At 45.7% G+C, this 230,686-nt stretch carries 208 protein-coding genes, 2 tRNA genes, 1 other RNA gene and 2 other annotated features (2 of these 213 cut by a window edge); of the genes, 180 read left to right on the top strand and 31 right to left on the bottom strand.

Annotated features, from left to right (window positions below):
* A protein-coding gene (locus tag C0638_RS16060; protein ID WP_058710254.1) for a hypothetical protein crosses the window boundary here: on the top strand, positions 1–657 show its 3' portion. 222 nt of this gene lie to the left of the window's left edge; only the last 657 of its 879 coding nucleotides appear in the window; its start codon lies off the left edge, out of view; the stop codon is at positions 655–657.
* A gap of 232 nt (positions 658–889) precedes the next feature.
* Positions 890–5,482 carry a fibronectin type III domain-containing protein gene (locus C0638_RS16065; RefSeq protein WP_058710253.1) on the top strand — a complete coding sequence of 1,531 codons (4,593 nt, stop codon included), beginning with the start codon at positions 890–892 and terminating at the stop codon, positions 5,480–5,482.
* A 1,482-nt stretch (positions 5,483–6,964) separates the two neighbouring features.
* Here the strand turns inward: C0638_RS16065 and C0638_RS16085 are convergent.
* From C0638_RS16085 to aiiA, 5 genes are all read right to left on the bottom strand, one after another.
* Positions 6,965–7,576: a TetR/AcrR family transcriptional regulator gene (locus C0638_RS16085; RefSeq protein WP_013372237.1), complete on the bottom strand. Its 612-nt coding sequence runs from the start codon at positions 7,574–7,576 to the stop codon at positions 6,965–6,967.
* Between the two features lie 159 nt (positions 7,577–7,735).
* Positions 7,736–7,927 (bottom strand): hypothetical protein, encoded by a 192-nt coding sequence (locus tag C0638_RS16090; RefSeq protein WP_013372236.1) that lies wholly within the window; start codon positions 7,925–7,927, stop codon positions 7,736–7,738.
* A gap of 29 nt (positions 7,928–7,956) precedes the next feature.
* Positions 7,957–9,345 (bottom strand): Asp-tRNA(Asn)/Glu-tRNA(Gln) amidotransferase GatCAB subunit A, encoded by a 1,389-nt coding sequence (locus C0638_RS16095; RefSeq protein ID WP_040103270.1) that lies wholly within the window; start codon positions 9,343–9,345, stop codon positions 7,957–7,959.
* Between the two features lie 45 nt (positions 9,346–9,390).
* Positions 9,391–10,713 carry an MFS transporter gene (locus C0638_RS16100; RefSeq protein ID WP_058710252.1) on the bottom strand — a complete coding sequence of 441 codons (1,323 nt, stop codon included), beginning with the start codon at positions 10,711–10,713 and terminating at the stop codon, positions 9,391–9,393.
* Between the two features lie 14 nt (positions 10,714–10,727).
* A complete protein-coding gene (gene aiiA / locus C0638_RS16105) occupies positions 10,728–11,486 on the bottom strand; it encodes a quorum-quenching N-acyl homoserine lactonase AiiA (protein ID WP_040103271.1) in 759 nt (252 codons plus the stop codon).
* Positions 11,487–11,694: 208 nt separating this feature from the next.
* Here aiiA and C0638_RS16110 point away from each other — a divergent pair, with 208 nt between their 5' ends.
* The 3 genes from C0638_RS16110 to C0638_RS16120 all read left to right on the top strand — a co-directional run bounded on the left by C0638_RS16110 (position 11,695) and on the right by C0638_RS16120 (position 13,034).
* A complete protein-coding gene (locus C0638_RS16110) occupies positions 11,695–11,898 on the top strand; it encodes a hypothetical protein (RefSeq protein ID WP_040103860.1) in 204 nt (67 codons plus the stop codon).
* Positions 11,899–12,042: 144 nt separating this feature from the next.
* Positions 12,043–12,408 carry a hypothetical protein gene (locus C0638_RS16115; protein WP_225683670.1) on the top strand — a complete coding sequence of 122 codons (366 nt, stop codon included), beginning with the start codon at positions 12,043–12,045 and terminating at the stop codon, positions 12,406–12,408.
* Positions 12,409–12,662: 254 nt separating this feature from the next.
* Positions 12,663–13,034, top strand: coding sequence for a hypothetical protein (locus C0638_RS16120; RefSeq protein WP_040103272.1), 372 nt, complete (start codon positions 12,663–12,665; stop codon positions 13,032–13,034).
* A 108-nt stretch (positions 13,035–13,142) separates the two neighbouring features.
* On the opposite strand, the gene sigK is transcribed toward C0638_RS16120, so the two are convergent.
* On the bottom strand, positions 13,143–13,844 hold the full coding sequence (sigK, locus tag C0638_RS16125; RefSeq protein ID WP_013372224.1) for an RNA polymerase sporulation sigma factor SigK: 702 nt from the start codon (positions 13,842–13,844) through the stop codon (positions 13,143–13,145).
* Positions 13,845–14,230: 386 nt separating this feature from the next.
* On the opposite strand from sigK, the gene C0638_RS16130 reads away from it, so the two are divergent.
* Entirely contained in the window at positions 14,231–14,692 is a 462-nt protein-coding gene (locus tag C0638_RS16130; protein WP_102163626.1) for a 2-thiouracil desulfurase family protein, read from the top strand.
* 104 nt (positions 14,693–14,796) lie between these two features.
* Here C0638_RS16130 and C0638_RS16135 read toward each other — a convergent pair whose 3' ends face one another.
* A complete protein-coding gene (locus tag C0638_RS16135; RefSeq protein ID WP_102163628.1) occupies positions 14,797–15,546 on the bottom strand; it encodes a YdcF family protein in 750 nt (249 codons plus the stop codon).
* A 147-nt stretch (positions 15,547–15,693) separates the two neighbouring features.
* Between C0638_RS16135 and C0638_RS16140 the strand changes: the two genes are divergently transcribed.
* The 5 genes from C0638_RS16140 to C0638_RS16160 all read left to right on the top strand — a co-directional run bounded on the left by C0638_RS16140 (position 15,694) and on the right by C0638_RS16160 (position 21,315).
* The gene (locus tag C0638_RS16140; protein WP_102163630.1) at positions 15,694–16,581 is read left to right on the top strand and encodes a DMT family transporter; all 888 of its coding nucleotides are present in this window, start codon (positions 15,694–15,696) and stop codon (positions 16,579–16,581) included.
* Between the two features lie 165 nt (positions 16,582–16,746).
* The gene (locus tag C0638_RS16145; protein ID WP_102163633.1) at positions 16,747–17,523 is read left to right on the top strand and encodes an NAD-dependent epimerase/dehydratase family protein; all 777 of its coding nucleotides are present in this window, start codon (positions 16,747–16,749) and stop codon (positions 17,521–17,523) included.
* A gap of 233 nt (positions 17,524–17,756) precedes the next feature.
* Positions 17,757–18,749 (top strand): ABC transporter permease, encoded by a 993-nt coding sequence (locus C0638_RS16150; protein WP_040103275.1) that lies wholly within the window; start codon positions 17,757–17,759, stop codon positions 18,747–18,749.
* 18 nt (positions 18,750–18,767) lie between these two features.
* Positions 18,768–19,661, top strand: a complete 894-nt coding sequence (locus C0638_RS16155) for a carbohydrate ABC transporter permease (RefSeq protein WP_013372217.1) — start codon at positions 18,768–18,770, stop codon at positions 19,659–19,661.
* Positions 19,662–19,773: 112 nt separating this feature from the next.
* Positions 19,774–21,315: an extracellular solute-binding protein gene (locus C0638_RS16160; protein WP_025675178.1), complete on the top strand. Its 1,542-nt coding sequence runs from the start codon at positions 19,774–19,776 to the stop codon at positions 21,313–21,315.
* Between the two features lie 72 nt (positions 21,316–21,387).
* On the opposite strand, the gene C0638_RS16165 is transcribed toward C0638_RS16160, so the two are convergent.
* On the bottom strand, positions 21,388–23,649 hold the full coding sequence (locus C0638_RS16165) for an AraC family transcriptional regulator (RefSeq protein ID WP_016324574.1): 2,262 nt from the start codon (positions 23,647–23,649) through the stop codon (positions 21,388–21,390).
* A gap of 230 nt (positions 23,650–23,879) precedes the next feature.
* A complete protein-coding gene (locus C0638_RS16170) occupies positions 23,880–24,593 on the bottom strand; it encodes an expansin ExlX (RefSeq protein ID WP_040103278.1) in 714 nt (237 codons plus the stop codon).
* Positions 24,594–24,942: 349 nt separating this feature from the next.
* On the opposite strand from C0638_RS16170, the gene C0638_RS16175 reads away from it, so the two are divergent.
* A complete protein-coding gene (locus C0638_RS16175) occupies positions 24,943–25,659 on the top strand; it encodes a metal-dependent hydrolase (protein ID WP_058710248.1) in 717 nt (238 codons plus the stop codon).
* A gap of 93 nt (positions 25,660–25,752) precedes the next feature.
* Here the strand turns inward: C0638_RS16175 and C0638_RS16180 are convergent, their stop codons facing one another.
* The gene (locus tag C0638_RS16180; protein WP_058710247.1) at positions 25,753–26,832 is read right to left on the bottom strand and encodes a M42 family metallopeptidase; all 1,080 of its coding nucleotides are present in this window, start codon (positions 26,830–26,832) and stop codon (positions 25,753–25,755) included.
* A gap of 184 nt (positions 26,833–27,016) precedes the next feature.
* Here C0638_RS16180 and spoVAC point away from each other — a divergent pair, with 184 nt between their 5' ends.
* From spoVAC to C0638_RS16255, 15 genes are all read left to right on the top strand, one after another.
* Complete coding sequence (gene spoVAC, locus C0638_RS16185; protein ID WP_016821646.1) at positions 27,017–27,523, top strand: stage V sporulation protein AC; 507 nt, start codon at positions 27,017–27,019, stop codon at positions 27,521–27,523.
* Entirely contained in the window at positions 27,520–28,542 is a 1,023-nt protein-coding gene (spoVAD, locus tag C0638_RS16190; RefSeq protein ID WP_013372210.1) for a stage V sporulation protein AD, read from the top strand. Before spoVAC ends, spoVAD begins: the two co-directional genes overlap by 4 nt.
* Positions 28,539–28,895: a stage V sporulation protein AE gene (gene spoVAE / locus C0638_RS16195; RefSeq protein WP_013372209.1), complete on the top strand. Its 357-nt coding sequence runs from the start codon at positions 28,539–28,541 to the stop codon at positions 28,893–28,895. The genes spoVAD and spoVAE overlap by 4 nt, the downstream gene beginning before the upstream one ends.
* 215 nt (positions 28,896–29,110) lie before the next feature.
* Positions 29,111–30,070: an AAA family ATPase gene (locus C0638_RS16200; RefSeq protein WP_025675587.1), complete on the top strand. Its 960-nt coding sequence runs from the start codon at positions 29,111–29,113 to the stop codon at positions 30,068–30,070.
* A 3-nt stretch (positions 30,071–30,073) separates the two neighbouring features.
* On the top strand, positions 30,074–31,321 hold the full coding sequence (locus C0638_RS16205; RefSeq protein WP_025675588.1) for a DUF58 domain-containing protein: 1,248 nt from the start codon (positions 30,074–30,076) through the stop codon (positions 31,319–31,321).
* A complete protein-coding gene (locus tag C0638_RS16210) occupies positions 31,318–33,564 on the top strand; it encodes a transglutaminase domain-containing protein (protein ID WP_058710246.1) in 2,247 nt (748 codons plus the stop codon). Before C0638_RS16205 ends, C0638_RS16210 begins: the two co-directional genes overlap by 4 nt.
* A gap of 142 nt (positions 33,565–33,706) precedes the next feature.
* On the top strand, positions 33,707–34,237 hold the full coding sequence (locus tag C0638_RS16215) for a YqeG family HAD IIIA-type phosphatase (protein WP_013372205.1): 531 nt from the start codon (positions 33,707–33,709) through the stop codon (positions 34,235–34,237).
* Positions 34,230–35,357, top strand: coding sequence for a ribosome biogenesis GTPase YqeH (yqeH, locus tag C0638_RS16220; protein ID WP_013372204.1), 1,128 nt, complete (start codon positions 34,230–34,232; stop codon positions 35,355–35,357). Before C0638_RS16215 ends, yqeH begins: the two co-directional genes overlap by 8 nt.
* A 105-nt stretch (positions 35,358–35,462) precedes the next feature.
* Positions 35,463–36,332 (top strand): shikimate dehydrogenase, encoded by an 870-nt coding sequence (gene aroE, locus C0638_RS16225; RefSeq protein ID WP_058710245.1) that lies wholly within the window; start codon positions 35,463–35,465, stop codon positions 36,330–36,332.
* A 68-nt stretch (positions 36,333–36,400) separates the two neighbouring features.
* Positions 36,401–36,697, top strand: coding sequence for a ribosome assembly RNA-binding protein YhbY (gene yhbY, locus C0638_RS16230; RefSeq protein ID WP_058710244.1), 297 nt, complete (start codon positions 36,401–36,403; stop codon positions 36,695–36,697).
* Positions 36,698–36,714: 17 nt separating this feature from the next.
* Complete coding sequence (gene nadD / locus C0638_RS16235) at positions 36,715–37,305, top strand: nicotinate-nucleotide adenylyltransferase (protein WP_058710243.1); 591 nt, start codon at positions 36,715–36,717, stop codon at positions 37,303–37,305.
* A complete protein-coding gene (gene yqeK, locus C0638_RS16240) occupies positions 37,289–37,885 on the top strand; it encodes a bis(5'-nucleosyl)-tetraphosphatase (symmetrical) YqeK (RefSeq protein WP_058710242.1) in 597 nt (198 codons plus the stop codon). The genes nadD and yqeK overlap by 17 nt, the downstream gene beginning before the upstream one ends.
* Positions 37,882–38,229, top strand: coding sequence for a ribosome silencing factor (gene rsfS / locus C0638_RS16245; RefSeq protein ID WP_013372199.1), 348 nt, complete (start codon positions 37,882–37,884; stop codon positions 38,227–38,229). Before yqeK ends, rsfS begins: the two co-directional genes overlap by 4 nt.
* Complete coding sequence (locus C0638_RS16250; RefSeq protein WP_013372198.1) at positions 38,226–39,134, top strand: CvfB family protein; 909 nt, start codon at positions 38,226–38,228, stop codon at positions 39,132–39,134. Before rsfS ends, C0638_RS16250 begins: the two co-directional genes overlap by 4 nt.
* A 3-nt stretch (positions 39,135–39,137) precedes the next feature.
* Positions 39,138–39,911 (top strand): class I SAM-dependent DNA methyltransferase, encoded by a 774-nt coding sequence (locus C0638_RS16255; RefSeq protein ID WP_040103285.1) that lies wholly within the window; start codon positions 39,138–39,140, stop codon positions 39,909–39,911.
* A 72-nt stretch (positions 39,912–39,983) separates the two neighbouring features.
* On the opposite strand, the gene C0638_RS16260 is transcribed toward C0638_RS16255, so the two are convergent.
* Positions 39,984–40,373 (bottom strand): tautomerase family protein, encoded by a 390-nt coding sequence (locus tag C0638_RS16260; RefSeq protein WP_040103286.1) that lies wholly within the window; start codon positions 40,371–40,373, stop codon positions 39,984–39,986.
* Positions 40,374–40,552: 179 nt separating this feature from the next.
* Positions 40,553–40,810, top strand: a binding site (T-box leader).
* Positions 40,811–40,871: 61 nt separating this feature from the next.
* Between C0638_RS16260 and leuS the strand changes: the two genes are divergently transcribed.
* Entirely contained in the window at positions 40,872–43,310 is a 2,439-nt protein-coding gene (gene leuS, locus C0638_RS16265; RefSeq protein WP_058710241.1) for a leucine--tRNA ligase, read from the top strand.
* Here the strand turns inward: leuS and comER are convergent.
* The gene (comER, locus tag C0638_RS16270) at positions 43,291–44,136 is read right to left on the bottom strand and encodes a late competence protein ComER (RefSeq protein ID WP_058710240.1); all 846 of its coding nucleotides are present in this window, start codon (positions 44,134–44,136) and stop codon (positions 43,291–43,293) included. The genes leuS and comER overlap by 20 nt on opposite strands.
* Positions 44,137–44,423: 287 nt before the next feature.
* Here comER and C0638_RS16275 point away from each other — a divergent pair, with 287 nt between their 5' ends.
* From C0638_RS16275 to holA, 6 genes are all read left to right on the top strand, one after another.
* Positions 44,424–45,071: a ComEA family DNA-binding protein gene (locus C0638_RS16275; protein ID WP_058710239.1), complete on the top strand. Its 648-nt coding sequence runs from the start codon at positions 44,424–44,426 to the stop codon at positions 45,069–45,071.
* 85 nt (positions 45,072–45,156) lie between these two features.
* Positions 45,157–45,675 carry a deoxycytidylate deaminase gene (locus C0638_RS16280; RefSeq protein ID WP_013372191.1) on the top strand — a complete coding sequence of 173 codons (519 nt, stop codon included), beginning with the start codon at positions 45,157–45,159 and terminating at the stop codon, positions 45,673–45,675.
* A gap of 253 nt (positions 45,676–45,928) precedes the next feature.
* Positions 45,929–48,496 carry a ComEC/Rec2 family competence protein gene (locus C0638_RS16285; RefSeq protein WP_052452898.1) on the top strand — a complete coding sequence of 856 codons (2,568 nt, stop codon included), beginning with the start codon at positions 45,929–45,931 and terminating at the stop codon, positions 48,494–48,496.
* Between the two features lie 394 nt (positions 48,497–48,890).
* Positions 48,891–49,439 carry an RNA polymerase sigma factor gene (locus tag C0638_RS16295; protein ID WP_013311184.1) on the top strand — a complete coding sequence of 183 codons (549 nt, stop codon included), beginning with the start codon at positions 48,891–48,893 and terminating at the stop codon, positions 49,437–49,439.
* Positions 49,436–50,899 carry an anti-sigma factor family protein gene (locus C0638_RS16300; RefSeq protein WP_058710238.1) on the top strand — a complete coding sequence of 488 codons (1,464 nt, stop codon included), beginning with the start codon at positions 49,436–49,438 and terminating at the stop codon, positions 50,897–50,899. Before C0638_RS16295 ends, C0638_RS16300 begins: the two co-directional genes overlap by 4 nt.
* 214 nt (positions 50,900–51,113) lie before the next feature.
* A complete protein-coding gene (gene holA, locus C0638_RS16305; RefSeq protein WP_040103290.1) occupies positions 51,114–52,145 on the top strand; it encodes a DNA polymerase III subunit delta in 1,032 nt (343 codons plus the stop codon).
* An 83-nt stretch (positions 52,146–52,228) separates the two neighbouring features.
* Here holA and rpsT read toward each other — a convergent pair whose 3' ends face one another.
* On the bottom strand, positions 52,229–52,501 hold the full coding sequence (gene rpsT, locus C0638_RS16310) for a 30S ribosomal protein S20 (protein WP_013372187.1): 273 nt from the start codon (positions 52,499–52,501) through the stop codon (positions 52,229–52,231).
* 198 nt (positions 52,502–52,699) lie between these two features.
* Here rpsT and gpr point away from each other — a divergent pair, with 198 nt between their 5' ends.
* The 6 genes from gpr (at position 52,700) to C0638_RS16340 (ending at position 59,846) form a co-directional block, all read left to right on the top strand.
* A complete protein-coding gene (gene gpr, locus C0638_RS16315; protein WP_013372185.1) occupies positions 52,700–53,701 on the top strand; it encodes a GPR endopeptidase in 1,002 nt (333 codons plus the stop codon).
* Between the two features lie 232 nt (positions 53,702–53,933).
* Complete coding sequence (locus tag C0638_RS16320; protein ID WP_025674276.1) at positions 53,934–55,193, top strand: stage II sporulation protein P; 1,260 nt, start codon at positions 53,934–53,936, stop codon at positions 55,191–55,193.
* A gap of 26 nt (positions 55,194–55,219) precedes the next feature.
* On the top strand, positions 55,220–55,729 hold the full coding sequence (locus tag C0638_RS16325; protein ID WP_025674277.1) for a hypothetical protein: 510 nt from the start codon (positions 55,220–55,222) through the stop codon (positions 55,727–55,729).
* Positions 55,730–55,800: 71 nt separating this feature from the next.
* Positions 55,801–57,615 (top strand): translation elongation factor 4, encoded by a 1,815-nt coding sequence (gene lepA / locus C0638_RS16330; protein WP_013372182.1) that lies wholly within the window; start codon positions 55,801–55,803, stop codon positions 57,613–57,615.
* 410 nt (positions 57,616–58,025) lie between these two features.
* Positions 58,026–59,213: a radical SAM family heme chaperone HemW gene (gene hemW / locus C0638_RS16335; RefSeq protein WP_013372181.1), complete on the top strand. Its 1,188-nt coding sequence runs from the start codon at positions 58,026–58,028 to the stop codon at positions 59,211–59,213.
* Between the two features lie 156 nt (positions 59,214–59,369).
* Positions 59,370–59,846, top strand: coding sequence for an N-acetyltransferase (locus C0638_RS16340; RefSeq protein ID WP_025674283.1), 477 nt, complete (start codon positions 59,370–59,372; stop codon positions 59,844–59,846).
* Between the two features lie 71 nt (positions 59,847–59,917).
* Here C0638_RS16340 and C0638_RS16345 read toward each other — a convergent pair whose 3' ends face one another.
* A complete protein-coding gene (locus C0638_RS16345) occupies positions 59,918–60,382 on the bottom strand; it encodes a hypothetical protein (protein WP_058710237.1) in 465 nt (154 codons plus the stop codon).
* 442 nt (positions 60,383–60,824) lie between these two features.
* On the opposite strand from C0638_RS16345, the gene hrcA reads away from it, so the two are divergent.
* The 15 genes from hrcA (at position 60,825) to C0638_RS16420 (ending at position 76,555) form a co-directional block, all read left to right on the top strand.
* Entirely contained in the window at positions 60,825–61,856 is a 1,032-nt protein-coding gene (gene hrcA / locus C0638_RS16350) for a heat-inducible transcriptional repressor HrcA (protein WP_013372178.1), read from the top strand.
* 121 nt (positions 61,857–61,977) lie between these two features.
* A complete protein-coding gene (gene grpE / locus C0638_RS16355) occupies positions 61,978–62,550 on the top strand; it encodes a nucleotide exchange factor GrpE (protein WP_040103293.1) in 573 nt (190 codons plus the stop codon).
* Between the two features lie 87 nt (positions 62,551–62,637).
* Positions 62,638–64,473, top strand: a complete 1,836-nt coding sequence (dnaK, locus tag C0638_RS16360; RefSeq protein ID WP_013372176.1) for a molecular chaperone DnaK — start codon at positions 62,638–62,640, stop codon at positions 64,471–64,473.
* A gap of 246 nt (positions 64,474–64,719) precedes the next feature.
* Positions 64,720–65,844 carry a molecular chaperone DnaJ gene (gene dnaJ, locus C0638_RS16365; protein WP_013372174.1) on the top strand — a complete coding sequence of 375 codons (1,125 nt, stop codon included), beginning with the start codon at positions 64,720–64,722 and terminating at the stop codon, positions 65,842–65,844.
* A 246-nt stretch (positions 65,845–66,090) separates the two neighbouring features.
* Positions 66,091–67,653 carry a DcuS/MalK family sensor histidine kinase gene (gene dcuS, locus C0638_RS16370; RefSeq protein ID WP_040103294.1) on the top strand — a complete coding sequence of 521 codons (1,563 nt, stop codon included), beginning with the start codon at positions 66,091–66,093 and terminating at the stop codon, positions 67,651–67,653.
* The gene (dcuR, locus tag C0638_RS16375) at positions 67,646–68,353 is read left to right on the top strand and encodes a two-component system response regulator DcuR (RefSeq protein ID WP_013372172.1); all 708 of its coding nucleotides are present in this window, start codon (positions 67,646–67,648) and stop codon (positions 68,351–68,353) included. Before dcuS ends, dcuR begins: the two co-directional genes overlap by 8 nt.
* 120 nt (positions 68,354–68,473) lie before the next feature.
* Positions 68,474–69,820, top strand: a complete 1,347-nt coding sequence (locus C0638_RS16380; protein ID WP_058710236.1) for a 2-hydroxycarboxylate transporter family protein — start codon at positions 68,474–68,476, stop codon at positions 69,818–69,820.
* A gap of 62 nt (positions 69,821–69,882) precedes the next feature.
* A complete protein-coding gene (locus C0638_RS16385; protein ID WP_058710235.1) occupies positions 69,883–71,079 on the top strand; it encodes an NAD(P)-dependent malic enzyme in 1,197 nt (398 codons plus the stop codon).
* A gap of 179 nt (positions 71,080–71,258) precedes the next feature.
* On the top strand, positions 71,259–71,633 hold the full coding sequence (locus C0638_RS16390) for a hypothetical protein (RefSeq protein ID WP_016821610.1): 375 nt from the start codon (positions 71,259–71,261) through the stop codon (positions 71,631–71,633).
* A 24-nt stretch (positions 71,634–71,657) separates the two neighbouring features.
* Entirely contained in the window at positions 71,658–71,843 is a 186-nt protein-coding gene (locus tag C0638_RS16395) for a YfhD family protein (protein ID WP_016821609.1), read from the top strand.
* A gap of 248 nt (positions 71,844–72,091) precedes the next feature.
* Positions 72,092–73,057 carry a 50S ribosomal protein L11 methyltransferase gene (gene prmA, locus C0638_RS16400; RefSeq protein WP_058710234.1) on the top strand — a complete coding sequence of 322 codons (966 nt, stop codon included), beginning with the start codon at positions 72,092–72,094 and terminating at the stop codon, positions 73,055–73,057.
* 2 nt (positions 73,058–73,059) lie between these two features.
* Positions 73,060–73,752 carry a site-2 protease family protein gene (locus C0638_RS16405; RefSeq protein WP_016821607.1) on the top strand — a complete coding sequence of 231 codons (693 nt, stop codon included), beginning with the start codon at positions 73,060–73,062 and terminating at the stop codon, positions 73,750–73,752.
* Between the two features lie 158 nt (positions 73,753–73,910).
* A complete protein-coding gene (locus tag C0638_RS16410) occupies positions 73,911–74,675 on the top strand; it encodes a 16S rRNA (uracil(1498)-N(3))-methyltransferase (protein ID WP_040103300.1) in 765 nt (254 codons plus the stop codon).
* 1 nt (position 74,676) lies between these two features.
* Entirely contained in the window at positions 74,677–76,020 is a 1,344-nt protein-coding gene (gene mtaB, locus C0638_RS16415; RefSeq protein ID WP_040103301.1) for a tRNA (N(6)-L-threonylcarbamoyladenosine(37)-C(2))-methylthiotransferase MtaB, read from the top strand.
* A gap of 100 nt (positions 76,021–76,120) precedes the next feature.
* Entirely contained in the window at positions 76,121–76,555 is a 435-nt protein-coding gene (locus C0638_RS16420) for an NUDIX hydrolase (protein ID WP_058710233.1), read from the top strand.
* Here the strand turns inward: C0638_RS16420 and C0638_RS16425 are convergent.
* On the bottom strand, positions 76,545–77,567 hold the full coding sequence (locus tag C0638_RS16425; protein ID WP_013372162.1) for a Na/Pi cotransporter family protein: 1,023 nt from the start codon (positions 77,565–77,567) through the stop codon (positions 76,545–76,547). The genes C0638_RS16420 and C0638_RS16425 overlap by 11 nt on opposite strands.
* A 290-nt stretch (positions 77,568–77,857) precedes the next feature.
* On the opposite strand from C0638_RS16425, the gene C0638_RS16430 reads away from it, so the two are divergent.
* The 33 genes from C0638_RS16430 to rnpB all read left to right on the top strand — a co-directional run bounded on the left by C0638_RS16430 (position 77,858) and on the right by rnpB (position 119,846).
* On the top strand, positions 77,858–79,237 hold the full coding sequence (locus C0638_RS16430) for a class I SAM-dependent rRNA methyltransferase (protein WP_040103303.1): 1,380 nt from the start codon (positions 77,858–77,860) through the stop codon (positions 79,235–79,237).
* Positions 79,238–79,477: 240 nt separating this feature from the next.
* Positions 79,478–83,044, top strand: a complete 3,567-nt coding sequence (gene addB, locus C0638_RS16435) for a helicase-exonuclease AddAB subunit AddB (protein ID WP_058710232.1) — start codon at positions 79,478–79,480, stop codon at positions 83,042–83,044.
* Positions 83,041–87,060, top strand: coding sequence for a helicase-exonuclease AddAB subunit AddA (gene addA / locus C0638_RS16440; RefSeq protein WP_058710231.1), 4,020 nt, complete (start codon positions 83,041–83,043; stop codon positions 87,058–87,060). Before addB ends, addA begins: the two co-directional genes overlap by 4 nt.
* A gap of 30 nt (positions 87,061–87,090) precedes the next feature.
* Positions 87,091–88,275, top strand: a complete 1,185-nt coding sequence (locus C0638_RS16445) for an exonuclease SbcCD subunit D (RefSeq protein WP_058710230.1) — start codon at positions 87,091–87,093, stop codon at positions 88,273–88,275.
* Positions 88,272–91,661 carry an AAA family ATPase gene (locus C0638_RS16450; RefSeq protein WP_102163634.1) on the top strand — a complete coding sequence of 1,130 codons (3,390 nt, stop codon included), beginning with the start codon at positions 88,272–88,274 and terminating at the stop codon, positions 91,659–91,661. Before C0638_RS16445 ends, C0638_RS16450 begins: the two co-directional genes overlap by 4 nt.
* Before the next feature lie 261 nt (positions 91,662–91,922).
* Entirely contained in the window at positions 91,923–92,336 is a 414-nt protein-coding gene (locus C0638_RS16455; protein WP_013372154.1) for a hypothetical protein, read from the top strand.
* Positions 92,337–92,684: 348 nt separating this feature from the next.
* Positions 92,685–94,028: an aminotransferase-like domain-containing protein gene (locus C0638_RS16460; RefSeq protein WP_058710656.1), complete on the top strand. Its 1,344-nt coding sequence runs from the start codon at positions 92,685–92,687 to the stop codon at positions 94,026–94,028.
* 162 nt (positions 94,029–94,190) lie between these two features.
* A complete protein-coding gene (locus tag C0638_RS16465) occupies positions 94,191–94,550 on the top strand; it encodes a histidine triad nucleotide-binding protein (protein WP_013372152.1) in 360 nt (119 codons plus the stop codon).
* 170 nt (positions 94,551–94,720) lie between these two features.
* Positions 94,721–94,894: a 30S ribosomal protein S21 gene (gene rpsU / locus C0638_RS16470; protein WP_005547957.1), complete on the top strand. Its 174-nt coding sequence runs from the start codon at positions 94,721–94,723 to the stop codon at positions 94,892–94,894.
* Positions 94,895–94,910: 16 nt separating this feature from the next.
* The gene (locus C0638_RS16475) at positions 94,911–95,354 is read left to right on the top strand and encodes a GatB/YqeY domain-containing protein (protein WP_013372151.1); all 444 of its coding nucleotides are present in this window, start codon (positions 94,911–94,913) and stop codon (positions 95,352–95,354) included.
* A gap of 277 nt (positions 95,355–95,631) precedes the next feature.
* Positions 95,632–96,999, top strand: a complete 1,368-nt coding sequence (locus C0638_RS16480; RefSeq protein ID WP_058712602.1) for an NfeD family protein — start codon at positions 95,632–95,634, stop codon at positions 96,997–96,999.
* 43 nt (positions 97,000–97,042) lie between these two features.
* Positions 97,043–98,044, top strand: a complete 1,002-nt coding sequence (gene floA / locus C0638_RS16485; protein WP_016324559.1) for a flotillin-like protein FloA — start codon at positions 97,043–97,045, stop codon at positions 98,042–98,044.
* Between the two features lie 44 nt (positions 98,045–98,088).
* Complete coding sequence (locus C0638_RS16490; RefSeq protein ID WP_058712603.1) at positions 98,089–98,667, top strand: hypothetical protein; 579 nt, start codon at positions 98,089–98,091, stop codon at positions 98,665–98,667.
* A 422-nt stretch (positions 98,668–99,089) separates the two neighbouring features.
* Positions 99,090–100,499 carry a branched-chain amino acid transporter BcaP gene (locus C0638_RS16495; RefSeq protein WP_058711709.1) on the top strand — a complete coding sequence of 470 codons (1,410 nt, stop codon included), beginning with the start codon at positions 99,090–99,092 and terminating at the stop codon, positions 100,497–100,499.
* Positions 100,500–100,838: 339 nt separating this feature from the next.
* A complete protein-coding gene (yqfC, locus tag C0638_RS16500) occupies positions 100,839–101,132 on the top strand; it encodes a sporulation protein YqfC (protein ID WP_025679631.1) in 294 nt (97 codons plus the stop codon).
* Positions 101,129–102,322 (top strand): sporulation protein YqfD, encoded by a 1,194-nt coding sequence (gene yqfD / locus C0638_RS16505; RefSeq protein WP_058711710.1) that lies wholly within the window; start codon positions 101,129–101,131, stop codon positions 102,320–102,322. The genes yqfC and yqfD overlap by 4 nt, the downstream gene beginning before the upstream one ends.
* Positions 102,323–102,328: 6 nt before the next feature.
* Positions 102,329–103,300, top strand: coding sequence for a PhoH family protein (locus C0638_RS16510; protein ID WP_013372143.1), 972 nt, complete (start codon positions 102,329–102,331; stop codon positions 103,298–103,300).
* Between the two features lie 95 nt (positions 103,301–103,395).
* Positions 103,396–105,642, top strand: a complete 2,247-nt coding sequence (locus C0638_RS16515) for an HD family phosphohydrolase (protein ID WP_058711711.1) — start codon at positions 103,396–103,398, stop codon at positions 105,640–105,642.
* Between the two features lie 55 nt (positions 105,643–105,697).
* A complete protein-coding gene (ybeY, locus tag C0638_RS16520; protein WP_013372141.1) occupies positions 105,698–106,195 on the top strand; it encodes an rRNA maturation RNase YbeY in 498 nt (165 codons plus the stop codon).
* Positions 106,195–106,569, top strand: coding sequence for a diacylglycerol kinase family protein (locus C0638_RS16525; protein ID WP_016324558.1), 375 nt, complete (start codon positions 106,195–106,197; stop codon positions 106,567–106,569). Before ybeY ends, C0638_RS16525 begins: the two co-directional genes overlap by 1 nt.
* Before the next feature lie 45 nt (positions 106,570–106,614).
* Positions 106,615–107,517: a GTPase Era gene (era, locus tag C0638_RS16530; protein ID WP_058711712.1), complete on the top strand. Its 903-nt coding sequence runs from the start codon at positions 106,615–106,617 to the stop codon at positions 107,515–107,517.
* Positions 107,518–108,029: 512 nt separating this feature from the next.
* Complete coding sequence (locus C0638_RS16535) at positions 108,030–108,167, top strand: YqzL family protein (RefSeq protein WP_080658633.1); 138 nt, start codon at positions 108,030–108,032, stop codon at positions 108,165–108,167.
* Between the two features lie 42 nt (positions 108,168–108,209).
* A complete protein-coding gene (recO, locus tag C0638_RS16540) occupies positions 108,210–108,962 on the top strand; it encodes a DNA repair protein RecO (protein ID WP_058711713.1) in 753 nt (250 codons plus the stop codon).
* Positions 108,963–109,365: 403 nt separating this feature from the next.
* Entirely contained in the window at positions 109,366–110,253 is an 888-nt protein-coding gene (gene glyQ / locus C0638_RS16545; RefSeq protein ID WP_013372135.1) for a glycine--tRNA ligase subunit alpha, read from the top strand.
* Positions 110,246–112,321, top strand: a complete 2,076-nt coding sequence (gene glyS / locus C0638_RS16550) for a glycine--tRNA ligase subunit beta (RefSeq protein ID WP_058711714.1) — start codon at positions 110,246–110,248, stop codon at positions 112,319–112,321. Before glyQ ends, glyS begins: the two co-directional genes overlap by 8 nt.
* Positions 112,322–112,443: 122 nt before the next feature.
* Positions 112,444–112,920, top strand: coding sequence for a YaiI/YqxD family protein (locus C0638_RS16555; RefSeq protein ID WP_025679644.1), 477 nt, complete (start codon positions 112,444–112,446; stop codon positions 112,918–112,920).
* Positions 112,913–114,787 (top strand): DNA primase, encoded by a 1,875-nt coding sequence (gene dnaG / locus C0638_RS16560; RefSeq protein ID WP_016324556.1) that lies wholly within the window; start codon positions 112,913–112,915, stop codon positions 114,785–114,787. Before C0638_RS16555 ends, dnaG begins: the two co-directional genes overlap by 8 nt.
* Before the next feature lie 42 nt (positions 114,788–114,829).
* Positions 114,830–115,963, top strand: coding sequence for an RNA polymerase sigma factor RpoD (rpoD, locus tag C0638_RS16565; RefSeq protein ID WP_007431230.1), 1,134 nt, complete (start codon positions 114,830–114,832; stop codon positions 115,961–115,963).
* An 87-nt stretch (positions 115,964–116,050) separates the two neighbouring features.
* Positions 116,051–116,890, top strand: coding sequence for a hypothetical protein (locus C0638_RS16570; protein ID WP_019688048.1), 840 nt, complete (start codon positions 116,051–116,053; stop codon positions 116,888–116,890).
* Positions 116,887–117,648: a tRNA (adenine(22)-N(1))-methyltransferase gene (locus C0638_RS16575; RefSeq protein ID WP_013372130.1), complete on the top strand. Its 762-nt coding sequence runs from the start codon at positions 116,887–116,889 to the stop codon at positions 117,646–117,648. Before C0638_RS16570 ends, C0638_RS16575 begins: the two co-directional genes overlap by 4 nt.
* A complete protein-coding gene (locus C0638_RS16580) occupies positions 117,624–118,739 on the top strand; it encodes a Nif3-like dinuclear metal center hexameric protein (RefSeq protein WP_058711715.1) in 1,116 nt (371 codons plus the stop codon). Before C0638_RS16575 ends, C0638_RS16580 begins: the two co-directional genes overlap by 25 nt.
* A gap of 62 nt (positions 118,740–118,801) precedes the next feature.
* Positions 118,802–119,368, top strand: a complete 567-nt coding sequence (locus C0638_RS16585) for a flavin reductase family protein (protein WP_058711716.1) — start codon at positions 118,802–118,804, stop codon at positions 119,366–119,368.
* A 79-nt stretch (positions 119,369–119,447) separates the two neighbouring features.
* An RNA gene (rnpB, locus tag C0638_RS16590) (RNase P RNA component class A) lies at positions 119,448–119,846 on the top strand.
* Positions 119,847–120,132: 286 nt separating this feature from the next.
* Here the strand turns inward: rnpB and C0638_RS16595 are convergent.
* Positions 120,133–121,353, bottom strand: coding sequence for an aminotransferase-like domain-containing protein (locus C0638_RS16595; protein ID WP_013372127.1), 1,221 nt, complete (start codon positions 121,351–121,353; stop codon positions 120,133–120,135).
* A gap of 116 nt (positions 121,354–121,469) precedes the next feature.
* Between C0638_RS16595 and pdxR the strand changes: the two genes are divergently transcribed.
* Entirely contained in the window at positions 121,470–122,945 is a 1,476-nt protein-coding gene (gene pdxR, locus C0638_RS16600; protein WP_058711717.1) for a MocR-like pyridoxine biosynthesis transcription factor PdxR, read from the top strand.
* A gap of 88 nt (positions 122,946–123,033) precedes the next feature.
* The gene (locus C0638_RS16605; protein WP_013372124.1) at positions 123,034–123,264 is read left to right on the top strand and encodes a hypothetical protein; all 231 of its coding nucleotides are present in this window, start codon (positions 123,034–123,036) and stop codon (positions 123,262–123,264) included.
* 57 nt (positions 123,265–123,321) lie between these two features.
* Here the strand turns inward: C0638_RS16605 and C0638_RS16610 are convergent, their stop codons facing one another.
* Positions 123,322–125,202, bottom strand: coding sequence for a S8 family peptidase (locus C0638_RS16610; protein WP_058711718.1), 1,881 nt, complete (start codon positions 125,200–125,202; stop codon positions 123,322–123,324).
* 186 nt (positions 125,203–125,388) lie between these two features.
* On the opposite strand from C0638_RS16610, the gene C0638_RS16615 reads away from it, so the two are divergent.
* The 6 genes from C0638_RS16615 (at position 125,389) to thiI (ending at position 130,143) form a co-directional block, all read left to right on the top strand.
* A complete protein-coding gene (locus C0638_RS16615; RefSeq protein WP_025677687.1) occupies positions 125,389–125,895 on the top strand; it encodes a YpuI family protein in 507 nt (168 codons plus the stop codon).
* A gap of 189 nt (positions 125,896–126,084) precedes the next feature.
* Positions 126,085–126,312 (top strand): DUF1540 domain-containing protein, encoded by a 228-nt coding sequence (locus tag C0638_RS16620; RefSeq protein WP_013372120.1) that lies wholly within the window; start codon positions 126,085–126,087, stop codon positions 126,310–126,312.
* Between the two features lie 41 nt (positions 126,313–126,353).
* Complete coding sequence (locus C0638_RS16625; protein ID WP_058711719.1) at positions 126,354–126,749, top strand: hypothetical protein; 396 nt, start codon at positions 126,354–126,356, stop codon at positions 126,747–126,749.
* 163 nt (positions 126,750–126,912) lie between these two features.
* Positions 126,913–127,611: a lytic transglycosylase domain-containing protein gene (locus tag C0638_RS16630; RefSeq protein ID WP_040103319.1), complete on the top strand. Its 699-nt coding sequence runs from the start codon at positions 126,913–126,915 to the stop codon at positions 127,609–127,611.
* A gap of 155 nt (positions 127,612–127,766) precedes the next feature.
* Positions 127,767–128,915, top strand: a complete 1,149-nt coding sequence (locus C0638_RS16635; RefSeq protein ID WP_040103320.1) for a cysteine desulfurase family protein — start codon at positions 127,767–127,769, stop codon at positions 128,913–128,915.
* A 1-nt stretch (position 128,916) separates the two neighbouring features.
* On the top strand, positions 128,917–130,143 hold the full coding sequence (thiI, locus tag C0638_RS16640; protein ID WP_058711720.1) for a tRNA uracil 4-sulfurtransferase ThiI: 1,227 nt from the start codon (positions 128,917–128,919) through the stop codon (positions 130,141–130,143).
* 71 nt (positions 130,144–130,214) lie between these two features.
* On the opposite strand, the gene C0638_RS16645 is transcribed toward thiI, so the two are convergent.
* Positions 130,215–130,910 carry a TerC family protein gene (locus C0638_RS16645; protein ID WP_013372115.1) on the bottom strand — a complete coding sequence of 232 codons (696 nt, stop codon included), beginning with the start codon at positions 130,908–130,910 and terminating at the stop codon, positions 130,215–130,217.
* A gap of 216 nt (positions 130,911–131,126) precedes the next feature.
* Between C0638_RS16645 and C0638_RS16650 the strand changes: the two genes are divergently transcribed.
* The 5 genes from C0638_RS16650 (at position 131,127) to C0638_RS16670 (ending at position 137,395) form a co-directional block, all read left to right on the top strand.
* Entirely contained in the window at positions 131,127–131,786 is a 660-nt protein-coding gene (locus C0638_RS16650) for a TerC family protein (protein ID WP_016324552.1), read from the top strand.
* Between the two features lie 162 nt (positions 131,787–131,948).
* Complete coding sequence (locus C0638_RS16655) at positions 131,949–132,440, top strand: hypothetical protein (protein ID WP_013372112.1); 492 nt, start codon at positions 131,949–131,951, stop codon at positions 132,438–132,440.
* 293 nt (positions 132,441–132,733) lie between these two features.
* Positions 132,734–134,575 (top strand): translational GTPase TypA, encoded by a 1,842-nt coding sequence (gene typA, locus C0638_RS16660; RefSeq protein ID WP_013372111.1) that lies wholly within the window; start codon positions 132,734–132,736, stop codon positions 134,573–134,575.
* A gap of 125 nt (positions 134,576–134,700) precedes the next feature.
* Entirely contained in the window at positions 134,701–135,762 is a 1,062-nt protein-coding gene (locus C0638_RS16665) for an LCP family protein (protein ID WP_058711721.1), read from the top strand.
* A gap of 301 nt (positions 135,763–136,063) precedes the next feature.
* A complete protein-coding gene (locus C0638_RS16670; RefSeq protein WP_013372109.1) occupies positions 136,064–137,395 on the top strand; it encodes a PhoH family protein in 1,332 nt (443 codons plus the stop codon).
* A gap of 58 nt (positions 137,396–137,453) precedes the next feature.
* On the opposite strand, the gene C0638_RS16675 is transcribed toward C0638_RS16670, so the two are convergent.
* Entirely contained in the window at positions 137,454–138,539 is a 1,086-nt protein-coding gene (locus C0638_RS16675) for a coiled-coil domain-containing protein (RefSeq protein WP_058711722.1), read from the bottom strand.
* Between the two features lie 296 nt (positions 138,540–138,835).
* On the opposite strand from C0638_RS16675, the gene C0638_RS16680 reads away from it, so the two are divergent.
* The 37 genes from C0638_RS16680 to C0638_RS16860 all read left to right on the top strand — a co-directional run bounded on the left by C0638_RS16680 (position 138,836) and on the right by C0638_RS16860 (position 180,313).
* Positions 138,836–139,486 (top strand): RsfA family transcriptional regulator, encoded by a 651-nt coding sequence (locus C0638_RS16680; RefSeq protein WP_013372107.1) that lies wholly within the window; start codon positions 138,836–138,838, stop codon positions 139,484–139,486.
* Between the two features lie 103 nt (positions 139,487–139,589).
* The gene (locus C0638_RS16685; protein ID WP_058711723.1) at positions 139,590–140,570 is read left to right on the top strand and encodes a ketopantoate reductase family protein; all 981 of its coding nucleotides are present in this window, start codon (positions 139,590–139,592) and stop codon (positions 140,568–140,570) included.
* Between the two features lie 4 nt (positions 140,571–140,574).
* Positions 140,575–140,964, top strand: coding sequence for a DUF3397 domain-containing protein (locus C0638_RS16690; protein WP_013372105.1), 390 nt, complete (start codon positions 140,575–140,577; stop codon positions 140,962–140,964).
* Positions 140,965–141,117: 153 nt separating this feature from the next.
* The gene (locus C0638_RS16695) at positions 141,118–142,818 is read left to right on the top strand and encodes a peptide ABC transporter substrate-binding protein (protein WP_040103323.1); all 1,701 of its coding nucleotides are present in this window, start codon (positions 141,118–141,120) and stop codon (positions 142,816–142,818) included.
* Between the two features lie 197 nt (positions 142,819–143,015).
* Positions 143,016–143,948, top strand: a complete 933-nt coding sequence (locus C0638_RS16700; RefSeq protein ID WP_016821554.1) for an ABC transporter permease — start codon at positions 143,016–143,018, stop codon at positions 143,946–143,948.
* A gap of 4 nt (positions 143,949–143,952) precedes the next feature.
* The gene (locus C0638_RS16705) at positions 143,953–144,903 is read left to right on the top strand and encodes an ABC transporter permease (protein ID WP_016821553.1); all 951 of its coding nucleotides are present in this window, start codon (positions 143,953–143,955) and stop codon (positions 144,901–144,903) included.
* Positions 144,904–144,914: 11 nt separating this feature from the next.
* Positions 144,915–145,853 (top strand): ABC transporter ATP-binding protein, encoded by a 939-nt coding sequence (locus C0638_RS16710; protein ID WP_016821552.1) that lies wholly within the window; start codon positions 144,915–144,917, stop codon positions 145,851–145,853.
* A 122-nt stretch (positions 145,854–145,975) separates the two neighbouring features.
* Entirely contained in the window at positions 145,976–147,607 is a 1,632-nt protein-coding gene (bshC, locus tag C0638_RS16715) for a bacillithiol biosynthesis cysteine-adding enzyme BshC (RefSeq protein WP_058711724.1), read from the top strand.
* Positions 147,608–147,650: 43 nt separating this feature from the next.
* Positions 147,651–148,916, top strand: a complete 1,266-nt coding sequence (locus tag C0638_RS16720) for an adenosylhomocysteinase (RefSeq protein ID WP_058711725.1) — start codon at positions 147,651–147,653, stop codon at positions 148,914–148,916.
* Positions 148,917–149,245: 329 nt separating this feature from the next.
* Entirely contained in the window at positions 149,246–149,683 is a 438-nt protein-coding gene (gene mraZ, locus C0638_RS16725; RefSeq protein ID WP_013311099.1) for a division/cell wall cluster transcriptional repressor MraZ, read from the top strand.
* A 17-nt stretch (positions 149,684–149,700) separates the two neighbouring features.
* On the top strand, positions 149,701–150,651 hold the full coding sequence (rsmH, locus tag C0638_RS16730) for a 16S rRNA (cytosine(1402)-N(4))-methyltransferase RsmH (RefSeq protein ID WP_013372098.1): 951 nt from the start codon (positions 149,701–149,703) through the stop codon (positions 150,649–150,651).
* Positions 150,652–150,675: 24 nt separating this feature from the next.
* The gene (locus C0638_RS16735) at positions 150,676–151,056 is read left to right on the top strand and encodes a type VI secretion system membrane subunit TssM (RefSeq protein WP_013372097.1); all 381 of its coding nucleotides are present in this window, start codon (positions 150,676–150,678) and stop codon (positions 151,054–151,056) included.
* 60 nt (positions 151,057–151,116) lie between these two features.
* Positions 151,117–153,471 (top strand): penicillin-binding transpeptidase domain-containing protein, encoded by a 2,355-nt coding sequence (locus C0638_RS16740; RefSeq protein ID WP_058711726.1) that lies wholly within the window; start codon positions 151,117–151,119, stop codon positions 153,469–153,471.
* Between the two features lie 81 nt (positions 153,472–153,552).
* The gene (locus tag C0638_RS16745; RefSeq protein WP_058711727.1) at positions 153,553–155,469 is read left to right on the top strand and encodes a stage V sporulation protein D; all 1,917 of its coding nucleotides are present in this window, start codon (positions 153,553–153,555) and stop codon (positions 155,467–155,469) included.
* A gap of 55 nt (positions 155,470–155,524) precedes the next feature.
* A complete protein-coding gene (locus tag C0638_RS16750; RefSeq protein WP_058711728.1) occupies positions 155,525–157,012 on the top strand; it encodes a UDP-N-acetylmuramoyl-L-alanyl-D-glutamate--2,6-diaminopimelate ligase in 1,488 nt (495 codons plus the stop codon).
* On the top strand, positions 157,012–158,415 hold the full coding sequence (locus C0638_RS16755; protein WP_058711729.1) for a UDP-N-acetylmuramoyl-tripeptide--D-alanyl-D-alanine ligase: 1,404 nt from the start codon (positions 157,012–157,014) through the stop codon (positions 158,413–158,415). Before C0638_RS16750 ends, C0638_RS16755 begins: the two co-directional genes overlap by 1 nt.
* Before the next feature lie 22 nt (positions 158,416–158,437).
* Entirely contained in the window at positions 158,438–159,406 is a 969-nt protein-coding gene (gene mraY, locus C0638_RS16760; RefSeq protein WP_013372092.1) for a phospho-N-acetylmuramoyl-pentapeptide-transferase, read from the top strand.
* Between the two features lie 4 nt (positions 159,407–159,410).
* Positions 159,411–160,832 (top strand): UDP-N-acetylmuramoyl-L-alanine--D-glutamate ligase, encoded by a 1,422-nt coding sequence (gene murD / locus C0638_RS16765; RefSeq protein ID WP_058711730.1) that lies wholly within the window; start codon positions 159,411–159,413, stop codon positions 160,830–160,832.
* A gap of 49 nt (positions 160,833–160,881) precedes the next feature.
* Positions 160,882–161,979, top strand: a complete 1,098-nt coding sequence (spoVE, locus tag C0638_RS16770) for a stage V sporulation protein E (protein ID WP_013372090.1) — start codon at positions 160,882–160,884, stop codon at positions 161,977–161,979.
* Positions 161,980–161,985: 6 nt separating this feature from the next.
* Positions 161,986–163,095, top strand: a complete 1,110-nt coding sequence (gene murG / locus C0638_RS16775; RefSeq protein ID WP_058711731.1) for an undecaprenyldiphospho-muramoylpentapeptide beta-N-acetylglucosaminyltransferase — start codon at positions 161,986–161,988, stop codon at positions 163,093–163,095.
* Between the two features lie 146 nt (positions 163,096–163,241).
* Positions 163,242–164,147 carry a UDP-N-acetylmuramate dehydrogenase gene (gene murB, locus C0638_RS16780; protein WP_058711732.1) on the top strand — a complete coding sequence of 302 codons (906 nt, stop codon included), beginning with the start codon at positions 163,242–163,244 and terminating at the stop codon, positions 164,145–164,147.
* Positions 164,137–165,447, top strand: coding sequence for a UDP-N-acetylglucosamine 1-carboxyvinyltransferase (gene murA / locus C0638_RS16785; protein ID WP_013372087.1), 1,311 nt, complete (start codon positions 164,137–164,139; stop codon positions 165,445–165,447). Before murB ends, murA begins: the two co-directional genes overlap by 11 nt.
* A gap of 56 nt (positions 165,448–165,503) precedes the next feature.
* On the top strand, positions 165,504–166,268 hold the full coding sequence (locus C0638_RS16790; RefSeq protein ID WP_013372086.1) for a cell division protein FtsQ/DivIB: 765 nt from the start codon (positions 165,504–165,506) through the stop codon (positions 166,266–166,268).
* A gap of 199 nt (positions 166,269–166,467) precedes the next feature.
* Positions 166,468–167,739, top strand: coding sequence for a cell division protein FtsA (gene ftsA, locus C0638_RS16795; protein ID WP_040103330.1), 1,272 nt, complete (start codon positions 166,468–166,470; stop codon positions 167,737–167,739).
* 67 nt (positions 167,740–167,806) lie between these two features.
* Positions 167,807–168,931 carry a cell division protein FtsZ gene (gene ftsZ / locus C0638_RS16800; protein ID WP_013372084.1) on the top strand — a complete coding sequence of 375 codons (1,125 nt, stop codon included), beginning with the start codon at positions 167,807–167,809 and terminating at the stop codon, positions 168,929–168,931.
* Positions 168,932–169,123: 192 nt separating this feature from the next.
* Positions 169,124–170,110 carry a sigma-E processing peptidase SpoIIGA gene (gene spoIIGA, locus C0638_RS16805; RefSeq protein WP_102163636.1) on the top strand — a complete coding sequence of 329 codons (987 nt, stop codon included), beginning with the start codon at positions 169,124–169,126 and terminating at the stop codon, positions 170,108–170,110.
* Positions 170,111–170,220: 110 nt separating this feature from the next.
* Positions 170,221–170,961, top strand: coding sequence for an RNA polymerase sporulation sigma factor SigE (gene sigE, locus C0638_RS16810; RefSeq protein ID WP_013372081.1), 741 nt, complete (start codon positions 170,221–170,223; stop codon positions 170,959–170,961).
* Positions 170,962–171,057: 96 nt separating this feature from the next.
* The gene (gene sigG, locus C0638_RS16815; RefSeq protein ID WP_013372080.1) at positions 171,058–171,840 is read left to right on the top strand and encodes an RNA polymerase sporulation sigma factor SigG; all 783 of its coding nucleotides are present in this window, start codon (positions 171,058–171,060) and stop codon (positions 171,838–171,840) included.
* 117 nt (positions 171,841–171,957) lie between these two features.
* Positions 171,958–172,302, top strand: a complete 345-nt coding sequence (locus C0638_RS16820) for a YlmC/YmxH family sporulation protein (protein WP_199771179.1) — start codon at positions 171,958–171,960, stop codon at positions 172,300–172,302.
* An 82-nt stretch (positions 172,303–172,384) separates the two neighbouring features.
* A complete protein-coding gene (pgeF, locus tag C0638_RS16825; protein WP_013372078.1) occupies positions 172,385–173,269 on the top strand; it encodes a peptidoglycan editing factor PgeF in 885 nt (294 codons plus the stop codon).
* Between the two features lie 8 nt (positions 173,270–173,277).
* Positions 173,278–173,979, top strand: coding sequence for a YggS family pyridoxal phosphate-dependent enzyme (locus tag C0638_RS16830; RefSeq protein WP_013372077.1), 702 nt, complete (start codon positions 173,278–173,280; stop codon positions 173,977–173,979).
* Complete coding sequence (locus C0638_RS16835; protein ID WP_013372076.1) at positions 173,970–174,422, top strand: cell division protein SepF; 453 nt, start codon at positions 173,970–173,972, stop codon at positions 174,420–174,422. The genes C0638_RS16830 and C0638_RS16835 overlap by 10 nt, the downstream gene beginning before the upstream one ends.
* Before the next feature lie 7 nt (positions 174,423–174,429).
* Positions 174,430–174,687, top strand: a complete 258-nt coding sequence (locus C0638_RS16840) for a YggT family protein (protein ID WP_013372075.1) — start codon at positions 174,430–174,432, stop codon at positions 174,685–174,687.
* Between the two features lie 8 nt (positions 174,688–174,695).
* Positions 174,696–175,478 (top strand): YlmH family RNA-binding protein, encoded by a 783-nt coding sequence (locus C0638_RS16845; protein WP_058711735.1) that lies wholly within the window; start codon positions 174,696–174,698, stop codon positions 175,476–175,478.
* A 172-nt stretch (positions 175,479–175,650) separates the two neighbouring features.
* Entirely contained in the window at positions 175,651–176,160 is a 510-nt protein-coding gene (locus C0638_RS16850; protein ID WP_013311075.1) for a DivIVA domain-containing protein, read from the top strand.
* A gap of 171 nt (positions 176,161–176,331) precedes the next feature.
* Positions 176,332–176,611: a binding site (T-box leader), on the top strand.
* 79 nt (positions 176,612–176,690) lie between these two features.
* Positions 176,691–179,780 carry an isoleucine--tRNA ligase gene (gene ileS, locus C0638_RS16855; RefSeq protein WP_058711736.1) on the top strand — a complete coding sequence of 1,030 codons (3,090 nt, stop codon included), beginning with the start codon at positions 176,691–176,693 and terminating at the stop codon, positions 179,778–179,780.
* A gap of 185 nt (positions 179,781–179,965) precedes the next feature.
* Positions 179,966–180,313 (top strand): DUF5665 domain-containing protein, encoded by a 348-nt coding sequence (locus C0638_RS16860; protein ID WP_025676451.1) that lies wholly within the window; start codon positions 179,966–179,968, stop codon positions 180,311–180,313.
* 17 nt (positions 180,314–180,330) lie between these two features.
* On the opposite strand, the gene C0638_RS16865 is transcribed toward C0638_RS16860, so the two are convergent.
* A complete protein-coding gene (locus C0638_RS16865) occupies positions 180,331–181,065 on the bottom strand; it encodes a TraR/DksA C4-type zinc finger protein (RefSeq protein ID WP_058711737.1) in 735 nt (244 codons plus the stop codon).
* A gap of 234 nt (positions 181,066–181,299) precedes the next feature.
* Here C0638_RS16865 and lspA point away from each other — a divergent pair, with 234 nt between their 5' ends.
* From lspA to C0638_RS25395, 12 genes are all read left to right on the top strand, one after another.
* The gene (lspA, locus tag C0638_RS16870) at positions 181,300–181,791 is read left to right on the top strand and encodes a signal peptidase II (protein WP_013372070.1); all 492 of its coding nucleotides are present in this window, start codon (positions 181,300–181,302) and stop codon (positions 181,789–181,791) included.
* Position 181,792: 1 nt separating this feature from the next.
* A complete protein-coding gene (locus tag C0638_RS16875; RefSeq protein WP_013372069.1) occupies positions 181,793–182,764 on the top strand; it encodes an RluA family pseudouridine synthase in 972 nt (323 codons plus the stop codon).
* 503 nt (positions 182,765–183,267) lie between these two features.
* Positions 183,268–183,828: a bifunctional pyr operon transcriptional regulator/uracil phosphoribosyltransferase PyrR gene (gene pyrR, locus C0638_RS16880; RefSeq protein WP_013372067.1), complete on the top strand. Its 561-nt coding sequence runs from the start codon at positions 183,268–183,270 to the stop codon at positions 183,826–183,828.
* A 2-nt stretch (positions 183,829–183,830) separates the two neighbouring features.
* Positions 183,831–184,745 (top strand): aspartate carbamoyltransferase catalytic subunit, encoded by a 915-nt coding sequence (locus C0638_RS16885; RefSeq protein WP_058711738.1) that lies wholly within the window; start codon positions 183,831–183,833, stop codon positions 184,743–184,745.
* Positions 184,746–184,805: 60 nt separating this feature from the next.
* On the top strand, positions 184,806–186,128 hold the full coding sequence (locus tag C0638_RS16890) for a dihydroorotase (protein WP_058711739.1): 1,323 nt from the start codon (positions 184,806–184,808) through the stop codon (positions 186,126–186,128).
* Positions 186,129–186,190: 62 nt separating this feature from the next.
* The gene (carA, locus tag C0638_RS16895; protein WP_013372064.1) at positions 186,191–187,327 is read left to right on the top strand and encodes a glutamine-hydrolyzing carbamoyl-phosphate synthase small subunit; all 1,137 of its coding nucleotides are present in this window, start codon (positions 186,191–186,193) and stop codon (positions 187,325–187,327) included.
* 1 nt (position 187,328) lies between these two features.
* Complete coding sequence (gene carB / locus C0638_RS16900; protein WP_040103338.1) at positions 187,329–190,544, top strand: carbamoyl-phosphate synthase large subunit; 3,216 nt, start codon at positions 187,329–187,331, stop codon at positions 190,542–190,544.
* Positions 190,545–190,610: 66 nt separating this feature from the next.
* Positions 190,611–191,405, top strand: a complete 795-nt coding sequence (gene pyrF, locus C0638_RS16905) for an orotidine-5'-phosphate decarboxylase (protein ID WP_025676461.1) — start codon at positions 190,611–190,613, stop codon at positions 191,403–191,405.
* The gene (gene pyrE, locus C0638_RS16910) at positions 191,402–192,043 is read left to right on the top strand and encodes an orotate phosphoribosyltransferase (protein ID WP_040103340.1); all 642 of its coding nucleotides are present in this window, start codon (positions 191,402–191,404) and stop codon (positions 192,041–192,043) included. Before pyrF ends, pyrE begins: the two co-directional genes overlap by 4 nt.
* Positions 192,044–192,190: 147 nt before the next feature.
* On the top strand, positions 192,191–192,355 hold the full coding sequence (locus C0638_RS25390) for a hypothetical protein (protein ID WP_010345444.1): 165 nt from the start codon (positions 192,191–192,193) through the stop codon (positions 192,353–192,355).
* 123 nt (positions 192,356–192,478) lie between these two features.
* Positions 192,479–192,552 (top strand) — tRNA-Ile (locus tag C0638_RS16915).
* Positions 192,553–192,945: 393 nt separating this feature from the next.
* Complete coding sequence (locus C0638_RS25395) at positions 192,946–194,049, top strand: fibronectin type III domain-containing protein (protein WP_040103341.1); 1,104 nt, start codon at positions 192,946–192,948, stop codon at positions 194,047–194,049.
* A gap of 100 nt (positions 194,050–194,149) precedes the next feature.
* Here the strand turns inward: C0638_RS25395 and C0638_RS16925 are convergent, their stop codons facing one another.
* Positions 194,150–194,482 (bottom strand): hypothetical protein, encoded by a 333-nt coding sequence (locus C0638_RS16925; protein WP_102163638.1) that lies wholly within the window; start codon positions 194,480–194,482, stop codon positions 194,150–194,152.
* A gap of 287 nt (positions 194,483–194,769) precedes the next feature.
* On the bottom strand, positions 194,770–196,266 hold the full coding sequence (locus C0638_RS16930; RefSeq protein WP_102163639.1) for a GDSL-type esterase/lipase family protein: 1,497 nt from the start codon (positions 196,264–196,266) through the stop codon (positions 194,770–194,772).
* Positions 196,267–196,431: 165 nt separating this feature from the next.
* Here C0638_RS16930 and C0638_RS16935 point away from each other — a divergent pair, with 165 nt between their 5' ends.
* Positions 196,432–198,693, top strand: coding sequence for a helix-turn-helix transcriptional regulator (locus C0638_RS16935; RefSeq protein ID WP_102163641.1), 2,262 nt, complete (start codon positions 196,432–196,434; stop codon positions 198,691–198,693).
* Here C0638_RS16935 and C0638_RS16940 read toward each other — a convergent pair.
* The gene (locus C0638_RS16940; protein ID WP_013371981.1) at positions 198,690–199,589 is read right to left on the bottom strand and encodes a carbohydrate ABC transporter permease; all 900 of its coding nucleotides are present in this window, start codon (positions 199,587–199,589) and stop codon (positions 198,690–198,692) included. The two genes, C0638_RS16935 and C0638_RS16940, sit on opposite strands and share 4 nt — an antisense overlap.
* A gap of 269 nt (positions 199,590–199,858) precedes the next feature.
* Here C0638_RS16940 and C0638_RS16945 point away from each other — a divergent pair, with 269 nt between their 5' ends.
* The 7 genes from C0638_RS16945 (at position 199,859) to C0638_RS16975 (ending at position 208,038) form a co-directional block, all read left to right on the top strand.
* Positions 199,859–200,824 (top strand): ABC transporter permease, encoded by a 966-nt coding sequence (locus C0638_RS16945; protein WP_013371980.1) that lies wholly within the window; start codon positions 199,859–199,861, stop codon positions 200,822–200,824.
* A gap of 21 nt (positions 200,825–200,845) precedes the next feature.
* Entirely contained in the window at positions 200,846–201,469 is a 624-nt protein-coding gene (locus C0638_RS16950; protein ID WP_102163642.1) for a YesL family protein, read from the top strand.
* A 28-nt stretch (positions 201,470–201,497) separates the two neighbouring features.
* Complete coding sequence (locus tag C0638_RS16955) at positions 201,498–203,018, top strand: extracellular solute-binding protein (protein WP_040103344.1); 1,521 nt, start codon at positions 201,498–201,500, stop codon at positions 203,016–203,018.
* Positions 203,019–203,191: 173 nt separating this feature from the next.
* On the top strand, positions 203,192–204,553 hold the full coding sequence (locus tag C0638_RS16960) for a glycoside hydrolase family 28 protein (RefSeq protein ID WP_102163643.1): 1,362 nt from the start codon (positions 203,192–203,194) through the stop codon (positions 204,551–204,553).
* Positions 204,554–204,576: 23 nt separating this feature from the next.
* Positions 204,577–205,461 carry a dienelactone hydrolase family protein gene (locus tag C0638_RS16965; RefSeq protein WP_102163646.1) on the top strand — a complete coding sequence of 295 codons (885 nt, stop codon included), beginning with the start codon at positions 204,577–204,579 and terminating at the stop codon, positions 205,459–205,461.
* Between the two features lie 25 nt (positions 205,462–205,486).
* Positions 205,487–206,464, top strand: coding sequence for a pectinesterase family protein (locus C0638_RS16970; protein WP_058829858.1), 978 nt, complete (start codon positions 205,487–205,489; stop codon positions 206,462–206,464).
* On the top strand, positions 206,461–208,038 hold the full coding sequence (locus C0638_RS16975) for a glycoside hydrolase family 43 protein (protein WP_102163648.1): 1,578 nt from the start codon (positions 206,461–206,463) through the stop codon (positions 208,036–208,038). Before C0638_RS16970 ends, C0638_RS16975 begins: the two co-directional genes overlap by 4 nt.
* Positions 208,039–208,096: 58 nt before the next feature.
* Here the strand turns inward: C0638_RS16975 and C0638_RS16980 are convergent, their stop codons facing one another.
* Positions 208,097–208,984 carry a LysR family transcriptional regulator gene (locus C0638_RS16980; RefSeq protein ID WP_102163650.1) on the bottom strand — a complete coding sequence of 296 codons (888 nt, stop codon included), beginning with the start codon at positions 208,982–208,984 and terminating at the stop codon, positions 208,097–208,099.
* Positions 208,985–209,102: 118 nt separating this feature from the next.
* On the opposite strand from C0638_RS16980, the gene C0638_RS16985 reads away from it, so the two are divergent.
* Together C0638_RS16985 and C0638_RS16990 are read left to right on the top strand one after the other, a co-directional pair.
* Complete coding sequence (locus C0638_RS16985) at positions 209,103–210,128, top strand: YeiH family protein (RefSeq protein ID WP_090738757.1); 1,026 nt, start codon at positions 209,103–209,105, stop codon at positions 210,126–210,128.
* A 189-nt stretch (positions 210,129–210,317) separates the two neighbouring features.
* Positions 210,318–211,862 (top strand): GH25 family lysozyme, encoded by a 1,545-nt coding sequence (locus tag C0638_RS16990; RefSeq protein ID WP_013371971.1) that lies wholly within the window; start codon positions 210,318–210,320, stop codon positions 211,860–211,862.
* A 71-nt stretch (positions 211,863–211,933) separates the two neighbouring features.
* On the opposite strand, the gene C0638_RS16995 is transcribed toward C0638_RS16990, so the two are convergent.
* Positions 211,934–212,200 carry a DUF2642 domain-containing protein gene (locus tag C0638_RS16995; RefSeq protein WP_025676485.1) on the bottom strand — a complete coding sequence of 89 codons (267 nt, stop codon included), beginning with the start codon at positions 212,198–212,200 and terminating at the stop codon, positions 211,934–211,936.
* 169 nt (positions 212,201–212,369) lie between these two features.
* Between C0638_RS16995 and C0638_RS26000 the strand changes: the two genes are divergently transcribed.
* Positions 212,370–212,498 (top strand): hypothetical protein, encoded by a 129-nt coding sequence (locus tag C0638_RS26000; protein WP_016821506.1) that lies wholly within the window; start codon positions 212,370–212,372, stop codon positions 212,496–212,498.
* A gap of 187 nt (positions 212,499–212,685) precedes the next feature.
* On the opposite strand, the gene C0638_RS17000 is transcribed toward C0638_RS26000, so the two are convergent.
* Both C0638_RS17000 and C0638_RS17005 read right to left on the bottom strand, forming a co-directional pair.
* Positions 212,686–212,913 carry an LSm family protein gene (locus tag C0638_RS17000; protein ID WP_016821505.1) on the bottom strand — a complete coding sequence of 76 codons (228 nt, stop codon included), beginning with the start codon at positions 212,911–212,913 and terminating at the stop codon, positions 212,686–212,688.
* Between the two features lie 109 nt (positions 212,914–213,022).
* Entirely contained in the window at positions 213,023–213,694 is a 672-nt protein-coding gene (locus C0638_RS17005; protein ID WP_102163652.1) for a cupin domain-containing protein, read from the bottom strand.
* A 456-nt stretch (positions 213,695–214,150) separates the two neighbouring features.
* On the opposite strand from C0638_RS17005, the gene C0638_RS17010 reads away from it, so the two are divergent.
* The 6 genes from C0638_RS17010 (at position 214,151) to C0638_RS17035 (ending at position 218,748) form a co-directional block, all read left to right on the top strand.
* Positions 214,151–214,804 (top strand): cell wall hydrolase, encoded by a 654-nt coding sequence (locus tag C0638_RS17010; protein ID WP_102163654.1) that lies wholly within the window; start codon positions 214,151–214,153, stop codon positions 214,802–214,804.
* 186 nt (positions 214,805–214,990) lie between these two features.
* Positions 214,991–215,341 carry a hypothetical protein gene (locus C0638_RS17015; RefSeq protein ID WP_013371964.1) on the top strand — a complete coding sequence of 117 codons (351 nt, stop codon included), beginning with the start codon at positions 214,991–214,993 and terminating at the stop codon, positions 215,339–215,341.
* 31 nt (positions 215,342–215,372) lie between these two features.
* Positions 215,373–216,359 carry a ketoacyl-ACP synthase III gene (locus C0638_RS17020; RefSeq protein ID WP_102163656.1) on the top strand — a complete coding sequence of 329 codons (987 nt, stop codon included), beginning with the start codon at positions 215,373–215,375 and terminating at the stop codon, positions 216,357–216,359.
* 272 nt (positions 216,360–216,631) lie between these two features.
* On the top strand, positions 216,632–217,108 hold the full coding sequence (locus C0638_RS17025; RefSeq protein ID WP_233902216.1) for a GNAT family N-acetyltransferase: 477 nt from the start codon (positions 216,632–216,634) through the stop codon (positions 217,106–217,108).
* A 134-nt stretch (positions 217,109–217,242) separates the two neighbouring features.
* Positions 217,243–218,346, top strand: a complete 1,104-nt coding sequence (locus C0638_RS17030; RefSeq protein ID WP_025676490.1) for a glycerol dehydrogenase — start codon at positions 217,243–217,245, stop codon at positions 218,344–218,346.
* 186 nt (positions 218,347–218,532) lie between these two features.
* Positions 218,533–218,748: a hypothetical protein gene (locus C0638_RS17035; RefSeq protein WP_013371960.1), complete on the top strand. Its 216-nt coding sequence runs from the start codon at positions 218,533–218,535 to the stop codon at positions 218,746–218,748.
* A 71-nt stretch (positions 218,749–218,819) separates the two neighbouring features.
* Here the strand turns inward: C0638_RS17035 and C0638_RS17040 are convergent, their stop codons facing one another.
* Positions 218,820–219,851, bottom strand: a complete 1,032-nt coding sequence (locus tag C0638_RS17040) for a glycosyl hydrolase (RefSeq protein ID WP_016324529.1) — start codon at positions 219,849–219,851, stop codon at positions 218,820–218,822.
* Positions 219,852–220,512: 661 nt separating this feature from the next.
* On the opposite strand from C0638_RS17040, the gene C0638_RS17050 reads away from it, so the two are divergent.
* The 3 genes from C0638_RS17050 to C0638_RS25400 all read left to right on the top strand — a co-directional run bounded on the left by C0638_RS17050 (position 220,513) and on the right by C0638_RS25400 (position 221,310).
* Positions 220,513–220,695 carry a hypothetical protein gene (locus C0638_RS17050; protein WP_013371957.1) on the top strand — a complete coding sequence of 61 codons (183 nt, stop codon included), beginning with the start codon at positions 220,513–220,515 and terminating at the stop codon, positions 220,693–220,695.
* Positions 220,696–220,735: 40 nt separating this feature from the next.
* Positions 220,736–221,065, top strand: a complete 330-nt coding sequence (locus C0638_RS17055) for a YnfA family protein (protein ID WP_058712193.1) — start codon at positions 220,736–220,738, stop codon at positions 221,063–221,065.
* 92 nt (positions 221,066–221,157) lie between these two features.
* The gene (locus C0638_RS25400; RefSeq protein WP_167346990.1) at positions 221,158–221,310 is read left to right on the top strand and encodes a hypothetical protein; all 153 of its coding nucleotides are present in this window, start codon (positions 221,158–221,160) and stop codon (positions 221,308–221,310) included.
* A 32-nt stretch (positions 221,311–221,342) separates the two neighbouring features.
* Here the strand turns inward: C0638_RS25400 and C0638_RS17060 are convergent, their stop codons facing one another.
* Both C0638_RS17060 and C0638_RS17065 read right to left on the bottom strand, forming a co-directional pair.
* Positions 221,343–221,534, bottom strand: coding sequence for a hypothetical protein (locus C0638_RS17060; protein WP_025676495.1), 192 nt, complete (start codon positions 221,532–221,534; stop codon positions 221,343–221,345).
* A 126-nt stretch (positions 221,535–221,660) separates the two neighbouring features.
* The gene (locus tag C0638_RS17065) at positions 221,661–221,819 is read right to left on the bottom strand and encodes a hypothetical protein (RefSeq protein WP_013371953.1); all 159 of its coding nucleotides are present in this window, start codon (positions 221,817–221,819) and stop codon (positions 221,661–221,663) included.
* 247 nt (positions 221,820–222,066) lie between these two features.
* Here C0638_RS17065 and C0638_RS17070 point away from each other — a divergent pair.
* Positions 222,067–222,152: transfer RNA gene (locus C0638_RS17070), tRNA-Leu, on the top strand.
* 216 nt (positions 222,153–222,368) lie between these two features.
* Here C0638_RS17070 and C0638_RS17075 read toward each other — a convergent pair.
* Entirely contained in the window at positions 222,369–222,923 is a 555-nt protein-coding gene (locus C0638_RS17075) for a carbohydrate binding domain-containing protein (RefSeq protein ID WP_013371945.1), read from the bottom strand.
* A gap of 476 nt (positions 222,924–223,399) precedes the next feature.
* On the opposite strand from C0638_RS17075, the gene C0638_RS17080 reads away from it, so the two are divergent.
* The 9 genes from C0638_RS17080 to C0638_RS17120 form a co-directional block, all read left to right on the top strand.
* Positions 223,400–224,035, top strand: coding sequence for an MBL fold metallo-hydrolase (locus C0638_RS17080; RefSeq protein ID WP_040103360.1), 636 nt, complete (start codon positions 223,400–223,402; stop codon positions 224,033–224,035).
* A 318-nt stretch (positions 224,036–224,353) separates the two neighbouring features.
* On the top strand, positions 224,354–224,884 hold the full coding sequence (gene loaP, locus C0638_RS17085) for an antiterminator LoaP (protein ID WP_230493796.1): 531 nt from the start codon (positions 224,354–224,356) through the stop codon (positions 224,882–224,884).
* 103 nt (positions 224,885–224,987) lie between these two features.
* On the top strand, positions 224,988–225,755 hold the full coding sequence (locus tag C0638_RS17090; RefSeq protein ID WP_233902217.1) for a 4'-phosphopantetheinyl transferase family protein: 768 nt from the start codon (positions 224,988–224,990) through the stop codon (positions 225,753–225,755).
* A 25-nt stretch (positions 225,756–225,780) separates the two neighbouring features.
* The gene (locus C0638_RS17095; protein WP_013371940.1) at positions 225,781–226,020 is read left to right on the top strand and encodes an acyl carrier protein; all 240 of its coding nucleotides are present in this window, start codon (positions 225,781–225,783) and stop codon (positions 226,018–226,020) included.
* A complete protein-coding gene (locus C0638_RS17100) occupies positions 225,998–227,245 on the top strand; it encodes a beta-ketoacyl synthase N-terminal-like domain-containing protein (RefSeq protein ID WP_013371939.1) in 1,248 nt (415 codons plus the stop codon). The genes C0638_RS17095 and C0638_RS17100 overlap by 23 nt, the downstream gene beginning before the upstream one ends.
* 15 nt (positions 227,246–227,260) lie before the next feature.
* A complete protein-coding gene (locus C0638_RS17105; RefSeq protein ID WP_025676543.1) occupies positions 227,261–228,523 on the top strand; it encodes a hydroxymethylglutaryl-CoA synthase family protein in 1,263 nt (420 codons plus the stop codon).
* Complete coding sequence (locus tag C0638_RS17110; RefSeq protein ID WP_058712194.1) at positions 228,520–229,281, top strand: enoyl-CoA hydratase/isomerase; 762 nt, start codon at positions 228,520–228,522, stop codon at positions 229,279–229,281. The genes C0638_RS17105 and C0638_RS17110 overlap by 4 nt, the downstream gene beginning before the upstream one ends.
* A 46-nt stretch (positions 229,282–229,327) precedes the next feature.
* The gene (locus C0638_RS17115; protein ID WP_058712195.1) at positions 229,328–230,077 is read left to right on the top strand and encodes a polyketide synthase; all 750 of its coding nucleotides are present in this window, start codon (positions 229,328–229,330) and stop codon (positions 230,075–230,077) included.
* Between the two features lie 234 nt (positions 230,078–230,311).
* Positions 230,312–230,686 carry the beginning of a non-ribosomal peptide synthetase gene (locus tag C0638_RS17120; RefSeq protein ID WP_102163658.1) on the top strand. 10,758 nt of this gene lie beyond the right edge of the window, so only the first 375 of its 11,133 coding nucleotides appear in the window; its start codon is at positions 230,312–230,314; the stop codon falls past the right edge of the window.

Here is a 230,686-nt window from a genome sequence, read left to right on the forward strand (position 1 = left end):
GATGCATTAAACCGGGTTTTGGAGGGCCAACCGGAAGAAGTATCCGATGCTGTGTACAATATGATTCAATCCAATTTTATCGTCGATGGAACGGTAACGGATGAGAAGCAGCGCGCGGTATTGCTGGAGATGGGAGTTTCCCAGTCCAAGTATATTGCGGATCATTACATGGAAGGCGATAAAGCCAAGGAATTTATGCAAACCATGAACCAGATAGCTGGTATTGCCTTGACACGAACCATTGATTCAGAGACCGGAGATATTAGCTACACGACTCCTACGGATCGTCCGATAGGTGCCCCTGAGGACTACGTCAAGCTGTCGGAAGTGATGAAACAGGTCGATCCTCAAAAATATACTGCGTTCATGAATGACATTAAGGGTGGAGGAAATGGATTAAGCCAGCTGTTGAGTTTTGCACAAAAGGTTCCTCAAAACCCCTATTGGATTAATAAATACAAGGAACGTACAGAACAGACTGAAGAGCTGTTAAATAAACCACAGTTAACGAATTGGTTTGACAAAGCGGATACATCCTCAGCTTCCGCGTTTATGAACAGTATGCAAAATCTTCTTAAGGAATCTTCTCCTGCTCAGGACTCTTACATGCAGAATATGCGGGGATTTTTTCGAAACTTGGGTGTTCAGGTTGATTAAAACTTCAAAACGATCGCTGAGATGAGAAATTCGAGAATTTATTACAGTTCATTTTGCTGTTCTGTTTACATCCTGCTTGGAACGAAGTATAATAGCTTCAAAACATACTCGTGAACTTGAGGAAGCACCTCAAACTTAGGCATTATTGCCTTGGTTTGGGGTGCTTTTTCTATTTTAGTCAAAGCGAGTACGTAGAAATCTTTGAAAATAAAATACAGTAAGGAGAAGTGATATGTATCGAAAAAATAAACGAAGGGTTAGGAAGCACAGTAAATGGGTGTATGGAGCACTGGCTTTACTCCTCTTATTGATGACCATTCCTATATTCCCGGAAAGGGTATCAGCTGCTACCCAAGAAATCATAGGAGGCCCTTTTTGCCAAAACAATTTGCCAGGTGGGGGCGACAGTTGGGGCTCTTGGTCAGGAAGTGGGATAGGAGCAACGGAAGTATACACTGGCATGGGCTCGGCAAGGTATAAATGTGATGGGACTACACAGCCGACAAATCGTTTTATTGATATTGGAAGATCTATTAAGACTTCTGATTACAGGGTTTTTGTTTACATTGAGGGGTCTTATCATACCGACATATATACATCAAATGCCGCAGCAGGCGACAATTGGAGACCTAATGGAACGAATTTATATACATGGACTAATGTAACGAAATTCTATGCCAATAACGATTACCAGGGAAAATGGATAGATATCACCGACTCTATTACATTAAGGGATGTTCGATATTTCAGAGCGATGGGTACTAGTCAACAGACAAGTAATGAAATATCCAGGTTTGGAATCCGTATTATTCCCAAATCAGACTTGATACCTAAACCACCCCAGATTCACGCAGACGCAGAGGGACAAGCTGTTACAGGGTGGACCAAAGAGCCTGTAACCGTGTGGATCGATGGAGATGTAGCTCCTGAAGGATTAAAATACTATGAATATAGCCTGAATGGAGGAGCATTTCAGCAATATATCGGGCCTTTCACTGTCTATGACCATGGTGTAAATACAATTTATGCTCGTACAGTGGATGTGAATAACCAGTATAGTGGTCTTTCTTCCGCGAATGCCCGGATAGACAGGATGCCACCCACTCCCCCCAATATAGACGTAACAGGAAACAGTAATGAATATGCCGTTTTATTACAACCGGGTGCAGACGATTATTCTGGACTAGCTCATACTCAATTTCGTTTGACCGGCTTTGTGAATCAGGATTGGCAGGATTACGGTGGAGTGTTTCATGTGAATCAAGACGGCAAAAGCACGATATATGCTCGTTCCATCGATAGCGTCGGTAATGTGAGCCGGGAGGTAAGCAAAGAAGTCACGATTGATAAAAAGGGGCCGACGGCTCCTCTTATACGGGCTAGCGAAACAGGTCCAACAAACCGTGATGTGAATATTACCATTGAGTCAGGGAGTGACTCTACAAATGGAATTAAGATGACGCAGTATCGTTTGAGTCCAACAGGGGAGTGGCTGACATACAATAGCACTTTTACATTGAATGCAGAAGGGAGTTATGAGCTATCAGCGCGGACGATCAATAATCTTGATGTGTCTAGTCCAATTGTGACTCAATCGGTCCTGATTGATCGTACCAAACCAACCCCTCCGAAAGTTGCGTTTTCTGAGGTAACGAATCCTACCCGATATATCAATAAGCCAGTACAATTTACGCTCTCAGGTGCAACGGATACTACAGCCGTACATTATGAATATCAATTGGGCTCTGGCGCTTATGTGCCTGGTTCATCGGGAATATTAAATAGTTCGGGGATTGTAGAAGTAACTGCTCAGGCTGTAGATGCAGCTGGAAATCGAAGCGTTCCGGTGACTGCAAAAACTTATATCGATTTGGAACAGCCGAGCATCCAACTGACACCCAACTCGCGTGAATGGAAGGATACCCATATTGACGTGAAGATACAATATGCTGACCAGCATTCGGGGATTGAACCATCGACAATGCAGTATAAAGTCACGAACAGTCCCGATTCACCAGAAAACTGGGAGACTGCAGTCGATCCCATAGTCCAGCTGGATCTTTCAAATGAAGGTGAATGGTATGTCCATGCGAAGGTAAAAGACCAGGCAGGAAACATCTACGAAAGGGTCAGCAGTGCACTTCGCATTCAAAAGCAACCGCAGTCGGTTGTGCTGTCGGCAACATCTGTACGCAACACAGAGGTTGATTTGCAATGGACTCTACCCTCTGGTCTTAACGATGGTTATGTCTATACAGTCCGGAATCTAACAACAAATGAGGTTTGGGATGTTAGCCATCCAACCAATTCTTTTACAGATACAGGGCTACTAGGAGGACATGAATATGAGTATGAAGTGCGATGTAGTAATCATGTAGGTGGCAATGCGTATTCCAATCGAGTGCATGTATTAACGTTACCTGATGCCCCAGATCACGTCCAGTTGCGACCGGTCTCTCGTCATTCAGCAGAAATTATGGCCGAATTTACGCCAGTTTTTTCAGCTAATAAATATAGTATTACAGCAGCGGACGCAAATACGGGAGAAATCATATTTAAGGATACGGTTACACAGGATGTGTATAACTCAATTAAGGGGATGGAGCCTGGTAAGTATTACGAAGTTTCTGTATCCGCTATAAACGACACGGGAGAGGGGGCAGCAAAGCATGTATCTTTTTTAAGTCTACCAGACAGCCCAAGCGGATTCCGAAATGTAACCATAAGAGAAGATGGAATCGACTTGAAGTGGAATTCTGTAATCACTGCCACCTACTACGCCCTTGAGCGAGACGAGGTCTCGGTTTATAACGATGTATATACAGAATTTACCGATACTGAGCTTCAGGCAGGAACGGAGTATAGCTATCGTATATCTGCCGAAAATGCAACAGGATTTGGAGACTACGCTCATCTCGGCGTTATGACATTGCCAGATCGGGTAACTACACTTTCAAGTGTAACCAAGGATGTATATTCTGTCGGTGTAGCGTGGCAAGATGTGCAGGGGGCTGAAGGGTACATCTTGAATGTTAACGATGAACCAAAGGTGCAGATTCCGCGTGATATCCGTTCATATACTTTTGAGGGCTTGCCAGCAGGCAGATCTGCCAATATTAAAATTCGGGCTTACAATCGAAGTGGTACGGGTCGGGATACATCTATCAACGTAGTAACACTACCTAATTCACCTATACAACTTGCAGCTGTAGATGTTCGCGAGCATGATGCCACATTGATATGGGCGCCGGTTGATGGGGCAACTCAATATAAGGTAACAATCAACGGTCAAAATTATTATAGTACGGAACCACGGGTAGTTGTATCTGGTTTAACAGGTGGGAAAAACTACGATTTTCAAGTGAGCAGTGGGAACAGCAGTGGTTACAGCCCACCAGCGTTGGGTCAACTGCTGACGCTTCCGCCTCAGGTACAAAATGTAAAAGTCACGGAACTTGGGAATGGAAAGATTTCGCTGACCTGGGATGAAATCATAAGCGCTTCACAATATGCTGTAATCCGCAAAGATACAGGAGAAATTTTTAACACTAGAAAGGCTTATATTATACTTTCAGACATCCAGCCCGGTATAATTTACTCGTTTAGTATACAGGCGATGAATACAACGGGGGAAGGCGACATAACTCCTCTTACGTATCGCGCGTTGCCAGGTCAAATAGCAGATCGTAGCTTGGTTGTTAAAAGCGTAACGGATACCGATCTGCTTATTACGTGGCAAGAAGCTCCAGGTGCAGATGCTTATAATGTCTATAAAAATGAGATGCTTATTGGTCATACGATTGCTCATGAGTTTAAAGTAGACGGTTTAGACAGTTCTACATTGTATCGTATTACTGTTAAGCCAGTGAACACAAGCGGTGAAGGTAAGCGAACAGAAGGTCAGGTAGAGACGCTACCGTCTCCAGCGTTTGCGTTTTCGAAGACAGAAACAACCAATAGTGAATTTATCATCCATTGGGAGTCAGAACATGAAAATGATATTTTCGTCCTCGCCAGTGAAGAAGGAACTGAGCTATATCGTGGCAAGGATCGAGGTTTTATCTGGAGACAACTGAGAGAGAAGCAATTGTATACCGTTCAACTTTGGGCAGAAAATAGTCAAGGAAAACGCACGGAGGCAAAACAAGCAAACGGCAAAACTACAGGGAACACTGTGGATACTGGTGGTGGAGCAGGAGGCGCGGGGAGTGCAAAACCGATTCAGACTGTTGTAGAGGAGCCGACAGAAATAAAAACAGAGTTCTTTCAAGGCTTAACAATCGAGACGAAGCCAAATCATTTTAGTGACATCGAGCGGGTATTTAATAGAGAGAAAATAAATGCGCTTGCCGATTTGGGTGTAGTGAAAGGGACGTCCAGCACGCTTTTTGAACCAAACAGACCTGTAACACGTATGGAATTCACTTCGATGCTTGTTCGTTCTCTAAAATTACCGCTCGAAACGGATATGGCTCTAGAATTCGAGGATATTACTCCATCGGCGTGGTACGTTGATCTACTCAAAACAGCAATTAAGGATCAAGTCGCTCGAGGTTTTAGTAGCAAAGTATTTGGTCCAGATCGGGTCATAAACCGGGAGCAGGCTGCTAAAATGGTGAATAACATTATTAAGGCTACACCACAGCAAGAAAGCAATGTATACTCAGATTCTTCTCAAATTGTTGAGTGGGCCAGAAAGGATGTGCTTGGTCTTACTGAGATTAATTTAGTACAAGGATATCCAGATGGCAGCTTCCGTGCCAAACAGGAAGTTACGCGTGCGGAAGCTGCTGAGATGATTTATAATATGCTTCAAATGAAATAACCAAAATTAGGGAGGGGGGCTGTGAGTAACGGTAATAATTGAGACTGATTTGGTTGATAACTGAGACATTTTTGGGTATATGTTTGAGACATTTTTAAACCAGTAGAAATAAAAACCCTTGTTTCTATTGGTTTTTTTGTGTTTCTATTTACTATATCTACCCTATATATGCTAACATATGGTACAAGGTCAGAAATATAATAGGCATTCCGTCTGTACAGTATGTTGGATGGAATACGGGATTGATACCTCAGATAACATGTGGAAATCAATTAATGACTGGGTTGGTATGATTGAGAGAACACGGGAGATTCTAAAGAATACACAATCGGTGAGTGAAATAGCACGTGGACTAGGAAGGTCCAATAATACTGTGTACAAGATCATGGGATATTTAAATAAAAATAAGCTTTTGTCAAGGGAGTTATCTAAAAAATTCGGTCCAACCAGAACATGTAGTAGTGATTTGGTTCAGATTTTTAGAGGGCTTTTAAATTGGGAGGGTAAACTCGGATTACTACAGAACTCAAGAGCGATTTTAGGTTGGAATATTAACGTTCTACTATTATTTATTTGATCCTGCTGTGCAACGGTATTTTATATTTAATGCCCTATTTGATAAAGAACATTATCAAAGGAAAACAATAGAACGTCAGAATTATAACAGTGCTGAACTTGTAGATCAATTGGAGAAAGCTCTTCAAACATTTGTGTATGAAAATCTTAAAATATCTCATAAGGCAATTGCTCGATATCTAAAAATTCCATTTTCTGACTTGGAAGTAAACAGACTGGGTAATAGAATCTCTAAAGCAATTAGAAAGCAAAACCACAAAGTTAAAGGAAAAATATCTTTGGTCACTTGCAAATGAGTACATCAAAACACACGATCATGAACAAATTACATTAAGGGATGTAGTCACATTTTTAGGGATGTCTTATAGCAATATAATCACGAATTATAACGAATTAAACAATAAAATAACTTCAAAAATAGAAGAAACTAAAGAGAAACTAAGACAGGAAAGAATCAATAAATATAAGGCTGATGTAGACTTCGTGATTTCCGATTTGCTCCAAAAAGCCGGCCGGATAACAGTTTGTACAGTATTAGAATACACGGGGGTATCTTACCATACTTTATATAAATCTATGCCCGAAGTATTACTGTATATCCGTAAGGAGAAAGATAGACTAAATTTTAATGAAATCCCCAAGTGCTGTACAAATCTCTTCAACTCGCATAGCAGCCATTGGCAGAAAAAAAGGGTTGTCCCATAAGTCATAAAAATGACTAGGGACGTCCTATTCTCCAATTATAAAACAATAAGAAACCGTTCCTGGGTAAAATGGAGGTACCACCCGACCATTTGAAAGGATATGGTTTCTTTGTACATTCAATATACCATAATGAGATAAAAAGAGGAGTTACGCAGGACTATCCCTCATCCATGTTATGTGGCTTTGTGGCCAGCCCCTCAATTAATGTCTATTAGCTCTTAAACCTTCAATAAATATGCGGTGTAATCCATCAAGAACTCGTTGGCTTGTAAAGCCTTCATCTTGGAGATGGTAATCGATATTGTGAAGCACGGCCAGCAGGGCTTCAATAGTATATGAAATGTCCACCCCGGATACGTCTCCCTGTTCAACGGCCTCATTTAGCAGATTTCTGCTTATATTGCGCATCCATTGACATAACGGAGATTGTAACGGACGATGCCCGGTTGAGGCCCGGCTGACCTCACAGAGCCAAGGAACTTTCGCTTCTAAAAAAGAGACATATCTTACGATTACATGGTAAAGCCGGTCCAAGGCAGCGGTTTCTGGGGATTGATCAAGAAATGCTTGAACTTCATCAAACAAAGGTTGGTATTCTTCATACGCGATCTCCTGACATATGTCGCCCTTATCCGAGTAGCGGCGGTATAGGCTTGCTTGTCCTACTCCAGCAGTCTTCGCAATCTGATGCATATTGACATTGTAAACACCGTTTTTGATGAAAAGTTCTCTAGCCGCCGCCAAAATTCGTCTTCGGTTTAACTCCTCTCTGGGAATTTTCAGAGAGACAGATTGCGATTCTGAATTCACCATAAACATCTCCCTTCATCATTAATTTAACTGTTATTTAACACGAAAAACGGACAATATGTCCGTTTTTCGTGTATAGGACATGTTGTCCGTCTTCATAATTATAATACATTTCGTGAAAAATTAAAAATACATTCATTTGGGTGACCGATGAGCTTTTTTTTATTTCTTGGTATAGTGCTTTTTGTAAATTGGAGGCAAATGCGGCTCAATGCCCGATAGGTCCAGTTCCTTTAAACTTGCGATCGTAGGAATAAACTGCTCGTATGCTTTTTTCTTGTCGCTCGTCGTATCTGTTCCGGTTTCGGTTGATGCTTTCCTGCTAACTTCAGAGTTAAGTTGCTTTTGATCCATAGATTACCCTCCATCAAATATAGTCAGGCTTACAAATCCGGATGTCTCTTGTGCCAGTCTGTATTCATTTCATAAGTATTGCCGATACCTAGTACTGTCGCTTCTTCGAAGGGGCGGCCAATCAATTGCATATTAATCGGCAGACCGGAAGGTGAGAAGCCGCAAGGCATGCTCAGGCTAGGCAAGCCAGTCAAATTGGTCGGAACCGTAAATGAGTTCAATCTGAATACACTAGCATCATCATCTGCACGCGGCGCAGTGATCGGTGTTGCCGGCGTCAACAAGATGTCGATTCCGGACAATGCATTCAAAAAATCATTGACAATTAGTTGCCGGGCCCGCTGAGACTGAAGGTAAATGGAAGCCGGAATATCTCTACTGCTTTCAAGAAACATTCGAACGTCCGGTCCATACTGTTCCAATTCTGTCTCAAGCCACTTCTCGTGGTACGAGTACATTTCCGTCATCATAATGGCCATCGTCGCACTTCTAACATGTTTGATCAGGGGCAGGCTAACTTCGATGATTTCTGCTCCCAGTTCTTGGAATTTATTGATAGCGGCCTTCATCGCAGCTTCCACTTCCGGCATCAAATCCTCGTAATAGTAGCTTGTCGGCAATCCGATACGCACACCCCTGAGACCATTCGGATACATCTTGATACCTGGCGCAGGCAGATCGACAGTCGATTCATCCTTTGGATCGAAGCCAGACATCACATCCAAGCACAGGGACGCATCCATGACACAGCGGGTCAACGGACCCGAGTGGTCCAATGACCAGGCCATTGGAATGATACCATACCGACTGACCCGACCGTACGTCGGCTTCATCCCTACGACACCGCACAAAGCAGCGGGTATGCGGATCGAACCTCCGGTATCCGAGCCTGTGCCCAGATAAGTAAGTCCAGCCGCTAAAGCAGAAGCCGAACCGCCGCTTGAACCTCCCGCTACAAGTTCAGTGTTCCACGGATTGAGGCAAGGACCGAAGTGCGGGCTAGTTGTTGTCAATCCCGCAGCGAACTCGTGAGTCTGTACTTTGCCTAGCAGAACTGTTCCAGCCTCATGTAGCTTAGCTGCAACCGTCGAATCGTAATCGGGGACGAAGCTGTTCAATATTTTTGAACCGGCAGTTGTTCGGATCCCTTTAGTGTAATATAGATCCTTATGAACGATGGGAATCCCGTGAAGGGGCCCTTTGTACCGACCATGCATAATATCGCGTTCCGATTGCTTCGCTTGTTCAATCGCCAGTTCGGACGTTTGGGTAACGAAAACGTTCAGTTTCGGATTCAAACGTTCGATGCGGTGAAGCGCATGTTCTGTAATCTCTACCGGAGATATTTTCCTTGTTCGGATCCCCTCGGCCAGCTCATGAATAGCAGCAAAGGACAGTTGGAAATTTAATTTACTCATCTATTCATCCTCCATATCTTTCGGACATGTCGTAAGTCTACCAAACTAATTACCATAGCTTCCGCTAGGATTTGCTTTTCTTGCGAATAAGTATGTCAGGATTGCCAACAGGGAAATGGTAAAATAAACAACAAAAAAAGGCATCTTTAGATCAATCAGTCGGCCGACCAGCGCAGGGCCGAATGCTCCGCCTAGGAGATAGGCCAGTGTGAAAATACCCATCCCCACACCCAGCTCAGCCGAACGGAGTGTCGTCGAAACTAAATTGCTGCTAGAGGTGAGGACACCGTTGAATCCAATCATAAGGATAATGATCAATAAAGCGTCGATCCATGGCGGCAAATGTACGGATACCCCCAGTAGTATAAATCCGCTGACGACGAGACTTTGCGATATGACAAGCACGCGGGAGCTTCCGAAACGATCTGTCCAACCTCCGATCCGGGATCCGAGCAAGGCTGCACAGACGGCACCGGGAAGCATCAGCAGACCGATTTTACTAGTTGGTAAATGAAAGGAATTCTTCATCATGACAGGAAGAGTAAAGGTTAACCCCGTGTTGCATACGAAGGTAAGGAATCCAATCCCTAGAATTCGTCGGTAAGGAGCATTTTTCATGAAAGATGCATCGATAAATGGATGTTCTTTTTTCTGAATATGAGTACCGAACCATAGAAGAACTGCTGCTCCTGCAATGAGCATAAACCAATAGTTCGTAACCCCTAGCAACACCAACGCCAGTCCCGCGGAGAACAAAACAGCTCCGAGAAAATCGAATGAACCGCGGTCGTGTTTCTTGTCAGGAACATACTTGAATATCAAAGGGATAACAAATAGGCTCAGACTGGACACGATGAACAAAGCACGCCAACCAAAGTATTGCTCCACGAAACCGCCGAACACAGGCCCGAAGCCGGAAGCAAAGGCAATCGTGGCGGATAAGGTTCCCAGCACCCGTCCCTTGACTGTAGGCTTAAAATACAGGGTTACTGCCGCATAAGACAGGGGAGAGATGGATGAGGCCCCTGCTGCCTGCAGCAGTCTTCCAATGATAACTTGCAAGTATGAAGCTGCAAAAAAGCCGATCATAGAGCCGAAAGCTAAAAGGATTAAACCAATGACATACAGCTGGCGAAAGGAAAAGGACTCCGTTAACTTGCCGTAAGTACCAGCGCCGATAGCCATCAAAATGCTGTAACCGACCATAACCCAGCTCACCTGCGAGGAGGTCAGGGCAAAGTCAGCGGAAATCGAAGGTATAGACAAATTAAACATGGTCATATTGATGTTTCCGAAAATAATGAGCAAGCAAAGTGTCCCCATTAATTTCCGCTCATTGCCGGATAAAGCCATTGATTGAGTATCCATAGCCTGTTCCTCCATTACAGGAAGTCAGGAAAGGTGCGGCATTTTTGCGCCTGATCTCTATCGTGTCCCAAGAAAACATAGGACGGCCGAACATCCTGAATTAACTCCTGCATGCGAGTAATCGATTTGGCAGCCATCTCTTGATCGAATGTCAAGAACGGTACGCTATTCTCGAAGTTCTCCCGAGTATAAGCAACATCAATTGTCAGTAGCACTGGACCCGACTTTTCCGTTGTGACAAGGACTGATTGATGGCCAGGGGAATGACCCGGAGTGAATAAAATTTGAACCCCCGGAATCAATTCATGGTCACCCTCAATGATTTGATATTGTAAATCGGGCAGCCTGCACTCTAATGGAGAGTAATCCTCATTGTTTATGGCCGCATCATACTCTGCCCTTTGAATAAGGATCGGCGTGTTGCGGAAATGCCCGTTTCCCCCAGAATGATCCAAGTGTAAATGGGAGCTAATGACCATTTGAATATCGTCAGGTCGATAACCGACACGCTTTAACACATTTACGATCGAGTCGCCGTCAGACATGTTGGGGACGACGCGCCCTTCACGTCTAGTCCCCTTGTAGTAATCGGGATTGTTGATAAAAGCGTCGGGCATTCCCGTATCGATGAGTATCGGCCCGCTGGTCGTTTCCAATAGAAAAGACCACACAGGCATTCCGACTAATTTCCCGGGGGCAAGGGTTCGATTAACTGCCGATTGATCTAGGAAACATTCACCTACAGGTAAAAAATACAACTTTTCAATATACATCCCAGTTTCACCCTTCATATTATAAATTCGGACAATTTGTCCGTTTTGTTTTGATTATATCGGACAAATTGTCCGATGTCAATTTGTCATCGGCGGTTGGGCTTCGGCAAAAGCCTTACACCTGCAACAAGTAAAGATTGATTGAATAACTGCTACGGGCTGTGAAGTCGATCAGTTGGACTTAATTAATAAGGAAAGGATGAGTTTTATGAAACTAAGCCTAAGTCGAAAAGCTAATCTTGAAGGTATGCTGATAGGAGATCAAGTTACAATTGGAGGGCCGGCGGTAGAGGAGAACATCCGGTTTGAAGTATGGAGAAATGAATCGGGATTTGAAATTAAGGTTTTTGATCGATTGGAGAAGTGGCTAGCCTGCAGCCGGGTGCAGGTCGATATGTATGCCAATAATTGAGGACTTAAAAAGGGGGATTTTTTATATGTATACCAATACCTGGAAAGATTCTTTCGAAACCTGAGACACAGATATGATATCTTTTTGAATGCCGAAAAGAAGCCTGACCGTCTCATAATGCTCAAGTACCTGGTGGACGAGCTCATGGACAATAAGATAGATATTCATCTATATCATTTTGGTATGTATCTGCTCTACCCTTACGCATCCCGGAAGCAAGAAGAAGATGCAGAGGCAGTTGGCAAAAAGCGATCTGAGTCGATTAGTCATCTGCCACGATTTGAATTGAAAAGCAACGATGAATTTGTATCTGAAGTGTGGTCCGATTTAATCTTACGACGGTACCCCGAAGTAGGAGAGGAAATTGTGACAGTGCCCTCTTTTAGTCAGCTTAGAATACTATTTACAGCGGATAACTTCGGAATCACACTGGTTATTATTTCTAATTTGCTAAATATGTTGTTGTATATGATCTATATGAAACTCTCAATGAATGTATTCCTTAATTAAAAAAGGCATAATCATAAATGAGTGGCCAAACATTATAATAGCAACCAGTTATTTCATGAACTATACTAGCAATGGACGGGATAAGAACCTACGTAATTAAAAAATTCAAACGATATAGGAGGAAATAAGAAAAGGGTGCTATTTTCGGGTCTTTAACAAGCTCATTCTCAAGGCTAGGCTAATTTATATCGAAAAAGATTGAGAGAAACAATATAAATAACTATTTTAGGTGCGAGAAGGAGAATGTATGGAATATGAAAATATACTCTTATTATTTAGCAGATGGCGTATTCCCTTTGGATTGGGAAGTTTGTTTTAATACTGTTGAGGAATACAAAACCAAATTATTTGAGAAGTATACCGCTTCCCAAGAGTCCAATGATTTTGTAATAGGTGGATTTCATGTGCTTACCGATAAAATAGATGCAATTCTGAATTATGCTTTAGAGGATTTTCAAAAAGAATTTCCTCATAATTATGAGTTGCGTTGTCCCGCAATGATCTTCCCGTTGCCAAGAGGCGATGAGAGTAATGGTGCTGAGTTCGCTATTATTTTAAAACGAGATGAGGATGGAGATACGATAGTCTATTCCCCACTTCCATTGTCATATTTAGAAAAAAGTTAGTACTTATTTAAGAAAAAAGGAAAACAAATTGAAATTCAAATCATGAAAAAAGGCCCTGTATAGGGCCTCCAAATAGTCAAAAGTTCTAGGTAGGTATCTGTTTATTCATTATCCCTTCTGCTTGTAAAATTCATGGTATAACTTCATCAACGCACGCTTTTCAATTCGTGATACATACGAGCGAGAAATTCCCAGTTCTCGTGCAATTTCCCGCTGTGTTCGTTCTTCTCCTCCGGCTTCCAGGCCGAATCGGCCAATTACCACTTCTTTTTCACGTTCATCTAAAATATCCAGATTGCGATAGATTTTGCTCTTCTCGATTTTGAGCTGTACCTTATCTACAATATCGTCCGCCTCGGAACCGAGGATATCAATTAAAGTAATCTCGTTGCCTTCCTTGTCAGTCCCAATAGGATCGTGGAGAGATACGTCTTTGCGTGTCTTTTTCAGGGATCTTAAATGCATCAGGATTTCATTTTCTATACAACGGGCTGCAAATGTTGCCAGTTTTGTTCCTTTTCCGGTCTGAAAGCTTTCAATAGCTTTGATCAGTCCAATGGTGCCGATGGATATAAGATCCTCCAAATCTTCGCCGGTGTTGTCAAATTTTTTCACAATATGGGCCACCAGCCTTAGGTTATGTTCAATAAGTGTATTACGGGAATGTGCGTTGCCTTCGGCAAACAGCTTTAGGTGTCGAGCTTCCTCTTTCTCAGTCAATGGCTGCGGAAAGGCGTTGTTTTTCACGTAGGAAACGAGTAGCGTCAATTCCTTGATGAACAGAGCGATAGCACTAAATAGTCCGGGCACGGATGACACCTCCTGAGGTAGTTGCAAACTTACGACCTTTGTTACTTACCAGGCTTGCGGTCTGTTTATTGTATGTAGGCAGGTGCCCATCCGTGCCTGTACTCCGAAAACTGCTTCGTAACAAATTGCCGGATATCTTTCTTGAGCAGCATTAATACATAATTCAAAACGTCAGGAGCATTATCAATATGCAGGATCATGAGTGTGTCATCAATTGCACGACATCCTTATCTAAGGAAAGATTTCACTTGGTTTATTGGATGCCCGCAGAAGCAACAACCGTTAGAGAGAGAACAGCAAGTCTACATTTTGAACGATGACTCTACAAGAAAATTTGTTTATACTTTAATTACTTAATATGAAAGCAATGGATATGAGGTGAACTAATGATTCTGGTAAGTTCATGTTTGGCAGGCATGAAGGTGCGATATAACGGGACGGATAGCCTGGATGTACATATTCAGAAGTTGGTAGAGGAAAAAAAGGCAATGACGATCTGCCCTGAGCTACTTGGGGGCTTTATGACGCCGAGAGAGCCTGCTGAGATTGTTGGAGGGACAGGGGAGGATGTGCTGAGTGGCACAGCTAAGGTGATCGAGTTTTCAGGCAATGATGTCAGTGATATGTACATTAGAGGTGCGTACGATGCTCTGCATATAGCCAGAGAGGTTAACGCGTCACTTATTGTTTTAAAAGAAAATAGTCCGTCCTGTGGGTCGGCAGCGATCTATAATGGGGCATTCGAAAACCGTAAAATCGCAGGCAACGGGGTAACCTCGGCTTTGTTAAAAAGGGAAGGCTTTAAAGTTATTTCAGAAGAACAAATATCGGAAATTTTCTTGCATTAGAATATGTAATGGTAGATCAAGCGTCTTGATCGCTTACTAGCTTATAAACTGTGGGCGCAAGACGCTTGTTTGTGCTGTGTCCGTTTTACACCTGTGTATCAACATTATTTAAGCTTTAATGCCAAAATTCCTAAATATTCTTTGAGGGCTGTCCCGGTTGTAGATATGGCCCCAGCAGACGGTGAGAGCTTGGCAGCATACAGTGACAATTTTTCACTTGCCAGATAGTCGGTTGGATAAGCTGTCGTTTGCATACCTGCGCGCTGAAATTCCAGTGCAGCACGTGGCATATGGAATGCGGAGGTCACCAGAATAGGTTTTGTGAGCTGGTGCTGTTTTAGGATTTTGGAGGTATATACGGCATTTTGCTGTGTATTCAAGGAACGATTTTCGATGAAGATATCCTTTGCCGGAATACCGAGTCCTAATAGCTGCCTCTGCGCAATATTCGCTTCATTACCACTGTCTCCAAACACTTGTCCACCGGAAAAAAGGATAGGTAAACCTGTTGCTTCATGCAGTCTAGCTGCAGTGAGCAGTCGGTTGGCCGCAGACCCTAGCAGATTACCTTGTCCATTGATGTCGGGAGTTCCCTCTGTAGCTCCGCCCCCAAGTACGACAATAACATCCCCTTGAACAGTAAGGGGCTGTGGGTACTGCTTTTCTAGGCTACGAATTAACACATCTCCAGCCAAATTGGTCGATGAAATATACAGCAGCAATGTGACAAGGAGCAGTACAATCGCAGGTTTACGCGCCTGTTTCCATAGCCAGATTACAAGTCCTGCCATCACGAGGATAAACAAACCGGGAGGAAGCACGAAGCTGTATAGAAATTTGATGAAATAAATCAAGTGCTGATAACCTCCTATCCTTATAAGTTCTATCTATTGGATACATTGTAACATAGGCAATTGACTGGATTCCTCTGTTGATAAAGTTGTCTTGTAGGCGTAATATATAAAATCTAGTGATTTTTTTCATAGAGGAGCGAGAGCATCATGGGAGAGTTAACGACAGCCAAGCGGATATTGATGATCGCGCTACTGGTTGTATTGTGGGGCATTTCTTGGCCCATCTATAAAGTTGCATTGGAATACACGCCGCCCCTTTTGTTTGCAGGGCTACGCACATTGTTGGGTGGTCTGCTATTGGGAGCGATTTTAGCACCGAGATGGAATCGTATTCGCTGGAAAGAAAATTGGCGAGTGTATGCTATTTCAGGTATTTTTAACGTAGTCCTGTTTTATGGTTTGCAAACAGTGGGTCTGATGTATGTTCCATCTGGCTTGTTCTCTGTGCTGGTATATCTTCAGCCGGTGCTGGTCGGCATTTTTGCATGGATGTGGCTGGGAGAATCAATGTCCAAACTCAAGGTGATTGGATTGATCATTGGCTTTCTAGGTGTGGCAGCTGTCAGTGTCGGAGGGTTTTCAGGACATGTGGCTATCGCAGGTGTAATTATCGCCATTATTACAGCAGTGAGCTGGGCATTGGGAACCGTATATGTGAAAAAGGTCAACCAGCGTGTGGATTCGTTGTGGCTGGTCGCATTTCAATGTACACTTGGAGGCATCGTGTTAACAGGAGCTGGATCGGTTACGGAAAGCTGGTCGGACATCGTGTGGAATGTTCCGTATGTGTCAGGGCTGGTATTCGGAACTGTGCTGGGAATTTCACTATCCTGGCTGCTGTATTTCACGCTGGTCAATTCGGGGGATGTCAGTAAGGTCGCTTCCTATACGTTTTTGGTGCCTGTGATTTCAGTATTTGTCAGTTCTATGCTGCTTCACGAATCGATTACGGCTTTTCTGCTAATCGGTCTGGTATTAATCGGCTTTAGCATTTATCTGGTTAATCGCAGAGTGAGGGTAGTGCGGCAAGCTTGAAATTAATATCTTAAAAAAGCAACAAGTAAGGACTCTGCTCAGGTAGCAGGGTCTTTTTTTATAGGTGACAGAATGCAGTGAATGACGGTACAAGGTTCCCTCTCTAGGTAGTTGGTTAAGCTATGGATGACGGCACACTGTCAAAGAAGAAGGGAGATGCGGACGATGGCACGGAAATTGTTGATTACAGGAGCGGCGGGCACAATTGGAAAAGTACTCTATGAAGGGCTAAAAGCGGAAGGGCAATATGAAATAACCGCCGCTGATGTGAAGAGGGATGAAGAAGCAGGGATTATCGAACTGGATATACATGATGCTGCAAGATTGGCTGAGCTTACACACGGAGTGGATACGGTACTACATTTTGCATGGATTAAGGATGAAGGGGACTTCCTCGGCAAAGTGCTGTCTGGCAATGTAAGCGGAGCTTATAAGCTGTATGAAGCTGCGGTTAAAAATGGGGTAAAACGCATTATTTTTGCTAGTTCCAATCATGCCACGGGGTTTTATAGAGTAGGCGAAACCATAGATGTAGAAGATCCCTACCGACCAGATAGTTTTTATGGATTGAGTAAGTGCTACATTGAACTGCTAGGACGGCTATATGCCGATCAGGGCAAAATATCTTCAATTAATATCCGCATCGGTAATTTTCCTGGGGATGATCGACCGCATTCGGAGCGCGCTGCTCATATTTGGATCTCTGAGCGCGATATGATCCATCTGACCGTCTGCTGTATCGAGGCCCCTTCAGAGATGAATTATCTTAATTTGTATGGGACATCAGCCAATACGGATAATTATTATGATATTGGCTACTTGGAAGAACGAATCGGATATAAGCCGCAGGATAATGCTGCTGAGTTGCTGGAGCAGGCCAAGAAAACTGGATTTCATGTGAAACAAGATGAAACCACTTTTCAGGGTGGACAAAAGGAATAGAGCAGATTGTCCAAATGTGCTTTATAATAGGCTTAAGGCGTCGATCAGGCGCCTCTTATTACACAAAACTTCACAAATATCCGAATTGTTCACTCCTCTAGACACTCCTTTGTTCATGAAGCATGAGAGGCTTCACTTTTCATTTTGAATGCGCTTACATACTATATAGTTATACGGCGGCGATGCTACAAACCTTGCAGTCGGTAATGTATATAGAGGGGGAGTGACTCACATTGAATCAGCCTATGCCCAAAAATTCTGCACTGCTTACGACGGATTCCCGCTTGAACGGTAGGCTGGGAACAGGTAGGAAACACGGTTTCTTCTATGAACTGATCCGCAATCGAGTATTATTTCTGATGTTGTTGCCCACTTTAATCTTTTTCTTCATAAATTCATACATTCCTATGGTCGGCATCTATTATGCATTTACCCAGTTCGACTTCAATACCAGCCTTTTTGAGGCCCAGTTCGTCGGACTCCAGAATTTTCGCTTTCTATGGCAATCCGGCACGCTGACAAAATTGACATTGAATACGGTTGGATACAACGCGGCTTTTATCTTACTCGGCAACGTGTTAGCGATTGTCCTTGCCATTTTACTGAATGAGTTGCGAGGTCGCTACTTTAAAAAGATCACTCAATCTGTGATGTTTCTGCCATATTTTGTTTCCTTCGTTATTCTAAGTGTCATCGTGTATAACATATTTAATTATGATAATGGTTTTCTGAACACGCTGCTGCTGCAATTCGGCGGTGAACGCGTGGATGTGTATAACAAACCATGGGTGTGGATTTTCTTGATTATCCTGTTCTATTTGTGGAAAAATCTCGGCTACAGTATGGTAATCTACCTAGCAGCGATTACAGGGATCAGTGACGAATATTATGAGGCAGCTAAAATAGACGGAGCTAACATTTTTCAACGAATCTGGTACATTACCGTTCCTATGCTCAAGTCAACATTCGTTGTGCTGTTGTTATTTGCGCTGGGTAGTATTATGAAAGGACAATTTGATCTATTCTATCAGTTAATTGGTAATAACGGAGTGCTGTACAATACGACAGATATTTTGGACACTTATGTGTATCGTTCCTTGAAAGTGACTTTTGATGTGGGTATGGCTTCGGCGGCAGGCGTGTACCAATCCTTGTTCGGATTTGTACTGATCATGACCGTGAACTATATCATCCGCAAGCTGAACGACGAATATGCCTTATTCTAGAAAGGAGGACCGAAACGGATGGCGATCAAAGAGGATGTATACACTCGGATTTTTAAAGTCATTTCTTATGTGGTTATCATTGTGGCATCCATTGCTTGTTTACTCCCGTTCCTACTTATTATCTCGGCTTCACTAACCAGTAATGAATCGATTATCAGGGATGGTTATCACTTTATTCCACAGCAATTCTCGCTGGAAGGATACCGGACGGTGTTCACCTTTCCTGAAGAGGTGTTAAGGGCGTACGGGGTGACGATTTTTACCACGGTTGTAGGCACGACGCTGGGCCTGTTCCTGATGACGATGGCCGGATATGTGCTGGCGCGTAAAGATTTTAAATACCGCAATGCGTTTTCATTCTATATTTACTTTACGACGTTGTTTGGAGGCGGATTGGTACCTTGGTACATTATGCTGACGAAGTATTTAGGGCTGCTAGATACGTATACGGTGCTTATTTTTCCGGGATTGATGACTCCATTTCTGATTATTTTGATGAAAAATTTCATTCGTTCCTCCATGCCGGAAGAGCTGTTCGAGTCTGCTAAAATTGATGGTGCGGGTGATTTTAAAATTTATTATCGAATTGTACTGCCTTTATCTACACCGGGTATTGCCACTGTGGGGCTGTTTCTGGCCTTGGCTTACTGGAATGACTGGTTCTCATCCTCACTCTTTATTAATGACCCGCACAAATACCAGTTGCAATATTATCTGTATAATGTAATTAACTCCATGCAATTTATTGCTCAAATGGGTGCAGGTACCGGCGTGTCCCTTTCCAACGATATGCCGACAGAGTCGACCAAAATGGCAATGGCGATCGTGGTTACGGGTCCCATTTTACTACTGTATCCGTTCATTCAGCGTTACTTTGTCAAGGGATTGACCATTGGTGCGGTAAAAGGATAAAGCGGTACTATAGAGCTGCGATGGCATGACGTGCTGACGGCGTGCCATCCAAGCAGCACTTTTTTGTAAGCGTTTTATTAAAACAGACTACCATTTCAAAGGGAGGATTCACATGACATTCACAAAGAAAAGAAAACAACGCATGTCCATCCTGATTGCAGTAATGGTCATTATGGCGCTCTTAGCTGGATGTGGAGGCGGTAGCGGAAACAGCGCACAAAAAGCAAATGGAGAGGATGATAAATCCCAAAAAGTACAGCTGCAATTTTATATGTTGGGTGATGCTCCTAAGGATCTGCCTACCATTGAGGCAGAGATCAATAAGTTGGCAGAAAAAGATCTGAATGCCACCGTCAAATTTAACTATACGACGTGGACCGACTGGGATCAAAAATATAAGCTGTTATTGTCTTCGGGTCAGCCTATCGACCTGATCTTCACTGCAGATTGGACGCAGTATCAGGCCTATGCCAAGAAGGGCGCATTCCTACCGTTAGACGATCTGCTGCCTAAGGCCGCACCTGCCTTGCAAAAATTTGTACCTCAGGATATGTGGGATGGGGTTAAAATCGGAGGCAAAATTTATACTGTACCTGGCACGTATAAAGAATATGTCACAAACGGTTTTGTATGGCGTGAGGATTTACGCGAAAAGTACAATTTGCCTAAACCGACCGATATCAAAAGTTACGAGGCTTATATGGATGGGATACGTCAGCATGAGCCAAATATGAAAACCGTATCTCTGAACAGCGATATCAAGGGAAATCTGCATGATCGATATACCGAATTAGTAACAAAGAGTGTGGGTGCTTTGCCTTATGGCATTGGTATCAAATATGAAAAACCAACAGAGGTATATAAGTATTGGGGCTCAGATGAACAAAAAGAAGAGCTGAATACTTACAAACGCTGGGCTGATAAAGGATTCATTCCTAAAAACGTATTAAACGTAAAAGATACGCTTCAGGATCAAGTCACTTCTGGTAAAGCAGCGAGTATTTTCGGCGACAATCCAACCCGCTTTAATGACATGGTCATTAAGCTCAAAGCATCCCACCCGGACTGGAAGCTTGAGTACTATCCATTCCCGCTGACAACGGGTTATGCAACTCCGGTGCATCCGATTCATAATGGCTTTGCAATTCCAAAAAGCAGCCCGAACCCAGCCCGCGCATTGGCCTTTTATGAGAAGCTGGTGACAGACAAACGCTATAACCTGCTTACGCAATATGGTATCGAAGGCAAAAACTACGAAGTCAAAGATGGTTACTATCAAATGATAGGTAGCGGTAGTACGAATGGATTTTCACGGGAAGGTATGAACAGCTGGGCTTGGCGTAACCCGGAATACATGTTATTTGATTCAGGTTTTGACCGTGTGAAGAAGATTTTTGCTGAGCTGGATAAAATCCAGAAGCCTGACCTGTTTACCGGCTTTGCAGAGGATTATACGACCTACCAAGCAGAAAAAGCAGCGTTGGAACAGGTTGAGAAGCAATACCTGTACCCGCTCCAAGCTGGACTGATCGACAACGTTGATCAAGGTCTTGAGACCTTCATGCAAAAGGCGAACCAAGCTGGCTTAGAGAAAATTCAAACCGAATATACAAAACAATGGAAAGCCTATGTGAAGGAGAAGGGGATCAAGTAAAACATAAGAGCAGTGATACAAAGCAGAAAAGCAAGTCTCCAGAAAATTGGAGGCTTGCTTTTTTGATGTTACCTATTGCGCATTCGCTTTAGAACGGCGAAAATCTGTGGGCGTCACGCCCAAGCTACGTTTGAACATACGGTGGAAATAAGAGCTACTCGCAAACCCGGTTTGTTCTGCCACGTCAGCCACTGACCAGTCGGTCTGTTCCAGCAGCTCACAGGCCTTGCGAATACGGAGCTGCTGGATGACGTCCACGATGGTAGACATGGTTTGTTGCTTATAAAGCCTACTTACATAAATTGGAGACAAATCCAACTCTTCCGCAATCTGATTGAGACAGAAATTAGGATCTGTATAGGCCTGTTCCATTCGCTCATTGATCTGTTGCACCAAGCGTTCTTGCTTCGTATTTCGTTTTTCCGCTAGACTGGAGCGAATCTGATCAAAGACCAATTGGTAATGATCAATAAGATCCTCGGCGGTCTCTAATCGATCTGCGGATGGTAATTCAGGTTTAGATTCGATAGCAAATCCATTGAGTTCACTTATATGCCGAACGGCATTATTCACACTCATGATGAGCCGGGATATTGCCACCCGAACAGAGGAAAACGGATATTTCTCCATATGCATCAACAGATCTTTGAACATCCGGTGCGCATCCTCCGTATGACCAGATAGCAGCGTATCCAGCAATTTTTTTTCTTTATCCGATGGATACACATAAGTATTTTGGACATCTTCATCTGTAGTGTTTCGTGCATTAATAATACAGCCATGACCCTGAAAAAAACGGTGCATAGATGCGTTCTCTACCTGGCGGTACAGCAGATGTAGCCGTTCTGGTTGACTGGTAATCGCGCTGTAGGTTAGTGATACACTCAGCTTCAAATATTCAAAACAAGCTTCACGTATTTGGCGTAATAGGGTCTCCAGTAGTACCGTGTCTGTATGTTCGGCGGGGTCTAGAATATTGAGCATCAGCAGGACGCTATCCTCATCCATATCAACGGTTTCCACCCGGTATGTCTGCCCGCATATTTCGGAAGCGATATTCATGATTGCAAACTTGTAGGGTAGCAGATCAGGTCCACGCTCGCTTTGCCATCGGGCATATTCATCTATGCGCAGGAGTACAAGGCGATAGTCTTTGTCGAACTGGAACGTAATCCCGAGCTCGCGCAGTCGTTCCGGTTCTTCACCAGCAGGAAGATTTCGGATTCCCCGAATCACATTCCGTAAAATGTTTTGCCGGATCGTATACATACTGTTGCGTTTTTCCGATTCCAGTGAATTCATATGCACAACAATTTGGCCAATAGGCGTATACAACATTTTGGACAGCAGCCAGGAAGCCACAAATCCTGCCATTCCGATGATGGCTGCGATCAGTACCATGGCATTACGAATAACACTCGCCATTTTGATAACGCTTTCATATGGTGTGACACTAATATACTGCCAACCTAGTCCATCCGGGGAAGTATAGGAAATCAGTGATCTTTTACCATGAAATTCTTCTACAAAATAGCCTGTTTCCTGTTTTTTGACTCTGGTATGCAGCCATAGCTGTTCTTTTTCGTTCAAAGCTTCGTCTGTCAACGTCGTCCCAGATAACAGTCTGCCTTGATCGTCTAAAATATAAGCGGTCCCGCCTGAGATGGGGCTCGCCGCCATTTCCTTGTTCATCCAGGCCGCCGATACATTCACAATCACTGCCGAATTTATCGCTTCGTTCGAGTTGATTGCGTCATAACATAAATACGTATAGGCTGCGATGTCTGGGCTTGCTTGCTCTAGGCCAGCCCCGGAGTCTGAGGCAGACAGCAACGGATACGTACGTGGGATAGGCGTAAAGGGTTTGTAGTCCTGATAATGATCGAGCACGCGAATGATATCTGTATCAGCCAGTTCATGTTTGCTGAATAACCCGTTTTGGCCTTGTGATGACGCAATGTAGAAAGTGTCACTTTTAGGGTTATACACATAAATGGATTCAATATACGGCATGGAGTTAAGATAATTATTTAATTCGGTCATGGCAGCGGTTACATCATATACATTGGGTTTGGGATAATACAACAGCTTGGATAGGGTACTGCTGCGGTACATTTGGAATGCCAACGATTGAGCAATAGATGTCATGTTGATGACCTCTTTGCTTCTCAACGTCAAGCTATTGTGATTGGCTTCGAACGCCTGCTCCTTTTCCACGCGGATATAGTAGAAATAATATACAGTGGTGGATACCAGCAATGTTAGTGTTATACATAACGTAATGCTGACCAGCAATTTGCTGTGTAGCTTATGATGCTTTTTGAAATTGCTCATATGAACAGGCCTCCTGTCTGTGTGCACGTAGCTGTAAAGTACACCCTATTTATGTATTCATTATACGTATGATCTTATGAACAGGACAGTGAACAAACCGATTCTTTGTGAAAAATAATGATTTTTCCGTAAAAAGACCGAGAACACGTATACGCAAACTGGATTGCGTCGGTTCCCGGTCGGTTTTATTGGTTCAAATGAAAAGAAGCAAAGATGAGGCGGCACTTCAATCAGTCTGGAAATTGAACATTACCTTTAACGATATAGGCTTGGCCTGTGCCATTTTCGGCTAGAGCTGGGATGGTATCGTTCAGTACGACACCGCGAATGTCCGTAATCCGTATTTTCAGAGGCTGTTTTCCTAAGTTAGTACCCAGAAAGTGGTTGTAATCCTGTTTTTCGAGATTGAGCCATTGCCCGTTTTGTTGGACTTCCATTTTTAAGACCGGATATTTATGATTGCGTACTTGAATGGCTGCCCACCATTGGCTACTGCCTTCTTTAATGCGGTAAGACACATTGCCGCTAACCGGAGCTTTGACAACTTTCCATGAAATATTGATTTTTCCATCCTTTTGATTGCCGATCAGGTTGAAGGCATTCGGAGATAGATCAAGTGCGCCACTCGGACCCTCAGGATATAAATCTGTTACATAGACGGTCGTTTTTCCTTTGGGGCCTTGAACTTCCAGATAAGCTCCAGCTAATGCGGCTTTGATTCCGTTATAATTCAGTTGTGTGGGGTTAAGCGCTGTAATTTTGGCATCAGAAGGGATAGGGTCAAGCAGTAATGCTCCTCCAGAGTAACCTGATCCTGTATATGTGGCGTACCCGGTGTATGTATCATTCCAAGCAGCTGAAGCGGGCAGGGCGAACAATACGACACTTAGCAACGATGTCAGACCGATAGTTTTGAACTTTCGAAACAGAGATTTTTCTCGCATAATCATTTCCTCCTTGTTCATTTAATAGATTTATATAGTAAATATAAACACTATATTACCTAATATTCCAAATTGTACAATAGGACTTTGAGGCAAAAAGAAAATGTTGGAAATATTTGTCGACCTACCTATAGGCCATATGGGGTGTTTTTTAGAAATGGCTGTACAGATAAAAAATAAGGGGAGAGTTAAGTAATGGGGGCGAAACTAGGACTTTTGGATGAAGTCTTTTAAATAGAATAAGCGAACTATTGTTCTCGTTTTGATTGTCGTATACAATCGAATCATGCTGATTCGAATAGAGTGATGTCGACTCTGTGTATGCTGCAACGAAAGGATGTTATGCATCATGATGGGAAGAGCCCATTTAATTATTGGAACCGGGGTCTCCCTGTCGGTATTAGCCTTAAGTGGATACGAAGTGACTCCGGCTGCCGTGGCAGCCGCTGTGGTTGGTTCATTGCTACCGGATATTGACGAGCCTAACTCCATGCTTGTTAGCCGTGCGTTACCGAACAAAATGCTTAGACTCGTACAGCTTCTAATGATTGGGGCTGCGGGTTGGGTGTTTTTCACCCGTTTGGCTCCGCCGCCCTGGAATCTTGTTTTGGCTTTGCTGATGATCAGCGCTTCTTTTATGCCTTCACGGTCTATGCGTAAAGTTATCATTTTTCTAATTGGTATCGGCCTAGCCTGGTATGGGGAATCATATGCACCGTGGAATTATATCGCCGGGTGTCTGCTGATCATATGTACGCTTGTTCCGCACCGAGGATTGACGCACACGGTGTATGGCACAGTAGCATGGACCGCGCTGCTTTATGGTACGACACGTTTGCATGGCGATAGCATATGGCTGGCTGGAGGGATAGCGTACTTACTGCATTTATTGGCAGATTCCTTGACGAATAACGGGATTAAGCCTTTGCCACCATTCAAATGGAAGCTACGATTTAGATTAATGAGTACCGGAACCCGGAAGGGAACAAAGGTAGAAAATATCTGTATTACTTTAACAGCTGTACTTGTAGTTATTGCTTTACTTCGGTACAAACATTTAATTTGAATCTTCTATTTTTTCTTCTATTAAAAAAACAGTCAAGTACACGTTGTATGTGTCTTGACTGTTTTTTTATAGCTTCCTATTCTCTGTTACTTCTTAAGCTCGTTCAATAATGGTATTGAGCGTTGTGCGATCCAGATTTTGAACCAGCTTAATGATCAGTTCCTTGGCCGCATCATAATCATCAGTATGAATAATGGACGAGGAAGTATGGATGTACCGTCCACATATGCCGATGACGGTGGATGGCACACCAATTCCGCTCAAGTGCACTTGACCAGCATCCGTTCCCCCAGTGGAGATAAAATATTGGTGCTTGATTTTGTGGGTATCCGCCATATCTTGCACATACTCCACAATCCCGCGGTGTGTAATCATACCTGGATCAAATACCCGCAACAGTGCTCCTTTACCAAGCTGTCCGTATGCATTCGGATCTCCACCCATATCGTTGGCAGCACTGCAATCCAGTGCGAAGAAAATATCCGGCTGAATCAGATTGGCAGCTGTGCGCGCACCGCGCAGTCCCACTTCCTCCTGAACAGTAGCTCCTGCATACAATGTATTGGGAAGCTGGTCCTTTTCCTTATGTAATGCCTCCAACAGCTCAAGCGCCAGGCCTACACCATATCGATTGTCCCATGCTTTAGCCATGATTTTTTTGGGATTCGCAAGTGGAGTGAAGTCACAGATCGGGGCAATAGCCGTTCCGGGCACAATCCCCAGATCTTGCGCCTCCTGTCTGCTGTCTACGCCGATATCCAGGTACATATGCTTGATGTCCATCGGCTTGCTGCGTTGCGCTTCATCGAGCAAATGTGGTGAGACAGATCCAACTACACCAATGATTGGGCCATTTGGGGTCAATACTTGAAGACGTTGTGACATGATGGCTTGGCTCCACCAGCCTCCAACCGGCTGGAAATGAATCATTCCATTTTCCGTAATGCCATTCACAATAAAACCAACTTCATCCAGATGTCCTGCGACCATTACACGTGGTCCACTTTCTTGCCCGCGTAGCACACCAAAAAGACTGCCCAAACGGTCCTGCACGATTTCATCCGTATACCCGGATATTCGTTCTTTAACCCATGCCCGCAGCTCTCGCTCATGTCCAGGAATAGAAGGGAACTCTGTTAAGGTTTTAAACAATTCCAATGTTTTTGCTTCCATGATGTATACCTCACTCCTTATTAATTAACCAGTGGTCGTCATGTATTCAGTATGAATGGATTTGTACGGAATGTCCACGATATCATTTTCCTGACATAACATTTCCCCTAAAAGCTCATAATGTTAAGGAGCCAAGCAATCTGAACCGCCAAGCGCGGAACTTACGAATAAGGGGTGGTGAATGATGCCAGCTAAGTCAGGACAGCGCGGTTTTCGTACCAATTCGTCGCCGTTGTCCATAAATGAGAAAGACTATCAAAGTGTTTCCCAAAAGCATGAACCTTCCAGAAAAGTATTTGCCAATTGTGTGCGTGCTTTCCTGGTTGGAGGCGTCATCTGTGTGATTGGGCAGGCGATCCAGGAAGCCTTTATGGCAGGTATGCATATTCCCGCCAAAGAGGCTGCGGCACCGACTGCATCCATGATGATCTTGTTGTCTGTTATATTAACTTGCATCGGGGTCTACGATAAGATTGCCCAATGGGCAGGAGCGGGAACCGCTGTACCGATTACAGGTTTTGCGAACTCGATGTGTTCAGCTGCATTGGAGTATCGTTCCGAGGGATTGGTACTTGGAGTGGGCGCAAATATGTTCAAGCTGGCAGGCTCAGTTGTCGTATTCGGTGTTGTGGCCGCATTTATCGTAGGCGTTATATACGCGATCCTCGGTGTGGGGGGCAACCACTTATGAGAAGACAGGGAGGACAAACCTGGAAGTTTGAGTCGAGACCGCGCATCATTGGTAGTGCAACTGTTGTAGGCCCGGATGAAGGAGAGGGGCCGTTGTCCACAGATTTCGATTATATTTATGACAATATCGAAATAAACGAGAAAACATGGGAAAAGGCGGAACGAAGATTAATTGAGCATTCTACAGAGCTTGCGTTAATTAATTCCAATTTAAACAAAGAGGAAGTGCAATTTTTCATCAGTGGTGATCTGATGAATCAGATTGTCAGTAGCTCATTTTCGGCTAGCAAGCTGGCTATTCCCTATTTAGGCGTTTTTGGAGCCTGCTCAACGTCGATGGAAAGCTTGGCTTTAGCAGCACTTATTGTGGATTCAGAGGCGGGCGACTACGTGATGGCGGGTACAACCAGCCATAACTGTACCGTGGAAAAGCAATTCCGCTATCCTAATGAATATGGAGCACAGAAGCCCCCCACAGCCCAGTATACGGTTACCGGTTCCGGTGCGGCCATTGTGGGACATGCGAAGTCAGGGACGGTGGTGGATTGTGCTACCATTGGGCGTGTAATGGATATGGGCATTAAAGATCCCTTTAATATGGGCGGAGCCATGGCTCCAGCGGCGGCGGACACGCTTTTGTCTCATTTTCGAGATACAGGCAGGGACCCAGGCTACTATGATCTTATTGTAACAGGGGATTTAGCCTCTGTAGGGCTGCCGATTGCCAAAGAGCTGCTCAAAAAAGATGGATTCGATATGAATCAAACGGAATTTAATGATTGCGGTTTACTGATTTACGACATCAATAAGCAAAAGAAGGTCATTGCAGGTGGAAGTGGTTGTGGATGCTCGGCTGTTGTAACCTATGGGCATCTGTTAAAGCGGATCGAAAAGGGAGAACTACAAAAGGTGCTGGTCGTGGCGACCGGGGCGTTATTATCTCCTTTGACTACACAGCAGGGTGAAAGCATTCCTTGTGTTGCACATGCTGTAGCTTTTGAAGCGGGAGGAAAAGTATGATATTTCTATGGGCTTTTTTAGTAGGCGGTGCCATTTGTGTCGTGGGTCAGTTGATGATGGATGTTATCAAAATGACTCCGGCACACACAATGAGTACGTTGGTGGTAGCAGGTGCAATTGCGGACGCTGTCGGAATATATGATCCGCTTATCAAATTTGCCGGAGCGGGTGCGACGATTCCAATTACCAGCTTTGGTAACTCACTCGTACACGGTGCATTAACCGAATTGGAAAAGGACGGATGGCTTGGTGTCATTACAGGGATCTTTAGTCTGACCAGTGCAGGGATTTCCTCGGCGATTATTTTCTCTTTTCTGGCATGTTTGTTTGTTCGTCCAAAAGGAAGCATATAAAAGCAGGGTGCTACAATAGGACAAAAGTAAAATAAACTGTATACAATCAACCCTTCGGATTTGATAGCCGAAGGGTTTTTGACTGTTCCAAAAAACATGTACGTGCAAGAGAAGATGGAGCTTGAATAATATGGGCAGGGAGTTAAGTGTACTCTATGTCCACCTTCATGTACAATAATAGGAAACATGTTGCTATCTAGGAGGTTTACAGAGTTATGCCCGTGCGTCAAGAATCTGTGCAGATTGTATCTGCAATACGTTCTAATCTGGAATCATGCATATTAGGGAAATCCTTTGAAATAAAATTACTGCTTACGGCTATGCTGGCGGGTGGACACATTCTGATCGAGGACGTTCCGGGTACGGGGAAAACGCAAATGATCAAGGCTCTTGCTAAATCCATGCGTGGTGATTATCGCCGCGTTCAATGTAATCCTGATATTCTACCGAGCGATATTACAGGAGTATCTATATTTCATCCACGGGACGAGCGTTTTTATTTCCGTCCGGGTCCAGTTATGACTAACATTTTACTGGCAGACGAAATTAACCGGGCGACGACGAAAACCCAGTCAGCTCTGCTGGAGGTTATGGAAGAACGAAGTGTGACGGTGGATGGGGACACTCATATGTTGCCTCATCCTTTTATGCTGTGTGCCACTCAAAATCCAATTGATTTTGAAGGTACTTATATGCTGCCGGAAGCACAATTAGATCGTTTTATGCTCAAAATCAGCTTGGGCTATCCTGATTTGGAGACGGAGCGAAACATGCTGCTTCATCATCAGACGGGCCAGCCAGCAGACCGTCTGGAGGCTGTAGCGCATATGGAACAGATTGCTGACATCCAGCAGGAAATCAGAGATATCTATATGGATGAAGCGGTGACGTCCTATTTACTCGATATTGTGCGTGCGACGAGGGAACATCCATCCGTGTTGCTCGGAGCTAGTCCACGCGCCGCACTTGCTTTTGTCATGGCTGCCAAGGCATACGCTTTTCAGGATAACCGTGACTATGTGCTGCCTGATGATGTGAAGGCACTGGCACCTTATGTGCTGACGCACCGTTTGCTGCTTCGTCCCGAAGCACGCCTCGATAGCTCCAACGCCCAGTCCGTGCTGCAGTCCGTTCTCCGACAGGTTCATGTACCCGTACGAATGGAGCGTTCTTAGGGAATGAACATGGTCAAAAGGAAGCGCAGGCTTCCCCGGCTATCAGGTCGCATCTGGCTTATGTTGCTTATATGGGTGGTGTGCCTGCTTTATTTGTTGTTTCAGGGTGGCAAAACATCGGTCATGCTGTTGTCAATGGTTACGCTGTTAATCGTTTATCTGTGGATGGTTGGTCTGAGTGGAGTTCGTCGCGTACAGGGCCATCGGCAGCTTTCGCAAGGCTCGGAGTTCGGGGAACTACTGCATGCGGGAGATCAGGTACACGTAAAGCTCAGTCTGAGCATTCCGGGCTTTCTTCCGTTACCCTATGTCATTGTTCGCGAGGTGCTCAAGCGGCATACGGGGGAATCCTGGTCGTTTGAAGACAGTGTCATCCCCAGTATGAAAGGGGGCGGCCAACTTACATTTCAAACCCCTGCTTTAGAACGAGGAAGCTACTATTTTGAGGAAACCGAATGTGTGAGTGAGGACATCTTTGGCCTGTTGGAGCACAAGGGCAGGTTGAATGCACGTGGTGAATTTCGGGTGCTCCCCCGAACGGTATTTATCCCCTACTGGCAGATCAATGATCGCCGTTCAAGGATGTCTGGACCGCAGACTGTTCAAACTCGAACGCGTCGTGAAACGACACAAATCAACGGTGTGCGGGATTATGTATATGGAGATCGGTTTTCACGCATCCACTGGAATGCGACGGCTCGTACAGGTAGTTGGAAATCCAAGGAATTTGAGCATGAGACGGTTCCCAAAACGATGCTTGTGCTCGACGTACAAACAAAGCATTATGTAAATGCCGATCAGTTTGAGCTAGCTGTATCTTCTACCGCTTCATTGCTGGAATATGGTGGACGGGAGCGGATGGGGGTCGGACTGTGTACAGCTGGAGAGAAGGGGACTGTTTTTCAGCCAAGTGAGCAGACGATGGAACGACAACGAATGATGCATCACTTGGTAGACATTCACACTACTTCGCAAGGTAGCTTGATGACCGCTGTAGAGAGCTGTGTGCGCCAGTTTCCGCAAGGTTGCTATTTTATACTGATTAGTCCACTGAAGGATCATCAGGCGCTAGAGCTTCTCCGTTGGGCTGATACGCGGGGGATGACCCCGTGTCACGTCTATATCGGGGAAGGTTCTGCCGAGGGAGAAGCTGAAAAGTGGATGAGCATGCTTCGTGCAAGGGGAATTAAGGGCTACGATGTTGAGAGCCTCGAAGAGCTCCCGGCTGTAATGGGGGGAGGGACACAATGAAAACCTGGTTACAATCGTTAAAGAGCTCCTGGGCCCTCGCCTTTACTTTCTTGTGGATTATTATTATTGCCATGCAATGGGTGTCTTTTGCTTCCGAATTGTGGCTGGAAGAGACAAGAGCACTTGTACTGACGACCATTACAATGCTGGCGCTGGTGAAGATTTTACTACCATTCCGTCCATGGATTGAATTTGTCGTTAAGGCGGTAACGCTGTTTTTTATTTTGTATCGGACATTAGTGTCTTACTCCATCATTATCCCCTTCGGTGGGGTAGCCAATCGTCTGGATCAATTTATATCTAACATGTCTCCTTATGTTTGGTTTTCACTCATTGCTTGGTTAGTTATTGAAATGGTGCCGCTCATCGTTACAACGAAGCAGCGGATTCTAGTTTTTGTGGGCATTAATATCGCAGCTCTGGCGGTGCTTGATTCCTTCACACCAACTGTGCTGTGGGAGGAGGTTGCCTGGATCGTCTTTGCTGGTATGGGATGGCTAGTGACACAGCATTTGCAGTATTTTCGTCAGCATTATCCTCAAGGATGGAAGCATATTCGGCGTTATCCGTATAAAATTGCGGCCAATATTGCTGTCATTTTTGCGCTTATTATTATGGCGGGTGTGAATATGCCCGAGGTGCAGCCTGCTTTGACGGACCCCTATACAGCGTGGACCCAGCGTATCAGCTCAACCACCGCCGGAACCACCAATGGATCTGGGGCGCTTAATCAGCGCATGAACACTGCATCGGGTTATAGTCGCCAGGATAATCGGTTGGGTGGAGGTTTTAATTTTGATTATTCGCCCGTTATGACCATCACAACTAATCAGCGAAGCTATTGGCGGGGAGAAACAAAACGAATCTATTCCGGTACAGGCTGGAGTGACGGTGGGAACGATGATCTAACGCCAAATGAGGTGCCGATGACCGCTGAGCTTGAAAACACACAAGAAACGCGGCATTCTACTGAACAAGTCGTACAGACCGTTACAATGCAAAATGATCAGAGCTACCCGGTTCTGTTTGGTGCCTATTCGGTGCATCGTGTCCAATCGGTGGATAGAGATTCACGGGCAAACGGGTTGCGTTGGAACCCGCAACAGGCAGAACTTCTTTGGAATCCATCCTCACGAAGAACTGCTTATCCTAAAACGTATACCTTGGTATCTCATGTTCCTGTAATCCCTGAGAAAGAACTGCGTACAAAAAGTTTTAATGAGTTGTACGGAAAAAGCAAACAGGAAGCCTATTTGCAAATTCCAGACGAATTGCCGCAGCGGGTTCGTGATTTGGCTCGGAACGTAACGTCAACGGCCAAAACGCCGTATGAAAAAGTCGGATTGCTACAGCAGTATTTACAGCAAAATTATGCCTATACGAATAATCCGGATCTTTCGCGGAAAAGAAGCAGGGATTTCGTGGATGCCTTTCTGTTTGAGATTCGGGAGGGCTACTGCGATTATTATTCCACTTCATTAGTCATGATGGCTCGCTCCGTTGGGGTTCCAGCTCGTTGGGTCAAAGGGTATGCACCTGGCCAGCAGACATTTTCCGATGATGCAACAACGGGCGATGGTGACGAAAGTATGTCCTCTTACTCCGTGACAAATGCGGATGCTCACTCCTGGGCAGAAGTATATTTAGGCGAATATGGCTGGGTTCCGGTAGAAGCTACGCCCGGCTTTGATATGCCGTTGCTTACGGAGCAGGAGGATTCAAACACTCCAGACGCCCCAGAGGTCAAAGATCAACCAGAACCAGAGCAGCCTGAGCAGACCCCGCAGATGGCTCCAGGGGAAGGATTTAAGATTCATCCTGTAATCATAGGCTCTGCTGTTGCCATTCTTCTGCTGTGGGTAGCTTATATCATCTGGCGTAATCGGGCAGACATTCACTTTTACCTGTTGCGTTTACGGACAGGTAAGCCGCTGACCCCGGATGAAAAGGTGGTCGTCGAAACTGAACACTGGTTACGGTACATGCGAAGGAAAGGCTTTGTCCGTGCCAGCCATGAGACACTGAGGGAATCAGTCGACAGATGGTCACAAGAAGCACCGGAACGCGCTGCGATTTTACATCAGTTGCTAGGACGCTTTGAACAAGCGCGTTATAGTCCTTCGTCGGTAACCGCGGAGGATTGGCGTAGTGTTCGCCAGCAAGCCTCCCTATTGCAGAAGGGACCCTGGATGAAACGATGGGCTGGACGAAGAGCAAAGCCTGATCAGAAGGATGAAGGCTAGTCTGTTTTTACTGGGTTTGATGCCGCAATTTTTAATCTTAATCAATATGTTTAGTAAAAAGCTGTCCGTTTGTTGCGGATAGCTTTTTACTAAGCCATAGTAATATGGTATAGTTTGTCGTATGAAACTGAGGTGACCGACGTTGTTTGAAATGCTGATGCCCAAATTACGGGTGAATACCGTCTTTGATATTGATCTTGAAGGCTTGTATGCTCAAGGATATCGCGGCATTATTACGGATCTGGATAACACGCTGGTTGGTGCAAAAGCGCCGAACGCAACTCCCGAGCTGGTGGCCTGGTTTGAAAAGGTCAAACAGGCGGGTTTTAAGCTTGTCATCGTGTCTAATAACAATATGGACCGTGTATCCGTGTTTGCTACGCCTTTGGACATTGAATTTATACATGCCGCCCGGAAGCCATCCAACTCGTCCTTTCGTAGAGCCATTCGTATGATGGGGCTTACTCCGGAAGAGACTATTATGGTCGGGGATCAAATGTTGACGGACGTGTTGGGAGGCAACCGAATGGGATTGCATACCGTTCTGGTACTACCGATATCCATTCATGATGAAGGAGTCATGACCCGATTTAATCGACGGTTGGAGCGAATCGCGCTCACAAGGTTACGTAAGAAAGGCTTATGGCTTGAGGAGGAAAAGAAGAATGACTGAAAGACCTGACGGCGGAACTGCCGTCAAATGTAGTGGTTGCGGTATCGTCATGCAGACCACTGGCCCGGACCTTCCGGGATATATTCCGGAAAAATTATTAACTCGCGAACCAGTCATCTGTCAGCGTTGCTTCCGGATCAAAAACTATAATGAAACGTCTTCGGTGACGGTAGATCAAGATGAATTTTTGAAGCTACTTAGTCAGATTGGGGACAAGGATGCGCTCGTCATCCACATTGTAGATATTTTTGACTTTGAAGGCAGCTTGATTTCCGGTCTACAGCGTTTTGTAGGCTCGAATCCGGTTGTACTGGCAGTTAATAAGACCGATTTGTTGCCTAAGGTGACAAACTGGAACAAGGTACGTAACTGGGTACAAAAGCAAGCGAAGGAGCAAGGGCTACGCACGGAAGAAATCGTACTGTGCTCTGCTAAAAAAAATCAGGGCTTTGACCGTCTGCTGGATGTGGTATCTGAACTGCGTGGTAACCGCGATGTATATGTGGTCGGAGCCACAAATGTGGGTAAATCCACGCTCATTAACCGCTTGATCCGTGATTACAGCGATATGGAGCAGGAACTCACAACATCCCGTTACCCAGGAACTACACTCGATATGGTGAATATTCCGCTCGACGACGGCAAGCACATTATTGATACTCCGGGTATTGTGTACCCTTGGCGGTTCAGTGAAATCGTCTCCCGCCAGGACTTGAGCGCAATTATGCCGGACAAGCCGCTGAAGCCTGCTGCATATCAGCTTGATGCCGGACAAACATTGTTTTTCGGCGGTATGGCCCGATTTGATTTTGTAGATGGTCAGCACCAATCATTTACCTGCTACATTAACGGTGGTCTTAAAATACATCGTACGAAGCTGGAGCGAGCTGATCAGTTGTTCGCTGATCATGCCGGGGAGTTATTGTCTCCGCCAACACGCGATCAATTGGCAGAGATGCCGGAATGGACCAGACATGAGTTCCGTGTTCCACGCAAATCTCCATCGGACATCTATATATCCGGTTTGGGATGGATTAGGGTAAATAGCGAGAACGGAGCTCTGGTAGCGGTTCATGCTCCTCGGGGAGTCCGTGTGCTTTTGCGGCCTGCGTTGATTTAACAATGCTGTAACCAAGTGATAGGGCGGCAAGGAACACAACATGGTTCCTGCCGCCATTCATGTATTTGAGCGGCCTAATATTTTGCAATATGGGGGAGAACAACGATGAGCAGTGGGGAGTCTGGAGCGATCGAACGAGATCTTGTACTATTGGGCGTATTGGGTGATCCGATCAAGCACTCCAAATCGCCCCTTATGCATAAAATAGCTTTACAGGCAGCGGGGATTGATGGAGATTTTGTACCTCTTCATGTCACACCGGATCAGCTGGAGGATGCCGTGAAGGGGATTCGTGCTTTGCATTTCCGCGGAGTCAATGTGACGATTCCCCATAAGGTTGAGATTATGAAATATCTAGATGAGATTGATGAAGGGGCCAGGCTCATTGGCGCTGTCAATACGATAGTGAATGACAATGGGCGGCTCAAGGGCTATAATACGGACGGAATTGGCTACGTGCGTTCCCTCAAAGAAGAGACTTCTGTCGAGTTAAAGGGTGCAAGAATTGCTGTTTTAGGAGCCGGTGGTGCTGCTCGGGGCGTGATTCATGCCCTGTTGGAGGAGCAACCTGAATCGGTCATTATTCTGAACCGAACACGTGACAAAGCTGAACAACTGGCATTGGAGTGGGCGACAGAAGCAATTCCAGTAATGGGCTATTCCAACGAGGAAGCTAGGAATGTGCTCACGACAGTGGATGTGCTGATTAATACAACCTCGGTGGGAATGTCTCCTTTATCTGATGAGCTTCCAGTGGAAACGAGTCTGATTCCTGAAGGAATCATTGTGAGTGATTTGATCTACAACCCGCTGGAAACGAGACTTTTACGCGAAAGCCGTGAACAGCGCGGCTGCACTGTACATGGAGGTTTGGGCATGTTTGTGTACCAAGGGGCAGTGGCTTTTGAGTATTTTACGGGGGTGGCCCCTGCAGTAGACCAAATGAGAGCGGCTGTGCTGAGAAGCCTGTCGTAAGTCGGATTATACATTAAAATTATGGAAATGCCGCATTGCATATGTGGCGACGAAGGGGTTAAATATACATGTTAACAGGTAAACAAAAAAGATATCTGCGCTCGATGGCGCATCATTTAGACCCAGTTTTTCAAATAGGTAAAAACGGTACGAATGAGCATCTTATGCGTCACATCAATGATGCGATTGAAAAGCGTGAGCTGATGAAAGTACAAATTTTGAACAACTGTTTGGACGACAAGCATGAAATTGCGGAAGAACTGGCAGCAGAGACGGGTTCCGAGCTTGTACAGCTTATTGGAAGCACCATTATTTTGTACAAGGAATCTCGTGATCATAAGCAAATCGAGTTGCCTAGAGGATAATACGCGGGGAGAAAATTATGAAAATCGGTATTATGGGTGGTACATTTGACCCGATTCATATTGGACATCTGCTGGCTGGAGAAGCGGCAAGAGATGCCTATGAGCTGGATCAAGTATGGTTTATGCCTTCTCATATTCCTCCGCACAAGCATCAAGCGGGGGCAAGCGGCAAGGAGCGTCTGGAGATGACAAGTGAAGCGGTGGCGGGTCATCCTGCCTTTGAAGTGCTGGATATTGAAGTGCTTCGCGGGGGGGTATCCTATACCATTGACACGATCAAGAAGCTTCAAGAGCTGCATCCTGCTGTAGATTTTTATTTTATTATTGGTGCGGATATGGTGAACTACTTGCCTCATTGGCAGGGAATTGAGGAATTGGCGCAGCGGATTTATTTTATTGGGGTGCGGCGACCAGGCTTCCAGCTTGCGTTGGATGAGTTGCCACATTATTTGCAGGACAAGGTACTGCTGGCAGATATGCCAGTGGTAGACATTTCTTCGACGGATATACGGGAGCGTGCTGCAGAAGGCCGTACCATTCGTTATCTTGTGCCTGATCGTGTACATGACTATATTACAAGGGGCGGTTTGTATGAAGTACAGCCGTGAGCAGCTAATGGAAGCCGTATCTGGTCAGATGCCTGAAAAACGCTGGAAACACACGCTGGGTGTTATGCATACCTCTGTGGAGCTTGCAAAACGTTATGGGGCAGACCCGGATAAGGCGGAACTGGCGGCTATTTTGCATGATGTGGCGAAATATTGGCCTGTTCGACAGATGGAAGAAGTGATTCGTAACTATCCTGAATGTGATCAGGAGCTATTGGAGCATGACAAGCAGCTCTGGCATTCAGAGGTAGGGTACTGCGTTGCAGCAAGAGATTACGGAGTGGATGATCCGGAAATAAGGAACGCAATCCGCTGGCATACATCAGGACGTGTAGGTATGAGCCTGCTGGACAAAGTCGTGTGTTTGGCTGATTACATCGAACCAGGGCGGGATTTCCCTGGGGTTGAACATATCCGCAAACAGGCAAAGAAAAGTTTGGAGCAGGGCCTTATTGCTGGATTTGACTCTACAATTTCATTGTTGCTGGAAAAGCAAAAGGTTATTTTTCCGCTGACGGTCTTGTCGCGCAATGACTTGATTCAACAGCTAAAACAGAAAAAAACGGAGGTTCATGAATGACCCTAACGAATGAGAAATTAATGCAAACGGCGGTTGAGGCCGCTAATGATAAAAAGGCAATGAATATTGTAGCATTGGATTTGCGTGGAGTATCGCTAGTCGCGGATTATTTTGTAATCTGCCACGGTAATTCGGATACACAAGTACAGGCGATTGTAACAGAAATTCGCAAACGCGCTCATGATGAAGGTGTAGCCATCAAAGGAATCGAAGGAATGGATTCTGCTCGCTGGGTTCTAATGGATTTGGGAGATGTTGTAGTGCATGTCTTCCATCGCGACGAACGCGAATATTACAACATTGAACGACTCTGGTCGGATGCTAAGGTTGTGGAGAAGGTATGAGTTTGATCGCTGGTACTTATGTCACCATTATGGTGGATCGTGAAGTATCGCCTTTCGGCTACTTCCTTACCGTCGGCGAGCAGGATGTGCTGCTGCATTATACGGAGCTGACTCGTGAAATCGAGGTGGGTGAACGACTGGAGGTATTTATCTTCCACGATACAGAGGACCGTTTGGCTGCAACTATGAAAAAACCGTTCTTGTCTTTGGGAGAAATGGCCAAGCTCGAGGTGGCCGATGTGCATCCGCGTTTGGGATGTTTCCTGGAGATGGGACTGGGGCGTCAACTTTTGCTGCCGATTCGTGAGTTGCCAGAAAACCGGGATCTGCATCCTCGTGTGGGTGACTACGTGTATGCCATTATGGAGCATGACAAACAAGGCAGACTGCGAGCTAAGCTGGCAGGGGAGCAGGAACTGGCTCCATTGTGCTTCCATGCTCCTAGTTCGTGGCTTAATACATGGGTGCAGGCGACGGTGTACAAGCCGCTTCAGATGGGCACATTCGTCCTGGTGGACGGGGGTGTGCTTGGTTTTGGTGCAATAGGGATGATTCATTCCTCGGAACGTAACCGCATGCTTCGCTTGGGCGAGGAGGTTAAGGTACGGGTCACGCTTGTTCGCGAAGATGGTCGGGTCAATCTGGCGATGTCGCCACGCAAGGAAGTAGGCCGTGATGAGGATGCGGATCGGTTAATTGCATTTCTGAAGGAACGTCCGGGTGGCGGCATGCCATATTCTGACGCAACGCCGCCGGATATTATCAAACAACGGTTTGGTATCAGTAAATCCGCCTTCAAGCGTGCGATGGGCAAGCTGATGAAGGAAGGACTGGTTACACAAAAAGAAAACTGGACCTACCTGGTGGAGACAATGCCTAAACCGAAGGACGGGAATGGGGAATAAAAGATGGCTTCTTACCGCAAGTTTGCCTATGTGTATGATGAGCTAATGCAGGACATGCCGTACCCGGACTGGTTGCGCTTTGCACGGCAGGCTTGGGATCGATACGGTATGCCACATACAGTGGCAGAGCTGGGCTGCGGAACGGGCTCAATTACGATTCCACTGGTTAACTCGGGTTTCGAGGTGGCTGGCATCGATTTATCCTCTGACATGCTGGCAGTAGCCCGTCGCAAAATGGAAACCACTCCTCAAGGACAGCGATTGTTTCGTGAGGGAAGCGTTCGCTGGATACAGCAGGATATGCGAGAATGGATTTTACCGGAGCCCGTGGATTCTGTCATTTCTTTTTGCGATTGCCTGAATTATTTACTTGAGGAAGAAGATATCATTTCTACTTTCCGCAGAACGTATGCTGGTCTGAAGCCTGGTGGAACCTTTCTGTTTGATGTACATCACCCCCAGACTTTTTTGCGTTATGATGAAGAACAACCATTCGTACTGGATGAACGCTCTATCTCGTATATCTGGACATGCGCATTGGACACTCCACGTTGTGAAATTGAGCATCATCTCAGTATCTTTGCCAAAGCAGAACATGAAGGACGCGATCTGTACCAGCGTTTTGAGGAAATTCATGTACAGCGTGCTTATGATCCAGACTGGATGAAGGCAGAATTGTCCAAAGCGGGTTTTCGTGATGTGAAGGTATATGCAGATTTTGAATGGGTAGAAGCAGAAGATGACGCGGCGAGACTTTTTTATGTCGCTGTAAAATAGCCAGGAATCATTGGCCTAATATAGAAAAAGAAAGACGCTTTTCATGAAGTCATGAAGGGCGTCTTTTTGCACTCATATATTCACTTTATAGTTCAGCTGAAGTTCATCACCCGGTACACCCCGAATGCCCCAATTCTGTTTCGGGGTTTCAAATATAGTAATCTCAAGATCCTGTGGAGAAATCCCCAAAAGATCGTTAATTCTTTGAAATAACAGGTTGATGAGTTGCTTCTTAGCTTCTGTCGTTCTGCCTTCAAAGATACTGATCTCAATAATGGTGTACGCCTCGGAGCGACCATCGGCATATATAAAGTCTTCATGATTCATAGGGAAGAAACGATGAAACCTCTTGTTTGGAGGATAGTTGAACGCATCCACCACGGCAGAGTGAATCACCTCTGAAAGTTGCTTTTTGATCGGATTTAGCTTTTCTTTGATCCCAAAAATTTTAATCTGTGCCATGTCTCAGCTCACCTTTCTTATCTCATCTCAACTTGAATCATTGTAACTTGGAGTTATTATAAAACATTCGTATTCGTGTGTCATGGACAACTAGTATGAAGATGGTGTTTAGTATCAAATGTAGTCTTTATTTGACTTTTTTCGCGGTTTTCAATATAATAGTGCCATTATTAACGGTTAAACAATCGCTGATGAGGAATAGTAGTTTTGTCTGGACATGTAGAGAGCCGGCGGGTGGTGCAAGCCGGTTGACAGTGCAAAGCGAACTCACCTCGGAGATATGTGTCCAACGCAGGAAAGCACTGTGTAGGTGTTAGCATCCTGTTATTAACACGCATCGGATCACCTCCGTTATCAGGTGCAAAGGGAGTAGAATGCGAAGAACGCTTTCTGCTAACTAGGGTGGTACCACGGGAATATAACCTCTCGTCCCTAGCGCTGACACGCTACGGGATGCAGAGGTTTTTTTGTTGCATACCGTTTGAGGAGGAAAAGACAATGACAGACACACAGCCGAAGCACGGCTATCAACCGCAAAGTATTGAACCAAAATGGCAAAAATATTGGGATGAGAACAAGACGTTCCGCACTGGGGAAGAGCCGGGCAAACCGAAGTTTTATGCTTTGGATATGTTTCCGTACCCGTCTGGAGCTGGTCTACATGTAGGCCATCCGGAGGGATACACAGCTACAGATATTGTTTCACGTTATAAAAGAATGCGTGGCTACAACGTGCTGCATCCGATGGGTTGGGACGCCTTTGGTCTGCCTGCCGAGCAGCATGCGCTGGATACAGGTGAGCACCCACGCGAAATTACGGTGAAGAACGTAAACAACTTCCGCCGTCAAATCAAATCACTTGGCTTTTCATACGACTGGGATCGTGAAATCAGTACAACTGATCCTGATTATTACAAATGGACACAGTGGATCTTCATCCAGCTGTATAAGCGCGGTCTCGCTTATGTAGCTGAAGTGCCTGTTAACTGGTGTCCAGCACTGGGAACAGTACTGGCGAATGAAGAAGTTATTGACGGTAAGAGTGAGCGTGGCGGCCATCCGGTTATCCGCAAACCAATGCGTCAATGGATGCTGAAAATTACGGAATACGCGGATCGTTTGCTGGATGATTTGGAGGAGCTGGACTGGTCCGAGAGTATTAAGGATATGCAGCGGAACTGGATTGGTAAGTCTACCGGTGCAGAGGTTCATTTCCCAATTGAAGGCTATGACGAGCAACTCACAGTATTTACAACCCGTCCAGATACGCTGTTCGGCGCAAGCTACTGTGTGCTGGCCCCTGAGCAGGAATTGGTGGATATGATTACTACACCTGAGCAAAAGGACGCTGTACAACAGTATCGTGAACAAGCTGCTCGGAAAAGCGACTTGGAGCGCACGGATCTTGCCAAAGACAAAACAGGCGTATTCACAGGAGCTTATGCAGTGAATCCGGTGAACGGCGAAAAGCTGCCAATCTGGATTGCGGACTATGTACTAGCAGGCTACGGAACAGGTGCAATTATGGCAGTACCGGGTCATGATACACGTGACTGGGAATTTGCTAAGAAGTTCGGATTGAAAATTACTGAGGTCGTTCAAGGTGGAGACGTGGACAAAGAGCCATACACCGAGGATGGCCCGCATGTCAATTCAGGCTTGCTGAATGGACTCACCAATGAGGAAGCTATTCCGAAAATGATCGAATGGCTCGAAGCTGAGGGTAAAGGACAGGGCAAAGTTACCTATCGTCTGCGTGACTGGCTGTTCAGCCGCCAACGCTATTGGGGCGAGCCGATTCCAGTAATTCATCTAGAAGATGGAACGATCAAAACGGTTCCTGAGGATCAACTGCCGCTCGTACTGCCAGAGATGGACAATATCAAGCCTTCAGGTACAGGTGAATCCCCGCTGGCGAATGCGACAGATTGGGTAGAAATCGTTGATCCTGAGACAGGTATGAAAGCACGTCGTGAGACAAATACGATGCCGCAATGGGCAGGAAGCTGCTGGTACTACCTGCGCTTTATTGATCCAAAAAATGATAAAGAGCTTGTATCCAAAGAGAAACAGCGCGAATGGATGCCTGTTGATCTGTATATTGGCGGAGCGGAACATGCGGTTCTTCACTTGCTGTATGCCCGTTTCTGGCACAAAGTACTGTATGATATCGGCGTAGTGGAAACTAAAGAGCCTTTCTATAAGCTGGTCAACCAGGGTATGATTTTGGGCAACAACAATGAAAAAATGAGTAAATCACGCGGTAATGTCATCAATCCTGACGATATTGTAAATACGTTTGGCGCCGATACGCTGCGTATTTATGAGATGTTTATGGGACCGCTGGAAGCAACCAAGCCATGGAATGAGAATGGCGTTGAGGGAGCGCATCGTTTTCTGTCCCGCGTATGGCGCCTGTTTGTTTCCGAGGATGGTAGCCTGAACGAAAAAATTAAAAATGACGGTGGTAGTGACGAGTTCAAACGCACCTGGCATAAAACACTGAAAAAGGTAACTGAGGACCTGGACGCATTGCGTTTCAATACAGCAATCAGCCAGCTGATGATCTTCACCAATGATGCATACAAAGCAGACCTTCTGCCGCGTGCAGCGATGGAAAACTTCGTGCAAATGCTGTCTCCGCTTGCACCGCATCTGGCCGAGGAACTGTGGCAGCTGCTGGGACACAACGAGAGCATTACGTACGCGGCTTGGCCTGCCTATGATGAAGCATGGACGGTGGACGCAGAAGTGGAAATTGTCATCCAGATGAATGGTAAAATTGTACAGCGTGCAACGATTGCCAAAGATCTTGATGCCAAAGCGATGGAAGCCTTTGCTTTGTCGCTGGACAGCGTTCAGGAAGCACTGACTGGTAAAACGGTTCGCAAGGTAATTGCTGTTCCTGGTAAGCTGGTTAATATTGTTGCCGGTTAATCGGCTTTAGGCCGAAGGAGACATCTATCTTTTGCATGTCCTCTTCATACTTGTTGTGCGTGGCCCGTATTAGCTCAGGGAAGACACTATGCAGGCTGATGTCCAACAATGCGAGAGCTTCGGCGGTGATCCCTCCGGGAACCGCTACTCTTGCTTGTAACTCGGCTGGTGTCATCCCGCCTTCCGTGAGCAGCTTTCCAGTACCGATGATCATTTCACCGGCCAATGCACATAGTTCCATACGGTCTATACCCGTAGCTTGAACTGCGGCTTGAATCCACTGGTCCATAAAAAAGGCCAAGAAAGCAGGGCCGCAACTCGAAAAATCCGATGTGATCCGTGTATGAGACTCTTTAACCCGAATTGGCCTGCTGATGTGGGACATAAGCTCTTCCAGAAGGGAGCGATCCTCCTCTGTAATCCGGTTTCCATGGATGCATAGTGAGGCTCCGCTTCCAATCTGGTGAGTGATACTCGGAATAATTTTGGACACTTTGGCTTTCAGTGCATGCTCCAAAATACGGATCTGTACTGGACTTGTGATAGAAACGACGATCTGCTCTTCTGTAATGACGTTGCGTATTTCATCCGTTACGGTTTTTGATTCCAGCGGCTTCACGCAGATAAATAGAATATCGCTTTCCTCTGCCGTCTCACGGTTGCTTTGAGCTGCATGCAAACCTGGATAACGACGGGCTAGCTCGGCTACCTTGGAATACGTTCGGTTGCTTGCTAATATTTGCTGCGGTTTGAGTGCGTCCGAATGAATAAAAGATTCAATTAGCAGACTTCCCATGCTGCCAGTCCCGATAAATCCAACTTTCATTGTTCAACGTCCTCCTTTCATACTTTGCGGTATAGACGCTGTGCTGTCATTCTTCTTAGTGTATGCACTTGGTCTTGGCCGACATGACGAATTTTATGTCTGAACACATTAGATCATGCTTGGGGCCGCACCACTCTTTGTATAAATGCTCACAGCGAGACCGTATGGGGGTGTTTATAAACCTCCGGTTTGACGGAAATTGGACAGATTTGCTCTGTTAGATTGAGACGCTGGTCTTCAGTCGCTTCAATTCCGAAATCCATGTGGAGTAGGGGACGATACGAAAAATGAAACGCGTATGGACAGGAACGGCAATAACGCTTGCTGTAATCGGGAGTGGACTTATTTTGTTTGCCGGAGGGCAGCGCTCTGAGCCACAAGAAGAGTGGAGTTTGCTTAACCATAAGGTGGAGAAGGCTTTGGCGATAGAGTCGGAGTCAATTGAGTCGCAGCGAAGCAGTGAGTATACCCAAGGAAAGCATGCTGTAAAAGAGGCTTCAGACCAAGCTGAACGCAGAGCGAATGTCGAAGCTGTTGACAATGTGAAGCATAATACTAAGCAGAGTTCTACTGGTGTATCTGCTGTTATGAGTGAAAACTCCATGGCGGGGAATTCAAGTACCGTAAAGCAGTCAGATGTTGCGGATTCGAGATCAGACACAGCTGTTGCCAGTTCGAATGCTGTAACGACGAGTAGGACAAATACGGTGAATGATTCGGTTATTCCATCCGTTTCCGGTGAAAAAAAGGTAAACATTAACACAGCGACTGCTGCCGAGTTAATGGAACTTCCGGGGGTTGGGGCTAAAAAGGCCGAGGCTATTTTGAACTATCGTAATCAGCACGGGCTGTTCAAACGTGTGAACGATTTGGATCGTGTAAAAGGAATCGGAGCTAAAATGTTAGCGAAAATGAAGCCGTATGTCAGCTTATAACTTATTTAAGTTTACGGTATAGGCTTTGAGAGTGGCTTTAACGGATATGTTTTACGTTTAACTTGTTTATACGGGAGAGATGGAAATGAGTGCAGATGTACGCAAGGACTGGGACACCTACTTCATGGATATCGCTTATATGGTATCCACCCGTTCGCGCTGCGCGCGGCGTCATGTTGGAGCCGTACTTGTACAAGGTAAGAAGCTATTGGGGACGGCCTATAATGGCGCACCATCCGGGGTGCCTGACTGTTCTGAGGCAGGCTGTATGATCTCGGAGGAATATGAGGTCGTTCACCGTGATGGACGGGAGGAAATGGTTAAGAAGCAGCGTTGTATTCGCACTATTCATGCGGAGCAGAACCTGTTGCTGTTTACTGACCGGATTGACCGTGAAGGCTCCTCCGTATATGTCACCGACCAGCCGTGCTGGACGTGTGCCAATATGTTGGCGAACAGCGGTATTGTGGAGATTGTATATCACCGACCTTATCCAAAAGATGCCGACAAGGTTCGTGCTATGATGGAGGAAAAGGGGATCGCCTTTCGTATGCTGGAGACATATCATCCACCACAGGAAACGCTGATGGATGTTAAAGATTAATCAATAAACGAGGAAGAACCTCTGACAATGCTATTTTGTCAGGGGTTCTTTTTTGTTTTGTGAGTTGGACAGAAAGCAATGTTTGCTAATGGAAGGTGATTGTATTCAAACCCAACTTGTGTTTACTAGGCCTATATTAAGTCTCACTGTTTGTTGGATTATAGGAAGTGCAGGAGCGTGTCTGTATTCGGGACGGATACTTTTATTACTGTGGGCGGGAGTTACCCTGATTTTCCCACTTATAGCTTTACTGATGAAAATTCCCATCCGACATATGGTATTGCTATGGATTGCATTAAGTGGTGGTGGATTTCATTGGTTTTGGCATGATACGCATAATGTAAGCAGTATTCCTGGTGCTCTTCATGTATCGTCTTCTGTCATAGAAGACATGCCTGTTCAAGCAGCAGGGTTTATTGCTTCAGAAGTTGAGATTGATGGGGATCGTGCGCAGTTTGAGATGAGAGTTACTTCAATCCATCACTTTGCAAGTCAATCCAATAAGGTTGAACATCGAGGATCTATTTCTGAACAGGTCATTGTTCATATCAAGTTGGCTGCGAAGCAGGAACAGCAACTTGCGGCAGCATGGCAGCGTGGGGATGCAATCCTGCTCCGTGGCAACTTAAAGGCACCAGCAAAAGCGGGTAATTTTGGTAGCTTTGATTACAGTAAATATCTGCACACGCAGGAAATTCACTGGCTTTTCAAGGGGGCTGGAGCCGCCTCGTTACAGAGGCAGGAGGCTTCACAGTGGAACCGCTACATATTATTCAGATGGAATGATCAGCTTAGAGAGCAGCTAGGTCAAAAAATGGAATCTGCTTTTACATCACTTCTTCAGGCAGGATATATGAAAGGCCTGGTACTTGGGGTTACAGATGAGCTGGACCCAGCAACGTATAATGAATTTACGCAGCTTGGTTTAACGCATATTTTGGCGATATCAGGTATGCATGTGGCGGTATATGCGGCCACATTATTATATTTACTCAAGTTATTACGAGTTAGCCGTGAAACCTCTCTTACGATTGTGATGGTACTGATTCCGGCTTATGTCCTGCTGACAGGTGCTTCTCCCTCTGTTGTAAGAGCGGGAATTATGGCGATGATTGGCTTGTTTGCAGCCCGACGAGGGCTGCTCAAAGACGGACTTAATATTTTAAGTATATCTGCGTTGCTTATGCTGCTATGGAATCCATACTACCTGCTTAGCGTCAGCTTTCAGCTGTCCTTTTTGGTAACAGGTGGGTTGCTCATATATATGCCGCTTATGAAGCCATTTTTCGCCAAATGGCCCCTCCTGATCGGTGGTGAAGTTGCGATTACAGTCACGGCACAGCTTGTTTCGTTTCCAATGACGGTATTCTACTTTAATCAATTTTCGTTATTATCATTTGCGGCTAATTTTGTACTTGTCCCCCTAATTACATATATCGTGCTTCCACTGGGTACGGTAGCCATGGGAATGGCCTTTTTATGGGGGGATGGTGCTCGTATCCTTGCGTGGCCGGCAGAGCAATTGAACGATCTGACCTTTTGGCTTGTGAAATGGCTGAATGTAGATGATGCTTATGTGAGTATTTGGCCGTCTTCTTCTATTCTGTGGGTTCTGGCGTATTATGCAGCTTTGTACAGTGTTTTGTACTGGCTCAAAACGTGGTTGACATCCCGAAGGAAAACGGGCGACATTTCCGTTGTGAATTCTACTACCATAACATCACCTATGTATACAGGATTAGAGGCTGCTGCTGAGTGGGCTGCTATTTTGCAAACGGCTCATGAACCCGAGGGTGCAGGGAAATTTGCGCGTCGACAGTGGAATGGATATCGTCATGTGGCACTGGCTTTAAGTGGTATTGCCTGGCTTGGCATACTATGTATAGGGTACCAATCTCCTAGTGAAAGAAACACGGGAGTTGTTCAGTATCTGGATGTGGGCCAAGGTGATAGCATTTTAATTACAACGCCGGGAGGGAAACATATTTTGGTGGATGGCGGGGGTACAATGGACTTTGCAACAGGAAAAAACGCTTGGCGCAAGCGTACAGATCCCTACGAGGTAGGCGCGGATACGATTGTGCCCTTGCTAAAGCAACGTGGGGTGCACCGGCTGGACGCTGTCATTTTGACGCATGGAGATCATGATCATGCCGGAGGTCTACAGGCTGTATTTGACCAAATTCCCGTATCCACCTTATTTTTTAACGGTACCCTAACAGACAAAGCCCCATTCCGGAAGTTGTTAAACACGGCTTTGGACAAGCAGATCAAGCTGTACGGTGCACATCATAGCATGGAGTGGGGACCGGACCGGGATACGAAAATTCGCTTTCTCTATCCGTTTAAGCTGGAGGAGAACGAATCTGAGCAGTTGCCTGTGATGAAGGAACAGAATCATTATTCTGTTGCCATGATTTTAGAGATGGAGGGGGCCTCGTTTTTATTCACAGGAGATATGGATGATGCTGCAGAGTCGCTGTTGCTTTCTGAATTAACCCGTTCTCCATCTCGTGTGAAAGCTCAGGAGGGAATAGGAGATGCAAGGAAAGCTGTCGACGTTATGAAAGTGGCACATCACGGAAGTAAGTATTCCACCTCGGAAGAGTGGTTGTCCTACTGGCAGCCGAAAGTATCCGTCATTTCAGTTGGTGCAAGCAACACATATGGACATCCGAATAAAGCGGTATTGGAACGTTTGGCGGAAGTTGGTTCTGCCATATATCGAACAGACACAATGGGAGAGGTACAGATTCGTGCGCAGCAAGGGAAGCTGAGTGTGCGGTATCAACGCAAACGTGAACAAATAGATACAAAATGATTTTGATTATACAAAAAAACAGGCTTATAACAGCCAATAATTTGCCTGCCGTTATATCAGATAAGGGATACCAATACTCAATCGACGATTTTTATTTTCAAGATCCGATTGCTCTGTCTTATCAATTAGAACTTATATCTGATTTTCTGATTTCCAATAAATCACAAAACGTTTCATGCAATTCAATAGGTTCAGTATCTAGATATATGTAGGGGCTGAGGGAAGGTGACTACCTTCCCTTTTTCTGTTATTCTAAGGGAGGATACAATGGGGATTCTGGGCATTTTGTTATAATTTTTTTTATTAAAAAAATAAAATTAGCGTCAGACGTCTATCCTGCAACAATTTGCAAAAGGGATACGTCTGTAATATTGCAGGGAGAGGGGGATCCTTTGTGGTAGAGCAGGGACTCATCCGAGCCGCTCAATCGGGCGATCGCGACGCTCTCATTACCCTATTAAGAGAGATAGAACAGCATGTGTACCGTACGGCATATTACATTCTAAATAATGAGCAGGACGCCATGGACGCTTCACAAGAAGCCCTCATACGAATATATTCCAAAATTAACTCTTATGAGGAAAAAGCGCAGTTTAAAACCTGGGTCCAACGCATTGTAACGAACATATGCATCGACAAATTCAGAAGAACGAAGCCTTCGGTTTCCATTGACGAGCATGACATGATATTTAACGACCCCCAAAACGTGGAGGTCGAGGTGTTAACCTCTTACATGGCACAGGATGTTCGTGAGGCTATACAACAGCTCCCGGAACACCACCGGACGGTAATTGTCCTGAGATATTTGCAGGATTTCTCTTATAACGAGATTGCCGATTCTCTGGATTTGCCGCTAAATACGGTCAAGTCATACTTGTATCGTGCAAGACAACAATTGCAAGGGCTACTTCAGGAGTATCAGAAAGGTGGTGTATCAGGATGAAGTGTGGAGAAGAGGTGATGGATTGGATGCAGCGTTATGTGGATCATGAACTGGGTGAAGAAGAGACGTCCCAATTAATGAACCATATTGCGACTTGCCCGGACTGTGCGGAAAAATTTCATATTCTTCAGACACTCTCTCGCGAGCTGGAGGAATTGCCTGCGGTTTCCCCGGCGTTCAGCCTGGTGGATTCCATCATGCCTCAGCTTGATGCCATTGACCGCGCACGTGAAGAGCAGGGAAGCGCGCTTCAGGAAATGCAGCCTGTAGCTGCTGATCCTGAGCCTGGAACAGGGCTTGGACAACGTACTCAGCCTGTGCCTTGGTGGAACCGGGTGGGAGGGCGTGCTGCCATGGGCGTGGCTGCCGCTGCCGTTGTACTGGGGATTGTAGTATTCAACTTCGAGCCTAAAACAGTGCAGGATGCGGAAGGCATACTTACATCCCAGTCGCCCGAGGTGACAAGTCAGCAGAATCAGACGGAAATCCCAGGTACGACCAATGGGAGTGGAGGACGTGATGCAACCATTGGAGCGGAATCGACCAAGCCGCCATCTGAACAGGGACAAGGAGCCGATTCCTCTCTGACACCTGCAGATAAGGAACCTGACTTGGGCGACCAGGGAATAAACAGTTCAGATGACAAAAAGTATCCTTCCAAACCGGATGCTGGGAAGGTGGATGATCAGCAAGCTGGCGAGGAACCTTTAACAAAGTCTGCACCGACTAAACATTCTTCCCGTCAGGATGAAAAGCAGGGACAGCCAAACGTCGATCGTCAGGCCTCAAAGGATGACTCATCTGCAGATGCTCCTCAATCCGATGACAAACAGTTAAAACAGAAAAAATCTGATCAACCTACGATTGCTCCTGATGAACAGCTGGATCCGAAAATGGAAAAGGCACCAATAGCAGATACGGGTACCGCTCAGGAGGATAATAGCGATGATACAAGTACAAATGATGCATCTTCGTCGCTTAGTCAGGAATTGAAGGTACAGAGTCGAATTGCTTCAAATGAAACGTCGAAAGATACGACATCCAAAAGTGTCACCAAGGATGCGGGCAACTCCTTAGGAGCGGATAGCAGCAATGCAGCTTCTAATGATGAGCAATCATCCGTGTCACAAGACCCGGTTCGTAGAGAAGGTTTTGTATCTAATTCGCTGGTCTCTCCGGACAGCAATAATGCTTCCACCTATGGTGCCCAGTCCGCCTCTACAGATCAGTTCAACTCGCCTGATGGTAGCTATGCAGTGGCTATTGAAGGCAAAAAGCTGAAAGTGTATAAACTTTCCGATAACGGTGTAGACCGAACAACACTGGAAGTCCGTACTCTGAAGGGTGCTTGGGTCAAAGGAAGCTGGTCAGATGACAGCCAGACCTTTATGTATGAGACGGAGCAGGATGGGACTGCAAGTAAATATACGTACACCGTCCCGCGTAGCACTGGAAAATAGTTTCCGTAAGTTGGCACACTTTTTAGAAACAGAGAATAAACTATATGAACCGACGTCGTATCCCGACGGTTGAAAGTTTCTAGAGCTTTCTGCTGCCGTGTTGATATAGATGGTGGTGAAGGGATTCTGCCTAAAGGCGGGGTCCCTTTGTTTGTGTCATGACTTGCCTTCCGGTCGGATGTCAGGTACGATCAGTGGGTGGGGGGAACGGAAAATGGATGTAAAAACAGCCTCTAGGGCTATTCGCAAAGGTGATATTTCGCCAGTGTATCTGCTATATGGCAGTGAAAAATATCAAATGAAGCAGTTTGTTGATATGCTAAAAGAGAAGGTGGTGGAGGAGGAGCATCGTGACTTCGCCATTATTTCTTATGATTTAACCGAGACGCCAATTGAGGTGGTTGTGGAGGATGCGGAGACAGCGCCTTTTCTGGTGCCGAAAAAGCTAATTATTGTACGGGATACCAGTGTATTTGCAGCAGGGAAAGATAATGGAAAAATAGAGCACCGTCTTGAGACTCTGTTGACTTATATGGATAACCCGACTGACTATAGCGTCATCGTTTTTACGGTTCAGGCTGAAAAACTGGACGAACGGAAAAAGATCGTCAAGAAACTGAAAAGTGATGCCTCAGTTATTGCTTTCGCTCCTATGGGTGGAGATGATCTTGTAGCTTGGGTCCATAAGCGTGCAGCAGAAAGAGAAGTGCAGTTGGCAGCAGGAGCGGCTGAGAGACTCATTCAATACACGGGTACCGGGCTTCAATCCTTGGCTGCCGAGATAGATAAGCTGTGCTTATACGCAGGAGCGCAGGGAACGATCTCATCCGCTGACATTGAATCCCTTGTGCCTCGTAATACAGAGCAAAACGTATTTGCGATGGTTGAGGATCTGGCTAATTTGCGGCTGGATAAGGCGCTCAGTATTTTTTATGAATTGCTTAAGCAAAAAGAGGAACCAATCAAGATTGCAGCTTTGATCACACGGCAGTTTCGTATTATGTTGCAGGTCAAAGAGCTGGCAGGTCAAAGCTATTCTCAGCAACAAATTGCGAGTCAGCTCAGCTTGCATCCTTATGGGGTGAAAGTTGCAGGGGATCAAGCGCGACGCTTCCGTCCTGAGCAGCTGCGCCAGCTTCTCTATGAACTGGGCGAGCTGGACTACCATATGAAAACAGGTGTTGTTGACAAGGTGCTGGGACTCGAACTATTTTTGATGAAAATGGGAGCAGGTGCTTCAATCTAATCTCATAAAGTTATGAACTAAAAAATCCTGATCAGCCTTGGCTGATCAGGATTTTTTCATTAACGTATAAAAGTAGCTCTTGCTTACGCTTGAGCTGTAAGAGCGTTAAGTTTTTTCGCCAAGCGGGATTTTTTGCGAGCAGCTGCATTTTTGTGGATCAGACCTTTAGTTACAGCCTTGTCCAGCTTTTGGGAAGCCACTTTGAAAGCAGCAGCAGCAGCTTCAGCTTCGTTACCTACCAACGCTGTATCGGCAGCTTTTACTGCTGTACGAAGCGCGGATTTTTGGGAAGCGTTCAACGCACGGCGTTTGTCGCTAGTTTTAACGCGTTTGATAGCGGATTTGATGTTTGGCATTACATTCACCTCCTGTAAAGGCATTACTTATGAACACAAACGTTTCACAACTTAAAATATTTTAGCACGCCACACCTCAAATTGCAATAAGAAAACATTCTAAGACGATGCAAATTACAGGATGAAAATGGATGTGCATAAACCTGCTGGGTGTCTCGCACACTATAGCCAGAGATGGTATACAAGGAGGTTTAAAAGATGGATCTGGATTTGCAGAAGTATGCGGTACGCACGGATTTGGCATTAGAGGCAAGAGAGCTGGCAGAACGGAATCAGCCTGTACCGCTGGCGGGTATAAATGAGAATGTGGAGGAAGATAACGGTATTAAAATTACGCGGCTGGATGTATTAAATGAAGAAGGAGCCAACCGTATTGGGCGGGTACAAGGGCATTACGTTACACTCGAAGTACCTGGCTTGCGTGAAGGCGACACTGGACTTCAGCAACGGGTAGCTATTGCCTTTGCCAAAGAAATGGAGCATTTTATACAAAAAATAGGGATCTCTAAGGTGGCAAGGGTGCTGGTGGTAGGGCTGGGGAATTGGAACGTTACTCCTGATTCGCTGGGTCCGCTTGTTGTTGAAAATTTAATGGTCACCCGTCAATATTTTGAACTGACACCTGATCAGATCAACCCTGGATATCGGGATGTGAGTGCAATTGCGCCGGGTGTTCTTGGTATCACGGGAATCGAATCCAGTGAGATCGTTCAAGGCATTGTGGATCGCACAAAACCAGAACTGATTATTGCTATTGATGCTTTGGCGTCACGTTCACTAGAGCGTGTCAATACGACTATCCAAGTGGCGGATATCGGAATACATCCAGGTTCAGGTATTGGCAACAAGCGGCGTGGTATCACCAAGGATATTATGGGGGTTCCGTGTATCGCTATCGGCGTTCCAACGGTATGCTATGCTTCGACCATCGTCAACAATGTAATCGAACTGATGAAAACACATTTTACCAAAGAAAAAGCTTCTACCAAAGTAATTCTCGGAATGTTGGATGAAATATCAGAACCTGAGAGACTTGGGCTAGTGAAAGAGGTGCTCCAACCACTAGGGCATGATTTGATTGTGACTCCAAAAGAAATTGATGAATTCATTGAAGATATCGCAAATATCATTGCGACCGGATTGAACGCTGCTCTACATGAGGCTGTTGATCCCGACAATGTCGCCGCTTATACGCATTAATGAAAGGCTAGCAAAACCATCTTTCTAAGACACGACACAAAAATCTCTATTTAACAGGTAGCCTATCTCTTTCGAAAAGGGGTGGGCTGGACCTGTGATAGAGATTTTTGTGTTCTAGTAATTGTTCTCCGTTCATAGAGTTGAAGTATAAGAGATTTCCGCAACAGATAGGAACCCTGTGTTCTGAATGTAATAAGCGGGTTTCGACGGGACGAAGGAGGACAAGGCTCACATGAAAAAAATTCAGACCTGGAACGTCGGAAGATGGAGAAGAAAAGGTATCGAAATTTTGGCAATGGGACATACGCTTGTGCTGCTTATCATGGGCTCGGCGCTTTTATTTGTCGTTTTGGGACTAGGAGGGTTGGCAGAAAATCGTTTGCAAACCTCTCCTGTTTCTTCGATGAAAGGATTGGCAGGCTCGGTGTCCAGCGGTTTTTTCGCGGATATGCTAGGTATGGAGGTACCTCATTTGGCACAAAAGAAGCAGCATTCTTCTTTGTCGGGTGAACAATGGTCGCCATTTGTTTTTCAGATGCTTACAGGTATTAATCCGCAGGATCCCAAAAGTCTCATTTCTCGTGAAATTCCTGGCATGTCTGCTGGTGCGCCTGTCTTGCTGCGCAAGGGTTCGGGGAACGACAAGGTAGAGGGTCCTACGGATTATCAACCTGATCAGGGAACGACAGATACCCCTGGGGGTTCAGACGCAGCTGAGAACCCGCCGTCTACTACGCCGGGTATTCCGACAACACCGGAAACAGACCCTGCACGTGAGGATGATCCAGGTGATGCCGCCAAAGGGGAGAAGCGTATATTAATCTACCATTCTCATCCCAGAGAAGCATATAATCCATTACTGAGCAAAACCAGTTCTAACCCCAATTCAGGTTCTAAGTCAGCTAATGTATCAAGGGTAGGTGACTTCGTAAAGAAGAGACTGGAAAAGCAAGGGATATCTACACTGCATGTAAACAAGGATTATGCCACCACAGTTCAAAATTACAATTGGAACTACTCCTATAAATATTCACGCGCAACAGTCAAGGAGGTTTTGGCTCAAAATAAAGGTTTAACTTATCTACTTGATATTCATCGTGATTCCCAACGTCATGGAAAAACAACAGCCACCATTAATGGACTTTCTTATGCCAAAGTGTATTTTATCATCGGACATGACAACAAAAATTGGCGTAAAAATGAAGCTTTTGCTGCTCGTATTCATGAAAAGCTGGAAAAATCCTATCACGGCGTATCACGAGGTGTATGGGGAAAAGATGGCGGCAAAGGAAACAACGGTGAATATAATCAAAGCTTGTCTTCGCATAGCATTTTGATCGAAATCGGAGGGATTGACAACACGGAGGAGGAGTTAAAACGAACTTCTGACGTTTTGGCGGATATGATCAGTGAAGTGTATTGGGAGGATCAGAAAGCCCAGAAGGCGGGCACCAACGTATCTGACACCAAAAAGAGCAATAGCGGCAATTAAATAAGGTAGCAGTTAGGGGGGATAGAATGACCGGACATTTTCGTAAAAAAGCGCTTGGATTTGTGCTTCTGATCGGAGCGGGCGTGTTACTTGGCATGCAGCTGGCAGGTTCTGGTCTGCGCTCAGTCTATGGCCCGGAATGGGACGAGAATCCAGTTTCATCAGTAAATCAACAGAAAGTTGAATATGAGCAGACGGTGATTGAGGATACCCCGGCAGCTGATGCCCAAGTGCATAATCGTACGTATAATACAAATAGAAAGGTCGAGTTTGAGCCACAAACGAACACGAACGAAGGGAATACAAACGAACGAAGTGAGGAACAGACCGCGCGCTGGACACATGAATGGGATATGAAGGCTGCACAAGATGACAATACTCGGCAGGGCCTAGAGACTCCTCGTGAGCTACTAGCCGTAAAGGCGCAGCAGGCTTCGGTGGATACCATGGCTGACAAAACGGCTGGACTGCTTCAAAACCTGTCAAGACAGGGCATTCGCTGGGTTGTATCTGTATTTGACGGGGTAACAGAATAGAAATATTGCTGACCCCCCTTACAACTGCTATAATAAGCTGATTGATACTAGGCATTGTGTGGGGGTAAGGCATGACTGACATTTTGGCAAGACAACGTAAAATTCGGAACTTTAGTATCATTGCACATATAGACCATGGTAAATCTACGCTGGCTGACCGGATCTTGGAGTACACCGGTGCACTCACTTCCCGCGAAATGCAGGAGCAAGTGCTTGACCAGATGGAACTGGAGCGGGAGCGCGGGATTACGATTAAGCTCCAGGCAGTGCGACTCACTTATAAGGCCGATGACGGCGAAGAGTACATTTTGAACTTGATTGATACACCGGGACACGTCGATTTTACCTATGAGGTATCTCGTAGTTTGGCAGCCTGCGAAGGTGCTTTGCTGGTAGTAGACGCAGCGCAGGGGATTGAGGCGCAGACATTGGCTAACGTTTATTTGGCGTTGGACAACAATCTGGAGATTTTGCCAGTGCTTAACAAGATTGATTTGCCAAGTGCTGATCCTGAACGGGTAAAGCAGGAAATCGAGGATGTTATCGGTTTGGACACGAGCGAAACCGTACATGCTTCAGCCAAAGCTGGAATCGGTATCAAGGAAATTTTGGAACAGGTGGTCAGAAGTGTGCCTGCTCCGCAAGGAAATCCGGATAATCCGCTCAAGGCGCTTATTTTCGATTCGCATTATGATCCTTATAAAGGCGTTATCGTATATGTACGTGTTGTAGATGGCAGTATCCGTGCGGGTTCGAAAATTAAGATGATGGCCACTGACAAAACGTTTGAGGTTATCGAGGTTGGAGCTTTCATGCCACGTATGACGATCGTGGATGAGCTAAATATCGGTGATGTTGGTTTTATCGTTGCCGGAATCAAGCATGTGGGCGACACTCGTGTCGGGGATACGGTAACGGATGCCAAAAATCCAACACCAGAACCGATGCCAGGCTATCGGAAAATTAATCCAATGGTGTATTGCGGTCTGTACCCAATTGAAACATCGGAATATAACGATTTGCGTGAGGCGCTTGAAAAGCTGCAACTGAACGATGCTTCGCTCAGCTTTGAACCGGAAACATCCAGTGCGTTGGGCTTCGGCTTCCGTTGCGGTTTCCTTGGTCTGCTTCATATGGACGTTATTCAGGAACGTATTGAACGTGAATTCAATATTCCGCTGATTACAACGGCACCAAGCGTAATTTACCGTGTACAATTGACTAACGGGGAAACGATTGAAATTGATAACCCATCCAACTACCCGGAAGTAGGACGTATTGAACATGTAGAAGAGCCATATGTTAAGGCAGGCATCATCGTGCCCAATGATTATGTAGGTACGGTTATGGAGCTTTGTCAGAGCAAGCGTGGTGAATACGTGAACATGGAGTACCTGGATACAACACGGGTAACGATTACGTACCAGATTCCTTTGTCTGAAATCGTATATGATTTCTTTGATCAGCTTAAATCCAGCACCAAAGGTTATGCTTCCTTTGACTATGAGATTTCAGGCTATCGCCAATCTAATCTGGTGAAGATGGATATTCTGTTGAATGGTGAGCAGGTCGATGCATTGTCATTCATCGTGCATAGAGATCGAGCTTACCACCGCGGACGTATCATTTGTGAGAAGCTGCGCGAGTTGATTCCACGGCAAATGTTCGAGGTGCCAATCCAGGCATCTGTAGGAACAAAGGTTGTTGCGCGTGAAACCGTTAAGGCTATGCGGAAAAACGTCTTGGCCAAATGTTATGGCGGCGATATTTCCCGTAAACGGAAGCTGCTTGAGAAGCAAAAAGAGGGCAAGAAGCGTATGAAGCAGGTCGGTAACGTAGAAGTACCACAGGAAGCATTTATGGCGGTACTGAAGATAGATGAGTAAAGCAGATTGAAGTATTCGTCCATTCTTTCATGAGGCATTTGCCATGCATGAAGAATGGACGTTCTTTATTTGAGCAAGCTATTCAGGACAGAGAGCTCGTTCAAGTTCTGATTTAGAGTAATATGGCAACTATATTTAAATCTTTAGAGTATGTCTAAAATGTTTTTCGTTTACTGCAACACCTACACCACAAAAAATGACCGATTCGTGGTGGGCAGCAGCGGAGTGGGCCATTTGAATCTGGAGAAGCGTAGCGTTCGCCTTTACTCCCCAATTTTATCCCTAAGAGTGCTTATATAATGGAAAATTGGGGAGTAACAGCGATCAGAAGATCAAATGGAACACGAAGCGGTTGGTCTCGACCTCGGCTCATTTTCTCACTATACCCTGAATCGACAAGGAGGATCGGTATGACCGCATCCATACAAAAACATGAATATTCATCCGCGCCTCAAGCGGTTTATCTGCATATACCTTTTTGCACGAATAAATGCTTTTACTGTGACTTCAACTCTTATGTGCTCAAGGATCAGCCTGTTATGGAATATCTGTATGCCTTAGAACGGGAGATGGAACATACGGTCAAACTTCACCCGCCAGGAGAGATAAAGACCATTTTTGTCGGGGGAGGAACACCAACAACCCTCAATCCGAAGGAAATGGAATATTTCCTGAGGAGCGTTCGTACCTATTTTCCAAACTGGGCGGAAGATATTGAGTTTTCCATGGAAGCCAATCCTGGCACAACTGATTTTGAAAAACTTTCTGTGATGAAAGAGGGCGGCGTCAATCGACTCAGTTTTGGTGTGCAGGCTTTCCAGAATGATCTGCTTACAGGCATAGGTCGTATTCATAGTACAGATGACGTCTATCGTAGTTTGGAAAACGCACGTAAGGCCGGCTTGGACAATCTGTCGATTGACCTGATGTTCGGTTTGCCGAACCAAACGGTCGACATGCTGGATGAAAGCGTCAGTAGAGCGCTGGAGCTGGATCTTCCTCATTACTCTATCTACAGTTTGAAGGTTGAAGAAAACACGCTCTTCCACACGTTATACCAGAAAAATCAGCTGCCACTTCCACATGAAGATGACGAACTGGAAATGTATTTGCTCCTTATGCGTCGCATGAAAGAAGCGGGTTATGAACAGTATGAAATTAGCAATTTCGCTAAACCAGGTTTGGGTAGTAAGCACAATATGACTTATTGGCGGAATGAGGATTATTATGGTCTTGGCGCTGGGGCACATGGTTATGTTGGCAGAGAGCGTCATATGAACATTAAGGGCATTAACCCTTATGTGGAGGCTACTCGGAATGGCCTACCGCGTTTGGACAGCTTTGAGGTGCCGACGGCGGAAGCTATGGAGGACTTTCTCATGGTCGGTTTGAGAATGCTGGAGGGTGTGTCCAAATCCCGCTTTGAAGCTCAATTCGGTCAGACATTGGAAGACACGTTTACAGTTCCTCTTAGAAAAATGCTGAATGCAGGATTAATCGAATCAATCGAGGATGGGTATCGTTTGAGCGAACGCGGTATTTTATTCGGAAATGACGTATTTGCAGAGTTCATCGGTTCGATCACGGTAAATTCATAAGTTGCAAGCTTCAATATAGTACATTTTGACTTCGTAAGCTGGGCCATCATTTTATTACACCATTCTGCCACAGCAGGGTAAATGGAGTATTGCGATTCTATGCGTAATGTTGTATATTTATTCATTATATGCGGCAAGCGGCAGGAGGAGAGCAAAATGGCTTCAGTGTGTAAAGATGTATTGTGCAGAAGTGCGGTTCCTGAGGATGTGGAGCCTTTATATCAAATGATTAGCGGCTATGCAGAGCGGGGGATTATGCTGCCACGTTCAAGGGAAGTGCTTACGCGCCAACTGGAGCTGTTTATTGTTGCAGAGGTGGACGGCGAAGTCGTTGGTTGTGGTTCTTTATGCAAATTGGGGGCTGATTTGGTAGAGATTCGCTCCCTTGGTATCTCTGAGGGGCATAAAGGAATGGGAATCGGCTCCAAGCTTGTGGAAGGCCTTATTAGAGAAGCACGGCGGCAACATATCCCTAAAATTATGGCACTGACCTACGAGGTATCCTTTTTTATAAAAAACGGTTTTGATGTAGTTAGCAAAGAGATTTTCCCTGAAAAGGTATGGACTGACTGCATTCATTGCAGTAAACAAAACAATTGTGATGAAATCGCAGTGTTGAAAGTACTGAACTGACCTGTCAATAATGAGGTCAGTTCATTGTTTTTTTATCAGGACGCAGCCTTGCGTATGTGTTACAGCTTACATTATTGTGCCCCTGTTCGTTTCTCAAATGTTTGGAGTAACCACCAAATAAATTGATGATGAGGCTCCAGTTCCGAAGGTATATCACTCAGGCTTCTTATGGGATGGTCCTTATGGTAATCCGTATCATTATAATAGTATGCAGTGCCATCTAACGGGACTTGACCTTTGTATTTATACAAGGCGACAATATATTTTTCAGACTCTCCAGTTCGGCTTGGACGATATGTGTACTCTTCCCAATCAGCTGGTGTTAAATCATCATAATGTAATATAGCAGTGACACTATATTTTATTTGCTTGGGAATGCTTGGACTGAATTCTTGTGGGTAAAATAAAATGGTATTCCATATGCTTAACAGTATTGTAGGGATCAAGATTAAGGCACACCACAAGGTTCTTAATTTACGAATTAAATGGATCACTGAAATCATAAGGGCAGCGTTCAGAATAAAAACTAGTGGCAAAGCAAGGATTCTTCCTAGACCTGTGTACGGAAACAATTCGATTAAAATGTAAAACATACAAATTGTAGGTGAAAGAGCGATTAATGCGTATAAAAGGTTGCGGCGCTGGCTTCTCAGATCCTATTCCTCCTCAAAGACAATAAAGTTACAACAGTTTGGAGACACAGTCTCAATTTTTTGCATTCTGTATCCCTATACATAAATACGGTTTGGATATGATGAATAATGAGGGTTTATGTGAAAAAGTGTAAACGCTCTGTTTCCATATCAATAATCAAAATGGATGTAATAAATCTCGTTTATTGAAAATACTGATCTGACTTGACAATGATCAGGTCGGTTTGGTATTTTTGTATTATCAGTTAGCACTCATCGCGAACGAGTGCTAATGATTCCATTTAACAATCATGCTATTATGGATAAACGATAAGGGGGGATTCGCTTGTTAACCGAACGTCAGAGACTCATTTTGAATGCGATTATTGATGACTACATTCGTTCGGCTGAGCCAGTGGGTTCCCGCAGCATATCCAAAAGGCAGGATGTCGGATTCAGCCCAGCCACAATCCGTAATGAAATGTCGGATTTGGAGGAACAGGGCTATCTGGAGCAACCCCATACTTCTGCGGGACGCATCCCGTCACATAAAGGTTATCGTTATTATGTGGACCATTTGGTGCCACTAAATACACTGAAGCCTATGGAAATGCGGGAACTAAAAGCCTTTTATGCCGAAAAGCTGAATGTAATGGAGCAAGTGATTCAGCATGCATCAGGCATTTTATCCCATATGACCAATTATACTTCCATCTTGCTTGGGCCGGAGGTGTTTCATACTTCGTTGCGTCATTTTCAGCTGTTGCCGCTCAACGAAACGACGGCTGTGGCGATTATCGTGACCAATACCGGTCAGGTGGAGAATAAAACGGTGGATATTCCACCTGGAATTTCAATTTCCGAGATGGAAAAGGTTGTGAATTTACTGAACAGCAAGCTGGTCGGTGTGCCGATTTATCAGCTTAAATCACGCCTTTACACCGCGCTTGGTCAGGAAATGGAGAAGCATGTGTCTCATTTTGAGGACGCTATGAAGGTGCTGGATAAAGCACTCGATAATGAATCGGATCAGCGCTTGTATTTGAGCGGTGCGACGAACATGCTGAATCAACCTGAATTTAAAGATGTAGAAAAGGTTAAACATATTCTCGATCTGCTGGAGGAAACACCAACGCTGCTTAAACTGATGACTCCTGTAGCCGGAGCCCCTGAAATTCAAGTCCGCATCGGTACAGAAAATGATCATGAAGCATTTGCCAATTGCAGCCTGATTACTGCTACATATGCAGTAGACGGAGAAGCGTTGGGTACGATAGGTATATTGGGTCCGACGCGGATGGAGTATGCGAGAGTTATTAATATTTTGGGTATCCTGTCTAAGGATTTGACCGCAATGCTAACGCAACGGTTTAAATAGAACAAGATCGCACAGGTTGCGGTCCTACATGTTCCGCGCCGGGATACGGCTTGTATCCTGCGCGGGTGCATTGTTGCGTGCTTTTGTATGGGTAGTTATGACTTGAAGGAGGTGAAACATTTTGAAGGAAGAACAAGCGTTCCAAGATGAAAAACAACAAAATGTAAGCACAGAGGAAGCTGCCGAAACGAGCCAGCAGGAAGAGCCGGTGAATGAAGCGGCATCACTGGAAGCCGAGGAAGAAAACACAGAGGTGGCAAAACTTCGTGCAGAGGCTGAGGAGCATCAGCAGCGGTTTTTGCGCGCACAGGCGGATTTTGATAATTTTCGCCGCCGTACACTGAAAGAAAAAGAAGACCTTGCTAAATATGCGTCTATGAAGCTTGTTACCGAGTTGGTGCCTGTTCTGGATAACTTCGAGCGAGCGCTGGCAACAGCATCGCAAGGAGCGGAGTCTGAGTCATTCACCAAAGGCGTGGAAATGATTTTCCGCCAGTTTGAGAGTGTGCTTCAGGCAGAGGGAGTGACGGCCATGAATGCAGTGGGACAACCGTTTAATCCTGATTTCCACCAGGCTATTATGCAGGTAGAGAGCGAAGAGCATGATGAAGGCATCGTCGTTGAAGAGGTACAAAAAGGATACATGCTGAAGGACAAGGTGCTTCGTCCAGCGATGGTAAAAGTTAGCATGTAACTTTTTCTATATACATTAGAATTACATCATTTTGATTCAACCATTCTGGCCTGAGGGCCTCGTATATACAGAAGGAGGAATTGTCCGATGAGCAAAGTAATCGGTATTGACTTAGGTACAACCAACTCTTGTGTGGCTGTTATGGAGGGCGGCGAAGCCGTCGTTATTCCAAATCCGGAAGGCGCGCGCACAACCCCTTCCGTTGTCGGTTTCAAAAAAGATGGGGAGCGTACTGTGGGGGAAACGGCAAAACGCCAAGCAATTACGAACCCGGATCGTACAATCATGTCCATCAAGCGCCACATGGGTACAAATCATAAAGAAAACATCGATGGTAAGGAATATTCCGCACAGGAAATTTCCGCTATGATTTTGCAAAAGCTGAAAGCTGACGCTGAAGCTTATCTGGGCCAAACGGTTTCTCAAGCGGTTATCACTGTTCCAGCTTACTTCAATGATGGTCAACGTCAAGCAACTAAGGACGCAGGTAAAATTGCCGGTCTGGAAGTTCTGCGGATTGTCAATGAGCCAACAGCAGCTGCATTGGCATATGGTATGGAAAAATCCGAAGACCAAACGATCCTCGTATATGACTTGGGCGGCGGTACATTCGACGTATCCATTTTGGAACTGGGCGATGGTTTCTTCGAAGTTAAAGCAACAAGCGGCGATAACAAGCTGGGTGGCGATGACTTTGACCAAGTGATTATTGATTACCTCGTAAATGAGTTCAAGAAAGATCAAGGTATTGACCTGAGCAAAGATAAAGCAGCTGTACAACGTCTGAAAGACGCAGCAGAAAAAGCGAAAAAAGAACTGTCCGGCGTGCTGACAACGACAATTTCCTTGCCGTTTATCACAGTAGCTGATGGCGTTCCACAGCATTTGGAGTTGAACCTGACTCGTGCGAAGTTTGAAGAATTGTCTGCAGGTCTGGTTGAACGTACTTTGGGACCTACTCGTCAAGCGATGAAAGATGCAGGCATGAGTGCTAGCGACATCGATAAAATCGTTTTGGTCGGCGGCTCTACACGTATTCCAGCTGTACAAGAAGCAATCAAAAAGCTGACAGGTAAAGAGCCTCATAAAGGCGTAAACCCTGATGAAGTAGTAGCTTTGGGCGCAGCAGTTCAAGCAGGTGTATTGACAGGTGATGTTAAGGACGTCGTTCTCCTTGACGTAACTCCACTGTCCCTCGGTATTGAAACCGCAGGTGGCGTATTCACCAAAATGATTGATCGTAACACGACAATCCCTACGAGCAAATCGCAGGTATTCTCGACGTATGCCGACAATCAGCCTAGCGTAGAAATTCACGTGCTGCAAGGTGAACGCGAAATGGCAGCAGGCAACAAAACACTGGGCCGTTTCCAATTGGGAGATATCCCTCCAGCACCACGTGGTGTACCGCAAATCGAAGTTACTTTCGACCTTGATGCGAACGGTATTGTGAACGTATCTGCTACAGATAAAGGCACAGGTAAAAGCCAAAAAATTACGATCACATCTTCTAGCGGCTTGAGTGACGAAGAAGTAGAACGTATGATGAAGGATGCCGAGTTGCATGCGGAAGAAGATAAGAAACGCAAAGAGTTGGTAGAAGCGAAAAACGCTGCGGACCAACTGATCTACTCCGTAGACAAAACGATTAAAGATCTGGGCGAAAAAGCGGATGCAGGTGAAGTCGAAAAAGCAAATGCAGCTAAAGAAAATCTGCAAAAAACGCTGGAATCCGACAACCTGGAAGACATCAAAAAAGCTACTGAAGAACTGACTGAAATCGTTCAGCAATTGTCTGTAAAATTGTATGAGCAAGCTGCTCAAGCAGCACAAGCTCAAGACGGAGCAGCAGACAGCAAAGGCCGTGACAATGTTGTTGATGCGGACTATGAAGTTGTTGACGAAGATCAGAAGAAAGACTAAGCAACGGATCGGGTAGTGTAACTTTACGGTATACCGGTACGTTATGATATACTGAACAGTAATTGCAGCGTAGCTGCCTTGATAAATAACAATTAGCCTAAGGGTAACCGTTATTTCCAAGATAAATAAGCATATTACGGGTTGTACTGCCTTGAAATGATGGGAAGGTCAGAGCCGGGTCATCCCGCGCCTTTGGCTTTCCTTTTATATGTAGTGCAGACACGTTGTAGGCATGGGGGTGGAACATTGGCTGATAAGCGTGATTATTATGAGGTGCTAGGTGTCGCAAAAGGCGCTTCGGATGAAGAAGTCAAAAAGGCTTACCGCAAGCTTGCGCGTCAGTATCATCCGGACGTGAACAAGGCTGCGGACGCAGAAGCTAAATTTAAAGAAGTAAAAGAAGCTTACGATGTTCTCAGCGATGGTCAGAAGCGGGCAAGATACGACCAATACGGTCATGTAGACCCAAATCAGGGCATGGGAGGCGGCTTTGGTGGTGCCGACTTCGGTGGCGGGTTTGGTGATATTTTTGATATGTTCTTTGGTGGCGGCAACGGTCGGCGTGATCCGAATGCACCGCAACGAGGGAACGATCTTCAATATACGATGACGATTGAATTCAAAGAAGCGGTGTTTGGTAAAGAAACCGACATTCAAATTGAACGTACGGAAACATGCGATACGTGTCATGGTACAGGAGCCAAGGCGGGCACTCAACCACAGACCTGTTCCGTCTGCCATGGCAGTGGACAAGAAGAAGTGGTACAGAATACACCGTTTGGCCGCATGGTTAATCGACGCGCTTGCTCCAATTGCGGCGGTTCCGGAAAAATTATCAAGGAAAAATGTACGACTTGTAGCGGATCAGGCCGTGTCCGCAAGAAACGTAAAATTCATATTCGCATTCCGGCGGGTGTGGATGACGGCGCACAAATGCGTATCAACGGGGAAGGCGAAGGCGGTGTCAACGGAGGACCGGCTGGTGACTTGTACGTCGTATTCCGTGTGAAGTCGCACGACTTCTTTGAGCGTGAGGGAGACGATATCTACTGTGAAATTCCGCTGACGTTTTCACAGGCAGCATTGGGAGATGAGGTGGAGATCCCTACGTTGACCGAGAAAGTGAAGCTGAAAGTTCCAGCAGGCACACAAACAGGCACTTATTTCCGTCTTAAAGGAAAGGGTGTGCCAAAACTGCGCGGCGTAGGTCAAGGTGACCAGCATATTAAGGTAGTTGTGGTAACGCCTAGCAAGCTGAGTGAGGAACAGAAGGATTTGCTGCGTCAGTTCTCTTCGCTTAGTGGAGAGCAGACACATGAGAATGAGCAGTCCTTTTTTGATCGTGTGAAGCGGGCTTTCCGAGGCGACTAAGCCAAAGTCTAAATCGCGGAGCTTCAATCATGAATCCGAGGGGACTATTCCGCAATTGCGGGATAGTCCCTTTTTTTATATTCACGTAAACACATACATAGCCATTTTTGTATAACCAAAGTTAACTATTGAGCTTCTATCAACTAGAAAGGGGTGAGTTCCATCGAAAAAATACGGACAAGTCTGCGTCGAGGTAAGCCGCTTTTAAAGCTCAGAGGTCTAATAACGCTGCTCGTATGTCTGGTTATGGCACTTGTGCTCCTGCCAGTAACACTGTTATTTGCGGAGAGAGTTGAGCTTGAAACGGAGAAGGGGCTTGAGGAAAAGGCAATGTCCATTGCGCGTACACTCGCCCATACACCGCTTATTATCGAGCAATTGCAACAGACGGGTTCTTCTCCTTCCATGCAGGAGTATGTGAAGAAGGTCTCAACAGCGAATCATATCCAATTTGTCGTGGTTATGGATATGAAGGGAATTCGTAAAACGCACCCCGATGCTAGGAGGATTGGCAAAGCCTTTGTCGGAGGAGACGAGTATACTGCACTTCATGGTCAGGAGAGCGTGTCCGTTGCAAAGGGGACATTAGGCATGTCCATGCGAGCCTTTTCCCCCGTGTTCAGTGTGACGGGAAAGCAGGTAGGGGCAATTGTTGTTGGTATATCCATGCAAGATATACAGCGGGCCCAGGAAGGCAACACCCGTCTTATTGCTATCGCCATTGGTATCGGAATGTTGATTGGCACAGGAGGAGCGGTTGTGCTGGCTCGTAAAATCAAAAATATGCTGGTCGGTCTGGAACCGCCGGAAATCGCACGTTTGCTGGAGGAACGCAGCGCGATGTTGCAGTCCATCAAGGAAGGAGTCATTGCAGTGGATGAATGCGGTCGTATCATGTTGATGAATGCAGAAGCGATCCGTTTACTGAGGCAAGCGGGAATTGAAGACTTCTCATTCTCTGGACAGGAAATTACTGTTTATTTATCTGCTTTCCGATTACAAGAGGTCTTGGAAGTAAGCACTCCACTGATGGATGAGGAGATGGAGCTGGGTGGGATCACCTTGCTGACCACCAGTGTTCCGATACGGGTCAAAGGAAAAATTGTCGGAGCCATTGTAACCTTTCGGGATAAGACGGAGATGAACCAGCTTGCGGAACGTTTGACCGGAGTTTCTTTGTACACGGAAGCACTACGCGCACAGGCTCATGAATTTATGAACAAGCTGCATGTCATTATGGGGATGGTGCACTTGCGAATGTATGATAAACTGGAACACTATATTATGGACGCCGTCGAACATCATCAAGTAGAGATTGGTTCCATTACTCGGCAGCTTAAGGACCCAGTGATGGCGGGGTTTGTGTTAGGAAAATTAAGCCGGGCCAGAGAGGCAGGGGTAAGTTTTGAACTGACTCCGGGTAGTCACTTGCCTGAATCCAGTCAAACTCAAACGACTCACGAGCTGATTACTATTCTTGGCAATCTGTTTGATAATGCGGTGGAGGCGATGGAATCTCTGGAGCACAAGCGGATTACCCTTTCACTTTATTATGAGGAAAATCAGAAGCATGGCTGTCTGACCTGTATCATGTGCGACAATGGTCCGGGTATACCGGAGGACCTTGTGAAGGCTATTTTTGAAAAAGGTTTTTCGACCAAGGGAGAGTCACGAGGGATGGGACTTTATCTAGTGGCGCAAAGCGTGAAGAGGCTACAAGGTAGTGTAAAGTTGATCCCAGTCGAGCAGGGGTGCTGTTTTCAGATTAAGATTCCATACATTATAGCGGGGAATGATGAACATGATTAATGTCCTGATTGTAGAAGATGATCCGATGGTTGCAGAATTTAACCGCAAATATATGGAGCAGGTAGAGGGATTCCAATGTGGCGGTTGGGCTTCTTCGGTGGAAGAGGCTAAGAAATATTTAGCTGAACAAGCTATTGATCTGATATTGCTGGATGTGTATATGCAAGAAAGTAATGGCCTCGATTTACTGTCATTCATACGGGAGTCTGGAGTGAATGTGGATGTTATTGTCATCTCAGCTGCAAGTGACATGAGTAGTGTCAAAAAGGCGATGAATTTTGGCGCTGTGGATTATTTGATCAAGCCTTTCCACTTTAACCGTTTTCTAGAGGCACTTACCGGGTATCGAGAACACATTAGTATTGTGCGTGAGCGCAGTCTACTATCGCAGGAGGAGCTGGATCGACTGATTTATCATAAAAGCTTGACTAAAGACTTGGCACGGTTGCCCAAGGGGATAACGAAATCCACGCTGGCTATGATATGGAATTGTATCCAGCAGCATCATAAGGTTCTATTTTCCACGGAGGATATTGCGGAGAGTGCAGGGATCTCCAGGGTGTCTATGCGCAAGTATTTGGCTTTTATGACAGAGATTGAAGTGCTTTCTATGGAAACTATATATGGTACCATTGGACGCCCTGTTTACCAATATCAGGTTTTGCCGCAGGCAGAAGGAATCATCAATAGTTATATTTAGCCCTATTTCTGATTACTTTAGTTACAAAAGCTAGTTCTTAGTTTTAAAACCAAATAAAGCGTTTTCCAAGGTGTAGAATGGGAACATGATCATCATTCTTCACTTTATGGAGGGAGATTTATGGAAAATGCTACGAACCAGCCTGTCATTCAAAAGGGGCAAAGATGGAGTAAAAATACTGTAGATGGGTTTAGGATGCTGGGGAGGATAAAGGTGGGAGTGATTCCTCTTCCGCTATATGCCGTGATCGCGCTAATTGTTTATGCGGCTGCAATTACAGAAAGACTTCCGAACGATCTATTAGGCGGGTTTGCCGTCATCATGATTTTAGGTATATTGCTCAGTGATCTGGGAGCCAAACTTCCGCTGCTTAAACATATAGGCGGGCCAGCCATTTTATCCCTTATGGTTCCATCGTTAATGGTATTTTGGAATATGTTCAGTCCATCTGCGATGGGGGCTGTGCACACGCTTATGAAAACCTCGAATTTTCTTTATTTTTACATCGCATGTCTAGTAACCGGCAGTATTCTTGGTATGGATCGCAAAATGCTGATGAATGGAATTGTCAAAATTTTTGCCCCCATTATCATAGGATCTATTGCTGCTGTTGCCGTCGGTATGGTGGTGGGTATGGCTTTTGGCTACAGTGCTTATCATACATTTTTTTTCATCATCATTCCGATTATTTCCGGCGGGATTGGAGAAGGTATTTTACCGTTGTCCATTTCGTATGGGATGGTACTGGGCAAGGATTCTGCAGTATTCGTATCCCAGTTTATCCCGGCTGCAATTATCGGTAACATTGTTGCAATTATAGGTGCAGGCGTCTTGAAGAGATTAGCGGAGAAAAAACCAAACACTTCTGGTAACGGAAGGTTGTTAAAACTCGAAAAAGACAAAGGTGAGTTATCTCCGGTAAACTTGGGACAATCCGTTTCTTTTCCATTAATGGGTGGTGGTCTGTTGTTGGCCTGTACTTTCTTTATTGTGGGTAAGCTGCTGGAGCCGTATCTCCATATTCCAGGGCCGATTCTCATGATTCTGGCGGCGGCATTAATTAAATGTATTCAGATCATGCCGAACACATTGGAGCAGGGAGCTTTTCATTTGTACAAATGTATAACCGCTAGTCTGACGTGGCCCTTGATGGTGGGGTTAGGTATTTTGTATGTGCCATTAGATAGTGTAGTTGGGATTCTAACGGTTCCTTATGCGATTACCTGTGCATCTGTAGTGGTTGCATTGATTGTTACTGGATACTTCACAGGAAAATGGATTCACATGTATCCCGTAGAAGCTGCTTTGGTGACCAGTTGTCGCGGCGGATTAGGGGGCACGGGCGATGTAGCCATTCTGTCTGCATCCAATCGGATGGAACTGATGCCTTTTGCCCAAATTGCTACACGGATTGGCGGGGCGGGCACGGTCATTTTAGCCACCTTGTTACTCCAATTATGGAGCTGATGAGATTTATACACAGGACTGAGTTTCATATCCAATAGAGGCATGAAAGGACGGAGAAAAATATGAGCAGTTTAATAGATGAGATTAGAGAATTACATGCAGGTGGCAAAATGGAGACCTTACCCAAGAAGCCAATTGAAACAATGGAGGGGTTATCCAAAGTTTATACGCCGGGTGTAGCTGAAATTTGCATGGAAATCGCCAATGACCCAGCCAAAGCATATCAATTAACGATCAAAAAAAATACAGTAGCGGTCGTATCAGATGGAACCGCGGTACTTGGATTGGGAGATATCGGGCCAGAGGCTGCTATGCCTGTGATGGAGGGTAAAGCAGTACTGTTCAAACAATTTGCAGGTGTCGATGCATTCCCCATCTGTCTCAATACGAAGGACCCTGATGAGATTGTTCAAATTGTCAAAATGATCGCTCCTGCCTTTGGCGGCATTAACTTGGAAGATATATCTTCGCCACGCTGTTTTGAGATTGAAAGACGGTTGAAGCAGGAACTCGACATCCCAGTATTTCATGATGATCAGCATGGTACGGCAGTTGTTGTATTAGCAGGGTTGGTCAATGCACTAAAGGTATGCGGCAAAAAAATGGAAGATGTCAAAGTCGTATTTGCCGGGATCGGTGCGGCAGGTATGGCCTGCTCCCGTATGCTGCTCAAGGCAGGGGTACGCAATCTGATTGGCGTGGATCGGCAAGGAGCCATTCACCGTGGTGTAGAATACAGTAACCCGCATTGGACAGAGTATGCGAACATGACTAACCCGCATAATTTAAGTGGAAGCATATCTGAGGTAATTGTGGGAGCTGATGTTTTCATCGGTGTATCTGGTCCAGATATACTGACTGTGGAAGACATACAGAGCATGGCAACTGATCCTATCGTGTTTGCTATGGCGAATCCGAAGCCAGAAATTGATCCGGCTGTAGCCTTACCTTATGTGCGTGTGCTTGCTACCGGCCGCTCCGATTTTCCTAACCAGATTAATAACGTGCTGTGCTTCCCGGGAATTTTTCGGGGCGCTCTGGATTGCCATGCCAAGACGATTAACGAGGAGATGAAACTGGCAGCCGGTCTTGCCATTGCTGATGCCATTTGCCCTGAGGAGCTAAGTGAAACTTATATCATACCGAATGTTTTTAATGCGAAGGTGGTTCAGAAGGTACGGGATGCTGTTATTCGCGCAGCCTGGGAGACAGGAGTAGCCATGTCAGGAGAAGCTCCGGCCGCTACTTTACATCCGTAAAAGTTATGGTCTTCACGAACTTTAGTTCACGGTCTTGGCCTGCTGTTGTTGATAATGTCTGTATCCGTTTAGCTTTCGTGGAGAATATAAAGTCTTGCCAATGAGCAGGATATAACAAAGCGTAACGGTCTATGTTCTCAACCAAGGTTACGCTCAATACTACACAGGGAGATTTTGGGATGGGCGAAAAAAATATTTTGGCGTATTTCAAAAGTCCTGAGGAAGCACAGGGAGCCGCGAGAAAATTGGAGGCTCTCCGGGTAACGGATATGTCGATAGATCGTTTTAGCCGGTATCCGCGGCAGTCTACGGGCAACGCCGGACTGCCTGTGTTCTCGGGACAGATTAGCAGCTTGTCCTCACTCACACAGGGCGTGGATTTTACAGATGCGTCTCCTGCAATACTGGCTGCGGCTGATCCTGCTGCCAGTGGCATGAGTGATGGAGGACAAGGTGGACCGACCGGCCGCGATATTTTGTTGACTGCGGTGGTGGATGAATCCATTCATCATCAGGCGATGTCTATTGTGGAACAAGCGGGTGGAATGCTGTGACAAGTTTGGAAGGAGCAGTGACCGATGTCTAAAAACAAACGGTTCGATAAAGTGCTGACCAAAACCGAGAAAATCAAACGCATGCAATCTGCCAAAAACGAAGATGTTGAGTTCTCGGCAGAGCAGGCAGATGCTGAGGATCTGGAAGCGATCCGGCGTAGTGAAGTAGCTGACCGCCGTCAGCAACGTATCATAAACGACAACGAGTAGAATACAATAAGGCGGGTATCCCATCTAAAAAGGTGATTTGCGGGATAGCCCGTCTTATTTGTGTTTTCCCCTTGTTCTATTCATTATCCGCTACATGCTGTTGCGCTAAAAACTAGAGGGCTAAAGATAAAGGCAGTAGTCGCAGGTGTTTGATTTTCAATAATGAGTCCATCTGCTTTTTTGAACTCCTATGCGAGTATATAGTACAATGTAATGTATGCATGTGAAATGAGGAGGAAATGTAAACCATGTTGTGGAATGAAATTACAATACATACAAGCGAGGAAGCTGTCGAAATGATTTCGAATTTTCTGCACGAAGCAGGTGCGGGAGGGGTTTCCATTGAAGAATCCGGTTCGCTCAACAAGCCTCGGGATACGTCTTATGGACAGTGGTACGATCGCCCTTTGAACGATATTCCTGAAGGACAAGCGATCATCAAGGGCTATTTTGCTGAAGAAATAGACATGGACAGCGTGCGTGCACAAATTGAGCCGCGGGTTGAACAATTGAGAACATTTGATATTGACCCTGGCGAGGTTCAGTATGAGCTGAAAACGGTCAACGAGGATGATTGGGCTAATGCCTGGAAGCAATATTTCAAGCCTTTACGTGTATCGGATCATTTGACCATCAAACCGACTTGGGAAGAGTATGAGCCTGCGAGTGAAGATGAAAAAATCATTGAGCTCGATCCGGGTATGGCCTTCGGCACTGGTACACATCCGACGACATCCCTTTGCCTGAGAACGCTGGAATCCGTGATTCAGGGTGGAGAAGAAGTCATTGATGTTGGTACAGGCTCCGGTATCTTAGCCATTGGAGCGATAAAGCTGGGAGCAAAGCATGTACTTGCCTTGGATCTCGACCCGGTGGCAGTATCGAGTGCGCGTGAAAATACGCGTTTGAACGGACTGGAGGAGCGCATCACCATTAAAGAAAGCGATTTGCTCTCCGTGCTCAATGCAAGTGATCCAACGCTGGGTATTCAACTGCCGGTCAAGCTGGTGGTAGCTAATATTTTAGCCGAGATCATTTTGCTGTTCATTGATGATGTATATAATGCCCTACAGCCAGGCGGTATTTATATTGCTTCAGGAATTTGGAAGAACAAAGAAGAGGCTGTCGAAACCGCATTGAAAGCTGCTGGCTTTGAAATTGCTGAAATCAACCGAGATGAAGATTGGCTGGCGTTTGTAGCGAGAAAGAGGTAAGCATGGATTTTTTACAAAGTATTTTTCGTGTGAATTTAAATGTCCTTCCATTTTACTTGCTGGCTGTGATCATATCGTTTACGGTGCATGAATTTGCGCATGCGTATTATGCCAATAAATTTGGTGATCCTACGGCCAAGCTGCTTGGGCGCGTGACTTTAAATCCGGCAGTTCATATTGATCTGCTGGGTACGCTGCTGCTGTTGATCGGAGGCTTTGGCTGGGCCAAGCCAGTTCCGGTTAATCGTGACAATTTTAGCCGTCCGCGCCTCATGGGCATTATCGTATCAGCTGCTGGTCCGCTGAGCAATCTGCTGCTTGCATTTGTGACAACGCTAATCTATGCTGTGCTCCTGCATTTTCAAGTATTGCCGGGAATGGAGAACCAGCGGGTGGCACAGGCAATCTATTTGTTTATCAATGCGCTGATCAATTTAAATCTGTTTTTGTTTATCTTTAATCTGATCCCACTGCCTCCACTCGATGGTTACCGGATTGTGGAGGATGTGGCTCCGACTCCTGTGCGCCGCAAGCTTCAGCACTTTGAGCAATGGTCGATCTTTATTTTTCTGCTTATACTGGTAATTCCACAGGTACGAGCTGTAACGATTGAACCTCTATATACGCTGTCTCAGATGATTTATATACAGTTTTTGCAGTTCTCTTTTTACATTACCGGATTATTCGGAGCCTAAGGGCTCCTTTTTTTACGAGAATCGGTATAACGTGAATGGAAGAGGGAACAGACTGGTCATAGAGGAGCAAAAGATGATATGATGGTGCTTGGTGATTTATTCGGAATTTGTACGGAGCGTTAATGGATAATAGTTATTTTTAGAATAGGTGTGAGAGAATGCAGCGTTATTTTATTCCGGCAGAGCAATTTCTAGAAGATCACGTCATTGTTACGGGTGAGGACGCACGGCATATTGCCAAAGTCATGCGCGGCCGTAGTGGCGACAAAATTATAGTCAGTGACGGGGTATCCAGGGAAGCGCTGGCTGCATTGGATACGATTGAGCAGGATCATGTGAAAGCGACGATTATTGAACCGCTGGAGATGACCTCTGAACCGTATGTTCAGATCACTATCGCGCAGAGTCTTCCTAAAGGGGACAAGATGGAGACAGTGATGCAAAAATGTACGGAAATCGGAGCCACCGGTTTCGTACCGTTTTTATCCGAGCGTACGGTCGTACAGTATGATGCCAAAAAGGAAGGCAAGCGACTGGAGCGTTGGCGCAAAATTGTGAAGGAAGCGGCTGAGCAAAGCCATCGTAACCGGATTCCGGAAATTAGCGCACCCCTGACGTGGAAAGAACTTCTGGCTTCTTTTGCTGGGTATGATTTGATATGTTATTGTTATGAAAAAGAGCAGGGTCGGCAGCTACGGGATGTAATCCAGCCTTTTGCAGGACAATGGGCGTCCACAGACAAGCCGCGTGTGCTGGTAGTTGTGGGCCCGGAAGGCGGCTTTACTGAAGCGGAAAGCCTAGAGGCCGAGCAGGCCGGGGCACAGTCTACAGGACTGGGAAGACGTATTTTGCGTGCGGAGACCGCAGGTATGGTTGCATTGGCATGCATTTTATATGAGACAGGAGAAATGGGAGGGGTTTAATATGCCATCAGTGGCATTTTACACATTAGGTTGTAAGGTAAACTTTTATGATACAGAAGCGATCTGGCAGCTGTTCAAAAAAGAAGGTTATGAGCAGGTGGATTTTGACGAGCAGACTGCTGATGTCTATTTAATTAATACATGTACGGTTACGAACACCGGTGATAAAAAAAGCCGTCAGATCATTCGTCGCGCGATTCGCCGAAATCCAGATGCCATTGTGGCAGTGACGGGCTGTTACGCTCAAACTTCTCCAGCTGAAATTATGGATATTCCAGGTGTTGATCTTGTTATTGGTACGCAGGACCGAGATAAGATTATTCCGTTTGTAAAGGAGATCCAAGAGTCGCGTCAACCCGTAAACGCGGTGCGTAATATAATGAAGACCCGTGTGTTTGAGGAAATGGATGTACCTGATTTTGCTCATCATACCCGCGCGTTTCTAAAAATTCAGGATGGCTGCAATAACTTCTGCACCTTCTGTATTATCCCGTGGTCGCGGGGCTTATCCCGCAGCCGTGATGCGGCGAGCATTATCACACAGGCGCGTCAACTGGTGCACGCAGGCTACAAGGAAATCGTACTCACGGGTATCCATACGGGTGGTTATGGCGACGATATGGATAATTATGACCTATCCGATCTGTTATGGGATCTAGAGAAAGTGGAAGGGCTGGAACGTATCCGTATCAGTTCAATTGAAGCCAGCCAGATTGATGAAAAAATGCTGGACGTGCTGAAACGCTCCAATAAGCTGGTTCGCCATTTCCACATACCGCTTCAAGCAGGGGACGATACGGTGCTGAAACGGATGCGCCGCAAATACACGACAGAAGAGTTTTATAACAAAATGCTTATGATTCGGAAGGCAATGCCGGATGTAGCGATTACAACAGATATAATTGTCGGCTTCCCTGGGGAAACGGACGAAATGTACCGCAATGGCTATGAGCTGATGAAAAAAATCGGGTTTTCAGAGATGCACGTATTCCCGTATTCCAAGCGTACTGGAACACCTGCGGCACGTATGGAGGATCAGGTGGACGAGGACGTGAAAAATGCGCGTGTGCGTGAGCTGATTGAACTGTCAGAGCAAATGCAGCTGGCATATGCTCAGAAGTTTGTTGGTCAAGTGCTGGAGGTTATTCCTGAAGTAGCCCCTAAAGGGACCGAAGATAGCGGCATACTTTACGGTTATAGCGACAATTACATTCAACTGGTGTTTGAAGGTAATAAGGATCTGGTTGGCAAGGTGTGCCGCGTGAAGCTGACGAAGGCAGGCGTTAATGAAAGTGAAGGTCAATTGGTCCGCGTATTGGAAAATGGGCTGCAAACAGCTTTGTAAAAAAAGAGCCTAAACAGGCAATAGTGATGGCCAACAAGGATTTCTCCTTTCCTTACAGAGAGGATGGAATCCTTGTTGCGCAAGGAAAGGAGATTACAGGATGGCAGCAAAAAAGGAAATTTCCGCAGGTGGCGTAGTGTTTCGCAAACAGGGGGAAGAACTTGAAATCCAGCTCATTACTGACCGATATAGCAAGATATCGTTGGCTAAAGGCAAAATGGAGCCGGGTGAAACGATCGAACAAACAGCTTTACGTGAGATTCGTGAGGAGACAGGGCTGAATGGCCGGATCATTCAGCATGTGGATATGATTGCTTACACGTACCAGCACCCTGAATATGGAGAAGTGGACAAGGAAGTTCATTATTATCTCGTAGAGGCACTGGATGGAGATTTACAGGCACAGATTGAAGAAATCAAAGGCGTTGCCTGGCATACGCCCGAAGAAGCTTGGCGTCTTCAGCGCCAGGGTGGATATGACAACAATGATGTCATTCTAAGCAAGGCGCTGTCCATGTTAGGAATTAACGTTTAGTTCTATGGAGGGACATACGCTCCTCTATACGTGTCCATATAGGTAAATAACAGAGGGGCAAGGCAAGCAGAGAGCTGATGACGTTAAACAGGGTTTGGGCATGCGCTACCTTGGCACCGGGCTCGGTAGATATCCAGGTGGCGACCATATCCAGTCCAGGGATCAACGGCATAAAGAGCAATGCCCCGCCTACGTTCAACAGCACATGGGACCAGGCCACAAATTTTCCAGACACGCTGCCGCCAACAGCGGCAATCAGGGCAGTCACGCAGGTGCCTACATTGGAGCCAATGACGATGGCGATCCCTACATCGACTGGTAAGGCACCCGCAGCAGCCAGGCTGATTGCCATACCGATGACGGCTGCGCTGCTGTGAACCAGTGCGGTCAGGCAGGCTCCAGCAGCGAAGGCCCACCACATGTTGGCTGCAGCATGATCAAGAAACCAGCGGAATAGTCCGGCCTGTTCAATCCAGGGGCCGACGGCTTGCATCACACGGATACCTGCCAGAATCAGCGAAAATCCGGCAAAGACGAGGCTGATAAATTGTACAGCCTGTGGGCGGCTGAGCCCATTAGAGCTGGGTGAAGCTCCGGCAGCTGCATACTGGCGGCCAGCGACCGTTTCTCCCCACAGAACGGCAGTGCCCCAGCATAGCAGTGAACCGCATAGCAACGGAACAGCCAGCTTGCCGAGCTGGAGGCCCATCAGCTCGGTCGTCAGGCAGGTGCCAATATTGGTGCCGAGAATGATGCCGAGCGTGCGGCCGTAGGTCAACAGCCCGGCGTTGACCAGTCCGATCGTCAGCACCGTTACGGCGGTGCTGCTTTGCAGTAGGGCGGTAATGCCTGAGCTGAACAGCATTCCCCGCCAAGGGGAAACCGTAGCCCGGTTCAGCCAGCGGGTAAGGAAGGGGCCAGCCAAATGCCGGAGGGCAGCTTCCATCAGCTTCATTCCGCCTAAAAAAATAAGCAGCCCACCGCACAGTGGGAGTATAACATGTATGAACACGGGCATAGCCCCCCTTTTCTAGGTGAAAATACTTATGTAACAGCCTATGATCTGTCAAGGACAGCCATGACAAGCATGGGTGAGCAGTTTTTTACGGAACAATAATTTTGAAGTATCTTCACAAGCTTTAAAAGCGTGACATCGATATACAGGCGGGCAGTAGCGAAGCGGTTCATTTGAATCTGGAGAAGCGCCAGCGATCGTACGAACAAATGAACCGCAGAGCTGCGTCCCATCGAACACCACACTTTTAAGGACTTTAAGTAATTCAAGAATAGGAGTGAAGGATTTTGCCTTCAGTAATATTAGAACGTAGCCGCAAAAAAAGGCTGGAGCAAGCACACCCTTGGGTGTTTAAAAATGAAATAGCCAAGATTGAGGGTGATCCAGAAGCAGGTGATTTGGTCAACATCCTTAACCATCAAGGTCGTTATTTGGCGACAGGTTACTATAATCCTGCTTCGCAAATTACAGTGCGTGTGATGTCCTATGAGCCGCTGGAAGTGATGGACCAAAGCTTCTTTGCCCAACGTTTCCGTAATTGTTTGGAGCATCGCGAACGCTTTGTGACTGGGGGGAACGCTTATCGCTTGGTGTACGGCGAGGCTGATTTTTTGCCTGGGCTGATTGTAGACCGTTTTGGTGATGTATTGGTCGTTCAGCTGTTAACGCTTGGCATGGATCGGCGCAGGGAAGAAATCAGAGATGCGCTTGTTGAAGTCATGGGGCCAGTTGGTATATATGAGCGTAGTGATGTATCCATCCGCGAGCTGGAAGGGTTGGAACAGACGAAAGGTCCTTTGTACGGCGATTGCCCGCGCCATGTGGTGGTGACGGAAAATGGCTTACAAATCAAAGTCGATATCGAAGAGGGCCAAAAGACTGGCTATTTCTTTGACCAGCGTGAAAATCGCGCGGCTATCGCGCCGTTGATGACAGGTTGGGGAGCGCGTAGCGGAATTACGTTACAAGAAGTAGCTGCAACCCCAGGTGATGACGCCACAACGGTCATGAAGCCTGTGAATAAAAGTGGTAAGGTGGTTGAATTCCCATTCTGGGACGGCGCAACTGTATTGGAATGTTTTTCACATACAGGTAGCTTTACGCTCAATGCGTGTAAACATGGTGCGAAAAAAGTAACTTGTCTGGATATTTCTGAACATGCGATTGAAAGTGCTCGGGATAACGTGAAGCTGAACGGTTTTGAGGATCGCGTCGAGTTTGTCGTCGACGATGCTTTTCAATATTTACGTAATCAGGTGAAAGGTGTAGAGGAACGCACCGCGCGAGCGGGGGGCAAAGGAGATACATCCAAGCCGCTGACTGCGGGAGGCGGACGCACCTTTGACGTAGTTATTCTGGATCCGCCAGCTTTTGCCAAAACGAAGAGTGCTGTCAAAGGAGCTACACGTGGATATAAAGATATCAACCTTCATGGGATGAAGCTTGTCAATGAGGGCGGTTATTTGGTAACGGCGAGTTGTTCGTTCCATATGAGGCCAGAGCTGTTTTTGGACACGATTAAGGAAGCGGCGGCAGATGCCGGCAAAATCCTCCGACTGGTAGATTGGAGAGCGGCAGGGAAGGACCATCCTCAAATTTTAGGTGTGGAGGAAGGTCATTATTTGAAATTTGCCATCTTTGAAGTGCGTAGCCGGACACGGCTGTAGACTTCATACCCTTGTCAAAGTTAATCTATTTTTAGGCGATAAAGATAACTAGGTGAAACAAACTCATTTTTAGTATAAATCAGTCCTGTAGAGAAGGCTTGCACCAAGCCATCCTGCGGGACTGTTTGTTTTTGAGAAGGGATCAATTGCTACAACATGGCAAACGTACGTTCTTTTCTCCTTTGCCTGATATGCTATACTGTTTAATAGAATGTTTTTGGTTGGAAAGGAGGCCGCATCATGTCGGTCCGCTTATTGATTGGCCGCTCTGGTAGTGGTAAAAGCACGTTAATCCGCAATGAAATGACGTCTATGTTACGCGAGGAGCCGCTAGGTAAACCTATGCTGTTACTTGTGCCCGAGCAATCGTCATTTGCTTCAGAGCATGCGTTGCTTACAGAAGCCGGAAACGGTATTCAGGGGTCGGTGCGCGCCCAGGTGATGGGATTCCATCGTCTTGCCTATTTAGTCATGCAGGAAACAGGGGGTTCAGCCCTGGTGCCTGTAACAGAAGAAGGCAAGAAGATGCTTTTATATAAAATTATTCGTCGTCGCAAGGATGAACTGAGTTTGTTTAAGGATTCGGGAGATCAACTCGGTTTTGTGGATCGGTTGAATACGTTGTTTACAGAGTTAAAGCAGTACGGAAATGATGCTCGGTCTGTACCGGAACAACTGGAGAGAATGCATGCTGCGGGGGAGTCCGCCCCGATATTAAGAGGCAAGCTGAAGGATATCAGTCTAATCTATGAGGATTTTGAACGGGAGCTGACGCTTAAATATATCGATGGTGAAGATACGCTTCACATGCTAACAGAACAGATTGCACAGTCTTCACTTATACGCGGAGCAGATATTTGGATGGATGGCTACCGAAGGTTTACACCGCATGAATATAAGGTGGTGGAGCAGCTTATGCTGCACGCCTCCTCGCTGACGGTGACGTTGACCTGTAACCGCAGCTACGAAAGCGGCCAGCTTCCGCATGAGCTGGATTTGTTTCATCCTTCGGCGGCTACCTACGTCAAGCTTAAAGGAATGGCAGACGAGCTGATGATTGAAACGCAGACACAGTTATTACGTCCCGATCCGATGCCGAGATTTAAGGAGCGTCCAGCGTTGGCGTATTTGGAGGCTAATTTCGAACATCGTACAGGGCTGCGGAATCAGGAACAGCGGATGCGGCTACAGCAGCTACGAGAGCAATGGGCAGATACACAACCGGAGGGTATAAAGCTGTATGCTGCGGCAAATCGCCGTGCCGAGCTGGAAGGAGCCGTACGCGAAATGCGCCGCCTGGCCCGTGAAGAGGGCGCGCGTTATCGGGAGATGGCCCTGTTTGTGCGTCATATTGAAGATTATGAGCCATGGGTGGAACCGATATTCAAGCAATATCAGGTTCCAGTATTTTTGGATCAGCGGAGAAGTATACTTCATCATCCCTTAGTGGAATTGATTCGGGCTTCACTGGATATCGTGCAGCGACGCTGGCGATATGAGGATGTTTTTCGTGCGGTCAAAACAGACCTTCTATTGCCGCTGGACGGTCGAGTGAGCCGCGAGCAGATGGACCGTCTGGAAAACTATGTGCTGGCCTGTGGAATACAAGGCAGCCGTTGGACAGATGGCCGACCATGGCAGGCTGTACCCAGCTTGTCACTGGAGCTGGAGGAACAGGAACGGAACCGTCAACGGGATGAAACGCTGGATTTGATGGAGTTGTGCCGAGATGTGATTGTGACGCCTTTACATGCTTTTGAGAAGCGTATGGGTAAGGCACGAACGGCGCTTGAGAAGTGTGAAGCCGTGTATCTGTTGCTGGAGGATGCAGAAATTGGTCACAAGCTGGACGCCTTCATTCATCAGGCAGAGGAATCAGGAAATCCTGAGCAGGCGAAGGAGCACCGCCAGGTATGGGATGCGGTGCTTGAATTGCTGGATCAAATCGTCGAAATGATGGGTGATGAGAGACTGGATACTGCTTTGTTTGCGGGTGTGCTGGAAACGGGATTGGCTGAGTTCCGTATGGGGCTTGTTCCACCGGCTCTGGATCAGGTACTGGTCGGAAATACGGACCGTACACGTGTATCGGGTATTCAACATGCCTTTGTGCTAGGGATGAACGAAGGAGTAATGCCGGCTGTGTTCCATGAGGATGGTGTGCTGAATGAGCAGGAACGTACGGCATTGAACGAACAAGGCGTAGACCTGGCACCAGATATGACAAGACGTCTGTTGGACGAACGCTTTCTCGCTTATACGGCCCTTACCTCAGCCGGTAAAAGCCTATGGATGAGCTATGCGGTGACTGATGAAGAAGGCAAGCCATTGCTGCCGTCAGAGTTAGTGCGACATGTGCGGCAACTGCTTCCTGGTCTGGATGAACGTCCACTGGCCGGATACCCTTTGCCTGGAGACGCTTGGACGACGCAATGGGAGTATGCTTCCCATCCGTCCGAGGCTTTGCCGCAGCTCATTGCGCAATTACGGCATTGGCGGCGTGGCGGTGATATTTTATCTCCCTGGTGGGAGGTGTATAACTGGTATGCCAGCCAGCAGGGGCGTGAGAAGGACAAGCTGCGTCAGCTGTTGACCTCACTTTTTTACGAAAATCATGCCGAAATGCAGAAGGAAACGAGTCGCCGTCTATATGGCAGCAAGCTGCGCACCAGCGTATCTCGTATGGAACGTTTTGTCGCATGTCCATTTTCTCACTTTGCCTCTCACGGTCTTCGTTTGAAGGAACGTCAAATGTATCGTCTGAAGGCTCCGGATATCGGACAATTATTCCACGCAGCGCTTGGTGAGATGGCGATCAATCTGCGTGAACGCAATGTCAGCTGGGGAAGTCTCAGCACCGAGGAATGCCGCCAAGAGGCGGAAAGTACGGTGGAGCGTTTGGCACCTCGTCTGCAAGGCGAGATTTTAATGAGCTCCAAGCGGTATGGCTATATTTTGCGCAAGTTAAAAGACATCGTGAGCCGAGCTTCGCTAATTTTGGGTGAACATGCACGGAGAGGTAGCTTTGAGCCGATTGGGCTGGAGTTGGACTTTGGACCAGGTCAGCTGCTTCCTCCGTTAAGCTTCCGACTAGATAACGGCGTTGTGATGGAAATTGTCGGACGGATTGACCGTGTGGATGTGGCAGAAGGAGAAAAAGGCTTACTTCTGCGTGTCATTGATTACAAGTCCAGCCAAAAGGATCTTAAGCTACATGAGGTGTATTATGGCTTATCTCTGCAAATGCTCACGTACTTGGACGTGCTGTTGAATGCGGCGGAGGAATGGTTGGGCGAGACTGCTTATCCGGCGGGTACACTGTACTTTCACGTCCACAATCCGATGCTGCAATCACCTAATGGCCTTAGTGCAGAACAGGCTCGTCAGGAGCTTTTGAAACGCTTTAAGATGAAGGGATTGTTGCTCGCGGATCGGGATGTAGTTGGGCAAATGGATACAGCATTGGACAAGGGATATTCCTCTATTTTACCTGTTGCGGTGAAAGCAGACGGCAGTTTTTATAGCAGTGCTTCCGTTGCTTCGCCTGAACAGTGGGATAGCCTGTTAGCTTCGGTGCGCAACAACATTCGGACGATTGGCACACGGATGACAGAGGGCGATGTTGCCATTGAACCTTATCGCATCCAGCAAGAAACGGCATGTACCTTCTGTTCTTTTAAGCCTGTTTGTCAATTTGATGACAGTCTGGAAGGCAATGATTACAACCAATGGGGGAAACCGGGTAAGGATCAGGTCTGGGATCTGCTCGGTCATACACAGGAAGGGAAAGGAGAAATGAAGCAATGATAAACACGTCAAACGCTAAAGGCTTGCCGAAGCCGGAAGGAAGTATGTGGAGTGATGATCAGTGGCGTGCCATTTCGGAGTCTGGTAACAACATGCTGGTCGCGGCAGCGGCGGGTTCTGGTAAAACAGCAGTGCTGGTAGAGCGTATTATTCGCAAAATTGTCGATCCCCAGCTCGGCTTCAGTGTGGATCGGTTACTGGTGGCGACCTTTACGAAGGCTGCAGCCGCTGAAATGCGTCAACGGATACGCGAAGCCCTGGAACGTGTGCTGGAACAGGAACCGGAAAGTGAACATGTGCGCCGACAGCTATCGTTGTTGAATCGAGCCTCGATTACGACACTTCACTCTTTTTGTATGGAGGTCATCCGCAGGCATTATCAGGCCATTCCTCTTGATCCCGGCTTTCGGATTATGAATGAGCATGAAACAGAATTGCTGCGCCAAGAGCTATTAGAAGAACTGTTTGAGGAGAAATATGAGGCCCATGATGAAGGCAGCACATTCCGTAGACTGGTCGACTGGTTTAGTGGAGAACGCACCGATGATGCCATGTATGTGCTTGTTCAGCGGTTGTATGATTTTTCGCAAAGTCATCCTTGGCCGGAGCATTGGCTGCGGGAGACGGCAGCAGCATTTCGTGTACAGGATGTAGCTGCGTTGGGGGAGACTCCCTGGGTTCGCAGTATTTTGGCGGATGCTGCACTTTCGTTGCGCGGAGCCGCGAGTTTGCTGGAACAGGCGCATGAAACAGCTATACAGCCTGGCGGTCCTGCACCCTATGCCATGACGCTGCAAGAAGATGCGGCGATGGTGAAGGAATTGCTGCAGGAGCTGGAGACACAGCCGTGGGCATCCTTGTATGATCATTTTCAGGCAGCGTCCTTTGGTAAGCTCAAGCCAGTCAAAAAAGATCAAACCGAGCCTGCATTGCAGGAACGGGTTAAGACGCTACGCGAGGCTGCCAAGAAAATGATTACAGATATGAAGGCTTCCCTGTTCGGTAGGAGAGCAGAAGCTTATTTGGAGGAACTGCATGCGACGGCTCCTCTGATGGACGAATTGGTGGAGACCGTGATTGCTTTCGGGGAACGATTTCAACAGCACAAGCAGTCAAAAGGACTGGTGGATTTCGGTGATTTGGAGCATTATTGTCTCAAAATATTAAGACATCCCGACTCCACTCCGTACAAGCTGCTCCCTTCCGATGCTGCACTTGAATACAAGGAACAGTTCGACGAGGTGTTGCTGGATGAGTATCAGGATACGAATACCGTACAGGAAGATATCGTTAGACTGGTATCACGCGAGGAACCGGGTAACCGTTTTATGGTGGGAGACGTGAAACAGAGTATTTATCGGTTTCGACTGGCCGAGCCAGGGCTGTTTTTGAATAAGTATCAACGGTACGGTATGCAGGAGCAGGAAGATGGCTTTTTGATTGATCTGGCGCGTAATTTTCGCAGTCGGGAGGAAGTTGTCGATGCGGTTAATTTGGTGTTCCGCCAGATTATGAGTGTGGATGTAGCGGAAATTGAATACGATGAACGAGCATGGCTGGTGCACGGCGCGTCCTATCCCGAGAAGACAGAGCAGGAAGCTGCGTCTGCATACGCACCTGAGCTGCTGTTAGTTGATAAAGGTGGACGTGGTCTTTCCGAGACTTTGGAGCTACCTGAAATGGGGGACGAATCGGCTTTACAGGAAAGTGAGCTGGCCGAGCTTGCGGAGCTCGAAACGGCACAGTTAGAGGCTCGTGCGATCGCGCAACGGATTAAGGAGCTGACTGGAGATACTGGACAACCACTGTTGATTTACGATAGGGGATTAAAAGCGATGCGTCCAGCAGTCTACGGTGATATTGTCATTTTGCTTCGTTCAGCAAGCGTATGGGCTCCCTTAATTGTCGAGGAACTGCGGCTTGAGGGCATTCCAGCCTCTGGAGAGCAGACGACAGGCTTTTTTAAGGCAACGGAAGTTGAAGTGATGTTGTCCCTCCTGCACATTATTGATAATCCGCAGCAGGACATCCCGCTTGCATCCGTGCTTCGTTCGCCAATTGTCGGCTTGACCGAAGATGAACTGGCACAAATTCGGCTAGAGAAGCCGGATGGATTATTTTATGATGCATTGCTGGCGGCAGCAGAGACTGAACAAGTCGAGCAGAGTGTAAAAGGGACCTCTGCTGACGTATTGGAGATGGATCTTTTCACTGAGGACTCGCTATCTCCACCCCACTCTGTCCATAGGGACGACGGGAATACGTTGTCTGCCCGACTACGCTCATTTTTGCGTAATTTGGACGCATGGCGGCAGGAAGCCAGACAAGGCAGCTTAAGTGCATTGATTTGGAATGTGCTGGAGGAAACAGGATATCTAGATTGGGTGGGTGGATTGCCTGGCGGCTCACAGCGTCAAAGCAACCTACGGGCCTTATATGACCGAGCGAGACAGTATGAGACTTCTACGTCCAACCGTGGCTTGTTCCGATTCCTGACCTTTATTTCCCGTCTGCGGGAGCGGGGCGGTGATTTAGGATCGATCAGTGGGGGGACTGAACCCGATCAGGCTGTCCGCATTATGACCATTCATAAAAGTAAAGGACTTGAATTTCCTGTCGTGTTTATTGCGGGGACGGCAAAAATGTTTAATCAGCAGGATCTGAATGCGCCGTTTCTAATGCACAAGGAGTTGGGATTTGGTCCTAAATATGTGGAGGAACAAAACCGTGTCAGCTACCCTACGCTGCCTAATTTAGCGATCCGTCGACGCTCACAGCTGGAGCTGTTGGCTGAAGAAATGCGTGTGCTATACGTAGCGCTTACTCGTCCGCGTGAAAAGCTGATTATGACCGGAACCGTGAAGGATCTCGCTTCCCGCGCGGCGGGTTGGGCACGTGCCAAGGAGCATACGGAAACAGTATTACCAGATTATATGCTGGCGGCAGGTCGCAGCTATCTGGACTGGGTAGGTCCTGCATTGATTCGGCATCCTTCTGCGATTTCGCTGAGGGAAGCGGCAGGTGATCAGGATGGGTATTATCACAGACTGGAACACATGCCGGGGGCAGACTGGTCATTTAAAATCGTAGCCTCAGAAACACTTTCTGGCTCTCGTGTGAACTCGGATCGTGAAGAAGAGGTATCGGCCGAAGAGCGCCAAAAGAAAACAGAAGCACTGAGAAATGTCGAGCTAATCGAATTGAACGAAGAGAGTGAGACGGATGTTGCTTCGGCTCTTTCCTGGACCTACCCGTATGAACGGGCGGGCAAGACAGCAGCCAATACATCGGTCACAGAGATGAAAAGATGGCTGGAGATGCAGGAAATTGGATCGGACGATTGGCTGAATCTATCTTCTATCTCCCAACAAGCAGACTTACCAGAAGATTGTGAAAATTCTGACACTGGGGGCAGTCAATTACACTTGCGCAGACCTAAGTTTATGGGGAATCAGCGACTGACTCCTACGGAACGAGGGACGGTCTATCATACGTTGATGCTGCATCTGCCCTTAGATGGAGTAATGAGCGCTGAAATTATTGAGGAAACAAAGGCTCGTTTGCTGAATCAACGCATTTTACTGGATGTTCATGCAGAGGCGCTGGATACGGATAAAATATTAAGATTTTTCTCAAGTGAGCTGGGGAGCAGAATGTTGCGTTCATCCCGTATTCAGCGTGAGCTTCCGTTTACTTATACCATGCGGGCAACCGATTACTGGAATCACAGTTTACCTGTGATGCTGCCAGAACAGAAAACAGTTACGGAAGGCGGGCAGGACGATAAAGTGCTGATGAACGGGATCATTGATTGTCTGTTCGAAACTCCCGAAGGACTGGTGCTGCTGGATTATAAAACAGACCGGGTCTCCGAATATCGTACGCTGTCACATTTAACGGACCAATATCGTTTTCAATTGGAGCTGTATGCCCGTGTGATTGAAGAGATTACAGGCAATAAGGTTGCTGAGAAATGGTTGTATTTTATAGAAGCTGAAGAGAGTGTGCGGTTGTAGTTATATATAGATAGGGAGAGGGGGAATAGCATGCGGATTTTGCATACAGGTGATTGGCATTTGGGTCGCACGTTGGAAGGGCGAAGCCGACTGAAGGAGCAGGAGGCGTTTTTGGAAGAATTGGTGAAAATGGCTGACGACCAGCAGGCTGATTTGATTATGATGGCTGGAGATGTGTACGACTCAGTCAATCCTTCGGCCGCCGCAGAGCAATTGTTTTATGAAGCATCTGCGCGTCTTACGGCTGGAGGAAGACCGCTAGTCGTCATTGCCGGCAATCATGATCAGCCGGAAAGGGTAGCCTCGGTCACCCCGCTGGTGAGCGGGCGTGGAATTACATTGCTGGGACTGCCTCATGGGGAAGCAGTACGCGTTCGTACACCGCGAACGGGCGAAATGGCATGTATTGCAGCCTTGCCATATCCCTCCGAGTCTCGTCTGAATGAGCTATTGTCTGAAGACGGGGATGAAACCATATTACGCGAGGCATATAGCCGCCGTGTAGGGATGCTGATGTCGCAGTTAGGTACAGCGTTTCAGCCCGATACCGTTAATTTGTCGATGAGCCATATTTATGTGCTTGGCGGGCTGGAGTCGGATTCGGAACGCCCGATTCAGGTCGGGGGAGCTTATACCGTAGATCCGTCTGCTTTGAGCATTGGAGCGCAGTATACGGCTCTGGGTCATTTGCATCGTCCCCAATATGTGAAGGGCGATGGGCTGATGCGTTATAGTGGCTCTCCGCTGGCTTATAGCTTTTCCGAAGCTGGACAAGCCAAATCGGTTACGTTAATTGACGTGATTGCCGGCAAGCCAGCACAGGTTGAGGAATTGTATATTACCAGTGGACGACCATTAGTGAGGTGGCGAGCACGGGGAGGTCTGGAAGAGGTATATCGCTGGCTGGATGAAGGACTGGATGCTGATGCCTTTATTGACCTGGAAATTACGCTGGATGAAGCGATGTCAATGGGAGATATTCAACGGTTGCGCAAAAGCCGTGAAGGCATCATTCATATTCGCCCCGTGTACCCAGAAATGGCTGCGGCACAGTTGGAACAGCAACGTTCAGAACTGCCGGTTCATGAGCTGTTCCGGGCGTTTTACCAACGACAGACGGGCGGAGCACAGCCGGATGACGGATTAGTACAGTTGTTTCTGGAATTGGTAGAACAGGATGATGCAAGAGACCAAGCTGAGGAGGATGAGGTATGAAGCCGATCCTTCTGAAACTGGCAGGATTGCAAAGCTACCGGGAGTCGCAGGAAATTCGCTTTGACGATTTGACCGAAACGGGACTGTTCGGAATTTTTGGTCCAACGGGTAGTGGTAAATCAACGTTGCTGGATGCCATTACGTTGGCTATGTACGGTAAAGTGGAGCGGGCGGTGAATGGTACACAAGGCATTATGAATCATGCCGAGGATACGTTGTCTGTAGCATTTACGTTTGAATTAATGTCAGCTCAAGGACCTCGCCGTTACCGTGTAGAACGACGTTTCAAACGTGCAGGAGGCGTATCGGTTAATAATACGCTTAGCCGTTTTATTGCGTATACAGAAGACGGCGAGGAAGTGCTTGCCGACAAGGTACAGGATGTGACACGCTGTGTGGAGGAGTATATCGGCCTGAAAATGGACGATTTTACGCGCGCTGTCGTATTACCGCAGGGGAAGTTTGCGGAGTTTTTATCCTTAAAGGGCAGTGAACGCAGACAGATGCTGCAGCGTTTGTTCCATCTGGAGAAGTACGGAGATCAACTTGCACAGAAGCTGAGCCGCCGTGTGAAGGACAACGACATCGCCCTGAAATCGTTGGAAGCGGAGCAGCAAGGGCTGGGGGATGCGAGTGCTGAAGCGCTTGAGCTTGTAAAGCTGCGTCTTAAAGAAGCGATTGACCATGCAGAGGCTTCGCGCCGCGAGCTAGAGCGTGTTTCACGGGAAGCGGAGGCGCTGAACAAAACACGGGAACTGGTCATCGAGCTTCGCCAAAGAGTGAACGAGCTGGAGGAGATGGCAAGACAGGAACCAGGCATTGCTTTGCTGGAGCGTAAGCTGCGACAAGCATCTGCAGCGGAGGCGTTGCTGCCTGCACTGACGGATTGGAAAGAAGCCGTTGTCGAAGCAGAAAAACGACAGAAGAATGCTGAACAAATGGCAGTCCTGGCTGCCTCCGCAGCGGAGGCGGCGCTTGTATCTGTGCAAGCAGACGAGCAGGCTCGGCAAGCACTCAGTGCGGAAGAACCAAAGCTGTTGCTTCGGATCGACCAACTGGAGCAGGCACTTCAACTGGAACGTGATACGGAAGTGCTGCGGACTGAACGGGAACGTTTGGCGGTCGAGCTGGCGCATAGCGAACAAACACTTGCTGAGCATGCCGCAGGTCTCGTAAAGGAACAAGAGTTACAGACACGAGGTTTGAAGCGGCAGCAGGAGCTTCAACAGGAGTTGAAGCAAAATGAAGTGCGGGCAGATGAGCGGTGTATGCTACAAGAGGCTGTGCAGCGGCTGCAACAGCTGGAGACAGCGAATGAGCAATGGCGTGAAGCTGAACAGGAGTATTCCACTCAGGAGAAACGGCTTGCGCTAGCAGACGAACGTTTAAAGCTAATGGAGCAGGAGACACAGGAGACGGAGGCACGGCGTTCTATTCTTGCTGCACAAGTGGCTGAAGGCATTGAGGCGTTGCTGGCGCTGGAGGCGGAAATTACAGCCGACGTGTCGGCACTGGCTGCCGAGGAGGAGCAGCTGCGTCACGAGCTCCGTGCCGAGGAGCTCGGACGTCTCGCGCAGCACCTCGCTGCCGAGCTGCGTGAAGGAGAGCCATGCGCAGTGTGTGGCTCTCTGCATCACCCCGCGCCTGCCACTGTTGCGGCCCATGGCGCGGATTCCGCTGCGCCGGATGAGCTGCATCGCCTGCGGCTCGGCCTACAGGAGCTGCGCCTCACGCTGCGTCAGCAGTTGCACGAGCAGCGCAGCCTGCTGGCGCAGCCCGCCGCCGCAGACAGCGGTGCTGCCGCCACAGGCGAGCCTTTTACGCCTGCGGCTGCTATGCCTCGCGGTGTCGCCGTATGGGCGGAGCGCTGTACAGCGCTGGAGCGTACTGCGGCTGAGCTGGCAGCTCGTGCGCATACGCTGCCTGCCGAGGCACAGGCACTGCGTGAGGCGGACGCCGCCGGACAGCAGCGGCGTATCCGTGCAGCCGCCGAGCACGAGGCAGCGGTTGCAGCACTGGCGCAGGCGCGCAGCAAGCGTGAGGCATGCACCACGCGCAGCGAGGGGCTACGCGCCGAATGGGCGACGCAGCTGCCGGATGTCGGCCCCGACCAAGCTGCGGAGCGTTATCGCGCTATGCAGGAGCGCGACCGGCGTGCGGAGGAGTTACGATCCCGGCTGGAGACAAGCGTGACCTTCCTCGAAGAAAAGGCAGCGCGTGTACATCAGATACAGCAAAGCATCATCGAGGAAGACAAAATTATTATTGCCCGTCGTACAGGGCTCCAAAGTAAAGATGATTTGCTGCGTGAAAAGCTAGAACAGCTACGGAAGTGGGTTGGAGAAGGCCAAGCAGCCTCATTGCTGGAAGAAGCGACCTCACGCTTGTTGGGATTGAAAAACGGAGCCGAAGCCGCTGCACGCCGCCGTACCGAAGCGGAAGAACGTAAGCAGCAGGCCGTTCATGCTTCACTGATAGCGCGGCAGGCCTCCGACTCGGCAGAAGAAAGACGGCAGACGGCAGAATCCCGTTGGGGTATCCGTCTGGAAGCTTCCTCTTTTGCTACGGAAGCAGAGGTCATGGAATGCTGCTTGGGACCGGAAGAAGCTGCACGTTATGAGCGTGAAGTGAGTTTGCACCGAGAACGGGAGAAGGAGCTGTCTTCCCGCTTAAAGCATGTCGAAGAGCAGTTGAATGGAGCAACAGTAACAGAGGAACAGTGGGAAACGACCACTGCGAGGCTGCGTGATTGCCGTGCACGCGACGAAGAGGCGCTTCAGAATCGCGCCAAGGCTGAGCGTGATTTAGAGGACTTGCAGCGTCGGCACGTCCGCTGGATGGAGCTGGAGTCCAATCGTTTGCATCTGCGTAGTGAGGCGGAAAAAATGTCCAAGCTCCAGTCTGTTTTTCGAGGTAATGCCTTCGTTGAATATATTGCCGAAGAGCAGCTCATGCAGGTCAGCCAATCTGCTTCACGCCGCCTGCGTTTTCTGACTAAGCAGCGCTATGCGCTAGAAGTAGATTCCAGCGGTGGTTTTGTTATTAGTGATGATGCCAACGGTGGAGTCAAACGTCCGGTATCGACCTTGTCCGGCGGCGAAACGTTCCTGACCTCTTTGTCGCTTGCGCTTGCGCTGTCAGCTCAAATTCAATTGCGAGGCCAATACCCTCTTCAATTTTTCTTTCTGGATGAAGGCTTTGGAACGTTGGACCCTGAACTGCTTGACACAGTGATTACCTCGCTAGAAAAGCTGCATCACGATCAATTATCTGTTGGTGTGATTAGTCATGTGCCTGAATTGCGGGCCCGGCTCCCACGCAAGCTAGTTGTTCTTCCCGCAGAGCAGGCTGGTGGAGGCTCTCGTGTGGTTATGGAAACATTTTGAAGCAATGTGATACGGATCACAGATACAGTTTCAAACTGTTGTTATAATACAGCTAAGCCGACAAGTTAATCATACAGCACCCCGGCGGACGTATGCTGCGGAAGAAATCTTCCCGTCATACGTCCGTTCAGAGGGGCTCTGCCAAGAGCTCCCGGGGTGCTTCTTTTTTTTGTAAGCCGGAATTCGCCCAATTTGATGTAGCACATAGCCCGTTTTTGAATAACATACGGTATACATGCAAGAGCCTAGGAGGAAACAACCATGGAAAAAAGCATGACAACCGAAAATGTTACAGCATCGCAACAGATGGATGCTAAAACACTATGTCAACAGCATATGCATCGTTATGTATGCGTATGGGTAAAGGACGGGACAATGTATGACGGAATTGTAGAGCATGTGGATGATGAAAAGATATACTTAGCTGTTCCTATGGGTGGAGAAGAAATGGAGAATGTTAATCTCCCCTATCCGCCTAACAATTGTGGATGCGGCTCTCGTGCTTATGGCGGCTATGCATCTTATCCTCCGTACCCTCCGTATCCTTATCCGTACCCTTACCCGGTCCCAGTACCCGCCTATGCGTACGGATTCCCATATGGACGTCGCCGCTTTAATCGTTTGATTCTGCCGCTTGCTGCGTTGACAGCGATTAGCTTACTGCCTTACTACTAATCCGATCTCCTTCGTTGCCTAACCATCGTTTACTCTCTCCCGCCTACAGCTCTTGTACAGTACAAGTGGCTAGATAGGCGTATCCATACATCATCACTAAGTAAGGCTGTTTCTTCCAGTATGAAGAAACAGCCTCTTTTTCACATCTACCGTCTCAATATGCAAATGAGCTATAAGGTTACAGCCTTTGGCGAGGTTACAATGATTTATGGATGACAACTGTATGGGTACAGTTTAATGAAAAGAGGTATCCTGTTTATCTATAAACCATGTTAACATCAAGCATGTACAGAAACATAAGAAGGAATAAGCATGTAAAAGGATGTACAGAACAGGCAGGAGGATATCGTGAAAAAATATGTTTCGATTTTATTAGATATAGAGCTTAAAATTCGCGAGGGACAATATAGATCTGGTTACAAGCTACCATCGGTCCGTGATGCTTCGGAGCTATACAAGTGCAGCAAAAGTACAATTCTGCGAGCTTATGCTGAACTTGAAAGGAAGCATGCCATTTATTCCATACCGCAAAGCGGATACTATGTAGTGGAAAATCCCAGCGACGTACACCATAGCGATATTTCAGACTGCGTTGATTTTGCTTCAGCATCCCCGGATTTAAATGTTTTTCCCTATCTGGATTTTCAGCATTGTCTAAATCAGGCTATTGATACCTACAAATATCATCTGTTCACTTACGGGGATTCGCAAGGATTGGAAACATTACGACATACGCTCGTCTCCCATTTGGCTGATACTCAGGTATTTGCAAAAACAGATCGGATTATCGTTACTTCAGGTGTTCAACAGGCATTAGAGATACTCGCAAAAATGCCGTTTCCCAATGGCAAAGAAAAGATTTTGGTCGAGCAGCCCAGCTACGATATTTATTTGCGTTTTTTGGAGGAAGAGAGCATACCCGTCAATACGATTGCACGGACAGCGGAAGGTCTGGATTTTCATGAGTTGGAGAATCAATTTAAGCAGGAGAACATCAAATTTTTTTATACGATGTCAAGGCATCATAATCCTCTAGGTATCTCATATAACACGGAGGAACGAAAAACGATAGCTGCCTTGGCCGCCAAATATGATGTGTACATCGTAGAAGATGACTATATGGCTGATTTGGGAGTTGATCATCTTGTTGATCCCATTTATGCATACGATCAGACAGAGCACACTATTTACTTGAAAAGCTTCTCCAAAATCATTTTCCCTGGCTTGCGATTAGGGGTTGCGGTACTGCCAGAAATCCTATTAAAGGCGTTCAGTAGCTATAAACGATATGTTGATACATCGATTTTGTCTCAGGCAGCACTTGATATCTATATTAAAAATGGAATGTATGAACGCCATAAACACACGATATCCAAACTATATTCGGAGCGCGTTCGTATTTTGAACAAGGCGGTGGAGCGATACAATCAGACCGGGTACATCCAAACTCCAGCTGCAACCTCAGGCGTTTATACGCAGTTTAAGCTGCCGAGGACGGTGAATTTGGAACGTTTGGTACACAGCCTTAACGCCAGAAACATCCAGGTTGTAGCTGGCAAAGGCTTTTATTTATCAAGCTACAGGGAACAAGAAAAATTTTTGCGCATAAGTATCTCGCGTGCACAGCCAGACCAAATTGATCAAGGGGTTAAATCTATAATAGAGGAAGTTAGTAAGGGAAACTGGTATTAAGCCCCATTTTCCGTTATGATACATATAGAAACACAGGCATAACCAATTATGATTGATTATGTTTCTGTTTGGTGTGAAAAATACATAACTTTGAATGCCGACAGCAAGGACTGCTTGTGTATAATTGCTGATGATCGGCTCACTGCCAAAGGAGGGTTTTGAATGGACGATCTGTTTTTGAAAATTGTAGATGGAAGCATCCCCAGCAAAAAGGTGTTGGAAACCGACAATGTGCTCGCATTTCATGACATCCAGCCTGCGGCGCCAGTACACGTGCTTATTATTCCAAAAAAATACATTCCTTCAATGAATGCTGTAACGGAGGAGGATCTTCCTCTTATCGCGGAGATCCATCGTGTTGCGGTTGAGGTTGCGAAAAAGTTAGGAATTGCTGAGTCTGGGTATCGGTTGATTAACAACTGTGGCCCGGATAGTGGACAAGCGGTAGGGCATCTGCATTATCACTTGCTAGGGGGCGCCAAATTAGGTGCCTTGACAGGTATTTCGGACTCGCATTCTTAAAAATGACAGAGCTAGTCTTTTCAGTAATGCGGAACTGACGGGAAAAAAGGTTCCTTCTATGTACTCATTTTTTCTTATAGGTTGACACCTGGTTTCCGTTTCACCTATAATAAAATTTGATGAACCGTGTTATTGCTCTTGGACGGTCTGGTCGGAGGGAGGGAAAACTGGTGTCTGAAACTAAAGTTCGCAAAAACGAGACAATTGATGCTGCACTTCGTCGCTTTAAACGTTCCATTGCTAAGGATGGCGTATTGGCTGAGGTGAAGAAACGCAAGCATTATGAAAAGCCAAGCGTAAAGCGCAAGAAAAAGTCCGAGGCTGCTCGTAAGAGAAAGTTCTAGGAGGATCTAAGTAATCATGAATTTGAGCGAACGATTGAACGAAGATATGAAGCAAGCAATGAAGAGTAAGGACAAGTTCAAACTCTCCACCATTCGAATGGTTCGTTCTACGATTAAAAATCTTGAAATAGATTTGAAACGGAATTTGGACGACAACGAAGTGCTTGATATTCTGAGTCGTGAGATCAAACAGCGAAAAGATGCCCTCCATGAGTTTGAAAAAGCCGGTCGTGATGAACTTGCGACAAGCACTAAAGCAGAAATAGAGATCATCGCTCAGTACCTTCCTGAACAACTTTCTGAAGAAGAAATTAAAGTTATTGTACAGCAGACCATCCAGGAAACCGGTGCTTCTTCGAAAGCCGAGATGGGGAAAGTAATGACGGCCTTGATGCCTAAGGTAAAAGGTCGTGCTGACGGTAAGCTCGTGAACCAAGCGGTTCAGCAATTTCTGCAATAAACCTGCGACAAACAGGAAAACACAACACCCTCTGTTCACAGAGGGTGTTATTTCTATATGTGTGATGCCTGCCAAAATAGAATGGTGGAAGACGTCTTTGTGAAGGCGTTTTCTATGATTGTGTGAAACGTGATGCCTGTTAGGGGCGTAAAGTATTTTACAGGCATCAGGATTAGCAATATACCCAATAATTTCACATTAAATCCTGAAAACTGTATAGTTTGTCTAACAAAGTTTGGTATGCTGTAACAAGGAGAGATCGAAAGGGGGGAAAGAAATGCATAGAGAACATCACCACTCCAGCCGCAAATTGATCTTTTTAACGTTGTGGATTATGATATCCGTTCTGTTGTTACCCTTAGTTTATTCTGGACCAGCGGCGGCTCAAACAAAGGGTGGAGCTGTGTTTGTTATACCAGTTGATCAGGAAATTGAACAGGGGCTGGGCAAATTTATGGAGCGTGGATTTGCAGAAGCAGTTGATTCTAAAGCAGGTCTGATTTTACTGGATATTAACACACCTGGCGGACGGGTAGATACAGCGGAAAAGCTGGGCAAACTGATTAAAGACAGTCCTATTCCGACCGTAGCCTATATAAAGGGTGAAGCGGCCTCAGCGGGTAGCTATATTGCGTTGAGTGCTAACAAGATTGCTATGAAACCGGGGAGTATTATCGGAGCAGCGGCGTTAGTAGACGGCAGGGGGAATGCTATTACAGACCCCAAAACGATAGCTTGGTGGAAGAGTAGCATGGCATCTGCCGCAGAAGCTGGCGGACGCAATCCTGATATCGCTAGAGGCATGGTCGACTCCAAAACGACTGTATCTATCCCGGAGATGAACTTTAATAAGGAAAATGGCCAGATCATTTCTTTAACCAGTGAGGAAGCGCTGAAATTGGGGTATGCGGATCACATTGCATCTTCGGAACAAGAAGTTATTCAGTGGATGGGCTACAGTACAGATGATGTAATCCGTGTGGAGCGCACATGGGCTGAAAAAGCAGCCGAGATATTGACCAATCCGATCGTGCAGACCTTGCTTTTATTTATTGGTATCGCGGGTGTAGTTATTGAGCTGCTTGTACCTGGCTTTGGTGTGCCGGGAATTTTGGGCGTACTTGGATTTGGTTTGTATTTCTTTGGTAATTATATCGCTGGCTTTGCAGGTTCGGAGACGTGGCTGTTGTTCATTATCGGTCTGGCACTGCTTATCCTTGAAATGTTCATTCCAAGCTTTGGCATTCTGGGTATTTTGGGTTCCATCAGCCTTGTCGCGGGTGTAGTCCGTGCAGCATACAACATGCAGCATGCGTTTATATCTTTGGGGATTGCTTTTGCAGGGGCTGTTGCCGTGGTGGCGATCATCGCAGTTGTCTTTAAGGACCGAGGGATATGGAACCGTTTTATACTTCAGGAACGTTTAACGGCTGACCAAGGGTTTTCTTCGGTTGTGAATCGGGAAACGTTACTAGGTCAGAGGGGTGTCAGTCTGACCCCATTACGTCCAGCTGGAACGGTGCTAATCGCTGATGAGCGAGTGGATGTTGTAACGAATGGAGAGTTTATCGCCCCGGATATGCCGATTATCGTATCCAAAGTAGAAGGCGGGCGAATTGTGGTCAAGGCAGACGCAAGTGTCTAAGCAAGCTAACAACGAAGAATTAGATTAATGGAGGATGATGCGAGTGTTCGAATCGGGTATTGTCAGCATTTTGCTGATTGCCGTAGTAGCGATTATTGTATTGAGCGTGTTTTTTAGTTTCTTCCCGGTGATGCTGTGGATTTCGGCGTTGGCTTCGGGTGTTCGGATCGGTATCATTACGCTGGTAGCTATGCGGTTGCGGCGTGTCACGCCAAGCCGAATTGTCAATCCCCTCATTAAGGCTACCAAAGCTGGTCTAGGCTTGAATATCAATCAGCTGGAAAGTCATTTTCTCGCAGGGGGGAATGTTGACCGAGTGATCAATGCGTTGATTGCCGCGCAGCGGGCTAATATTCCGCTTGAATTTGAACGTGCGGCTGCGATTGATCTTGCGGGACGGGATGTTCTGCAAGCGGTCCAAATGAGCGTTAATCCGCGTGTTATTGAGACGCCTATTGTTGCTGCGGTCGCCAAGGATGGTATCGAAGTGAAAGTTAAAGCTCGTGTTACGGTGCGTGCCAACATTGATCGGCTCGTCGGCGGTGCCGGAGAAGAAACGATTATTGCTCGGGTTGGTGAAGGTATCGTAACAACGGTTGGTTCCAGTAACTCGCATAAAGACGTGCTGGAAAATCCAGATTCCATTTCGAGAACCGTATTGTCCAAAGGTTTGGATGCAGGGACAGCATTTGAGATTCTATCGATTGATATTGCAGACGTTGATGTAGGTAAAAATATCGGTGCCTTCCTGCAAACAGAGCAGGCGGAAGCTGACAAACGTATTGCGCAGGCAAAAGCCGAAGAGCGGCGTGCGATGGCTGTAGCACAGGAACAGGAAATGAAGGCACGTGTCGTAGAAATGAGAGCACGCGTGGTGGAATCCGAATCCGAAGTGCCTCTGGCAATGGCTGAAGCGCTACGTAGCGGTAAACTTGGCGTCATGGACTATATGAATTTAAAAAATATTGAGGCAGATACGCAAATGCGTAGTTCCTTAGGCAAACCGAATGAGAACTCGGGGAATGATAACAAAAGCCGGGATTAACTAACGGGACGTAGCCTATGAATTAGGCAGTTAGGCGGTGAGTGATGAACTTTATCAGCTGGATCTTTGACCATTTGTATATCTTGCTCGTGATTGGCTTTGCGCTGGTGTCCTTCTTGGGGAAAAGCATTCAAGGCGGAGATCGGAAATCTTCCCGGCGGCAAGGTATGCCTACTTTTGGTGGTGATCATGGTTCGCGCGGGTCCTCGACGTCGCCCAGACCTTTCACAACGGAACCTGAGCAAGAGCGACGTCAGCAAGATGTTACTGGAGAATTGCAACGTCAATTTCCTAATGAGCGACGTGCGGTGATCGAAGCTCGTCGTATAGAAGAAGTAGGAGACGGGCTGGAAAAGGAAGAACGGATGGAACAAGATTCATTAGATAACGGTACGACTTTAGAGGATCGAATTCGTATTATGGAAGAAGAGCGAAGGATGGTTTTAGCCCGTCTCGATCGTATATCCAATGCGAGAGATTCGGAGGAAATTACAGATGGGCTAGAGCAAACTTCACAAGAGAGTGGTACAGTGAATGCAGATGACCTACGCAGAGGTGTAATTTGGGCAGAGATATTAGGGCCTCCGCGTTCCAAGCGTTACATGGGTGGAGGAAGACGCTAAAATAATCGTAGATCCGTCACGGCTTTGGCTGTGGCGGATCTTTTTTTACGATGTTTTTAGCGATACATAAACATGCTGGAATAAAAAAAGACTTAACGGCAAATGCTCTAATTACCTGACAGCGAATGTGAAGATCTCATATATGCTACATTTTTCTCACATTTACTGTCATCTAAAAAGACGGCATTTTGTCTAGTTTGGGATCTGATTTGTGAAAATATATTCGTGAAAAATGATCAAATGTAACAATGTGAACGAAGCTTACCAAAAGTCGTTTTCATTTTTTCTTTTTTATATATAATGTTCACAACGATAGAACTTATGAAAATTTACCCCATATTTAGCTAAAATTTGATTTATATCGAGGTGATATTACAGGGTTATACAAAAAGTAAAAATTTATGTTTAGGAGGATGGGATGGATGGGGAATAGCTTGTTCAGAAAGAAGAACATTGATCAGCTGATCGCCGCTACACGGGGAGAAAAGGCGCTTAAAAGGGAATTGGGTGCGTTCGATTTAACAATGCTTGGGATTGGAGCCATTATTGGAACGGGGATTTTTGTTTTGACAGGTACGGGAGCAGTTACGGCTGGACCGGGCTTGGTATTGTCTTTTGTGATCGCGGGGCTCGCTTGTTTATTCGCAGCACTGGCTTATGCCGAGTTTGCTTCCACTGTTCCAGTATCCGGTTCTGTTTACACTTTTACATATGCTACGATGGGAGAGCTATTGGCTTTTATTATCGGATGGGATTTAATTTTGGAATATATGTTGGCCGCCAGCGCTGTTTCTGCAGGTTGGTCGGGTTATTTTGTATCCTTTTTGAAAGGAATTGGTCTTCATATCCCGATTGAATTCACTGCTGCGCCAGGAGCTTTAAAAGACCAAACTACTTATTTTAATCTTCCAGCTTTTTTAATTTTGATGGCTATCACGTTCTTGCTTTATTTTGGGATAAAAGAATCCAAACGAATTAACAATATCATGGTTATTGTTAAAATTGTTGTCGTTTTATTGTTTATCATTGTGGCTATTAAATATGTAAAGCCAGACAACTGGACACCGTTTATGCCATTTGGGTTCAGTGGGGTGTTTGGAGCCGCAGCCTTTGTGTTTTTTGCTTTCATTGGCTTTGATGCCGTTTCATCAGCCGCTGAAGAAACCAAAAATCCAGCTCGTGATTTACCGCGTGGCATTATTTTCTCACTTGCTATTTGTACGCTTTTGTACGTGATCGTTAGCACGATTATGACAGGTATTGTGCCGTATATGCAATTTGAAGGTATCTCCCATCCTGTGTCATTGGTTTTGCAGGTTGCCGGTCAGAACTGGGTGGCGGGTATTGTGGATATCGGAGCCATCTTGGGGATGACAACGGTCATGCTGGTAATGCTATATGGTCAAACCCGTATTATGTTTGCGATGTCACGTGACGGCTTAGTTCCTAAAGTATTGTCAAAGGTTCATTCCAAATATAAAACGCCCTATATTAACACCTTGTTTTTTGGTACTTTATCTGCATTAATGGGTGGGTTGATCCCGCTGGATGAGTTAGCAAGCTTGGTGAACATTGGAACCTTATCAGCATTTATTCTCATTTCGGTCGCTGTCATAGTGATGAGAAAAACACAACCCGATTTGCCAAGAGCTTTCCGATGTCCTGGGGTTCCATTTATTCCAATTCTGGCTATCATTTCATGTGGGGTGCTTATTCTTAATCTGAATGGTCAAACGTTTATTCGTTTTATCATTTGGCTTGTTATTGGTATTGCCGTTTACTTTTTATACTCCAGAAAAAACTCGCTTTTGAATCAGGATTCTGAAAACTAACCATTTCATACTATGAAGTTAAAAAGACAGCCTTGTTTTGATATGAAAACGAGGTTGTCTTTTTTTTATGTGAATTTTAGAAAGTACGGTCTTTTTCCTCTTTAATATTGCAGTTGCTACGAATTGTAAGTTTAGCCTCATAAATGCGATGACTAGATCATAAAATGTACAGTACAGATATCTGTGACGCTGGTGTAACAGCGTCTAGTGACGGTTGAGACATAGGATGAAACCGAATGGTAATAACAAGCGATTAAAAAAGCAGCATAGCTGCCGTCAAAATAATTATTTGCCGTTGGATAACAGTTATTTTGATGACAGGAAAGGAGATTTCGCCGTATGAGCCGGATGAGCCGCAAACTGCGAAAGTGGGCCAGCGAGACGTTGGAGCTTCCGCAGGACATTCTATTTGATCTGCCGCGGTTAACCCTCATCGGCAGCCGCCAGCTTTATGTAGAGAATCACCGGGGTGTGGTGGATTTCACGCCAGATCAACTCGTACTTGCACTTGCGCAAGGCAGGCTAAGGGTGTCAGGCCATAATCTAATCATTACGTCTATCCTGCCAGACCAGGTGAGTGTAGAGGGACATATTACGGATATTCAAATGGAAGGAACGGAGGAAGGCTCGTGAAACATCCCGCTTTAGCAAAGCTGCGTGGCACGGTTACCCTAGCTGTCGAGGGCGAAAGTGTGGAAGCATTCATTAATTTACTCACTGATCATCATATACCTGTTTGGAACGTGCGGCCAATGGGTACTAGACATGCAGAAATGAACCTTCTGCTGCCGCACGTCTTCCTGCTGCGTCCGCTTTTGAGAAGGACAGGCTGCAAAATGCATGTTCTCAAGCGTCAAGGACTTCCCTTCACTGCAGTACGACTCGCCAAACGCAAATTTTTTCTCACAGGACTGGCCTTGTTCTGGATAGGTCTCCTGCTGATGTCATCGCTCATCTGGGACATTGAAGTAAAGGGGAATGATAAGCTCCCAACGGAATCCATTTTGAAAGCAGCCCGACAGGAGGGGCTTTATCCGTTTCAATGGAGCTTTCGTCTTTCCAGCCAGGACAAGCTTTCGCGGGCACTCATGCAGAAGCTTCCAGAGGCATCCTGGATCGGTGTGGAAAGACAGGGGACCTTGGTGACAATTCAGGTTGTTGAAGCTTCACAGCCTACTCCCCCGTCGCTCTACAGTCCACGTCATCTTATCAGCAAGGCGGACGCGGTGGTCACTGAAATTTTTGCCGAGCAGGGTCGTCCTGTTGTGCATAAAAATACGCGGGTCAAAAAAGGAGCTATTCTCATTTCAGGAACGCTTGGAGATGAGGAGAATCAGCAACAGGTCGTAGCCAAAGGAGAGATTAAGGGGCTTGTGTGGCATGAATATGAAATTAGTAGTCCCATGGTACGACGCAGCAGCACATATACGGGTAATAGTCACGATCGCTTGTATCTGGTGCTAGGCAACCGTGCGATACAATTGTGGGGATATGGAAAAATACCTTATTCTACACATAAAACAACCGTTGAGCATGATCCGCTAACATGGCGTTCTTACAAACTTCCGATGGGTTGGATGAATGAAAGTGTGAGGGAGACAAAGATACAAGAGCAGAAGTTAACGGAAACAGAAGCCAAAATGTCAGGAATAGAAGGCGCACGCGCGGATATTTTAGCTAAATACGGCAAAGGAACGAAAATAATGAGCCAAAAAATTTTGCATGAGAAGAGAGAGAATGGTAAAGTTTATATGAAAGTACTTTTTGAAGTGGAACAGGATATTGCGGAAGAACTTCCGTTAGTTCATAACCAAGGAGAATGAGGCTATTTGGCAGAACAACAACGCAGCATACAAATTGCATTGAACAGTGCGGGAGAAGGTCAGGCGTTATTCGGCCCGCAGGATTCCTTTTTAAAATTGATCGAAGCAGCTATTCCTGCAAAAATAGCATCTCGTGAGGCGGAAATTAATGTTTTTGGTGATGCTCACGAAGTAGAAGTGCTCGAACAATTGTTCGATGTTTTGCTCCAGTTAATTCGTAATGGGTATATACTAACCGAAAGGGATGTCCATTATGCGATTGAGCTGGCAAAAGATCTGCGCGCTGATCAGTTGCTTGATTTGTTCAAGGGAGAAATTACGACGACGTTTCGGGGCAAACCGATTCGTGTCAAAACAATTGGACAGAAGCACTATGTAACCACGATTAAGAAACGCGATATTGTATTTGGGATTGGCCCAGCGGGTACTGGTAAAACCTATCTGGCTGTAGTGCTGGCCGTAGCTGCCCTGAAGGAAGGTTCAGTCAAGCGTATTGTACTGACTCGTCCTGCGGTGGAAGCTGGTGAGAACTTGGGCTTTTTGCCTGGGGATTTACAGGAAAAGGTTGATCCATATTTACGCCCGCTGTATGATGCCCTATACGATGTGATGGGGCCAGAACAGACGGCGAAAGCGCTGGAGCGCGGGTTGATAGAAATTGCGCCACTGGCTTATATGCGGGGTCGTACGCTGGATGACTCATTTATTATTTTGGATGAAGCCCAAAACACTACACCGGAGCAAATGAAAATGTTTTTGACTCGACTTGGCTTTGGTTCCAAAATGGTTATTACCGGCGATGTTACGCAAATTGATTTACCTCGTGGCAAGAAATCCGGTCTGATTGAAGCAAATGCGATTTTAAAAGGGATTGACGAAATAGGCTTTGTCCAGTTTGCGGAAGAGGATGTTGTTCGTCATTCCCTGGTTCAAAAAATCATCGTCGCTTATGACCGTGTTGCTGAAAATCAAGCCTAAGCTCTTAAGCACGAGTATAGTGTGTATGATCAGAAAACGAATACAATGAGCAGCATAGCTGCCTTGAAAAAGATGATGGAGAGGGATTGTTTTAGATGACCTCGAAGGAATTATCTAAAGGAAAAACGTTCCAGCATAGAATGAATGGATGGAAGTATAGCGTGGCGACACGCTATCTTCTGTTTTTATTTTTGGTGGTTCTTTTTTATGTGGGTTTTGCATCCAAGCTGCTTCCCGAACGCTACGACATCCGGGTGAATCAACCGAGTGAAAAGGAAATTGTCGCTCCAATGCAGCTTCCTAACAGTAAGGCGACTTTGAAGGCCCAAGAGGAATCTGCTGAGCGCGTGCAGCCTATGTATACCATTGTACCGATCCGCAACGATAACCTGATTACCGGTATTTTGGATCGAATTGAACGGCTAAATCAGGATGATCAGGTCTCCAGAGCGGACAAGATTTCGATTTATAAGGATGAGATTCCTCAACGTGCACGGGAATTCGTGCAAAATTTTGTGAACAACAGCCGTAATGCGGATGCCTATCCAGATAAGTTGCTGGATGAGGTACTGGAAAAAACGAAAGAGCAAACGTACCGAATCCCAGAGGAGACATACATCAAAATTCCACGACTTACATCTGAGGATATTGCCGAAATGCGGCCCGTAGCCCGTGAGATTGTGACAGGATTGATGAATGATCAAATTACGGATGCCCAGACTGCCCGAGCCAAGGTAGCTGAGCGCGTGAGTACAAGCTCGCTTACCAAACGTACCTCCCGGGAGGTTGTTCAGGAACTTGCACGGCTTGTGATTACAGCCAACAAGTTTTATGATGATACAGCTACGAAGGACGCTAAAGTACAGGCTCGTGAAGATACACCGACAGTTTACATTAAACAGGGTGAAGTGCTCGTTAAAAAGGGTGAGATTATTACCCAGGAAATCTATACACTGCTTGATGAGAACGAGCTGCTCAAGGATAAAATCAACTATTGGCCACAATTCGGCCTGCTGATGTTGTCTATGATGCTGGCATTGGGTCTGTTTATGTATATTCGTCAATTTCAATCACGAACACGAAACTTCAAGTATAATAATGCACAGTTGCTCATGCTGGTGTTAATCTTTGTGATTACAGTGGGGGCCATGCTGTTAATTTCTATACTGCAGACTAGTGAACGATCCTATCTCGGCTATCTGGCGCCTATCGCGCTTGGAGCTATGCTTGTAACGCTGTTGCTTGACATGTCGCTGGCATTCGTATGTGCCGTTATATTCAGTATATTGGCAAGTGTTATTTTGAATGTCCGTCAAGGCCAGATTTTTGATTTTAATTTTGGGTTTTTTGCCCTTGTGGTCTGTTTGGCGTCGATTTTTTCCACCCACCGGGCCAGCCAGCGTTCAACGCTGTTCAAGGGAGCTATCATGGTATGCCTGTTCGGGGCTCTGGGTGTTTTTTCTCTGGCTCTGATTGACCAAGGGAACTGGACTCAAACAACGACACTCTATGGGGTAGCCTTTGCATTTGCAGGCGGTCTGGTTACAGCGATCCTCGTTATAGGGCTAATGCCATTTTTTGAATCCACCTTTGGCATCTTGTCTGCACTGAAGCTTGTTGAATTGTCAAATCCCAATCACCCATTGCTCCGCAAGCTGCTTACCGAGACTCCTGGCACATATCATCATAGCGTTATGGTAGGTAATCTGTCGGAGGCTGCAGCGGAGGCTATAGGAGCAAATGGGTTGTTGTGCCGGGTTGGTTCGTATTATCATGATATTGGTAAAACCAAAAGGCCTTCGTACTTCATTGAAAATCAAAATGGGATGGAAAATCCGCATGATACAATAGAGCCCAAGCTGAGTAAATCCATCATTATAGCCCATGCTCGTGACGGTGTGGAAATGCAATTGGATTACAAGCTACCCAAGCCGATTCGTGATATAGCCGAACAACACCACGGAACGACATTCCTGCACTATTTTTACCACAAGGCATTGCGTGAGGCGGAAGAGCGGGGAGTGGAGCCTGACTTCACGGAGGATGATTTCCGTTATCCGGGACCGAAGGCTCAGTCGAAAGAGGCTGCTGTAGTAGGAATTGCTGATAGCGTGGAAGCGGCAGTTCGTTCCTTGCGAAAACCTACGGTGGAGCAGGTAGAATCTATGATTGAAAAAATTATTAAGAGCCGTCTTGATGATCACCAGTTTAACGACTGTGAACTGACCATGAGGGAGCTTGATATCGTGGCCCAAACTCTCAAGGAAACAGTAATGGGGATTTTTCATTCCCGTATTGAATATCCAGAGGAAAGACCTAAGCCCGAAAGTGGAAAAGCTTAGTATTACTTGTGCATGAAGCACAGCTAAAGCATTAGAATTAAAAGGAGCGGTTGGCATGGGCCTTCAATTAGCTTGGAATAATGAACAAAACGATATGGTAATTAACGAATCGTTGATCACGCTGCTGAACACCTTATTAGAGCAGGCTGGCAAAGCGGAAGGGGTTACAGACGGTGAGGTTGCCCTTACTTTCGTGAATGATGATCAAATTCATGAGTTGAACAGGGATTATCGCGGTATTGATCGTCCCACTGATGTGTTGTCTTTTGCTATGAAGGAAACACTGGATGAAGAGCTTGAAATTATCTACGAACCGACGGAAGATAATCCATTAAATGATGTACCGGATGTTCTGGGGGATATTATTATCTCTGTACAGACAGCGCAAGCTCAAAGCGAAGAGTATGGACATTCAATTGAGCGTGAAATCGGGTTTTTGTTTGTCCACGGTTTTCTGCATCTGTTAGGTTATGATCATCAGGATGATGCAAGTGAGGCTGAAATGATGGGTAAGCAGGAAGCTGTGCTGGCTCAAGTGGGGTTGACACGGTAATGAGACGTCAGCCTTGGAGAATGACCTTTCGCTATGCTGCAGAAGGCGTAATATACGCCCTGCGTACGCAAGTAAATATGCGGATACATGTGGTTGTGGCGCTTCTTGTCATTGTAGCAGGTCTAACTCTGCGCATCTCCCGGCTCGACTGGTTATTCGTGTGCTTGGCCATTGCCATAGTCATTGTAGCCGAACTGATCAACACCGCTGTTGAAGCAGCGGTGGATCTAATCTCACCTGATATTCATCCGCTGGCCAAAGCGGCTAAAGACACCGCCGCCGGAGCAGTGCTCCTGGCAGCGGTTTTTGCTGTAATTATTGGCATATTTGTATTTTATAGACCCTTGTTGACGTTAATGAGTCAGCTGCTTTAATGAAAAAATAAAAATTAGGTGCTTAATCGCGCTGGAGGAAATAAAATGGCTAAGAAACACTTTAAATCTGGCTTTGTCGCAATTGTTGGCAGACCCAATGTCGGAAAATCAACATTGATGAACCATGTCATTGGGCAGAAGATTGCCATCATGTCAGACAAGCCCCAAACGACACGGAATAAAATTCACGGCGTATATACCACAGAGGACGCACAAATTGTATTTTTGGATACACCGGGGATTCACAAGCGCCAGTCAAAATTGGGCGATTATATGAATCAGACCGCTTTTAATACGTTGGGTGAAGTAGAGGCGGTACTTTTTCTTATTGATGCTGCTGAAGGTTTAGGCGGAGGCGACCGTTTTATTGCGGAACAGCTTAAACAAGTAAAAACACCAGTTATATTGGTATTGAATAAAATTGACCGCATCGAGCCAGAGGCATTGTTGCCCCTGATTGAGCAGTATCGCAAGCTGTATGACTTTGCGGAAATTGTACCGATCTCGGCCAAAATGGGCAATAATGTAAACACTCTTTTGGATCAGGTTCAAAAATACTTGCCAGAAGGTCCGCAATATTACCCTGATGACCAAATTACCGACCATCCAGAGCAGTTTGTCATTGCTGAGCTGGTACGGGAAAAGATTTTGCACATGACACGTGAGGAAGTACCCCATTCTATTGCGGTTATGATTGAAGACATGAAAGTGCAGGAGAATGGTGTAGTGCATATTATGGCGGTTATTTTTGTAGAGCGTGATTCCCAGAAGGGAATCATTATCGGCAAACAGGGAGCCATGCTCAAAGAGGTAGGCAAACAAGCTCGTCAAGATATCCAAAACTTGCTAGGCTCCAAAATTTTCCTGGAACTTTGGGTTAAGGTCAAAAAAGACTGGCGTAACCAGGAACGTGTCCTTCGTGACTTGGGCTTCCATCGCGACGCCTAAAAGTAGATATCATATCTACGATCACTTTGGTTGTCAAAGGATTATACAGACTAAAATTGATATTAATCAATATGTATAGTTGTTGTAGGCATCAAAAAGCCGTCCGACTCTACCACTGACGTATGAATTAAATCTTTCGGTCATTCCAAGCGCCGCTCTTGTGCGGCGCTTAACTTCTCGCTATACCTACCCTTTTCTTCCAGTGATGAAATAAGGAGTGCTTTTAAAAGAGTTATTATAACTGCGTACACGTTGTAGCGGAGCGAAGGATTTGAATCTGAAGAAGCGTCAGCGTTCGCCTTTACCCCTGAATTTACTCCTTTTCTCATAGGATAAAATAAATTCAGGGGTAACAGCGATCGTAAGATCAAATCATTTGCGAAGCGGTGTCCAGACCGTACACAGTAGCCTTTTTCAACGTAATCCATTTATTTCATCACATACTTTCCCTCTATTCGCATCATCCTATTTTTGAGATGCAGACGTCATTTCCGAAGAAAGGATGAATACGATTGCGAGATTTTTCGTGGAAGTATTTTGCGATGACTGGAGATGTCGGTGCGTATCTGTTATATAGGGAGAGCGCCATGACAAGGGAGCAAGACACGGATGAAGGAGAGTCGGACGAGCATGAAGAAGCCCGTGAATAGTGCGAACCACTGGCTTCTTCGCGAATGTTTGGGGGAAGAAGCATGCTTTACAGGATGGAAGGAATCGTCATCCGCAGCATGGATTACGGTGAGGGGAACAAAATTATTACGCTTTGCACCGAAAGCGGAGGCAAAGTAGGCGTGCTGGTCAGAGGCGCGAAAAAATCCAAAAGCCGTCATGCCGCTTTAACGCAGCCGTTTACGTACGGTGAATTTGTTTTTTTTCGCAACACTGGCTTAGGCACGTTGAATGCCGGTGAAATTATCCAATCCCACCATACACTGCGCGAGGATATTACAATGGCTGCTTACGCTTCCTATGCTTGTGAATTGCTCGATCGGGTGTTACAGGATGAGGAAACAGGTGCATTTTGGTTTAAGCAGCTTAAAGCCTGTTTGGATGCACTGGAGAGTGGCAAAGATCCGCTGATCGTCATGAGTATTTATGAATTTAAAATATTGCAGGCGGCCGGATATGCACCTCAGCTTGATGCTTGTATTTCAAGCGGTCAACAATGTGCTGATGAGGATATGTTTATCAGTCCAAGGTTAGGTGGGGTTTTGTGTCGGGGTTACAAGCATTTTGATCCGGCTGCGTTAAGTGTTGCTCCGCGTACATTGAAGTTGCTGCGCTTGTTCGCCCAAATAGATTTGAATCGACTCGGCAATATCGACGTGAAGGACTCCACCAAGCTGGAGATCAAACATGTCATGCGTCAGTTCATGGATATGCAGTTGGAGGTCAAGCTGAAATCCCGTAATTTCCTGGATCAGCTTGACAAGTACGACATGTGAAATGTGGTGTTCTCTTGACTGTATCACTGAAAACGTGTAATATCCTACTATATATCTCCTTTGGGAGCAGATGCATTGAACGAGAAAGTAACGAGACGTATTCTCTGTAGTTAGCGAGTTGGGGATGGTGTAAGCCCGGCGGGAATTGTTCGTGAACATGGCACTCGGGAGCGTCTGAATGGACACGGAAAAGAGGATTACGATCTGACTGGTGATGTAGGGTCGCAATCAAGTAGGGTGGAACCGCGGGAGTTAGCTCTCGTCCCTACGTCTGTACAGGCGTAGAGGCGGGGGCTTTTTGCTGTCTCTAGCAAGGCTTATGGAATAAATTAGCCCTGTACATATGAGTTTAAGGATTAGAAATCACCAACATTTTAGGGAATTGGAAAGGAAGCGTGTGCCCATGAATTTTCAGCAGATGATTTTAACGCTGCAACAATTTTGGTCTGAACACAACTGTATTATTGTACAGCCTTATGATACAGAAAAAGGGGCAGGCACGATGAACCCGATGACGTATTTACGTTCAATTGGACCTGAGCCGTGGAACGTAGCTTACGTTGAGCCTTCTCGCCGTCCGTCTGACGGACGTTATGGTGAGAACCCGAATCGCCTGTATCAGCATCATCAGTTTCAAGTGGTTTTGAAGCCTTCACCTGATAACATTCAGGAGTTGTATCTGGAGAGTTTGAGCCGTTTGGGCATTAACCCACTGGAGCATGATATTCGTTTTGTTGAAGACAACTGGGAAGCTCCGACGCTGGGAGCCTGGGGATTAGGTTGGGAAGTATGGCTGGACGGTATGGAAATTACCCAATTCACGTACTTCCAGCAAGTGGGCGGTATTGATGCCAGTCCGGTTGCGGTTGAAATTACGTACGGTATGGAGCGTCTTGCTTCCTACATCCAGGACAAAGAAAATGTGTTTGATTTGGAATGGGTTAATGGAATCTCGTACGGTGATGTTTTCCACCAACCAGAATTTGAGCATTCCAAATATACGTTCGAAGTATCTGATGTCAAAATGCTATTTACTCTTTTTAACATGTATGAAGAAGAGGCTAATAAAGCGATGGCGCAGCATCTTGTATTTCCAGCCTATGATTATGTGCTGAAATGCTCTCACACGTTCAACTTGCTGGACGCTCGCGGAGCCATCAGTGTAACGGAACGGACAGGTTTTATTATACGAGTGCGTAATTTGGCGCGCCAGGTCGCTGCGACCTATCTGGAGGAGCGCGAGAAGCTGGGCTTCCCGCTGTTGAAGAAAGGAGGTGCGGCAAATGTCTAAGGATCTATTGTTTGAGATCGGGCTGGAAGAAGTGCCTGCACGTTTTATCCCGAATGCGATTCAGCAGTTGAAGGAACGTATGACGGCGTGGCTGGACAGCTCGCGTATTGCTTACAGTGCTGTAGAGGCTTATGCTACACCTCGTCGTTTGGCGGTACTTGTTAAGGAAGTAGCGGAGAAGCAGGAAGATATTAACGAAGAAGTTAAAGGACCTTCCCGCAAAATCGCACTTGATGAAGCCGGTAACTGGAGTAAGGCTGCTCTAGGTTTTGCCCGTAGCCAAGGTGTTGATCCTGAACAGTTCACGTTCAAAGAACTTGGGGGCGTGGAATATATTTACGCGACCAAGAGCAGCATAGGTGTACCAACGGCAGATGTACTGTCCGAAGGGTTACTACACATTTTACATGCCATGACATTCCCTAAATTTATGCGCTGGGCAAGTTATGACTTTAAATTTGTTCGTCCAATCCGCTGGTTGGTAGCCTTGTTTGGTAGCGATATTGTTAATTTGGAGATTGCTGGCGTACAGTCAGGGAATGTGACAAGAGGACATCGCTTCCTTGGACAGGAGGCCGTTGTAGAAAGTCCAGCGGACTATGTCGAAGTACTTCGCAAGCAGCATGTCATTGTGGACATTGAGGAACGTCAGTCGCTTATTGTGAAGCAGATTGAAGCACTTGCAGCCGAAAAAGATTGGACGATTGCGGTCAAGGATGATTTGCTGGAAGAAGTGCTGTATTTGGTGGAAACTCCAACAGTACTATTCGGTGGCTTTGACCCTGCGTTCTTGAACATTCCGAAGGATGTACTGATTACTTCCATGCGTGAACACCAACGCTATTTCCCAGTGCTGGATCGCACAGGAAAGCTGCTGCCATACTTTGTTACGGTACGTAATGGTGGCAGTCAATCGCTGGAAGTCATTGCAAAAGGAAACGAAAAAGTATTGCGGGCGCGGTTGTCTGATGCCAAATTCTTCTATGAAGAAGATCAGAAGCTGGAAATTAAGGATGCACTCTCCAAGCTGGAAAGTATCGTTTTCCACGAAGAGCTGGGAACAGTTGGAGACAAAGTGCGTCGAATTCGCCGCATTGCTGATGCTCTGGCAGAGAAGCTACGTGTTTCCCCAGATACACAGGAATCGGTTAGCCGAGCAGCAGATATCTGTAAATTTGACCTTGTAACACAAATGGTCTATGAGTTTCCGGAATTGCAAGGGGTTATGGGCGAGGATTATGCCCGTAAATCTGGAGAGAAGGAAGAAGTGGCAAGAGCGGTGTTTGAGCATTACCAGCCGCGATTCGCAGGAGAAACGGTTCCTTCAACGAACGCTGGAGCGATTGTAAGTATCGCAGACAAGATAGATACCATTACAGGCTGCTTCTCCATCGGTATTATTCCGACAGGTTCACAGGACCCTTACGCGCTTCGTCGCCAGGCAGCAGGTATCGTGCAGATCCTGTTGGATCGTAAGCTTTCGGCTACGTTGTCTGATGTGTTCAATATCGCGCTTGATGTGCACAGCAACTTTGGAAATATGAAACGCTCCACAGATGAAATACGTAAAGAATTACATGAGTTTTTCGGATTACGCGTGAAGAAACTATTGTCCGAGACACTTCGTTATGACGTTGTAGATGCTGTGCTTTCAGCTGGATATGATGATGTTGCTTCTGTGGTTAACCGCGGGGCTGCATTAATGACTGCTGTACAAACGGGTGATGTGTTCAAGGCGACAGTGGAGTCTTTTAATCGCGTAGGTAATTTGGCTGCTAAAGCAGTTCACAAGTCAGTGAATACAGGTGAATTTACGGAACAGGGCGAGAAAAACCTATACGAAGCATGGTATGGCGCCTATGAGTCTTATTGCACAGCTTTACAGGAAGGTGATGCGACCCAAGCATTGACGCTTGCTTCATCCATTACTCCTGCGGTGACGGCGTTCTTTGATTCCGTTATGGTTATGGCTGAGGATGATGCTGTACGTAATAATCGTTTGGCATTGCTGGCTGCTATTGACTCAGAATTGAAGCGTTTTGCTGATTTTTCCAAGCTTGTAGTTTAAACGTCGGTTGTGGTAGTATGAACAACTTGAAAAAATGGGTATAAATATACGGAACGGTGTAAGAGTGATCTTGCAGCCGTTCCGTATTTTACTCGAATGCGGATACGAGATGGGGGATGCTCATGGGAGAGTCCGGAAATTTCCCGGATGTACGGATCGTTGTTGACGGGGACGCTTGTCCTGTTAAAAGTGAAATTGCAGAGACAGCTTCCCGTTTTCATATTGACGTTATTATGGTATCTTCGTATGATCATCTCATTCAGGGTAGCAAAGGCGTAAGCGTTGTTAAAGTAGACCGAAGCGACCAGAGTGCCGATCTCTATATTGCCAATCATATCCGCCGCGGAGATATTGTAACAACCAACGATTATGGTCTTGCTGCACTCGCCTTGGCAAAAGGTTGTGAAGTGATGTCTTTTCGCGGAACGATTTATCGAAACGATTCGATAGACTTCATGCTGGACCGACGCCACACTTCTGCCAAAGAACGGAAAAAAGGACGTTATGGAAAAGGTCCTAAACCGTTTACATTAGAGGATCGTGAAGTTTTTCAACATAAACTGACAAAACTTTTACTTCGCTTGCAGGAGAATGAGTAACGGTATCGAATTATATTTACGTGCTAAAGAGATGAAGGTGGTTAATATGAGTGCCGGACAAGGTAACATACCGGACGATATCATCGAGTCAGTTTTACAACATCATGATATTGTAGATACGGTAAGCAAGTACGTGCATTTGACCAAGCAGGGGAAATATATGAAAGGCCTCTGTCCTTTTCATTCCGAAAAAACCCCTTCATTCACCGTGACACCGGATCGTCAGATTTTTTACTGCTACGGCTGCGGCGCGGGAGGCAATGCCATCAAGTTTATGATGGAAATCGAAGGACTATCCTTTCCCGAAGCTGTCAGGACAATGGCAGAAGAAAGTCATATTCCGCTCGGCGAATGGCAGGGACGTGATTCATCGCATCAGCATCCTGAGTTGGACAGGCTGTTGCAAGCGTATGAACTAACTTCTAAGATGTACCATTTTTTGCTTAAAAATACGGAGCACGGCAAACCAGCCATGGAATATTTGCGTTCACGGGGATTCAGTGACAAGATCATTGACCAATTCCAAATTGGCTATGCACCCAACCGATGGGATACGATCGTTCAGTTTCTAGAGAAGCGTTCTTTTGATCCTGTCGAGATGGAAAAGGGAGGACTCATTTCTCCCCGACATGAGGGTGATGGATATGTAGATCGATTCAGAGATCGTATCATGTTTCCCATTTGGAATCGAAACGGAAAAGTTATTGCCTTTGCAGGCCGTATACTTGGCGAGGGGCAGCCGAAGTATTTGAACTCGCCGGAGACCAAGCTATTTAACAAAAGCCGAACGCTGTACAATCTCCATCATGCTAAGACCTCAATTCGCAAGCTTCGTCAAAGTGTTCTTTTTGAAGGCTATGGCGATGTCATCTCGGCATGGGAAGCTGGCGTACAAAATGGAGTGGCTGCCATGGGGACTGCTCTAACGGAGCATCATGCTACGATGTTAAAGGGACTGTGCGACGAGGTTATTATTTGTTATGATGGTGACCGGGCAGGACAAGCGGCAGCGCTTAAAAATTTTCCGCTGTTGGAAAATGCGGGACTTCACGTAAAAGTAGCGTTGGTCAGCGATGGTATGGACCCGGATGATTTTATCCGGCAATACGGCGCTGAACGTTTCCAGCGCCAAATTATCGAAAGTGCTGTTTCAACGGTGAAATTTAAGCTTATATATCTGAAAAAAAACCATATACTGCAAGAGGAAGAAGGAAGAATCGCGTATTCCCGCGAAGCATTAAATGTCATTGCACCTCTGTCATCCCCGACTGAGCGGGAAGTGTATCTGCGCGAAGTATCTGCCGAAGTCAAGGTGGATTTTGAAACCTTAAAGCAAGAATGCAATTTACTCCGTCAATCCCTGCAAAAAAAACAGAACTTTGGGGATAATAACGAAAATGGGTGGAATAATGGTAGGCATAAAAAAGGGCAGGTCTCTACGCCCAATCTGTTGCCGGCTTACCATGTGGCTGAACGCAGGCTGCTTCACTGGATGATGCAGGATTTAGAAGCTGCAGAGTATGTAGAAAAGCATCTGGGGGACGCCTTTAATATTGAGGATCATGCAGCAATTGCTGCTTATCTATATGCCTATTACGCGCAAGGGAAGTTACCGGATACAAGCCGTTTTATTTCATCTTTGCAAGACGACCGACTGGAGAAGAACGTAAGTTCGATCATGATGATGGATGCTCCAGGCGTATGGGCACCGCACATTTTGGATGATTATATTCGTCAAGTGCGAAAATTTCCATTGCAGGAGCAACTGGATTTGAAGAGGGAAGAAATGAGAACCGCTGAGCGCTCAGGTGATTTTTTGCGTGCAGCACAAATTGCAAGCGAGATTATAGCCCTAGAGAGACAATGAACACACAGAGGTCGGATGTTTCTAGGAGGAGGGAGTCGAAAGATGGCGAATGATCAGCATACTGAACTGGAGACGGAATTAACACTGGATCAGGTTAAAGATCAACTGATTGAGTTGGGTAAAAAAAGTTCCTCTCTGAACTACAAAGATATCATGGAAAAACTATCGCCGTTTGATCAGGACCCCGAGCAAATGGATGAGTTTTATGAGCAGCTGGGTGACTTGGGGATTGAGGTTGTGAATGATAACGACGAAGAAGTTACCAGATTGCGTCAAAATGACGACCCGGAAAACAATGACGGGGATGATTTTAATTTCGATGACGATCTGAGCCTGCCTCCCGGTATTAAAATTAATGACCCGGTCCGGATGTACTTGAAGGAAATTGGTCGTGTACCGCTGCTTTCTGCTGATGATGAGGTGGAGCTTGCCAAACGGATCAATAACGGCGATGAAGAAGCTAAGCGTCGGTTGGCTGAAGCAAACTTGCGTCTGGTTGTAAGTATTGCCAAACGTTATGTTGGTCGCGGCATGCTTTTCCTGGATCTAATTCAAGAAGGTAATATGGGTTTGATTAAGGCAGTAGAAAAATTTGATTACGAAAAAGGCTTTAAATTCAGTACGTACGCAACCTGGTGGATTCGTCAGGCGATTACGCGCGCAATTGCCGATCAGGCGAGAACGATCCGTATTCCAGTGCATATGGTGGAAACGATCAACAAGCTGATTCGCGTATCGCGTCAACTGTTGCAAGAGCTGGGGCGTGAACCTACGCCGGAAGAAGTGGCTGCCGAGATGGAGCTAAGCGTGGAAAAAGTACGGGAAATTATGAAAATTGCCCAAGAACCGGTTTCATTGGAAACACCAATTGGTGAAGAGGATGACTCACATCTAGGGGATTTCATTGAGGATCAGGAAGCGTTGGCGCCTGCAGATGCAGCAGCCTATGAGCTTCTGAAGGAACAACTCGAGGATGTACTGGATACGTTGACCGAACGGGAAGAGAATGTTTTGCGTCTCCGTTTTGGTTTGGACGACGGAAGAACCAGAACTCTTGAAGAAGTGGGTAAAGTGTTCGGTGTTACACGTGAACGTATTCGTCAGATTGAGGCCAAAGCGCTGCGTAAGTTGCGCCATCCAAGCCGCAGTAAGCGACTGAAGGATTTCCTCGAATAGAAGCGTAACATTGCGGACCTTCTGCGGCTTGAAGCGCGCAGAAGGTCTTTTTTTATCTCATGGTAGCCTTGGTGGAGGGGAAGAAGCTTGGACCAGGAGAAAAAACGGACAATACTGTTACATGAAATTGAGCATTGGCGGCAAAGTCGGCTGCTCCCTGAGCAATATTGCGATTTTCTGTCCAACCTGTATCGGGAAGATGAAAATCCGGCACAAAGCCAGAACCGTAACAACACCGGGCTGCTTACATATCTTCGACATGGGCATGGGATCGCCTGGCTTCTTGGTTTTGTCATTATTTCCTGCATTTGTTTGATCGGTTTTTATTTTACCGCTTTTCCGTTGGCAATGCAAATATGCTCGGCAAGTGCAGTTACTGCGATTTGCTATGGGATGGCCGCGGTTTGGCGGTCTTCCGAAAAGAGTATGAGTGCAATGTTGAGCACTTTAGGCAGTGCAATTATGCTGGGTTCAGGTGTCTGGATCATTCAGCTTCACCAAGGTGAAGCTAAGGTTTGGTTTTTAGTGCTGGTGGGTCTATGCGGTTTGATATGGTGTCTTGTGGGATTAACTTTGCGCATCAGCTTGCTTCATTACTGTGGTCTTGCTGGGCTGCTTTTAGTGTATGCGGTCCTTATAGGCCGCTATTGGCCTACAGCTACTTTAGCGATGCTTGAGGTATTTTGGATTTTACACGCAGTATTGTTGATTGGGTTAAGCTGGTGGGTACATCGCCGCTTTCCACGTTTCGCGTTGGTTTATTTTGCTATAGGCTTGACCCTAGTGTTTATGGCGGAAGCAGACACGATCGTCCTGCGCCATCAAGCAGCAGGGGAAGTGATTTTTTTTAGCATATTGAAGTTGGCTTTTGTTGTAGGAATTTTATTTTGGACTCGAAAAAAATGGATTACGTGGGTGACGTCATGAAACTTTCTCAGCGATTACAATATATTTTGGAACAAATTCCTGCCGGTAGCAGACTGGCTGATATTGGCTCGGATCACGGACTACTCCCTGTGGCTGCAGTGCGCTCCGGCAGAGTATCGCAAGCTGTAGCGGGTGAGGTCAACGATGGACCATTGCGTGCGGCTCAAAAGCAGGTGGCTGAAGCAGGTCTTACAGATCGCATTGCGGTTAGAAAAGGGGACGGCTTGGCTGTAATCAAGGCCAATGAGGTAGATGTTATTACGATAGCGGGTATGGGCGGAGCCTTGATCGCTTCTATTTTGGAGCAAGGAAAAGACAAGCTTGTTTCAGTGAAACAGCTTGTTTTACAGCCCAACGTGGGCGAGGATATTTTACGGCGCTGGCTAATCAAGCATCAATGGGTATTAACAAATGAACATATCATGGAAGAAGATGGTAAAATATATGAAGTTCTGACGGCAGTACCTGCTTCGGAAAGTTCGCTGAAACAGGATGACCTGTATCGGCCATGGGAACTTTCTGGTAGTTCGCTGGTACTGACAGAGGATTTGCTGATACAACTTGGACCGTTATTGGTCAAAGCACCAAATGAAATCTTTTTTTCGAAATGGCAATTGGAGATTCGCAAGCTTCAGGATGTGCGGGCACAAGTGGCTCGGTCAGATCAGGAATCTGCGCAGCATAAGCAGGAGCAATTGCGCAAGCAAATTGAACAGCTGGAGGAGGTACTTGCATGTTTGCCAAAGGACAGACAGTAATTAGCTACATGGAGCAACTGGCTCCGAAATACTTGGCAGTTCCAGACGATAGAATTGGGCTTCAACTGGGTAGTCTGCAAAAGGAAATAAAAAGCATTTTAGTAGCCCTGGATGTCAATGATGAGGTTGTTGAAGAAGCGATCCGCATAAAAGCTGATCTCATTATTGCGCATCATGCGATTATATTCCGCCCACTAAAAGCTTTGAACACGGACCAGCCTGCAGGCAGATTGTATGAAAAGCTGATCAAGAATGATATTGCTGTCTACATCAGTCATACGAATCTGGATACGGCTGAGGACGGCATGAATGATTGGATGGCAGAAGCACTGGGGATTCAAAGTGAAGGTACGCTGGAGGATGTTCACACCGAGCAATTATTCAAGCTTGTCGTTTTCGTACCCAAAACACATCATCAACGTGTACTGGATGCCATACTGAATGCGGGAGCTGGACATATCGGCAACTACAGTCATTGCAGCTTTAACATTGATGGTTATGGAACTTTTGTACCAGGTGAAGGCACACAGCCGTTTTTGGGTGAGCCAGGTAAAATGGAACGTAGTGAAGAGGTTCGTATTGAGACCATTGTACCGCAGGGTGTACGCAATAAAGTTGTCCAAGCGATGCTGAAGGCTCATCCTTATGAAGAGGTGGCTTATGACCTGTACTCTATGGATTTGAAAGGTCGTACCTTTGGTTTGGGACGAGTAGGCAAGCTCAAGGAAGCTCGCACGTTACGGGAGTTTGTAGATGTTGTGAAAAAAGGTCTCAACGTTGAGCATGTACGTGTGGTGGGTGACTTGGACCGTATGGTCAAAAAAGCAGCCGTGCTTGGGGGCTCTGGCAGCCGTTATGTGAATAAGTCACTTTTTAAAGGCGCTGACGTATTAGTGACGGGGGATATCGACTATCACACGGCTCACGATGCCCTGATGGCAGGCATTGCTATTATTGACCCTGGACATAACGCAGAAAAGATTATGAAGCCTAAAACCGCAGATTGGATGCGCAGACGCTTGGCAGAAGGTCGATACTCAACGGAAGTATACGTATCTGAAGTGGACACTGAGCCTTTTCAATTTTTGTAAAACCTTCACATCTATGAGAAAATAAAGGTGAACTATTACATTTTTTCGTAGGGAGAGGTTGTATGCGAAAGTTGATAGCCGATTCTGTGATTCATGCCTATCCAGGGATGGTTGCAGTTGTTACTTCCCGCTATGAGGGAGTAAATAATGTCATGGCCTCAGGCTGGCATACATATATCGGATCATCACCGGGCATGTATGGCATTTCATTGAGGAAGGAAACGTATTCTTACGGACTGATTAAGAAAAGCGGAGGCTTTGGTGTTCAGTTTTTGCCTGCGCACAGATCGGAATGGATTCAGGCTGTAGGTACCTTTAGTGGTAAAGATGTAGATAAATTTCAGCAGTTTGGGATTGCATATGAGGACGGAATTTCAGTGGATGTGCCTATATTGCTGGAAGCGTATCTCGCTTATGAGTGTAAAGTCGTGGATATTCATACCTATGGAGATCATGATTGGATCGTCGGTGAAATACTGCAGACCTACCGGGATGATGAACTATTCCTCGATGAGGACGTTCCTGATTTTAGTAAGCTTTCAATTCCGTTATACGTGGGAAGGTCCGCTTATTACGTGGCAGATAATTCATTACAGAGAAAGGTACATCCTTTTTATTTGAGCAAGTAAAGAGAGAACTCTATAATTTACAATATTTTTAGGGTTGTATCATGCACGTGTTCCCTGTATACTATGTAATGTTGTTCGGAAAGTTTGACAGACAATCGCTGGTGGCATAAGCCACGAGAGGAAAGTCCGGGCTCCATAGGGCAGGATGCTGGATAACGTCCAGTCAGCGCGAGTTGAAGGATAGTGCCACAGAAATGGACCGCCGATGGCCGCTTGCGGCACAGGCAAGGATGGAACCGAGGTGTAAGAGACCCCGAGGAACGCTGGTGACTTCGTTCCTGGTAAACCCCATCTGGAGCAAGACCTAAAGGGACACAGCTTCTTCGCGAAGCAGCCTTAGCCCGAGGCGTGTCTAGGTTGGTCGCTGGAGCTGGATAGCAATGTTCGGCCTAGATAGATGATTGTCGCTTTTAGTGGGAGGGTAGTTCCCGTCTGTACCACGAATAGCACAGAACCCGGCTTACGGAAAACTTTCCCCACTGCAACACCTTAAAATGTATGAATTTATTTTTTGTTAATGACCTGTTTGCATGAGAAACTTTTAATCCAAATGTATTTATTACATTAAAAAGAGTGCTTCATATTCCTGTGGGAATTATGAAGCACCCTTTTTAATTTTCAGCCGGATTACGCAGTCCGCTATATCTATGGAATGAAGCCCCCAACATAGTCAACGGGGGCTTTATTGTATTTACACTCTCCTGACGCAAAAACGTGCGAGGACGAGGCATGTAGTCAGCGTAGCGTGCATTTGAAGCTGGAGATTAACGTACGCTTTTTACCACATTTTTCTCCATATACAGCTTCAGTGCCCGATCCAATCGGTCAACTGCTTTTGGAAGTAAGGCAGGATCGGTATGCGTGAAGTTGATTCGCATATGGTTACTGCCGCTTAAGTCAGCATAGAAGACTTGTCCAGGGACAAATGCGACCCCTTCCTGAATCGCTAGTTGCAGCAACTGATCAGAACGGAAGCCTTCAGGTAAGGTAACCCACATAAACATGCCACCAAGTGCATCATTCCAAGTGATTCCTTCCCATTGACGTTCTCTCATTAACGATGTAAGACGCAACATCCGAGTGTGATACTCAGCGGACACGGTACGTATATGTCCCTCCAAATCAAAGAAGTCCAACAGCTCATTCAAAGCACGCTGGTCAATACTGCTGGAGTGCAGATCGGCAGATTGTTTGGCATTTGCGGTCTTAACGACGATGGCTTGATCGGCTACCAACCATCCAGAGCGAACACCTGGAGCGACAGTTTTAGAGAATGTAGAAGTGTACATTACATGACCATCGCCACCTAGCTGTTGATCAATAGAAAATAGGGATGGGAAGTTAAGGTTTTCATCAAATTTGAGCCGTCCGTAAGGATCGTCTTCAAAAATCAAAGTTCCGTATTTACGGCATAGCTCAACAACGCCTGTTCTGCGTTCCATACTCCATACACTTCCTGCTGGGTTGGAGAAGGTAGGGATGACATACACGAATTTTGGCTGATGCTGTTTGATCTTGGCCTCAAGATCATCTAATTGCATACCGTTAGCGTCTGTATTTACACTTACAATGTTAGCGCCATAGGAATTGAATACCTGAAGAGCTGCCAAATAAGTAGGGGACTCCACCAATACTGTATCCTGCGGATCAAGCAACACACGTGAAACTAGATCAATGGTCTGCTGCGAGCCTGTTGTCATGAGGATGTTATCTCTGGTGACGGAGATGCCTTGGGATGACATGATTGCTGCCAGACGTTCCCGTAGAGGAATGTATCCCTCGGTTAGGCCGTATTGAAGTGCGGTAGTACCGCCGAGGCGGAATACCCGCTCATAGGCTTTAGCAACCGCTTCGACGGGAAAGAAGGCATCGGCCGGAAGGCCACCTGCGAGAGATAAAACATCTGTTCCCTGTGTCAGCTTCAAAATGTCCCTTACCATGGACGAGCCCTGAGTACGAGCCATACCCGAAAATTTGTATTCCAATCCAATCATCTCCTGTGTTCTATACTGTGCTAAGAAATTTGTTGTATTATATCGATAATGAAGTATAACAGTAAACGTCTAAATGTAACAGTTGATTTTTGGAGGGAAGGGTTCCGATGCATATTGATCTCAGCCGCAACAGCAGTGTCAAGTTATATTTACAGATTACCAAAACATTAGCGGATCGCATTCAGTCAGGGCTACTACCTCAGGGTACCAAGCTTCCCTCTATCCGTCATCTGTCCAGTCTGCTTGCGGTGAGCCCTGTAACTGTAAGCAAGGCGTATGCCGAGCTGGAGTCCATGAATCTGGTTACGTGTACACAGGGAAAAGGTTGCTATGTGGCGGAAGCTTCAGTACCGATTTATCATGAGGGGACGCAGGATTTGTCTTGGCAGATGTCGTTGATCGATTATTTGCCGCGTGCACAGTTATGGAGAAACTTTAACCATAGCCGAAAGGCTACCTATTCTTTTCATATAGCGGCAATACAGCCGGAGCTTCTTCCCACGCGCGAAATCATCGCAGATACTCACCGTTTATCCTCTGAAAATTCCGATGTAATGGCTGCATATGGAACTTTTGAAGGTGATTTAGAACTAAGAGAAGTGTTCGCAGACCACTTGAGTGAACGCGGTATACCTATAGTGGCAGAGCAACTGCTTGTGACCAGCGGAGCTCAACAGGGGATTGACCTTGTGGCGCGTACGTTTGTTGGCCCGGGAGATGTGGTCTACATGGAAGCTCCTACCTATACTGGGGCCATTGATGTGTTCACTAGTCGTGGTGCCAAAGTAATTATGATTCCGATGGACGAGGAGGGTATGCGGATTGATATTTTGACACGTCTCTGTGATACCCATCCCCCAAAATTGATCTATACCATACCTACCTTTCATAATCCTACCGGCGTAACTTTGACGATGGCCAGACGCACGCAATTACTGGATCTGGCTCAAAGTTATCACTGTCTCATTGTTGAGGATGATCCATTTTCCGATCTGTATTACAAAACTAAACCCCCACTCTCTATCAAGGCGCATGATCAGTCCGGGTATGTTGTCTATATCAAAAGTTTCAGCAAGACCGTTGCTCCTGGCTGCCGCATAGCTTGTGTAGCGGCAACTGGGAGTGTAATGGATCGTTTGGTGGCTGCCAAGTCAACTACGGATTTGGGAAGTCCTCTATTAACGCAAAAAACACTGCTACCTTTTCTCAGGAACCGACTTGACCAGCATCTTGTTTCATTGCGAGAACAAATTCGAGATCGTCTAACTGTCGCATTGAATACACTCCAGCGCTATGCTCCACCAGAGGTTACCTGGTATGCTCCTGAAGGTGGTCTCAATGTATGGATTAAACTTCCCTCTATGGTGGATATTCCAGAATTGGAGCGGGTAGCTGACCGTGAAGGCATTTCCTTTTTGCCTGGTGCGGTGTGCTATGCAGGTGGTATGGATAGTAATCATATCCGTATTTCTTTTTCGTATACGGACAAGGAAACACTTAAATCAGGTCTGCGCAAGCTATGTAATTTGTTGGGCGATATTCTTGATCATTCGGTCATTGTGGAACGAAAGCCTATTTTATAAGGGATAATTGTATTAGGGGTTAAACATCCAAGCACAGCATATGCCTCCTTAATATGCTGTACTAATTCACCGAAAGGAGTTGCACATTATGAGTCATTGTCATTACGACCCGGTCGTGTGCCCGCCGATCCAATTTGTAAATCATCAATTTTACCCACAGGTGGTACCTGTTGTTCATCCGATTGAGATCATCAATCAGGCGCATGTTATACCTGTGCCCCACCACGTATTTCCGGTGGTTGTCAAGGATCCTGGTGACCCATGCTGTCATACACGCAGTCATGGAAAGCGACCTGTCCGTACCAGTTCCAAGCGTTAAGAAAACCTAAAAAAGCAGCCATGGAGCAACATGGCTGCTTTTTCCAAAAGGGGTATCCTAGGCTTCCAGTTTCTTTAATATGGATTTCAACTTGTCACTGAAATGCTGTGGATAGAATTGCAGGGGAACATAGGGACGTTGTGCTGCTTTCAATGCTTTATACACGTCGATTTGACCATACCCAAAATATTTGTCATGCCCTGGTGTGCCCAAATCAATTACGCTGTCTCTCATTAAATCCATTACCTCTTTATTGGTTAGATCAGGGTTAACGGATCGAATCAGGGCAGCTAACGCTGATACATGTGGACTGGCCATTGAAGTACCCGATAGTGCAGCATATTGATTCCCAGGATACGTACTGGCAATACTTGCACCTGGAGCCATGACGTCCACATAATCGCCGTAGTTAGAAAAGGATGCGCGGTGCATAGAAGAATCTGTAGCGGAAACAGCAAATACTTCAGGGTACGCTGCTGGATAACCAGGTCGCTCCGTATTATCATTGCCTGTGGCTGCAACTAATACAACATCTTTGTCATAGGCATATTTGATCGCATCATGTAAAAATGAAGCTTGTGCATAGTTGCCCAGACTCAAATTGATGACCTTGGCCCCGTGATCAGCTGCCCATATAATACCTTCTGCAACCGAGTAAGTTGTACCGGAGCCAGATTGGTCAAGTACCTTGATCGGCATGATCTTGTTGTACCACGTCATACCGGCGACTCCCTCACCATTATTTACGAGCGCAGAAATGATGCCCGCGACATGCGTTCCGTGACCGACGTCATCATAAGGCTTTTCAGACGGGTTTACCACGTTATGCCCAGAAAGAATTTGACCTTTTAGATCAGGGTGATCCAAATCCACTCCTGTATCTACAACCGCGACAATTACATCTTTGCTGCCTTTGCTTAGTTTCCAGCCTCTGTTGGTTTCGGTAGCAGGCAGGTTCCATTGATAGCGAGAAAAGAGCAGATCATTAGGAATAGAGCTGTCGGCATTGATAGGTGCTTTCTCATTGGTTAGATACATATAGTGAGGCTCAGCATAAAGCGGGTTCCACTTTTGTGAAAAGTATTGCTTTAGCTCTTTAAAGTTCATTTTATCCGAATGAAATACATAAGTATAACCAAGTTTACGGCCTGGTTCACAGTGCAAATCTGCTGTAATTTCCTTCAATTGTCGTGAATCAGGATTGTGACGGAAGCGAACGACAATTTCGTTTTCAAAATAATGGCTTGCATTTTCGTTGTCGTGACCCGTTTTGACCGTGATATCGTGCAATGTGTCGGGATGTACGGATTCGATTTTGTAGCTACCTTCTTTTGGATAGGGAATTAAACGCAAATTTTTGCGCTGATGCTTCTCCACGTCACGCAATACTTGCTGACTGACCAGGGCAGCAACGCCGCATGTTCCATCAGCCGATGGTTCAGCCATGATGAAATATTTACCGCCCTCAACTTGAAAAGCAGCCGATTCATAGGATTTATTTTGCATGACGGAACGACGAGCCGCAGCCAAGCTGCTTTGAATTTGAGGGTGGTTCAGCAGACTTGTCTGTGCTTTGTTGCCTGTGTAGGTGTTAGTCTTTCCGTCCCTAATGTGAATCCACTGGAGCGTATGAAGATGACTGTGTGATTGCTGCAATGTGTGGGTGAACTGTCTTTTCTGATTGGCAGTTTTACCATTCAGCTCCCGCATTACGTATTGAATATCTTGTCTTGCGTCCATCCGTGTGAGGGTATCCGTAGCGGACAGGTCCAAAGCCAACATTCCTTTTTTAAGCTGCTTCTCCTGCTGTGGTACCATCTTGGTCGTATATTCGGGCTGTGGTGTTTGGCGGTGATCGCGTGAAGGTAGCATCAGTGTGATCAGAAGCACCCCGGCAGCTGCTCCGAGCAGGGGGTTTAACCATTTTGGCCGAGACATGAAACCGTCCTCCTTGAGTATTCATAAATTTATGGTTTAGCGTGAGGAGATTGGCATGTTTTTATACCTTTCAATGCTTATTTGTGGTAGGATAAATACTGAAAATTACAGCTCTTTCGGTTAGAAGGGACTATTTTCGGGTAACCAAATTGATGAACAAGCAACAAATAAGGGGGAGCTGCCTTGATGTCAGCAGTCAACGTACAAAAATTATGTGAGTCGGCGCAGGAAAGACTGAAAACTGCCGTGAAACGTGTGGAAACATTCCTCAATGAGCATGCTCTGCCGCAACTGGCTGTGGATGGTAATGAGGAGTCCGTACTTTTTTACAAAGGTTTTTTGTCGGATCTCCGCCATGTCCTTGTTTTTTCCGAAGTATCCTATGAAAAGCTGGGTGTGGCTTTGCGCCGTGCCAACTTTGACGTCGATTTTGCGGAAAAGGCATTGTATAACGTATACCATGACTGCGTGAACAGCTTTTTTTATCCCAAAAATGAAACTTACGCAGAGGACGGACGCTATGCTTATACGGGACAAGATGCTATCCGCTTCCGTAAAACGCCAGTGCCAGCCGCCCGCGAAGTGATCATGGACATTACGAAAAACTTTGAAGAATTGCGTGATGATCTGACTTATTATGAAAGTGATTATTTGACACAGCGCCGGATGCAGACTCGTCGTACTCATGCCTAAAGCATTCAATCCAAGAAATTCATTTCTAATCAAAAACTAAAACAAGACAAGCAAGCCGTTTTCTACTTGTTTCCTGCCAGTTTGGAGGAGGCGAAGGGAAGCGGCTTTTTTCGTATGTCACCAACTGCCATGTGCCATGAACGCATAGGTGCAGGGGAGCGGGGGGACAATGAATCCGAGGTGATGATCATGAGCCAAGAGGCCAAGCCAATCGTAAAATGCAGCGTAGCCAATTGCCATTATTGGGGAGAAAACAACTTTTGCAAGGCAGATTTGATCATGATTGAAGTAGATGGTCATGCCGGGAAAAAATTTAAAGAAGAATATGCGGGGGAAAGCTTTAGTTCAGATGAACGTGATAAGGCTGCAACGTCTGCCGCAACCTGTTGCCACACCTTTAAGCCGAAGTCTCTGTAAATGTATAACACGATTCATTTCCATTTGGAGGTGCAGTTATTATGGAAGATCATGAAAACGATAAGCCTAAGAATGAAGAGCATGTTAGCCGTGAACGTGTAGATTATCCTCGTCATGTTCAGGAACGCTCTGCCAAGCGCCGCCATCATCGTGAGGAATATGCAGCAGAGGTTGCTCCTGGCTCGCCAGTTGTGACCAGACATGAGAACAAGGGTGAAGAGCAGGTTATTAACAATAGTGGTCGTATTTCCGGCTATATTGGGCTGGCTGCAGGTATCGCATCATTGTTTATGTGGTCTATTGTGCTGGGACCCATTGCAGCAGTTTTAGGATTTTTTGCTTATGTAAATGGCAGTAAAACAACCGGTATTTGGTCGATTGGTCTTGGCGCACTAGCAACATTGAGTTATTTTGCTTTTATCCCATTTGTGCGCTAACCCTGTTGGTTAAAGGTTCCGGTATCTTAGCTCCGCTGTCTTTTCGACAGAAACGGAGCTTTTTTTCATTAAAAAGTATGGAAGTACATAGTAAAAAGTTGTATCATAGCAATAACGACAAGCTATTTGGGATATAACAACTATAGAAAGTTGGGAACACCACATGCAAATTGATCCGCGCGTGTCCAAATCCATGTTAGACATGCAGCTGTTAAATAATATGAGTGCTACGACCCAGACGGGTACAGCGGATGCTTTTTCTGGATTGCTGGAACAAGTAGGTCAGCTGGAAACAGATAATGCTGTCACTCGAGAAAATTCAGGCGATGTTACCAGAGATGAAAACGGTTTGCTCTGGCTTCAACTGGGACCATCGAGGGGAACGACTTCGTCATTGGCAGTCTATCCTGCTTCTTCCAATACGGCAACGGATGGACCTACAAAAGCTACAGCGTATGATAGTTTGATTAATGAGGCAAGTCAGAAATACGGCGTCCCGGTAGCTTTGATTAAAGCAGTTATTGATACGGAATCTTCATTTAATCCATCGGTTACTTCTTCGGCTGGAGCCAAAGGACTTATGCAGTTGATGGACGCTACAGCTCAAGGTTTGGGAGTTAGTGACCCCTATGATCCTGCACAAAATATTGATGCTGGCGTACGCTATTTGTCTTACCAGATTAAACGTTTTAACGGACAGGAAAATATGGCGCTGGCTGCATACAATGCAGGTCCCGGACGGGTGCAGCGGCTTGGCGTAAGTAGTGATGAGCAGTTGATGTCTGTACTGGACAAGCTTCCGGTAGAAACGCAAAGATATATTACCAAAATTCAGAATGCACGTGAAAAATATACCATCTAAGCCCTATAGCTTATAGCATAAAAGTGCGTAATTTCAATTCGATTAGGTCCGCAGACAGGATCAATATGGGGAAAGGGTGTCGCTGTAATGAAGCGGCCTTTCTCTGTTTTGGTCTTTTTTTGTTGTAACAGTTGTGGGGCAGAAAGGGGAGTTTAATGAAATATTTTGATTATGCCGCGACAACTCCGCCTTTTGAAGAGGTGATTACAACCGTTGCCGAGGTAATGAGACGACATTATGGCAATCCGTCTTCCATGCATCGGTATGGAGAGGATGCGGATAAGTTGATCAAGCGCTCGCGCGAAGTATGCGCTGCAGCTTTGGGAGTATCTCCTGCGGAGATTGTCTTCACATCCGGGGCAACGGAAAGCAACAATCTTGCCGTTAAGGGGGCGGCTTTGCACTATCAGACCAGAGGCAAGCATATCGTGACTGTGTCGACAGAGCACCCGTCTGTGTACGAAGCTTGCAAACAGCTGACAAATTTGGGTTTTGAAGTTACTTTTTTACCTGTGGATGAGAAAGGTCATGTTAGTGCCGAACAGGTTTGCGCAGCTGTTCGTAAAGATACGATTTTAGTCAGTATCATGCATGTCAATAATGAGACAGGAAGGGTGCAACCGTTGCGAGATATCGGAGTTGCGCTGAAAAAGCGCTTCCCCCGTGTTCTATTTCATATTGACGGTGTACAGGGATTTGGCAAGTTGCCGGTTGATCTCCGGGGCTGGCAGGCTGATCTGTACAGCCTTTCGGCGCATAAGCTGCGTGGACCCAAAGGTGCTGGATTGCTATTCGTTCGGGAAGGCGTAGAGCTTTTCCCATTGCTTAGTGGTGGCTCTCAGGAGCAAGGGGTTCGTGCGGGTACCGAAAATGTACCACTGCTTGTCGGTATGTCCAAGGCAGTACGGCTGGCGGGCGAACGACAAGCAGAGACTGCACGGCGCATGATCGAGTGGAGAGAACGGGTGGCCGCAGAAGTGAAAACAATCCCACAACTGCGGCTGAACAGTGGGAAAGAAGCGCCGCATATTGTCCACTTTTCGTATCCGGGCATGAAGGCCGAGGTACTGCTGCATACGCTGGAGCAATTGGGTGTGGCAGTGTCCACCAAATCGGCTTGCTCTTCAAAATTAGCCGAGCCCAGCCGGGTACTGTTGGCGATGGGCCGCAATGAGGCGGAAGCAGCCGGCGGCATACGTATCAGCTTTGGTGATGAACATACGGAACAGGATATCGACGAGCTCATACTTGCGCTTCGACAGGCTGTAGCCAAGCTGGAATCCCTTGAAAGGTGGAAACGTTAAAATGCACTATGATATGCTTTTACTTCGCTTCGGCGAATTTACATTAAAAGGGAAGAATCGCGCTCGTTTTGAGAAGGCTGTACTGAAACACGTAAAGCTGCTGCTTAAGCCTTTTCCAGGTGCTTCGTTGCGCAAGGAATTTGGACGGATTTATGTAGTTCTCGGAGGAGAGCCTTATGAACAGATCATTCAAGTGTTGCAAAAGGTGTTTGGCATCACGACGATTAGTCCTGTCAAAATGGCTCCTGTTGAGCTGGATGCTATCATTGAGACGGCTGTAGCTTTAATGCATGAGCTGAACGTAGACGAGGGAACGACATTCAAGGTAAATGCCCGCAGGGTATGGAAGGAATTCCCCCATTCTTCACAAGAGTTGAATCATTTAATTGGTTCTCCTATTTTGCGGACGTTTCAGGCATTGAAGGTCGACGTGCGTCAACCTGATATTGAGCTACGTGTGGAGGTAAGAGAGCAGGCGGCATATATTTTTAGTGATGTTATTATGGCTGTAGGGGGCTTTCCGTTAGGAACCAACGGCAAAGCTATGCTGCTGCTGTCCGGTGGAATTGACAGTCCGGTAGCAGGATGGTCATCCATGCGCAGAGGCTTGGAAATCGAATGTGTACATTTTTATAGCTATCCGTTTACAAGTGAGCGTGCGAAAGAGAAGGTTGTTGATTTGGCAAAAGTATTAGCAGGCTATGCAGGCCGAATCAAAATCCACCTCGTACCGTTTACAGAGGTGCAGACGGCTTTTACACGCACTGGGCAGGATAATTTAATTATCACGCTAATGAGACGGTCCATGCTGCGAATTGCAACGATGCTGGCAGAGCGTGAAGGAGCGCTGGCACTCGTGACGGGCGACAGTCTGGGCCAAGTTGCTAGTCAAACGCTATCCAGCATGAATGTGATTGGTCGCTCAACGGAACTCCCCTTGCTGCGACCTCTCGTTATGATGGATAAGCAGGAGATTACAGAAATCGCTAAGCAAATTGGCACCTACGATTTATCCATTCTCCCGTATGAGGATTGTTGTACATTGTTTGTTCCCAAATCTCCCACGACCAATCCGAATTTGTGGGTAGTTCAGAAGATTGAAGCTTCTATTCGGGATTTAAATGCTTTGATCGATCAGGCTGTAGCTACAACGGAGACGGTTGTCCTTGAGGCAGGTGGAGCTGTAGAGGGGCGTAAAGAGGAAGTTATACAGGAAGATTGGTTTTAATAAAAAAGGCAGACCCGCAACAATGTTGGGGTCTGCCTTTTTATTTGGGTGGGGTCCTTTTGAAACCTCTTTTAGACAGCTTTTTCTCGACGGGATACTGCTCTGCGATTTTGAAGATATCCTGTGAGCAAAATGCCAGCCATAACGGTGGCAATAAACAAGATACGCAGCGCCGGATGCTCCGTAAAGTATGGTGCCAGCTTACGTTCTTCAGTGATCATATTAGAGGCCGTATAACCAAGCACCGCCGATCCTAAATAGATAATCCAGGGGAATTTATTGATCAGCTTGATAAAAAGAGTGCTTCCCCATACAACGATCGGCACACTGATTAACAGGCCCAGCACTACAAGTAGCAAATGCTGCTGGGCCGCCCCAGCAACAGCAATAACGTTGTCCAGACCCATTGCTGCATCGGCGACAATAATGGTGCGGATAGCCCCCCATAGAGTTGTTCCTGCTTTAACTTCGGCATGATCCTCTTGGTCCACGAGCAACTTATACGCGATCCAGACTAGCATCACACCCCCGATGAGTAACAACCACGGTACTTGAAGTAACCAGAGGACTACAATAGTGGCTGCTATGCGGATGAGCAGGGCACCCCCGGTGCCGTATAGTATCGCTTTTTTTTGCGTTGCAGGAGGCAGCTTTCTGGCGGCAAGCCCAATGACAATCGCATTATCTCCTGCGAGCAGAAGGTCAATAAATATCACATTAAGCAGTAGCCAAAAGAACTGAAGTACGGACATGTCAATCGTTCTCATCTCCCTGATTAAACATCCTCAAAACATTGCATGTTGTTCATGTTAATACCCGTTTTTCGGAAATACGATTCATTATATTGCTGTTTGTTATTGAATTCAAGGTTTATACTCAACCCAATTGCCATTAGTTATTACTAAATTATGACTTATTCGAAAAGCTTGCAAGCATAGCCTCGTCCGATTTCGCATACATGTAGGATGGGGGTGTTTGTACATATGGAGCATGTCATTTTGCTATTGAAAATATTAATGATTAATTTGGTGCTAAGCGGTGATAATGCAGTTGTTATAGCCATGGCGAGCAAAAACTTGCCTGCAAGGCAAAGAAGTCAAGCGATATGGTGGGGGGCTGTCGGCGCGGTCCTGCTGCGCTGTGTGTTGACTTTTGTAGCTGTCATTTTGCTGGGCATACCCTTTATTCAGGCGGCGGGCGGTTTACTTCTGTTATGGATTGCATTTAAGCTGCTGTATGAGAATGATGATCATGTGGGAGTAAGAGCGGAAACAACCATATGGAAAGCAATACAAGTGATACTATTAGCAGACTTTGTGATGAGTCTAGATAACGTATTAGCTATTGCAGCTCTAGCCAATGGGGACATTGCTATTATAGTCATTGGTATTGCAATTAGTATTCCGATTGTCGTCTGGGGCAGCAACGTGATAGCAATCTGGCTTCATCGGTTCCCGATCCTTGTTCTGCTGGGATCTGCCATCCTGGCCTTTACGGCGGGAGAAATGCTACTGCGTGATCCCAAATTGGGCATATGGTTAGCAGACTTGGGTGAGGTTATACATGCATGGTTACCGGTCTTGTTGGCAGCAGCAGTTGTCATTGCAGGAATATATCGGCAGCTACGGCCCCGTCATATTTGAACGTGGTTTTTTTGGAAAACATCGGCTAAACTAGACATAGGGTTTTGCAGATGCCGAGGATTCAACTCGGTTTTTGTAAAAATTCTATATTCATAAAAGTGTACTTGAAAACAACTACATTTAATGACTCAAAAACAAATCCAGCAAACAAAGGAGACCACGATGAATTCCGGAAAAGAGCGTATGATCGGAGTAGGCATTGTTGCCGTAGGACTGATTATTTTGTTGGGGAAATTGGGGATGTTCTCCTTCTTGGGACGAAACCTTTGGCCCTTGCTGATTTTAATACCTGGAATCGTGCTACATGCAATGTATATGATGCGTAAAGTATCACCCTTTATGTTGCTGCCGGCAGGGATTTTGTCGGTATATGGCTTCCTCTTTTTTCTCTGCAATACTTGGGGATGGCATTTAATGGGCTACTTATGGCCTTTGTTTCTTCTAGGTGTGGCGATTGGATTATGGGAGTATGCCATTAATGATATTTCGCTTTCTCGTAATGTATATACAGGGAGCGTACTATTAGGCTTGATATCGGTGCTATTATTGATTATTACCTTGCTAAGTACAGGCATCATGTATATTATTGCCGTTTTACTGATCGGAGCTGGAATCTGGTTGGTCATAAACAACCGTAGCAAACGCAACTGGTAAACCGACAAGCTGTGCAGATTTCATGGCGGTAAATTACGGAACGGGCAATAATGTCTTGCTTTATGACATATTTCTACTATAATATAATGGATATGAAAAGAGCGTCGGAATGATTTCTGACGCTTATTTTAAGGTTTTCACGCGAATCGGAGAGAGAAGCTGTCTGTATAAAGCCTGAAACATATAGAAGGCTGGCAGGGAGTGGGCCTAAAGAACGATTGTTAGCCTTGAATGAGCATTGCTTCAGGATAGAGACACTATTTTGATATACGGAAAGGATATGGATACAAACCATGCATGCAAGAGAGAACATTCGCAATATTGCGATTATTGCCCACGTCGACCACGGAAAAACGACACTTGTCGATAAGTTGCTTCAACAGTCCGGAACATTTAGAGAACACGAGGCTGTTCAGGAGCGCGCCATGGACTCCAACGATCTGGAACGTGAACGCGGTATTACGATTTTGGCTAAAAATACAGCTATCACTTACAAAGATTACCTGATTAACATTGTAGATACACCGGGACACGCCGACTTTGGTGGTGAAGTGGAACGGATTATGAAAATGGTTGACGGCGTTTTGCTGGTCGTTGATGCTTACGAAGGCTGCATGCCGCAAACGAAATTCGTACTGCGTAAAGCGCTGGAACAAAATTTGACGCCTATCGTTGTAGTAAATAAAATTGACCGTCCGGCAGCTCGTCCGGCAGAAGTCATTGACGAAGTACTGGATCTGTTCATCGAGCTGGGTGCAAATGATGAGCAATTAGAATTCCCTGTTGTGTACGCTTCAGCACTGAACGGAACTTCCAGCATGGATGCTGAAAAGCAAGATGACAACATGCAAGCATTGTATGAAACAGTGGTAGAGCATATTCCAGCTCCAACTGAGAAAGTAGATGAGCCTCTTCAATTCCTCGTAACACTGATGGACTATAACGAATACCTGGGCCGAATTGCAGTAGGTCGGGTGAACCGCGGTATCATCAAGCAGGGACAAGCGGTCACAGTTATCCAACGTGATGGCAGCAGTAAATCAGCGCGTATTGAGAAGTTGTTCGGCTTCCAAGGACTGAAACGGATTGAAACCGATCAAGCAGGCGCGGGTGACATTGTGGCGATTGCGGGGATTAAGGACATCAACATTGGTGAAACCATTGCCGATCCAAATCATCCTGAAGCATTGCCTGTACTGAAAATTGATGAGCCTACACTGCAAATGACCTTCTTGGTTAACAACAGTCCATTCGCAGGTCGCGATGGTAAGTGGGTAACATCCCGTAAATTGCGTGAGCGTCTTCTGAAAGAACTCGAAACAGATGTCAGCTTGCGTGTTGATGAAACGGATAGCCCGGATGCCTTTATTGTATCTGGACGTGGTGAATTGCATTTGGGAATCCTGATTGAAAACATGCGTCGTGAAGGTTACGAACTGCAAGTGTCCAAACCGGAAGTTATCGTTAAGGAAATTGACGGTAAAAAAATGGAGCCAATCGAACGTCTTCTCATCGATATTCCGGAAGAAAGCATGGGCGCAGTGATGGAAAGTCTGGGCTCCCGTAAAGCCGAAATGGTCAACATGATTAATAACGGTACTGGACAGGTTCGCTTGGAATTCCTGATCCCTGCACGTGGTTTGATCGGTTACACTACAAACTTCCTGACTTTGACTCGTGGCTACGGTGTAATGAACCATGCATTTGACAGCTATGGACCATTTGTTGGCGGTCAAGTGGGTGGACGTCATCAAGGTGTACTCGTGTCCACGGAAAACGGCACCTCTACATTTTATGGTATGCTGGGCGTAGAAGATCGCGGTATTTTGTTCTTGGAGCCAGGGACTGAAATTTATGAGGGTATGATCGTTGGTGAGCACACACGTGATAACGACATTGTCGTTAACATCTGTAAGGAAAAACAATTGACGAACGTTCGCTCCGCAACAAAAGATGATACGGTTAAATTGAAAACACCTGTTATCTTCTCTCTGGAGCAGGCGCTTGAATACCTGAATGATGATGAGTATTGTGAAATCACTCCTAAATCCATTCGTTTGCGTAAAAAGATCTTGAACAAAGGTGAGCGCGAGCGTGCGGAGAAACAACGTAAAACAGCACAAGCAAATATGTAATTCATAGGATTGGTCTTCGGCCACAGCGGCGACGCCCGGAAACGGGATGCGCCGCTGTATGTGTTTTAGGATTGTAAACTTGGAGAAAGCTATATTTCTCAAAACGCAGGAAAAGGTGTTGAAGCATGAGTAATCTTTCGAATGGATTGCCTCCCCGGACACAAAGCGGGAAAAAATCCGCCAAACCGAAAAAAACGAAAAAGAAAAAAAGCTTTTTCAGATCGTTTATGAAGTTTGTCTTATTTCTACTCATTATAGGTATCTTGGCAGCAGGTGGTTATACCTACTATATTTACAATCAGGTAGAGGAAGTTTTGGATACTGGAATCAACAAGGAAGTGCCCAAAACGCAATTGGCTGAGGCTAAGCCTTTGACTATTTTATTGCTTGGAACCGACTATCGCCCTGACCATCCGACTTATTTGTCAGACGTTATTATGGTAGCTACATTGAACCCTAATGCAAAATCGTCTACCATTGTGTCTTTGCCTCGTGATACGCGTCTAGAAATGGATGGGTATAAGCCACGCAAGCTGAATGAGTATTATCCGGTGTTTAAGGCTAGAGAGAAAGAGTCTGGCGAAGTTGCTGAAGAGCAAATGAAGAAGATGATCGGCAAATATCTAAATATTAATATTGATTATGTAACGGTTATTAACTTCCAGGGCTTTAGAGATGTTGTAGATAATCTAGGTGGCGTAGATGTTACGGTTGATAAAAATATGTGTTACCGAGACCGTGCTGATGGCACCGATATTAACCTGACAGCTGGGGCCAAGCATTTGAATGGTGACCAAGCTCTTGATTTTGTTCGCTACCGCAAGTCGAATTGTCGTCCGAGAACAGCTGAATCTGACGACTTTGATCGCAATCGTCGACAAAATCAGGTGCTTCATTCCCTAATTGACCAAATGCAAACCTTTAACGCTTTGACCAAGTTTAGTGCAATTATTAAATCGGTTGATAAAAATATGATGACTGATATTGAGTCACAACAAATGAAAAATATCGTACAAACCTATTGGAATATTTCCAAGCAAAATGTAAAATACAATCCTGTAGCAGGAACATGGCGTAGTCCTTATGTGTACATTGATGAGCAACAGCTCGATTTAGCCAAACAAGCGCTACAAGAGGAATTAGCCAAAAAAGCAAGCGACAGCACTGAAGCTTCTTCCAATTCCTGAGTATGTATCTTTTTGCCCACTTATGTTATACTCGCAGCGAGTAAAGCTCTTATATAGCATAAGGGGGTTGAGGTATGTCTAAATGTAAAGTGAACCCAGTCTAGGTCCAGTGAGCAATCACTGGGCCTTTTGTGTCTAATTTTAAAAATGTACAGGCTCTGAGGCTATCTTCAGCTACACTTTTCGTTGCATTATGCTGCTTTGGGGTTCTTTTTTCAGGGAATCAGCAAGTATTAGGTAGCCGGTGAATAGGTATAGGTATGAAACATGAGATTGTCCACGCCGCTTTGGAGGGGATTTAATGAAGAAAATTTTTGTGCTGGATACGAATGTGCTGCTGCATGATCCGAAAGCCATTTTTACCTTCAAAGAACATGAAGTTGTTATTCCAGCTGTTGTTCTGGAAGAAATCGACTCCAAAAAACGCAACGCGGATGAGATTGGACGGAATGCCCGTAATGTATCGCGATTGTTGGATGGGTTGAGAGAAGTGGGGCATCTTCACAGTGGCGTTCCACTTCCCCAAGGGGGAAGGCTTAAGGTTGAGTTAAACCACCGGAGTTTTTTGAAAGTTCAGGAGATGTTCGGGGAGGTTTCGAACGATAACCGGATTTTGGCAGTCGCCTTAAATTATCATTTGGAAGAGCAGGAGCAATCTGAACCGCGTTCAGTGGTGTTGGTTAGTAAAGACGTATTAGTCAGAATCAAGGCAGATGTATTGGGGCTGCTGACTGAAGACTACCTATCCGATAGAACAGGCGATCCAAGTGAGTTGTACCCCGGATACTCGGCGATACAGGTGCATCCGTCCATCATAGATGAATTTTACTCTAACCGTTTTTTACCAATCAAACCACTGAAGCTACCTTATACGCTGTATCCACATGAATTTGTTATTTTGAAAGATGAAATGGGCACTGGAAAATCAGCACTGTTGAAAGTAAATCAGGAGGCAGAGCGATTAGAACCTTTGTACTTAAGTAACGAATCGGTGTGGGGAATCAGCGCGCGTAATGCTCAGCAGCGAATGGCATTGGAGCTTTTGCTTAATGACGATATCCCACTTGTGACCATTACTGGAAAAGCAGGTACAGGCAAAACGCTGCTGGCGCTAGCGGCGGGGTTGCTTAAAGTAGAGGATGAGCATCGATTTAAGAAACTGTTAATTGCTCGACCTGTTGTTCCTATGGGCAAGGATATCGGTTATTTACCGGGAGAAAAAGATGAAAAGCTTCGCCCCTGGATGCAACCAATCTACGACAATCTGGAGTATCTGTTTGATGCCAAAAAATCAGGCGATATCGACAAAATTTTGATGGGCTTGGGCAGTATTCAGGTGGAGGCGCTCACTTATATTCGCGGACGTTCGATACCTGGGCAATTTATTATTGTCGATGAGGCGCAAAACTTATCCCGACATGAGATCAAAACAATTGTGTCTCGGGTAGGTGAGGGGAGTAAAATCATTCTGATGGGAGATCCGGAGCAGATTGATCACCCTTACCTGGATGCAGCCAGTAATGGCTTGACCTATGTGGTGGAGCGTTTTAAGCAAGAAGGGATTAGCGGGCATATTATGCTGGAAAAAGGAGAACGCTCCAAGCTCGCGCAGTTGGCAGCTGATCTGTTATAACTTTTGATCGTTATTACAAATAATTAAGACCTCGGGAACATCCCGAGGTCTTTTGTTTTTACTTAAAGCTTAATTCGAGCTTAACTTCAAGAATGCCTTTTAAAGCATGTACTTCTGTGGCTTTGACATATGAAATAAGCTGCTGTGGGTAGAAGCCGAGATCAAAATCTTCTTCCAGCTTGTTGCGGGTCGTGTCCGGTAGTTCCAGCCCGTTAAATATCAGTCGATCTACATGAAATAGAATTGCATTTTTCGGTTCATTCTCTACCGTATAGTGACCTTCTACCCTCAATTTCATCGTTCCTTGTTGACCATCTACCACAATCCGATCCTGCACAAAGGAGAAATTGAAGTGATTAAACAATTCATTCTCTGACTTTAAAAAACGGTTAAATTCCTCTTCACGAATGCTTATCGTGATGATTTTTCCATTTGTAACCATGGCTCCTTGCTGGTGTTGAATGAATTGGGGCAGATCCTGCATCGCTTGAGCTAATGCTTTAAAGTGTTTATTTACCTCGTATACCCCTACATTCTCCCAATAAGCTGTCATTTCACCAATTAGCTTGCGTAGGGTTTCAGGGCTATCACTGGCGTTAACGCCGTCATCTACACGCGACTGGAGTTGGAGAATCCGTTTACGTTGTGCCAGTAGGTTTGTTTTAACCGTCTCCAGTTCCGTCGTGGCTTGGGCAACTTGCTGCTCTGTTTTTCGCATAAATTGATAATTGGATTCGTATTCCTGAAGCACATCCTGATCGTGACTAATCAATAATAAGTAATAATCGTACAAAGAGAGAAGTTGCTTTATACTTTTAGCCCCTAGCACTACACTCAGCAGCTTGTCCCTTTCTCCCATATAGTAAGATCGCAGTACAGAACCTGCACGCTCACGTTGTAGGTCCATTTGCTTCTGTTGATCAGCTAGACTACTACGCAGTTCCTGCTGACGCTGTAAAAGAGCCTGCTGCTCCTGACTAATTCGCTCGATTTCATGGTCGATCTCCACGATAGACAGACTATCTTGTAAAATCTGATTTTCTTCAGGAGTGGGAGCGGCCAAAGTAGGACATACATATATGGTAGTCAGCATCATAATGAGGGCCAGCAGGGTACAGATCGCGATTTTTATTCGTTTATTCATTTAGTTTCCCCTTTTATGTATTCCAGAAAAAGACTAATGGTAATGTATATGATCCTTTTTTATTCTTTAACCATTCATTTTATTGTACAGCAGTCAGAGCATGCTTGAAACCCGAAACTGTTTACTTCACGTATGAGTTCTGGCAGAAATGGAAATACAATTTAGTATCAAATAGATTCTATGAACTCTACGAGAGGCATAGGAATGAATAAACAGCTTTTATACCCTATTCAAATACCGGCAAGATCGGTTCATGAAGACGGTTATTTCAGGATGTTGTTAGGAGGGCTAGAGGCATGACTGCAATAAGACAAGATGCATGGAGTGCGGAAGATGACTTGATATTGGCGGAGGTGACATTGCGGCATATCCGGGAAGGTGGAACACAGCTCGCTGCGTTTGAGGAGGTTGGACAAAAAATAGGTAGAACCTCTGCAGCATGCGGCTTTCGTTGGAATAGCTGCGTGCGCAAACGTTACGATGAAGCGATTGGCATTGCCAAAGCACAGCGCCAGAAGCGCAGTTATATTCGTAAGCAGAGCCCGGTAGGTGTATCGCAGGTGGCGGCCTTTGCCACGCTCGATCCAGTCGAAGGGGGATACAGAACAGATGGAACGAGCGAAGATACGTTATCTATTGATGCAGTAATTCGCTTCTTGCGTCAATGGAAGGGATCTATGCAGGAGACGAATCGGCAGATTAAGATGCTGGAGAAAGATTTGCGGGAAAAGGAAGAAGAATTAAATCAGCTTCGCTCCATTAATGACCGGCTGTCCAAAGAAGTGAATGATGTGCAGACCGACTATCGTGTTGTAAATGATGATTATAAAGCTCTGATTCAGATTATGGACCGTGCCCGGCGATTAGCTTTAATCACTGAAGATGAGGAAGAGCTTAAATCCAGGTTCAAAATGGACGCTAATGGGAATCTGGAGCGCATTGAGTAGCAAGATTACAATAGCTATCTAAATAAAACGTCAACTATCGTTTGTCCGTAGTTGGCGTTTTTTGTTATTTCATTGGAGTGCATATGATATAGTAGAAAAAAAGATGGAAGCGAGACGATACAAAGTGATTGATATTATTGGAGCGGGTTCGCTGGGATTGCTGTTTGCCGGGAGATTATCGGCCACGGGTGCTACAGTAAGGCTGTGGACACGAACACTTGAACAGGCACACATCATTGCTCGTGAAGGGATCACTGTCCTTGATAATGAGGGGCAGGTGGTTGTTCATGTGGCGGGGGACCAATTAAAGGTAGCGCCATTGGCAGATTGGCAACGGTTAAATTCACAGGCTCCGGCACGGTGGATTATGTTTTTGACCAAACAGGGAGCGATAGGAGAAGTACTGGAACAGATCCAGCCTGTGGCTCAAACGGAAACAGATCCAGGGATTATTTGTTTGCAAAATGGAATCGGTCATATAGAACGCATCAGGCAGGCGTGGCCTAAAGCTGTATTATACCCTGCTGTGACAACCGAAGGAGCCAAGAAACAGGGGGCAGCATCCATTTTGCATGCAGGATCGGGCGTGACTGAAATTGGATTTTCGGAGGAAGGAGAGGGGGAGCACAACAATCAATTCAAACAATGTGTGCTAAATCGGCTGCTTGCAGCAGGATTTGACGTTTGCTTGTCGAAAGAAATCGAGAAAGGGATTTATCGCAAGTTGTTGATTAACGCTGTGATCAATCCACTGACAGCCGTATGGCGAGTTCGAAATGGCGAGCTGCTATCGGAGCCTGTTCGAATACATATGATGCGTAAGCTATATGATGAAGGCATTCAAGTGTATGAAGCTCATGGTATCCGCTGGGAAAGTTCATGGTGGGATCAAATTATGGATGTTTGCCGGGCAACGGCAGAGAATCACTCATCTATGCTAGCTGATGTACTTGCACAGTCCATGACCGAAGTTGCTTCCATTAACGGGCAACTGGTGCAGATGGCAAAGCGAGCTGGGATTAGTGCACCAACTCATGAGGTATTGTGGCAATTAATTGAAGGAATGCGGCTAAAAGAGGGGTGATCAGTTGAGTCTTATACAAGGTACTATTATCACTTTCAGTATTCTTCCCTTTTTTCCGTTTTTGATCGTGTTTGCGGTTTGTCGCTACATTCTTAAAATGGAAAAGAAGAAATCATTGCTTACTTCTATGGATATTACCACTTTTTTTCTGATATTTTCCGTCGCAGCACTCTTTAATGTCCTGTTTACATCCCGATTCGGTTTTTATTTGATTCTACTGCTCTTGTTACTGGCATTGGGTTTAATTGGAGGAGCTCAAAACCGAATAAAGGGAAAGGTTGATGGTAAAAGATTATGTAGAGCGGTCTGGAGATTAACTTTTATGGCGATGACATTGGCGTATACTTTGTTGACTGTTGTTGGTATATTTAAAAATATATTCAACTCTATGTGATGAAATATGACATCGAATGATGAAAAAATATGAATTAATCATGTTTTTTTGAAAAAAAAGCTCAATTTGAAGAAATGTAATGTAGATTTTTTTGACCGCTGGTTGTATAATCTATAAACATATACCACTTTAGAACTAGGGGGAAAACGCTAGATGAAAAGGAAAAGCTTTTTAGTCCTTTTGACACTCGTTCTTGCAGTTGGCGCACTGCTCGCAGGTTGCGGCGGCAAGAATGATACCAATGGTAAGGGCGCACAAGAAAACACCTCGACTACGCCGGCCCCGGCCGACAAGCAAATTTTGCGCGTTAACCTTTCTTCCGAGCCGCCAACCTTCGATCCGGCACAAGCTCAGGATAGTCAAACCAACGCGGTTCTGAAAACTTTGTATGAAGGTCTCGTACGTATGGGTCCTGACGGCAAAGAAATCCCTGGCGTAGCTGAATCTTGGAAAATCTCCGATGACGGCAAAACCTACACGTTCAAGCTTCGTGATACTGCAAAATGGAGTAATGGCGACCCAGTCAAAGCAAGTGACTTCGTATTCGCTTGGCAACGGGTATTGGACCCTTCGACGGCTCCTGCACCTCCATATGCTTACCAATTGTACTATATCAAAAATGCTGAGGGCTACAACCTGAGCACTTCGAAATCTTATAAAGGAACAAAAATTACAGACTTTAAAGATGTAGGTGTCAAAGCTGTTGATGACCATACATTGCAAGTAGAACTGGAACACCCAACTCCTTACTTCCTGGGATTGACTTCTTTCTACACTTTCTATCCTGTAAATCCTTCTATTAAAGGTAATGACAAGTGGGCAGTTCAGAAAGATAGCATGATTACTAACGGACCTTTCACATTAACGGCTTGGGATAGCGGTCAAAAGATCGAAGTTTCCAAGAACGAAAACTACTGGGGTAAAGACGAAATCAAGTTGAGCAAGATTACAATGTCCCTTGTAAATAGTGGTGCAACTGAACTGGCTTCGTACAGAAGTGGACAACTTGATTATTCAGGTATGCCAAACGGCGAAATCCCTACTGATCAAATTACAGCTGTGAAAAACGAATTGCCTAATGAATTTAAGGCTAAAGGAATTGCAAGTACGTACTACTATCTGTTTAATGTAACAGAAAAACCATTTAATAATGCTAAAATCCGTAAAGCGTTTGCGATGGCTATTCAACGCCAACCGATCGTTGAACGTGTAACAATGGGCGGTCAAATTCCTGCTTACGGCTTTGTACCTCCAGGCATCAAAGGAGTTTCTCAAGAATTCCGTAGTGAGCATAAAGATGATTTCTTCAAAGAAGATTTCACTGAAGCGAAAAAATTGCTTCAAGAAGGTATGAAAGAAGAAGGAATGACTACGCTTCCTACAATAACAATGCTGTACAACTCCAGTGAAAGTCACCAAAAGATTGCTTTGGCAGTAGCTGATATGTGGAAGAAAAACCTTGGTGTAGATGTTAAAACTCAAAACCAAGAGTGGGGCGTATTTATCCAAACACGTAACAAGCTGAATTTCCAAATCGCTCGTGGTGGTTGGTCTGCTGACTATAATGATCCGATGACATTCCTGGATATGTGGACAACAGGCAATGGTAACAACAACTCAGGTTACGCTAACCCTGCGTATGATGAATTGATTAAAGCTGCCAAAACAGAAACTGATCCAGCTAAACGAATGGAAGATTTCGCGAAGGCAGAGAAAATTCTGGTTCAAGATGATATGGTAATGCTTCCGATCTATTACTATTCAAATGTTTCTTTAACGAAACAGAATGTAAAAGACATTGCGCTTGACTTTAGTGGAGCAATTGATTTCACAAGAGCGTATATTACACAGTAACTGAAGCTTAATTCTGAAGTTTGATAGTTACTTCGGGATATATATGTGGATTGAACCATATATATCCCGTTTTTTTTGTGTGTCCTAGTCTTTTCCATCATCATGTAACCATGCAAATAAGTAGATTGGACAGTCCAATTCTATTTCGATAAAATCGAATGGTGTCGAAAAAAATTTATGGGGGGTGTAAACGGGCAATGACGCGTTATTTGATCAGTAAATTCTTTTATATGTTGCTGTCTTTGTTCATTCTGATCTCTGCGACGTTTTTTCTCATGAAAGCAATTCCGGGTAACCCCTTCATGAGTGAAAAAGCGACTTCTCCTGAGATTCAAGCCCGGTTAATGGAACAATATGGGCTGGATAAGCCTGTATATGTCCAATATTTTAAATACTTAGGTGATATTGCTTCAGGTGATTTTGGTATTTCTATGAAAAAACTGAATCAAAGTGTAACTGACATTATCGGACAAACGTTTACGGTTTCCCTCAAACTCGGTTTTGTTGCCATAATCGTGTCGATAATTGTCGGTATCTTGCTAGGAATGCTAGCAGCTTTGTATCATCGTAGGCTCATAGATAACGTCGCTATGGTATTAGCTATTATGGGGATTGCGGTTCCCAGCTTCGTTCTGGCATCGTTAATTCAATTTTTCTTTGCTCAACAGTTAGGCTGGTTTAATGTTATGGGCTTTGAAGGCCCGATGGATTACTTCTTGCCAGTTGCGGCTCTATCTGCTTCACCGATTGCGTTTATCGCTCGACTAACGCGTTCCAGTATGCTGGAAGTGCTTCATGCAGATTACATTAAGACTGCCAAGGCTAAAGGCTTGAAATCCATTACAATTATGTTCAAACACGTTATACGTAATGCCATTCTGCCGGTTGTTACCTATGTAGGACCAATGACAGCCAATATTATTACAGGTTCGGTTGTTATTGAACGAATCTTCGGGATTGGCGGTATCGGTAAGGTGTTCGTAGATAGTATTACAACCCGTGATTATACGATGATTATGGGAGTTACTATTTTTTACGGTATTTTGCTGATGGTGGCACGTTTTATTACGGATATTGCATATGGATTTATTGATCCGCGGATTAAGCTTACTGGCGGGAAGGAGGGATAACTTTATGTCTGTTAAAGATAATGCTGTGAACTTGGATAAACTTCAGGTGAAACCGGAAGATTTCCAGAGGGTCGGAGCGGATGAAAAGCAGTCTGAAGTTATTCAGCGTGAAAGCTTATCCGCTTGGCGAGATGCTTGGGAGCGACTTCGTAAAAATAAATTGGCTATGACGAGCTTAAGCGTTTTGGTTCTCATTGTGCTTGCTTCAATTATTGGTCCGATGCTGTCGCCATACGATGACCGCACGAATGATTTGTTGAGCACCAATCTTCCTCCATCGGCGGAACATTGGTTCGGAACAGATGATCTGGGGCGTGATATGTTTGTACGTACTTGGATGGGCGCACGGATTTCATTGATTATTGGTTTGGCTGCTGCAATGATTGACTTGATGATTGGTGTAATTTATGGTGGAATTATGGGTTACTTTGGTGGCCGCGTTGATGAAATCATGAATAAATTTTCTGAAATCTTGTATTCGATTCCTTACTTGCTTGTTACAATTCTGTTGCTGGTTGTACTGGAGCCAAGTATCACCACAATTATTATTGCGCTCTGTGTAACAGGGTGGATTAACATGTCGTGGATTGTACGTGGTGAAATGCTGCAACTTAAAAACCGAGAATTCGTACTTGCTTCCCGTTCAATGGGTGCTGGTGCAGGTCGTTTGTTGTTCCGTCACTTGTTGCCTAACGCGGTAGGACCAATCATTGTCACATTGACCTTGACGGTTCCAAGCGCTATTTTCTCCGAGGCATTCCTGAGCTTCCTTGGATTAGGGGTACAGGCTCCTCAGGCGTCGCTGGGTTCAATGATTGAATCAGCTCTGACAGGGTGGATGTATTATCCGTGGCGGATGCTTTTCCCAGCAGGTTTGATCAGTTTGATTATGCTTGCGTTCAACCTTTTTGGCGACGGCTTGCGTGATGCGCTTGATCCGAAGTTGAAGAAATAGGAGGTGAGATCATGGTGAGTAGCAACAATTTAATTGAGGTTGAAGGTCTTAAAAAGTATTTTAATGTTGGCAAAAACCGTGTGCTCAAAGCGGTGGATAACCTGAATTTCTATATTCGTGAGGGTGAAACGCTGGGTATGGTTGGCGAATCCGGTTGTGGTAAATCTACAGCGGGTCGTACTATTTTGCGCTTGTATGAACCTACAGCAGGTAGCGTACGTTTTAACGGCACAGATATTTACAAATTATCACCGGGTAAAATGAAAGCAATGCGTCGTGATATGCAGATGATCTTTCAAGATCCGTATGCATCATTGAACCCGCGTTTTACTGTGTCTGATATTATTGGTGAGGCACTGGATATTCACAATATGGCAGGTAGCCGTGCAGAACGTAAAAAACGGATTGAGGAGTTACTTGATCTGGTTGGTTTGAACCCTGACCATGCAACACGCTATCCGCATGAGTTTTCTGGTGGCCAACGTCAACGGATCGGTATTGCCCGTGCATTGGCTGTTAATCCTAAGTTCATCATTTGTGATGAGCCGATTTCAGCGCTTGACGTATCCATTCAGGCTCAAGTTGTCAACCTGTTAAAAGAGCTTCAAGAACGTCTGGGCCTGACGTACCTGTTCATTGCGCATGATCTGTCGATGGTCAAGCACATTAGTGATCGGGTAGCTGTAATGTATAGAGGCAGAATGGTGGAGCTTGCTGAAAGCTCTGAATTATATGCCAATCCGATTCATCCGTATACGAAAATGCTTTTGTCGGCTATTCCACTTCCTGACCCGGAAGTCGAAGCCAACAAAAAACGAATTATTATGCCTGACGATCAAGGCGGACCGATTCATAACGCGTCCGATAATAAGGCAGGGGCTTATAACCTGGAAAATGCCACGCTTATCGAAGTGTCTAAAGGACATTTTGTAGCTGAACCTTACGCTTGATCTTGTTCTATATACCAACCGCCGAGTTATTCGGCGGTTTTTTTTATAGGAAGCTTTGACGTGGACAGGGGCTTTCGGTACAATCAAGCAGTAAGGTTTTGGTGGAGACAGGAGGCAGACCCATGAAAATAGTTCCGGAAACGCTTCGCGGAGGGTCGGCTTTGGCAGAAGACTACATACAGGGTACAGGACGCGCAAGCGATTTGTATGAATATGATATTCTGCACGCCGATGCTTATGCCCAAAGGGCGAAGTGGCTGGATAAAACGGAGCATCTGCGATTAAACCGTAAGGATGTCGTAGCATGTCTTCGTATATACAATGAGCAACACAACTCGCATGAGGTGGTTCATGCTTCATTGGATCGTTTGGAAAGTCCAGATGCTTTAGTAGTCGTTGGCGGACAGCAAAGTGGACTATTCACAGGTCCGATGCTGGTCATTTACAAAGCTGCTACGATTATTAAAGCAGCTAGAGAAGCTGAGGAACGGCTTGGACGTCCGGTTATTCCGATTTTCTGGATTGCTGGTGAAGATCATGACTGGGACGAGGTCAATCATACATACGTAATGGCGAAAGACCCGCAAGCAGTTAAAATCAAGCTGAATAAGCAGCCTGAACGCCGTTCTTCAGTTAGTGGCATTAAAGTCGATACGGTTGAGTGGAAACAAGCGATGGCGGATATAGAGCAAAGCTTGCCAGATTCAGAACATAAGACTGATATTATGCGCATGATTGAGCAGGGTGTGACAAAATCATATGGATTAAGTGAGGCCTTTGCCAGGCTGATGGGCCGTTTGTTTGGTGCCTATGGATTGGTGCTCATGGATTCTGCAGATCCTTTACTGCGCAAGCTGGAGGCATCCGTTTTTAGACAGTTGGTTCAGCACAATGATGAGTTGGAGACAGCGTATAAGACAACCGCTACGCGGATCGTGGACTATGGTTATCATTTACAAGCGGATGTGCATGAAGGTGGTGCGAACCTTTTTTACATTCATGAAGAGGAACGCCTGCTGCTTTTCAAAAAAGCTGGTTTATTCACAGATCGACGCGGTTTGGTGGCATTTACAGCGGATGAACTGCTTGAAGAAATAGATAGACACCCCGAACGTTTTAGTAACAATGTACTAACCCGTCCGCTCATGCAGGATTCACTGTTCCCGGTACTGGGATCTGTGCTGGGTCTAGGAGAAATTGCCTACTGGGCAATTACACGGGACGCTTTTGGAGTGCTCGGGATGCAGATGCCAATACTGCTGCCCCGTATGTCTTTTACATTGATGGAGCCAGGCGTGGAGAAGCATATGCTTAAGTACGAACTAACTTTTGGTCAAGTTAGAGACGGGCTTGAGGAACGAAAAAAGCAATGGATTGCCACTCAAGATCAGCTTGGAATGCAGGATCAGTTTTCCGAGGCTAAGGATGCTTTTATCCGTATGTATAAACCGCTTATACAGCAGACAGGAATGATAGAGAAAGGTTTGCTACAGCTCGGAGAAACCAACTGCGAGAAAATTCTGGGGCAGATTGACTATCTGGAGGCAAAGGTGCAGGAAGCGCTGCTTCGGCAAAATGGAACAGCACTTCGCCATTGGGATCATATCGAATGGTCGCTTTTCCCATTTGGACAGCCGCAGGAGCGTGCGTATACCATCTATCATTTTCTGAACCGTTACGGTCTCGACCTGATGGATATGATTATGAACGTACCTTTGGATTTGTCGGGGACGCATCGTGTGATTTATGTATAATGATTATAAATGAATTTAACTAATATATAGGAGGAAATAACGTATGACTTCCCATTCTCTGCAAAATAGCATTATTCACGATCTTAAATTGGCCCCTGAAGGGCATTTGAAAATTGATTGGGTAGAAGCCCATATGCCGGTATTGAACCGCATACGTCAACAATTCGAGCAAGAGCAGCCTTTTGCCGGTCTGAAGGTAACGATTTGTTTACATCTGGAGGCCAAAACGGCTTATCTGGCTAAAGTGGTACAAGCAGGTGGAGCACAGGTCACCATTACGGGTAGTAACCCTTTGTCAACACAAGATGATGTTTGCGCCGCATTAGTTGAAGATGGCGTTACGGTATTGGCTAAATACAACCCAGAACCAGAGGAATTCAAGAATTTGCAAATCAAGGCACTGGAAACTAAGCCAGATCTCATTATAGATGACGGTGGCGACCTGGTTACTCTGTTGCAATCTGAACGGCCTGATCTGATTTCTACGATCCGTGGAGGAGCAGAGGAGACCACTACAGGGATTATTCGTTTGAAGGCTTTGGAAAAAGAAGGGCAGCTTCACTTTCCGATGGTGGCTGTAAATGATGCTTACTGTAAATATTTGTTCGACAACCGCTATGGTACGGGTCAGTCAGCTTTCGACGGTATTATTCGTACGACTAATCTGGTTGTGGCAGGAAGTACAGTGGTTGTGGTGGGTTATGGATGGTGTGGCAAAGGAGTTGCAATGCGTGCAAAAGGGCTGGGAGCCAACGTTGTTGTAACTGAAGTTGATCCAATCAAGGCTGTAGAAGCCCATATGGATGGTTTTCATGTATTGCCAATGGTGGAAGCTGCCAAACTGGGTGACTTCTTCATTACAGTAACTGGAAATAAAGCTGTAATTACAGGGGAGCACTTTGATGTTATGAAGGATGGAGCTGTGCTGTGTAACGCAGGGCATTTTGATGTGGAGGTTAGTAAGCCTGAGCTTGCCAAACGCTCCGAATCCATTCGCACGGTACGTCGCAATATCGAGGAATACCGCTTTAAAGATGGACGTAAAATGTATTTGCTCGCAGAAGGGCGTCTCGTGAATCTGGCTGCCGCTGACGGTCATCCTGCAGAGATTATGGATACCACATTTGCGCTTCAGGCACTCGGCTTGAAATATGTGAATGATCGTTACAACGAGCTGGGCAAAGCCGTGATTAATGTTCCTTATGAAATTGATGAGCAAGTGGCTCGATTCAAGCTTGATAGTCTGGGAATCAAGATTGATACATTAACAGAAGACCAAAAAGTCTATCTGGACAGCTGGAACGCGTAATCATTTTCAGTAACGATGTCCGCTGCAGGAGTATTGCATTTTTTAATGTAATTGCTTGTATAGGTTGACATATGGAACGAGTATAAGCCCTTTATTCCATGATGTTTCGAAACCTGATGCATATTGTCGGGGATTCGGCTTCATGGGATAAGGGGCTTTTTGGCATCTTATGACGCAGGGCTACAATAACAGACAGCATGCCATGAATCTAGAATTATCACTTTTTCGTCATGAAAAAGAGGTCTTTGATTTTTTAAAGCGAATCTATTATGCTTAGGTGGTGGAAAGTGGGCCAAAGTGGGAGAATGGGGTAAGGGGTGACGAAACCAATGTTTATGGGGGAGTTCCAACATAGCATTGATGAGAAGGGACGGCTTACTGTCCCGGCCAAGTTTCGTGAACTTCTTGGTGCCTCGTTCGTGGTTACCCGCGGGCTGGATCAATGCCTCTTCGTGTATCCCATGGATGAGTGGGCTGTTATGGAGAAAAAACTTAAAGCACTGCCTTTGATGAAGGCTGATGCGCGGGCGTTTACTCGTTTTTTTTTCTCGGGGGCGACTGAATGCGAATTGGACAAACAGGGCAGGGTAAATTTACCGGGGAATTTGTGCGAATACGCCAAGCTTACAAAAGAGTGCGTCGTATTGGGAGTGTCCACCCGGGTAGAGATTTGGAGCAAGCACACTTGGGAGCAATATTTCAACCAATCAGAAGAAGCATTTAACGACATTGCTGAGAAATTGGTTGATTTCAACTTTGAATTGTAATTTAGGAGGTCAGCCGTTTGTTTCACCACATTACCGTACTCAAGGAAGAAGCAACACAGGCACTAAACATCAGGCAGGACGGGATTTATGTGGACTGCACGTTGGGAGGGGCAGGACACAGTTCCGTCATTGCATCACAGCTTGGCCCTGAGGGGAGGCTTATTGCCTTTGATCAGGACGACTGGGCATTGAACAATGCACGAGAGAAGCTGTCAGCCTATGAAGGAAAGATTTCATTAGTGAAATCCAACTTCCGCCACTTGCAGGACAAGCTGGCCGAACTGGGATTGCCCGAAAAAGACGGCGTCCCGCAGGTCCAGGGTATTTTGTTCGACCTGGGTGTATCCTCGCCCCAGTTCGATGAGGGGGAGCGGGGATTCAGTTACAATCATGATGCGCCGCTTGATATGCGGATGGATCAGAGCAGTTCGCTTACGGCATACGAAATTGTTAATGAATGGCCGGAAGCGGAGATTGCGCGGATCCTGTTTCAATATGGAGAAGAGAAGTTCTCCAGGCGGATCGCAAAGATCATGGTTGAACGTAGAATGAACAAGCCTATTCACACAACGGGGGAACTTGTCGATATTATCAAAGAAGGAATTCCGGCTGCGGCACGCAGAACCGGGGGACATCCGGCTAAACGCAGTTTTCAGGCTTTACGGATTGCTGTGAATGATGAGCTGGGTGCACTGGAAGATACTTTGCATCAGGCAGTAAGATGTCTGGCTCCAGGGGGCAGAATTTCGGTTATTACGTTTCATTCCTTGGAGGATCGGATATGCAAGCATATTTTCAAGGAGTATTTAGCGAAAAGCATCTATCCGTCTGATTTGCCGATTCTGGATGACAAAATGGTAGGCGATCTAAAGCTGGTGAATCGTAAGCCGATTGTGGCATCAGAACAGGAATTGGAGCTTAATCCACGATCCCGGTCAGCCAAGCTGAGAGTTGCCGAAAAATTGTAAATTTAATGGAGAAGGAGAGGCGACATGGCTTATACACGCGGTAATTTGGCTGTAAAAGAAAGAGCCCGTCAGGAACAGGTTCAGCAACAACGGTATCGTGAGACCACCAAAGTCGTTACACGCCGCAGAGAGCTGCCGATTCGAGAAAAGCTGCTGTATCTATTGACACTTGTAGCATGCATTGTCATTGCGGGGACGTTGATTGGCAGATATGCTCACATTTATCAAATTAATTATGCGATTAATACAGCCAGCAAGGACATTTCCAAATTACAGACCAATATCGCCCAATTGAAGATTCAGAAGGAACGTCTGGAGAATCAGATTGTGCCGACTGCGAAGGAACAAGGATATATCGAACCAACAAGAGAGCCCATTCGTGTGGAAAAGCAGGCTGCCAAATAGTTAAGAGCATAGCATCAAGCTATGCTCTGACGTATATTTTTTTGCAGAGAGGTTTGAGCTATGGTCAAAAGAATAAAGCTTCGCACACTGCTGATAGGGGGATGTATTACCCTCTTTTTTCTTGTTCTGCTACTTAAAGTATTTTGGATTCAAGTCGTAAGTGGGGAATATTGGCATAATCTAGTAGTTACACAGGTAGAAAAAGATCAGGTGATTCAACCCAAGCGTGGAACCATAATGGACCGTAAAGGGAATGTACTAGCTACGGATGCACCGGCTTACACGGTGGTTGTCAACCCTAGCATCATTCAAGAGTATGATCTGGAGAATGAGGTTGTAGCCAAGCTGCATCAGCTACTCAAAACGCCTGAAGATGAGCTGAGAAGACATCTATCTGCAAAGGATAAAGAGGGTAACTATTTAAAAAACCGTGAGATTCGTAATGGAGGCTGGAAGGTAGACCCTGAGGTGAAAACACAGGTCGATACGTTCAAAGAGTATTTGAAGGATAAGTATGAGGTAGTTGGAGCTGTGGACACTGTTCAGGAATCCAAACGCTATTATCCGGAAAATAAGCTGGCTTCTCATATCCTTGGCTATCAACGAAAAGATGGTACTGCAGGTATGGGGTTGGAAGCTTATTACAATAAAGAGCTCTCTGGCACGGCTGGAAAGCTTCTGTATCAGCGGGACCGAAAGGGAGTTCCTCTTCAGGGATCGGAAAGTGTCTACGAGCCGGCACAAAATGGTAAAAATTTAAAGCTGACGGTTGACGATACGATTCAGTATTATATAGAGGATGCCATGCAGCAGGCGATTGCAACATATAATCCGAAAACGATGACGGTTGTAGCAGCTGATCCCAAAACAATGGATGTTCTCGGTATGGCAAGCTACCCGAATTTTAATCCCAATACATATGGGAGTGCATCTTTGGAAAATTTCCGTAATAATGCTACACAGTCGATCTATGAGCCAGGTTCTACGTTTAAGATAGTAACCTTGGCTGCTGCGGTCCAAGAAAAGGTATTTAATCCGAATGAGACCTATCAATCTGGTATGATTCGCGTCGGAGGCTGGGATATTCGTGACGTAAGCCGTAACTGGGGAACGTTAACCTATCTTCAAGGGGTCAAGCGTTCAAGTAACGTCGGTTTCGTCCATTTGGGACTGAATAAGTTGGGTGGCGAGAGGCTGAAGAAATATATCAATAACTTTGGATTTGGTATGAAAACAGGCATCGATCTTCCAAGTGAGTCTACCGGAGCTATTACATTCCATACCCAGTACAAATCCGAAGTCGCGACGGCTGCATATGGACACGGACGTGTTCAGGTAACGCCAATTCAGCAGGTGGCAGCGATCTCGGCAATTGCTAACGGAGGGAAGTTGATGCAGCCTCATCTGGTGAAGGAAATTATAAACCCAGATACAGGCGAAGTGCAGACGATTCAACCGAAGGAAGTCCGCCGAGTGATTACTCAGGAATCTGCAGCTCAGACAAGCAGCTATCTGGAGCAGGTCGTGTCTGACCAAGAAATTGGTACGGGACGTCTTGCTTATATCGACGGGTACCGTGTTGCTGGTAAAACAGGGACGGCGACGAAAGTCGTCGGAAAAGTTTACGATCATTCGAAGGATGTCGTGTCTTTTATTGGTTTTGCACCAGTAAATGATCCGAAAATAGCTGTCTTAGTTGTTATGGATGAACCTAACAAATCGGTAGGCGGCGGTACAGCAGCAGCACCTGTGTTTAAAAAAATCGTGTCCCAATCGCTGCAGTATATGGGGGTTCCCAAAACAGGAACCAAAACGAATAAATCAGGTGAAGCTGCAGTAAAAACGGTGAATTTGCCAACGGTACCACAATTAACAGGCCAAGTGAAGAAGGATGCGCAAAATGCATTGCTCAAACAGGGGATTGCTTACGAAACGGTAGGTAAAGGCTCCAAAATTGTTCGTCAGTATCCTGAAGCAGGCGTCAAAATGAAACCAGGACAGCGCATTTATTTGCTGACTGAGGATAGTGCCAACATGACGATTCCCGATTTTACAGGTGTCTCGTTGCGTGACACACTTCAAGTTCTGACGCTTATGAAGGTTGGTGTTCAGGTAAGCGGTGAAGGGTATGTTGTCTCTCAAAAGGCACAAATGGTAAATGGCAAGCGGGTCGTCAGTGTTACGCTTCAGCCGGCCAAAGAAACAGTGACCGGAGTGAAGCCGGAGGAAACACAGGATTCGACCACTGGAGTTGCAGTTAACGAGACTGGTAATGCAACGAAAACGGAGGCTGATACTAAAACCAAAACCGATACTACTGCGGATACTGAAACAAATGCGGGAACTCCTAAGGGAGGGATATCTGCTGTAGCAGATGAAAAAAGTGCTGCCGCGATTAAAGGCGAAGATAACTGATAGCTTGTTCTAATGTCCGTTCTTTTGAATATTCATGAGGTAAGACATGTCATGAGTATTTGAGGAACGGAGGGGGCGCGTTTGAAAAAATCTAACGTGACCATGCGGCGTAGGCTGGTATGGGGGCTACTGGGATTGTTTGTATTGTTTGCGGCCTTGTCGATCCGGCTCGCCTATGTTCAATTGGGTAAAGGAGGCGAGCTCTCAGCCAAGGCTGAGGATTCGTGGCGCCGCAATATTCCTTTTGCCGCCAAGCGTGGCGAAATTTTGGATCGGCAGGGTACTGCGCTGACCTATAATGTCAGTTCGCCGACTGTCATGGCGATACCAGTACAGATTAAGGAGCCGGAAGAAACGGCACGCAGGCTGGCGCCCTTGCTAGATATGAGTGAGGATAAAGTGCTCAAGCTGATTACCAAACGAACAGCAAGCCAAAAACTTCAGCCCGGCGGACGAAAAATTACGATGGAGAAAGCCCAGAAAATTCGTGATTTGAAGCTGCCGGGTATCGTTGTTGCTGAAGACAACAAACGTTATTATCCTTATGGTGATCTAGCGGCTCATATTCTTGGATTTACCGGAATTGATAATCAAGGGCTGACAGGTGTAGAGAAGCAGCAAAACAGCAAGCTTCGAGGAATCGATGGAAGCATCGCGTATTTATCAGACGCAGGTGGCCGCCTGATGCCTGGTTCTTCTGAAAAGTACATTGAACCGAAGGATGGACTGAATTTACAATTAACCATTGATAAATCGGTGCAATCCATTATGGAACGGGAGCTTGACCAAGCCATGGTCAAATTTCAGGCGAAGTCCGCGCTGTCTATTGCGATGAACCCCAAGACGGGTGAAATATTAGGCATGGCTGGACGACCAAGCTATGAGCCAGCGCTTTACAAGCAATATGCGCCTGAAATTTATAATCGAAATCTGCCAATTTGGATGACATATGAACCTGGTTCTACTTTTAAAATTATTACACTGGCCGCTGCCTTGGAAGAAAAGAAGGTTAATCTTAAAAATGACCGTTTCTTTGATCCGGGATATATTGAAGTCGGTGGAGCACGCCTGCGTTGTTGGAAAAAAGGCGGGCATGGCAGCCAGACCTTTCTTCAAGTGGTGGAAAATTCATGCAATCCGGGTTTTGTAACGTTGGGACAACGTCTGGGCAAAGAAACACTGTTCAAGTACATTCGCAATTTCGGCTTCGGCAGCAAAACAGGAATTGACATGATCGGTGAGGGCAATGGCATTTTGTTCAAGCTACCTCAGGTCGGACCTGTAGAGCTGGCTACTACGGCCTTTGGTCAAGGGGTATCTGTCACTCCGATTCAGCAGGTTACGGCTGTGTCGGCAGCAATCAATGGTGGCAATCTTTATAAGCCTCACATCACAAAAGGCTGGATTCAGCCCGAAACCGGAAAGGTTCTAGAAAAAGTGGAGCCGGAACTGGTGCGTAGAGTTGTTTCAGAGGATACCTCTCGACAGGTAAGGGAAGCGCTGGAAAGTGTTGTAGCTAAAGGTACAGGTCGTCCTGCCTTTATTGAGGGTTACCGGGTTGGAGGTAAAACGGGTACAGCACAAAAGGTGATTAACGGACGTTATTCTTCCTCGGAGCATATTGTATCCTTTATTGGTTTTGCTCCGGCGGATGATCCGCAAATCGTCGTCTATACTGCTGTCGATAACCCGAAAGGGATTCAATTCGGCGGTGTGGTTGCTGCGCCAATCGTGCAAAATATTTTAAAGGATGCACTGATTGCCTTGAAAATACCGCCTCGTACCAATCAAATTGCCAAAGAGTACAAGTATGGGGAAAAACCGATCGAAACGGTACCCGATCTAGTAGGTGCCACTGCAGCTGATTTATACGAAGATATGAATATGAACTTTATGCTCGTGAAATCTGGGTCAGGCAAGACGGTCATAAGTCAGGCACCGAAGCCAGGCTCTCGATTGGAACGAGGATCAACGATCCGTATATATATGGGGGATTGATAGGTTCTTTTTATACCATACTATGAATAACGAGAGAGCAATGGAGGAATGTAAGATGCAGCTTCAACAATTGGCTTCACTGCTGGCCGTCTCCCGAGTGGTGGGTGACGGTACAGTGGATTGCCGAGGAATCGGGGCGGATTCACGTCGTGTCCAGCCGGGAGACTTATTTCTGTGCTTACCCGGGTTTACAGTAGATGGACATGACTATGCTGGGCAGGCCGTTGCGTCCGGAGCGGCGGCTTTGGTCGTAGAGAGAGAACTGGATGTGCCTGTTCCGCAGCTTGTTGTTAAGGATGCGCGACATGCCATGGCGGTTTTGGCGGATTATATGTTTGATTCACCAAGCCGCCGTATGCGCATGATCGGCATAACCGGAACGAACGGGAAAACAACGATAACGTACCTGATTGAAAAAATTATGCAGGACGCCGGGGTGAACACCGGGCTGATTGGTACCATTCAAATGCGTTACAACGGCCAGTCTTATCCTATGTCCGGCACTACGCCTGAAGCAGTAGAACTGCAACGTTATCTCGGGAATATGGCAGAGCAAGGGGTTCAATGCTGTGTCATGGAGGTATCCTCACATGCTTTGGAGCAGGGCCGTGTCAAAGGAACAGATTTTCGTACCGCTATATTTACAAACCTGACGCAGGACCATCTAGACTATCACAACACGATGGAGGAGTACCGCGCTGCCAAGGGACTTTTGTTCTCCAGACTGGGAAATGCCTTCTCGCGTGATGCATCCAATAGTAAATATGCTGTTCTGAATGCAGATGATCCGGCCTCTTCCTATTTGCAGGCTCAAACTGCGGCCCAAGTGGTTACCTACGGCGTAGAAAAGGATTCGGATGTGCAAGCGTCTCGTATCACTATAAGTGCCAAGGGAACCTCCTTCCATGTATCCACTTTTAAAGGAGAAACTGACATTGAGCTTCGAATGGTAGGCAAGTTTAATGTGTACAACGCACTAGCAGCCATTTCAGCTGCTTTGCTGGAAGGTATCTCACTGGTAGATATCAAGCGGAGCCTGGAATCTATCGCAGGCGTGGATGGGCGCGTAGAGCCTGTTGATGCGGGTCAACCCTTTGCTGTAATTGTTGATTATGCCCATACGCCAGACGGATTGGAAAATGTCCTTCGCACCGTAAAGGAATTTGCGACTGGTAAAGTATGGTGTGTGTTTGGTTGCGGCGGAGATCGAGATCGTACAAAACGTCCGTTGATGGGGAAAATTGCTGCACGATACAGCGATCATTCGTTTATTACTTCCGACAATCCGCGAACAGAAGACCCGATAGTGATTTTGAAAGATATCGAACAAGGGTTGATTGATGAAGGTGTACCTGCCGAACGTTATGAACTGATCGTGGATCGCAGAACTGCAATTCATAAAGCTGTTGAAATGGCAAGCCCTGACGATGTAGTATTGATTGCGGGAAAAGGTCATGAGACTTACCAGTTGATCGGAAAAACGGTGCATGAATTCGATGATCGCATCGTAGCCAAAGAAGCGATAAGGGGTTTATCCAAGTGATGAAAAGAACAATCGGTCAGATTGCATCCATGTGTGGAGGAACACTTCACGCAGAGGCGGACGCCGAACGGATGGTTGAGGGCGTTTTTACAGACTCACGCAGGCCGCAGAGTCTGGGACTGTTCGTTCCACTCGTGGGTGAACGATTTGATGGACATCATTATGTTCAGCAGATCGTAAGCGAGAGAGGGGCAACAGCATATTTATGGCAAAAGGATCATGGAGCACCTCCGACTGTCAATGCTATTGAGGTCGAGGATACGTTAGAAGCTCTTCAGCATCTAGCAGCTGCATACTTGCGCGAAACTGGCGTTTCTGTCGTTGGAATCACGGGAAGCAACGGCAAGACGACGACAAAAGATATTGTAAATGCTCTATTAGGCACGACTTTTAAAGTACACAAAACCGAAGGGAATTATAACAATCATATCGGGTTGCCTTTAACAGTACTGTCCATGCCGCAGGATACAGATATCCTGATTCTGGAGATGGGCATGAGTGGACGCGGGGAAATCCGTCTGCTGGCTAATATTGCCCAACCAGATGTAGCTGTCATAACTAACATTGGCGAATCGCATTTACTTCAGCTTGGTTCTCGCACTGAAATTGCTCGTGCAAAGCTGGAAATCGCAAGTGGGATTAAACCCGGTGGATTGCTTATCTATAATGGGGATGAACCACTACTTCCACAAGTGTTGGCGGAGCCTGAAACGGTCAAGCCTGAAGGATTAAAATTATTCACGTTCGGGTTAGCTGCGGACAATGATGATTATCCAACTGAAATCACTTCGGATGGAGAAGGTAGCTTATTCATAACAGCCCAATCCGGCCAAGAGGCTTTCCGGCTTCCCTTGCTCGGACAGCACAATGTTGTAAACGGATTGGCAGCGCTGGCGGTAGCACGTCATTTCAATGTGGATTCAGACCATATACGTAAAGGGTTGTCGTCTTTAAAGCTGACGGGCATGCGCATTGAGGTCGTGAAGTGTTCGGATGGACTTACGGTGCTAAATGACGCTTACAATGCCAGTCCTGCTTCAATGAAGGCTGCAATTCAGACGTTGTCTGCATATAAAACGGGTGGACGTAAAATTGCCGTGCTTGGTGACATGCTGGAGCTGGGCGCTGAGGAAAAGCAATTTCATGAAGAAATTGGGCGTTTTGCTGCAAAGCATAACATAGAGGCACTGTTTACTTATGGTGCGTTAGGCGCCTTGATTGCGCAGGGTGCGCAAGGGACAATGCCAACTGCTAACGTACACGCTTATACAGATAAGCAAAAGCTGATCCAGCATTTGCGGTCTTATCTCCATGCCGATGATATTGTGCTGGTTAAGGCATCCAGAGGGATGCGATTAGAAGAAATTGTGGATGCGCTGAAAAACGGTCCGCTACAGAACTGATGTTGACGAGAGGGAGACTCCCATGGATATTCAATTATTACTGCTGACGATCGTCGTATCGTTTATACTGGCGGTCATTGCCGCTCCACTGCTCATTCCGCTGCTGCGGCGAATGAAATTCGGCCAGCAGGTCCGGGATGACGGGCCACAAAGCCATCTTAAAAAGATAGGTACGCCTACAATGGGCGGTATCGTAATCTTGCTGGCTTTTACGCTGACCTTTCTAAAGTTTTCAGCTATCAAAAATACGGACTTTTACGTTCTGCTGGTTGCTACGCTCGGTTTTGGGCTGATCGGCTTTTTGGACGACTATATTAAAATTGTATTCAAACGCTCGCTCGGTCTGACGGCGCGTCAAAAGCTGTTCGGGCAGTTATTGTTTGGCGCGATTATGTGCTGGCTTCTGATTAGCAATGATCACAGCACGGCAATCGGCATCCCGGGCACCTCATGGTCATTTGATTGGGGAGGTTGGTTCTACTATCCGTTCATTATTATCATGATGCTGGCGATCAGCAACGCTGTCAATTTTACAGATGGGCTGGACGGGCTGCTGTCTGGTACAAGTGCGATTGCATTTGCTGCTTATGCCATTGTGGCGATTCAAGCAACCTCGCTTCCAGCTGCAGTTTGCGCAGCGGCCATGATTGGCGCTGTACTTGGTTTTCTCGTATATAATGCTCATCCTGCCAAGGTATTTATGGGTGACACAGGCTCGCTGGGAATCGGCGGAGCCATTGGTGCCATTGCCATTGTTACGAAAAGCGAAATTTTGTTCCTCATCATCGGTGGTGTATTCGTGATTGAAATGCTGTCCGTGGTCTTGCAGGTAGCTTCCTTTAAAACCCGTGGCAAGCGTATTTTCAAAATGAGCCCGATTCATCATCATTTCGAGCTGTCCGGCTGGTCCGAATGGCGCGTAGTTATTACATTCTGGGCTGTAGGACTGCTGTTGGCAGGACTTGGACTTTATCTCAACAAGGGGTTGTAGACAAATGAATCATCCAGACGCATACCGAGATCAGGAAGTTGTCATTATCGGTCTGGCCAAAAGCGGCGTACAAGTTGCCAAGGTGCTACATCAGGCCGGGGCCAAGCTCACAGTCAATGATAAAAAAGATAGGGAACAATGTCCCGAAGCTTCTGAATTAGAGGCTTTGGGAATTTCCGTTTTATGCGGGGGTCACCCGGAAGGGCTGATTCATCCTGGAGTGAAACTGGTTGTCAAAAATCCAGGAATTCCTTACACGGCCCCTCCCGTACAGAAAGCTGTCGAGCTCGGCATTGAGGTCGTGACCGAGGTTGAGGTCGCCTACCATCTATGCAAAGCTCCGATTATCGGAATTACTGGCTCCAACGGAAAGACGACCACGACCACTTGGGTGGGCAAGTTGTTGGAGGCATCCGGCATGAATCCGATCGTGGCTGGTAATATCGGTACGCCATTATCCGAGGCGGCTGTGGACGCCAAGTCGGACGAGTGGATGGTTGTGGAGCTGAGCAGCTTTCAGTTAAAAGGAACAAAGGATTTCAAGCCCGCTGTAGCCTGTTTGCTCAATGTAGCTGAGACCCATTTGGACTACCACGGAGGTATGGAGGACTATGTTGCATCGAAGGCACGTCTATTTGCCAATCAAACAGCGTCGGATACCGCAGTGGTGAACTGGGATGATCCCGTCTGCCGGGAGCTTGTGCCCTATATTCAAGCGAAGCTGCTTCCTTTCTCAATGACGGAACGTTTGCAGGAAGGGCTGTTCGCTGACCCGCCATACATACCGGATGTGACGGATGATATTGAAAGAAACATCGTATACCGTGATGGAAATGGGGTACTGCATCCCATTATAGGCGTGACCGATATTGGGCTTCCGGGTCGTTTTAACGTAGAAAATGCTCTAGCTGCTTGTGCAATCGCCATTGCCGCAGGCGCAGAACCAGCAAAATTAGCGGAACCATTAGGCTCTTTTCGCGGTGTAGAACATCGGCTTGAATATGTTTTAGAACACGGTGGAGTAGCTTATTACAACAATTCCAAAGCAACCAATTCGAAAGCGACAATGATGGCCTTATCTTCCTTTAAGCAACCTATCGTACTCATTGCCGGAGGATTGGATCGTGGCTCTGATTATGCGGAGCTTGTACCATCCTTGCAGGAAGGTGTGAAAGCTGTTGTACTCTTAGGTGAGACACGGCATAAGCTGGCAGATCGGGCTCGTCAGGCTGGAATAGAGCATGTCAAGGTCGTCGATAATGGGGAGGATGCCGCCGCTACGCTCGTGGAGGCTGTAAACAAGGCAGCTCAATTTGCTGAGACGGGAGATGTGGTATTACTCTCACCCGCTTGTGCAAGTTGGGATATGTTCCAATCCTATGAAGAGCGTGGACGTATTTTTAAAGAGGCGGCGCATAAATTGTAAGTAGGGGGGTTGGATAAGCCCCTACTTTTATGCAAGGGGTGGCCTCCTGATGAAGCAATCTCGTCCGGCGCCAGATATATGGCTTTTCGTCTGTATTGTAAGCTTGTTAGCCATCGGCATGGTTATGGTATACAGCGCGGGCGCCGTCCTCGCTTTTCACGAGTACGGGGACTCCTACTATTTTGTTAAACGACAATTGCTGTTTGCGGGGCTCGGCCTTGTAGCCATGTACTTTACTGCCCGAACGGACTATCGGATTTGGCAGAAATATGCCAAGGTCGTATTGTTGATCTGTCTGGCTCTACTGGTTGCCGTTTTAATTCCTGGCATTGGTGTAGTAAGAGGCGGAGCACGAAGCTGGCTCGGTATTAGCTCTTTTGGCATTCAACCTTCCGAGTTTATGAAGCTGGGTATGATTCTTTTTCTCTCTCAATGGCTCAGTCGTCCTGACTATGATATTAGCTCTTTTACGCGCGGGCTGTTGCCTCCGCTTGGGCTCATGGGACTGGCCTTTGGGCTCATCATGCTCCAGCCTGATTTGGGCACAGGCACGGTAATGATGGGAGCATCCATGCTGATCGTATTTACGGCAGGCGCGCGTATGAAGCATCTTGGTCTACTGGCCTTGTCGGGGGCAGCGGGGTTTGCTGCACTGATTGCAGCTGCCCCTTATCGACTCCAGCGTATTACCGCATTTCTGGACCCTTGGTCTGATCCACTTGGCGCGGGTTATCAAATTATTCAATCGCTATATGCTATTGGTCCTGGCGGATTGGCAGGCTTGGGGCTCGGCATGAGTCGGCAAAAATATAGCTACGTTCCTGAGCCACAGACGGACTTTATCTTTTCCATACTGGCGGAGGAGCTTGGTTTTATCGGTGGAATGACGGTGCTGGGGCTTTTTTTGGTCCTTGTTTGGAGAGGGATGCGTGTCGCTATTACCATCCCGGACACCTATGGCAGTTTGCTTGCGGTAGGTATTGTCGGAATGGTGGCGGTACAGGTCGTTATTAATATTGGTGTTGTTATCGGTCTAATGCCGGTGACAGGAATAACACTGCCCTTAATCAGCTATGGAGGTTCTTCATTGACCTTAATGCTAACTGCTCTGGGCATTTTATTAAATTTATCACGTTATGCGAGGTGAACGTTTATGCGCGTCGTGTTGAGCGGCGGCGGTACTGGAGGGCATATTTATCCAGCGCTGGCCGTAGCCAGACAGTGCGAAGAAATAGATCCGGACGCTGAATTTTTATACATTGGCGGTCAACGAGGACTCGAAAGTAAATTAGTTCCTCAGGAAAAAATTCCATTTGAGGCTATTGATATCACAGGATTTCGTCGCAGCTTGTCTGTAGAAAATATAAAAACAATCATGCGCTTTTTCAAAGGAGTTCGCAGGTCCAAAGCATTATTAAAGAAATTTAAGCCAGATATCGTTATTGGCACCGGGGGATATGTATGCGGCCCTGTCGTTTATGCAGCTTCCAAGTTGGGAATACCCAGCATTATTCATGAACAAAATGCGATTCCTGGCTTGACCAATGCATTTCTGAGTCGCTATGTGGATACAGTGGCTGTTAGCTTTGAAGGCTCGGAAGGAGCTTTTCCTAAAGCTAAAAATGTACTTTACACTGGGAACCCGCGTGCTACAACAGTTCGTTTGGCTAACCGGGATCGAGGATTTGCTACGATAGGGGTTCCGATGAACAGCTCGGTGGTCCTGGTGGTTGGCGGCAGCAGAGGGGCGAAGGCCATTAATGATGCCATGATAACAATGGTTCCGCAACTTTCGGAACTGAAAGACGTCCATTTTGTATATGTGACCGGCGAATCTTACTATGAGCAAACGCTGGACAGCATACGAAATCAGATCGGCTCATTGCCCAATCATCTACACGTGCTTCCCTATATTCACAATATGCCTGAGGTACTGGCTTGTACCTCTTTAATTGTTAATCGCGCAGGTGCGTCCTTCTTGGCAGAGATTACATCGCTCGGCATTCCGTCCATTCTGATTCCATCACCCAATGTGACGAATAACCACCAGGAGGCTAATGCTCGTACACTTGAAAAGGCAGGGGCTTCTGTCATGATTACAGAAAAGGAATTGAGTGGCCCGGCTCTGTTTCAATCTATAGCGGAAATTATGAAGGATGAGGCAAGGCGGAGCCGGATGGCGGAGTTGGCATCTGCGCTTGGCAAGCCTGACTCAGCAGATATTTTAGTAAAAGAAATGGAGCGTCTTGCCCATAAAAGGTAGTCCGCAGCGCAGATTTGGGCGGTTGTCACACACCGGACGGTATTTACATAGGATACCCTATAGATTGTGACCATCACCCAGGCTGCCGGTTGTTAGGTGAGAGCCTTATAACGATGCGGGGCAAGCAACAAGGAGGTTTCAGTACAATGCAGCAATGGATGCCATTATTAGCGGAGCATGATATCGGAAAAGTGCTGGAGCATGAACCGCTGTCCAAATATACGACCTGGAAGATCGGAGGCCCTGCGGATGCTCTTGTGATCCCGGATAGCAAAGAGCAATTGGCAAGGATTTTGAAGCTGGCTAGCGAGCACGGAATTCCCTGGATGCAGTTGGGGCGGGGCTCCAACATGCTCGTCTCTGACAAAGGGATTCGGGGACTGGTGATCAAGCTGGGACCAGGCTTTGATTATGTTCGTTTTGAGGATGAACAGATCGTTGCTGGTGGAGGCGTTTCACTGGTCAAACTATGTGTTATGGCTAGCAAGCAGGGTCTGTCAGGCCTTGAGTTTGCTGGGGGGATTCCAGGATCGGTCGGTGGGGCTGTCTACATGAACGCCGGTGCCCACGGGTCTGATGTGTCACAAATATTCCAGTCCGCTGAGATTGTGCTGGATACAGGGGAATTGGCTGTGTACAATGCCGAGGATATGCATTTTAGCTATCGTCACTCCGTGCTGCATGAGCAACGTGGAATGGTGACAGAGGCAGTGTTCCAGATGAAGCGGGGGGACCGAGAGGAAATCTCAGCAGCGCTTGCGGCTTTTAAAGACCGCCGTAGGCTGACCCAGCCGCTACAGTTAGCTTGTGCAGGAAGCGTGTTCCGTAATCCACCAGGAGACTATGCTGCCCGGCTTATTGAAAGCGCAGGTCTTAAAGGTTTGAAAGCGGGAGGCGCTGAGGTATCTGTACAACATGCTAATTTCATTGTAAATACCGGTCAAGCGACAGCAGAGGACGTGCTTACCCTAATGAAGCATATTCAAAGTACAATATCATCTCAAACCGGCATCAAGCTAGTTCCGGAGGTTTTCGTAGTGGGTGAGCGGTAAACTCGGAGGTGATACATTGGACAAATTGGTGATTGAGGGAGGCCGTCCCCTGTCAGGCACCATACGTATCCATGGGGCGAAAAATGCGGCACTACCTATTCTTGCAGCAAGCTTGCTTGCACAAGGTAAGGTGGAAATTCGGAATGTCCCCCATCTTTTAGACATTAAGGTCATGCTGCATATCCTAGAAAGACTTGGTTGCACATGCCGACATGAAGAGGAAACGGTATATGTGGATACATCGTCCGTCCGAACGTTCCAAATTCCTGAGGATTTGATGAAGCAAATGCGGTCATCTATCTTTCTAATGGGACCGCTGCTCGCCAGATACGGAGAAGTTTCCATTTACCAGCCCGGAGGCTGCGCCATAGGCGAGCGCAAAATAGATCTTCACCTGGAGGGCTTAAAAGCCCTTGGCGCAGAGATCGAGGAGAAAGACGAGCAAATTACGTTTCGAGCCCGCAAGCTGATCGGCTCGGACATCCACATGGATTTTCCGAGCGTAGGGGCAACAGAAAATATTATGATGGCTGCCGCGCTGGCCGAAGGACGAACAACGATTACCAATGCAGCGAGGGAACCAGAGATTCAGGATCTTCAAAACTTTCTGAATGCCATGGGAGCTCATATTATTGGTGCAGGAACAGACACAATTACAATTACGGGGGTCAGTCAACTCAATCCATGTACGTATGAGGTCATTCCTGACCGCATAGTAGCTGGAACAGTTATGATTGCAGCGGCAGCTACACGAGGTAGTGTGTCATTGACACACTGCAATCCTTCCCACTTGTCTGCGCTGATTCACGTCCTCAGGCGGGCTGGTGTTCAAATCGGCATCTTGAATGATATAATGACCGTAAGTTGTATGAGCCGTCCTAAAGCAGTGGAGAGGATCGTTACCTCACCTTATCCGTCATTTCCAACGGACTTGCAATCTCAGGTCATGGTTTTGCTTTCTTTGGCGGACGGCTTCAGTGTCATGAAAGAGACTGTCTTTGAAAGCCGATTTAAGCATGTAGATGAACTGAATGTAATGGGTGCTGATATTACGGTCGATGCGAATGCTGCTTTTATAAGAGGGGTTTCTCGTTTGTACGGGGCTACAGTAGAGGCTACCGATCTGCGGGCAGGGGCTGCACTGGTTATAGCCGGTCTAGCCGCTCAAGGACGTACCATTGTCGAGCAGGTTCACCACATTGACAGAGGGTATGACCGGATCGAACGTCTTTTCCAGGGATTGGGTGCCCGAATGAGCCGTCAGTCTCCGGTGCCCGAGCAACTGGATTTCGTAAATTAATGCCTGTAATGTCCCTCCTTTAACGGGGGGACAAAAGGCTTTTGTGGAGAGAAGCTATGCCAAATGCTCAAATACCTGTTCTTAAAAAGAACAGAACGAAAAAAAGAACAAGCCGGAAGATTGCTATTCTTCTCATTTTGTTGTTTATTGTACTACTCGCTGTTCTCTTTTTCCGTTCTTCGTTGAGTCAGGTTTCTGAAATTCGTTTTGATGGTAATGTATTTTCGACCCGGGAGCAACTTCTTAATCGAAGTGGTCTCGCTGTCGGAGATCAATATTTCGGAGTCAGTTCATCCGACGTCTCTGAGAAGCTGCGGGAAATTCAGTCAATTCAGCAAGTCACAGTGGACAAGCAGTTTCCGGGTATCATTACGATTCACATTAAAGAGTTTGCTACGGTAGCTTACGAGTTGCAAAGCGACGGTAGCCTGCGTGCTATTCTAGCAAATGGGACAAGCGTGGGCGTAGGAAGTAGTGGGATAGCGGTTGAAAAGCCTATTTTGACTAAATGGAAATCAGATGATCCCTACAAAGCGAAGCTGTGTGATGCTTTATCACGCATTCCGGGAGAATGGACAGCTGATATTTCGGAAATCATTCCCGCACCGATTCCTTCTTTTCCAGACCGTATAAAAATGTACACGCGTTCCCAATTTGAGGTTATTACAACCGTTTCATTGTTGAACTCTAAAATCAGCTATTTGAACCAGGTGCTAGAAACAGAAGATCCTGGTGTGATCACAATGCTGGAGGCGGATTCCTACGTTCCATTCAAACCCGATACGAGCGAAGAGGGCCAAGAAAAAGATACTACTCAGTGATGTGAAAAAATGCTAGAATTGATTTTATGGGTAATAGACTTGCCTCCTTCTTTTTTCTTCAAATTTTTATGTGACTGCAACCATAAATTGGCTTCTAAAAAATTTGTAGAAAAAAGAGGGAAAGCATGGAGTATGTTGAATATGTACAGAGTGTGTTTGAAGAACGAAATTCATTTTGGAGTCAGGAGGTGCCACAGACTTGAGCAACAATGACATCATTGTTAGTTTGGACATCGGTACATCCAAAGTTCGGGCTATTATTGGGGAAATGAATAATGGAACCTTTAATATTATTGGAGTTGGATCTGCCGACTCGGAAGGGATTCGCAAAGGTGCAATTGTAGACATTGATCAAACCGTGCAATCAATCCGTAACGCCGTGGATCACGCAGAACGCATGGTTGGTATTCAAATAACAGAAGTGTATGTGGGGATTTCAGGCAACCATATTGGTCTGCAAAATAGTCATGGCGTAGTAGCCGTGTCCAACGAGGACCGTGAAATCGGCGAGGAGGACATTGAACGTGTACTGAAGGCAGCAGAAGTAATTGCCGTACCACCGGAGAGAGAAATTATTGACGTGGTAGCCAAGCAGTATGTCGTAGATGGCCTTGAAGGAATTCAGGACCCTCGTGGTATGATCGGTGTTCGTCTCGAAGTAGAGGCTACGATTGTTACTGGAGGCAAGACCCCAATACATAATCTGTTGCGCTGCGTTGAGAAAGCCGGCCTGAGGATTAAAGATCTCGTCTTGTTGCCTCTTGGAGCTGGACAGTTGTCTCTTTCGAAGGATGAAAAGGTGATGGGTTCCGTGCTGGTGGATATTGGTGCAGGTTCTACGAATGTGGCCATTTTCCAGGAAGGAACGATTGTTGCTACATCAACACTCCCCATCGGCGGAGAATTTGTAACCAATGATATTGCCTACGGACTGAGAACCCTTACCGATCAAGCTGAAAAAGTAAAACTCAAATACGGCTGCGCTTGGTATGATGATGCAGCAGCCGATGTCGTCTTTAAAGTGACCCGTATCGGCAGTAATGTAGATAAGGAGTTCAACCAACAGGATTTGGCTGCTATTATTGAGCCGAGAGTACAGGAAATTTTTCAACTCATTCAGGCGGAAGTTAAGCGCTTGGGTTACACAGAGCTTCCGGGGGGTTATATACTTACCGGAGGCACCGTCTCCATGCCTGGTGTACTTCAGGTGGCACAAAGCGAACTGGCCGCTTCCGTAAGGATCGCTGTACCTGATTTTATCGGTGTAAGGGATCCGGGATATACGAGCGGAGTTGGTATTTTGCATAATGCTATCCGTTACTATCGCGGGAGATCGACTAGTGTTAGCAACAGTGGCGGTAGTACCAAGAAGCCGACTAGCCGAACCAAGAGCAGCAGTCCCGTTGCGGAAGGCGAGCAAAAGCAGGGGTTGATTGAACGCTTAAAAAATATGTTCAGTGAATTTATATAACGTTCATTGCTAATTATGCCAATCATGGACGGGCCATCCATGCACATTGAGGGGGAGATGGAATAGTATGTTGGAATTTGATTTTGAAATGGAGAGCTTGGCTCAAATTAAAGTGATCGGCGTCGGAGGCGGCGGCAGCAATGCAGTTAACCGAATGATCGAAAATGGAGTTCAGGGTGTAGAGTTCATTACAGTCAATACAGATGCCCAGGCGCTTCACTTGGCGAAGTCTGAGCACAAGCTTCAAATTGGCGATAAGCTCACTCGCGGTCTGGGTGCCGGGGCTAACCCTGATGTGGGTAAAAAAGCGGCTGAAGAGTCGCGTGAGCTTATTATGAATACGCTCAAAGGCGCGGATATGGTATTCGTAACTGCCGGAATGGGTGGCGGTACAGGAACCGGAGCGGCCCCTGTCATTGCTGAAATTGCTAAGGAATGCGGTGCGCTGACTGTAGGCGTGGTAACCCGACCATTCACATTTGAAGGGCGTAAACGCTCCAATCAAGCTGAACTTGGCATTGAGGGATTGAAAGAAAAAGTAGACACCTTGATTGTAATCCCGAATGATCGCTTGCTTGAAATTGTGGACAAGAAAACCCCAATGCTGGAAGCATTCCGTGAAGCGGATAATGTTCTGCGTCAGGCCGTACAAGGTATTTCGGATTTGATCGCTGTACCGGGTCTGATCAACCTTGACTTCGCTGACGTAAAAACGATCATGACGGAGCGTGGCTCCGCGTTGATGGGGATTGGCGAAGCAACGGGTGAAAATCGTGCGGCTGAAGCAGCGCGTAAGGCTATCATGAGTCCGTTGCTGGAGACATCCATAGAAGGTGCGCGTGGTGTCATTATGAACATCACTGGCGGCACCAATTTGTCTCTATACGAGGTCAATGAGGCGGCTGAAATTGTAACATCAGCTTCCGATCCGGAAGTGAACATGATTTTCGGTGCCATCATTGATGAAGACTTGAAAGAAGAGATTAAGGTTACCGTGATCGCCACTGGTTTTGAAGGTAAGCCGAGCCAGCCAGCACCGGGACGTAGACCAGCAGCTAACCCAGCGGCTTCCGAAGCAACGGAAAAGTCCTCTCCTAACTTGCGTCCATTCGGTAACACTCAAAGCAGTGACCAATTGGATATTCCGACATTCTTACGTAACCGTTCACGCAATAATAATAACGATAACTAGTTTGAATTTAGAAAGCCCGCATTCTCCTTGGAGATGCGGGCTTCTTTCTGTTTTCTCCCGCATTCCACACGGCCAGTGCTTCTCCTCTTTCCGACAAAATTAGTCGGACACCGTCCCCACCGTTAGACAGACTTTGAAGCGTATGACTACTATACTTAAGCCTATCCTGCAAAATGCTGGGCGGGTGAATCCTTGGTTGTTTATATCGATTTGATTTTCTTGGCCAATTTGTTTATTGATGCTGTGTTGCTAATGTTCACCGCCTGGATGAGAAAGATCCGACCCGTGTGGTGGCGATTAATGACTTCAGCTGGAATTGGCGCAATGTACGTGGTCATGATGTTTGTGCCGGAGCTGTCATTTTTGTTTACGTTTCTAATCAAGCTGGCCTTATCGGTCATTATGCTGCTGGTGGCCTTTGGTTTTGGCAGCATGCAAAAGTATCTTCGTACAATGGGTGCCTTTTACATGATCAATTTTGTAGCAGCAGGTGGCATTTTGGGGATGCATTATTTTCTCCAGAATACGGGGGATTTGTTTAATGGCATCTGGTATACCGCATCAGGTGGAATGTCTTTTGAATTAAAAATCGCATTCTGGTTTATTTTATGCGCATTTGGCGGAGTGATGCTCTTCTTTCGTATTGTGCAGTCCTCAAAGCAGCGTACAGAAAGGATGAGTGGCTTTTTGGGGCAAGTACAGGTGTGGATTGGGCAGGATCATATTGAGTGTACAGGCTTGTTGGATACAGGTAACCAACTGCATGATCCTTTGACCCGAACCCCAGTAATGGTGATGGAGGCGGCTTTGTGGGAATCGTATTTACCCGCCTCTTGGCTCCAAAAATGTTCTGAGGGTAATGCCGATCAACTAGTGATGGATCTGGGGGAGGAATCGTTCAGCTGGCAGGATCGTGTTCGTCTCGTCCCTTATCGTGGAATTAACCGAAGTCATTCCTTTATGCTCGCACTCAAACCAGATCGAGTAGAGGTGGTGATGAATGGGGTTCATTTTGTACATCATCGAGTGCTGATTGGCTTAGACGGGGGGAAGTTGTCGGCAGAGGGCAAATATCGTGCCATCATCCACCCAGAAGTGACGGCACACGAAGAGGGGGAGGCTGATACAAACCTAAAACGAGAAGCATATGCTAGAGACCATTTTACAGAATCAGGATAATGAAGAAGAGCGTAGGACAAGGTTTAAAGACGAGGAGAAACATTCAATGCTGGAATGGACGGAGCTCAGTAAGACTTAACTTGTACTATTTTCAAAAGGGGGAGAATGATATGAGGGAGCAAATGAATTTAAAAATGAAATTTAGGCTAGCATGGCAACTGCAATATTATCGTATTTTATTTTTATTCGGGCTGAAAAGTGAAGAAATTTATTATATTGGCGGTAGCGAGGCGCTCCCCCCTCCATTGACAAGAGACGAGGAAGAGTATTTGCTTGGAAAGCTTTCTTCTGGAGATGCAGCAGTACGGTCGATGCTAATCGAGAGAAATTTGCGGTTAGTTGTGTATATTGCCCGTAAATTTGAGAATACGGGCATCAACATTGAGGATCTCGTATCCATCGGTGCTATTGGGCTGATCAAAGCGGTGAACACTTTTGATCCGGAGAAGAAAATCAAACTTGCCACCTATGCATCCCGATGCATTGAGAATGAGATTTTAATGTATTTGCGTCGCAATAGCAAAACGAGAACGGAGGTTTCTTTTGATGAGCCTCTGAATATCGATTGGGATGGTAATGAGTTGTTGCTTTCCGATGTGATGGGAACGGAAAATGATACCATTTATCGTAATATTGAGGAGCAAGTAGACCGTAAATTATTGCATAAGGCACTGGATAAGCTGACGGATCGAGAGCGTTTGATTATGGAACTTCGCTTCGGTTTACAAGACGGAGAAGAGAAGACACAGAAGGATGTTGCTGACCTGTTGGGTATATCGCAATCGTATATTTCGCGTCTGGAAAAACGAATTATAAAGCGCTTACGAAAGGAATTTAATAAAATGGTATAATGCTTGGAGATATCCGGAAGCGATGGAAACGGCGAATAAAAAAATGACCTCAGGAGATAATGTACATTAATGTTGCTCCTTGGGAGGTAAGACACGATGACCCGAAACAAAGTGGAAATTTGCGGTGTGGATACCGCTAAACTGCCGGTATTAACCAATGCAGAAATGCGCGAGCTGTTCACATCACTTCAGCAAAATAATGAACGATCAGCCAGAGAAAAATTGGTCAACGGCAATCTCCGGCTCGTCCTGAGTGTGATTCAGCGTTTTAACAATCGGGGGGAGTTTGTGGACGATTTGTTCCAGGTAGGATGCATCGGCCTGATGAAGGCGATTGATAATTTTGACCTTTCGCAAAACGTAAAGTTCTCCACTTATGCGGTGCCGATGATCATCGGAGAGATCCGCCGTTATTTGCGGGATAACAACCCGATCCGTGTGTCCCGTTCGTTGCGGGATATTGCATATAAGGCGCTTCAGGTGCGGGACAGTCTGACAAATCTGAACTCGCGGGAACCAACGATTTTTGAAATATCAGAAGTGCTAAATGTGCCTAAAGAAGATGTTGTGTTCGCATTGGATGCGATTCAGGATCCAGTTTCGCTGTTCGAGCCGATATATCACGACGGGGGCGACCCAATCTATGTGATGGATCAGATCAGTGATGACAGAAATAAAGACGTCTCATGGATTGAGGAAATCGCTCTCCGGGAAGCGATGCATCGCCTGGGCCAGCGTGAAAAGATGATATTGTCTATGCGTTTTTATGAAGGAAAGACGCAAATGGAGGTTGCCGACGAAATCGGTATCTCTCAAGCCCAGGTTTCGAGATTAGAGAAGTCGGCTATACAGCAAATGCAAAAACATGTAAAGTCCTAATGAAATGAACAAAATGTTTGAATGATTCAGTGACAAAAACGATCCCGTGCGGATCGTTTTTGCGTTTGTAGGACATTTTTTGGGCTCTTCCACTCATATAGTGAAATAAAGGATGTGATGCGTGTGAATGCACCGGAAACGTCAGTAAGAGCCATGAAAATTTCCGAATTTCAAACCAAGGATGTTATTAACATTGTAGATGGACGACGTCTGGGACAAATCAGTGATCTGGAGATCGACGTAAGACAAGGGAAAATTGAAGCTATTGTGGTTCCGGGGAGTAGCCGGTTTATGGGCTGGTTTGGAGGGGGGAGTGAATTGGTTATTCCGTGGTACAACATTGTGAAAATTGGCTCGGATGTTGTGCTTGTTCGACTGGAGGGATTGCATGAGCCGCCGGATGAAAGGGAGGAAAAAGCGTATATCGAACGTCAGGAGCGGAATGACCGACGGGTCTTTTGAACAGGAGGGACACGTAATTTAGTATGTTGTGAAGACACAGAGGCGGCTTTTTGGTACACTGGGCAGTAGAGGTGAGAACAAAATGGAACCGTTTATAGTGAATACCGAGGCTACAGGGACTACGCCCATGCAAGATGGCAGACGTCCCGTGCCGGAGTTGTTATATATTCAATCTTGGGAGCGACAGGTTCAGGGATTAACAGCAGGGTTTACAGGGCGTCATGGCGGTGTCAGTGAAGCGCCATACGATAGTCTGAACTGTGCGTTTCATGTAGGGGATGACCCCGAGAAAGTCATTCGCAACCGCCGATTAATTGCTGAGCAGCTTGGTTTTGCTGCTGAAGCGTGGACGTGCGGCGAGCAGGTCCACGGTAATCATGTTGCTGTTGTCCAGGCTGCTGATCGTGGGCGAGGCTTTATGGATCGTGCATCAGCTTTTCAGGACACAGATGGACTTTTGACGAATATACCAGGCATTTTGCTGACGTCCTTTTATGCGGACTGTGTACCCCTATATTTTTGTGATCCCGTGCATCGTGTGATTGGGTTGGCGCATGCAGGCTGGAAGGGAACAGTGGCGGAGATTGCGTTGAAAATGGTACAGACCATGCAAACTGAATATGGATCTCAGCCGTCCGATATATTAGCAGCTATTGGTCCTTCCATTGGTCCTGAATCCTATGAGGTAGATGAGCATGTGATGAGCCAAATTCGGGTTTTAGAGCATGATTGCCCGGGTAATGATAAATGGGAAGGTTCTGTTTATTTCCCCTTAACGGGCGGAAAAACACTACTTGACTTGAAACAATGCAATCGACACATTATGATGAAAGCAGGAATATTGCCGAGCCATATCGAATGTACTACCTTGTGCACGAGTAGCCGTAGCGATTTGTTTTTTTCATATCGTAAGGAAGGCGGCGTTACAGGAAGAATGGCGAGTTGGATTGGTCTGGAAGAGAGGTGAGTCCTCCCGTGTCTTTGGAGGAACGAATTAAAGAAGTTAACGCCCGTATCGAAGCGGCATGTGCCCGTAGCGGACGTTCGCGTGATGAAGTAAATGTGATCGCTGTCACGAAATATGTTTCGGCGGCGGCAATGGCATCCGTATTGGATAACGACTTGGAGCATGTGGGCGAAAATCGCTGGCAGGATGCTGCAGATAAATGGAGCAAGTTGGGTGACCGGGGAACGTGGCATTTTATTGGTCATCTCCAAACGAATAAGGTTAAAGATGTAATTGGAAAATTTAAATTTATACATTCGCTTGATCGCTTATCGCTCGCTCAGGAATTGGATAAGAAGGCAGCCGCTTTGGGACTGCGAGTCAAAGCTTTTGTGCAAGTCAATATTTCTGGGGAAATTTCAAAATACGGCTTATCCCCCGAGACGGTCGCCCCTTTCTTGGAACAAATTCGCGAGTTGGAACATGTGGACGTAATCGGCTTGATGACCATGGCTCCTCATGAGGAAGACCCAGAACATACTCGACCTGTGTTTCGAGGATTGCGTGAACTGCGTGATCGGTTAAATGGACAAGCCTTGACTAGAGAACCTATCGTTCACTTGTCTATGGGGATGTCCAATGATTTTGAAGTGGCGGTTGAAGAAGGAGCGACCTGGTTGCGGCTTGGTTCCGTACTGGTCGGACGAGAGGAGGATTTTCAGTGGGCGTAATGAATAAGTTCATGAACTTTCTGGGGCTTCAGGAAGAAGAGGAAGTTATAGAGCGAGAGGTTATGAATACGCCGGAAGATCAAGAAATTGAAACCCCAAGCTTTGATAAACGTAAGAACCAGAAGGGCACGAATGTTGTCAGCATCCATTCACAGAAAAATGTGAAAGTTGTTCTGTATGAGCCGCGTTCTTACGATGAAGCACAGGAAATCGCCGACCATATCCGTTCACATCGCACCGTCGTGGTTAACTTGCAACGAATTCGCAAGGATCAGGCGCTACGTATCATTGATTTTTTGAGTGGTACTGTGTATGCACTGAGTGGCGGCATTTCGAAGGTCGGTAACAATATTTTTCTGTGCACACCGGATACGGTTGAAATTCAAGGCTCCATTACGGAGATACTGGCTGACACTGAACAAGAACTTAACAGAATGAGGTGAGCTTTTCTTGATCGAGGTAATTTACTGGTTATTTCAGATTTATTCGTACATGATCATTGCATATGTCCTGCTGTCATGGCTTCCTAATGCCAGAGAGAGTGTGATCGGTGATTTACTTGCCAGGTTTGTGGAGCCGTATTTGTCTCCTTTTCGCAGGTTTATACCGCCAATCTTCGGGATGATTGATATTTCACCTATCGTAGCGCTGATTGCTTTGCGTTTTGCATCGTACGGTTTGATTTCTTTAATTGGTAATTTCGTCTAGGAGGATTTATGCGAACTGAGATTTATGAGCATTTTCACCCGGATGAACGGGATTATGTGGATCGTGCTTCCGAATGGATCAGTCATGCGGGAGCTTATCATGAGCAGAAGCTGACTGATTTTTTGGATCCGCGACAACAGTACATATTGGAGACACTTGCTTCGAAGGAAGACAAGGTCACGATTAGGGTAGATGGCGGATATACGGCTTCGGAACGAAAGCGGGCGCTGATTGCGCCCGATTATTCGTATTTGGACGATGAGGAAATGGGAATTCAAGTCCTTTCCATCTCTTCTGATGATCATAAAATCAATACCCTTGAGCACGGCGATTATCTGGGTGCCATTTTGGGGCTTGGAATCAAGCGTGGAAAAATCGGGGACATTCTCGTGCTGGATGATGGGTGTCATGTGTTGGTGGCATCAGAGATCGGAGATTTTATAACCATGCATTTGCAGCAGGTACATCGTGTTCATGTTTGGACAGAACTGTTGCCAGTAGCAAGTCTCCGAACGAAGGAAGTTGCATTAGAGGCGATGGATCTGACGGTCGCTTCTTTGCGTCTGGACGGGGTTGCCGGTGACGTCTACAAATTGAGTCGCAGTAAAATATTAACACCGATTCGAGCGGGACGATGTCGGGTAAACTGGAAGGTGGAGGAGAATCCATCTACTTCACTTAAGGTTGGGGACGTTATTTCCATGCAGGGATTTGGGCGTTTCAAAGTGCTTGAAACAGACGGGATGACAAAAAAGGGTAGATTCCGTGTCAAAATTGGTAAGTTTGTATAGCTGTAGGCAGGATTCATGAGCTTTCTGTCGAAAGAATTAACCTATAGCGAAGAACTGGAACGATTTTGCTCTGTACAGTATTCACAAAACGGGGTATGATGACCGATAGATGATAATGAGCGTCGTGACGCGGAAAATGAATTTTTTGTCAATCTTATAGGAGGTGGACGGCATGCCATTAACGCCATTGGATATACATAATAAGGAATTTGCCCGCCGGCTTCGCGGTTATGATGAGGATCAGGTTAATGAATTTTTGGATCAGGTGATCAAGGATTACGAGGGCGTTATTCGTGAAAATAAAGAACTGAGCACCCAGTTGCTGAACGTACAGGAGAAGCTCGATCATTTTGCGACGATTGAGGATACACTGAGTAAGACAATTATTGTCGCGCAGGAAGCAGCTGATGAAGTTCGCAACAACGCCAAGAAAGAATCTCAACTGATCGTGAAGGAAGCGGAAAAAAATGCGGATCGTATTGTGAACGAAGCATTGTCCAAATCCCGCAAAATCGCGTTGGAGGTTGAAGAACTGAAGAAACAGGCTTCAATTTACCGAGCACGGTTTCGTACATTGGTGGAAGCACAGCTTGACTTGTTAAGCCAAGATGGCTGGGAAGCACTTGAAAACCGGGAACGCGAAGTGCTGGAGCGCGAGCGTGAAATGAAAGAAATTTACTGATTGTGATTTCTGACAAGCTTTTCATTAGGTCTTGTTAGGGTTGACTTTTATCTTTAAACAGGCTATAACTGTAAATACTATACTGAATTCAACGATTATCCGTCTATTGGTTGATGGTTGTTATTCAAAGGCAACGATGTTGCTGGTTTAATATTCGATGAATTTAACATGTTTAATTCGTTGATGGGAACGAGTACGTCATGATTTGTCCCTCAGAGAGTTGGCCTTCCGGTGCAAGCCAACGTTCAGAACATGACCGAAGATCCTCCCGGAGAAGTGAGCTGAAGCGCTTAAATTTATGGCGTGTGTAAGCAATCACCGTTTGCCATGCGTTATAATGGCGCCCTGCTGAAGTTGAGTAGGGCTCAGAGAGTCGTGACAAGATCGTCTTCTTTAGACTGGTCTAATTACGGAATCAGGGTGGTAACGCGAGCACAGTCTCGTCCCTTTTACAGGGATGGGGCTTTTTTTGTTGCTTTTTTTAAGTGCGCTAGAACAATTAATGATGAGCAGAGAGGAAGTATGACGTTATGAACAGAGTGGATGTTAAAGAAAAAGCACGGTCACGTGACCTACGCATCCTGAGCAAATGGAAACAGGAGGACACGTTCCGTAAATCCATTACCAATCGTGAAGGAAAGCCTAATTTTGTGTTTTATGAGGGCCCACCAACAGCTAACGGCAAACCACACATCGGTCATGTGCTGGGTCGCGTAATTAAGGATTTCGTCGGCCGCTATCAGACCATGAAGGGATATCGTGTTGTACGTAAGGCGGGTTGGGATACGCATGGCCTGCCGGTAGAACTGGGTGTGCAAAAGCAACTGGGGATCTCTCACAAGCCTGAAATTGAAGAATACGGTGTTGAGAAATTTATTAAAAAATGTAAAGCGAGCGTGTTTGAATACGAGCAGCAGTGGCGCGATTTAACCGAAGCGATCGGATACTGGACAGACCTCGATCACCCATACATTACCTTGGACAATAACTATATCGAGAGTGTATGGAACATTTTGGCGACGATTCATGAGAAAGATCTGCTGTATCGTGGTCATCGTGTGAGTCCGTACTGCCCGGATTGTCAGACAACACTAAGTTCCCATGAAGTAGCACAGGGCTACAAAGATGTAAAGGATCTGAGTGCCACGGCCAAATTCAAGCTGCATAGCAGTGGTGAATATGTACTGGCCTGGACGACAACACCTTGGACCTTGCCGAGTCACGTGGCGCTCGCCGTCAACCCTGAGCTGGAATACGCACGTGTGAAGCAGGAAGATGGGGTATACATCGTTGCTAAAAATCTTGTTGAGACCGTAATTAAAGGTGATCATGAAGTGATTGGCACGCTATCGGGTTCAGAACTGGTAGGCCAAACCTATACCCCGCCATTTACTTATTTTCAGGTGGAGAAAGGTAACCAAATTCTGGGTGCCAAGTTCGTAACAGATTCCAGCGGTACAGGTATCGTTCATATGGCCCCGGCACATGGTGAGGATGACTATCGCGTATGTCGTGAAAATGGCGTTGGGTTTATCAACGTAGTGGATCTCCAAGGTAACTATGTAGCTGAAATCACTGATTTTGCAGGCCGTTTTGTGAAAGATTGCGATGTAGATATTGTGAAAATGCTGTCCGAAAAAGGGTTGCTGTACAGCAAGGAAAAATACGAGCATAGCTATCCGTTCTGCTGGCGCTGCGATACTCCATTATTGTACTATGCGATGGACAGCTGGTTTATCAAAACAACTGCGATCAAGGATCAACTGATTGCTAACAACAGCGAAGTTGAATGGTACCCGGGTCATGTACGCGAAGGACGCTTCGGTAAGTTTTTGGAGGAACTGGTGGATTGGAACATCAGTCGCGATCGCTATTGGGGTACACCGCTCAATATCTGGGTTTGTGAGGAAACTGGAGAACAGTTCGCACCCCATAGTATTGCTGAATTGAGAGAACGTGCAATTGGGGATGTACCAGCGGATATCGAGCTACACAAACCTTATGTAGATGATATCAAGGTTCGTAGCCAATGCGGTAAATACGAAATGACTCGCACACCGGAAGTCATCGATGTATGGTTCGATAGCGGCTCTATGCCGTTTGCACAGCATCACTATCCTTTTGAGAATAATGAAACGTTTGAGCAGCAATTTCCGGCAGATATGATCTGTGAAGGGATTGACCAGACTCGTGGCTGGTTCTATAGCTTGCTTGCGGTTTCGACGATGCTGACTGGCAAAGCTCCTTACAAAGCTGTCATGGCAACAGGCCATGTACTGGATGAGCAGGGGCAGAAAATGTCCAAATCAAAGGGTAATGTTATTGATCCGTGGGAAGTGATTGATGAGTACGGAACAGATGCTTTCCGCTGGGCATTACTGTCCGATAGTGCACCATGGAATAGCAAACGTTTTTCCAAAGGCATTGTAGGCGAGGCTAAATCGAAGCTGGTAGATACGCTTGTCAATACACACGCATTTCTGACTCTGTATGCGGATATTGACGGATTTGATCCGGCACAGCATCCATTCAAGCCATCGGCACACAAGTTGGATCGCTGGATTTTATCCCGTCTAAACAGCCTAATCTTGGTTGTGGATAAAGCATTGTCTGTAAATGACTTCCTGAACTCATCCAAAGCGATTGAGTCGTTTGTGGATGAGCTGAGTAACTGGTATATCCGTCGTTCACGTGATCGTTTCTGGGGTAACGGGCTTACAGAAGATAAGCTGGATGCGTATCGAACATTGACTGAGGTGTTGTTAACGACGGCGAAGCTGCTTGCACCGTTCACACCGCTGCTTGCTGAGGATATTTACCTCAACCTGAGCAATGGGGAAAGTGTTCATTTGGATGACTATCCGTCTGCCAATGAATCCTTAATTGATCTGGAACTGGAACGAGATATGGAAACAGCACGTCGCGTCGTTGAATTAGCACGTAATGTCCGTAACGAAACGGGTTTGAAAACACGTCAACCGTTGTCTGAATTGATTCTGTCTATGGATCAGGATTTTGACCTGAGCGGCTATGAAGAAATCATCAAAGACGAGATCAATGTGAAGAATATTCATGTTGAGACGGATGATAGCGGATTTGTTGATTTTACATTGAAGCTGAATTTGAAAGTAGCAGGCAAGAAATACGGCAAAAATGTCGGATTCCTACAAAACCTTTTCAAAGGAATGTCTGCTGAGGATACTCGTTCTGTTGTAGAAAAAGGAGTGCTGAACGTGGCTTCTCCAGAAGGTGAAGAGTTGCAAGTTACAGCCGAAGAATTGCTGGTGGAGAAAAAAGCAAAAGAAGGCTTCGCTTCTGCTTCTGGCTATGGCTTAACGGTAGCGCTGAACACAGATATTACACCGGAGCTTGAGCAAGAGGGCTGGGTACGTGAAGTGGTTCGCGCGGTACAAGACTACCGCAAAAAGCTGGATCTGCCGATTGAAAAGTATGTAGCATTGACGTTGGATGTAGACAGCGACTTGCGTCAGGCGATCGAAAGCTTCGACTCTGTGTTGCGTGAGAACGTATTGGTAACCACGGTGACATTTGGTCAAGCTGAACCAGCGGAACATGTAGAAGTGAACGGCAAAACCATCGGCGTTCATATTGGGGAATAATTACAAGCCCCCTGTCCCATAATACAATAACAGGCAGCATATAAAAACGAGCCTAAGCATCGGAAACGGGTTTCCTCCGTTACGTGCTTCGGCTCGTTTGCTGCTTTCGGGGCAGCTATGGGAAAAGGGGGATTGTGCATATGACAGCACGGTCAAGGCGCAGACAGGGAAGGAGTCTCCGAGGGATGAACGGAGAAGGGGCCGCCATAGCCTCAGAAAAGGGAATAGCAGGTGAACAGGCAGAGAAACTAAGTCGTGTGGAAAAGCTGGTGCAAGCTGTGTCAGAGCAGATGGAACGAACACGTATTGCAGATTACGCTTTGCTGCTGAATAAGCCTTGGCGATTGCTTTGGCTAAACCTAATATCAGGTGTTTCCCGAGGGATAGGCATTGCGCTAGGGTTTACTTTTTTTGCTGCTACCATTATTTATGTGCTTCAAGTGCTCGGAGCGTTGAATTTGCCGATTATCGGTGATTATATCGCTGATATTGTACGGATCGTACAGCGACAATTAGAGCTTACTACCTACTAGGCGTTTCACTTTAAAGCTTACGATTCGTCCTCGTGCAAATCTGGCTCCAGCAGACCTTCACCCTCGCCATCTTCTATATAACGCTGATAAATAGAACTACGGACAATGGATACATTTCTGCCATAAATGTCAGTAGCGACAAAGCTTTCATATGGCTCTACGAAGCCCATATTATCATCGTCGGCTTCGATTTCCATATCATCATAGCGATGGATTTCTCCACTTTCCGCCATGGCCGGAGTGTTAGAGGTCCCCCAATTTTCAACGATCTGCCAAGCATCTTCACCGTCAAAGCCGTTTTGTTCTTCACGCTCATCCAGGCTTGTTCTACCGAACGCGGGAGTGAGAAATTCTTCCTCCACCGGACGGTTGTTGGATACTTCTGTTTCAGGACTGTATTCTTTGCAATAAATGGTATAGGGAACAGCCAGCAGGCGTTCATAGGGAATGGGCTTACCGCTGGCGGCGCAAATGCCATAGGTCCCCTTGTCCATAGCCATCAAGGCTGATTTGATACGTTCCAATTGAAACTCGTCATGCTCCAGCAAGGAAATATCTTTAGCTCGCTCATAGGTTTCGGTAGCCAGATCGCCTGGATGGTTATCAATGGGAGAAAGCTCACCGGTTTGATCACGTTGAGAATCGCCGAGTCCATAATGGTCGTTGCTTTGCAACCGATGCTCAATTTCCTTTTTGCGTTCCAGCAGTTCGTTACGCAAGCCTTGTAATTGTTGCTCCGTCAATGGGGACATGGAATCCTCTCCTTGTTCTAGATTTACGTGCATGCGTTGTGTCAGGTATGCTCCTTGTAGTGTGCACCGGGAAGACCTCTTTTACATAGGAAATTCTAATCAAATGTGATCGAGTTCATTCCATTCAAGGACTGTGCTCGAAAGCCTGCAGGACTCGTGGACGATCTGAGAAGGCTTATGCTACAATAAATGGGTTCGACAACGGATATAAGCGGATCGGAGTGACGAAGGACTGTGATTTATTTTGGTATTGCGCTAATTATTTTTTTGATTGATCAGGGAGTCAAATATTTGGTGGCTACGCGGATGGAATTGTACGAGCAAATACCAGTCATCGGCAATTTCTTTTTAATTACCTCCCATCGTAATCGCGGAGCCGCTTTTGGGATTTTGGAAGGGCAACGCTGGCTTTTTATCGTGATCACAATTGTAGTAGTGATCGGTATCGTATGGTACCTAAGAAAAACAGTCAGAGCTGGGCAAAAACTACTTCCTGTTGCGCTAAGTTTGGTGCTTGGGGGAGCGGTTGGTAACTTTTTGGATCGGGCTATTTCTGGAGAAGTGGTTGATTTTGCACAGTTCAATTTTGGAAGCTACACATTCCCGATTTTTAATGTGGCAGATTCGGCAATTGTCATCGGTGTTGCACTGATTATTTTGGATACATTGCTGGAATCGCGTCGGGAAAAAGGGAATGGCAATGATAGCGTTGAAGGGAAGTCATAGCATGAACGAAGTGAATGAAAACGGCGAAGCCATAGGTCTGTCTTATGAGGACGAACTGGAGGGTGAATCTCTGGAATGGACGGCAGATTCAGGGAATGTCAAAACACGTATAGACAAATACATCGCCGAAGAAATGAAGGAAGTATCTCGTTCTCAAATTCAGCTGTGGATCGGGAATGGTCGCGTACTGGTGAACGGTACGGCGGTCAAAGCGAACTACAAGCTGGCTGAAGGAGATCATATTGTATTATCGGTACCTGAGCCAGAAAGTGTAGATATTATGCCGGAAAATATTCCGCTAGATGTTGTATACGAGGATTCGGACGTTATTGTCATTAACAAGCAACGTGGTCTAGTGGTGCATCCTGCACCAGGACACTCCTCGGGAACACTGGTCAACGCACTGATGTACCACTGCCATGACCTTTCCGGCATTAACGGGGAATTACGTCCCGGTATTGTTCACCGTATTGATAAGGATACATCAGGACTGCTGATGGCGGCTAAAAATGATCAGGCCCACGCATCACTTGCAGCACAGCTTAAGGATCATAGCGTGACTCGGAAATATATTGCATTGGTCCACGGTCATTTGAGCCACGATCAGGGAACCGTAGATGCTCCGATCGGTCGTGATTCAGGTGATCGTAAAATGTTCACGGTGACGGAACGCAACAGCAAGCATGCAGTTACCCATTTTCTCGTTATTGAACGGTTGGGGGATTATACCTTGCTTGAACTTCAATTGGAAACAGGGCGCACACATCAAATCCGTGTTCACATGAAATTCATTGGGCATCCATTGGTTGGCGATCCTATGTATGGACGCAGTAAAGGGGTTCGTATGGAGGGCCAAGCCCTGCATGCAGCGGTATTGGGATTTAAGCATCCAACCACGGGAGAATACTTGGAATTTAGCAGACCGATCCCTCCTGATATGGAGGATGTATTAACGTCCTTGCGTAGTCGCTAAAACAACGATGAACTGCTTTTCTATTCAAAAACTTGAATAAATCATTAATTTAGACCGCCTAAATGGCGGTTTTTTTATTGTGAGACAAGGAATGGGTAAAAACAACTATGGATAATTATACAGATATGGTGTATATTTATTAAAGTGCTTCCGGTGGTTCCGGTTGAACGGGTGTTGACACGAGATTTTCAATCTGTCATACTTCTTGTAGTTGCGATGAACTTTGTCCAAGAGATGGTTAGCCATCTCGCACTATAAGAAGCAGGACAAAGAAAATCCTGAATAGCACCTTTAAATCAGTCCCGTGAGGCTGGCAAGGTAACGTGAATGGATCACTGATCAGTGCATCCGCTGCGGCGGTATGTCTTCAGTGTGTCCGACAGATCGGAGAACAGTGGAAGACTGTTCATACGAGACTCCTTGCCAAACTTGGGCAAGGAGTCTTTTTTGTATCCGACACGGGACCAGGTCTGAAGGGAACATCACCTGAGGAGGCTGGAAGCATGAGTAATGAAACACATGTACTTATGGATGAAATTGCGATTCGTCGGGCATTAACGCGGATTGCACATGAAATTTTGGAGAAAAACAAGGGTATCGACGATTGCGTGCTAGTAGGTATTCGAACACGCGGAGTTCATCTGGCGCAGCGTTTGGCTGAAAAAATTGCTGAGATTGAAGGCGCACCGATTCCATGGGGAGAGCTGGATGTTACAGCCTACCGGGATGACCGGAGCAGCGTTGCCGAGGCTAAAGGAAATGGAAAAGAGCTTTTGATGAATCCTGCTGACGTATCGGTTCATGATAAGAAAGTCATTCTCTTTGACGATGTGCTGTACACAGGCCGCACCATTCGAGCGGCGATGGATGCATTGATGGACTGCGGACGACCGCAAATGATCCAGCTGGCTGTGCTAGCAGATCGCGGACACCGTGAGCTTCCGATTCGTCCGGATTACATCGGCAAGAACATCCCGACCTCCAAATCTGAGGAAATCGTAGTTGCACTTCAGGAGACGGACGGTAAGGACGAAGTGACGATCATTCAGAACCGGGGGGAATAGGTATGATCACAACAGCCAGTCAACTTAGAGAACGTAGCCTGCTCGGATTAAAAGAACTTAGCCGAAATGAAATTGAGTCGATTCTGGATCGTGCTCATTATTGGGAATCACAGCCGCAAAAGCTGATTCCAGTCCTACAGTCACGCTTCGCGGCCAACATGTTTTTTGAAAATAGTACACGCACACGCTTTTCTTTTGAAATGGCGGAGAAGCGGCTCGGCGCTCAGGTTTTGAACTTTTCCGCTGCGGCTTCCAGTGTGGAAAAAGGGGAGTCCATTTACGATACTGTACGTACGCTCGAATCCATGGGCATTGATGCTGGAGTCATCCGGTTAAAGCCAGCCGGAGTGCTGCAAGAGCTTGCTGAGAAGGTCAGTGTTCCGCTGGTTAATGCGGGAGACGGCAACAATGAGCATCCAACGCAGGCTTTGCTGGACCTCTACACCATGCGCAAAACTTTCGGTGAGCTTAAAGGCTTGAGAGTATCCATCATAGGAGACATTTTGCACAGCCGTGTAGCTCGCTCGAATCTGTGGGCCTTGCAAAAATTCGGAGCCAAGGTTAGCTTCTGTGCACCGGACAATATGCAGGCACCTGAGCTTGCAACGTACGCGCCTTATGTGCCAATGCAAGAAGCTTTGCAGGCAGACGTGGTCATGATGCTGCGAGTCCAGCTTGAACGGCATGCTGAAGGGATGTTGCGCTCTGCGGATGAGTACCGAGAGCAGTACGGCCTGACAGAAGAAAGAGCAGCGAGCCTTAAGTCCGGAACAATTATCATGCACCCGGCTCCAGTGAATCGGAATGTGGAGATCGACAGTGCAGTTGTGGAAAGCGAGCAATCACGAATTTTTCCGCAAATGGCCAACGGGGTTCCGATCCGCATGGCGGTTATGGAACGGGCAATGAAGCTGTAGCAGCTGTCAGTAGGATCGTAGGAAAAAGTTGCAAAAAACCTGAGCGGAGGAATATTTCAGATGAAACAATTAATTATGAATGCAAGCGTATTGAACGAGCAGGGCGAGACGGAATTAAAATCCATCCTAATCGCTGACGGAAAAATTTTGGCTATCGCAAATGCGGAAGCCGGAGTTAGCCTCATTATGGAAGAAGGGGCATCTGGACAAGAGCTCGAAGTCGAAAAAATCGACGCCCAGGGAAAGCTGGTCATCCCCGGTCTAATCGACATGCATGTGCATCTGAGAGAACCTGGCTTTGAATATAAAGAAACAATTGAAACAGGCAGCCGCGCTGCGGTGAAAGGTGGATTTACGACGATTGCCTGCATGCCAAACACACGTCCGGTGACAGACAATGTAGACACGGTTCAGTTGGTACTGAAAAAGGGGCAGGAAGCTGGGCTCGCCAAAGTACTTCCTTACGCAGCCATCACGAAAAACGAACTGGGACGTGAGCTGACAGATTTTGAAGCGCTCAAAGAAGCAGGTGCCATCGGCTTTACTGATGACGGAGTCGGAGTGCAGAGTGCACAAATGATGAAGGATGCCATGTCACGAGCTAAAGCGCTGAATATGCCAGTCATTGCACACTGTGAAGATAACACACTTGTTGTAGGAGCAGCGGTGACGGACGGTGAATTTGCCAAGCGTCACGGACTCAAAGGTATCCCCAATGAATCCGAGGCGATCCATGTTGGACGTGATATCCTGCTATCCGAGGCAACCGGGGCACATTATCATGTATGCCATGTCAGCACAGAGCAATCGGTACGATTGATTCGCCATGCCAAATCTTTTGGCATCAAGGTCACTGCAGAGGTATGCCCGCATCACTTGGTATTGTCCGATGAGGATATTCCTGGGCTGGATGCCAACTGGAAAATGAATCCTCCACTACGCTCCCCGCGTGATGTACAGGCATGCATCGAGGGGCTGGAGGACGGAACGATTGATATCATCGTAACGGACCATGCAGCACACAGCGAGGAAGAGAAGGCAAAAGGGATGGAGCTGGCGCCATTTGGAATCGTTGGATTTGAAACAGCCTTTCCGCTGCTGTACACCAAATTCGTAGCTACCGGGCAATGGACGCTGGACTTTCTGGTGCGCCGTATGACGGCTGACCCAGCGCGTGTCTTCCGCCTTGATACGGGACGTCTGGAAGAGGGATCACCCGCTGACCTGACCATGATTGATCTGGATCAGGAGCAGGCAGTTGATCCACAAACGTTTGCCAGCAAAGGACGCAACACTCCTTTTACAGGCTGGAAGCTCAAAGGCTGGCCGGTGAAAACTTGGGTAGACGGCAAACTGGTATGGTCTGCTGAAGAAGCAAAATAATACACAACTAATTAAAAAAATAGAACCTTATAGCAGGAAACAAAATAGAGGAGTGAGACGGGATGCAGGCAAGATTGTTACTTCAGGACGGCACGCTGTTTACAGGCACATCATTTGGTGCAGAAGGTGAAAAAACAGGCGAAGTCGTTTTCAACACAGGGATTACAGGCTATCAAGAGGTGCTGACGGATCCCTCTTATTGCGGACAAATCGTAACCATGACTTACCCGCTAATTGGAAATTACGGAATTACTCGTGATGATTTTGAATCAGTACGGCCTTATGTACACGGCTTTGCTGTTCGACATTACGAGCCGGCGCCAAGTAACTGGCGTGCTCAATACAGCGTGGGCGATTTGCTGAAGGAATATGGCATCATTGGTATTAGCGACATCGACACCCGCATGCTCACCCGGATTATTCGCCATCACGGCACAATGAAGGGCATTTTGACGACTGGTTCCCAGCCGTTGGAAGAACTAAAAGAAATGATGTCCGACATGACCATAGAAGAACTGCGTAATCAGGTTCCTTTGACTTCTACTCCTCATCCGTACAGCAGCCCTGGCAACGGAGAACGGATTGTATTGATTGACTATGGTGCTAAAAGCGGCATCCTGCGCGAACTGAATAAACGAGACTGTGATGTGGTTGTCGTTCCACATGATACGACGGCCGAGGAAATTCGCCGCTTGGATCCGGACGGTATTCAGCTGTCCAACGGTCCTGGAGATCCAAAAGACGTACCGCATGCTGTACGTACGGTGGCTGAATTGCTAGGGGAATACCCGATTTTCGGAATTTGCTTGGGACACCAGTTGTTCGCCTTGGCTTCGGGAGCAGATACGGAAAAGCTGAAATTCGGACATCGCGGTGGTAACCACCCGGTGAAAGAACTGGAGAGCGGACGCTGCTTCATCACATCACAAAATCATGGCTACACAGTGAATGAGGAATCGATCCAAGGAACAGAACTTGAAGTGACGCATATTAACAACAACGATAAAACGATTGAGGGTCTTAAACATACTAAGTATCCAGCGTTTTCGGTGCAATACCATCCAGAGGCTGCGCCTGGTCCTTACGATAATGGCTACCTGTTTGACCGCTTCCTGGAAATGATCCGTGAACACAAAAGAAATCAACCAAAGCAACCGCGTCAGGCTGCTATCGCCGCCGCAGTGAGAGGAGAGCGCTAATATGCCGAAAAATACAGAACTTAAAAAAATACTCGTGATCGGTTCCGGTCCTATCGTCATTGGTCAGGCAGCAGAATTCGATTACGCTGGTACACAAGCTTGTCAAGCGCTCAAAGAAGAAGGCGTCGAGGTAGTACTGATCAACAGTAACCCGGCAACCATCATGACAGACACCAATATGGCAGATAAAGTATACATCGAGCCGATTACACTTGATTTTGTAACACAGATTATCCGCCAGGAGCGTCCGGATGGTCTCCTTCCTACGCTGGGAGGACAGACAGGTTTAAATATGGCAGTGGAACTGGCTCGCGCTGGAGTGTTGGAACGCGAAAATGTTAAACTGCTGGGAACTCAACTGAATTCAATTGAAAAAGCTGAAGATCGGGACTTGTTCCGCGACTTGATGCGTGAGTTGGAACAGCCAGTACCGGAGAGCGTAATTGTAACAACACTGGAAGAGTCATTGGAATTTGCTAACGAAATCGGTTACCCCATTATCGTTCGTCCGGCTTATACGCTGGGAGGTACAGGCGGTGGGATTTGCGCCACAGAAGAAGAATTACGTGAAACAGTCAGCTCTGGCTTGCGCTACAGTCCAATCGGGCAATGCTTAGTGGAAAAAAGTATCGCAGGTATGAAGGAAGTCGAGTATGAAGTTATGCGTGACGGCAATGACAACTGCATCGTGGTCTGCAATATGGAAAACTTTGATCCGGTCGGCGTGCATACTGGGGACAGTATCGTCGTAGCGCCAAGTCAAACGCTGTCAGATCGCGAGTATCAGATGCTGCGCTCTGCTTCTCTGAAAATTATCCGCGCCCTCAATATCGAAGGCGGCTGTAATGTACAGTTTGCGCTGGATCCGCACAGCTATCAATACTACGTGATTGAGGTCAACCCACGGGTGAGTCGTTCCTCGGCACTGGCTTCCAAGGCGACAGGATATCCGATTGCCAAAATGGCGGCCAAAATTGCACTAGGCTACACACTGGATGAAATTGTGAATCCAGTAACGGGACAAACGTATGCTTGCTTTGAGCCGACATTGGATTACATCGTGAGTAAAATACCACGCTGGCCATTTGACAAGTTCATTTCTGCCAACCGCAAGCTTGGCACACAAATGAAAGCAACCGGTGAAGTCATGGCCATCGGACGTACATTTGAAGAATCTATCCATAAAGCGGTCCGTTCTCTGGAAATTGGGGTACATCGCCTGCATCTAAAGGGCGCCGATCAACTATCTGATGAGGTACTCAAAGAGCGTCTGGCTAAAGCAGATGATGAGCGCTTGTTCCTGGTAGCCGAGGCATTCCGTCGTGGCTGGAAACAACAAGACATTCAGGATGTAACCAAAATTGATTGGTGGTTCCTCGATAAGGTAGAAGGAATTGTTAAGTTCGAATCCATTATCGCTGGAGAGTCTGAGCTGTCCTCGGAAACACTTTATCAGGCCAAACGAAAAGGTTTTACCGACCGCTCCATTGCCGAGATTCGCAGTATGGGTCAACAGAAGAGTGTGACAACCGAGTCTGAGGTTCGTGAATTCCGTCTAAATCAAAACCTGCGTCCTGTCTACAAAATGGTAGATACGTGCGCAGCCGAGTTTGAAGCCACAACTCCGTACTACTACTCCTCTTATGAGGTAGAAAACGAAGTGATTCCATCCAACAAAGAGAAAGTTATCGTACTCGGCTCAGGACCTATTCGGATCGGTCAAGGGATTGAATTTGACTACTCCACCGTGCACGCGGTATGGGCTATCCAAAAAGCAGGTTACGAAGCGGTAATTATCAATAACAATCCGGAGACCGTCTCTACAGACTTCAACACGTCGGACCGTCTCTACTTTGAGCCACTTTTCTTCGAAGATGTAATGAATGTCATTGAGCAGGAAAAACCGATTGGTGTCATCGTCCAGTTCGGCGGTCAAACGGCGATTAACCTTGCAGCTCCACTTAGTGCGGCAGGCGTTAATATTCTGGGTACGAGTCTGGAAAGTATCGATGAAGCAGAAGACCGGAAAAAGTTCGAACAGCTGCTGTCTCGCCTTGCTATCGCCCAGCCTAAAGGCAACACGGTCACGTCGGTAGATGAAGCGGTAGGAACTGCCCAAGCATTGGGGTATCCGGTTCTGGTACGTCCATCCTACGTCCTGGGCGGGCGTGCTATGGAAATTGTGTACTCAGATACGGAATTGCTGCGGTACATGGAAGAAGCGGTTAAAATCAATCCGGAACATCCTGTGCTCATCGACCGTTATATGTTGGGCAAAGAAGTTGAGGTTGACGCCATCTGTGACGGTGAAACGGTACTGGTACCAGGGATTATGGAACATGTGGAACGGGCAGGGGTTCACTCAGGTGACTCGATCGCAGTATATCCGCCACAACACTTGTCTGACGAGCTGAAGAAAAAAGTCGTGGACATTACGATCAGCATCGCCAAGGAATTGAAAACGATTGGTCTGGTAAACATTCAGTTCGTCATTCATCAAGATGAAGTCTATGTCATCGAGGTTAACCCTCGTTCCTCACGGACAGTTCCTTTCCTGAGTAAAGTAACGAATATTCCGATGGCAAATCTGGCGACACAGGCCATTTTGGGCGGTAAGCTCAAAGATGCAGGCTATACAGATGGACTATGGCCTGAAAGTAATTATGTCTCGGTTAAGGTTCCTGTATTCTCCTTTGCCAAGCTGCGTCGTGTAGAGCCGACACTGGGGCCTGAAATGAAATCTACAGGTGAAGTTATGGGACGCGATATCCAGTACGCCAAAGCATTATACAAAGGACTCGTAGGTGCAGGTATGAAAATTCCATCTACTGGGGCGATCATCATCACAGTGGCGGATAAGGATAAAGAAGAAGCTGTCGAGCTGATGCAGGGCTTTTACAGATTAGGCTACAAAATTATTGCTACAGGTGGAACGGCATCAGCTTTAGAACAGGCCAACATTCCAGTGAACACTGTTAACAAGCTAAGTGAGGGCAATCCGAATATTCTGGATATGATCCGCACAGGTGAAGCCAACTTCGTCTTCAACACGCTAACCAAAGGCAAAACACCAGAGCGTGACGGATTCCGCATCCGCCGTGAAGCAGTTGAGAACGGTATTGTCTGCATGACCTCGCTGGATACAGTGCGCGCTCTGTTAAAAATGCTGGAGACGATTAACTTCACATCAGAATCGATGCCAGTTCTTAGCAACTAACAAGTTATGAATAGATGAGAAAAATAAGTGGTAATGGGAAGGACATTCATCAGCTTTTGCTGACGGATGTCCTTTATCACGGGCAAATATACCCGAATTGATGTGAGAAGGGGTGGTAGAACGGTGAACGAAGCATTTCAGCAGATGGCAGGACGGCTGATGGTTGCGCTAGATTACCCGGATGCACAACAGGCAGAGCAGTTAATTCGGCAGCTGGAGGGAATTCCTTGTTATATAAAAGTGGGTATGCAGCTGTTTTATAGCGCAGGACCAGCTTTTGTAGAACAATTAAAATCAAGAGGATACTCCGTATTTCTGGATTTGAAAATGCATGATATCCCTAACACGGTACGGGGAGGGGCAGAGAGCATTACCCGTCTAGGGGTGGATATGTTTAACGTACACGCTGCTGGAGGCCGCAGTATGATGTCGGCAGCCAGAGCCGGGGCCGAAGCAGCGATTTCCGCAGACAGCTCACTTACCATGCCGTTAATTATTGCAGTCACACAGCTGACCAGTACGGATCAGACGACCATGAATACGGAGTTAGGCATTCCTGGCACAGTACAGGATGCTGTTGTTCGTTATGCACAATTGACGCGTGAGGCTGGATTGGACGGTGTGGTCGCATCTCCATTAGAAGTGCCTGCGATTCGTGCGGTATGCGGATCTGACTTTAAAACCATAACCCCTGGCATACGCCCCGCTGGCAGCGCTACAGGTGATCAGTCGCGTGTCCTAACACCTGGACAAGCCATTGCCCAGGGCAGCAGCTACATTGTCGTTGGACGGCCGATCACGGCAGCATCAGACCCACGCGCCGCAGCGAAACATATTATTGAGGAGATGATACAAGTATGACTACACTAAACAATATACCAGAGCAAATTGCATCCCATCTGTTACGCATTCAGGCAGTAGCACTGCGTCCACAGCAGCCTTTTACATGGACATCAGGCATTAAATCCCCTATCTACTGTGACAATCGCCTGACCATGTCCTACCCGGAGGTGCGTGAACTAATCGCAGACTCTTTTGCAGCTCTCATCCGAGAACAATACCCTGAAACTGAGGTTATTGCCGGCACAGCCACAGCAGGGATTCCTCATGCCGCCTGGGTGGCGCAAAAGCTAAATCTGCCAATGGCTTATGTTAGAGACAAAGCTAAAGGACATGGGAAAGAGAATCAAATCGAAGGCCGTATCAGCGCCGGACAAAAGGTTATGGTTATCGAAGACCTCATCTCTACCGGGGGAAGCTCCATTAAAGCAGCACAGGCAGTAGAGCAAGCAGGCGCTCAGCCGTTAGCTGTACTGGCTATTTTCAGCTACCAGCTGGACAAAGCCACTCAAGCTTTTGAAGAAGCAGGAGTGAAGCTGCAGACCTTGTCCAATTACACCGCCTTGATGGAGGTTGCCTTGCGTGAAGGAACCATTCAGGAGGAAGAGATGGAACTGCTACGTTCCTGGCGTCAGGACCCGGCTTCCTTCGGCAAATAAGGCTGAGTAATAGAGACAACGGAGCTAATAAGTAGTGCGTCACAGACTCATTGCGATTCAGTCCAGACTGTTAGAAATCAAGCTGTGTAAATCGAATTCGATCCGGTTACACTAACTCCTACTATCATGTGAAAAGAGGGAGTTCGGATGTATTGGGTTTACTACGGCAGACTGTACACGACTAAATTTCAGGCAGGATGTTTGGCAAAAAGGCTGGAGCATGACGGATGGATGTACGGCTACAATGATCCCCGCGCAGTGGAGGTGTACCGCTCGCGCAAAGGTCGTTATGGTGTCCGATTTATTCCATAGGTTTACAAAAATAATTTTTAAAAAGAAAATTTCTAAAAACTATTGACGAAACACAAGAAAATGTTGTATATTAATTAACGTTGCTGTTACGAATATGTAACGTGAATATACATGTTTTTTTGAGGGCCCTTAGCTCAGTTGGTTAGAGCGGTCGGCTCATAACCGATTGGTCGGGGGTTCGAGTCCCTCAGGGCCCATTTCCTCAAAAACCCTTGCTAAGCAAGGGTTTTTTTGTTGTCTTTTTTTCTGTACTATAAGAGAATGGAGAGTATTGCTTAAACTTAATTGCTTACCTTTTGGTCATGATGCTTTCTTTATTCGGATTCTGACATTTTAAATAGATAAGTACTCTAAAAATTTACACTTTTCTTTAATTGGACCTAGACCTTATGTAACTTCGTTCTAGCTTATGTAGGTTATTAAAACTGTTTCCTATCTTACTGAGTCTTATCGTTATTAGTATCCAATAAAAAATATTTATTCTAAAATATAGATAATATTTATAAGTTAGTAAGTTTATGTTTAGATAATTTTTGAAGAATATGTTACCTTAGTGTCTGTACAAGAGATAGATTACTGGGGGAATATTTATGAAAAACAATCTCATTAAGAAAACTTTTATATTGTTCAGCGCATCATTGTTTTTACTAATCGTATTTTCAAATTTAAGAACGTATGCAGCAGCATCAGTTGGGCAGGCATTACCTACTCCAGAGAGTGGGTGGCAACGATATGAAGAGCTTGCACCTGGTTTCATCTTTGAAGGAAATGGATGGCAAACGCCAACTGCGGGGAGCTATTCTGGAGGAAGTGAAAAGTTTACACTTAATTCATCTCTACATACTGTTAAATTTCAATTTTGGGGTACGGATCTAAGATTAATTAGTTATAGAGGCGGAGATAGACAGACATCTATTCAAGTAAATATTGATGGTGTGAATTATAGTTACTCAGCAAATGGTCAAGCACAAGTGACTACCCTTTTATTTGAAAAAAGGAACTTAGAAAATAAATTACATTCCGTAGAAGTAAGTGCAAGCAACTCAAACGTTTATAATCTGTTCGAATTTGATGCTTTAGATATCAACGAGACTGGATATTTAGTAAATCCTAAAATCAGTGCTCCTTCAAATCTATCTGCAAAGGCAGGGGACGCCAAGGTAGATTTAAGCTGGACAGCAAGCCCCGATAAAACAGAATATACTATAAAACGAAGCACTACTTCTGCAGGACCGTATGATACAATTGCTTCCAACGTCAAAACTCCATCGTATTCTGATACATCTGTGGTCAATGGAACAACATACTATTACGTAGTTACAGCAGTAAGTAATAATGGCGAAAGTGAATTTTCTAAAGAGGTTTCAGCTACTCCACAAGGAGAAAAGCAAACAGATTCCAATAGCGAAAATCCATCTCAACCTAATCCTGAACCGTCTGAGCCAGCTCAACCGACAGGTGATCGAGCAATTCTTGTAGTAACTATGACAAATGGCTTTGAGAAGGAATTTGATTTAAGTATGAAAGAAGTTAACAACTTTATAGCGTGGTATGATGCAAAAGATGCCGGCCGTGGTCAATCATATTATAAAATCGATAAACACAATAACAACAAAGGTCCATTCAGCAGTCGGAAGGATTATGTAATGTTTGATAAGATTCTCACATTTGAAGTAAGTGAATACTCTAAATAAATTAATCCCCTGCAATAATGGCAGGGGATTTTTCAGAAAATGCAATGATATTCTTGCTAATCATTGACCAAGTGTGCCAAGACCTTTGTCAGCTAAATAGTTAGTTTACCTTAACGGTATACACCATTCTCAATTTACCGTTACCGGCGTAAATCTCAACTCTTGCATTCGTTGCAGTGGTGGTAGTTACCACGCCGGAAGCGGAAACGGTGATATTTCCGCTCGCCACTTTATAAGTATCCCCTGGGTAATTTGACAGCGCATAGGAATAATTACGTGGCAACGTAGCCGTTCTGTAGTATACTCCATTAACTTCTACAATAGGTGTAATTACTGGAGAAGGGCCTACTGATGCGGACGCACTAGGAACGATAATACTTCCAAGGAGTCCCAAAGACATAGCTGTTGATAATAATATTTTCTTAGTATTCATTAAAAAATCCTCCTTATGTATGATATGAGCTCCTAAAATATACCATGTAAAATTGTTGATTTCACTTCATTCGACAAATGTTGTCAAAACAATACAATGAAATGATCCTAAAGTCCTATTAGATACAAAATAATTAAAATATAACAATTAAAGAAATTTATTATGTGTACTGTATTTTTGAACTATTCCCTATAGATTGGCTATCTTTGCTAAAAAGAAATAAAAAACGGACATCAGCGTGATACGCTCGAAGTCCGTTTTCGTATTAACATACCTGGCACTTGATATCAGTTGACAAGTTGGTGTGCAAGCATCTCACTGATATTTAGATTTCTATCGACCAGATGCTGCTTTAATGTAGATAGCTCCGTACTTTGACAAATCGCTTCTGCTACAAGCTGGGCAATTTTCCTTGCTCCTTCGTCAGAAAAATGGGTATTATCTGCTACGCCGGCTGGGTAATTAGGGTGCATTTTTTCAGGCAAATGCATAAATAGAAGTTGGGACTCTTTTTCACCCATGGAACGATAAAGCTGCTGTGATGCTTCGAAAATATCGAGCAACGGTGTTTGGGTTTCCTCGGCTACTTTTCGCATGGCATCGGGATAAGCTCCTACGGCCAGCGGATCAGGTTCACCGTCCGCGGTAAAACGGCGGCGGCTTACAGAGGTCAATAGCACCGGAATTCCGCCACGTTCACGAGCGGACTGAATGAATTGAATTAAGTTTAGACGGTACTCTCCCTCAGGATCAGTGTAGCGCGTGGGGTCTTCTTTTTTCTCATCGTTATGTCCAAATTGGATAAACAGATAATCGCCAGCTTGAATATCTTTTTCAATATCAGCTAATCGCCCTTCTACTATAAAGGATTTGGTGCTTCGCCCATTGACGGCACGATTGTCCACATGAACAGTAGAGTCCAAATGAGCTTGCAAATGTTCGCCCCAGCCTGTCATCGGTTTTTCGGTTGCTCCTTTTTGGGCTGCAGTAGAGTCTCCTGCGATAAACAGTCGAGTTGTCATCCGCTGTCTTGTCTGCGCATATCCATGTTTTTGAAGCCATTTTTCCGCCAGGTCGAGCCATTGTCGGCATTCACGGTTGTCCTCAGACAGTCCCAATCCGTGCCGCCCTTCTTCAAATACATGCAGTTCAAACGGAATACGTTCTCTGGATAATGAGAAAGCGAACAACAGGCTATTTTCTACCGGTACAGCGCCATCATTGGCCGTTGTCCACATAAAAGTTGGGGGTGTTTGTGCAGTCACTTGTCGATCGGATGAAAAGGCTTGAAGCTGCTCCGAGTTCGGCTGTTCGCCTAAAAAGTGCGTACGGCTTCCCAAATGCGTATAAGGCTCATGGAATGATATTACAGGGTATCCCAACATCAGAAGATTTGGTTTTTCCGCTCCAATCGTGGACACAATGGAGGCCAGGTGACCGCCTGCTGAGAAACCGATGAGACCCACTTGATCAGGGATCACTTGCCAGTCATGCGATGTTTGGCGAATCCATTGCAGCGCATGTTCTACATCTTCCAGCAAGGAGGTAACCTCGAAATCGCCGACCTGATACTCCAGCACACCCGCGTGAATACCCAAGTCATTTAACCATCGGGCGATCGGCTCTCCTTCATGTGAGGCCAAATGCTCGTAGCCACCGCCAGGTAACACCAATACAAAAGGACGAGCTTCACGGACCGCTACAGGATAGAGGGAGAGAAAGGAAGTGTCTAACGGAAATTCTTCTTTTACAATCTGTTCTTTAGAACTAACGACATGTAACATAAGAGACCTCCAAATTTCTTTTTAACTGCCGCAAACCAAACTAAATCAACTTAAATTGGAATGATACGGATGTAAAAAATAATGCACACGTGAAAAAAATGATTTAAACCTTGTTATGAAAGCGCTATAATTTGGTGTGATACCAAGAACCAAAGGGGGAGCGCAATGAAAAAAGGAAGAATGTTCTACACTATTTTTATTACGATTCTGGTTTTGGGAATAGGATTGGTGGCCAGCTTCGGCAGCTACATCTATTTTACAACAATTAGCTCCGTTGTGGAGAGAGTTTCCAATACCAAGCAAAGCTACATGGCGCAGATTAGAAATAGCCTGGAGCAGAAAATTCAAACGATTGAATACGCTTTTAATACGTATAGCACGACCAGTTCCTTTAATGAAGTTGTCAAAAATCCCATTACAGAAAAAGATTTTGTAGCGTATCGGAATGTGAATACCCAGCTCAATTATATTGCTACGATGGGATTAGAAGGAACCGAGTATTCACTGATCAGCCTAAATCAGAATTGGAGAATCTCCAATGGAAGCCTGTCTTATTTGACGAAAACGGAACGAGAACAGCTGATTAGCACCTATATCGACCACCAGGATAAGGGACTATTCTGGATTAAAACAGATAAAGGAATCCGTTTTGTGAATACCTTGCCTGTGTTTTCCAAAAAGAAGCAGGCCATTGCGCTGTCTGATATTTCGTCGCAGACGTTAAGTCGTACCATTCAAACAGAGGATCATATGCCTGTGTTTATTTTGAATAACAAAGGCGACTTAATGTACGAAACGGAGCCTGCTACTCCCTTATTGTCTACTCAGCAGCTTCAGCACATTTCAGAAGTAACTGCTAAATCAGACAACACAGGCATGCTAACGTTGGAGAAAACGGAGCATCAGCCAGCACGGCAAATCATTTATGCTAAATCTGCTTACAACAATTGGACTTACTTAACGGTATTAGATAAAAAAGAGATTGCAAACGCGTTTCAAACGACCAAATTTGGGATTATCATGATGGGCCTTGTATTAACGCTTTTAATAGTGGTGGTGGCCTACATCATTGCCATTTACTTTACCAAGCCATTTCAGCAAATAAAACGCAGCTTGCCGAAAAATCCTAATTTCGCATTCAAAAATGAACCTTCTAAAAATGAAATTGAGTGGATTATTAATTCCATCGACAACATTGTAACTGAGAAGGAAAGCTTGGAGAGTCTCATTCAGTCCGAAATGCCACAGTTGGAAACACAATTGATTCTCAACCTGTTTCGCAAACGTGTTTCCGCAGAGGAATTGGCACGAAAAATGCCACGTCTGGGCTACCCGCAGATCGAGAATCAAATGTATATTACCTTGTTAGTTCAACTGGATAATCTGGGAGATCGAGAACCTTCGGATAAAGATATTTTACTGCTGGCTATTAACAAAATCGTAGAAGAAACGATTCCAGAGCAGCAGCGTATGCTTCCGATCATTTTGAACGATAACACCCAGGCTACCATTTTAATTTTGGCAGGTAAGAGTGCACAGGAAATGAGAAAGCAAGTGCTGGATCATGCGACCCTTTTGATTCAGCATGTAAAAGAGTATTTGAATGTATCCATCAGCATCGGTATTAGCACAGCGTATGATAACTTGTTAGAAAGCAAAGAAGCTTGTGAGATGAGCAAGCAAGCATTACATCACCGTTTAAATCTAGGTAAAGAGTCGATTATTTTTTATGAGGATATTTCCATGGTCATTTCAGGTCCGGTGCTGCTTCATTATCCTGCGGAATTGGAATCGAAACTGTTTGATGCCATTCGCATAGGGGATGAAGAGCAGGTATATCATACCGTGCACTCTTTATTGGCAGAAATGATGACGAAGAACAATCATTCCATGAACTTTGAAGTGCTATTGGTACGATTTGTGAATAATCTCATCCAATTAGAGCAGCTATTAGGGATTGAAGTGCTGCTGACGCAAGACAATCATGCTCTGTATCACCGTTTGCTGGACATCCGTAACCCGGAGGAGATAGAACGCATGCTGCTAGAGCAGGTTATTTTCCCCATGGTAAAAAGCATGAAGGAGAAGACCAACCAGCAATTCCGTTGTCTCTCAGAGAAAATTGCCGCGATTATCCGTGCTGAATATGACCAGGAATTATCATTAGAGCTCATAGGAGATCGACTGCATTACAATCCGAATTATTTAAGCAGTATTTTCAAAAAAGAATACGGAACGACGTTTAGTGAATATCTGATGGGCTATCGGCTGCAAATGAGCAAGAAGTGGCTCGTTGAGACAGATATGACGATTAAAGAAATCGCCGAGCGACTGCAATATCATAATTCGCAAAACTTCATCCGCTCTTTTCGGAAAAAAGAACAGGTTACACCAGGGGCTTATCGAAAGATGAAGCAAGCCAATTAACCTTTAACCGCCCCCAGCAAAGCTCCTTTGACAAAGTGCTTTTGCACAAATGGATACACGATTAACATTGGAACGGTCGCTATAACAATGACCGCCATCTTAATCGTCTGCGCAGGCGGGATGACATCTACCGCGGTTCCTTCTGCCTGCATACCACTGGAGACGATAACAATTTGGCGAAGTAAGACTTGAATTGGCCATTTGGCAGAGTCATTGATATAGAGAATAGCGTGCATATACGTATTCCAGTAGGCAACAGCATAGAACAAAGAAATAGTTGCAATAGAAGGCAGGGCTAATGGCAACATAATTTTAAAGAAGATACCAAAATCGTTGCACCCGTCCATCTTGGCCGATTCCTCCAAATCATCCGGCAACGCCTGAAAAAAGTTACGCATGATAATCAGGTTAAATGCATTAATAGCCACAGGCAAAATCAAGGACCAATACGAATTGATCAGCCCCATGCTTTTGACAACGAGGAATGTCGGAATCATCCCCCCGCTAAACAACATAGAGAACACGACAATGAAGTTAATCGTATTGCGGCCAAGCAGATATTTCCGGGATAATCCATAAGCCATAAAAGCGGTAAAAATCATACTTACAACTGTACCCACGATCGTTACTCCGACCGAAACCCCAAGTCCTCTAAAAATCGTTGGAGTGGATAGGATATAGCGATAAGCATCCAGAGAAAAAGTAACAGGGAATAAAATAAACTTCTTGGCCACTACTTCCTCAGTTGAGGCAAATGAGCTGGCGATGATATTCAAAAAAGGCAAGAGACAAGTGAGGGCAATGAGAATCAAAAGTGTACTGTTTACAATGTTGAAAATACGACTGCCCAGTGATTCTTTTTTTCGTAATTTTGGTTTGAGTAATGGTTGTTCCAATGTGGTTGACCTCCTTGTAATCGTTTACATGTAAACCTTATCAAGAGGAAAGAATTCCGTATATAATCAAATCTTGAGGTGTTCTCTAAGCGTGGAATAAAGAGGATGATCATTAAGTTGTGTAGTAATCATTAGCTAAGATGAAGAGGCTATAAAGTAGGCTGTTGGCCTACTTTTGTAAACGCTATCATTTGATGATTATATGCGGAATGCCGAAAATAACGTACTCTTGAAAGCGTATACAGTAACGTTTGAAGGAGGTCGAACTAATGAAAGTTTCAAGTGTCCCCGCACCAAACATGAAGATGAAAATGAAGAAGAACAAAAGAACGACGGAAAGCCTTTTACGAATGCAGAAACACAAGCTGCTCTATCTGATGGTTTTACCCGGATTGGTGTACTTCATTATCTTCAAGTACTTCCCTATGGGGGGATTGGTAATTGCATTTCAGGATTATCAAGCATTTCAGGGAATCACAGGCAGTCCATGGGTAGGAATGAAGCATTTTATTCGTTTGTTTACTGAGCCTACGTTTTTTATGCTGCTTCGCAATACGCTGATTTTATTTGCACTGAATATTGTAATCTTTTTTCCGTTGCCCATCATATTGGCGCTCATGCTGAATGAGGTTAGGAAGATGTTTTTCAAAAACATTATTCAAACCATTATCTACATTCCGCACTTTATGTCATGGGTTATCATTGTTTCGATTTCTTATGTTTTCCTGACAGTGGACGGCGGTGTACTGAATGAAATGATTGCCGCGCTGGGCGGTGAGAAGATCAGCTTCTTAACATCTCCGCAGTGGCTGCGAACGGTATATATCGGGCAAGTGATTTGGAAGGAACTCGGCTGGTCTACCATCATTTATTTATCTGCAATTACAGTGGTGGATACGCAATTGTATGAGGCAGCAGAAATGGACGGCGCTGGACGTTTGCGAAAGACATGGCACGTGACGTTGCCAGCGATCCGCCCGGTTATTATTACATTGTTAATTTTGAAAATTGGTAGCACGCTGGATTTGGGCTTTGAGCATATGTATCTGCTATTGAATTCATTAAACCGCGAGGTTGCTGAAATCTTTGACACCTATATTTATACTGCGGGTTTAAAGAATGGACAATTAAGTTTCAGTACGACAGTAGGACTTTTTAAAGGTGTAGTAGGTTTAATTCTGATTATGCTCTCCAATCGACTCGCTAAGAAATTTGGTGAAGACGGCGTTTACTAATGACGACGGGAAGGATGCAAAATGGTACGGTTTGTAGAAAACATGAACAAATGGTGCATGCGCCTGCTACGCCTGGTCTACCTTAACTTGCTGTGGACGATTGCGACAATCCTGGGCTTGGGTTTTATAGGTGTTGGGCCTGCAACCGTTGCTATGCTTAGCATTTTTAGGCAGTGGATTCGGGGCAATGAGGAAGTCGCCATTTTCTCGACGTTTGTACGTTACTTTAAAGAAAGCTTTAAAGAAGCAGCCATCATTGGCGGGCTTTACAGCCTTGTGGGTTACGTGCTCTACGTGGATATCGTCAACGTCTCATCCTGGTATATTCGTGTGGTGACGCTGATGGGTGCCTTTTTGTATCTTATCTCTTTGGCATACATTTTTCCGTTGCTGGCTCACTATGATTGGAGAGGCATCAAGCTGAAGATCAAGATGTCGATCGTGATTGGTTTTTCGTATTTACAATATACACTTGTTCTTTTTGTAGCCATTGTCGTGCTTTATGCATTGATTCTAGGCTTGTACCCAGGAATTCTAACTTTTGCCGGAGCGAGCATCATCGGTTATCTCGTGATGTGGATGACGCATCAGGTATTCAGCAAAATAGAGCGAGAGGTTCTGGTGAAAGAGGAAGATATGGCATGAATATACAAACCAAAAAGGAGCAAACACGATGAAAAAAGGAATCAAGATGAAAAAGGGAGTGTCAGGTCTTCTTGCCGCACTTATGGTCATGAGTGTTTTTCTAGCTGCTTGTGGTGACAAGGGGACTGAGGATCAAGGCAGTCAAACCTATGATCCCAAATCCAAACTGGAATTTACCTGGCTAAACGTATTGCATACAGCCTCTCCGCCTACAGAAACGATTAAAAGTAAAATCGAAGAATACACCAATTCCAAAATTACGTTCAACTGGGTACCGGATGCTTCCAAGGAAGAGAGAATTACCACCGCACTGGCTTCTGGTGAATTGGCAGATATGGTGACTTTGACGATGATGACAAATTCTTCAGTGCGTAGTTCATTGAAATCAGGACTATTCTGGGATGTAGGCAAATACTTGGATGATTATGAGAATTTGAAAAAGATCCCGCCTGAAGTGCGCGAAGCCGCTTCCATTGAAGGGGTGCTATATGGTGTTCCGTTCCAGAAGAATCTGGCTCGGGCGGGTCTGGTCATTCGTCAGGATTGGCTCGATCGCTTAGGACTGAAGGTGCCGACCACACTGGATGAGTTGTATGAAGTTGCGAGAGCGTTTACAGAAGATGATCCGGATGGCAATGGAAAAAATGATACGACTGGGTTTGTTGACAGATCGGATCTGCGCTACAGCAGTTTCAAAACGTTAAGTTCCTATTTTGGTACACCTAATGGCTGGAAAGTAGATGAAAACGGAAAGTTTACGCCGGAATTTGATACTCCTCAATATTTGGAGACCTTAAAGTATTCCAATAAATTATACAAAAACGGGTATCTCTCCAAAGACTTTGCTGTAACCGCTAAAACGGACCAGCAACAACAATTTGCACAAGGTAAAGCAGGGATTTATACAGGCATGATCGATATTTCTAACCTCAGAACCTTGTCTCAAGGCTTACAAAAAGGGCTAAAGCTGGTACCTGTCAACAAGATTTCGAATGGAGATGGACAATACCACGTATGGTCTGAGGGAAGCGGGGTAGGAGGCTTGCTGGCATTTCCGAAATCTGAAGTAAAGACAGAAGCTGAGTTGAAGAGACTGCTGCAATTTGTAGATGACTTAATTGACAAAGATGTATACATGTATATGACCGGTGGTCTTGAAGGTACTCATTATAAAATTGAAAAGGATGGTTCCTTCAAAATTACGAATACAGATTTGTGGCAAGCAGATGTTCAGCCGTTTTCAAGCTCTAGACCAAGTGAAGTGACTTATAACTTAAAGGATGCCAATCCGGAAAAGGAACTGGCTAACGAATTAGTGCGAGAAAATAATAAATTTGCTGTTCTAGACCCGACAGTGCCACTGGATTCAGCTACCGCTAATGAACAAGGGACAGAGCTGGAGAAAATCATTACCGACGCCTCCTTCAAATTTATTATGGGTGAAATTGATGAAGCCGGATTTAAGGCAGCTGTAGAAAATTGGAAAAAGTCAGGCGGAGCACGAATTACCACTGAGTATGAAGAAGCGTATAAGAAATCGAAAAAATAAAGATATAGGTTGAATATTAGTGTACATGAATTGTCACTACGCAGGCGGATGGTGCTTATCATTGCTGACACTTGTCCAGCACCATTCCGCCTACTCCGTTTTCCAGTGTGTTTTCCAGCCCAGTCTATAAATCATTTTCGTATTCACAAAAAATAAAGACAGGAGAGAACGAAATGCAATTGTACAACATTGTAGATTATGGAGCAGTTCAGGATGGTACGAAGATGGCAACAGAGGCGATTGCGGCTGCTATTGAAGCGGCAAGTAATGCTGGTGGAGGCACCGTTTTTGTTCCGGCTGGAACGTACCTAACGGGCGCTATTTTTCTGAAAAGCAACATTGAGCTGCATGTAAGCCCTGGCGCTATTCTTTCCTTCAGTACGGAACTGGCTGATTACCCTGTAGTAGAATCCAGATGGGAGGGCGTTCAGCGGGAAGTACATGCATCGTGTATTTATGGAGAGAACCTTGAGAATATTTCGATTACAGGCAGCGGAACGCTGGATGGAAATGGTCAGCCGTGGTGGGAAAAGCATCGGAATCATCCAGAGGAGTTACAGTATCCGAGACCCAAATTAATCAGCTTTGACCGTTGTCAGCGGGTTACCATTAAAGATGTTATGTTAAAAAATTCCCCCAGTTGGACTGTAAACCCCATTGCTTGCTATAACGTTACGATTGATAATTTGTCCATTCTTAACCCGGCGGACTCTCCCAATACGGATGGTATTAATCCCGAATCCTGTTCCAATGTTCGTATTAGCAACTGCAATATAGATGTAGGCGATGATTGTATTGCGATCAAAGCAGGAACCGAAGATACGCAAGAACGGATTCCTTGTGAAAATATTACGATTACCAACTGTACAATGGTACATGGTCATGGTGCTGTCGTGCTGGGAAGCGAAATGAGCGGAGATATTCGTAATGTTACGATTAGCAATTGCGTGTTCAAGCAAACGGATCGGGGTATACGTCTGAAATCAAGACGGGGACGCGGTGGAATCATCGAGGATATTCGCATCAGCAACATTGTGATGGAGGAGGTCATTTGTCCATTTATTCTAAACCTGTATTATTTCTGCGGACCTCGGGGCAAAGACAAATATGTTTGGGATAAAAATCCCTATCCGATTACTGATGAAACTCCGTGCTTTAGAAGAATCCATTTTTCTGATATTACGGCAAGACAGGTTCATGCGGCGGCTGGCTTCTTGTATGGACTTGCAGAGCAATATATCGCTGAAATCACATTTTCCAATATTGATATTTCTATGGCTAAAAATGCGATTCCCGGTCGTCCGGCCATGATGACAGGGATTGAAGATATGAATAACCGTGGTTTTTATCTGGGTAACGTGAAGGATATTCGTTTTCAACAGATTACGATTGAGAATCATGAAGGTCCTGCCTTTTATATTGAAAATGGGGAAAACGTTGAAATCAATCGTTGCCATTCGAAGAATACAGCTCAGCCTGAAAAGCTGATAGAACAAGTAACGGTACAACCTTCTGAACAGAATGTGCTGAACTAGGAGGGATGAAAGGAGAATAAAACGTGGATAAGTTGCAAGCATTGCTGGGCGACCTTCCGGCAGATCGCCCTATAACGGCAACTCTGCTGAATCAAGAAGAGCGGGAGGGATATCGACTGGAGTGTCTCCTACTGGACTTGAACGGAATCGAGTCTGTGCCCGCTTATGTAGCTACACCCTTACAAGGGAACGGCCCGTTCCCATTGGTCGTTTTTAACCATTCGCACGGGGGCAACTATACGAATGGACGTAAGGAGTTGCTCCATAGCAGTCCTTACCTACAGCAGCCCTCGTTTGCTACAGTTCTGACAGACATGGGATATTGCGTGTGCTGTATCGACATGTGGTGCTTCAATGAACGTGGGGGCAAAACCGAGAGCGAGCTGGTAAAAGAAATGCTCTGGCAGGGCCAGGTGCTGTGGGGCATGATGCTGTATGATAACCGTCGTTTGGTAGATTATATGTGCCAGCGTGAGGACATTGATGCTTCCCGTATCGCAACGATCGGTATGTCGATGGGTGGACTTATGGCATGGTGGATGGCTGCTTTAGATGAACGAATACAGGTCACGGTTGATATCTGCGGACAGGTAGATGCCCATACGCTGATCGCCAAAAGGGGATTGGATCATCATGGGTTCTATTCCTATGTTCCCGGCTTGTTGAAGCATTTCACCACGTTGGATATTCAAAAGCGGATCGTACCTCGCCCACGGATGAGTATAACAGGTCAAAATGATCGGATGTGTCCTATAGAAGGGGTCGAGCATTTGGCAAACGGGTTGTTGGAAGCTTATCAGAAAGCAGGTCACCCTGAGCATTGGCAACCTGTGATTGCGAGCGGTGGTCATATGGAGACATTGGAAATGCGAACGGCTTGGCAGTCATTTTTAGCTGAACACTTGTAAATCAAATGAAAGGATTGGGGTAACCATGCTAGTCGGAAAAGAATCCTTTTGTGATTTCCACACCATTCAGGAGGCGATTAATGTATTGGAGCAATCGCCTTCCAACGAAATGGAAACGCTAACTATTTTATCGGGTACCTATGAGGAAGAGGTGCGGATTTACCGTTCAAATCTACATATCATAGGCATCGGACAGGTAGAAATTCGAATGAATCGGTACGCCAGGGAGCGGAATGAAGCAGGTGAGGAAATAGGAACCTTTGCGACACCCACTTTATTTGTAGGCGGCAGCCATTTGATCTTGGAAAATCTCATCATTTCCAACACGGCCGGACAGGGAGAACACATTGGGCAGGCCGTTGCGGTATACGCTCATTGTGATCAAACTATCTTTAGAAACTGCACCTTTAAAGGGTACCAGGACACGTTATTTACAGGCCCTCTGCCTCCTGCACCCAAAGAACGATTAAAGTTTGGTGGAATTCCTTTGAAAGAACATCACGCATACTATCGCCAGCTCTATCAGCATTGTTACATCGAGGGTACGATAGACTTCATTTTTGGCGGGGCTACCGCTTACTTTGAAGATTGCGAGATTCGTAGTTTGCGTCATCATAAGAACCATACAAGCTACGTTACAGCCGCCTCTACACCGCAAGGACAAACGTACGGCTATGTATTTGATCATTGCTATTTAACCGCAGAGCCTGATATTACCCCTGTTTTTTTGGGTCGTCCATGGCGGGAATATGCCAAAACCGTATTTGTCAATTGTAAAATGGGCGACCATATCGATCCGCGTGGCTGGGACAATTGGGACAATGTAGCGAACGAGAAAACCGTATGCTATCAGGAATATGGCGGATCTGATGAAATAGCTTCATTACGTCAGCAGCGTGTTCCGTGGGCGGATTGTTTTGAAGCGAGGACAGAAGCATGGAGCAAGGAACAGGTTTTTGAGGGAGTCGCATTTTGGAAAGCAAGGAGAAGTGATGTCTCATGATGATCCAAAACCCTATATTAAAAGGCTTTAATCCCGATCCGTGTATTACGCGAGTCGAGGATACTTACTATATTGTAGTGTCATCGTTTGAGTGGCTGCCTGGAGTACGGGTGTACCAGTCCAAAGATTTGGCTCATTGGGAGCACTGCACGGATATTTTGACTGATCAGGTTGACTTGAGGGGGAACCCAAAAAATTGCAGCATTTGGGCACCGCAATTGAGCTACGCGGATAACCTATTTTATCTACTCTATACGGATGTGAAAAGCACCAAGCGTCCGTTCAAGGACGTTCATAATTTTGTGACAACAGCGCCTACGATTCACGGGCCGTGGTCGGAACCCGTTTATCTGAATAGTAGTGGATTTGATCCGTCTTTATTTCATGATGAGGATGGACGCAAATGGCTATTGAACGCCTTATGGGATTACCGCATGTTGGAAAGCAATAAGTCTTCAGGTATCGTCATGCAGGAGTATGACAGCAGTCAACAGCGGCTTGTTGGCGAGCCTGTTAAAATTTTTGATTGCACTCCATTGAAGAAGACAGAAGCGCCCCACATCTACAGGCAGAACGGTTATTACTATCTTATTACAGCGGAAGGTGGAACAGGTACGGGGCATGCAGTTACCGTAGCACGCTCCAAGCAAATATCCGGCCCGTATGAAGTGGACCCGCATAATCCGATGCTTACATCTCGTGATCAGCTGAATTTCCCGTTACAATGCGCAGGACATGGCAGTCTTGTGCAAACACCTGACGGAGAATGGTATATGGCCCATTTATGCACACGTCCAGTGGAGGGGAAATACGCCATTTTAGGGCGCGAGACAGCGTTGCAACAAGTCTATTGGAATGATGAAGGCTGGCTGCGATTAACCGCCGGGGGCCATACACCTCAATTGGAGGTGCCTGCGCCTCAAGGGACAGTTTCGATTAAGCAAGAGCAGCAGGAGTATATTTTCGAAGACTTTTTCGAGGGCCCCACAATTGATAAATCGTGGAACACATTGCGTATCCTGGCGGACGATAGCTGGTGTTCATTAAGTCAGCGCCCAGGCTACCTTCGAATTCATGCTGGAGAATCCATACAAAGTCTATTCAAGCACCACGTGCTTGCCATTCGGCAAACGGATCATCATTTTCGGGTAGAAACAGCACTGGAGTATCAGCCAACAAGCTATTTGCAAATGGCGGGACTTTTGCTGTATCTCAATGAAGAGGACTATTTGTATGCGTATGTCAGCTATGAAGAGGGAGTGGGAAAAGTGCTGCGCATGATGCGCTGTGAAGCTAATTCATTTACGTTAGTTCCGCAAGTGGTTGCGCTTCAGAATGATCTTCCTGTACATTTGGCTGTAGAGGTCCATGCCTCCCATGCACAATTTTATTATGGAGTCGGAGATGAGCCTTCCTGGAAGCGACTTTTTGAAATACAGGATATCAGCTTTTTGTCGGGAGGATTTACAGGGAATTTTGTAGGTATTGCTGCTCATGATATTCAACAATTCCAAGGGAGCTACGCTGACTTTTCCCATTTCTTATACTATGGTAAGGACCATCTCTCCTCATAAAAAATATAATACTGACTATATTGCAAGCACCTTAATCGGTGCTTTTTTCTTTTACAGGTTACCTTTTTACATTATAATCTCGCAAAATCTCCAAAAAAGCAGTGGTTGCTTTCGTCTCAAATACCGCAGAAGGGGTCAGAAAGGAAAATTTCCGAATGAACGGGAGATTGAGAATATCCAATACTTCTAATGTTCCCAAAGCAAGTTCCTTTTGAATTACCCATTGGGACAGCAAAGAAATCCCTAAGCCTGCTTCTACAGACTCTTTGATGATCTGTGTACTGCCAAAATTCATCATATGAGAAGGATAAAATTGAAGCCGTGTAAACATCTTTTCAGCCGCTTCCCGGGTTCCAGAGCCTTCTTCCCGCAGAATCCAGATGTCATCATGCAGCTCATTTATATCCACTTGAGATGTACCGGCCAAACGATGATTTTGCGGAACGACAATAACCATTTCATCATCGGCGAAGGATTCAATGTGTAAATGGTCATGCTGAAATTCTCCTTCGATAATGCCCACATCCAGTTGATTATGAATTACGAGCTTTTCAATTTCCAATGTATTGCCGATGGTAATAGAGGGCTGAATGAGCGGGTACTGGATTCTCATTTGCGCAATTACATGTGGTAGTACATATTCACCATACGTGTAGCTTGCACCAATAGACAGGTTACCCTTTGCCGTATGCATTAGTTCGTCCACCAAGTACTGCATACGTGTATGGAGTCGGATAATCTCCTGGGCATGATGATACACAATTTCACCTGCTTTAGTTAAGCGCACATATTTATTACTTCGCTCTAGGAGCCGGGTTCCTACACTGCGTTCCAGTGTTTGAATATATTGACTTACCGCAGGCTGGGTCATATGTAGTGCCTCAGCAGCTCGTGTGAAGTTTTGTTTCTCCGCAACCCTAACAAAGACGATTAAAGATTGATCCAAAGTCTATTCCTCCAAATCTATCATGCATATTTACTTATCATCATTATTATAATGATTTATTTTCCTTATGACAAAATACATATTAAGCTGTATGCATGTAGAATTGGAGGGAATCAGCATGAAGAGTCATATTCAACACGTCAAATTTTTATTGAACAGGGGTCGATTATTTCGGTTTTTATTTGGCATTGTGCTAACGATGATCTTTGCACTGGCAGGATACGTCCTGAACGAAGTGCCGGGCTTTCATTATGTAGGTCCATTGGCATGTGCAATGTTTCTCGCTATACTATACCGACAGTTGTGGGGGTACCCTGAAGCTGTACGCTCAGGAATTGAATTTTCAGCCAAGAAAATACTGCGCGGAGCTATTGTGTTATATGGGCTGAAGCTAAATATGGATGTTGTTATTCATCATGGGCTGGGTTTGCTTTTACGGGATGTAGGCACTGTGGTATTTGCCATTTTTTTTACGGTTTGGCTGGCAAAACGATTCAAGGCAGATGCTTCGCTTTCGCTTCTTCTTGGGATTGGAACAGGAGTTTGCGGTGCAGCAGCAATTGCAGCTGTTTCTCCCTTGTTAAAGTCCGACGATGAGGACACAGCCATAGGAGTTGGACTTATTGCCTTGGTTGGAACGGTATTTGCTATTTTGTTTACAGTGCTTCGACCTTGGCTTCCTCTGACGGATTTGCAATATGGAATCTGGTCGGGCATCAGTTTACATGAAATTGCACATGTGGCCTTAGCGGCAGCACCTGCTGGACAGGATGCTCTTGCCATGGGTTTATTAGCCAAATTGGGGCGTGTCTTCTTACTCATACCGCTTAGCTTTATTTTAATGTATTGGATGAAACGAACCGGAAAGATTCGTACAGGTACTAAAGTAGAGTTCCCCTGGTTCCTCATGGGCTTTATTGCGGCAAGTATTTTGGGAAGTTATGTTTTTGGAAAATATATTGTAGTTTCACCTAGTCTAATGAACGAACTTTCTCAGCTTACTACCTTTATGTTAACGATGGCTATGGTAGGCATGGGGCTAAATGTGAGCTTTAAGACTTTGCGAGAGAAAGCAATGCTGCCCTTACTGGTACTATCTGTTACTTCGATTATTCTTGTAGGACTAACATTTGTAACCGTATGAATAACTGGAATAAGCTCTGCTTGCGTATAGCTGGCAGAGCTTTTTAGTGCTTTCGTATTATAAGGCTGAAATATATAATGAATGAATCGTAACTTTTTACATAGGAGTCGCGTCTATCAAAATGGAGGCTTTAGAGGGCATAGAATGTAAAATTTACATAGTGAAAAATTAGAGATTGGTAGGGTACATATGAAGAAAATTTGTTTATTTGCTTTTTTGTTTCTGTTTCTATTAGCATTTCCAAGAGAAAGTCACGCTGCGTCTTCAAATTCACATATTCAGCTGGATGGTAAAGATATAAGTGTCAGCAAGGGGGTGCAGATCCAGGAAGTAAAGGGCAATGTGCTGGTTCCACTTCGTCTTATTGTAGAAGAATTGGGTTATAGTGTGAATTGGGAGTCCAAGACAGGGACTATAACTATACATAAAGAAAATCTTAACCTGAGCCTTCAGGTCAACAATCCCATTGCCTCGGTCAATGATCAACCGATGGGGTTGGCTGTAGCTCCTTTGCTTAACGGGGGAACGACTTATGTTCCGCTTCGCTTTGTATCTGAACAGACAGGAGTGGAAGTGGTCTGGAACAACGAACTTAAAACCGTATTCTTGACGACTCCGCCTGCTTCAAGCGGAAATAGCGTGACCACCCGTGATCACTCTGCTACTCAAGCTGCAAGCGATGCTATAGAGAGTGAGCGTACGGCTGTAAACCAAATTCGCTTCAACAATCACCAATTGACGATAACGGTGGATGGAAAAGTAAGCCCCAAAGTCACCAAGTTAACTCAACCAGATCGTATTGTTGTAGATATACCTGATTCGAAGTTTGGTGAGGAATTTCCAGCCTCACAATCATTTAACAATGGTGGACAAGGAAGCTTTCCAGTCACAGAAGATCTAGATGTTTCCAAGGTAAGATACTCCATGTTTAGTACAAACCCAGCCTCGGTACGTATTGTAGTTGATCTTGATCACAGCACACCCTTTCATCTTATTAATGCAGATGATGGTAAAGTGATCGTAGCGTTGGATCAGGCAACGGAGGAGTCAGCATCTACCGATACTGTTATATCTACTATACCTGTTGAGCCTACGATTTCTTCCGACGGACATGCGCAGGGGATTGACGTCTCGCACCATAATGGCAATATTGATTGGCAGCAAGTGGCGGCGGCAGGCAAGACATTTGCTTTTATTAAAGCTACAGAGGGCACCAAGTATCAAGATAATCAATTTTTAGCAAATGTTCAGGGGGCCAGAGATGCTAACATCCTGGTTGGCGCTTACCACTTTTTGAACGCAACTACCGTGGATGGAGCTCGTCAGGAAGCAGCTAATTTTGCTAGGGCTATAGATTCAGCAGGAGGAAGGCTAGATCTGCCCCCTGTGATGGATTATGAAAATAATCCCAAAGGTCTTACTTCCGCACAGATCAGTGAAGTGGCTCATGCATTTTTGGATGAAATGGAGAAGCTTACCGGGCGTGAGCCGATCGTATACACGGGAAACGTCTTTGCTTCCAAGTTTGATCCTACGTTTTCTATGTATAAATTGTGGGTAGCGCGATACAGCACTACGCAAAAGCCGACCGCAGTTCCAGCTTGGAATAGCTGGTGGGCTTGGCAGTACAGTAGTACAGGCAGTGTTCCAGGTATTAGCGGCCAAGTCGATCTAGATGAGTACAATGGAACGATAGATGAACTTCGTGCTTCATTGGCAGGCTCGCTTGATTAGCAGGTTCATGTCATGATTAATCCTCGCGAATCCGAATTAGGATCTGCGAGGATTTTTAATGTCTGATTTGGTTAGCCAGGCATGATCCATACGATTTCGCTGATTCGAACAAAGAATTTTTTACCGTATACATCCAAGATGACATGGTCAGGCTTACTATCTACTACACATCCATCAATTCTGCCACGTGTTGTTTCAAGTACAACGTACTTGCCGATCATCGATTTTAATGTTTCTACGACATACGGATCTACGGGGTGTACCACGACATGGTGGGAGGTAGGATGGTGAGGAAAAGGTTGGTTAACGTTATAATTGAACATTTGATTTGAATTCAATTGCTTCACTCCTTCAGGATTAGTTGTGATATCCTATGCTCCTGCCTAGAAAAGGTGTAGGCTAATGCCCATCAGCGAGAATATTCATAACATTGCCAAAAAGCCCGGTCCATAGGAAAGCTCAATACATAAGCTATGTTGTACCTTGAATTGAAGGAGGCAATGATCCATGAGTGAATGTGAAAGAGGTTGCGGTGGCGGTTCAGTAGGGGGCTACCCAGGCGTTTGGACATCGACAGGAGCTATTCTGGTATTGTTCATTCTGCTCGTTATCATTACAAAGTCTTTTTGGATCTAAATTCAATTGAGTAGCTTAACCCCCCATTGGTATATTACCGGTGGGGGGTTAAGTGTTTTAGAGAATGGATTGTATGATAAAACACCCCAAATAACAGCGCACAAGCCCAACACAACTGTGCGGGGCTGGGTAGCTGTCAAATGAGGTGTTTTGGCATCAATAAGCCGAAACGGGAGATGGATGAGGATTAAATTAAAGCAATCGCTAATAGGGTAAATAGGCTTAAAGTTAAGATTTGATCACCATACCCGTAAGGATAAAAGGCAGACGTTTGTACACGTCCGTTCCGCTCGGTTTTTAAGTACACATTTTTACGATCCACATCCGTAATGGTTCCTTCGTACTGTTTTCCGTCAATGGTGAGAATACGCACCTTTTTATTCATACAGTTCAAACAGTTGTAGTAAGCGTCCATTCAATCACCCCCTCTTATACACATTGGCATTTTATGAGAGGGAAAGTCTTATGGTAACGGCGAACATACAGGGAAGGGGGATTCCGGCGTACTTCAGGTCTGACTAGGGTTAATCTTGCTCTTGATAGGGATTAAAGGAAAAGCCAGGGTATCCATGAGTATAGGTGTAACCTCTTTGGGGGGCGATCTGACGATGTGATGAAGTATCGTTTAGCCTTACATGAATCCCTGGTTTTCTAGGTGGCTGCTGCTTGCAGTCATTGGGAGGACCGATGATGACAGGTTTTTTAATAGGGGCGAGCGCTTCCTGAACCTTTTTCTCATCCAGGCAGTAAGTATGAGCCATAATGTTACTCGGCGTTAGCCGCAAAACATCGGAGCCCAAAATGAATTCAGGGACTGGAGCGTTAAAAATCGCCAACAAGTGAGTGTTGTCCACCGTGGCGACTAGATAATGCCACCATCCCTGAGGGACGTTAGCCACCTGTCCAGGTGTAATCGGAAAATGTCGTAACTCGCGGGTAAAGGGATTAATCAGTGACACGGTCACTGCTCCAGAAATACAGTATATTAGTTCTGTGGCATTTTGATGGTAGTGAGGCTCTACAACATTAGCAGTGCTGAGACGGATATCCAGTAGCGATACATTTGCTAATGTATTCAGCTGCTGGATCGACAGCTCGTTGATTGAGTTCTGAGGATCTTTCTGAAACAAAATATTGTCGCTTAAATCATAGGTGAACTGTACAGTGGGAGAGGTGTAATCCATATATGAATTCACGTGTTCTTTCCTGCCTTTCTGTTACTCGAAATGAATGATCGTACGCTACTCTATGCATTCGCCCATATATATGTGCACAAAAATGTGGTTTAAAAAAGCAGATGTCAGGTTCAGGTCCTGGGTAGATTGAATCGAAAAATAGCGAAAAAAGTCACGTATTCAAGTGTAGTCAAAATGTGATCTATTGCTTCTCATACACGTCATCCCTTGCTGGATAGTGTTTTATTGATTTGGGTATTCTTAGGACCAGAGCCGGATGATACGTAAATGCGGCTTGTGGTATACTGCAACGGACGTGTGAACGCATCAATGTCCGATTCCATATGTAGCCACGCGTCATTTCCGCAGCTAGTCATAAGTTATGGCACAAGAAGCATCATCGGATAAACGTCCCTGAGTTGTACAGGCCGGAATGGTTGCACCGGACAGAACATGAAAGAGGAGGTTGTCTGGAATATGAAAAAATTATCTATTTTAATCCTGTCCTGCGCATGCATATTAGGTACTGTATTATCAGTCGCACCAGGACAAGCACAGGCACAATCGTCAGCTTTAAAGAAAGGGATTCAAAGCGAACGAGTGCTGGAGCTTCAACAGCAGCTTCATTCACTCGGTTACTTCAAAGCTGGTTTTACGGGATACTATGGCTCTTTGACCAGCAAAGCGGTGGCTCGTTTTCAGAGGGATCACGGTCTGACGCCTGACGGTATTGCCGGAGCGGCAACACAGGCCAAGCTCGATTCGTTCGGAAAGGTCCGCGTAACCGCGTTGGATCAACTGGCACGGATCATTTATTCCGAGGCGCGCGGAGAATCGTTTGAAGGACAAGTAGCTGTCGGCGCTGTCGTATTAAACCGTGTACAGTCCGGCGAGTTTCCAAGCTCGATTCCGGACGTTATTTTACAGCCGGGTCAATTCACCGCTGTACAGGATGGTCAATACCGCTTGAAACCCAACAAGACTGCGTATCGAGCAGCCAGACAGGCACTTAATGGTGCTGACCCGACCAATGGGTCTTTGTTTTATTACAACCCAGCCATTGCCACAGCCAAATGGAGTAAAAGCCGTCCGGCAGTCATTTCGCTTGGTCGTCATACATTTACGAATTAATTCCATATGAGCATTTGTATTTTTTTCAGCCGTCAGTAGCTTCTTCTAGAAGCGGTGACGGTTTTTTGTGTATTCACAAACTTGTAATATGTTAGGGATGATGTATCTCGTTTCATATTAAAAATTCTACCTATTATTCCGATACTCTTAATAGACAAAAAATGAAATCAAAGGAGTCTTTCTAAAATGAGTCAACATCCTTATACCATCGAAGTGGATCAAGTCATTAAAACGGTACATATGGCAGTGAATGGAGTTTTTAGCCAAGAGGAGTATGACAGCTTTGTAAAGGATTATATAGCCAAAACTTCATCTATTCAGGCATCGAACTTTACACTCAGGGTAGATTGCACCCAAATGGCACTTTTGGGACCAGGTGAAGTAGAGAAACTGAAGGGTTCTTTTGCACGTTATAAAGAAACTGGATTTGCCAAAATAATTTTTGTCATCAGCCTCCAGCAAACGATTATTAAAATGCAGCTTGGTCGTGTAGCACGTGAAGCAGGATTAAACAACGTAGATATTGTAGTACAATAATGCGCTGACGTATGTGTAAGGGGGAAACCTGATGAGCCATATCAGAATAAAAGCACTGGGAGTGCACCATCCGTCCCATTCGTTGGATAACGAATATTATGTTCGCCATTTTGACGAGCGGGGAAAGGATATTCGACGCTTCATGGAGCATATGGGTAGAAAACAGCGTTATATCATTGATGATCCGAACGAAAACGGTCTAACCATGGGAATAGCAGCTGCGCAAAAAGCTCTGGAGCAAGCCGGTATGACAGGTCGTGATGTGGATATGATCGTGTTCTCCACTCAAGTTCCTGAGTCGCTGTTTCCGATGAATGCCTTGTTTGTACACCAGGCGATTGGGGCCAGACATGATGTGGCAGTGATGGATTCCAATGCAAATTGCGCAGGGATGACAGTAGCTGTCGATCAAGCCAGTCGGTCGATGATGTCTAATCCCGATGTGCGGACAGCGCTTATTATCGGCTCAGATTATAATTCGCTCATTTCCGATCCCGCGGATGAGATTACGTATGCGAACTATGGCGATGCTGCATGTGCAGCTATTTTGGAGCGTACAGAAGAGGACACTGGATTTATAGATTCCCTGTATTATACGGACCCCATCAATATAGATAAAATATTGTACCCGGCCCGGGGGTTAGCGGCGACCCTCCAAAGGAACGCACCCGGCAAATTTATTCAGTGGCTTCCGTTCGACGCCAATATGGCCTTGCCTCCAACATTTGAACTGCTTGAACGCATTATAAAAAAGAATGGGCTTACACCTCAGGATGTACGGGCTTATTGTCTGTCGCAGTTTTCATTGGCCAATGTGTTGAAGATCCAGGATCATTTGGAGCTAGAGGATGACCAAATGATTTATGTGGGTGATCGTTATGGTTATACAGGTACCAGCAGCCCGTTCATTGCTCTATATGAAGGTATCGAATCGGGTCGTATCCGGCGCGGCGATTATGTGCTATTTTGGACGATTGGAGCTGGATATCAACTGGTTGCTATGTTGTTTAAATATTAGGAATACGAAGACCTTGCAACTGCAAGGTCTTTTTGTATATCCCACCATGATAATTGTAATGATTTGGTTGTGTTAGGTATGATTATTTTGTAAAATTTAAACAATGAATTCATAAGGGAGAGCTTATATTGCGGACATTGGATAACATGACAATGATGACGAAAACATCGTACACAATTCATAATAGGAGCTGAAGGGTCATTAAAATCGAAAATTTGTTTTACGGGGAACGAATAAAACTGGCCGCAGTTAGGGAAGAAGATGCTGAACTGATGTTCAAATGGGGTGAGGATGCGAAGTATTTGCGCAATGTAGATACGGATTTGGCACTCCCCTACACGTTGAAACAGATGGAATCAGAAGGATCTCCTAGCTCTAATGAAGTCTATTTTCGCTTAAGAACATTGGCAGACGATGTCCTGATCGGATTTGTTGCTATTCATGGGATTGAGTGGAATAATCGCTGCGGGCAGCTGGCAGTAGGTATAGGTAATACGGACTACCGTGGCAAGGGTTTTGGAGCGGAAGCTATACGTCTCATTCTTCGTTATGCGTTTTATGAGCTGAATTTAAATCGGGTCGGCTTGGATGTGATTGAGTACAATACACAAGCGATCCGTACCTATGAGAAGGCAGGGTTCCAGCTTGAGGGGAGAGTTCGTTCCGCTGTTCTCCGTGATGGCAACAGCTATGATCGCATCATGATGGGCATTCTATACTCTGAATGGAGCTCGTCTCTTCAAATGTAATAGATACACAATTTGTTCATAATATATTCCATAATAAGCCTTTTAATAATGTGAAAAGAGGTTTATAGTTAAGGGGTCACATGCCCAAAATCATTATTATTTTGAGTATGAGTCAAAGCTGAGGAGGAATTTACATGGCAAACGTTGTAAGGTCCGTTACTTCACCCAAGAAATTTATTTCTGGACAAAATCTGCTCTCGTCGTTAAATGACTACATTAAGGATTATGGCGATAAGGCCTATGTTATTTGCGATGAATTTATCCTTGAAAGAGCCCAAAAGGAGGCAGGTGCTTCGATTGAAGCAGCTGGTAACCAGGTGGTCTTCGAGAAATTCCAATATGAATGTACAAAAGAAGAGATTGATCGTAACCGTGAATTAGTACGCAAACATGGTTCGAACATCATTATAGGGATTGGCGGGGGAAAAACGCTGGATACCGCCAAGGCAACAGCCTATTATGAAAAGCTGCCTGTCGCTATTTTTCCAACCATTGCTTCTACAGATGCTCCTTGTACCGCGCTTGCGGTTATTTACAAGAAGGATGGCTCCTTTGATGAATATTTGTTCCTGCCTACGAATCCAGATGTAGTACTTGCAGATACAGGTATTTTGGCAGCGGCGCCTGCACGTTTCTTTGCAGCTGGTATTGGTGATGCACTGGCAACTTATTTTGAAGCTCGTGCGTGCTACCAGGCCAATGGGGACAATCTGGTGCTGAACAAGCCTTCCACTACAGGTCTGGGACTTGCTCGCCTTTGCTATGATACATTGCTGGAAAATGCCGTGAAGGCAAAACGTGCAGTGGATCGTAAAGTATATACTCGTGCAGTTGAGGATACGATTGAAGCGACCATTTATCTGAGCGGTGTCGGAGCAGAATCAGGCGGATTGGCAGCAGCACATGCTATTCATAATGGCATGACGGCTGTTCCTTCACTTCACAAAGCACAGCATGGTGAGAAAGTTACATTCGGCTTGTTAACTCAGCTGGTGCTGGAAAACGCACCAAAAGAAGAGCTAGAGACCGTGATTAAGCTGGTTAAGGATGTAGGTCTTCCATTAACGCTTCGTGATCTGGGTGTAGAGGAATTTGTTGAGGCTGAATGGCGTCAGGTGGCTGAAGATGCTTGTGCAGCAAATGATACAATGGTCAACATGCCGTTCCCAGTTAGTCCTGATGATGTGTATAACGCAATCATCGCAGCAAATGCGATTGCAGAATCCTATCAAGAATAGTTTCTTTCTAGCTAGAAAAATGGATTTACAAAGACGGGTCTGTCATATCACTGACAGACCCGTTTCGTTTACGTGCACGATCTTGTGAAAGAAAAGAAGGGGATCAGGGACTTATATCCTATCTTGTTCTGACCGATATAGATGTAACAGGGAAAATAGGTTGGTCACACAGCAGGAGGAGATTTGATGTTGGTACATGGTAAAACGCGTAGGGGCAACTTGTACATCCATATGTCCAGCGGTTTTCACAAGATCGGGGATTTTCGGGAAGAATATTCCGTAGCACCAGGTGATCGGCTGATGTCTAGATTAACCAAGCGGATCTACACCATTGTATCTGTACATCTTGGTGAAGAGGCATATGCCGATCTTGATCTTGAAGAGGTAATTAGAAATAGTTAGGGAGCTTCATTTGGATTGGGTATAAAAAAGCTTGCACTTCGCTCTAGGAGCAAAGTGCAAGCTTTTTTCTTTCAGCGGAGGGACTCATGGAGAAGATCGCGTGTGATAATATTATTTTGGTTCATAAAATGTCTGATGGCTGCCTGCGAATTGGTTGCCGACAGCTCCTTTCCCCATGTCATGGCATAGGCCCAGGCTGGCTGATTCTGTAGCACCTTCGCACTCGGCAGAATATCACTTTCTCCGATTCCCATAGGCTTGCCCTGCGCAAGCTTTAGCAATTCAGTGTAGTAGGAGGACCTGTAATCATTATTATAGATATCGGCTGCAAGCACATCTACCCGGTTAATGCCTGGAAAGGACAGACTATAGGGAGTGCTATAAGCGTTCGGGGCATTGGGACTCCAGACCCACAACAGGTTATCTAAATGATGGACATGTACGAACCGATCATACATTAGATCCCACAGCTTAGCGTAATTTTGTTTGTTCCCCCACCAAAACCAGTTACCATTCATTTCATGATAGGGTCTCCATAAAACTGGCACATCCGCATCCCGTAAGGTCTTAAGGGACAGAGCCGCCTCGTCCAAATCAGCGATGAGTTGCTTATATTGTGGGGTACCCGGCGTGACGTAACGATTAAATTCAGCTTGAGTAATTTTTGCTTGTACGTTTTTCCACGTTTTTGGTTTGCCCGGTAACGCCTGATGAAAGGTGATAGCTACGATTCCGCCGTCCCGACTCCATTGAATAGCGCTATTCACAACACGCTGACGTTGCTCTCGTAAGGCAGTACGGGATTGATTAGCCAACCCTCCAAACTCATAGCCGTGAAGTCCCGCGTATTGTCCGCTGATTTGTTGCAGCTTGTTATTTTGTTCATCCGGTGCCTCTAAGTAATCGTGCTGTCCGGAAATTAGCATATCATCCGGCACATTAGTTAGGTAGGCAAGTAATTGCCTGGCTTTGGCAGAGGCATGAGCATTAATTGGCGGGGCGGCATCAGCAACAATGAACGATTGTTGAGAGCCGCTAAAGAGTAAAACAAGCATTAGCAGTAGCACCCTCTGTAACCAAAAGCGTGTTGAGTGAGATTTCATGGCGCTCCTCCTTTGATGCTGGTAATGGGGTTAGTATTTTTCTTTTTGTTTTCTTAGTTGTATGTAGGCACTAATCATGATCACTACTAGACTAATCATGGTCCACCCGTTGAGTTCCTGCAAGTGTATCCAGTTGTCCCACACAAGGAAGCATGATATAAAGACAAGCAAACCCACTGTAAGGTACATTTTGGTTTGTGCTGGACGCTTGGTACGTTTAGAAACCCAATGTATGATGCCTAGAATAAGGGCTTCCTGAAATAAAAATATACCCATTATCATTAAACTAGCTATAAAAATAGGGGACATCCGTATCCTCCTCCTAGATCTACAAACAGAATATGCAGGTTTTAAGCGGATGTGGATTCTTGGATGTAAGTTTCATTATAAATGGAGTAACCAGTTGCGCCCTGATACGATCCTGAACAAGTTGACTAAATTATACCATAACTACCGTCCTGCAATGAAAGGCGTCTAAATACCCACTCTTCCTTAATTCGTCATCATACTTTATATTCAGTGAAATATCGACATGTTGGTTTGTATACTCATACATATGAAGCTTCATTCGGAAGTTGCATTGAATTATAGGCATAATTGCAACGCGAAATCGACGGAAAAGTTTGGTATGATTAAAGTGGATTGCAAAGGAGGCCTTCATATGAATGAAGAACACAGACCATTTTCTAGTCCGGTAGATGCTGAGGGAACCAAAGCAAACTTTGATGCCAATCAGCGGAAGCTTCACTCCGAGGGAGCTTCAAGCCTGTGGCGTCAGGTCAGTAATCTGCTTATTCTGGTTGGCGTAATTGCATTGATTATTATTATAGGTCGATTACTATAATGAGATGACTGAAAAGTAAGAAAGTTTAGGACGTGATACGTTGTTAAAGGCAGCTTTACTTTTTATTTTGGCAGGCATCGCTGAAATCGGAGGTGGATATCTGATCTGGCAATGGCTGCGAGAAGGTAAGACATGGTATGTCGGACTTTGCGGCGGAGTGATTTTAGCTGTCTATGGAGTCATTGCTACCTTTCAGGTTTTCTCCTCCTTTGGGCGTGTATATGCAGCATACGGGGGTGTCTTTATTGTTCTTTCCATTGCATGGGGCTGGTGGATTGATAAAAAGACACCTGACTTGTACGATTTCATTGGTGGATTGATTTGTTTGGTAGGTATAGCTGTAATTCTGTTGCCGCGCTCAGGGGGATAGGACAAAAACCCCTTTTTTATTTTCAAAAACATGACTATAGGTCTACAAAAATAAGCTTCATATTCCGAAATAGAACTTAAGGAGGGGGTTCTATGAACTGGAATCAAATGAAGCTTAGATTGAAATTTGGCAGTGTTATGCCGAAGAGTGAAGGTAATTTCTCTTTTGGTCTCTTGTGTGGACTCTTCATCAGCATTGTATTGTGGATCTCGATTATTGGCTGGATCATGCTTATCTTCAAGTGATACTTAATAACCTGTGACCTATAATTCATGCTTTATTTGGTAAAGTCATTACGTAGCTTATCTATTCCACGGCCCACGGCTTCATCAATCATATCGGTAGCTGCAGGTGAATCGGCATCAGGGTCAGGAATCCGATCAAATCCTGGTTCACGCTTATCCAGAGATTGTTTATATTCGATTTGATCGTCAGTAAGACTCTTTTTTTCGGAGTTATGTTTTTTCATAGCACATTACACGCTCCTTCTTAGGCATGATTCAGTTCTACACTTTACATAAACGCTTATGCTCCATATTAAACGCTTATAAAATAAACCGGGAAGGATTAATCCCGCCCGGTACTTTCCAAACAACTAGCGATGCTCAATCAAATCAATCGCTCCCAGAACAACATGAGCCAGTCCGAAACCGAGAATGCCTGTAGCTGCAAGTTTGTACTTACTGCTCAGCAACACAGCGCCTGAAGCCGATACTACCGTCCCAAGAACAGTTGGAATCATACCTTCACGCATTCGTAACACCCCTTCTGGTGGTTTGGAAAGACATTTATTAGTGTAGTTCAAATGTGCACAAGTTATACAAAAAGAGATTTTTTATTATTTTTTTTAAAAAACACTTTACAATTTGATAAAATTGTCGTATTATAAGTTGGTGCCCGGTTGAACGACATTTACATATCGAGAACATTTCAATAAGCATGCTTCTCAGATACTTGTAAGATAAGAACAAGTAAGTGTAAAATAGCGTTCCTAAATACTTGCCGGGGTGGCGGAATTGGCAGACGCACAGGACTTAAAATCCTGCGGTAGGTGACTACCGTACCGGTTCGATCCCGGTCCTCGGCATACTAGATTTATCAAGGTCACATCAGCGTTAAATGAACGAAGATAACGCGAGTTCCTGTGTAGCTGTAACGGAGCAATCCGAAGGTACACAGGACCGACGAAGCGCCTCACCGTTAATATACGGAGGAGGCGTTTTTGTTTTGGCAAGATTACATGCTATAAAAATCCAGTTTAGTTTTGTGTTTTGTAAGGATAATTATGCCACCAAGTGATTTGTTATCTTAATCTGGATATTGATACATCATCCAAAAGAATGGTGGCAAAAGCATCCTGCGCTGTAACACGGAACACTAAATCTCTAGAGACTGTCCCCGAATTCCCTGAGATTGAGAAGGTACGGGAGACTCTCTCATATTGTGATGAAGGTAGCGAGTTTAGCTGAATTGTGTAGGTTTGCTCTCCTAGACTAATTTGAAGCCGACCGCCAAAAGGCCTGATCAAATTACGTACCCAGAAGGTCACACGGTATCTTCTTCCTCTACTCAGATCGGAAATCGTTTGTCTAAGCGAGACGCTGTGCCCCGGGTTAGCTGAGATTCTGACGGCTTGATTGCCACTGTGCGGGTTGGTTCTGGTAATAAAGATTTGACCTGTCACGTTGCTGACGTTTGCAATCCAAGGTGTCAAATCTTGATCTTCAAAGCCACCGTTTCTAACAACAGCCTGGGTAGGCAAAATTTTTTTCTTCTTCAATGTGTGAGATTGTATAGGGGATCTATTCATCCCTCTACGGACAGTAGTTGTACTTTTTCCAGCTTTTTTAGGTTTCATTTAAACAACTCTCTTTCCGTAAAAAATGTATTTTGTATTAGTAGTTTATGAAAGTGTGAATAATAGTGTTCATATTAAGAGAAACCAAAAATACCGTCGTAGGGCGGTATTTTTTTGGTTACGTAATACTGGGCCTTACGACCTTTTCAGTGCAGCTTTTTCGACTTTATAGTGCAAAATCTTGTAACAGAGAGTCAAAGCCCTTCTATTGCATAAGTTGCTATAATCGTTGGTACAGCAACTTTTTACAGAGAGACCATCGGAGACAAGAATGATCCCGAAAAGCGCAGGAATGCTTGTTATTCAGGGACTCTTAGCAAAGATTGCAGCATAGGAAACGCGTAGTGATGCAGATCAATTCAGCCGTATTTGAACAGTGAATTTTACGCACAAATTTTGATTTGGCCATGGAAGGTGGGTTCAGTAAAGCTGATATGAGTCTGACATACCATATGGAACAGTTAAGAGTCCGTTTTATGAATTTTATTAACTATGTATATATTGTAATGGATAAAAAAACAGGAGACATTGCCATTGTCGATCCGTCATGGGATATATTAAAAATAGAGTCATATCTTCGACAGTTGAATGGTAATCTAAGAGCCATTTTATTAACCCATTCACATTTAGATCATGTTAATTTGGTAAATCCGCTCCTGGAAAAGTATAGACCGCACGTATTCATGTCAATACAAGAAATCGATTATTACCATTTTAGATGTAAAAATTTACATCCTATTAAAGATGGGGACTTTATCAAACTTGGAGAAACAGAAATTATAAGTCTTCTGACCCCTGGGCATACCATGGGAAGTGTGTGCTATCTTTTATCCAATCACTTATTTACGGGGGATACCATTTTCATTGAAGGTTGTGGATTTTGTGATCCGAATGGAGGAGATCCGAAAGACTTATATCATAGCGTTCAAAAAATAAAGCGAGAGGTTGATAGCTCCATTCAAATTTATCCTGCTCATTCATATGGTAAAGCACCTGGTTTCCCACTCAGTCACCTTATGGATGAAAATATTTATTTTCAATTTACGAGTATGAAACCGTTTATTAATTTCAGAATGCGTCCCAACCAAAAAGGTCTATTCAATTTCAAATGAGTTGGTAAAAAGGGTGAGTTCTAAAGGGGGATAGGGCATCCACCCCCCTAAAGATAGACTGGGGTGTTGCCAAAATGGCAATTGACACTGTTTGGGCAGAGGATTATAATGGAATTATACTATTCCATTTATATGATTATATGAAAAATAAAGGAACTTGTTTGCGGTTAATCGCTGGCGGGTCACGTTAACCACTGATGAGGGACATATCGTGAGAGATTGTAGCTTATCAATCAGGATAAGTGAAAGGGCGAAGCTATGCATATACTGGCAGCGGACATTATAGGAGTTGATTTTGGCAGTATGTTTTGTTAGGAGATGAGCGGAGTGAATTGGTATGTGCTTTTTGTGCGAACGGGTAGGGAAGAAAGGGTTAAACAACTTTTTAATAAGTGGTTTGATTCTGAAGTTTACAAACCATTTATACCGATCCAAGAGAGACTTTTTAAAGTAGCAGGAACAGTCAAGAAAGAATTAGCACCTTTGTTCCCCAGTTATGTATTTATTGAGTCCAACTTACCTGACTTGCAGTTCGTAACAAGTACAAATTCAATGATTTATACTTCCAGTGATATCATTCGTTTATTGAGATATTCGAAGTTAGAAGCCTCCATGCGAGATTGCGAGAGACAAGTTTTAGAGAGTTTATGCAATGATAGATATTGTATAGAATGCTCAACTGGAATTATTGAAGGAGACAATATACGTATCATAGAAGGACCACTTAAAGGAAGAAGCAGCATAGTTAAGAAGATAGACAGGCATAAAAGACAGGCGGTTATTCAGTTAGAATTTATGGGTGATATCAGACTAGTGAACGTAGCTTTAGAAATTATTAGTAAAGTTTAAATAGAACAATTGTGAGAATATTTTTCTCCATGTGGAAGCTTTCAGAGCCCTTAAGGGATTTGAAGGTTTTTTTTGGTTTGGGCTTTCCTGTTCATAGGGGGATATGCATGTGGTCTTGTATACGGAACAGCTCATATTGACGCGGGAAGATATTGTGATGAAGGCGGCTGTAAGTTTTGTACATGCAGTTTGTCATGCCGGTGCTTCTCTCGATCCAGAGATTTTTCATTCAGATGAATGTAGCTACTTTGAGAGCCTGCTATTCCAGCGCCGAAAATCCAACTTTCTGCTCGGCAGGCTAAGTGCTAAACAAGCAGCATCGTTGCTGTTGAGTGAGTCGAACTTGAGCAACATAAGCGTGGAGACAGGTGTTTTCGGCCAGCCCTTGCTTCGAACTACCGGCGCCCCTGGATACCAAGTGAGCATCGCCCACTGTGATGATATTGGGACCGCTGTTGTTTTTCCAGAAGCGCATCCTATGGGGGTTGATATTGAGAGGATAAGTCCTAACCGAAATAAGACCATGGAAAGCCAGTTGACGATGGAAGAAAGGGAAAGAATCGTAGCCGTTCGGGGAGTAGAGGAGTACTCTGTTTTATTAACGGTTTCTTGGACGGTAAAGGAGGCGATTTCGAAAATATTGCGCACCGGTTTTGCAGCATCATTGCAAGTGCTTGAAATTAACGAGATCAGATTTAAAAGTGGATGCTTTCAGAGTACATTTTCGCACTTTCCACAATATGCTGCCCAGTCGTATCGGTTGGGTAACTACATCTTTACTATTGTAGCGCCAAGGAAGACGGAATGGAGTATGAATATGTCTCGATTGTATGAGCAATTTAATTCGATTTTTCATCCAAGCTGTTTGTAGATAATCCAATTTTAGGAGGGTAAACATGCGTAAAGAAGAAGTGTTTGAACTCGTTAAAGGTTGTATTTGTGAAGTGCTCCCGGAATTAAATGATCACCAGTTCCAGTATGACGATCGCTTGGTAGATTTGGGTGCGGATTCGGTAGATCGAGCCGAAATTGTAATGAAGACTATGGAAGCATTATCTCTTAATATCCCGCGCGTTGAGTTATCTGGCGTGAAAAATATAGGAGAATTGGCAGATGCGCTCTATGCCAAATTATAAACAGCCTGAGTTAGTTATTACGGGCATTGGTGTTACTTCGGCGATTGGTCAGGGGAAGACGGCCTTTGCTTCGGCATTATTCAAAGGGCAACATGCATTTGGAGTTATGCAACGTCCCGGCAGAGAAGGAGAAGCTTCATTTATAGGTGCGGAGCTGCCATCTCTATCTTATCCGGAGTCCATATCCAAACGAATGTTACGAACCGCATCATTTTCAGGACAGGTGGCAATGGTTACCCTTCAAGAAGCCTGGGATGATGCTAAACTGGATCACGTCGACCCTAGCCGCATTGGGCTCGTGATTGGAGGATCTAATTTTCAGCAACGGGAATTATTTCAGACCTATGAGGCTTATCGGGAAAAAATGCACTTTGTACCTCCAACCTATGGGCTTTCCTTTATGGATACTGATTTATGCGGACTATGTACCGAGCAATTCGGCATTCAAGGGTTAGCGTATACTGTCGGAGGGGCTTCCGCAAGCGGACAAGTCGCCATCATTCAAGCGATTGAGGCAATTCAAGCAAATCGGGTTGATGTGTGCATTGCGATGGGGGCGTTGATGGATATTTCGTATTTGGAATGCCAGGCGTTGCGATCCTTGGGGGCCATGGGAAGCGACCGATACGCTAATGAACCGGCAAAGGCTTGTCGCCCCTTTGATCAGATGCGCGACGGGTTCATATATGGGGAATCTTGCGGAGTTATCGTCATTGAGCGGTCAGATTTTGCAATGAAGCGTCAGGGGAAATCCTATGCAAAGCTTACAGGCTGGGACATGGGGATGGATCGGAATCGAAATCCCAATCCCTCTTATGAAGGCGAGGTTCAGGTGATTAAAAGGGCCTTGAAGAAAGCGAAGCTGCAGCCGGAAAAGATTGATTATATTAATCCCCACGGGACAGGCTCAGTCGTTGGGGACGAGATCGAAATAAAGGCAATACAGGATTGCAATTTATCGCACGCTTACATCAATGCAACCAAATCCATTATCGGTCATGGCCTGAGCGCGGCTGGAACGGTTGAAATTATTGCTACTCTTTTACAAATGAAGGAGTCGAAACTTCATCCTACGCGTAATTTGGAGAAGCCTATCGGAGTGGATTGCAACTGGGTGAAAAATGAGCCCATTCCAGCAGCTATTCATAATACTATGAACCTAAGCATGGGGTTTGGCGGAATCAATACTGCCATTTGTATGCAAAAGTGTGAGTCGGGTATTTAAGAAAGGAGGAGCGTTATGGTATTGGTAGGAATAGAGGCGATGAACGTTTTTGGGGGCTCAGCCTATCTGGATGTCATGCAATTAGCGCAGCACAGACAGTTGGACCCAGCGAGATTTGAAAATTTATTAATGAAAGAAAAGGCTGTTGCTCTGCCCTATGAAGATCCGGTTACCTTCGGAGTCAATGCGGCAAAACCGCTGGTGGACGCCCTCTCTGAAGCGGAAAAAAACCGCATCGAAATGCTTATAACCTGTACAGAATCAGGCATTGATTTTGGCAAATCAATCAGTACATATATTCACCACTATTTGGGACTGAATCGGAATTGCAGGCTATTTGAACTCAAGCAAGCCTGTTATTCGGGGACTGCTGGATTCCAAATGGCGGTGAATTTTATTTTATCCCAGGTTTCTCCAGGGGCCAAAGCGCTTGTCATTGCCACTGATATCTCACGATTTATTGCCGCTGAAGGCGGGGATGTTTTGAGTGAGGATTGGTCTTACGCTGAACCAAGCGGAGGAGCAGGAGCTGTGGCCATGCTCATTAGTGAAAATCCTCATATATTCCAAGTCGATGCGGGTGCTAATGGATATTATGGCTATGAGGTGATGGATACTTGCCGGCCGATACCAGATAGCGAGGCCGGAGATGCGGACTTGTCTTTAATGTCCTATCTGGACTGTTGCGAGCAAGCGTTTCTTGAATACCAGAAACGGGTAAAAGGGGTGGATTATAAAGATACCTTCCAGTATCTTTCCTTCCATACCCCATTCGGTGGAATGGTAAAAGGAGCGCATCGAACAATGATGCGAAGGATGACTCAGGCCAAACCGAATGAGATTGAGGCGGATTATTTACAACGTGTCAAGCCAGGATTGGAGTATTGCCAACGAGTCGGCAATATTATGGGTGCGACCTTGTACCTGTCCTTGGCAGGTACGATTGATAAGGGCACATTTGATTCTCCGAAGCGGATTGGTTGCTTTTCCTATGGATCAGGCTGCTGCTCAGAATTTTATAGCGGTGTGGTCATGCCGCAAGGCCAGGAGTATCTGCGTCGTTTTGAGATCGAGCGTAATTTGGATGATCGCTATCAATTATCCATGGATGAATATGAATCCTTGCTGAAAGGCAGCGGTGCTGTACGCTTTGGAACCCGCAACACCAAACTGGACTTTCAATTGGTTTCGGGAGTGATTGATTCCGGGAAAGGGAGACAGCGGTTATATCTGGAAGAAATTTATGAATTCCACCGCAAATATCGGTGGGAATCATGAATTATCAAACGATTCAGGTTCGGTTCCAAGATTCGATTTGTTATTTACGGTTTTACCGACCGGAGGCAAATAACACGATTAATAACATCCTCATTGAGGAATGCATGCACGTGCTTGCACTGTGTGAGGAATCGGTTACGATCGTCGTTTTGGAAGGTCTGCCGGAGGTGTTCTGTCTTGGAGCGGATTTTCAAGGAATGTACGAAAACATGGCAAATGAACATGAGCATGCACAGAATCCCGAACCTCTGTATGATCTGTGGTTAAAACTGGCGACGGGGCCCTATATCACGATTTCTCATGTGCGAGGAAAGGCAAACGCTGGCGGTATCGGATTTATTGCTGCCAGCGACATTGTGATAGCAGATCAGACAGCACAGTTTAGTCTGTCGGAATTGTTATTTGGGCTTTTCCCTGCTTGTGTTCTGCCCTTTTTAGTACGCAGAATTGGATTTCAAAAAGCGAATTATTTGACATTAATGACACAGCCAATTATGGTTCAACAGGCCCTTTCATGGGGATTGGTTGATGTGTATGACGCACAGAGCGATACGGTGCTGCGCAAGCATTTATTACGTCTTAGACGATTGTCCAAAACGGGTATTTTACGCTACAAGCGCTTTATGGACGAACTCAGCGATTTGCGTCAGTGCAAACCACTGGCGTTGGCTTCCAATCAAGAGGTGTTTTCAGACGCTCAAAATCTTAAGGGCATTTTCCGCTATGTCGAAACAGGTCAATTTCCGTGGATGGACTGATGGGCGTTTACCACAAGACGGGATGCTTAGGGGGAAGTAGATCATCATGTCACAATCTGTGGTTGAGTTACTTGAACTTGAGCGAGGGATTATTCAAGTAACAATGCAAGATAGAGTTCATAAAAATACATTTACACTTGAAATGACTCATGGACTTAGAGAAGCGTTCCATACGATCCAGGATGACTCGACCTGCAAAGTCGTAATTCTAACAGGGTATGACAACTACTTCTCCACTGGTGGGACGCAAGAAGGACTATTGGCTATACATGAAGGGACATCGAAGTTTACTGATGAAAATATTTACTCTCTGGCATTGAACTGCAAAGTTCCAGTGATAGCTGCCATGCAGGGCCATGCGGTTGGTGGTGGCTTTGTCATGGGGCTATTTTCTGATTTCGTAATCCTGAGCAAAGAAAGTATGTACACGACTAATTTTATGAGATATGGATTCACACCGGGCATGGGTGCGACGTTCATTATTCCCCAAAAACTGGGGTTCAGCCTGGGAGAAGAATTACTGTTAAATGGGGGGAATTACCGAGGTGCAGAACTGGAGAAGCGGGGAGTGCCGTTTCCAGTTCTGCCTCGCAAAGAAGTGATGAGCTATGGGTTGGACCTTGCTAGACAGCTTGCCGAAAAACCCAGATTTTCATTAATCACGTTAAAGGATCATCTGGTTGCTCCACTCCGAGCTCAGCTTCCCAAAATCGTAGAACAAGAGCTGATTATGCATGAGAAGACCTTTCATCAAGCCGAGGTTAAAGAACGAATTATCAACCTGTTTGGAAAATAACAATTTTTTATAGATTAATTTATCGAGATTTGTTGAACGCCTTTTACGGTTGTTCATGGGAATCTGGAAACGAGTGTGAAAGGGGCACATAGCCTTTCTCATCACTCGTTTTTTCTTTGCTACTTTCGATTAGGCAACGCTTCAAACGTGAAACAGCAGCTCAAAATAGACATCGTGATAAGCATTTAGCTCATGTTGTATTTAAATTTTGTGTTTTGAGGAGTTGGTGGATGAATGACACGTAAACATGATCAAAGATCAGACCTTAATATCCCGATCGTTTCTTTTATGGAAACTTGCCGGCAATTTCCTGAAACAGAGTTGTTTACTTTTGAGAATGAAGGAGAGCATCCTCAAGTTCTTACGGGAACCACGCTTTTGCTGCAAGTGCAAACTTTGGGCAACATTCTAATGAAAGAACTGGCCGCGCAGGAAAGAGCGCTTCTTGTATTTCCACAGGGTCTGGGATATATCAGCAGCATGCTGGCATGTTTTTATGCAAACATCGTAGCCATCCCTACACCCATTACAGCAGCAGAGCCAGATGAAAAAATGCTTGAGAAAATAAAGCCTATTCAAACAGATTCCGAGGCTGTATGTATCATAACA

It is taken from the genome of Paenibacillus sp. lzh-N1, from assembly GCF_002872435.1.
Taxonomy (GTDB): Bacteria; Bacillota; Bacilli; order Paenibacillales; family Paenibacillaceae; genus Paenibacillus; species Paenibacillus polymyxa_C.

Excerpts from the sequence above, each read along its gene's own strand:
- C0638_RS16065 (WP_058710253.1), top strand. The coding sequence starts at position 890 with ATGTATCGAAAAAATAAACGAAGGGTTAGGAAGCACAGTAAATGGGTG.
- C0638_RS16085 (WP_013372237.1), bottom strand. The coding sequence starts at position 7,576 with ATGGTGAATTCAGAATCGCAATCTGTCTCTCTGAAAATTCCCAGAGAG.
- C0638_RS16090 (WP_013372236.1), bottom strand. The coding sequence starts at position 7,927 with ATGGATCAAAAGCAACTTAACTCTGAAGTTAGCAGGAAAGCATCAACC.
- C0638_RS16095 (WP_040103270.1), bottom strand. The coding sequence starts at position 9,345 with ATGAGTAAATTAAATTTCCAACTGTCCTTTGCTGCTATTCATGAGCTG.
- C0638_RS16100 (WP_058710252.1), bottom strand. The coding sequence starts at position 10,713 with ATGGATACTCAATCAATGGCTTTATCCGGCAATGAGCGGAAATTAATG.
- aiiA (WP_040103271.1), bottom strand. The coding sequence starts at position 11,486 with ATGTATATTGAAAAGTTGTATTTTTTACCTGTAGGTGAATGTTTCCTA.
- C0638_RS16110 (WP_040103860.1), top strand. The coding sequence starts at position 11,695 with ATGAAACTAAGCCTAAGTCGAAAAGCTAATCTTGAAGGTATGCTGATA.
- C0638_RS16115 (WP_225683670.1), top strand. The coding sequence starts at position 12,043 with ATGGACAATAAGATAGATATTCATCTATATCATTTTGGTATGTATCTG.
- C0638_RS16120 (WP_040103272.1), top strand. The coding sequence starts at position 12,663 with ATGAAAATATACTCTTATTATTTAGCAGATGGCGTATTCCCTTTGGAT.
- C0638_RS16130 (WP_102163626.1), top strand. The coding sequence starts at position 14,231 with ATGATTCTGGTAAGTTCATGTTTGGCAGGCATGAAGGTGCGATATAAC.
- C0638_RS16140 (WP_102163630.1), top strand. The coding sequence starts at position 15,694 with ATGGGAGAGTTAACGACAGCCAAGCGGATATTGATGATCGCGCTACTG.
- C0638_RS16145 (WP_102163633.1), top strand. The coding sequence starts at position 16,747 with ATGGCACGGAAATTGTTGATTACAGGAGCGGCGGGCACAATTGGAAAA.
- C0638_RS16155 (WP_013372217.1), top strand. The coding sequence starts at position 18,768 with ATGGCGATCAAAGAGGATGTATACACTCGGATTTTTAAAGTCATTTCT.
- C0638_RS16160 (WP_025675178.1), top strand. The coding sequence starts at position 19,774 with ATGACATTCACAAAGAAAAGAAAACAACGCATGTCCATCCTGATTGCA.
- C0638_RS16165 (WP_016324574.1), bottom strand. The coding sequence starts at position 23,649 with ATGAGCAATTTCAAAAAGCATCATAAGCTACACAGCAAATTGCTGGTC.
- C0638_RS16170 (WP_040103278.1), bottom strand. The coding sequence starts at position 24,593 with ATGCGAGAAAAATCTCTGTTTCGAAAGTTCAAAACTATCGGTCTGACA.
- C0638_RS16175 (WP_058710248.1), top strand. The coding sequence starts at position 24,943 with ATGATGGGAAGAGCCCATTTAATTATTGGAACCGGGGTCTCCCTGTCG.
- C0638_RS16180 (WP_058710247.1), bottom strand. The coding sequence starts at position 26,832 with ATGGAAGCAAAAACATTGGAATTGTTTAAAACCTTAACAGAGTTCCCT.
- spoVAC (WP_016821646.1), top strand. The coding sequence starts at position 27,017 with ATGCCAGCTAAGTCAGGACAGCGCGGTTTTCGTACCAATTCGTCGCCG.
- spoVAD (WP_013372210.1), top strand. The coding sequence starts at position 27,520 with ATGAGAAGACAGGGAGGACAAACCTGGAAGTTTGAGTCGAGACCGCGC.
- spoVAE (WP_013372209.1), top strand. The coding sequence starts at position 28,539 with ATGATATTTCTATGGGCTTTTTTAGTAGGCGGTGCCATTTGTGTCGTG.
- C0638_RS16200 (WP_025675587.1), top strand. The coding sequence starts at position 29,111 with ATGCCCGTGCGTCAAGAATCTGTGCAGATTGTATCTGCAATACGTTCT.
- C0638_RS16205 (WP_025675588.1), top strand. The coding sequence starts at position 30,074 with ATGAACATGGTCAAAAGGAAGCGCAGGCTTCCCCGGCTATCAGGTCGC.
- C0638_RS16210 (WP_058710246.1), top strand. The coding sequence starts at position 31,318 with ATGAAAACCTGGTTACAATCGTTAAAGAGCTCCTGGGCCCTCGCCTTT.
- yqeH (WP_013372204.1), top strand. The coding sequence starts at position 34,230 with ATGACTGAAAGACCTGACGGCGGAACTGCCGTCAAATGTAGTGGTTGC.
- aroE (WP_058710245.1), top strand. The coding sequence starts at position 35,463 with ATGAGCAGTGGGGAGTCTGGAGCGATCGAACGAGATCTTGTACTATTG.
- yhbY (WP_058710244.1), top strand. The coding sequence starts at position 36,401 with ATGTTAACAGGTAAACAAAAAAGATATCTGCGCTCGATGGCGCATCAT.
- nadD (WP_058710243.1), top strand. The coding sequence starts at position 36,715 with ATGAAAATCGGTATTATGGGTGGTACATTTGACCCGATTCATATTGGA.
- yqeK (WP_058710242.1), top strand. The coding sequence starts at position 37,289 with ATGAAGTACAGCCGTGAGCAGCTAATGGAAGCCGTATCTGGTCAGATG.
- rsfS (WP_013372199.1), top strand. The coding sequence starts at position 37,882 with ATGACCCTAACGAATGAGAAATTAATGCAAACGGCGGTTGAGGCCGCT.
- C0638_RS16250 (WP_013372198.1), top strand. The coding sequence starts at position 38,226 with ATGAGTTTGATCGCTGGTACTTATGTCACCATTATGGTGGATCGTGAA.
- C0638_RS16255 (WP_040103285.1), top strand. The coding sequence starts at position 39,138 with ATGGCTTCTTACCGCAAGTTTGCCTATGTGTATGATGAGCTAATGCAG.
- C0638_RS16260 (WP_040103286.1), bottom strand. The coding sequence starts at position 40,373 with ATGGCACAGATTAAAATTTTTGGGATCAAAGAAAAGCTAAATCCGATC.
- leuS (WP_058710241.1), top strand. The coding sequence starts at position 40,872 with ATGACAGACACACAGCCGAAGCACGGCTATCAACCGCAAAGTATTGAA.
- comER (WP_058710240.1), bottom strand. The coding sequence starts at position 44,136 with ATGAAAGTTGGATTTATCGGGACTGGCAGCATGGGAAGTCTGCTAATT.
- C0638_RS16275 (WP_058710239.1), top strand. The coding sequence starts at position 44,424 with ATGAAACGCGTATGGACAGGAACGGCAATAACGCTTGCTGTAATCGGG.
- C0638_RS16280 (WP_013372191.1), top strand. The coding sequence starts at position 45,157 with ATGAGTGCAGATGTACGCAAGGACTGGGACACCTACTTCATGGATATC.
- C0638_RS16285 (WP_052452898.1), top strand. The coding sequence starts at position 45,929 with ATGAAAATTCCCATCCGACATATGGTATTGCTATGGATTGCATTAAGT.
- C0638_RS16300 (WP_058710238.1), top strand. The coding sequence starts at position 49,436 with ATGAAGTGTGGAGAAGAGGTGATGGATTGGATGCAGCGTTATGTGGAT.
- holA (WP_040103290.1), top strand. The coding sequence starts at position 51,114 with ATGGATGTAAAAACAGCCTCTAGGGCTATTCGCAAAGGTGATATTTCG.
- rpsT (WP_013372187.1), bottom strand. The coding sequence starts at position 52,501 with ATGCCAAACATCAAATCCGCTATCAAACGCGTTAAAACTAGCGACAAA.
- gpr (WP_013372185.1), top strand. The coding sequence starts at position 52,700 with ATGGATCTGGATTTGCAGAAGTATGCGGTACGCACGGATTTGGCATTA.
- C0638_RS16320 (WP_025674276.1), top strand. The coding sequence starts at position 53,934 with ATGAAAAAAATTCAGACCTGGAACGTCGGAAGATGGAGAAGAAAAGGT.
- C0638_RS16325 (WP_025674277.1), top strand. The coding sequence starts at position 55,220 with ATGACCGGACATTTTCGTAAAAAAGCGCTTGGATTTGTGCTTCTGATC.
- lepA (WP_013372182.1), top strand. The coding sequence starts at position 55,801 with ATGACTGACATTTTGGCAAGACAACGTAAAATTCGGAACTTTAGTATC.
- hemW (WP_013372181.1), top strand. The coding sequence starts at position 58,026 with ATGACCGCATCCATACAAAAACATGAATATTCATCCGCGCCTCAAGCG.
- C0638_RS16340 (WP_025674283.1), top strand. The coding sequence starts at position 59,370 with ATGGCTTCAGTGTGTAAAGATGTATTGTGCAGAAGTGCGGTTCCTGAG.
- dnaK (WP_013372176.1), top strand. The coding sequence starts at position 62,638 with ATGAGCAAAGTAATCGGTATTGACTTAGGTACAACCAACTCTTGTGTG.
- dcuS (WP_040103294.1), top strand. The coding sequence starts at position 66,091 with ATGGCACTTGTGCTCCTGCCAGTAACACTGTTATTTGCGGAGAGAGTT.
- dcuR (WP_013372172.1), top strand. The coding sequence starts at position 67,646 with ATGATTAATGTCCTGATTGTAGAAGATGATCCGATGGTTGCAGAATTT.
- C0638_RS16380 (WP_058710236.1), top strand. The coding sequence starts at position 68,474 with ATGGAAAATGCTACGAACCAGCCTGTCATTCAAAAGGGGCAAAGATGG.
- C0638_RS16385 (WP_058710235.1), top strand. The coding sequence starts at position 69,883 with ATGAGCAGTTTAATAGATGAGATTAGAGAATTACATGCAGGTGGCAAA.
- C0638_RS16390 (WP_016821610.1), top strand. The coding sequence starts at position 71,259 with ATGGGCGAAAAAAATATTTTGGCGTATTTCAAAAGTCCTGAGGAAGCA.
- C0638_RS16395 (WP_016821609.1), top strand. The coding sequence starts at position 71,658 with ATGTCTAAAAACAAACGGTTCGATAAAGTGCTGACCAAAACCGAGAAA.
- prmA (WP_058710234.1), top strand. The coding sequence starts at position 72,092 with ATGTTGTGGAATGAAATTACAATACATACAAGCGAGGAAGCTGTCGAA.
- C0638_RS16405 (WP_016821607.1), top strand. The coding sequence starts at position 73,060 with ATGGATTTTTTACAAAGTATTTTTCGTGTGAATTTAAATGTCCTTCCA.
- C0638_RS16410 (WP_040103300.1), top strand. The coding sequence starts at position 73,911 with ATGCAGCGTTATTTTATTCCGGCAGAGCAATTTCTAGAAGATCACGTC.
- mtaB (WP_040103301.1), top strand. The coding sequence starts at position 74,677 with ATGCCATCAGTGGCATTTTACACATTAGGTTGTAAGGTAAACTTTTAT.
- C0638_RS16420 (WP_058710233.1), top strand. The coding sequence starts at position 76,121 with ATGGCAGCAAAAAAGGAAATTTCCGCAGGTGGCGTAGTGTTTCGCAAA.
- addB (WP_058710232.1), top strand. The coding sequence starts at position 79,478 with ATGTCGGTCCGCTTATTGATTGGCCGCTCTGGTAGTGGTAAAAGCACG.
- addA (WP_058710231.1), top strand. The coding sequence starts at position 83,041 with ATGATAAACACGTCAAACGCTAAAGGCTTGCCGAAGCCGGAAGGAAGT.
- C0638_RS16445 (WP_058710230.1), top strand. The coding sequence starts at position 87,091 with ATGCGGATTTTGCATACAGGTGATTGGCATTTGGGTCGCACGTTGGAA.
- C0638_RS16450 (WP_102163634.1), top strand. The coding sequence starts at position 88,272 with ATGAAGCCGATCCTTCTGAAACTGGCAGGATTGCAAAGCTACCGGGAG.
- C0638_RS16455 (WP_013372154.1), top strand. The coding sequence starts at position 91,923 with ATGGAAAAAAGCATGACAACCGAAAATGTTACAGCATCGCAACAGATG.
- C0638_RS16465 (WP_013372152.1), top strand. The coding sequence starts at position 94,191 with ATGGACGATCTGTTTTTGAAAATTGTAGATGGAAGCATCCCCAGCAAA.
- C0638_RS16475 (WP_013372151.1), top strand. The coding sequence starts at position 94,911 with ATGAATTTGAGCGAACGATTGAACGAAGATATGAAGCAAGCAATGAAG.
- C0638_RS16480 (WP_058712602.1), top strand. The coding sequence starts at position 95,632 with ATGCATAGAGAACATCACCACTCCAGCCGCAAATTGATCTTTTTAACG.
- C0638_RS16490 (WP_058712603.1), top strand. The coding sequence starts at position 98,089 with ATGAACTTTATCAGCTGGATCTTTGACCATTTGTATATCTTGCTCGTG.
- C0638_RS16495 (WP_058711709.1), top strand. The coding sequence starts at position 99,090 with ATGGGGAATAGCTTGTTCAGAAAGAAGAACATTGATCAGCTGATCGCC.
- yqfC (WP_025679631.1), top strand. The coding sequence starts at position 100,839 with ATGAGCCGGATGAGCCGCAAACTGCGAAAGTGGGCCAGCGAGACGTTG.
- C0638_RS16515 (WP_058711711.1), top strand. The coding sequence starts at position 103,396 with ATGACCTCGAAGGAATTATCTAAAGGAAAAACGTTCCAGCATAGAATG.
- ybeY (WP_013372141.1), top strand. The coding sequence starts at position 105,698 with ATGGGCCTTCAATTAGCTTGGAATAATGAACAAAACGATATGGTAATT.
- C0638_RS16525 (WP_016324558.1), top strand. The coding sequence starts at position 106,195 with ATGAGACGTCAGCCTTGGAGAATGACCTTTCGCTATGCTGCAGAAGGC.
- era (WP_058711712.1), top strand. The coding sequence starts at position 106,615 with ATGGCTAAGAAACACTTTAAATCTGGCTTTGTCGCAATTGTTGGCAGA.
- recO (WP_058711713.1), top strand. The coding sequence starts at position 108,210 with ATGCTTTACAGGATGGAAGGAATCGTCATCCGCAGCATGGATTACGGT.
- glyQ (WP_013372135.1), top strand. The coding sequence starts at position 109,366 with ATGAATTTTCAGCAGATGATTTTAACGCTGCAACAATTTTGGTCTGAA.
- glyS (WP_058711714.1), top strand. The coding sequence starts at position 110,246 with ATGTCTAAGGATCTATTGTTTGAGATCGGGCTGGAAGAAGTGCCTGCA.
- C0638_RS16555 (WP_025679644.1), top strand. The coding sequence starts at position 112,444 with ATGGGAGAGTCCGGAAATTTCCCGGATGTACGGATCGTTGTTGACGGG.
- dnaG (WP_016324556.1), top strand. The coding sequence starts at position 112,913 with ATGAGTAACGGTATCGAATTATATTTACGTGCTAAAGAGATGAAGGTG.
- rpoD (WP_007431230.1), top strand. The coding sequence starts at position 114,830 with ATGGCGAATGATCAGCATACTGAACTGGAGACGGAATTAACACTGGAT.
- C0638_RS16575 (WP_013372130.1), top strand. The coding sequence starts at position 116,887 with ATGAAACTTTCTCAGCGATTACAATATATTTTGGAACAAATTCCTGCC.
- C0638_RS16580 (WP_058711715.1), top strand. The coding sequence starts at position 117,624 with ATGTTTGCCAAAGGACAGACAGTAATTAGCTACATGGAGCAACTGGCT.
- C0638_RS16585 (WP_058711716.1), top strand. The coding sequence starts at position 118,802 with ATGCGAAAGTTGATAGCCGATTCTGTGATTCATGCCTATCCAGGGATG.
- pdxR (WP_058711717.1), top strand. The coding sequence starts at position 121,470 with ATGCATATTGATCTCAGCCGCAACAGCAGTGTCAAGTTATATTTACAG.
- C0638_RS16605 (WP_013372124.1), top strand. The coding sequence starts at position 123,034 with ATGAGTCATTGTCATTACGACCCGGTCGTGTGCCCGCCGATCCAATTT.
- C0638_RS16610 (WP_058711718.1), bottom strand. The coding sequence starts at position 125,202 with ATGTCTCGGCCAAAATGGTTAAACCCCCTGCTCGGAGCAGCTGCCGGG.
- C0638_RS16615 (WP_025677687.1), top strand. The coding sequence starts at position 125,389 with ATGTCAGCAGTCAACGTACAAAAATTATGTGAGTCGGCGCAGGAAAGA.
- C0638_RS16620 (WP_013372120.1), top strand. The coding sequence starts at position 126,085 with ATGAGCCAAGAGGCCAAGCCAATCGTAAAATGCAGCGTAGCCAATTGC.
- C0638_RS16625 (WP_058711719.1), top strand. The coding sequence starts at position 126,354 with ATGGAAGATCATGAAAACGATAAGCCTAAGAATGAAGAGCATGTTAGC.
- C0638_RS16630 (WP_040103319.1), top strand. The coding sequence starts at position 126,913 with ATGCAAATTGATCCGCGCGTGTCCAAATCCATGTTAGACATGCAGCTG.
- C0638_RS16635 (WP_040103320.1), top strand. The coding sequence starts at position 127,767 with ATGAAATATTTTGATTATGCCGCGACAACTCCGCCTTTTGAAGAGGTG.
- thiI (WP_058711720.1), top strand. The coding sequence starts at position 128,917 with ATGCACTATGATATGCTTTTACTTCGCTTCGGCGAATTTACATTAAAA.
- C0638_RS16645 (WP_013372115.1), bottom strand. The coding sequence starts at position 130,910 with ATGAGAACGATTGACATGTCCGTACTTCAGTTCTTTTGGCTACTGCTT.
- C0638_RS16650 (WP_016324552.1), top strand. The coding sequence starts at position 131,127 with ATGGAGCATGTCATTTTGCTATTGAAAATATTAATGATTAATTTGGTG.
- C0638_RS16655 (WP_013372112.1), top strand. The coding sequence starts at position 131,949 with ATGAATTCCGGAAAAGAGCGTATGATCGGAGTAGGCATTGTTGCCGTA.
- typA (WP_013372111.1), top strand. The coding sequence starts at position 132,734 with ATGCATGCAAGAGAGAACATTCGCAATATTGCGATTATTGCCCACGTC.
- C0638_RS16665 (WP_058711721.1), top strand. The coding sequence starts at position 134,701 with ATGAGTAATCTTTCGAATGGATTGCCTCCCCGGACACAAAGCGGGAAA.
- C0638_RS16670 (WP_013372109.1), top strand. The coding sequence starts at position 136,064 with ATGAAGAAAATTTTTGTGCTGGATACGAATGTGCTGCTGCATGATCCG.
- C0638_RS16675 (WP_058711722.1), bottom strand. The coding sequence starts at position 138,539 with ATGAATAAACGAATAAAAATCGCGATCTGTACCCTGCTGGCCCTCATT.
- C0638_RS16680 (WP_013372107.1), top strand. The coding sequence starts at position 138,836 with ATGACTGCAATAAGACAAGATGCATGGAGTGCGGAAGATGACTTGATA.
- C0638_RS16685 (WP_058711723.1), top strand. The coding sequence starts at position 139,590 with ATGGAAGCGAGACGATACAAAGTGATTGATATTATTGGAGCGGGTTCG.
- C0638_RS16695 (WP_040103323.1), top strand. The coding sequence starts at position 141,118 with ATGAAAAGGAAAAGCTTTTTAGTCCTTTTGACACTCGTTCTTGCAGTT.
- C0638_RS16700 (WP_016821554.1), top strand. The coding sequence starts at position 143,016 with ATGACGCGTTATTTGATCAGTAAATTCTTTTATATGTTGCTGTCTTTG.
- C0638_RS16705 (WP_016821553.1), top strand. The coding sequence starts at position 143,953 with ATGTCTGTTAAAGATAATGCTGTGAACTTGGATAAACTTCAGGTGAAA.
- C0638_RS16710 (WP_016821552.1), top strand. The coding sequence starts at position 144,915 with ATGGTGAGTAGCAACAATTTAATTGAGGTTGAAGGTCTTAAAAAGTAT.
- bshC (WP_058711724.1), top strand. The coding sequence starts at position 145,976 with ATGAAAATAGTTCCGGAAACGCTTCGCGGAGGGTCGGCTTTGGCAGAA.
- C0638_RS16720 (WP_058711725.1), top strand. The coding sequence starts at position 147,651 with ATGACTTCCCATTCTCTGCAAAATAGCATTATTCACGATCTTAAATTG.
- mraZ (WP_013311099.1), top strand. The coding sequence starts at position 149,246 with ATGTTTATGGGGGAGTTCCAACATAGCATTGATGAGAAGGGACGGCTT.
- C0638_RS16735 (WP_013372097.1), top strand. The coding sequence starts at position 150,676 with ATGGCTTATACACGCGGTAATTTGGCTGTAAAAGAAAGAGCCCGTCAG.
- C0638_RS16740 (WP_058711726.1), top strand. The coding sequence starts at position 151,117 with ATGGTCAAAAGAATAAAGCTTCGCACACTGCTGATAGGGGGATGTATT.
- C0638_RS16750 (WP_058711728.1), top strand. The coding sequence starts at position 155,525 with ATGCAGCTTCAACAATTGGCTTCACTGCTGGCCGTCTCCCGAGTGGTG.
- C0638_RS16755 (WP_058711729.1), top strand. The coding sequence starts at position 157,012 with ATGAAAAGAACAATCGGTCAGATTGCATCCATGTGTGGAGGAACACTT.
- mraY (WP_013372092.1), top strand. The coding sequence starts at position 158,438 with ATGGATATTCAATTATTACTGCTGACGATCGTCGTATCGTTTATACTG.
- murD (WP_058711730.1), top strand. The coding sequence starts at position 159,411 with ATGAATCATCCAGACGCATACCGAGATCAGGAAGTTGTCATTATCGGT.
- spoVE (WP_013372090.1), top strand. The coding sequence starts at position 160,882 with ATGAAGCAATCTCGTCCGGCGCCAGATATATGGCTTTTCGTCTGTATT.
- murG (WP_058711731.1), top strand. The coding sequence starts at position 161,986 with ATGCGCGTCGTGTTGAGCGGCGGCGGTACTGGAGGGCATATTTATCCA.
- murB (WP_058711732.1), top strand. The coding sequence starts at position 163,242 with ATGCAGCAATGGATGCCATTATTAGCGGAGCATGATATCGGAAAAGTG.
- C0638_RS16790 (WP_013372086.1), top strand. The coding sequence starts at position 165,504 with ATGCCAAATGCTCAAATACCTGTTCTTAAAAAGAACAGAACGAAAAAA.
- ftsZ (WP_013372084.1), top strand. The coding sequence starts at position 167,807 with ATGTTGGAATTTGATTTTGAAATGGAGAGCTTGGCTCAAATTAAAGTG.
- sigE (WP_013372081.1), top strand. The coding sequence starts at position 170,221 with ATGAGGGAGCAAATGAATTTAAAAATGAAATTTAGGCTAGCATGGCAA.
- sigG (WP_013372080.1), top strand. The coding sequence starts at position 171,058 with ATGACCCGAAACAAAGTGGAAATTTGCGGTGTGGATACCGCTAAACTG.
- C0638_RS16820 (WP_199771179.1), top strand. The coding sequence starts at position 171,958 with ATGCGTGTGAATGCACCGGAAACGTCAGTAAGAGCCATGAAAATTTCC.
- pgeF (WP_013372078.1), top strand. The coding sequence starts at position 172,385 with ATGGAACCGTTTATAGTGAATACCGAGGCTACAGGGACTACGCCCATG.
- C0638_RS16845 (WP_058711735.1), top strand. The coding sequence starts at position 174,696 with ATGCGAACTGAGATTTATGAGCATTTTCACCCGGATGAACGGGATTAT.
- C0638_RS16850 (WP_013311075.1), top strand. The coding sequence starts at position 175,651 with ATGCCATTAACGCCATTGGATATACATAATAAGGAATTTGCCCGCCGG.
- ileS (WP_058711736.1), top strand. The coding sequence starts at position 176,691 with ATGAACAGAGTGGATGTTAAAGAAAAAGCACGGTCACGTGACCTACGC.
- C0638_RS16860 (WP_025676451.1), top strand. The coding sequence starts at position 179,966 with ATGAACGGAGAAGGGGCCGCCATAGCCTCAGAAAAGGGAATAGCAGGT.
- C0638_RS16865 (WP_058711737.1), bottom strand. The coding sequence starts at position 181,065 with ATGTCCCCATTGACGGAGCAACAATTACAAGGCTTGCGTAACGAACTG.
- C0638_RS16875 (WP_013372069.1), top strand. The coding sequence starts at position 181,793 with ATGAACGAAGTGAATGAAAACGGCGAAGCCATAGGTCTGTCTTATGAG.
- pyrR (WP_013372067.1), top strand. The coding sequence starts at position 183,268 with ATGAGTAATGAAACACATGTACTTATGGATGAAATTGCGATTCGTCGG.
- C0638_RS16885 (WP_058711738.1), top strand. The coding sequence starts at position 183,831 with ATGATCACAACAGCCAGTCAACTTAGAGAACGTAGCCTGCTCGGATTA.
- C0638_RS16890 (WP_058711739.1), top strand. The coding sequence starts at position 184,806 with ATGAAACAATTAATTATGAATGCAAGCGTATTGAACGAGCAGGGCGAG.
- carA (WP_013372064.1), top strand. The coding sequence starts at position 186,191 with ATGCAGGCAAGATTGTTACTTCAGGACGGCACGCTGTTTACAGGCACA.
- carB (WP_040103338.1), top strand. The coding sequence starts at position 187,329 with ATGCCGAAAAATACAGAACTTAAAAAAATACTCGTGATCGGTTCCGGT.
- pyrF (WP_025676461.1), top strand. The coding sequence starts at position 190,611 with ATGTCCTTTATCACGGGCAAATATACCCGAATTGATGTGAGAAGGGGT.
- pyrE (WP_040103340.1), top strand. The coding sequence starts at position 191,402 with ATGACTACACTAAACAATATACCAGAGCAAATTGCATCCCATCTGTTA.
- C0638_RS25390 (WP_010345444.1), top strand. The coding sequence starts at position 192,191 with ATGTATTGGGTTTACTACGGCAGACTGTACACGACTAAATTTCAGGCA.
- C0638_RS25395 (WP_040103341.1), top strand. The coding sequence starts at position 192,946 with ATGAAAAACAATCTCATTAAGAAAACTTTTATATTGTTCAGCGCATCA.
- C0638_RS16925 (WP_102163638.1), bottom strand. The coding sequence starts at position 194,482 with ATGAATACTAAGAAAATATTATTATCAACAGCTATGTCTTTGGGACTC.
- C0638_RS16930 (WP_102163639.1), bottom strand. The coding sequence starts at position 196,266 with ATGTTACATGTCGTTAGTTCTAAAGAACAGATTGTAAAAGAAGAATTT.
- C0638_RS16935 (WP_102163641.1), top strand. The coding sequence starts at position 196,432 with ATGAAAAAAGGAAGAATGTTCTACACTATTTTTATTACGATTCTGGTT.
- C0638_RS16945 (WP_013371980.1), top strand. The coding sequence starts at position 199,859 with ATGAAAGTTTCAAGTGTCCCCGCACCAAACATGAAGATGAAAATGAAG.
- C0638_RS16950 (WP_102163642.1), top strand. The coding sequence starts at position 200,846 with ATGGTACGGTTTGTAGAAAACATGAACAAATGGTGCATGCGCCTGCTA.
- C0638_RS16955 (WP_040103344.1), top strand. The coding sequence starts at position 201,498 with ATGAAAAAAGGAATCAAGATGAAAAAGGGAGTGTCAGGTCTTCTTGCC.
- C0638_RS16960 (WP_102163643.1), top strand. The coding sequence starts at position 203,192 with ATGCAATTGTACAACATTGTAGATTATGGAGCAGTTCAGGATGGTACG.
- C0638_RS16970 (WP_058829858.1), top strand. The coding sequence starts at position 205,487 with ATGCTAGTCGGAAAAGAATCCTTTTGTGATTTCCACACCATTCAGGAG.
- C0638_RS16975 (WP_102163648.1), top strand. The coding sequence starts at position 206,461 with ATGATGATCCAAAACCCTATATTAAAAGGCTTTAATCCCGATCCGTGT.
- C0638_RS16985 (WP_090738757.1), top strand. The coding sequence starts at position 209,103 with ATGAAGAGTCATATTCAACACGTCAAATTTTTATTGAACAGGGGTCGA.
- C0638_RS16990 (WP_013371971.1), top strand. The coding sequence starts at position 210,318 with ATGAAGAAAATTTGTTTATTTGCTTTTTTGTTTCTGTTTCTATTAGCA.
- C0638_RS26000 (WP_016821506.1), top strand. The coding sequence starts at position 212,370 with ATGAGTGAATGTGAAAGAGGTTGCGGTGGCGGTTCAGTAGGGGGCTAC.
- C0638_RS17000 (WP_016821505.1), bottom strand. The coding sequence starts at position 212,913 with ATGGACGCTTACTACAACTGTTTGAACTGTATGAATAAAAAGGTGCGT.
- C0638_RS17010 (WP_102163654.1), top strand. The coding sequence starts at position 214,151 with ATGAAAAAATTATCTATTTTAATCCTGTCCTGCGCATGCATATTAGGT.
- C0638_RS17015 (WP_013371964.1), top strand. The coding sequence starts at position 214,991 with ATGAGTCAACATCCTTATACCATCGAAGTGGATCAAGTCATTAAAACG.
- C0638_RS17020 (WP_102163656.1), top strand. The coding sequence starts at position 215,373 with ATGAGCCATATCAGAATAAAAGCACTGGGAGTGCACCATCCGTCCCAT.
- C0638_RS17025 (WP_233902216.1), top strand. The coding sequence starts at position 216,632 with ATGTTCAAATGGGGTGAGGATGCGAAGTATTTGCGCAATGTAGATACG.
- C0638_RS17030 (WP_025676490.1), top strand. The coding sequence starts at position 217,243 with ATGGCAAACGTTGTAAGGTCCGTTACTTCACCCAAGAAATTTATTTCT.
- C0638_RS17035 (WP_013371960.1), top strand. The coding sequence starts at position 218,533 with ATGTTGGTACATGGTAAAACGCGTAGGGGCAACTTGTACATCCATATG.
- C0638_RS17040 (WP_016324529.1), bottom strand. The coding sequence starts at position 219,851 with ATGAAATCTCACTCAACACGCTTTTGGTTACAGAGGGTGCTACTGCTA.
- C0638_RS17050 (WP_013371957.1), top strand. The coding sequence starts at position 220,513 with ATGAATGAAGAACACAGACCATTTTCTAGTCCGGTAGATGCTGAGGGA.
- C0638_RS25400 (WP_167346990.1), top strand. The coding sequence starts at position 221,158 with ATGAACTGGAATCAAATGAAGCTTAGATTGAAATTTGGCAGTGTTATG.
- C0638_RS17060 (WP_025676495.1), bottom strand. The coding sequence starts at position 221,534 with ATGAAAAAACATAACTCCGAAAAAAAGAGTCTTACTGACGATCAAATC.
- C0638_RS17065 (WP_013371953.1), bottom strand. The coding sequence starts at position 221,819 with ATGCGTGAAGGTATGATTCCAACTGTTCTTGGGACGGTAGTATCGGCT.
- C0638_RS17075 (WP_013371945.1), bottom strand. The coding sequence starts at position 222,923 with ATGAAACCTAAAAAAGCTGGAAAAAGTACAACTACTGTCCGTAGAGGG.
- C0638_RS17080 (WP_040103360.1), top strand. The coding sequence starts at position 223,400 with ATGAATTTTATTAACTATGTATATATTGTAATGGATAAAAAAACAGGA.
- loaP (WP_230493796.1), top strand. The coding sequence starts at position 224,354 with ATGAGCGGAGTGAATTGGTATGTGCTTTTTGTGCGAACGGGTAGGGAA.
- C0638_RS17090 (WP_233902217.1), top strand. The coding sequence starts at position 224,988 with ATGCATGTGGTCTTGTATACGGAACAGCTCATATTGACGCGGGAAGAT.
- C0638_RS17095 (WP_013371940.1), top strand. The coding sequence starts at position 225,781 with ATGCGTAAAGAAGAAGTGTTTGAACTCGTTAAAGGTTGTATTTGTGAA.
- C0638_RS17100 (WP_013371939.1), top strand. The coding sequence starts at position 225,998 with ATGCGCTCTATGCCAAATTATAAACAGCCTGAGTTAGTTATTACGGGC.
- C0638_RS17105 (WP_025676543.1), top strand. The coding sequence starts at position 227,261 with ATGGTATTGGTAGGAATAGAGGCGATGAACGTTTTTGGGGGCTCAGCC.
- C0638_RS17110 (WP_058712194.1), top strand. The coding sequence starts at position 228,520 with ATGAATTATCAAACGATTCAGGTTCGGTTCCAAGATTCGATTTGTTAT.
- C0638_RS17115 (WP_058712195.1), top strand. The coding sequence starts at position 229,328 with ATGTCACAATCTGTGGTTGAGTTACTTGAACTTGAGCGAGGGATTATT.